Here is a 230686-nt window from a genome sequence, read left to right as displayed (position 1 = left end):
ATGTAGAAATGGAAGGTGAAGGCGGTGATGTTGATATTAAAAAAGATATCAAATCATTAAACCTTGCTCCGTTCTTAGGTGTTGAATATATGCTGGAAAACGGACTTTTCTTTGATGCCAGATACAGCTTAGGAGTATCCAACCTATCTAACGACAACAGCGGAGGTACTGTGAAAAATAGCTTTGCCCAGGTGGGTGTAGGTTTTAAATTCGGAGGAAACTAATTCTGAAATTTTAGTATTAAATAATGATATAAATCGGGACAATTTTTGTCCCGATTTTTTGTTACAGGACAGTTTTTCTAATGATGAATAATTAGTATTTTTGCAGGGTAATTCAAAGCTACTAAAAAAATGAAAAAACTATTATTACTAGGTGCTTTTGCACTTTTAGGAGGTGCTGTTCAAGCGCAGGAAGGTTTTAAAATTGGTGGGCACATTGGTGTTCCTGTATCTGATGCAAGTGACGTGTCGTCATTTACATTGGGAGTGGATGCAGCTTATATGTGGAATATTGCTAAAGGTCTTGATCTTGGGGTAACAACAGGATATTCTCATTTCTTCGGAAAAGATCATTTTGATGATTTCGGATTTATTCCTGTAGCTGTTTCCGGTAAATACAGATTCTCTGGAGCGCCTATCTTTGTAGGTTTAGACCTGGGGTACGGTATTTCTACAAAAGATGGGGTAGATGGCGGTTTCTATGCACAGCCTAAATTTGGATATCAAATGTCTAAAGGAGAGTTGTACATCGGGTACCAGTCAATCAGCAACAAGCGTGACCTGCCAGGATGGGGACGCTATAGCTGGAATGTAGGAGCTGTTAACATTGGTTATAATTTCTTTTTGAAATAAGGAAGCAATTACATAGTGAGAGCTCCGGCCGAAGGCCGGAGCTCTTTTATATTTTATAAGCACGCTGTATAGAATCCCTTGCCGGAAACTTTTGATATGAACTTACAGCTTAGAATAGGTAAAAACATTTTCAATCATAATAAATGTTTAAATTTTAAGAGTTAATAACTTAAAAATTAATAGTTTAGGTTAATTAATTTAAGCATTTATGTAGAATTCATAGGCTTTTGGAAAAAATATGGAAAATTTAAAAAATAAATAAATTCAATTCTTATTGGTAAAATAGGATTTTTTTATTCATAATATTATGAAAAACTCAATAACTTCTCTTAATTAGGATTTATTTTTACAAAACCCTAAATTTTAACAATGATATTAATCACATTAACAAATTTTAATATTCGTGGTAGCCACTGTAAATTTGCCCTCAGAAAGTATTAAAATTTTTTAAAAATGAAAAAAATATTATTAGCGGGTGCTGTTGCACTTTTTGGTTTATCAAACGCTCAGATTGCTAAAGGAACTACATATTTATCAGGATCTGTTGGTTATTCTCAGGTAGAATCTAACAATGGTAACGATAAAAAAGAAAACTTCAACGTATTACCTACAGTTGGATATTTTGTAAACACTAACCTAGCAATTGGTCTAGGAGTTGGATACCAGACTGAAAAAAACACTTTAACTACTACTCTTGGTAACACAGTAGGAGAAAGCATTACTAAGCAGCCAGCTTTTGTTGTTGCTCCTTTCGTAAGAAAATACTGGACTTTATCAGACAAGTTATATTTCTTCGGACAATTAGCAGTGCCTATGCAGTTTGGAAAAACTGAAACTGAAACTAACTCACAAACTACAGTAGGAAACTCTACAGTTTATACTTCTACTTCTACTGAAGCTAAATACACTAAAATTGGTGTTACTGTGAAGCCAGGTTTAGATTATTTCTTAAACAAGAACTGGTCTATCGAAGCTACTATCGGTGAGTTTGGTTACAACAACTACAAACCAAAAGATGGTGATGCTACAAACAACTATAACTTCGGATTGAATTTATCTTCTGTAACTTTCGGAGTTAAATATGTATTTGCAAAATAATAAACAAAGCATATAGCAAGAAAGCCCTGAGACACTCTTAGGGCTTTTTTTTCTATGTAAGAAACTAATATAATAATAATCATGAAAAAAATCGTATTGATGGGTGCTGTTGCGCTTTTCGGCTTATCAAATGCACAGATTGCAAAAGGAACTTCTTACCTTTCCGGGCAGGTAGGGTACTATCACAATGAAAACAATAAATTGGGAACCAACATCAAGAATGATGTGATCAGAATCCTTCCTACAGCTGGGTATTTCGTTAATAACAACTTAGCGGTAGGACTTGGTATAGGCTATAAAAGTGCCGTTACAAAATATAACGTAAGTGGTTCCGGATTTGGCAATACCATCGAAATTAAAAATACAGATAATGCTTTTGTTGTAGCTCCATTCGTGAGAAAATACTGGACTTTATCTGATAAGTTATACATTTTCGGACAATTGCAGGTTCCATTGGAGTTCGGCCAGGAAAAGCTGGATTTTAACAGTGAAGGCGATGGCGGAGATCCTGTACTTTCCGCTCCGTTTACACAAAAAAATAACTACACCAACATCGGAGTGAATATTAAGCCGGGTCTGGATTATTTCCTGACTAAAAACTGGTCAATTGAAGCTACAATAGGAGAGTTCGGGTATAATACTTACAAAAGAGACATTGACGGTGCTAAAAGAGCTGATGACTATAAATTTGGTATCAGTTTAACTTCCGTAACCTTTGGCGTTAAATATGTATTTGCAAAATAACAAACAAAATACTTACATTGCACCAGAGATGTCTATCTTAGGCTTTTTAAGTTTAAAACTAATATAATAATCATGAAAAAAATCTTATTGGCGTCTGCATTCGCTTTATTTGCAGGCTTACATGCACAAACTACTTTCGGTGTAAAAGCCGGTTATGCTTTATCAAAATTGAATACCAATGAAGGCGATTTCGAATTTGACGGAATTGAAGGCGGTATGAAATCTAAGTCCGGGTTTTATATCGGAGGATTGGTTGAGCATAAATTCAATAACAAATTTGCGGTTCAGGGAGAGATAGAATATGCTAACCTTGGAGGGAAAGCAGAAGTTTCAATGCCTGGTATTACCGTAACTGAAAAGATGAATCTTAACAGAATTGTAATTCCTGTATCTGCAAGATTTTATGCCACACCTGAATTGGGAGTTTATGCAGGTCCGTATGTAAGTTTTAAGACCAATAACAAGGTGAAATTTCAAATGAGCGGTGCTAATGCCGGTATGGTAGATCCGTCAGGAGTCAGAGAAGGAGAGCGTTATGTGGAAAGATACTTGGATGATACTTTAAAGTCTACAGATTTCGGTTTATTTTTAGGAGCCGATTACAGCATTCATAAAGGATTATTTGTGGATGCACGCTACAGCTTCGGACTTACCAATATGATCAAAAATCCTGTGGACGGAGAAAAGCTGAAAATGAATTTCTTCCAGTTAGGAATAGGGTATAAGTTTAAATAAACGTACACATATAAAACCAAAAACTCTCAGAATTTCTGAGAGTTTTTTTATGAATGATTTTTTCGTCTTTCTTATTTTCCAAACATTCCGCCCATTCCAGGCATATTTGGCATTTTGCTCATCATCTGCATCATTTGTTTACCCTGAGGTCCCTGCATCATCTTCATCATTTTACCCATCTGATCGAATTGCTTCATCAGTTGGTTCACATCTTCGACTTTTCTTCCGGCACCTTTAGCAATTCTGCCTTTTCTCTGAGTATTGATGATAGAAGGTTTTCTTCTCTCTTCAGGAGTCATAGAGTAGATAATCGCTTCAATGTGTTTGAATGCATCATCACTGATTTCTACATCTTTAATCGCTTTTCCGACTCCGGGAATCATTCCCATCAAATCCTTCATATTACCCATCTTCTTGATCTGGTTGATCTGTTTTAGGAAATCATCAAAACCGAATTCGTTTTTAGCGATTTTTTTATGAAGTTTTTTAGCTTCTTCTTCGTCAAACTGCTCCTGAGCTCTTTCCACTAAGGAAACAACGTCACCCATTCCCAGGATTCTGTCGGCCATCCTCTCCGGATAGAAAACATCCAGAGCTTCCATTTTTTCTCCTGTAGAGATAAATTTGATCGGTTTTTCAACAACAGAACGAATTGTCAGTGCAGCACCCCCTCGGGTATCTCCATCTAATTTAGTTAAAACAACTCCATCAAAATTTAATGCCTCATTGAATGCTTTTGCTGTATTCACGGCATCCTGACCGGTCATAGAGTCCACAACGAAAAGAGTTTCCTGTGGTTTGATAAAATAATGTACGGATTTGATCTCGTTCATCATCTGCTCATCAATAGCCAAACGACCAGCGGTATCCACAATTACAACATCATGACCGTTTGCTTTTGCAAAATTGATCGCGTTTTCAGCAATCGTAGAAGGATTGGTGGAACCTTCTTCAGTATAAACAGGAACTTTGATCTGTCCTCCTAATACTTTCAGCTGGTCAATCGCTGCCGGACGGTAAACGTCACATGCGACCAATAGAGGCTTTTTATTTCTTTTTGTTTGTAAATAATTAGCAAGCTTTCCTGAGAAAGTAGTCTTACCAGACCCCTGAAGACCAGCAATAAGGATTACAGAAGGCTTCCCTGAAAGATTGATTCCCTCCTGAGAACCTCCCATCAGCTCTACCAGCTCGTCATGAACAATTTTGGTCATCAACTGTCCGGGAGTAAGGGAAGTAAGAACGTTTTCTCCCAATGCTTTATCCTGAACTCTCTTTGTAAGATCTTTGGCAACTTTATAGTTAACGTCGGCATCCACCAATGCTCTACGGATCTCCTTTACGGTTTCCGCTACATTGATTTCAGTAATTTTTCCTCTACCGGAAATATTGTGTAATGCCTTGTCTAATTTATCCTGTAAACTATTAAACATATTATTGTAAATTATAGGTTTGCAAAAATAAGGAATTTTTAGGATATCCAAAGTTTTTGGACACGTAATATTATATATATACGCAATATTATTATAGAGGAGAAAAAATGATAAATATCAAATCATGACATAATCCGATAGAAAAAGTCTATTTTTGCGATCAATTAAAATATAGAATGAAAATCAATCCCAATATTCTTGTTGTCGTTTTATTCTTTCTAACATTCCTGGTGCATTTTTCTCTTTGGAAATTTGTTTTTCATCTGGATGAAATTATCATCATTAAATTTTACCTTTTTTTGAGTGTCATGTTTATGATGATGATTACCCTTATCATTTTAATCAACAGAGTGGCGCCAGAGTTCTTAGGATTGTCTGTTATTGGCTTAATTCTTTTAAAATTCGGTTTGATGTACTTAATCAGAAAAAAACTGAACTTTGAAGTGATTCCAGGCTATAAATTTCATTTCATTATTCCGTATTTTGTCCTGACAGCACTGCTTACATACTATGCAATCAAGCTGATTAATCATGATAAAAAACAGTAAAATAATTTATTGAAACTAGAAAAAATATCATATTTTTGCACAACGAAAAAAACCTATCAATGTTTAAGAAATTCGCAGTTTTATTCTACAGTATTTTTGTATTAAACTTAGTGTCTGCACAGCACGGTGAAGCTCCTGCTGGGGCAGCTCCTGCTCAAGAGCTTTCAGAAAAGGACAAAGTAAGCAAAGAAAACAAAGAGTTCATCGATCATCACTTGTTGGATGCACATGATTTTACATTGATGGTGGATAAAGAAGGTCACCACATCGGTTTCCCTCTTCCTGTTATTTTCTATGATAACGGTTTCCATTCTTTTATGAGTAACAAAGAAGGGTTTATGCATGGAGAACCTACTGAAGTAGATGGTTCTTATTATGTGTTACATCATGAGAAGATTTATAAGACTGATGCAGCCGGAACTATAACTCTGGATGATCATGGTCACCCAACTAACGAAAAACCATTAGATCTTTCTATTACGAAAAGTGTACTGATTATTTTATTAGTGGCAATTTTTATGCTGGTGTTATTTGGTGGTATGGCTAAGTCTTATAAAAAATCAGTGGTTCCTACAGGTGTTGCGAGATTTTTAGAGCCGTTGATCATTTTCGTGAGAGATGAAGTTGCTATCCCAAACATTGGGCACAAGTATAAAAGATTTATGGGGTATTTATTAACGGTATTCTTCTTTATTCTTTTCCTTAACGTTTTAGGATTAATGCCTTTCGGAATCAATGTTACAGGTAATATTACAATGACATTCTTTCTTGCTATCCTTACCTATTTGATCACAACATTCTCAGCTAATAAAGATTACTGGAAACACATCTTCTGGATGCCGGGAGTACCGGTTCCGATGAAACTGATTATGCTTCCTATCGAATTATTAGGGACAATTACTAAGCCATTCGCTTTGATGATCCGACTTTTTGCAAACATGACTGCAGGTCACATCGTAGTAATGAGTTTGATCGGATTGATCTATGTATTTAAGAATTTCATTGCAGGTGTTGCATTCCCATTCTTAACCTTAGTAATTTATTTACTGGAAGTATTGGTAGCATTCCTACAGGCTTATATCTTTACCATGTTATCTGCCCTGTTTATCGGAATGGCTGTAGAAGAGCACGAGCACGAACATCACGCAGCTCACTAATTGAGATAGTTAATTAAAGTAAAACAAATTTTTTAAAATTATATATTATGGAAATCCCTAAAATTGTAGGTGCTGGTATCGTAGTACTAGGTGTAGGTATCGGTCTTGGTAAAATCGGAGCTGCTGCTCTTGAAGCTATCGCTAGACAACCTGAGCAATCTGGAAAAATCCAAACAGCTATGCTTATCGCAGCTGCACTTGTAGAAGGTGTTGCGTTTGCTGCTCTATTTGCAGTAAACTAATTAAAATCAGACCATTATCTGTGACGGTTGGTCACAGGTAATGGTTCTTTAAAAAAAGTAATAATTATTTATACATTTATATAATGGAATTAATTCATCAGTTTTCATCAGGATTATTTATTATCCAGTCTGTTATTTTTCTAGCATTATTATTTTTGTTAGGTAAATTCGCTTGGAAACCTATTTTAAAGTCTATCAATGACAGAGAAACATCTATTGTTGACGCTCTTAATCAAGCTAAGTTAGCTAGAAAAGAAATGGAAACTTTAAAAGAGGATAATGAAAGAATCATTCGTGAAGCTAAAATCGAAAGAGATGCTATCCTTAAAGAAGCTAGAGAAATTAAAGACAGAATCGTAGGAGAAGCTAAAGATGTTGCTAAAGCTGAAGGAGACAAAATGATCGAAGCTGCTAAACAGACTATCAACGCTGAGAAAAATGCTGCTATGGCAGACATCAAAACTCAAATCGGTACTTTATCTGTAAACATTGCTGAATCTATTTTGAAGCAAAAATTAGACAACAGTGAAGCTCAAAACGAATTAGTTCAAAATTATTTAAACAAATCAAACCTTAACTAAGAATGCTTACATCTAAAGTAGCTAAAAGATACGCACAAGGTTTACTTGATTTCACGAATGAGTCAGGGCAAACGGCTACTGTATTTTCTGAAATGAAAGATGTAGTAAAGATCATGAAAGAGTCTGCGGACTTAAATAAATTTTTCATGACTCCTTACATCGATTCTAAAAAGAAAATAGAAGTAGCAACCGAAATTTTCAAAGGTTTATCTGTTTCTTCTCAGAACCTGATCAGATTGGTGATTAAGCACGGTCGTGAAAACCAATTGAAAAATATCGCTCAGGAATTCATCAACAAAGTAGAAGACCTTAGTGGTGTACAAAGAGTAACGCTTACTACAGCAACCCCGCTTTCAAAAGAAAACCTTGAACAGATTTTAAGATCTACCAATCTTGTGAATGCTGATTCAAACTTTGACCTGAAAGTAAATGTGAAACCTGAAATTCTTGGAGGGTATGTTCTGAGAGTAGGTGACCAGCAGGTAGACGCGTCTGTGAAGACAAAACTGAACCAAGTTAAAAAAGATTTCCAATTAAATTAAGAAAAACAACCATACAATGGCAGAAATAAATCCGGCAGAAGTATCTGCGATCTTAAAACAGCAATTGGCCAACTTCGATACTCAATCCAACGTTGAGGAAGTAGGTACAGTTTTAACCATCGGTGATGGTATTGCTCGTGTATACGGGTTAGAAAACGTACAATACGGAGAGTTGGTGAAATTTTCTAGTGATGTAGAAGGTATTGTACTTAACCTTGAAGAAGACAACGTAGGTGTTGCTCTACTTGGTGAAAGTAAATTAGTAAAAGAAGGGGATACAGTAAGAAGAACAAACAGAATCTCTTCTATCAAAGTAGGAGAAGGTATGTTAGGAAGAGTAGTAGATACTCTTGGTAACCCAATCGATGGTAAAGGTCCTATTACTGGGGATTTATACGAAATGCCATTGGAAAGAAAAGCGCCTGGAGTTATCTTCAGACAGCCGGTAACTGAGCCTTTACAGTCTGGTATCGTTGCAATTGATGCGATGATTCCTGTAGGAAGAGGTCAGAGAGAGCTTATCATTGGTGACAGACAAACAGGTAAAACTACTGTTGCAATTGATACGATCATCAACCAAAAAGAATTCTTTGATGCTGGTAACCCAGTATATTGTATATATGTTGCTATCGGTCAGAAAGCTTCTACTGTAGCACAAATCGTTAAAACTCTTTCTGATAAAGGAGCTTTAGCTTATACGGTAATCGTTGCGGCTAACGCATCAGATCCGGTTCCAATGCAGGTATATTCTGCAATGGCAGGAGCTTCTATCGGTGAGTTCTTCAGAGACACTGGTAGACCAGCGCTTATCGTTTATGATGATTTATCTAAACAAGCTGTTGCTTACCGTGAGCTTTCTCTACTATTGAGAAGACCACCGGGCCGTGAAGCTTATCCTGGAGACGTTTTCTATCTTCACTCAAGACTATTGGAAAGAGCAGCAAAAGTAATCGCTGATGATAACATTGCCAAGCAAATGAACGATTTGCCAGAGTCTCTAAGACCAATCGTAAAAGGTGGAGGTTCATTAACAGCCCTTCCGATTATTGAAACTCAGGCTGGTGACGTTTCTGCATATATCCCTACAAACGTAATCTCTATTACAGACGGACAGATCTTCCTGGAGTCTGATCTATTCAACTCAGGGGTTCGTCCGGCGATCAACGTTGGTATCTCTGTATCAAGGGTAGGAGGTAACGCTCAGATTAAATCAATGAAAAAAGTTTCTGGTACATTAAAACTTGACCAGGCTCAATATAAAGAACTTGAAGCGTTTGCTAAATTCGGTTCTGATCTTGATGCTTCTACTTTAGCGGTAATCTCTAAAGGAGAAAGAAACGTAGAAATCCTTAAGCAGCCGGTAAATGCACCACTTCCTGTAGACAGTCAGGTAGCGATCGTATACGCTGGAACAGAAAACTTAATGAGAAACGTTCCATTAAACAAGATTAAAGAATTCCAACACGAGTATATCGAATTCCTGAGATCTAAGCACCCGGATACAATGGCTGCTATTAAGTCTGGAAAAATTGATAATGATATTACAAGTGTTCTTAAGCAGGCTGCTAACGATTTAGCTTCTAAATACAACTAAAAAATTCAATGTTTAAGGTTTGAAATATAGCGTTTTAAGCCTTAAACTTTAGACCTTAAACTTTGAACCCAAATTAATGGCAAACTTAAAAGAAATACGAGGCAGAATTACGTCAATTTCATCTACGATGCAGATTACCCGTGCTATGAAAATGGTTTCCGCAGCGAAACTTAAAAAAGCACAGGATGCAATCGTAATGTTAAGACCTTATTCTGAAAAATTACAGGAGCTTATCCAGAATGTAAATTCTAGCTCTGATCCTGATCAGATTTCTGTATATGCTCAGAAAAGAGAGGTTAAAAGAATACTTTTCATCGCTGTTACTTCAAACAGAGGTCTTGCGGGAGCTTTTAACTCTTCTATTGTAAAGGAACTTAACATTCAGTTCCAGAACAACTCTCAGTATGAGATTGAAGTTCTTCCGGTAGGAAAAAAAGCATATGATGCCGTAAGAAAGAACCGCGCAGTATACGCTAATGGAAGCTCTGTTTATGACAACCTGAATTTTGATATGGTTGCTAACATTACGGAAGGGGTAATGACAAGCTTCAGAGAAGGTAAATTTGACGAAGTATATGTTATTTATAACAAATTCGTTAATGCAGCGACTCAGGAAGTGACTACAGAACAACTTCTTCCCATCTCAATGCCTGAAAAAACAGAGCCACAGGTTGAAACTGATTATATCTTTGAACCTAACAGGACTGAGATCCTGGATAACCTGATTCCAAAGTCTATCAAGACTCAGGTTTTCAAAGCGATCCTGGATTCAGTAGCATCTGAGCACGGAGCGAGAATGACTGCAATGCACAAAGCGACAGATAATGCAGAGGCGTTGAGAAACGATCTTAAGATCTTCTACAATAAAGCAAGACAGGCGGCAATTACCAATGAAATCCTGGAAATTGTTTCCGGAGCAGAAGCTTTGAAAAATTCGTAAAGAATTATTTTAACATACATTTAAAGCACCGACTTATCGGTGCTTTTTTATTTCCGTCTATTTAAAATGCTGTTTTTAGTCCGGAAAAACAATTATCCTAATATATGCCTCAATTATTTTTTTTATTGTAAAATAAAGGTATTATATCGTTTGAAATTTTTCTTTCAAAGATTCCTTCATCGAAATAATCTATCCCGGAGTCAGGTTATTTTTATTTTACATATCTTTGTAGCTAATAAAATTTATATAATCTCTAAATGGACTCGGACATAGTCAGGCTTTTGCTGGCCTTATTTCTTGTTTTACTAAATGGCTTCTTCGTAGCCGCAGAATTTTCAATTGTTAAAGTTCGTTACTCACAAATTCAGTTAAAGGCTGCAGAAGGAAATTCTATGGCAAAACAGGCGGAACATATCATCAAGCACCTTGATGAATATCTTTCTGCTACACAATTAGGAATTACATTGGCATCACTTGCCCTTGGTTGGGTAGGAGAAAGTGCCCTGCACCATGTTGTTGAAAATATTTTCACGTCATTAAGCATTAATTTGACTCAGACAACGATTACTACTATTTCGGTAGTGACAAGTTTTGTGTTGATTACTATTATGCACATTGTATTTGGTGAGCTTATTCCAAAATCAATCGCAATCAGAAAATCTGAAGCAACTACTATGGCAACGGCAGTTCCGCTGAGAGTTTTTTACTTGATTTTTAAGCCGTTTATCTGGCTGATGAACTCTATGTCGAATGGTTTCTTAAGACTTGTAAAAATTCATCCCGCTTCTGAACAGGAAATTCACTCCACAGAAGAACTTCAGCTTTTGGTAAAACAAAGTGCAGACAGTGGTGAAATTGAGGAGGAAAATTATGAAATCATTAAAAATGCATTTGATTTTACAGATCACTCTGCCAAGCAGATCATGGTTCCAAGACAGAATATTACTTCCATCGATTTTGAAGAGGATATCAATGAGATTATCAATAAAATTATGGACAGCGGATACTCCCGTATTCCTGTATATCTTGATTCCATTGATAATGTGATCGGAATTTTCTATACAAAGGAAATCATCAGAGAATTTGTAAAAAGAAAAGGAGATCTGGATCATGAAGACCTTAAAGATTTAATGCGTGACGCCTTCTTTGTGGTGGAAAGCAAAAAAGTTTCAGACTTATTAAAAATTTTCCAGCAGAAAAAGCAGCATTTGGCAATCGTTATTGATGAATTTGGCGGTACTGAGGGAATCATTACCCTTGAAGATATTCTTGAAGAGCTTGTAGGGGAAATTCAGGACGAAGAAGACGAAGAAGAAAAAGTTGTTGATAAAATAGCTGATAATACCTATTGGGTACAGGCAACACAGCCTTTGGACGAAATCAATGAGTTCCTGCCTAAAAAACTTCCTCTTTCCGAAGAAAGCGAGTATAATTCACTGGCCGGATTCATTCTGTATGAGCTGGAAGAAATTCCTGAAGAAAACCAGGAGTTTGATCTTGATAACTACCACTTCAAAATTCTAAAGATGAATAATAAGAGTGTAGAGCTTGTAGAGCTGGTATATGAAGAGCCTAATGCCATCGATAACTTAGCAGACAAGATAGGAGAAGTTTAAAGCAAAACTGTTACAATGAATTTTTATAATAGCATTAAAGACTACGAAAATCCCAAACGTCAGTATGAAGAAGAAGTGCTCGTTCTGGATGATACGGATGATGTTTATAAATTGGTACTGCACAATGATGATATTCATACATTTGATTATGTAATAGACTGCCTTATTGAAATCTGTAAACATACGCTGGAGCAGGCTGAGCAATGCACCATGCTGGTTCACTACAAAGGTAAATGTACCGTAAAAACAGGCTCAATGGATGTTTTGAAGCCTATGCATGAAAAATTAATTTCACGTGAATTAACAAGCGAAATCGTATAAAACAGGATCCGGCAAATTATTGCCGGATTTTTTTATTAAATCCAGATAGTAAAGTTGAGTAATAACTATAAATGACAAAGACTAACGGGTATTCGGGAAATCTTTTAATCTTTAAATGCTTTAATCTTTTAATTTCTCAATACTCTTACATTGTCACATTTTATCTAAAATAGTATATTTGTACCAACTATAAAGAAACAAAGAAATAATGCTTGTAATAGGAATTGCCGGTGGTACAGGATCCGGCAAAACTACAGTTGTTGACAAAATACTTCAGCAGCTTGATATTGAGGGAATGAATATCCTTTCTCAGGATAATTATTATCATGACAACCAGGGTCTTACACTGACAGAAAGAGAGGCTTTAAATTATGACCATCCCAAGTCCATAGACTTTGAACTACTGATAAAACATGTAAAAGCTTTAAAAAGAAATGAACCGATAGAACAGCCGATTTACAGCTTTGTTACTCATTCCAGAACAGGAGATCATGTCACTGTAGAACCTAAAAACGTATTGGTAGTAGAAGGAATCCTTGTTCTTACCAATAAAGAATTATTGAAAGAATTTGATCTGAAAGTATTTGTTCATGCTGATTCTGATGAAAGATTAATCAGAAGGATCAGGAGAGATACCCAGGAAAGAGGAAGAGATCTGAGCGAAGTATTGCACCGTTATCAGACGACCTTAAAACCAATGCATCAGGAGTTCATCGAGCCATCTAAAAACGAGGCCGATCTTATTATTCCAAATATGAAACAGAATTCCGTAGCGATTGATTTTTTAACTACTGTTATTAAAAACTCGTTGAGAAAACATTAAAAAAATGGAAGAAAACAACCTTATCAAAGACATTCAGCCGAAATCTGAAACATTCAAACTTATCCAGAAATATGTTTTGAACAAGTATACCATTACGATCTGTATGTTTTTGGTATGGATGATTTTTTTCGATAAAACCTCATTCCTTGTTATTAACGAACTGAATGGGGAGATTCATAAATACGAAGAGCAGCTGGACTATTATAAAAAAGAATACGCGAAAAATGATGCTTTTTATAAAAAACTGATGAACAACAAGTCAGAGAAAGAAAAATACGCAAGAGAAAATTATTTTATGAAAAAACCAAATGAAGAGATTTTCATTCTGGTGGTAGACAGCACAAAAGTCGCTAAAAAGTAATAAAAGTTGAATAGAATTACGTTAATGATGAATGAATTTTTAGTTTTTAAAAATTCACTTGCGAAGCAGAATTCACCATTGACCATTCACAAATAAAAAAAACTAATGTCAAATACAGATATACTTTCAAACTGGGAAAATTTAGTAAGAAAACAGCTTAAAACAGAGGATATTTATCCCGTGTTAGAAAAGCAGAATCTGGAAGGAATAGAGGTGAAGCCTTTTTACACAGAAGTTCAGAAGCCTTTGGTAAATCTGCCCAGAGTTGAAGAAAGTACCCATTTGGTAGCGAGATACCACGAAAGTCTGGAAGAAGAAGTATTTGCATTTATTCTGGATCATAATGTAGAAAATCTTGATCAGAAGACACTGTTTGTTAATAATAAAGAGCTTGCAGGTCATATCAGTTCTAAAGAAGAAGATCAGTATTTTTCTTTGATTGATGTTTTTAATGAAAACGAAGGTAGTATTGATGATCAGCTGGCAAAAGAATTACTGGCAAAAGACTTTAAAAGAAATATTTGTATCGATATTTCACTGCACCAGAACGCAGGAGCTGCCATTTATCAGCAGCTTGGGATTGCCCTTGCAAAAACTAAGGAACTGGTGGAAACATATGGGAGTGAAATTTTAAATAAACTGATCTTCAGGATAGCAGTAGGTGGAAGCTATTTTTTTGAAATGGCAAAGCTGAGGGCCTTTAAAATGGTTTTTAACCAGCTTTCAAAAGAATATGGGCTGGATGAAATTCCTTACATTTTTGCGGAAACTTCACTGCGGAATAAGGCCGTTTCTGATAATGAAAACAACCTGATCCGTTCTACACTGGAGCTTGCTGCAGCAATGATAGGAGGAGCAGACGCTGTTTTCTCCAATAATTATCTTGTTGACAGAAGCACGGATAACTCAGAAGAAATATCCTTTAAACAACAAATTGTTCTTGCTTATGAAAGCATCATCAATGTATTTGAAGATGCCTCTAACGGAAGCTATTATATTGAAGATATTACCCGCCAGTTTGCAGAAAAAGCATGGGACCTGTTCATTGAAATTGAAGAAGCAGGAGGATATCTTGAGCTGCTGAAGCAAGGTATTGTTCAGAAAAAGATTTATAATCATGCTATTGAAGAACAGCAATGGATCGAAGAAGGGAAAATAAAGCTTATCGGGGTGAATTTATACCCTAAATTAGACGTTAAAAAGTCTATCGCGGATCTGTACAACGAAAAAGAAATAAAAGCAGTTCGCTGGGCGGAAATGTTTGAATAAATTTAATTGCTCCCACAGATTTCTCAGATAACACAGATTTTTACAGGACAACTGTAGAAACTAAATTATACACAAATGAATGAAAATGAGATAAGTTTCTATATCAGGAAATCTTTTTTTTCTGTATATAATGAGTTGGGACCAGGTTTATTGGAAAAAGTTTACGAGAAAGTTTTGGCACTTGAATTGAAAAATAACGGTTTAAGCGTTAAAACCCAAGTTCCAATACCCATTACATTTAAGGGAGTTTTTATTGATTCAAGTTTTATTGCAGATATCATTGTTGAAGACAAAGTTATTATTGAAATAAAATCAATTCCTGAAATAATTAATGTTCATCACAAGCAGCTCTTAATCTATTTAAAATTGACCAAACTGAAATTAGGAATATTGGTTAATTTCAATACTGATTATATTGATAAAAGTATTATTCGAAAAATAAACGGATACATTTAATAAGCATCATAACCTGTGCAATTGTGAAATCTGTGGGAAACAAATTAATTAACAAAGACATTCAAGACTACATCAATGCAAATCTGAATACAGATTTACACACTTTGCTGTTGAAAAAATCCCCTTTTCAGGAAGTTTCTATGCATGAAATTGTGCAGCAGATCAAAGGAAAACAGGTTGCAGAGAGAAAATTTCCTTTCTTACTGAAAGAAGGTATTATTTTCCCGCCACAGCTTAATCTTGAGCAGGCATCATCAGAAAAAACAGCTCTTTATAAATCAGGAATTTTAAAAGGAAATAAATTCATTGACCTGACAAGCGGTTTTGGTATTGATGCTTATTATTTGTCTCAAAACTTCAGTGATATTACTTTGGTAGAGCAGAATACAGAGCTTTTAGAAATTGTTGAACACAATTGGAATACTTTAGAGCGTCAGGCAAGATTTATCAATAAAAAGCTGGAAGATTTCCTGGACCAGAATCAGGAATATTTTGATGTTATTTATCTGGATCCGGCGAGACGAGATGAGCATAAAAACAAGGTGTTTCTTTTAGAGGATCTGTCTCCTGATATTCTTGAGATCCAGGAAAAACTGCGGTCTATTTCCAAACAGGTGGTCATTAAACTCTCACCGCTGATAGATCTTAAATACCTTATTTCAGTACTGTCAGGCATTGTAAGGATTGATATTATTGCGCTGAAAAATGATGTGAAGGAAGTCGTTGTGTTTCTATCGAACGAAAATACGGATAAGATAATGTGTAACTGTATCAACCTTGACAGCAGTGAATCGGTCTTTAGCTTCACACTTGGGGAAGAGGAAACTGCCCTGGCCGAATATTCAGAACCTGAAAAATACATATATATTCCCAATAACACTATTTTGAAGGCGGGAACTTTTAATTTGATTTCACAGAAGTTCGGATTAAAAAAGCTTCATCCCAACAGCCATATATATACTTCAGACGAAAGAATCGGAAATTTTCCGGGAAGAATTTTTGAAATGGAAATAATTGATTCTAAAGCTATTAAGAAGAAAGATCAGTTTAATATTATTTCAAAAAACTACCCCTTAAAACCCGAAGAGATCAAAAAAAAATATGGTTTAAAAGACGGCGGAGACCGGTACCTTATTTTTACACAATCCAAAAAAGGGAAAATAATATTAAAATCAGTATAAAAATGTTGCCGAAAAAAGCAGGATTTCTTACTTTTGGGCAATCAAAAATTTAAGCATGAGATCGCTTGCTGTTCAGAGAGCAGATAGATTAAAATATTGCGGTTTCATATTACCTTTTAAAAAAAATAATTTTACATATGAAAAAATTAGTTATATGTTTAGCGATTGCAACGGTAGCGGTAAGCTGTAAAAAAGTTCCGCAAGGAGGAAACAAAGGTACTTTGAAACTTGAAGAAGGAGTAGAAAGATATTCTGATGATCCTCAGGGTGGAGCTCACGGACATGAAGCTGCTGCAGAGCACAAAGAAGAGGCTCCGGCAACACCGGAAGCTGCTGCTCCAAAAACTGACAGTACTGCTGCTGCAAAACCTGCTGAAGCTGAAAAGACTCCAAAAGCTGAACACTAATTAGAAGTACAAAATATATAAATGCCCTGTTTCTGCAGGGCATTTTTTATTAAAAAAAAGACTTTTGGCATTCATTAGCATAAGGTTGGGAAAATACTGCCTTTTTGCTTGTCCCTGCCATGCATTTTTTTTAATTTTAACAAAATAAATTTTTACAATGCAAGAGACATTAAATTACATTAACGAAAACAAACAGCGTTTCGTGGATGAATTATTTGAGTTATTGAGAATTCCTTCTATTTCTGCCGATCCGGCGTATAAAAATGAGGTTTTGAAATGTGCGGATGTAGTGGCAGCATACCTTAAAAATGCAGGCGCGGATCATGTTGAAATTTGCCAGACAAAAGGGTATCCAATTGTTTATGGGGAGAAAATTTTAGATAAAAACTTACCTACCGTATTGGTATATGGACACTATGATGTTCAGCCGGCAGATCCGTTGGAATTATGGACAAAGCCACCTTTTGAGCCATATATTGAGAAAACTGAACTGCACCCTGAAGGTGCCATTTTTGCCAGAGGCTCTGCTGATGACAAAGGACAGTTCTTCATGCATTTGAAGGCTTTCGAAGCCATGATGAAAACCAATGCTCTTCCCTGCAATGTTAAATTTATCTTAGAAGGAGAAGAAGAAGTAGGATCTGTAAGCTTAGGAGACTGGGTGAATGAAAATAAAGAGAAACTAGCTTGCGACTGTATCTTAATTTCCGATACCCATATTTATAGCAACGAACAACCGACTGTGACAACCGGTTTAAGAGGGTTAAGTTATGTGGAAGTTGAAGTGGAAGGTCCAAACAGAGATCTGCACTCAGGGCTGTATGGCGGAGCTGTTCCGAACCCGATTCACGTTCTTTCAAGAATGATCGCGGGTCTGATTGATGAAAACGGCCATATCACCATTGACGGATTCTACGATAATGTAGAAGCAGTTTCCGACGCTGAGAGAGCCGAAATGAATAAGTTGAAAGACAATCCTGAAGAATTCAAAAAATCGATCGGATTAAGCAATGTTGAAGGGGAAAAAGGATATACTACTTTAGAAAGAACATCTATCCGTCCTACCTTAGACTGCAACGGAATATGGGGCGGATATACAGGAGAAGGTGCCAAAACGGTAATTCCTTCAAAAGCTTTTGCTAAAATTTCAATGCGTTTGGTTCCTTACCAGACTCCGCAGGAGATTACAGAAAAATTCACGAAATATTTTGAAAAAATAGCTCCGGATACAGTAAAAGTTAAAGTAACACCGCACCACGGAGGTATGCCTTATGTTTTACCAACGAATACCAAAGAATTTGCAGCTGCAAAACAAGCCATGGAATCTGCATTTGGAAAAGAAGTTCTTCCCTACAGAGGAGGAGGAAGTATTCCTATTACCGCTATGTTTGAGCAGGTTTTAGGCGCTAAATCCGTATTGATGGGCTTTGGTCTGGATTCGGATGCAATCCACTCTCCAAACGAGCATTATGGATTATTCAATTTCTACAAAGGAATTGAAAGTATTCCATTGTTCTTTGAGAATTATTCAAAATAATTTATCAAAAATAAAATATGATAAGACATTTCGGGAAAGAAATGTCTTATTTTTTTTGCTTGGTATTGTATTTTTATGACCTTTTACAATGATGCTTTTATGCTTTTAAAAATTAAATTCACTGAGAATAAAAGCGTTATTTTTTATTTGCAATAAGTTATTTCACCATTCATAGAAAGTTTATATTTTTAATACAAAACTTGATTTACTATGAAAAAATACTACTCAATTGCTTTTTTAATAGCGTCAACATACTTTTTTGCACAGCAGACCATATCCTTTGAATCCAATGAGGGCTTCAACGTTGGAAATGTTCACGGGCAGGCAGGATGGATCAGTACTCCCACAGGAGGAATACCTGAAAATGTAACCCACCAGACCATCAGCACAGATAAGGCCAGTGATGGAAGCGCTTCCCTGAAAATTGTCAAAGAAAATACCTATGGAACCCAGGCTGATCCTATTATCGGAGGGTTTTATAACTTGCCGGCGCCTCTTGCCTGCAGCAATTTCTCTGTTTCATTTGACATCAATATATCACAGCTTAATGGTTCTGATTTTGGCTTTCAGGGCGTAAATGAAATTGATGACCAGTTTGTTGTGAGATTGGATTTTGAAAAAACCGGATTGGTGAAGGTTCTGGGCATGGTATCCGGCATACAGGATCTTATTCCTACACCTTCGACCTGGCTGCCCAATACCTGGTACCGGTTAAAAATAGTAGGAAGTGCAACAGATGTCAGATATTATCTGAATAATATGCTGATTTATACAGGAACTGCCGCGAGCTCTTTGAATATAAATCAGCTTCGTTTTGTCCATAATAATTCGTTGGGATCAGCTTATATTGATAATATTAAAGTGAATAGCGAATTATTGGTAATGGGAGTAAAAGACACCAAAGCAGGTGCTGGGGAAATCTCGCTTTATCCTAATCCGGCAAGTGATTTCATGAATATTAATTCTGTCAGTAAAGTAAAAAATATAGAGATCTATGATGAGACAGGAAAGCTCATAAAGACTGAAACAAACCATAACAAAATAGAGGTAAAAGAATTGGCTGCGGGAATATACATCGTCCATGTAAAAACAGAAAAAAGAAACTTTACAGAAAAGTTCATCAAAAAATAAATCCTGATAAATCTTAGCATCAGCAAAACGTTCCAATTGGGGCGTTTTTGTTATTTTAGAGAATTAAAAATTTCATCATATGTCAGACAATAAAGCAGCTTATATAACAGGAGGAACCAAAGGAATAGGTTTCGGAATTGCGAAAATTTTACTTGAAAATGGAATTTCTGTAGCATTTTCGGGAAGAAAAAGAGAAGATGTGATGAAGGCGGAGGTAGAACTTAAACAGTACTCACAAAACGTGTTGGGTATTGTGTCCGATGTAAGAAGCCTGGAAAGTGAGCAGGAAGCCGTGAAATATACCGTTGAAAAGTTCGGAAGGCTGGATTATATTATTGCCAATGCAGGATTGGGTATTTTTAAGCCTGTAGATGAACTGACTGCAGAAGAGTGGAATGATATGATAGAAACCAATCTGACCGGTGTTTTTTATACCTTAAAAGCCTCTGTCGAAGAACTGAAAAAGACAGAAGGGTATTATATTACCATTTCCAGCCTGGCGGGAGCAAATTTCTTTGAAAACGGAACAGGATATAACGCTTCAAAATTCGGAGTGGTTGGTTTTACCCAGGCCGCCATGATTGATTTAAGAAAATATAATATCAAATCCACAGTCATTATGCCGGGATCGGTAGCCACTCATTTTAACGGAAATATTCCTTCAGAAAAAGACAGCTGGAAGATTCAGCCGGAAGATATGGGGAATCTTGTATTGGATATTATCAGGATGAATCCGAGAGTTTTACCGAGTAAGATAGAGTTTAGGGCAACAAAACCAGCGAAGTAACTACATCTAATGTATTGAATAATAATTTAATAAGTATTATGCATGCATAATATATTTTTTATTTATATTAGCAAAAATTAATTCAAACAAAATCTCTGCATAAACTGTCATGATTTTATGCACCAAAGGGAAAAAATAAAATAGTACACATGAAAATATTAGTTTGTATTAGTAGTGTTCCGGATACTACTTCCAAAATTAACTTTACAGCAGACAAATCTGCTTTCGACAAAAACGGAATTCAGTGGGTAATCAACCCTCTAGACGAATTTGCGTTGACAAAAGCGGTTAAACTTCAGGAATCTCAGGGAGCAACAGTAACAGTAATCAACGTTGGTGATGCTGCTACAGAACCTGTAATCAGAAAAGCGCTGGCAATTGGAGCTAACGATGCTGTAAGAGTAAATCTTGATCCGAAAGACAGCTATTCAACAGCCAAAGAAATTGCAGCTGTAGCTCAAAACGGAGGATACGATCTTATCCTTTGCGGAAAAGAATCCATTGACTATAATGGAGGTTCTGTTCCGGGAATGGTGGCTCAATTGTTGAACCAGCCTTTCGTAAATGCTTCAGTAGGATTAGACGTAAACGGAAGCGAAGCTACTGCAGTAAGAGAAATTGAAGGAGGAAAAGAAACTATTTCGGTAAAATTGCCGGCAGTTATTGCAGGTCAGAAAGGATTAGTAGATGAAAAAGACCTTATCATCCCGAATATGAGAGGAATTATGTCTGCAAGAACAAAACCTCTGCAGGTAGTAGAGCCTTCTTCTTCAGAAGTAAAAGTTCAGGGCGTATCTTATGACAGCGTTCCGCCAAGAGCAGCTGTGAAAATGGTCTCTCCTGACAATCTGGATGAATTGGTAAGATTACTTCACGAAGAAGCTAAAGTAATCTAATCTTTAAATTTTTCAATCTTTTAATTTTTAAATTTAAAACAATGGCAGTATTCGTATACGCAGAAAATATAAACGGAGTTTACAAAAAAGCAGCTTTTGAAGCAGTTTCTTATGCTAAAGCTATTGCTGATAAAGCAGGAGATACCGTGACAGCTATCTCTGTAAACCCTACAGATTCTTCAGATTTATTATACAAATATGGAGCATCCAACGTAATCAATATCAAAGACGAAGGTCTTAAGAATTTCTCGGCAAAAGCATTTGCACAGGCTGTAAGCGAAGTGGCAGATGGAAATATCATCGTTTTCCCTCACACTACGGACGCTTCCTCTATTGCTCCTATGCTGGCTGTAATGAAGAACTATTCTTTAATTACCAATGCTTTGGAAGCTACTGAAAGCCTTTCACCCTTCCAGGTAAAGAGAAGAGCATTCTCAGGAAAAGGTTTCATGCATGCAAAAGCTGAAGGAAACGGAGTAATCGTTACGGTTTCTCAAAACGCTTTCGGTGTGAAGGAAAATTCAGTTTCAGGTTCAGAAGAAGTGAAAAATCTATCTGTAGCGAATGAAGATACTAAGGTGATCTCTCACGAGCAGAGTTCAGGTAAATTAGACCTTAAAGAAGCTGAAATCGTTGTTTCTGCCGGTAGAGGGATGAAAGGTCCTGAAAACTGGGGAATGATCGAAGATTTAGCAAACGTTTTAGGAGCTGCAACAGCATGTTCTAAGCCTGTTTCTGATATCGGATGGAGACCTCACACAGAGCACGTAGGACAGACGGGTAAAGCGATTTCCCCGAATCTTTACATCGCTGTAGGGATTTCCGGAGCGATTCAGCACCTTGCGGGAGTAAACTCTTCAAAAACTATCGTAGTAATCAACAGTGATCCTGAAGCACCATTCTTCAAGTCTGCAGATTACGGAGTAGTAGGAGATGCCTTCCAGATTATTCCTGCATTAACAGAGAAAATTAAAGCAATAAAAGGATAAGAAAGTGAATTGTGAATAGCCAGCTCGCTTTGCTCGTCAATTTTTAATTACATAATTCACTTGCGAAACAAAGTTCACTATTGACATTTGACAATCATCAACAATACCAATAAAAGCTCGGCTTCCGGGCTTTTATTTTTGCGTAAAAAAGTAAAATCACAATAAAAAATTAATCTATATTTGTAGCTATGGATTATAAGCAGCTAATTATTCGCGGAATATCATACAGCCAGACCCAGTCGGGGGCGTATGCATTGTTACTGGAGCATGAAGAAACACACATAAAATTACCTGTTGTTATAGGAAACTTCGAAGCCCAGTCTATCTCTCTCGGATTGGAAAAAGATATTCATCCGCCGCGTCCTCTTACCCACGATTTATTTACAAAATTTATAGTTTCTGCCAATTATGAGTTGGTTTCTGTCATCATCTACCAGATTGTAGATGGAGTATTCTTCTCCAATATCAACTTTAAAAATAAAGTAAACGAAGAAGAACTGATTCTTGATGCCAGAACTTCTGATGCTGTTGCAATGGCCGTAAGATTTGATGCACCCATATTTACAACACAGCAGGTCCTGAATGAAGCCGGTATTTTATTGGAGCTGGAAGACGTTTCAAAAGAAGAAGAATCGTTCTCAGAAACTGTACAGACGGAAGATAACTTAAAATCTCTTTCTATGGAAGAGCTGCAGAAACTATTGGATGAAGCCGTTAAAGAAGAAGACTATGATACTGCCCTTGAAATCCAGGAAGAAATCAAGAGGAGGAAAAAGAAAATTGACTAAGAGATACTTTTTATATAAATTATGAATTTAAAATTACGACTGACCATCCTCAGTTTTCTCCAGTTTTTTGTCTGGGGAGCATGGCTGATTACGATGGCAAACTTTTGGTTTGGCACAAAACATTGGGACGGAACCCAGTTTGGAGCTGTGTTCGGAACAATGGGAATTGCTTCTATTTTTATGCCGACCATTACTGGAATTATTGCTGACCGCTGGGTAAATGCGGAGCGTATATTTTCAGTATTACACATTCTTTACGGGGTTATTCTTTTTATACTGCCTCATTCCACAGATCCTAATTCCTTCTTTTCAGTAATGCTTGTAGCCATGTGTTTCTACATGCCTACAATTGCACTTGCCAACTCAATTTCTTATACGATCCTCAAAAACAACAATCTGGATGTGGTGAAAGACTTCCCGCCGATTCGTGTATGGGGAACTATTGGTTTTATTGTAGCCATGTGGATTACAAATCTTAGCGGAAACAAAGCCACAGAAGGTCAGTTTTATATCGGAGGTGCGATAGCTATATTCCTGGGAATTTATGCCCTTACATTACCTAAATGCCCGCCACAGAAACTGATTGATAAAGACTCTCCATTATCCGAGCAATTAGGTTTGAATGCATTCAAGCTTTTCGGAAACTATAAAATGGCATTGTTCTTTATGTTTTCAATGCTTTTAGGAGCAGCACTTCAGCTTACCAATGCATATGGAGACGTTTTCTTAAGTGAATTTGCTCATTTTCCTAAATATGCCGATTCATTCGTAGTACAGCGGTCTACAATCATTATGTCAATTTCTCAGGTTTCAGAAACCCTGTTTATTCTGGCGATTCCTTTCTTCCTCAAGAAATTTGGAATTAAAAAAGTAATGTTGATGTCAATGCTGGCATGGGTTTTAAGATTCGGGTTCTTTGCTTATGGGGTTCCGGATGGATTCGGGCTTTCGTTGATTATTTTTTCATGTATCGTATACGGGATGGCTTTCGATTTCTTTAACATCTCAGGATCACTTTTCGTAGAAACCACTACTGACAAAAAAATACGTTCTTCAGCTCAGGGATTATTTATGATGATGACTAACGGTTTTGGTGCTGTTTTCGGAAGTTATATTGCAGGATGGGCAATTGATAAATTTTTTACCCATAAGTTTTCGACCGCTTCAGATCTGTCTGCTTATCTTGAGACTACTCCTGATAATCCTACTTTCCTGGAAATTTTAAAAAACAGCTTCAATGCTGCTGTTAATTCAGATGGTACGCTTTCTTCAATAGTGATGGTAAAAGACTGGCACCAGATATGGCTTTCTTTCGCGATCTATGCGCTAATACTGGCAATATTCTTTGCTGTTTTATTTAAGCACAAGCATAATCCGGAAGATGTTTCATCCGTAAAACATTAATTGAAACTTACATATTAAGATATTAAATTGCATTTGAAAAAATGCAATTTTTTATTGTAGAATGTTATGCCGGACTCAATGTACTTATTGAGAAAGACTTTACCCCTGCTTTCAATAACAATGCTTTGCTGAAGAAAAATATGGTCTTCAGATAGGAACAAAAGCAGCAGATGTTGATTTTTAATTTTACAATAAATGAATTATTTTATTGTTTAATAGATAAAAATATTAGATTTTTATTATGACTAACGAGCGTTAGTGTTCGTAAAACACATTTTTAAACCACTTGATTTAAACATGTGTTTTTTTTTGTATTTTGGCACTTTAGTAAATATGAAAAATATACAGTTATTTGGATTGCTGTTAGTAATTGTAGGCAGCTTTTTACCCTTGGTACATATACCCATCATAGGGAACTGGAACTACTGGAAGCTTGACCATTATCTGGCTATTGCATGCTGGATTTTTTCTGCATGTGCAGTTTTTGGAATCGTAAATAACAATGCCGGAATAGTCAGATTTTTTGGCATTCTGCTTATCCTTTTATTCGGGTTTACCTTATTTGCTGTGAAAATGCAGTCGCTGCAATACTTCAGCTTTCTGCCATTCAAATCCTGGCAGGAAACTTTTGCAGGAATTGTTACATTGAAATGGGGCTGGATTGTAGAATTTTTAGGTGCCTTGCTGATGGTTTTAGCAGGAGGAAGTAAAAAAGTAAACAATAGAATACAAATATAAAAAATGAACTTCTTAAAAATATTTTCAGCAGGAATTTTGTTGATGACCGCTGGCCAGGTCCATGCTCAGGCAACAGAACAGAAAAAACCGGACAATCCTCCTAAATGTATTAATATAAAAGAAGGAAAGTTTGTAAGGCCCAATTACCCGGAAGCCATATGGCACATGACCATTAAAGATAATGTTCAGACTGAATATTTCAATAATGGGAAAGACTATATCAAATCGACCCTGGTTTTTGTGGACGACTGCAACTATAAGGCAATCGTTATAGAGAAATCAGATAAAAATGATCCCGCACAGATTGGAGATGTCTTCAATAATAAAATTGTTGCTACTCAGGATAATCTTCTGAAGGTTAACACTAAAATTGAAGGAACTCAATTTGATGTGGTATACGCAAAAGTAAAATAAATTCAAACTATAAAAAGGAACACTTTGTTCCGTTTTGGCTAAAATAAAAATTATATACATGAAAGAAGTATTCATCGTTTCCGCAGTAAGAACACCTATCGGAAGTTTTATGGGAAGCTTATCAACAGTTCCGGCTACAAAACTGGGAGCAGCTGCTGTAAAAGGAGCATTAGATAAAATCGGCATGGATCCTAATACTGTTCAGGAAATCTATATGGGAAATGTTCTGCAGGCTGGAGAAGGCCAGGCGCCGGCCCGCCAGGTTGCTTTAGGAGCAGGTCTTTCTATCAATACACCTTCTACTACGGTAAATAAGGTATGTGCTTCAGGAATGAAGGCTGTAACAATGGCTGCCCAGGCAATCAAAGCCGGTGATGCAGAAGTAATTGTTGCTGGAGGTATGGAAAATATGTCTTTAGTTCCTCACTACTACAATGCAAGAGTAGCGACAAAGTTAGGCGACATCAAAATGCTTGACGGAATGGTGCTTGACGGTCTTACAGACGTATACAACAAAGTACATATGGGAGTATGTGCAGAAAAATGTGCTGTAGATTATAATATTACAAGAGAAGATCAGGATAACTTCGCTGTAGAATCTTACAAAAGATCTGCAAAAGCGTGGAGCGAAGGTAAATTCAACGAAGAAATTGTACCGGTTTTTATTCCTCAGAGAAAGGGAGAGCCTGTAATTTTTGCTGAAGATGAAGAGTACAAAGCAGTAAACTTCGACAGAATTTCAACGCTTCCTACTGTATTTAAAAAAGAAGAGGGTACAGTAACAGCTGCCAACGCGTCTACTTTAAATGATGGTGCTTCTGCATTGATCCTTGTTTCCAAAGAAAAAATGGAAGAGCTGGGATTAAAGCCTCTTGCAAAAATCGTTTCTTACGCTGATGCAGCTCAGGAGCCTGAAAACTTTACAACTGCTCCGGCAAAAGCTTTACCGATCGCACTTAAAAAAGCAGGATTAGAGATTTCTGATATCGATTTCTTCGAATTCAACGAAGCTTTCTCTGTAGTAGGACTGGCAAACAATAAAATTTTAGGATTAGATGCTGCCAAAGTAAACGTAAACGGTGGTGCTGTAGCATTAGGACACCCACTGGGAAGTTCGGGTTCAAGAATCATTGTAACCTTAATTAATGTATTGAAGCAAAATAATGCAAAATACGGTGCTGCAGCTATCTGTAACGGTGGTGGTGGTGCTTCTGCAATTGTAATTGAAAACTTATAATTGAAACATACAGCCACATTTTGTGGTTTCAGATATAAAAATCGGGGTCTCAGGACCCCGATTTTTTAGTTACAGAATAGCATGCAATAATACCTCAGGTTATAAACTTCCGGTTATGCAATCCCGTCAGATAACTTTTAATGGGAGAAATGGTTTCGGACCGTAAAATAGATATCATCCCTATTAGTCAAGCTGAAAACTTTGATGAATTATTTCAATCGCTTACAATTATTATTTCCAAAATAAAATTAAAAACCGTCGAATATTCCGTAGTTTTTCTATTTTTGTGCTACTAATATATATTTGAAATGTCTGAAACTGAGAATCGACAGCCTAAAAACATAAAGAATAATCCAAAGATTATGAAAGCCTGGGCTGTATATGACTGGGCAAACTCGGTGTATTCCCTGGTTATTACCTCTACCATTTTCCCCATTTATTACTCTATCCTTACCACCGCATACGAGAAAAAAGAATACGTAGTGGAAACAAAAACATGGATTGATGTTCCGGTAAGGCATATGATTAAAATTTTTGGTGAAGAATATCAGCCCGATGCCGTATACGGATATTCACTTACCATATCATTCTTTATCGTAGTATTGCTGTCCCCGTTTTTATCTTCTTTAGCAGATACGATCGGAAATAAAAAATCTTTCCTGCAGTTTTTCTGTTATCTGGGGGCAACGTCATGTATGGGATTGGCAATGTTTACAGGCATGCACAATGTATTTCTCGGACTTTTATTCAGTATTACGGCCAGCGTCGGATTCTGGGGAAGTCTAGTCTTTTATAATTCCTTCCTTCCGGATATTGCAACACCGGACAGGCAGGATGCGCTTTCTGCCAGGGGATATGTCTACGGCTATATTGGTTCTGTAGTTTTAGTAGTCATCTGTTTGGTACTGATCCAGGTTTTTGCTAAAGGGGCAGCTCAGCAGCTATTATTTACACGAATCAGTTTCCTGTTGACCGGAGCCTGGTGGTTCGGTTTCTCCCAATATACATTCAAGCACCTTCCGCAATTCGGGGATGTGAAAGATAAACTTCCTAAAGATCTTGTATTACTGAATTATAAAAATATCTTCAAAAAACATGAAGAGCAGGGTGGTTTCTTTGAAGTGTTCAAAGATAACCTGAGCTTCTATAAAGATATTGCAAAAGAAAGCTTCCATGAACTGTTTAAAGTAGGAGGAGAGCTTTTTAAAGATAAAAACCTGAAATTCTTCCTGTCCAGTTTCTTTTTTTACAGTGTAGGAATGCAGACTATTTTCCTGATGGCCACCTTATTTGGAAAAAGTGAGATCAACCTTGCACAGGATAAACTGATCGGAACCCTTTTGGTAATCCAGATTGAGGCCATTATCGGGGCTGTTATCTTTTCAAGATTATCCAGGAGAATCGGAAACAAGAATGTTATTTCAATTGCGATTATACTCTGGATTATAGCGTGTCTGTGGGCATATTTCCTTAACAAAGAAAATCCAACGGTAGAATATCAGTTCTACGGAGTAGCGGCAGTAGTAGGTTTGGTGATGGGTGGTCTTCAGGCGATGTCAAGATCCACATACTCAAAACTGCTTCCTGAAAACTCTATGGAGAATACAACGTATTTCAGTTTCTACGATGTGCTGGAAAAAATAGCGATCATCATCGGTACATTCATCTTTGCCACACTGATTGAACATTTTAATAATATGCGTATTGCAGCATTGTCAATGACTCTGTTCTTTGCCGCAGGACTTATTTTAATCAGATTCCTGAAGGTCAAAATGAGAAAAGACAGAGAAACATTATAAAAATTAAAAGACGTTATTTGTAACGTCTTTTTTTATGGATGAGTATATTCAATTTATCCTTACAATTATGTTTATTTATTGTATTTTTTTTCGTATTTTTAATAGAAGAACTGAAGAAAGTAAAATAGATGACAATTCGGCCTGGGTTTTGCTTATATTCAGCGGAATAATTTTTAACTTTGCAAAAAGATTTATTGTCAATATGACCAACCCTTTATTTTATGCAAAAATAATTCTGTTTGGAGAATATGGAATGATTGAAGATTCCCAGGGGCTTGTAGTACCTTACAGCTTCTATAAGGGAACTTTAAAATTTTCAGATCTGAGTTCCGAATTTGAGCTCAATTCCAACAGGCATCTGCAGAAATATTCAGAATTTCTTACAGCACTTGATCTTTCCGACGATTTTAAGTTGGATATCAAAAGCTTCAAGAATGATATTTCGAACGGACTTTTCTTTGATTCCAATATTCCCCAGGGATATGGAGTGGGAAGTTCCGGAGCTCTGGTCGCTGCTATTTTTGAAAAATATTCGATCAGCAAACTGAATCCTGAAAATATCTCAAAAGATAATCTTAAAAAATTAAAAGCTGTTTTCGGAGAAATGGAAAGCTATTTCCATGGTAAAAGTTCAGGAATGGATCCACTGATCTGTTATATGAACCTGCCAATCCTTATTGAAAATAAAGAAAATTTAGACAGGGTAAACATTCCGGATGGAGAAGAAGGAAAAGGAGCTATTTTCCTGATTGATTCCGGTATGACAGGCGAAACAGGTCCTATGATTCAGATTTTCTTTGAAAAAATGAAAACAGAAGGTTTCCGCAAAACATTGAAAGAAGAGTTCATCCGTTACAATAATGCATGTATTGATTCTTTCCTTAAAAAAGATATGAACCCGTTTTTCAGAAACCTGAAAAAGCTTTCCCACTGGGCCTATGAACATTTCCGTCCGATGATTCCTGAAAGTATTTTTAATATCTGGAAAAAAGGCCTGGATTCTAATGCATATTACCTGAAACTGTGCGGCAGCGGTGGTGGCGGCTATATCTTAGGATTTACCAAAGATTATGCAAAAGCAGAAAAAATGCTTGAAGGCTTCCAAAAAGAAGTGATTTACAGATTTTAAACAGCTTGGAATGAATTCTGAAAAAGAAACTTTCCAATCTAAAAACTATATCTCAAAATCTCTATTTTACAGATTTTCACAATTTGTGGGCTTTTTGCTCGGAGCACGTTTTTTTGTAGCAGCTCTGCTGACATTTGCACTCTACGTTTCTACTTTTTTCCTGTTCAACCAGGAAGAATCCTTCAGAAATTTCGTATTTGATTTTAAAGTTCACGGGATTATTTTCTGTACCGTTCTTACCATTCTGGCGGGTGGCATCATTAACCAGTTCTATGATCTGGAAAAAGATCATATTGTAAAACCTTTCAGAACAAGGGTCCAGAGCTTCATCAAGCAGAAGTACTTTTTATACGCCTATCTGGCACTGAGTGCTATTTCTCTGGGAGTGGCCTGGATGATTTCCCATAATGTCTTTGTTTTTTTTGTAATCTATCAGTTTTTTATGTGGTTTTACAGCCATAAACTGAGCAGAATACTGATCCTGAATAATCTCACTTTTGTCAGCCTCACCTTATACCCGTTCTTTGGAATGATGGTATACTATGAAACCTTTTCCAAAAAAGTATTTCTGATGGCTGTTTTTCTTTTTCTTATCCTGCTATGCATTGATATTGTGAAAGATACTCTTACCAGAAGTGTAGATAAAACATTCGGATACATTACGATCCCTAATTATTTTAAAACCAGAAATACGAAAATTATTCTGACTTCTTTATTGGTGGTTACCATGGCAGTTTCTATGAAAATCATCACCAAAACCGGGGTTACAGGATTTATGGCATATTATTTTGCCGGAGGGCTTTTTATCATGATTGTATGCATTTATCTTCTTTTAAATGCGTCCCGAAGAAGTAACTTTCTTACGTTGAATCTATTACGCTTTTGGGTATTTGTAGGAATTATAGCGATGCTTTTAAACGGAATAGAGCATAAATTGTAAAAAAAATTCTTTAAATAAACTGAGGTTATTATTACCTTTGCCTAACTAAATTTAATAAATAGGAATGCCCATTTTTAATGATACTAAAATTGCATTTGCAGACAAGTCTGATGCACAATTGAGAAAGGCTTACTGGATGTTTAAAATGATTGAACAGCCCGCTCTTACAAGCCTTGGAACATCTGTTCTGAATTTCACAGTACACAACAACTTTCCTTTCGTTACCGGAATTGTAAAGAATACCTTATTTGAGCAGTTCTGCGGAGGTGAAACCCGTGAAGAAAGTATGAAAGTGGTGAAGCAGCTTTTTAAAAGAGGGGTTGGAAGTATTTTCGATTACTCTATTGAAGGGAAAGAAGATGAGGAAACTTTTGATGCGGTTTGCAAAGAAATTAAGGATATTGTAAGATTCTCAGTAGGAAATCCGGCAATCCCTTTTATTGTATTTAAGCCTACAGCTTTTGGAAGAATTGATCTTTATGAAGCTGTTGGAAAAGGAGTGGAGCTTACGACCAGCCAAAAAGAAGAATGGCAGAGAGTTGTGAAAAGATTTGATGAAGTATGCAGCCTTTGTCATGAAAATGATAAAAAAGTAATGGTAGATGCTGAAGAAACCTGGATGCAGGATGCCGCTGACCATCTTTGTGAGGAGATGATGGAGAAATATAACCAGCAGAAACCTATCGTTTGGAATACCATCCAGATGTACAGAACAGGAAGGCTCGAGTACATGGAAGCACATCTTCAAAGAGCAAGAGAGAAGAATTACTTCATCGGTTATAAGATCGTTCGTGGTGCTTATATGGAAAAAGAAAGAGCCAGAGCAGCAGAAAAAGGTTATGCAGATCCTATTCAGCCAAACAAAGAGGCTTCAGATAAAAACTATAATGCAGGAATCGACTTTGTTATGGAGCACCTGGATAAGGTTTCAGCGTTTTTCGGAACCCATAACGAGATCTCTTCAGAGTTGATTATGGATAAAATGAAAGCAAAATCTCTGGAAACCGGTAATCCACACGTATATTTCGGGCAGCTTTACGGAATGAGTGATAATATCACCTTCTACTTGTCTGATAAAGGCTATAATGTGGCTAAATATCTTCCATATGGACCTGTAAAGGATGTTGTTCCGTATTTAACGAGAAGAGCCCAGGAAAATACCTCTGTAGCCGGACAAACCGGAAGGGAGCTTGGCCTTATTAAAAAAGAACTTGAAAGAAGAAGAAAACAATAGTTTTCATCTCAATAAAATCTACCAGACCTGCAGTTACGCAGGTCTTTTTATTATAATTAACCACATTTCTGCTGTAGTGAGAGTATACAGACCTTAAAATCCGATTCGAATTAGTAATAATCGACTCAATTGTTATTTGTATTAATTATATATTAAAATAATGGTGTTTTTATTGTTGATTTGATTTTAAATATTTATATTTGATAACGTTATAAAAACTAACAAATGAAATGTTTCATCTACTGTAATGAGCTTATCCTGTGACAGGATTTACGATAAACAGATAAATTATTATCCTTTATAATAAATATCCGGATTGGTAGAAAAAAGGAGGGAACATATGAAATAAAACCTCTTCATCTGATGCCCGCAAATTTTCAAAATAAAATAAAGCAATAGCTTTAGTTTTCTTCTTCAAATATTTTTAACCTGGTCACTTTTTGATCAGGTTTTTTTAGGGCTCAAAACTTTCAAATTTTCCATTTTCATAGAACAAAACAATACGTTTTATTTTACTTTGCTGATTACCAAATAGTTGACCTAATATTTCACTGCTGGGATTTTCTAATCGCTGAGAATCCGATATTTTTTCAGGAGCTTTATCTTGGGCCGGTGTAACGGATTCTCCAGGACTTAATTTTGGAGCTTCTGTTTCCGTTTCATCACTTCCAAATTCATCATCGTCATTCATCATCGTGAAAAGATCGGGGAGTGGAGTCGTCTTTATTTTTTCCTCTTCAGTATGTTCTTCGCTGATTTCTGCTTCGGGAAGTTGGGATTTCAGCATCGCGCCTTCACCGGTAACCAGCCAGTCCCAAAGAAGTTCCGGAAACCGGGATTTTATTTTTATGATAAACTCAAGAGAGGGTTTGTTCCTTCCTGATGTAATATGCGAAATGGATGAACGCTGTACATCAATCTCGTCTGCAAACTCAGAGGGAGTAAGATTGGAATACTCTATAATTTTGGAAATTCTTTCATTTAAACTCATAAAAATAAGCCTTTAATTATTTTACAAATGTAACTCATATAATTTACAAATGCAAAATACAATTGTAAATAACCTACCCTATTCTTTGTATACAATTGTAACATGCTAATAATTGATTTGAAATCAATCTATTATAATTAAATTACAAATGTATTTAATATTAAATTAATTTATAGCCTTTCAGATTTATATCAATTAATAAGCAACTTATTAACCTCCAGTTTTATATAAAAGCTGGTTTAAGAATGTAAATTAAAGCTTTTCGGGAGGTGGTTTGACCTTTACAAACTGTTAAAATTTACTGTTTACATAATTAACTGATAAAACTCTTCTGCATGTTTAAAACTCCGGGTAAATACCTTGTCTATAGCTGTTATAAGCATATTTTGTCTGTTACAACAGTAAATTAATTCTGTAAACACCCTATAATAGGGTATGAAGAATGTTAAATGGAGGTGCAATAAGGTTTCATTAAAATACTTTATTTCTTATCATAAGAAAAAATGGTTTAAAAATTTCAATTAAAGTAAAATTATATACCCAATTGGATTTTTTCAGACATTTTACATTTGTATACAATGATAATTAATCAAGTTTTCCACAATTCTCATGTTTAATAAAATAACCCTCAAACGGAGTTATGCAGTAAATTTCATACTTCAAGTAATATTGCAAAAATCATTTAGATGGATTTTGTAATTAACTGACTTTTAACGTTTTGAATAGGTGCTATTAAATTATTCGCAATCCATAATTTTATCAACAGACAAATTGTCTTCCATAGCTGTTTAACAATGTTACAAGTGTTAATTTAATTTCTAGCGTTAAAATGGGTTAGATTTAAATCATGTAAACAGTTTTCAAAACAGATGTCAAATGTAAATTCTAGGATTTTATCAATATTTACAAATGTTAATTTAAGTTTTTGACCAAAAATGGTTAAATTTGATTCTTGTAAATTATTTCTCAAAATGAATTTTGAACAGATCTACTCTCAAGCCCCCGATTTCTCAAATCGTTATATTTCCCCTGAAAAATTATTTTATTACCTACAGGCAAATCTCAGCGATTATATTCAGGAGATCGGAACATCCTATTTAGATAAACCTATTTATCAATTAAGCATCGGAACCGGAAGTATTCAGGTATTGGCCTGGTCACAAATGCACGGCAATGAATCCAATGCTACTCATGCGATGCTTGACCTTTTAGTAAGTCTTGATAAAGCTCCCGAAATGAAAGAGGAATTGTTCAGTACCATAAGACTTGACTTTATTTTCATGCTGAATCCGGACGGGTCCGAAAGATGGACCCGACTGAACGCTGCTGATATTGATCTGAACAGAGATTTTCATAACGAAGCAAGTAAGGAGATTAAATTCCTGAAAAAGGCTGCGGCCTCAAAAAAATACGATTATGCATTAAACCTCCATGAGCAGAGAACCATCTTTACCACTGATGGTATTCACCCTGCTACACTTTCCTTTCTGGCACCGTCCGAAAATGTAGAGCGTACCGTGACTGAAAACAGGAAAAAATGTATGGCAGTCATCGGAAGTGTATACAGCCATTTGAAAGAAATGATTCCAAACCAGATCGGAAGATATTCTGATGAATTCTATCCGACTTCTACAGGAGATAATTTTATCAAAGCAGGAATGCCTACGATCTTATTTGAAGGCGGCCACTTTGTAGATGATTATACCAGAAAAGGAACCAGAAAATATTATACGATTGCTCTTTATTATGCTTTAAAGGCAATCAGTGAGCTGAACTCTGATATCACAGGCTGGGAAACTTACCTTGAAATTCCTGAGAATAAAGAAACCCATTATGATATTATTTACAGAAATGTAAAACTGAATACGGAGCATGAATGTATTCTGGATATTGCTGTTCAATACAGGGAAATCAAAGAACAGGGGAAAGATGATATTTCTTTCGTTCCTTTTGTAATGGAAGCAGGAGATGTGAAACAAAAAAAAGGCTGGCTGGAAATAGACTGTACCGGTAAGAAATTTATTTCTGCAACTAAATATCCGAAACTGGATGCTGTTGTGGATTTTAAAATTGAAGATTAAAAGGTTGCCATTTTGAATAGCACTTGTCGGCAACGTTTGAAAAAGAAAAGTCAATACAATGACCACATAAAATAAACTTCGGCAGCCCTGCAGGGCTGCCGAAGTTTTATATCTAATTCTAAAGATTCGTATTCAATAGGAATGGGCTTTTGCCCATTTAATGTAAAAAAATTCATCTGGCTTTAGCCAAAATCTAACCTTAGAAATAAATTTTATTCAATAATTAAAGTTTAGTTAACCACTTTAATTCCGTTCGCTACAAATCTGATTTCTTCTTTAGGCTGGGTAATTGCGTCAATTTCAGACTGAGATTTTTTGGCATCTTCTGCATAATGTTTCTGCTCATTAACAGAAATTACTTTTCTTTCTGCATTTCCTTCCAACACTACGCTTTTACCTTTTAGCGCCGTGGGCACAAAGAAAGCATAATCTTTCATTTTTACAAAAAAGTTAGAATTATCCTCTGTCTGAATGGTAAGCCAGCAGCCTTTTTTGTCGCAGACATCCGTTACTTTTCCTTTAATAGCAACATTCTCAACTTTCTTGTTGTCTTTTTTAAGCTGTTTATTCAGTTTATCTACCGTGATGGCTTTGGATTCAGCGGATGCAGTTACCTGATCCCCGTATGTATCACCTACCAAAGCCTTGCCAGCCGGTGGACCGGATTGAGCAAATGCTAATGAAGAAGCTGTTAAAGCTGCAGCAAATAATATCGCTTGAAATTTCATGTTTAATATTTTTTCCAAAAATACTAATTAAAATTGAATCATAACAGCATAAAAAATAACAAAAAACAGGTGTTTAGATGAATTTTTAATAAAATTCAAAATCTAAGACAGATTTGATTATATTTGAGCCCTATACTTGACTATGCAGAAAAAACTGAAACTATGGGACGCCATCATGCTCGTGATGGGGTCTATGATCGGAAGCGGGATCTTTATTGTAAGTGCTGATATGATGCGAAACCTGGGATCTGGGTTTTGGATGATTATAGTGTGGGTTATCACAGGAATAATGACAGTAGCTGCAGCCATAAGTTATGGAGAACTGTCAGCACTGTTTCCGAAAGCCGGAGGGCAATATACCTATCTGAAAGAAATTTTCGGGAAAAAAATGGGTTTCCTTTACGGATGGGGATTGTTTACGGTAATACAAACCGGAACTATTGCTGCTGTAGCAATGGCTTTTGGTAAGTTTACAGCTTATCTGGTTCCTTCACTCAACGATGCCGCACCTATTTTTCAAAGTGGTGAATTTAAAATTACATGGATCCAGGTTCTGGCGATTGCTATTATCGTTTTGCTTACCTATATCAACACCAGAGGGGTAGAGAGTGGAAAAATTCTTCAGAATATCTTTACAGGCTCCAAAGTTATAGCGCTATTAGGCTTAATTGCTGCAGGCTTTATATTGGTAGATCTTTCTCATTTATCAGAAAATTTTAGCTGGGGCACTGATGCTTTTAGTAACCTTAAAAAAGATTTTACCGGTAACTTTCTTAAAGAAGGCTGGGAGCCGATCGGAGGAATGACTCTTCTAGGCGGAATTGCTGCGGCAATGGTAGGCTCTGTTTTCAGTTCTGTTGCCTGGGAAAGTGTAACATTTGTTTCCGGCGAAATTGAAAATCCTAAAAAGAATGTGGTAAAATCGATGATTTATGGTACTTCTGCGGTAATGATTCTTTATATAGCAGTCAATTATGTATATTTAAATGCATTAGACAGGGACGGAATTGCATTTGCAGCCAATGACAGGGTAGCCGTTGCAGCCTCTCAGAATATTTTTGGAAGTGCCGGAACTATAATCATTGCTTTATTGGTCATGATTTCTACATTTGGATGCAATAACGGATTGATTCTGGCTGGAGCGAGGGTTTTTCAGACAATGGCCAAAGACGGAATGTTCTTTAAATCTGCAGAAAAAAACAATAAAAATGAAGTTCCGGAAAATGCATTATGGATGCAGGGAGTATGGGCTTCCATTCTTTGTCTGAGCGGGCAGTACGGTAATTTGCTGGATATGATTTCTTTTGTGATCGTCCTGTTCTACATGATTACGGTTTTTGGAGTGATTTATTTAAGAATGAAACAGCCGGAGCTGGAAAGACCCTATAAAACATGGCTGTATCCGGTAACACCAATTATTTACCTTCTGATAGGAACCTGCTTCTGCATCTTATTGTTAATTTACAAACAGCAGTATACATGGCCCGGCTTTGTGCTGGTATTACTGGGGCTTCCGGTGTACTATTTTATCAACAGAAAAAAAAGCAGATGCTTAAAATAAAATATGATAACAGATTCAGGGCTTTCAATTCATTTTTGAAGGCCCTTATTTTTGAATAATATTTTAAAGTATGGTAATCATTATTCATTATTTGTCGAAAATGTGTATTTTGGTATTTCGTTTTTAAAACAGGACCATGAAGTAAAAACAATAAGTTATGGATACACCAAATTACAGAATGCCTTTCGTACCGTCTACTTTAATGACCGAAGGCGGAAGTATCGATACCTGCGATATGGGGGAAAGTATTGCCCACAATATTATGCTGCTGATCACCACCAAAAAAGGGGAGAACAGATATGATGAAAACTATGGAAACGATGTCTGGAACCTTGAATTCGATAATGGAGTAACAAGTGCCATCTGGGAAAGCGTTTTTATCAAAAGCTTAAGAAGACAGATTCAGGAATATGAACCAAGAATCGTAAATCCGCAGATAGATGCTCATATACAATTTGTAGAGCACAGCTACGATACCAAAGAACACACCGAAATTAAAAAGAAAGTAAGAATTGCCATCAATGCAAAAATGGAGGAAACAGGAGAACGTTTCAGTTTTTCAACAGAGCTGTTTCTAAGTCCGATGTCTATTGATTAATATTTTTAACAGCGAAAGAAAATTATGAATTTAGATCAGAATATTTATTCCAAAGAATCTGTAAAAGCAAGAATGCTTCAGAATGCAACTAAGGTATGGGGACTCAGAAGTCCACAGTCTTTAGACCCTTTTGTAAAACTGTTGATAGATGCATTCAGTACAGAAGTTTTCAAAGCGAATAATGAAATACAGACGGTGAATGCCCGTATATTGGAAAAACTCGCAAAACTCCTTACACCGTCTATTTATACCCATCCTATTCCGGCTCATTCTGTAGCTTTTACGCAGCCCTATGATTCTTCTGAGGTCTTATTGGAACACACGGAATTTTTTTTCCGTAAACAGATGACATCCACTGTAAAATCAGAGTCAGACAAACAGCTGAATATTCCTTTTACGCCGGTAGGAAATGTGAGGATCAATAAAGTTCACACCTCCATCATGTTTGTAGGAAATACCTGCTACAGTATTGACGACAGGTTTAATAAAATTCCTGTTGCAAGATTCCAGGGAAGACCTGAAGATTACAGAAAAATTACAATAGGGGTAGATGTCAGCAAATATATAAGTGAAAACTTTCCGAAGTATCTGAGCATATTCTGCTCCAATCCGGCTTTTGAACACCTTGATTTTGTATATAAATTATTACCATACATCACCGTTTCAAGCAATGGTAACCCTTTATTTGTTAGAGAAGGATTAAGCTACCTTACAGAAAGCCATAACGATGGCTATGAACAGATGTTCAAAGAACAGTCCATCAGAAATAAAGTGATTGAGGATATTAAAAGTATCTACCGCCACAAATTTATCGAAGTAACAGGAATTTCTCAAAGCCTGTTCTCGGAACCGGGGCAGCTTCCGCAGAATCTTGACTTCCTGACAGGAAAAGAAGAGATTACAAAGTTTCTGGATAACAAAAAATACTTATGGCTTACTTTTGAGTTCCCTCCACAATTTTCAGCAGAAATACTGGATAATTTCTCGTTTGTGCTGAATGCTTTTCCAATCTACAACAGAGGCTGGAAAAAAACAGAATACAGCCTTGATATCATGGGAAATAATATTCCTTTGGTAACAGACGAAGGGGAGCATTTCTTATATGTAGACGAAGTACAGGACGGCGACGGCAGAAAATATACCGAAATCCCTTTCACGCCGGCAGATGATCTTAAAAAAGGATTGTATACGGTAAGAAAAGGAGGAATGGAACGTTTCACCAGCAGAAATGCTGTTGATATGATTGCCAATGTTCTGGAACTCACAAGAGATGAAATTGCAGCATTTTCCCTTTTGAACAGAGACAATGTAAAAGGAGTTCTCAGCGAAATGTCCGATAAAATGAAATCCATGGTACAGAAAGTAAACAATGCCAAGAGAAATATCAGACAGGAGCTGAATTATGTCATCATGGAACCGGTAGAAAAAACAGACCACACTTACGCTTCTTTCTGGGTGACACACTGTACGCTGGCCAATCATATGCGTCCGGGAACTGAACTTTCCAACCAGTTGAAATCGCAAACTGTCATATTGCTTACAGAAACATTAGGCGGAGCTGAAGAACAGAAAGGCACAGATAGTATTCAGGCGTATAAATATGCCCTGACAACCAGAGATAAAATCATTTCTTTGGAAGATGTAAAAAACTACTGCCGCATGATTCTGAAAGATGAGGTAAGGGAAGTAAGGGTAAGAAGAGGAACCATGATCAGCAACAAACCTAAAGAAGGATTTGTAAGAACTGTAGAAGTAGAGATCATTCCTCAGAATTATTCTTTCTATGGAAGAGCCTACTGGGAAAATATGTCGAACATCATCAGAAACCAGATCATTGCCAAAGCCATCGACGGAATTGAATATATTGTAAGGATTACCAATGAAGATGTTGAATTTCAGGATATGTAATTCCTTTGAAAAAATTAAAATATAAAATGCCGTACCCGCTACGGCATTTTTAATATCATGTTGAGTTATATCAATAGGAACGGGCTTTAGCCCGTTTTTATGAATGAGCTTTTCATTGGCTTTAGCCAAAACATAATGACTCGAAAATAAGAATCATTTCAGAAAATTCAATAATATCGGGTTCAGTACATTAACAAAACCTAAGAATTTTTTATGAAACTTTTATCCCTTTTAAATTCAAAAAAAGTCTATAAATTTTCGTATTTTTGCACGTTGTGATTTTCAGGCAAAGTCACTCCGAATTATGAGCAAATCAACAGAATATATAGAAGTTTACGGAGCACGTGAACACAACCTTAAAAATATTAATGTAAAAATTCCACGTAATGAATTGGTCGTGATTACCGGCCTTTCCGGAAGTGGAAAATCGTCATTGGCTTTCGATACTATTTTTGCAGAAGGTCAGCGTCGTTATATTGAAACATTCTCTGCCTATGCACGTCAGTTTCTGGGTGGATTGGAACGTCCCGATGTCGATAAAATTGAGGGACTTTCTCCGGTAATCGCCATCGAACAGAAAACGACCAATAAAAACCCGCGTTCTACCGTAGGAACGGTTACTGAGCTGTACGATTTTCTGCGTCTGTTGTATGCAAGAGTTTCAGATGCGTATTCTTTATCTACAGGACAAAAATTGGTAAGCTATACCGAAGATCAGATTCTTGAAGCCATCAAAGAAAACTATAAAAAAGAGAAAATCATGCTTTTGGCACCCGTGGTGCGTTCCAGAAAAGGACATTACCATGAGCTCTTTGTGCAGATGGCTAAAAAAGGCTACGGACAGGCAAGGATTGATGGTGAGCTTCAGGATATTGAATACGACTTAAAACTTGACCGTTATAAAACCCACGACATTGACATCGTGATCGACCGTTGGATTATCGGGGAGAATGCTTCAGAAGCAAGAATGGAAAAATCATTGCGTACAGCAATGGAAATGGGGGAAGGAATTATAGGAATTCAGAAACTGGGAAGTACAGATATTGAATACTTTTCCAAAAACCTGATGGATGCAGAAACTGGATATTCTCTGGCGTTGCCGGAACCGAATACTTTCTCTTTCAACTCTCCAAAAGGAAGCTGCCCGAACTGTAAAGGTCTGGGAACCATTAAAAAGATCAATACAGATTACTTTATAGACAATCCAAAACTATCCATCAATCAGGGAGGATTATTACCACTGGAAGACATCAAGTCGAACAAATGGATTCTTTCCCAGATTAAAAATATTCTTGAGATCTTTGGATTAGGATTAACAACCCCACTGCAGGATATTCCGGAAGAAGCCCTGGATTATATCTACAACGGATGTCATAAAGAATTCAATAAAGATCTGAAGTATGCAGGAATTACCAAGAAAATAAAAATTGGTTTCGATGGGCTTATCGCTTTCATGGAAGAACTTATTGATGAAAGAGAATCTTATGAAGCCATTTTATTGGAAAGACATTTCACCACAGAAGAAACCTGCCCGGAATGTCATGGAAGCCGCCTTCAGCCTTCAAGTTTAAGTTTTAAAATTGATGGGAAAAATATTGCTGAGGTAAATGGTTTAAGCTTAGCTGATTTAAAAGATTGGTTAGCTGACGTTAAAGACAAATTCTCAGAAAAAAATAAAATCATTGCTCACGAGATCTTAAAAGAGATCGAAACCAGGCTTCAGTTTTTACTGGATGTAGGGTTGGATTATTTAAGCCTCAGCAGAAGTTCAAAAACCCTTTCAGGAGGAGAATCACAGAGGATCCGTCTGGCAACACAGATTGGATCTCAATTGGTGAATGTATTGTATATCCTTGATGAACCAAGTATCGGGCTTCACCAGAGAGATAATGAAAGGCTGATTCATTCCCTGAAAAACCTTAGAGACATCGGAAACTCTGTATTGGTGGTGGAACATGATAAAGACATGATCCTGGAAGCTGATGAGGTATTGGATATTGGCCCAAGAGCCGGAAAATTCGGGGGAGAAATTCTTTGGCAGGGAAAGCCAAAAGATCTGTTGAAAGCAGATACCATCACGGCTCAATACATTAATGGAAAAAGAAAAATAGAAATTCCTGCAGAAAGAAGGGCAGGAAGCGGTAAAAATATTCTTTTAAAAGGAGCAACGGGAAACAACCTTAAAAACGTAACCCTTGATATTCCCCTTGGAAAACTGGTGGTGGTAACCGGTATTTCAGGAAGCGGAAAATCTTCCCTGATTAACGGAACTTTATATCCGATCCTGAACAAACATTTCTACAGAGCAGTTCAGGAGCCGTTACCATACAAAAAGATTGAAGGATTAGATAATATTGATAAAATTGTAGACGTAGACCAGACTCCAATCGGAAGAACACCACGATCTAATCCTGCTACCTACACAGGAATGTTTACCGATATCAGAAACCTTTTTGCCGAACTGCCGGAAAGTAAAATCCGTGGGTATAAGCCGGGAAGATTCTCTTTCAATGTAAAAGGCGGAAGATGTGAAACCTGTCAGGGCGGAGGATTAAAAGTGATCGAAATGAATTTCCTTCCGGATGTATACGTTCATTGCGAAACCTGCAACGGAAAACGTTTCAACAGAGAAACGCTGGAAGTTCGTTACAAAGGAAAATCAATCTCTGACGTATTGGATATGACGATTGATGAGGCGGTAGATTTCTTCCAGCCGATTCCTAAGATTTTTGCGAAAGTAAAAACATTACAGGATGTAGGTTTGGGATATATTACCCTTGGACAGCAGTCGACAACCCTTTCAGGAGGGGAAGCGCAACGGACCAAGCTAGCAACCGAACTGTCCAAAAGACAAACCGGAAACACCCTTTATATCCTTGATGAACCAACTACGGGACTTCATTTTGAAGATGTAAAAATCCTGATGGATGCGATCAACCAGCTGGTAGAACTTGGAAACTCGTTCATTATCATCGAACACAATATGGATGTTATAAAATTAGCAGACCATATTATTGACGTAGGACCGGAAGGAGGAAAGTACGGTGGACAGATCGTAGCACAGGGAACTCCAGAAGAAATTGTAAAATCTAAGAAAAGCCTGACCGGCAAGTTCTTGAAGAGGGAACTGGAATAAGTATCTATAAAAATTAGGCAGCATTTTATCATTCCAAAGGAATCTAAATAATGTACATTAGGATATTGATCAACTTTTAAAATAAAAATGAGATAATAATTGGCTAAACTAATCAAGTTTAGCCCTTTTTATGCTTAAAAATCACCTCCAATATTAAATTTTCAATTATTTTTAAAATTTATACCATTGATAATCAATTAATTATGTTTTAATGTTAACCTAATGTTAACTGAATGTAAAATTAATATGAATTATTTTTAATAACTTTGGTTAAGAGATACAAAAATAGGTTAGTATAATATTTAAAACCAGTTAGTTATGAAAAATAAAATTCAAATATGGGTTGCTTCACTTTTCGTTTGCGGTTTTGCTGCCGTTTTAAACACTGCCAAAGCCCAGACAACAGATCATAATACCATTCAGGAAATTCAGCTGAATAAAAGTGAAACGTTTACTGATATCAGAAATAAGTTGGAAGCCAACTTTGACCTTACCAATCCTGATTATAAACAGGGAACCGTAAATTCAGTGGTAAAATTTGATATTGCAAAAAACGGAAAAATCGTCAATGTTCATTCTACAGGAGACTGCAAAACCGTAAGCAAAGAAATTGAAACCGTGCTGAGTGATCTTGATTATAGAGTAGACCGCAAAAAGCTTACGGATAACATGGTTGCCTATACTTATGTAATGCCAGTAACGGTCGAAATTCACAGCAGATAGTATTTATCAGATATTATTCAAAAATGTGTGAATAATGGAAACTAATCAGTTCAAGTTGTAATAAAAGGTAAACAGATAGGTTTTAATTTTGGTGTACCATAAATTTAAAACGATATGAAAAATGTAAAGAAGCTGACGAAGTCAGACTTGAAGTCAGTGTACGGAGGAGAACCAAGAAAATACTGTACGTTTTGCGAATGGGCAAATAAAGTAATTTGCAGCGACGTTCCAATCGTTCAGTGTCCATAAAAACAGAGCCGCTTTTTAGAAGCGGCTTTTTCTATTGCTGGGTTACTTGAACAAATTCTCTTCTAAATACAGAAATAATTTTGTCATTTTTAGAGTATAATTCCAGGATAATAGTTAAATCTTATACCAATAAAATACTTTCCGGAAATATTCAACTGCTGTCCGGGACAGCAATATATTTATTCTGACACATCAAAATAATACAAAAAATCGATACATTTGAGTAGATAAAAAAAATTGTGGATCCTATCCTTAACGTTGCTGTCCGTTCCCTCTGCGTTTACCTTTTCATGGTGATTGCTATCCGTTTATTTGGTAAAAATCAGCTTTCCCAGCTCAATGCGGGAGACGTTGTATTATTGCTCCTGATTTCAAATGCTGTTCAGAATGCTATGGTAGGCCCTGATACCTCTTTGCAGGGAGGGATTATTGCGGCATTGGTTTTGTTTGCTGCTAATTTTATTTTGAAAAGGCTTATGTTTTCCAGCCGTTCATTTCAGGCTTTTATGGAAGATGAGCCGGTTATCCTGATCAGGGATGGAGTCGCAGACCAGGCAGCCCTGAACCGGGTAAAAATTACAGAAAGTGAATTGGAAGAAGCAATACGGGAACACGGGATTGAAAACATACAGAATGTGAAAATTTCTGTTCTGGAAGTGGATGGGAATATCAGTGTTGTTTCCCAGGATGAAAAAAGCAAGCAGACCCACTATTCAAGAATTAAAAGAAAAATCAAGAGAAAATACCATTAAATACAATGAATTACGAATTAAGAGAAATGCTTCCTAACGATGAAGCCAGAGTTCTTGAAATTTTCAGGCAGGGAATAGACAGTGGAATTGCCACGCTGGAGACGGAAGTTCCCACAGCAGAGGCCTGGAGCATGGAATATTTTAATGACTGCCGCTGGGTATTGGAAAATGAAAAAAATGAAGTGGTAGGATGGTGTGCTTTAAAACCGGTAAGCAAAAGAGAATGCTATAAAGGAGTTGCAGAGGTAAGCATTTATTTTGATAACGAATATCAGGGAAAGGGATTGGGTTCCGTATTGCTTAAAAAATTGATTTTGGATAGCGAGGATCATGGATTCTGGACATTACAGACTAATATCTTCTCCGAAAATGAAACTTCTATCAAATTTCATCAGAGAAACGGTTTCAGAATGGTAGGAGTCCGTAAAAAAATCGGAAAACTCAATGGCGAGTGGAAAGACATTATCCTGATGGAAAAAAGAAGCGAAGTCATTTAAAAAATTATAAATGATGAATGATAAATGATGAATGATGAATGATGAATGATGAATGATGAATGATGAATGATGAATGAATTTGTTTGATAAGCACATGAATATCTCTGCAAAATTCACCATTGACTTGCGAAGCAAAATTGACCATTGACGATAAAAGAGCGTATCCCAACCTTAAGCCCTAAACTTTGAACCTTTGGCATTACCATTGTTATATTAAATCAAATTTAAAAAAGTGGAATTAATGAAAAATATGGTTAAAATTACAGGAATTCTTATCGTGGCATTGATGCTGTCATCATGTGTAGTTCATGATAATAATGGAAACCGCGTAAAAACACTGCCGCCGGGACAGGCTAAAAAAGTGTTTGGAGGAAGTGCAAAAGATTATGCACCAGGGCAGGTTAAAAAAAGAGGCTATTAATAAGACCTGATAACAAAATTTAACAACCTATTTCATTTATGTAGTATTGATTTCAATATTTTTGGCATTATCATTGATATATTTCGCTATCGAAATTGAAAAAGTGGAAATAATGAAAAGTATGTTTAAAGTTGTTGGGGTAGGTGTAGTCCTTTTAATGCTGTCCTCTTGTATAGTACATGAGCCACACGGAAGAAGAATGCCGCCCGGGCATGCAAAAAGGTATTATGGAGGAAGTGCGCGGTACTACGCACCAGGCCAGGTAAAGAAAGTGTATATTTATGACGATCGTGGCCATCATCACAGAGGCCGTGGTCATGGACATCACAGATAAAAAGAAAAAGCACTGAGAATTCAGTGCTTTTTTATTATAATTATAATCTTGATTTTTTCGGATTCAGGAATGTATTGAAAACCATAACTTCCTGTCCGAACTTTTTCTCAATTCTTTCAGAAATATTCAAAAGCTCACTCTTAATAAAATCTTCACGCAATTCATTATTATCAAAGATCAACAGGAGATTATAATTTTTGCCTTCCTCAATAAAGTCGCTGTGTACCTCGGAAAGAATATATTTGTTTACATCCATCAGGTTTTCAGTCATTAAAACCAGTGTTTCATCAATATAATTTTCCCATTCTTCTAGGTTATCTTTCGTACAGTGGAAAGTTATACTTAGTACGCTCATATTTTTATGAATTTTTAAGATTTTTTTGGATAAATTCTACAGCAAAAATCGGCATTTTTTTCGTAAATTAGCCCGTTAATAAAAATTGGAAATAAATAATTTTCAGACTTACAGCTAAGAGTTTGAATATCATTACAATAAAATTTGTTTATGCAAAAAGAAGGAGAAAGACTGATTCCTATCAACATTGTTGATGAAATGAAGTCGTCTTATATCGATTATTCGATGTCCGTTATCGTTTCAAGAGCGCTGCCGGATGTAAGAGACGGCTTGAAGCCCGTTCATAGAAGAGTACTGTATGGTATGTATGGACTAGGGGTGTTTTCTAATAGGAAATATTTAAAATCTGCGAGAATTGTTGGGGATGTTTTGGGTAAATACCACCCGCACGGAGATTCCTCTGTATACGATGCTATGGTAAGAATGGCCCAGGACTGGAGCTTACGTTATCCTCAGGTAGACGGGCAGGGTAACTTCGGTTCAATGGATGGTGACCCGCCTGCAGCAATGCGTTATACTGAGGCAAGATTGAAAAAAATCTCTGATGAGGTTCTTTCAGACTTAGACAAAGAAACAGTAGATTTCCAGAATAACTTCGATGATAGTTTACAGGAACCAACAGTAATGCCAACGAAAATACCTAACCTTTTGGTAAACGGTACTTCAGGGATTGCGGTAGGGATGGCAACCAATATGGCACCCCATAACTTATCTGAGTCTGTAGACGCTATCTGCGCTTATATTGATAATAATGAAATTACAATAGACGAGCTGATGCAGCACATCATTGCCCCGGATTTCCCTACAGGTGGTATCATCTATGGGTATGACGGAGTAAGGGATGCTTTCCATACAGGAAGGGGTAGAGTTGTTTTAAGAGCTAAAGTTAACTTTGATGAAATCGGAAACAGAAACGCTATTATCGTTACTGAAATCCCTTATCAGGTAAACAAAGCCGAAATGATTGCCAGAACGGCAGAACTTGTGAAAGACGAAAAGATCCCTGGTATCCACGAGATCAGAGATGAATCGGATAGAAAAGGACTTCGGGTTGTGTACGAGTTGAAAAACGATGCAATCCCGAATGTAGTTCTTAACTTATTATATAAATATACATCACTTCAGACTTCTTTCAGTGTCAACAATATTGCACTGGTACACGGAAGACCGGAGCAGCTGAACCTTAAGGATATCATCCATCACTTTGTAGAGCACAGACATGAGGTAATCGTAAGAAGAACTCAGTTTGAGCTTAAGAAAGCAAAAGAAAGAGCACACATCCTTGAAGGGTTCATGAAAGTGATCGGAACTCAGGATGCTTTAGACAGAGCAATTTCTATTATCCGTCATAGCGCAAACCCTCAGGCTGCAAAAGAAGGCTTGATTGAAGCATTTGAACTTTCAGACATTCAGGCTCAGGCAATCCTGGATCTTAGATTGGCTCGTTTGACAGGAATGGAGCTTGACAAGATCCGTGATGAATATGATGCGATTATGAGGGAAATTGAAAATTTGGAAGACATCTTAGCCAACGAGCCAAGAAGATTCCAGATCATCAAAGATGAATTGATCGAAATCAAAGAAAAATACGGAGACGAAAGAAGAACAGAAATTGATTACTCAGGAGGTGAAATGTCTATCGAAGATATTATCCCTAACGAATCTGTAGTTCTTACCATTTCTCATGCAGGATACATCAAACGAACTTCGCTTTCAGAATATAAAATTCAAAGCAGGGGTGGTGTAGGAAATAAAGCAGCAACTACAAGGGATTCAGATTTCCTTGAATATATTGTTTCTGCTACCAACCACCAGTATATGTTGTTCTTTACAGAAAAAGGAAGATGTTACTGGCTGAGAGTATTCGAAATTCCGGAAGGCTCTAAAACAGCGAAAGGAAGAGCTGTACAAAATCTGATCAACATTGAACCTGATGATAAGATCAAAGCTTATATCAGAACCAACAATCTTAAGGATTCCGAATACGTAAATCAAATGAGCGTGGTGATGGTAACCAAAAACGGGACCATTAAGAAAACATCATTAGAAGCCTATTCAAGACCGAGAGTAAATGGGGTAAATGCAATTGAGATCAGAGATAATGACCAGTTATTAGGTGCTTACCTTACCAATGGAACATCTCAGATCATGATCGCTACCAAAAATGGTAAATGTATCCGTTTCCCTGAAGAGAAAGTAAGAGAAGTAGGTAGAGGGTCTATCGGGGTAAGAGGTATTGCCATGGAAGACAATGATGAAGCTATTGGTATGATTGTTGTGAACGATGTAGAAAACGAAACAGTACTTGTAGTATCTGAAAAAGGATACGGAAAAAGAACTGCAGTAGAGGACTACAGAATTACCAACAGAGGAGGAAAAGGAGTTATCACCCTGAACATTACCGAAAAAACAGGAAATCTGATCGCTATTCAGAATGTAACAGACGAAGACGGATTGATGATTATCAACAAATCCGGTGTTGCTATCAGAATGGGAATGGATGAAATGAGAGTAATGGGTAGAAATACTCAGGGAGTAAAACTGATCAATCTTAAGAAAAACGACGAAATTGCAGCCATTGCAAAAGTAGAAATGGATAAAGATGTAGAAGAAGATTCTGAAGAACTTGAAGAAACAGAAGAAGGAGTGGTAGGATCGCTATTTGATAACCAGGAAGACAATACAGCACCTCAGGCTGAAAATGAAAATACGGCAGAGGATAATGAGAATTCTGATTCTGAAGAATAAATTGTACAATTAAATATAAAATAGTTATTATGAAGAAACTAATTTTAGGAATGGCTATTGTAGCATCGGCTTTTGTTTTCGGACAAAAAGATGCGAATGCTCTGAATGCGAAGCTTCAGGAAGCCAATAAGGCAGCTATGGATGCATACAATGCAAAAAATTATGCAGCTGCAGCACCTAAGTTTATTGAAGTTTATGACTTATTGAAATCTAACGGTCAGGACAATAAAATATATATGTATTATGCCGGACTGAGTCATGCGTTAGCTAATAACACGGACCAATCTATCAAAATATATACAGACCTTGTTAATTCCGGATTTACAGGAGTAGAAACTACTTATACTGCAAAAGAAAAGAAGACAGGCCAGGTTGTAAATCTCGATAAAGCAACTTGGGAGCTTATGAAAAAGAATGCAGACTATTCTGACTTCAAAACTGAGCAGACAAAAAGCGTAGAACCGGATTTATATGAAACTCTGGCTTCATTGCTTCTTAATGCAAAAAGCCCTGAAGCTCTTACCATTATTGAAAAAGGATTAGCAAAATTCCCAAATAATGCTAAACTTAAAGAGGCTCAGACTACAGCGTATCTTCAGTCAGGAAACACAGATAAATTTGTTTCCGGATTAAAAGAGCAGCTGGCTAAAAATCCAAACGATCCTACAAACTGGTATAACCTTGGAGTAATGCAGGCTAAAAATCCTGCCACTACTAACGATGCTGTAGAATCATTCAAAAAAGCAATCGAGCTTAAACCTGATTTCTCTGATGCATACCAAAACCTGGTTTACACAACTATTGGTGATGATGCTAAAGTAGTAGCCGAGATCAATGCATTGAGAAAAGACAAGCCGGATGAAGCTTCTAAATTAATTGATGCAAGAAGAGAAAGATTCGGAAAAGCATTACCATACGCTGAAGGTTGGTATAAAGCAAATCCAAAGAGTCTTGATGCGGTTTCTGCATTAAAAGAAATTTATGTAGTAACTAAAAACATGGATAAAGTTAAAGAAATGAAAGCGAAAGAAGCTGAACTTACAGCTGCTGGAGCAAAATAATCATTTTTGAAAACAGCAGATATGAAAACCGGAACAGAAATGTTCCGGTTTTCTTATTTTCTTATCCTGATTTTTTTATGCAGGAGTTTTTAGATCTGTTATGACTTATAAACCTAACAGGTTTTTAAAACCTGTTAGGTTTAATTTATTCGATCCTGCTATGCAGTTTCTGTTGAAAATTCTTCATGCCGAATTTCATGCATTCAAAATTTCTGTTTTTTATAGTGATGAACCTTACATTTCAACCTGAGAATTTCTCTGCAATTCCGTATCTTTGAGAAAAATTTTTATAAGATGATCGAGTGGAAAACCGCCAAGGAATACGAAGATATTACCTATAAAAAATCTAACGGAGTAGCAAGAATTGCTTTCAACAGACCAGAGGTTCGTAATGCTTTCAGACCTAAAACAACTTCAGAATTATACGATGCTTTTTACGATGCCTATGAAGATCCTTCAATAGGAGTTGTATTGCTTTCAGGAGAAGGACCGAGTCCTAAAGACGGAGGTTGGGCATTCTGTAGTGGAGGAGACCAGAAAGCCAGAGGACACCAGGGATACGTAGGAGAAGACGGAAGACATCGTTTGAACATCCTTGAAGTTCAGCGTCTGATCCGTTTCATGCCGAAAGTAGTAATCGCAGTGGTTCCGGGATGGGCAGTTGGTGGAGGACACTCGCTTCATGTAGTGTGTGATTTAACATTAGCAAGTGAAGAACATGCTATTTTCAAGCAGACAGATGCTGACGTTACAAGTTTTGATGGTGGGTACGGTTCCGCTTACCTTGCTAAAATGGTAGGTCAGAAAAAAGCCCGTGAAATATTCTTTTTAGGAAGAAACTATTCCGCTCAGGAAGCTTTCGAAATGGGAATGGTAAACAAAGTTGTTCCTCATGCAGAATTGGAAGATACGGCATATGAATGGGCTCAGGAAATATTAGCCAAGTCTCCGATGTCTATCAGAATGCTGAAATTCGCCATGAACCTTACAGACGACGGTATGGTAGGACAGCAGGTTTTTGCAGGAGAAGCAACCCGTCTTGCCTATATGACAGAAGAAGCTCAGGAAGGAAGAAATGCTTTCCTTGAAAAAAGAAAGCCTAACTTCGGAGAAGATCAATGGATATCATAAATATTGTATGGATGTATTCGTGTAAAAAGTATTAATGACATGAGTGTCGTTTTTATCATTTTACATGAATACATTTTACATGAATACAAGAAAATAATATGACTGATTGGATAAAAGCCGCAAGGCTAAGAACTTTACCGCTTTCACTAAGCGGAATTATTATGGGAGCTTTCATTGCAAAATGGAGACTTTACGGAGAAGGTGGAACCTGGGACTGGAAAATTTTTGCCCTTGCCCTTTTGGTGACCCTTTTATACCAGATTTTATCAAATTATGCCAATGATTACGGTGACGGAATAAAAGGTACCGATGCCAAAAGAATCAATGAGGCTGAAGCAAGAGCGGTAGCATCTGGAAAAATTACGGCGAAGCAGATGAAAAATGCAGTGATCCTTTTCGCAGCATTATCTTTCATTGCTACTATTGCTTTATTGTACGTAGCTTTCATTCCAGACTATATGAATGAATTCTATATCTTCATAGGATTAGGAATAGCATGTATTCTTGCAGCCATTGGGTATACAGTAGGTAAAAAACCTTACGGATACATGGGATTGGGAGATATCTTCGTATTTATCTTCTTTGGGCTTGTTTCCGTATGCGGAAGTTATTTCCTCTTTACAAAAACCTTCAGCTGGGATATGTTATTACCGGGGACAGCTGTCGGAATGATGAGTATGGCGGTTCTTAACCTGAACAATATGAGAGATATCGAAAGTGATAAACTATCAGGAAAAAACAGCTTTGCATTGAGAATCGGATTCAGAAATGCAATGATCTATGAAATGGTGTTGTTACAGCTTCCATTACTGCTTATTCTTATGTTTTTAGGAATAAATGGCTTTATGCAGGGGCAAAACTACTACGTTTTCATTGTAATGATTCTGTTATTTCCACTCTCAAAACTGAGAAGAAAGATTTTATCCGTAAAAGAACCGAAAGAATTAGACCAGTATCTAAAACAGGTCGGGATCATGACTTTTGTAATGGCTGTTCTTACGGCAGTCGGACTTAATTTATTTAACTAAATCTAAAATATTATATCATGAGTTCTAATGTCTATGTTGAAGCTCAAATGCTTATCAGAAAGCCGGTTGAAGATGTTTTTGAAGCATTCATCAACCCGGAAGTGACCACTCATTTCTGGTTCACCAAATCTACGGGAAAACTGGAAGAAGGTAAAACGGTTACCTGGGAATGGGAAATGTACGGTGTAAAATCTATGGTGAAAGTTCATCAGATCATTCCGAACCAGTTGATCAAAACAGAGTGGGGCGACCCTTCAACAAACGTAGACTATGAATTCAAAACCATGGAAAAAGGAACTCTTGTTATCATTAAAAGCTATGGATTCAGCCAGACTGGCGAAGATCTGCTAAAAATAATTAATGATAATACAGGAGGGTTTACGACAGTTTTAGACGGGTGTAAAGCGTATCTGGAACATGGGATTAATCTCAGGTTGATTGAGGATAAATTCCCATCGAAATAATAAATTAAAGAAAACACAGATGGCACGAATGCTTTCACGAATATCACTCATCTCATTGTGCTATTTGTGAAACTGTTTGAGTCATTTGTGTTTAATAATAATTGAAACTAAATTTAAAATGAAAATACAATTCTTAGGGCAAAATTGTTTCCTGTTCACGTACAAGGACAAAACAATTTTGAGTGACCCTTTTTACAATTACAAAAAAGCAGAATCAGGTTTTGATATCGCTGCTCAAAAAATCGACTATATCCTGCTGACCCATGCGCACGGTGATCATATTGCCGATGTAGCAGAGGTATTGCAGCATTATCCGGAAGCTACCATCATTGGAGTTCCTGAAGTATGCGGTTACTTCCAGCAGGCTAAAAACAAAGATGATGTGAACTTAGGAGGATCGGCAAAAATCGATGATCTTAAAGTTTCTATGGTTCCGGCTCACCATACAAGTTCTTTCCCGGATGGAAGCTACGGAGGCGTTCCGGTAGGGTATATCTTCAGACTTCCTGAGGGTAAAAACATCTATTTGGCAGGTGATACAGGAGTAATGGCTGATATGGAACTGTTTCCGAGATTATACGGAAACATTGACCTATCTATTCTTCCCATCGGAAGCCACTACACCATGTGTCCTAGAAAAGCTTCTTTTGCAGCTGCAGAACTATTGAAAACACCAAAAGTAATCGGATGTCACTTTGATACTTTCCCTGCCATTGAAATCAATCATGAAAGTGCACTAAAGCATTTTGCAGATAAAAATGTAGAACTTGTTTTACCGGAATTAGGGGAGACATTCGAATTTTAATCAATAGCTGAACCGGAGGTAATCTGAAAATTAGAAAAATGAAAATGATGCGTAAGGTATTAAAAACAAAAAAAGATAATTATCAAATTACCTCTATTCTTACTTTAAACCAAAAAAAAATGGCAAGCTACCTAAATCACACCGCTACGACCGATTACCTTTGCTGCGTTCCCACCCTGGAGGATTCTCAGGAGCTGGTTGTTTAGGACTTGCCGTTGCAAAGGTAGGAATATTTTATAAACTTCAAAACTTTATTAAAGAAAATTAGTTGAAAAAATGCAGTGGTAAAGCTAAACGCCTGACATTTAGAGGGAAAATTTTTCAACTTTTTTCTAAAAATTTAAATATGACGAAAAGTCCATCAACACTAGGAATTATACTTTTTATTGCTACAATGATCGTTTTCTTTGTAGTATATACTTTTTTCTCAGGAATCAATTATTTTGATATCTCTTTGAAAGCCAATGCTTTTGTTCTGCCTATTCTTTACGCAGGAGCTGCTTTCTGGTCTGTAAAATCTTACTGGAACAGCCATAGCGTGGTAAAATTTAAAGATGCTTTCAAAAGAGCATTCGTTCCGATGTTCATCGGAGGAATTCTTTCCATCTTCAGTATTTATGCTTTTTTAACCTTTGTAGATCCTGCAGCAAAAAGCCTGTTGAACTACCAATATGTTCAAAGACAAAAATCAGAACTGGATACAGAATATACTTCTGCAAGGAAAATTCTGAAGCATCAGAAAGATATTGATGAACTGGATCAGAAGTACAAAGAAAGATTACAAAGCTTCACGCCTGAGGCGGTTAAGGGAAAAGATATGCTTACCGCAAGTCATTTTTCAGGATATTTTGCAGCAATTCTTATATTTTACGTAGTTTTGTCGGTGTTTTTTGGAGCGTTTTTCAGAACAAGAACGATACATCAGCCCGAAGAAACAAATCAAGCCTAATTTTTATTAAAATTAAATGAATTTATCTATAGTTATTCCGTTACTGAACGAAGAAGACTCTCTGGAAGAGCTTTTTTCAAGAATTGATAAAGTGTGCACAGCCAGTAATTTATCTTATGAGATTTGGTTTGTAGACGATGGAAGTACGGATTTGTCGTGGAGTATTATTGAGAATATGAAAGTTCAGCATCCTCAGATCCACGCTATTAAATTTTCCAGAAATTATGGAAAATCTCAGGCCCTTCATGCTGCCTTTGAAAGAACAAACGGAGATGTTGTAATCACCATGGATGCCGATTTACAGGATTTTCCCGAAGAAATTCCGGAGCTGTATAATATGGTGGTTCATGATAATTATGATATCGTTTCCGGTTGGAAAAAGAAGCGTTTTGATAATGTAATGACGAAAAATATTCCGTCAAAACTATTCAACGCGGCGGCAAGAAAAGTGTCAGGAGTTTACCTTCACGATTTCAATTGTGGCTTGAAAGCCTATAAAAGACAGGTTGTAAAATCTGTAGATGTATACGGCGATATGCACCGTTATATTCCGGTTCTGGCTGCCAATGCAGGTTTCAGAAGAATTACTGAAAAAGAAGTACAGCACCAGGCAAGACCTTACGGAACTTCAAAATTCGGAACTGAAAGATTTGTAAGAGGATTTTTGGATTTGATAACCCTTTGGTTTGTAAGTCGTTTCGGAGGAAGGCCAATGCACTTCTTCGGAGCTGTTGGGACTTTAATGTTTATTGTAGGTTTTCTTTCAGCACTTTGGTTAGGAATTTCCAAACTTATTGATGTAGCAAGAGGAATCTATGGGCATTTAATTACCAATAATCCTTGGTTCTTTATTGCTTTAACAATGATGATTATGGGAAGCCTTCTTTTTGTTGCAGGATTCTTAGGAGAAATGATTATCAGAACGAACCGCGAACACAAGAATTATAATATTGACGAAGTAATATAATGGAAGAAAAGCTGCCAAAAATTTATTCTAAAAAAGCTATTTTAGGATTTTCTATTTTTCTTTCAACGCTTTTCGGAGGGGTTTTGTTGTACCAAAATTTAATTGAGGTTAACAAAAAGAAAGAAGCATATACAGTATTGATAATTTCTATTCTGTTGACGATTATCACAGGAGTTATTGTAAACATCCCGGAAGAGCCTAAAAGTTCATTGGCTTATTTATGTGGTCTTGGAGGGGGATGCTTACTCTCTTACTACTTTATGCCAAAATATTTTCCGGATGAAGAAAGGTATTCAAAAAAAGCGATATGGAAACCCTTGATTATTGGGGTTGTTATTGTTGCAATCCTTTTGGCTTTAATCATTTATGGTGCTTCAGTTGAAAATAGCTAGAACAAAAAACTATACCTTTTATCAATTATTATAGGCTAATAATGAATACAATAAAAAGCACTCTGCAAAAAACAGAGTGCTTTTTGTATTTTAAACTAATTAGTTAAAAAGTAAAAGAAAGCAGACTAAGAAATAGTCTTTTCCTGAAAAGCAGAAAATTAAAAAATATCAGGTATTTTATTGTCAAAAGACAAAGATTTTTAGAAATTTTAATCCTATTTTTGTTCAAACGTAATATTAAAAGTCCTGTGAGAGACATGAAAAAGCTTTCAGGGATTTTCAGTACATATCGTTACGATTGTAATATAGAATATTTAAAATTAAATATGAAAAAAGTTGTATACACATTAATGCTGATGGCAGTAGTTTCCTGTGGAAAAGTTTCTCCGAAAGGAAATATTGAAAAGAAAGATGTGGATGTTTCGGAGTTTGTAAACCTTGATCTGGAAGGGAAATTTCGTGTATTTTATGCCCGCGGACCTAAGAACTTTGTGGAAATAGAAACTTATCCGAATGTGGCCAATAATCTGGATGTAGATGTAAAAGACAAGACCCTTTTCATTAAAGAAAAAAGAGGGACAAAGGGAGTTGATTTTTACAACGTGACAATTTATTCAAAATATAACCTGGAAAAAGTAGCCGTTTCTGATTCTGTTGAAGTGAATATTTCAAGTGAAATTAAAACAGACAATTTCAGGCTTACTATGAAAAATAATACCAGCTTCATGGGTTCTGTAAATACCAGGAGAGCAGAGCTGGAAATGCATAACAGAAGCCGTGCCAATTTCCTGGGATTGTCTAAAAATGCCGTGATAAAGATTTCAGATACAGCAAGTTTAATTGCTCCTTACTGGAAAATCACCAACCTGAATATCGATTCTAAAAATGGGAATTATGCAGAAGTAAATGTGAAAGATTCTTTGAAAGGAAATATCCAGAATACAGCAAAATTTGTCTATTATAATGATCCGATCAGGGCGTTTAAAATCGATAAGACGACGAAAGTCGAGAATAAGAAATTAGAGTAATAAGGCTGGGAGCCAGAAGCTGGAAGCTGGGAGTGATGTTAGTTTTCCATACTTCTTGTTTTTCAGATTAAAAAATAGCTTCTAAATTAAAAATAAATAAAAAAATAAAAACAAAGCCAGAATTTGGAAAGGCTGGGAGTGATGTTAGTTTTCCATACTTCTTGTTTTTCAGATTAAAAAATAGCTTCTAAATTAAAAATAAAATAAAAATAGAAAAATAAAAACAAAGCCGGAATTTTGAAGCCAGGCAGGGGATAACTTCCAGCCTCCATCCTCCCTCTTCCAGCTTAAAAAACTTAGATACAGATATGAACACACTAGAAAAAGCGAAACTTTGGTTAAGTGATACCTTCGATAAAGAAACAAAAGATGCTGTACAATTACTGATTGACAGCAATTCCCCGGATCTGGAAGATTCTTTCTACAGGGAACTGGAATTCGGGACAGGAGGAATGCGTGGAATAATGGGAGTAGGAACCAACCGCTTGAATAAATATACATTAGGACAGGCTACTCAGGGATTGGCAAATTATATGCTGCAGCAGTTCAAAGGAGAAGAAATAAAAGTGGCCATCGCTTATGATGTTCGTCATAACTCAAAAGAATTTGGAAAACTGGTAGCAGATGTTTTAACAGCCAACGGAATTAAAGTATTGCTTTTCAAAGATCACAGACCCACTCCTGAATTGTCTTTCACAGTACGTGATAAAAAGTGTAACGGAGGAATCGTTTTAACAGCTTCTCACAACCCACCGGAATACAACGGTTATAAAGTATACTGGAATGATGGTGCACAGATTGTTCCGCCTAATGATGAAGCCATTATCAAGGAAGTATATTCTGTAAAATTCGAAGAAATTAAATTCAACGGAAATGATGATCTGATCGAGTGGATCGGAGAGGAGCAGGACGATGTGTATATTGATGCCTGTATTGAAAACTCTACGTATCAGAATATTGGAAAAGAAAATTTAAATATTGTTTTTACTTCTATTCATGGAACTACCTATACAACGGTTCCTAAAGCCCTTGAAAAAGCAGGATTCAAAAAGGTAGATCTTGTAAGAGAACAGATGATCCCGAGCGGAAATTTCCCTACCGTAGATTCTCCAAACCCGGAAGAGCCTGCAGCGTTGGAAATGGCCATGGATCTGGCAAAAATTACCAATGCGGATATTGTAATTGGAACAGACCCGGATGGAGACAGATTAGGAATTGCTGTCAGAAACCTTGATGGTGAAATGCAATTGCTGAATGGTAACCAAACCAATACCATCCTTACTTACTACATCCTGAATGAATGGAGAAAGCAGGAAAGAATCACCGGAAAAGAATTTATTGGTTCTACAATCGTAACTTCAGATATTTTCTTTGACATTGCACAGAAATTCGGAGTAGAATGTAAGGCAGGTCTTACCGGATTCAAATGGATCGGAAAAATGATTCGTGAAGCAGAAGGTACACAGAAATTTGTGTGCGGCGGTGAGGAAAGTTTCGGATTCATGACCGGAGATTTTGTTCGTGATAAAGATTCTTGCGGAAGTATCCTTTTAGCGTGTGAAATTGCTGCCTGGTGCAAAGCCAACGGAAGAACAATGTATCAGTACATGATCGAGATCTATGAAGATCTTGGAATGTATTATGAAGGATTAATTAATATCGTAAGAAAAGGGAAAGAAGGCGCTGAAGAGATTCAGAATATGATGAAAAACTTCCGTGAAAACCCTCCAAAAGAACTGGCAGGTTCACCAGTAGAGGAAGTTAAGGACTTCAAAGAGCAGACAAGCCTTACCATTTCTACCAACGAGAGAAAAGTAATGAATGATATTCCTAAGTCTAACGTATTGATCTATTATACTCAGGATGGAACGAAAGTATGCGTAAGACCTTCAGGAACAGAACCCAAAATCAAGTTTTATGTTTCAGTGAAGGATTCTATTACTTCAGAAGCAGATTTCAGAGACAAATTAAAATCATTGGAAGCTAAAATCGGAGCCGTTAAAACAGATTTGAAACTGGATTAATTTTCCGGAAACAGCAGATGATAAAAAGAGAAGATTCATGGAGAACGATAATATAAATTTTAAATAAGAAAAAAGTGAAAGTTTCAAAATTAGCAGCGAACCTGATCGGTTCTGAAATTGTAAAAATTGGTAACGAAGTAAATGACCTAAAAGCAAAAGGAGCGGAAATTGCCAATCTTACTATTGGTGATCTGAATTCTAACATCTATCCTATTCCGGTATTACTGAAGGAGGAGATTCAGAAAGCATATCAGAATAATCTGACGAACTATCCGCCTGCAAACGGACTTTTATCTTTAAGAAAAGAAGTTTCCAAAGACCTTAAAAAAAGATGGAACCTGGATTATTCTCCTGAAGATATCCTGATCACAGCAGGGTCAAGACCTTTGATCTATGCCGTATACAAAACCATCGTAGACGAAGGTGATAAAGTAGTATATCCTACACCTTCCTGGAACAACAATCACTATGCTTACCTTACTTCAGCCAATGCCGTAGAAGTAAAAACAAAACCGGAAACCAACTTCCTTCCAACGGCAGATGATTTAAGACCTCATCTGGATGGAGCTGTATTGTTAGCATTATGCTCACCGTTGAACCCTACAGGAACCATGTTTACAAAAGATCAGCTTTCAGAGATCTGCGAACTGGTGATTGCTGAAAACAAAAAAAGAGGAGCAGACGAAAAACCGTTATACCTGATGTATGACCAGATCTATTCTTGCCTTACTTTCGGTGCTGAGCACGTAGATCCGGTTTCTCTTTTCCCTGAAATGAAAGACTATACCATCTATATCGACGGTATTTCAAAATGCCTGGCCGCAACAGGAGTACGTGTAGGATGGGGATTCGGGCCTGCGCATATCCTTGATAAAATGAAGGCGCTTCTTACACACGTTGGAGCATGGGCACCAAAACCGGAGCAGGAAGCAACCGCTAAGTTCTATGAAAACCCGGAAAATGTAAATAATTTCGTTGACAATTTTAAAGCTAAGCTTGAAGAAAGCCTAAAAGTTCTTCACAACGGAGTGCAGGATTTAAAAGGAAAAGGGCTTTCAGTAGACAGTATTGAACCCATGGGAGCTCTTTACCTTACAATCAAACTTGATTACATCGGAAAAACAAAACCTGACGGAGCAGTCATTGAAAACTCTTCAGACCTTGTATTCTACTTAATTAATGATGCAGGAGTGGCTTTGGTTCCTTTCTCAGCCTTTGGAGAAGAAAAATCAGAGCCTTGGTTCCGTGCTTCTGTAGGAGGATTGGCCGTAGATGAGATCAAAGTAATGCTTCCAAAACTGGAAAGTGCTTTGAACAATTTAAAGTAATCTTCAGAAAAAATAGAGATGCTTCGACTCCGTCCGGCATGACATCGTTAAAACCCAAAATTAGTATTAGCCTTGTCACGCTGAGCAGAGTTGAAGCTTTTTATATTAAATATTTACCTGAGAAAAATTATAACTTTATTAAAAATTAAATAAACATTAAAAGTTAAATAACCACCTTGTACATCACTATCAAGGAATTACCTTTGGAGCTTTTATGCACCAAAATATAATAAAGTTGAAAATAACACGATGAAAAAACTGAAATTTCTACTCTTACCGGTTTCAATACTGGTATGCTCACAGGAGGTTGATACCCTCAAAGTAAAAGAGCTTTCAAAGGAGCCCGGCTTACCAAAAGTACAAAGCTATACCCTAAAAGACGGTTCTGTCAGAACCTATCCCAAACCGAAATTATTGGATTTTGTAACTAAATTACCCCGGAACTTTATCAATACCAATAAAGATTTTGTAGCCGAAGATCATGCTTATTATCTGGGAGGCGCCGTTGCAGCTACAGTGATTTTGCTGCCATTTGACCAGAAACTGACAGACAATTCCAGGGAGCTGGCAGAAAGATGGGGAATGGATAAAGATAATAATTACCACAAAGTTGGAGGTGTATTTAAAATTCCTAAAGATATAGGATCTACGTTGTATCTGATAGGAAACGGCTCTACATTGGTATTGTTAGGAATTGGCTTCGGAACCTATGGTTTGATTAAAAATGATTACAGGGCACAGGCTACAGCCAGCGGGTTGATGGAAAGTTTAATTCTTTCCGGAGTGTTCACCCAGATCCTTAAAAGAATTACCGGAAGAGAAAGCCCGTTTATTGCAGAAGAATACGGCCATAAAGGAGGTGCCTGGAATCCGTTTCCAAGCTTTTCAGCATTCAGCAAAAATACCTCGAATTATGATGCAATGCCATCAGGACATTTAACCACCTTTATGGCGGGTATCACCGTGATTGCAGATAACTATCCGGACGCAAGATGGATCAAACCTGTAGGATATACGTTAGCAGGAGCTCTATGCTTTCAAATGATGCAGAGTAAAGTGCACTGGGCTTCAGATTACCCTTTAGCTTTATTAATGGGATATTTTATAGGAAAAACCATTTCAAAAAGCAGATATACTTCATCAGAGGGAACGGTAGGGAAAACAAAATATAATCTCAATTTTATAGCATCCCGTCAATGGGAATACAATATGGTGGGCGTAAAACTCTCTTTTTAAACTGCTGAAATCTCTGTTTTGTAGAGTAAATAAGATACTTTTCACTACATTTGATCTCAATATAAAAAAAATTATTACAGCCTTCAGGATGCTGTAATAAAAAATGCTGAATTAAAGAGAAATACTAATATTTTACTGAATGAAAATAATCGCTGTCATTCCTGCACGTTATGAAGCAAGCCGTTTTCCGGCGAAACTAATGCAGATCTTAGGAGAAAAAACCGTGATCACCACCACCTATCAGAATGTAGTGGAAACCGGACTGTTTGATGAAGTATTTGTTGCCACAGACTCTGAAATTATTTTTGATGAAATTGCAAAAAACGGTGGAAAGGCCGTAATGACAGGCCGGCACGAAACCGGAAGCGACCGTATTGCTGAAGCAGTACAGAATATAGACTGTGATATCGTGATCAATGTTCAGGGAGATGAACCTTTCTTGAAACTGGAACCTTTGCAGCAGCTGATCGAAGTTTTTAAATATGATGACCAACAGGAAATATCTTTGGCCTCTTTAAAAATACAGCTTCATGAAAAAGAAGAAATTGAAAATCCGAATAATGTAAAAGTGATTACTGATAACAATGGTTTTGCCCTGTATTTCAGCCGCTCCGTTATTCCGTTTCACAGGGAGGTTTCGTACGGGGTAAGCTATTTTAAACATATTGGGGTATATGCTTTCAGGAAAGAAGCCCTGCTGCAGTTTTCGAAGCTGGAAATGAAGCCATTGGAAATATCCGAAAAAATTGAATGCATCCGTTATCTGGAATACGGAATGAAAATCAAAATGATAGAAACCAATTTCATTGGAGTAGGCATCGATACGCCCGAAGATTTGGAAAAAGCAAGAAAGTTGATTTAAAATTGACAGAAGAAATAAAACAAATCTGCAAATTGGCAGTTTCGCTTTCTTTGCCTTTTTGCTATTTTACATAAATCCCCCTATATTTGAATTTATAAATAAAATTAATGAAGAAGTTATTATTAGTATTTGGACTGATATTTTCGCATGTGTCATTTGCGCAGACCGCAAAGGAAATTATAGATAAAAACATTGAATTATCCGGAGGACTTACCAATTGGAAATTGTTAAACTCAGTATTGCTTCAGGGAAAAGTAATATTGGGAATTAAAGATGAATATCCGATCAGAATTTATCAGCAACGTCCAAACCTTACTAAAACATTGATTACTACCGGAGGAAAAGAAACTGCGATTGAAGGTTTTGATGGCAACAAAGGATATGCAATGAACTATGCAGCCAATAAACTCCAGGAATATCCTGAATATGTACCGGAAAGCTTTGATAATGACTTTATTGATTGGGAAAACAAAGGATTTGATGCCAAATACCTTGGAAAAGAAAAAGTAGGAGAGATCTACTGCCATAAAGTAGAGCTTACCAAGAATGTCAATAAGAATATGTATTATTTTGATACCAAGACTTACATGCTTATAAAAGAAGTGAAAAAAGACGAAACGCTTGTATATTCTGATTTTAAAAAAGTTGGAAACCTTACCATGCCTTTCAGAATTGAATCTTCAAGTGCTAAAAAAGACGGAGATTATGTGATGTTACTAAACAGAATTGACATCAACAAAGTTTTCCCGGCTAATATTTTTAAGTTTTAATTCAACGGCAGTTCGCTGCACAAAATTATAAGAAATGAAAAATATTTTTTTACTGCTGCTTTCATTCATGGCCTTCCTGCAAAGCTGCACCAACCAAAAAAGTGAAATTTCTAAAGCCAAAACCACAGAACTTATGGGAAAAACAATATATGACTTCAAAGTAGAAAGTCTTGACGGTAAAGAAATCAGTTTTGCTGATTTCAAAGGAAAGAAAATCCTGATTGTGAATACTGCTTCAGAATGCGGATTTACACCACAGTATGCAGATCTTGAGAAGGTGTATGAGCAATATAAAGATAAATTGGTAGTGGTAGGTTTCCCTGCAAACAATTTCGGAGGACAGGAGCCGGGAACAAACACTGAAATCGGTGCATTCTGCCAGAAAAATTACGGGGTAACCTTTCCTATGGCGGCTAAAGTATCTGTAAAAGGTGATGATACAGCTCCCATCTTTAAATATTTAACAGAAAAGGAATTAAACGGGGTAAAGAATACAAGCATCCTTTGGAACTTCACTAAATTTCTGGTAGACGAAAACGGAAAACTGATTGATTCTTTTGTAAGCACTACAAAGCCTACTGATCAGGCTATTACAAAATATCTGAAATAAGATAAAATTATAAAAACAACACTTCGGCTCCGCTCAGTATGACAGCTTAGAAAAATACAGAAAGTATTATCAATGTCACGCTGAGCGGAGTCGAAGCGTTTTATCATTCAGGTTGTCTGCTTCTAGTCGTTGTTTTTTTCCGCAAAGCAGAAGATATTCCCCAGTTTGATACTGGAGTAGCCGTTGCTTTTTATTTTCGAAGAATTGATCATGGCCTTTGCCAGAATATCTGTAGGCAGAGGTTTTTGACTTTCCAGCAACCCAAGTTTATTCGCGAATTTGATAATACGGCTTCCCAATACTTCCCCGGTTCTTTCAGAATCCTTTCGTTCAAGCATTCCCGGCTTAAAAATAGTAATCTTATTAAAATGCAGCTGTTTCACAGCTTCTTCCAGCTCACCTTTCATTTTGGAATAGAAAATTTTGGATTGCGGATTTGCACCGTAAGCTGAAACCAGAATATAATCTTCCACATCATTCTCTTTGGCTGCTTTCGCAAATTCATACTGGTAGTCAAAATCTACTTTTTTCTGGGTCTCTTTGCTCCCGGCATCCTTTAAAGTGGTTCCCAGGCATGAAAAGGCGACATCTCCTTTCACCATATCTTTCCATTCTTCAGGTTTTTCGAAATTCACAACATGAACCCTCAGCTTATCATTCTGAATATTGACAGGCTTTCTGACGAAAATATCCACTTCATCAAACTCTTTGTCATTCAATAACTGATTGACAAGATCTTTTCCTGTGGCACCTGTAGCACCTATTACCAGAGCTTTCATATAATTGCGGTTTTGTGAGACAATTTCTTTCTTAAATTTACTAAATTTGAATTAAAGATTAAAGAATAATATCAGATATCATTTAATCATTACCGATTACTTATAACTCATGACTCATATTAATATGGATGCCAACGAAATTTTAGAATACTGTCTTGCTAAAAAAGGAGTTACGGAAAGCTTTCCGTTTGATAACGAAACACTTGTGCTAAAAGTAGATACCAAAATGTTTTTGCTGATGGGGCTGGAAAAACAGCCGCTGGCGATCAATGTAAAAACAGATCCCGAGTGGAGTGCAGAGCTTCGTGAACAGTATCCTCAGATCACCGGCGCTTATCATATGAACAAAATCCATTGGAATTCTGTAACAGTAGACGGACTGAAAAGAGATTTGATTTTTAAACTTATTGACCAATCCTATGATCTGGTCTTTAAATCCCTGACAAAAAAGGCCCAGAATGAAGTAAATTCTTTATAATACAAGAAAAGATTGAGGTATGGTATTTGTTATCTTTCAGCAGTGAATTACGTATTTAATAGTAATAAAATAAATAACAAATGAGAAATCACCTTTTATTATTCGCAGCAGCAGCAGGGACATTGATGCTTTCAGGCTGCACCCAGCCACAAAACAAAAGTACTGCTGAAAGCTCAACACCGGCAGCCTCAACATCTGAAACATCTTCTGAGAATCTTACAATAGAATTCTCAGGCGCAGAGAATTTTACGATTAAAAATCCAAAGCTTACAGTAAGTTTATATGGAATGGATGAAAAACTGGCTGATGCTCCTGCTTCTTTAATAACACAAAAGGAATATGAGCAGAAATCTGTACCATTCACCATTGACCTTCCGGTACCAAAAGATGCTGAAAGCAAGATCAACCCCAAACCAGCCGGCCCTGCAAAATATTATGTAACAATAAGCTGGGACTCTGACGGAAACGGAAAAGCAGATGAAAAAGGAGATATCTTTATTGATTATGACAAACAGTTTCCTAACGTGAAACTCAATAATGAACCTCAGAAAATTTACTTAAAAGTATTGAAATAATATATAGGCTATTCATCACTGAATAGCCTTTTGAGTACATTATATCTTAATACATTTCTTTCAGTCAGATGCGGGAAGCTTTAGAAAGACAAATCATTACTCCTTGAAATCATACTGCTGTGTTATTTTTTTATCCTGATCCAGTCTTTCGATCAACTTGTCAAGACCTTCAAATTTGATTTCATCATGAAGAAAATCTCTGAAACTTACCGTAATCTTTTCATCATAAATGTCATCATCAAAATCAAGAATATAAACTTCCACCGTTAGTTTTTCTCCATTTACCGTCGGGTTGGTTCCGATGCTCAGCATTCCTTTATATTGACTGCCTTTCACAAATACTTCTACAATATAAGCTCCTTTTTTAGGCAGCAGCTTGATAGATTCTGTATCAATATTGGCTGTGGGGTATCCGATAGTCCTTCCGATTTTCTTTCCATGAACCACAGTACCGGAAACAGAGTAGGAGTAGCCCAGCATTTCGTTCGCCTCTTTAATATTTCCCGCTAAAAGCGCATTACGTACTTTCGTGGAACTGATATTATTTTCGTGAATATTGATTGCTTCCATTTGTTCAACCTCAAAATCAAGTTCTTTTGATAATTTTTGAAGAAGTTCAAAGTTTCCGCTTTTGTTTTTCCCGAAAGAATGGTCGTATCCTATAATAAGGTATTTTACATTGAGTTTATCAATTAAAATCTGACGTACAAACTCTTCGCCGGTTAAATTTCTGAATTCTTCATCAAATTCTTTAAGAAACAGATTATCAATGCCGTATTTTTCAACCAGCTGTTTCTTTTCTTCCAGCGTATTCAGCAGCTTTAAATCTTCATTGGGATTAAAAACAAACCTGGGATGCGGCCAGAAAGTAAGGATAGCAGTTTCCAGATTATTCTCTGTACCTATTTGGGTCAGTTCATCAATAATACTCTTATGCCCGAGATGTACTCCGTCAAACATGCCTAAAGACAATGCTAAAGGCTTCTGTGAGGAATAATCTGTAAAATTCTTGAAAACTTTCAAAACGGAAAAATTTGATTGCAAATATATACATAATGTAACAATGTATCAATATAACAATGTACCAATATTTTTTGCGGAGAAATAATTGCTAGACTGGTAAATTGTTATATGGGTACATTAACAAAAAAGTATGATAAAAATCTTTTTTTTACCAATTGCGGGTTTATGAAGAATCACTATATTTGCACCAAGAAAAAATTTAGCAATGGCAAACCAAATTAAAGGTAAAATTTCTCAAATTATTGGTCCGGTAATCGACGTTGTCTTCACAGATGTGGAATCTGTTCCAGCAATCTATGACGCGTTAGAAATTACAAAAGAAAACGGTGAAAAAGTAATCTTAGAGGTAGAACAGCATATTGGCGAAGATACAGTAAGATGTATCGCAATGGACGCTACTGACGGTCTTAGGAGAGGTCAAGACGTAATCGGATACGGAAATCCTATTATGATGCCAATCGGAGAGGCTGTAAACGGAAGACTATTCAACGTTGTTGGTGATGCTATCGACGGACTTCAAGATATTTCTAAGGAAGGTGGTCTTCCCATTCACAGACCAGCTCCAAAATTTGATCAACTTTCAACTTCTGCAGAAGTTTTATTTACAGGTATCAAAGTAATCGACTTAGTTGAGCCTTACGCAAAAGGAGGTAAAATTGGTTTGTTCGGAGGTGCCGGAGTAGGTAAAACAGTATTGATCCAGGAGTTGATTAACAATATTGCAAAAGGACACGGAGGTCTTTCTGTATTCGCCGGAGTAGGTGAAAGAACGAGAGAAGGAAATGACCTTTTGAGAGAGATGCTGGAATCAGGTATTATCAAGTATGGTGATGATTTCATGCACTCTATGGAAAACGGAGGTTGGGATCTTTCTAAAGTAGACTTGGAAGCTATGAAAGATTCTAAAGCAGCATTCGTTTTCGGACAGATGAACGAGCCGCCAGGGGCAAGAGCCAGAGTAGCACTATCTGGTCTTACATTAGCTGAGTACTACAGAGACGGTGGAGAAAGCGGACAAGGTAGAGATGTACTTTTCTTCGTAGACAACATCTTCCGTTTTACACAGGCTGGTTCTGAGGTATCTGCACTTCTTGGTCGTATGCCATCAGCGGTAGGTTACCAACCAACGCTAGCTTCTGAAATGGGTGCGATGCAGGAAAGAATTACTTCAACTAAAAATGGTTCAATTACTTCAGTACAGGCGGTATATGTACCTGCGGATGACTTAACTGACCCGGCTCCTGCAACTACGTTTGCCCACTTGGATGCAACTACGGTACTTGACAGAAAGATTGCTTCATTAGGTATCTATCCAGCGGTAGATCCACTTTCTTCTACTTCAAGAATCCTAAATCCTGAAATCTTAGGTCACGATCACTATAACTGTGCTCAAAGAGTAAAAGAAATCCTTCAAAGATATAAAGCGCTTCAGGATATCATCGCAATCCTTGGTATGGAAGAACTTTCTGAAGAAGATAAATCTGTAGTTTACCGTGCAAGAAAAGTTCAGAGATTCTTATCTCAGCCTTTCCACGTAGCAGAGCAGTTTACAGGTATCCCGGGATCATTGGTAGATATCAAAGATACTATCAAAGGATTCAACATGATTATGGATGGTGAATTAGACCACTTACCAGAAGCAGCTTTCAACCTGAAAGGTACTATCGAAGAAGCTATCGAAGCAGGACAAAAAATGTTAGCTGAAAATGCTTAATAATTAGACATAAAGATAGCAGATACCAGACATGAGACTTGAAGGTTGTCTGAAATCTGAAATCTGAAATCTTCAAATCTAAATTAAAATGAATATAAAAATTTTAACACCAGAATACGTAGTTTTTGAAGGAGAAATAGACTCAGTATTACTGCCAGGAAAAAATGGTGAATTTCACATCATGAAAAACCACGCAGGAATTGTTTCTTCTTTAGTAGGAGGTGAAGTAAAGCTATTTGCGAATTCTATTGATGAAGCTTTTGCTAAAAACTTTACCAAAGAGTCCGGAAAAGACTCTGTTTTTGCTTATGCTATCAAAAGCGGTGTTGTAGAATTTAATCATAATAAAGGAATTATCCTTTGTGAATAATTAAATGAAAAGCTAAATATATTTTCAAGAAAGTGTAACTTTGTGTTACACTTTTTTTATTTATGTATAAGTCTGATGGTATGAAGAAAGGCATAATCATATTCTTTACAGTTCTGGGCGTCTTGTTCCATGCACAGAATATCAAAACCAAGAGGGGGATTATTCATTTAGACGGTGTTCCGGTGGCTAAGCTATCCAACAAATCCAGCGAGTATACTTTTATGGATCTGAAGGAGACCCCGATGTATACTATAAAATTCATTGATAAAAGTATCGTTGATTCTGTTCGGGACAGCTATATCATTGTTAACAGGGTGTATAACAGGGATAAAACAATCGAAATTGATTATTCATCGCCTTCTGCATTTTCCGGAGAAGAAAAGTCTGCGGTCTTTACTTCGATTAAAGATCTTAAGATCATTGATAATAAGGGGATCAATGTTAAAAACCTTGATGAGCTTTTTTCAAATGTTCCTAAGAGAAAGCTGGACTCTAAAACGAAAGATGCGTATGCAATCAGGAAGAAAATAGATAAGATGAATATTGAGGTCAACAAAGTAGGAGAAATCCTCAGCAATGGAGTTCCGGTAGGCTATTTTACGAATTTACCTGTAAGTTTTGGTTCAGAAGATACGATTATGGATAAGTCTCCGATAGATATTGAGATCTACGATGCCAAAAGTAAGCTGATAGGAAGGTATATCACCACTACAAAACAGCTGAAAACTGCCGGTGGAAAATCTTTTACCATTTACAGAGAAATGTCCGGCCGGGCTTCTATCCTGAAGTTCCCGACTTATAAGGCATTAGCAGAACGCATGGCGATTATGGATCCTAACTTTATTAAAATTCAGGAGAAGGTTTCTGTGGGTGCCGTATCAAAAGAGACCCCTAATTAATTAATAATTACATTCTTTATATCAATAGGAACGGGCTTTAGCCCGTTTTTCATTAAAATCAAATTTCATCCGGCTTTAGCCGAAACTTATATAATCGTACTTTAGCCACCCCGTCAAAAATTCTTTGAATTTTCGCCACCCTCCGGAGGGGAATATTTCGCCGTTTAATTTATGGTAGTTAGAATTTGGATTGATTCGTTAGTATAAAAAATAGAAAATCTTATTCTCTACATGAAAATTTAGATCTGTGTAATCCGTGAAATCTGTGAGAGATTATATTTTAATCAAAACAAGTCTTATTCATTCAGAAAATAAGAATTCACGGAAAATTCACCAATTTTAAAAATCCCTGAAAAAAAAAATGAAAATTTTATAAACTTAAAATCACCCCGTTATCTTTCAATTGCTGCATCGGCTTTGAGAACCAGAATAGCTCAAAATCTTCAAAATATTCCTCAAACTGATTCTTAAGTTGCTGAATTGTAGGTTTTTTAGAATTTTCAATAGCATTTTCTTTCAGGATGTTTATCAGCCATTCAGCTTTTTCCTGTTCCAGCTCCACCTTCACAACATTGGTCTTTAAGTGGAATGTAAGCAACGTATATGCACCAGAGTATTTCTTTTTATTTTTTACGCGATTCTCAGCGATTACATTTTTGGTCAGAAAAACAACTTTTGAATTCATCTTCAATTGAAATTGTCCGTCTTCCAAAAGACAGTCATGAATATAATCAGGATGGATAGTCGTCCCTGGAATTTTAAAGTCAAACCATTCCTGAAGCGGAAGTTCGAAGTTCACTCCATGCATATAGTTGAATAAAGATTTTTTTAATCCGAAGCTGAATTTGTTATGATCGATTCCTGTTTTATCTTTAAAATCTATATCATTATTGGCAAATAAAATTTCCTGCTTTACCGGAACGACTCCAAAATCTTCCGGGCTGATTCCTACAGGTGAGTGGGCAGTCATGGCAAACTGATGCCAGAAACCGCTTTGAAGAATTCCCATCTCGAACATCTGCCGAACCATTTCCAGGGAATCAACCGTTTCCTGAACCGTCTGAGTAGGATAGCCATACATCAGATAAGCGTGAACCATAATTCCGGCTTCTGTAAAATTCCTGGTTACATTGGCAACCTGGTCTACAGAAACGCCTTTATCAATTAATTTCAGTAACCGGTCACTGGCCACTTCAAGCCCTCCGGAAACAGCAACACATCCCGAAAGCTTCAGAAGGTAACATAAATCACGGGTGAAACTTTTTTCAAAACGGATATTAGTCCACCAGGTAACGACAAGATTTCTGCGGAGGATTTCCAGCGCTACTTCTCTCATCAAAGCTGGTGGTGCCGCTTCATCTACAAAATGAAATCCTGTTTCGCCGGTTGTTCTGATCAGCTCTTCAATCCGGTCTACCAGAATTTTAGCAGAAATAGGTTCGTATATTTTGATATAATCTAAAGAAATATCGCAGAATGTACATTTTCCCCAGTAGCAGCCATGGGCCATTGTCAGCTTGTTCCATCTTCCGTCACTCCACAGACTGTGCATAGGATTGGCAATTTCGATAACGGAAATATACTGATCCAGTTTCAAATCCGTATAATCCGGAGTTCCTATTTCGGACTGTTTGAAATCATGCTTTTTAGAATTGTTCTTATAAACAACTTCTTTATTTTCAAGGAGGAATGTTCTTTTAAATTCACCTTCCTCAGCAGAAATTTCCAAATTCTGATGAAGAAGTTCTAATGGAAGTTCGCCATCATCCAGAGTAATAAAATCAAAAAATTCAAATACTCTCTGATCTTTGACTTCCCGTAATTCTGTATTGGGAAAGCCTCCACCCATAGCAATTTTAATGTGTGGATAATGCTTTTTTATCCATTGGGCACATTTGAACCCGGAATACAGATTACCCGGAAACGGTACTGAAAAACAAACCAGCTTTGGCTGAATTGTTTCCATTTTCTCACGAAGAATTTTTAATGTAAACTCATCAATAAATGTAGGGTTATCAGACAGCTTAGCATATAATTCATCAAAAGAATTTGCACTTTTTCCAAGACGCTCTGCATATCTGCTGAAACCAAAATCAGCATCAATATTTTCTACAATATAATCCGAAATATCTTCCAAATACAAAGTCGCCAGATGCTTGGCTTTATCCTGAAGTCCCATATTCCCAAAAGCAAATTCCATATCATCCAGCTGGTTGAAACGGGAAGCTTCGGGAAGGAAGTTCATGCTGCAGATCTGCCTTGCCAGTGTAGGTGTTTTTCCCTGTAAAAAGGGAATAACCTGATCTATGGTTTTTAAATATTCTTCTCTTAAGGCATAGATTCTCTGAGAGTTTTCAGAGGTATTCTGAAGATCAATCTCTTTATTGAAAACTTTTTGAATTCCATCCTTTGAAAATAATTCCAAAATAACATCAATGCCTAAATCTACCTGATAGCTGGAAATATTTTTGGTATTTAAAAATCCTTTTATATAAGCCGTTGCAGGATAAGGGGTATTAAGTTGGGTAAAAGGCGGAGTAATAAGAAGCAGGTCTTTCAACAGAAATTTTTTGCAAAGTTATTCTAAAGTTTTTTTAGAAAAAAATTTTTTCTCCTGATTATAAACAGTGAATAAAGTCTTTACAATTCTCTGCCTTATTACCATTGTTATATTATGTAATTTATGGCTAGATACATGTTTCTGGCACTACAAATTTCCAAATAATATACCTTATGCGTGGTTCAGATTTTTACGATCGGTCACTACATTTAACGTTACTCCCAAAAGAATCAGCGTGATCCCGATCAATAAATTATTTGTAAATTTTTCATGAAACATCAGTACACTGATTAATACGGCAACCACAGGTTCCAAAGCTCCCAGAATGGCAACAGGAGTAGAGCCGATATATTTAATTGCATATACCAGACAAAGACTGGAAATAACGGTAGTGAGAAACGCAAAAGTAAGAAGGTTAATGAAAATTTCGGTTGAAGGAATAACAAATGATTCATGTGCCATCACAGCTTTGGACATAAAGAACATGGATGTAAAAAGCATAGAATAGAAAGAAAGTTTAAACCCTGAAACCTTGATGTTTGATTTGTTGACAATCACCATATACAGGGCATAAAACAGTGAACTGAGCATAACAATTCCCAATCCTGCAAAATTGATTTCAAAACCATTTCCTTTCAAACACAAAACAATTACCCCGGCAAAAGCAAGAAGCAGGGAAACTACGGATAATCTGGCAAGCTTCTCTCTGTAAAAGAAAAACATAATCAAGGCTACCATGACCGGATAAATAAATAAAACGGTAGAAGCAATTCCTGCCGTAAGAAAATCGTACCCTAAAAACAGAAACTCCGAAGAAAGGGCATAGCAGACTCCAAGAACTGCCAGGATTAATGTCTCCTTTTTATTGATTTTAAAACGCTCCCCGGAATACAGCAAATATCCTCCAACCAGTAAAGCTGAAAAGAAAAATCTGTAAAACAGGGTAATATCCATTGAAAAATGGGCCCGCTTGACAGGCAGAATAAAAATCGGAATCAGACCATATGAAACAGCCGACAGAATTCCCAGTGTGTAACCTCTAAGTTTCATTTGATTTAATTGGTATTAAACAAAAAAACCACTGAATCAATCAGTGGCTTTCTTTTATTTTGAAGATTAAATCGGTTTAAAACTTAATCCCTGTTCCTGCAGTAATTTTTGCTCCTGCTCTTTGTAGTAGCCACCTACTAATTTATCATGAATTGCTTCGAATGCAGCGAGAGTTTCATTAATCTCTGCATCTGTATGAGAAGCGGTAGGAATTAATCTTAAAAGAATCATTCCCTTCGGAATGACCGGATATACCACCACAGAAGTAAAGATTCCGTAATTTTCTCTTAAATCTTTTACCAATAGAGTAGCCTCTACCGGAGTTCCCTGCATCATTACCGGAGTAACACAGGTATTTGTGTCTCCAATATTGAATCCTCTTTCGGTAAGTCCGTTTTGAAGTTTGTACACATTCTCCCAAAGTTTAGCTTTGATTTCAGGTCTTGATCTCAACAGCTCCAGTCTTTTCAATCCTCCGATTACCATTGGCATGGTAAGAGATTTTGCAAAGATTTGTGATCTCAGGTTAAATTTCAGATATCTGATGATTTCTTTGTCACCCGCAAGGAATGCTCCGAAACCTGCCATAGATTTAGCAAAGGTGGAGAAATATACATCAATCTGATCGTTACAATCCTGCTCTTCACCCACACCGGCACCTGTTTTACCAAGTGTCCCGAAACCATGGGCATCATCTACCAATAGTCTGAACTGGTATTTTGATTTAAGATCGCAGATCTCTTTGATTTTTCCCTGCTGTCCTCTCATTCCGAAAACCCCTTCTGTAATAACAAGAATACCTCCTCCTGTTTCTTCAGCTACTTTCGTTGCTCTCTGAAGGTTTTTCTCAAGGCTTTCCATGTCATTGTGCTTGTAGGTAAACCTTTTACCGGAATGAAGTCTTACTCCGTCCACAATGCAGGCATGAGAATCCATATCATAAACAATTACATCATTTCTGCTTACCAGGGCATCAATGGTAGAAACCATTCCCTGGTAACCGAAGTTCAATAAATATGCTGATTCTTTTTGTACGAAGTCTGCCAGTTCTCTTTCCAGCTGAAGGTGCTGATCTGTTTCTCCGGACATTGCTCTTGCTCCCATCGGATAGAACATTCCATATTCTGCAGCCGCTTTTGCATCTGCTTCTATAACTTCAGGATGATTACACAATCCTAAATAGTCATTGGCACTCCAGAAAATTACTTCTCTACCCTGAAACTGCATTCTAGGTCCGATAGGTCCCTCTAATCTTGGGAAAATAAAATAGCCTTCACCATAATCTGCAAATTGTCCAAGTGGTCCTGGATTTTCTTTTATTCTTTCAAAAATATCCAACATTGTATCGTAATTTTTAAGTAAAAAAGCCTTTTTTGTCAGAACACGCAAAAGGCTTTTTTGTATTGTGATTTTATTCGTTCTTATTTGATAAACTCCGTTTTGAAAACTTCGTCATAATTGTGAACACAGTTGTTGACAAATCCCTGCTCGGCCATCCATTTATCACTGTATACTTTGGTGATGTATCTGGAACCATGGTCAGGATATATTAAAACAACCACGTCATTTTCTGTAAGCTCATGAGACTGGGCATACTGCATGAGTCCCTGTGTTACAGCTCCGGTAGTATAACCACCCATAATGGCTTCTTTCAAAGCAATTTCGCGGGTTCTGTACGCAGACATTTCATCATTTACCCTTACAAATTCATCTACCTTGTCGAAAAGCAGGGCAGCAGGAATCAGGTTTTTACCCATTCCCTCAATCTGATAAGGATGTACATCTTCTTTGTGAATCTCTCCTGTCTCATGATAGCTTTTAAGGATAGAGCCATCTGCATCTACTCCGATAATCTTGATATCCGGATTTTTTTCCTTCAAAAATTTGGCAGACCCAGATAAGGTACCCCCGGTTCCTGTACAGGCAAAAAGGTGAGTAATCTTACCTTCCGTCTGTTCCCAGATCTCAGGACCTGTAGTCTGGTAGTGTGCATCAATATTAAGCTCGTTAAAATATTGATTGATGTAAATAGAATTTGGGGTTTCCTGAGCGATTCTTTTAGCAACCTCATAGTATGATCTCGGATCATCTGCCGGTACATTGGCCGGGCATATATATACCGTAGCTCCCAATGCTTTCAGATAAGCAATTTTTTCAGGTTTTGTTTTGTCACTTACTGCAAGAATACATTTATATCCCTTAATGATACATACCATCGCAATAGAAAACCCGGTATTACCGGAAGTAGTTTCTACAACTACAGAATCTTCTTTTAAAAGGCCTCTTTTCTCTGCGTTCTCTATAATATGAAGTGCGATTCGGTCTTTGGTGGAATGTCCAGGATTATATGATTCTAATTTGGCATAAACGGTTGCTGGAATATCTTTTGTCACAGTATTTAGCTTCACCATAGGAGTATTTCCTATCAGGCCAAGAATATTATCGTAAACATTACTCATTATTTGTTATTTTCAATAAAAATCTGACTGCAAAAATACAAAAAAATAAATAATTACTAAACTTTTGTTTGATTTCTGGGATATAGTTTTGTAAAAACTTATTTTCTTATTTACAGTTTTGACACGTCTATAATCGCAAATACTACGCCAAAATTTTTAAATTTTGTTAAAACCCGCATAAAATAAGATAAAAGCCTTATTTTCGCATAATTGATTTAATACTATGAAAAATTGGACTTTTAGGCAATGGAACACCGTTTTAGGATGGGTGATTTTCGTCATTGCGTTTTTCACGTACTTGTCCACCATAGAACCCAATTTCAGTTTTTGGGATTGTGGCGAGTACATTTCTTCTGCAGTAAAACTTGAAGTAACGCACGCTCCCGGAGCTGCTTTATTCCAGATAGTGGGTGCCGTGGCAGCCATTTTTGCATTAGGGAAAGGCGAAAATTACTCCATCGTAATCAATGCGATGTCTGCATTGTTCAGTGCGCTGACTATTTTATTTTTGTTCTGGACGATCACACACTTTGTGAGAAGACTTTTAAACAAAGATTTTGAAGAAATTACAAAACATCAGGAAATTTCTATTTTATTTGCCGGAGCAGTAGGGGCACTTTGCTTTACATTTTCAGATACATTCTGGTTCTCGGCAGTAGAAGGTGAGGTTTATTCTATGGCTTCTATGTTTATCGCGCTTTTGGTCTGGTTGATCACCAAATGGGAGAATGAGTATAAGGCGGGCGGCAGTGAAAGATGGATTATTCTTATTTTCTTCGTTTTAGGGCTTTCTGTGGGAGTGCATATGATGTGTATGCTGGCAATCCCTGCAGTATGTCTGGTATATTATGCAAGAAATTATAAGTTTACCTGGAAAAACTTTATCTGGGCAAACCTTATCACATTAGGAATTTTGATTATTGTTTTCAAAATTATCTTCCCTTTGATTATGACCATGTTCGGAAGACTTGAGATTTTCTTCGTGAATGGTCTTGGACTTCCTTTCCACTCCGGAACTATTGCGGCTTTTGTTTTGATGGTAGCGATCTGCTATTTCTTAATCAAGTATGCAAGAAAGGCAAAAAGAAACATCTATCAGACGGCTGCGTTATCTGTAGTTTTTATGATGATCGGATTCTCTTGCTGGATGGTTATTCCTATCAGAGCCAATGCCAACCCGCCGATGAACCTTAATGATCCGGATACGGCAATTGGTATGCTGGATTATTATAACAGAGAGCAATATGGTGACTGGCCTACCATTTACGGACAGAATTATACTGCATTCCTTGATGCTAACGGAATTGAGAAGAATGAAGACGGAAGCTTCAAGACTCAAAAAACCGGAGAAATTTATGAAAAAGATGAAAAAACCGGAACGTACAGAAAAACCGGAGACCGTTTTAATTATGTATTCAACAAGTCTCAGGTAAGCTTAATGCCAAGAATGTTTAATGAGGATAAGGATGTAATGGCGAACTATATTTCTATGTATGGTGCTCCTGATTTTACATTCAACTATGGTAATGAAGATGTGGCAGACAATCCACAGGCTAAGCAGATCTTTGACGAGCTGAGAGCAAAATATGAAGACAAATCGATTACCGCTTCAGATTACCTGAAAGTAAAACCTTATAACCTGATCAATGTTCAGAAGCCATCATTCCTTCAGAATATGGATTACTTTATCTCTTTCCAGAACGGATATTACTTCGTAAGATACCTGATGTGGAACTTTGTAGGAAGACAGAATGACCTTGAAGGAAATATGGAAAGTACAAAAGGAAACTGGATTTCCGGAATTCCTTTCATTGATAATGCCGTGGTAGGAAATCAGGATAAGATGCCTGCTAAATTTAAAAATGAAAGCACTGTAAAATTCTTCTTCCTCCCATTAATTTTAGGGTTGATCGGATTCTTCTTCCAATTGAACAGAGACTTCGGAAGATTTTATGCACTGTTATCACTATTTATTTTAACAAGTGTAGGGATTGTTTTCTATACAGGGGTAAAGCCTTTTGAGCCGAGAGAGAGAGATTACGCAATGGTAGGCTCGTTCTATGCATTTGCGATCTGGATTGGTTTGGGAGCCGGAGCAATTTTATGGTTCTTACAGTCTAAGATAAAATCAAACGGGGTCAACATTGCTTTAGGAGTGGTTTTATTAGGTGTTCCTTTTATGATGGGATTCCAGAACTACAATGTTCACGACAGAAGCAACAGATATACAGCGTATGATTATGCATATTCAGTGTTAAAATCATTACCGAAAAACGATATCCTTTTTGTGTATGGAGATAACGATACTTACCCGGTTTGGGCAATTCAGGAAACAGAAAGATTCAGAGATGATGTGAAGGTGGTAAACTTTACCCTTGCTTCAACTCCATGGAACCTTGACCAGGTAAAGAGAAGAACATACAACGCTATGGGAATCCCAAGCCAGCTTACACACGAAGATTACAGAGATGGGGTAAACGACCAGATCTATATGATGAAGAAAGAAGATTGGGAAGGTGTTTTCTCTATGCTGAAAGAGCAGGGAGCTCCGGAAACAGAATTCCAGTCTTTCAGAAAATATCTTACTCAGGACTCTTTAACACTGAAACAGGCCATTGAATTCATTAAATTCAAATCTCCTGAAAAAGACGAATTGTTGAAAATGTACTTCGGGGAAGAGAAATTTGAAAAATATAATATCCTTCCGGTAAACAAATTCATTCTTCCGGTTAATAAAGAAAATGCTTTAAAGGCCGGAATCATCAATAAGGAAGATCTTCCCAACGTAGCCAATCAGATCATGATTACCTACAAAGGAAATACGCTTTATAAGAATAACCTGATTTTGATGGATCTCTTAGCGAACTTCGACTGGAAGCGTCCGGTGAATTTCTCATCAGGAGGTATTTATGACAGTGAGAATATTTTCTATCTGAACGATTACCTTCAGTTTGACGGATTCAGTTACAGATTGATTCCTATCCAAACACCTCCGACAGCCGATGGAGATATGGGAAGAGTAGATGCCAATTCTCTTTATAATGTAGTGAAAAACTTCAGATGGGGGAACTTCAAAAACTTAAATGCTCACTTTGATGAAACGGCAACTTCCAACATCATCAGCTACAGAATGTCAGCGAGCAGAGCGGCAGCAGCACTTGCATTAAGCGGACAGAAAGCTAAAGCATTGGAAATTCTGGATCTTGCAGCGAAAGAAATTCCTGCAGAGAAATATAACGATCCCCGTTCATTAAGCTCAATTGTTTCAGGTTATATCATTGCCGGTCAGGAGCAGAAAGGTCTTCAGATTGCTGAAGTACTTAAAAAAGGAATCTTTGAAGAATATGATTATTATTTAAGCCTGTCCAAGGCAGACCAAAGCTACCTGAGAAGACAAATGAGAACAAAACCAATGGAATATTCTCTTGTTGTAGCTGCAGTAACGGATGCTTATACGAAGATTGGACAGAAAGAAAAAGGATATGCTTATCTGGTAAAATCCATAGAACCTATTGACAAAAAGTTCAATGTATTTATCAAAGATCTTCAGGAAATGGGCAAAGAGAAGGCCATAAAAGAATCTGAAAATGTACAGCAGATTACGCCATTCTATCAGTATTTATTTGATGTCATGGAGCCTTATGATTCTACGTATTCAAAAGAAAAGGAAAATCAGATTACCACGGCGATTATCAAAGCCACAAAATAAAAATACTTACAACGGGACTTCGGTCCCGTTTTTTTATTATTGGGAATCCTGAATATTAAGATTATATTTGTGAAACTAAAAATACATAATGGCTGAAACAAATAATAGCAGATTCCCCATCTATGCCGTAATTGCTACAGTTGCTTTTAAACTTCTTTTTTTATTGACACACTACATCCAGGAAGATGCATTTATCACCTGGAGAGTGGCTCAGAACCTGTTGGATTATGGTGTAATCGGTTTCAATGGTGATGCTAAAATTTCTGCGTCTACAACTCATTTATATGTTTTTGTGTCTTATCTTTTCAATCTGGTTTTTGGAAAAGAAAACTTTATTGAACCTCTTTTGATTTTTAATTCCATATTATTTACAATAGGAACTTTACTGCTTTCCCATCTGGTGCTTAAAAACCCATGGCATAAAGCAATATTTATATTTTTAATCGGCATTTTGCCGCCCGCCATTAAAATCTCAATCCTCGGAATGGAGTACGGAATCCTGTTTTTCCTCGAGATGGCATTGCTGTATTATGGCTTCCATAAAGGAAAAAAATGGGTGTTGATACTTCTTCCCGTTTTAATCATGTTTACCAGAATTGATACCGTCATATTCCTTGGAATTGTATTCCTTGTGGATCTGTTCTGGAACAGAAAAATAAGATGGAATTATATTTTTGGAGGAGCTCTGGGTGTCTTATCAACAGTTGCTTTCAACTGGTTTTACTTTGGAGAGCTGGTGAACAATACCATTACTGCAAAAAAATTGCTTTACAGTGAAAATTTTACGATCCAGCAGCATATTGGGTATTTCTTTAAAAGCTTTGGGAATTTCTGGGGAATGCTGAAACTTCCGGGAGATTTCAATCCTATAACAATTGTAGTATTGATTTTTGAACTGCTTTGCTTTATTTACCTGGTCAGACAGCGGGAGAAAAGAAACTATTTTTTGTGGATGATCTTTATTTTCGGGTGGGTAAAACAGGTGGTCTTTATTTCTCAAAAAAGCTTGTTCGACTGGTATTACTGGGTGCCGCAGATTCTGCTTTTCGTTCCCGTTCTTATTTTTGTATTGGAACAGAAAGAGAAAAGAAACCTATGGCTGTCATCATTTATTATATTTTATATTTTCCCACTGCTAGTTTTTCAAACTGTACATTCTATTGCAACAGGAAACGGGGAGTGGAATTACCGCAGAACGATCGGTACATTTTTAAATCAATATGAAAAAGATAAAAATCAATGGATTTTATTGGAACCGGCGGGTTATGTCCCGTATTTTTCAGGATTAAAAACAATTGATGAGGTAGGGCTGGTAGATAAACAGATTCAGGAGGAAATTAAAAAAGATAAAACGAATTACTGGATTAATACCGTAAAGAAAAGAAAGCCGAAATATCTTCTTTCCTATAAAAACCTGTATGAAGGCAATGATGCGAATTCAATCTATTATCAGACCCACTATAAACTTTTAAAGGAGTTCAGAGTTAAAGACTACCTTAAAAGTGATAATAAAATTCTAGAAAAAATTTACCATCTGAAACCTTCCGGAACAGACTATAATTTGTACATTAAAATTGATTAAAAGATTGAAATATTTAAAAATTGAAAGAATTCAGAAAAAGAGTCCCACAATAGCTCTTTCACTCTAATACTCTCAAACCCTCAGACCTAACAATACCTGCAGCCCATTATCTAAAACCTAATCCCTAAAAAAATGAAATACTGTGCTTTTCTCCGTGGTGTCAACGTAAAAGGAACCAATATGAAAATGGCTGATGTCTGTAAGGTTTTTAAAGATGCCGGCATGAAAGAGGTGGGTTCAATATTAGCTTCAGGAAATATTGTTTTTTCTTCAGATAAAAGGGTGGAGGATTTAAAAATCATACTTGAAAAAGCAATGTCAGAGCACTTTTCTTATGAAGCTTTTCTGTTTATCAAATCTCAGGAGGAGACAGAAGTTTTCTGGAACAGTATTCCTTTTGATAAGAATGACAATTTCCACATTTATAGTTTTGTAGGCGTTCCCGGAGTGGAGAAGGTGCTGATGGAGGAGTTTCAGAAAACGGCCAAGGCAGAAAATGAAAGAGCAGAAATTATCAATGACATATTTTACTGGCAGGTTCCGAAAGGCAATACTTTAGATTCTACCTTTGGAAAAGTATTGGGTAAGAAGAATCTTAAAGACCAGTTTACAAGCAGAAATGTGAATACGTTTGAGAAGGTTCTGAAAAAGATGAATTAAAATATACGAATCACCTTCGGATATAGCTTATCCAGTTATATTATAACATTTATTGGAAATTCAATAAGGAAGGGCTTTAGTCCGTTTATCAATAAAAGTAACAGCCATTGGCTTCAGCCAAAACCTATCCTATAAGTTATGGTAGAGTTTCCCACAGATTCCTCAGATTTACACAGATTCTGCCTTTGGAAAAGTATTGGGCAAGAAGAATCTTAAAGGCCAGTTTACAAGCAGAAATGTGAATACGTTTGAGAAGGTTCTGAAGAAATTCTAAATAAATTATCGCAGATGCTTCGACAGGCTCAGCATGACACGGCTATAAAATAACGTTAATGTGAAGTAAACCTGACGTGTTTTTCCACACTGATTATTTATACTGGTTTTTATAATCTTCACTTTAATATAGATAGTATTAGCATTGTCATGCTGTGCCTGTCGAAGCATCTATCAATTTAATAATCGGAAATCCAAAGGGCTCAAAAACGATTGCAACCATAGCTTGTTAAAGCAACCAAATAATTTCCATTTATGAAACTTTCTCAGTATTTTTACTGAACTTTTTAATTACAACAAAATGATTCAGTATTTAGATAATATTTCACACAAAGATTCAAAAAACTTTTTCCTTATTGCCGGACCTTGTATTATTGAAGGGGAAGACATGGCGTTGAGAATTGCCGAAAAAGTAATCAGCATCACAGATAAATACAATATTCCTTATATTTTCAAAGGAAGTTTTAAAAAGGCCAACAGAAGCCGTGTAGATTCTTTTACAACGATTGGAGAGGAAAAGTCTCTTGAAATTCTTAAAAAAGTAGGAGAGACCTTTAATATTCCTACGACAACCGATATTCATGAAAATGAGCATGCAGCATTGGCGGCACAATATGTAGATGTTTTACAGATTCCTGCCTTCCTTGTACGTCAGACTGATCTATTAGTGGCGGCAGCACAAACGGGAAAATGTGTGACGCTGAAAAAAGGGCAGTTCCTTTCACCGGAAGCAATGAAGTTTGCCGTTCAGAAAATTACAGATTCCAATAACCAGAAAGTAGCGATCATTGAAAGAGGAAATTCTTTCGGATATACAGATCTGATTGTAGATTACAGAGGAATTCCTACTATGAGAGAATACGCCCCGGTGATTCTGGACGTTACACACTCTCTCCAGCAGCCTAACCAAAGCTCAGGAGTGACAGGCGGAAGACCGGATCTTATTGAAACCGTTGCCAAAGCAGGAATTGCAGTAGGTGCAGACGGAATTTTCATTGAGACACACCCTACACCCGAAACCGCATTATCTGATGGCGCCAACATGTTAAGATTAGATTTATTAGAAGATTTGTTACAAAAATTGACAAGAATTAGAGAATCGATTTTGTAATTGTTAAAAAAACATTAATTTTAGAAATTCTAAAACATTTCTTTTGAAAAAACTAGTTTTACCGCTAAGCCTTATGGTTCCTGTCCTGATTTTCTCACAACACAGAAAAAAAGATACAGCGAATACTAAAGTGACCGATATAGAGGAAGTTGTCTTCCAGAAAAAAGCAACAGGAAGAACAAATGATCTTACCAATGTTAGAATTTCAGCAAAAGAAGCAAAATCAGTAGCTTCTATCAATGGAGGAATTGAAGGACTGCTTAAAACACTTCCTTCTGTCAACTCCAATACAGAGCTGTCTTCCCAATATATGGTTCGTGGTGGAAACTATGATGAAAACCTGATCTATATTAATGATATTGAGATCTACAGACCTTTCCTGATCAGAAACTCACAACAGGAAGGGATGAGTATCATTAACCCGGATATGGTTTCTGCAGTGAATTTCTCGGCAGGAGGATTTGAAGCCAAATACGGTGATAAAATGTCTTCAGCTTTAAATATCTATTACCGTGAGCCTGAAAAATTTGAAGTTTCAGGAGAAGCCAGTTTAATTGGAGGCAGACTGACTACAGGTCTGGCTTCAAAAAATAAGAAGTTTACAGCCTTATTTTCCGGCAGATACAGAAATACCAATCTTGTTCTTAATACATTAAAGGAAGATACAGACTTTAATCCAACGTATTGGGATTTCCAGTCTTATCTGAATTATCATGTCAGTGATAAATTCTCTATGTCATTCATCGGATACTATTCCAAGAATGATTATGAAATGATCCCTAAGGCGAAAAGTGTAACATTCGGAAGTCTTCAGCAGCCTATAACCGTGAATATTGGTTATGGAGGTCAGGAAAATGATCAGTATAAAAACATGATGGGTACATTTTCCATGAACTATAAGCCGACTGACAAATGGAAGCTTACACTGGATGCTTTTGCTTATCAGAACAGGGAAAGAGAGTACTATACAATACAGTCGGCATATCAACTTCAGACATTTGATCCTGTGACACAGCAGCCTGTAACATCTTTCGATGTTGGAAGTCAGATAGAACATGCAAGAAATGATTTATTTGTAAGAACCTACGGAACTCAGTTCAGAGCCAAATTTTCTCCTAATATAAATACGGATTTTGAAGTTGGATTTAAGTATGAAAAAGAAAATCTGAAGGATCTTACCAACGAGTGGAAATTGGTAGATTCTGCAGGATACAGCCTTCCAAGGCCGGAAATTATCGATCCGAGAACCGGAACTACAGGAGACCTTAAGCTTGCTTATTATATTGCCGGACAAAACAATATTGAACCTACAAGACTTTCGGCATACGCACAGTATTCACAAAAATTCTATTGGGGTGCCAGTAAAGTGTTCGTGAATGCCGGAGTACGTGTGGCCAACTGGAGCTTCAATAAAGAAACTATTTTCTCTCCAAGAGCCCAGTTCGCGATAAAGCCTGATTGGGAAAGCGATATGTTGTTCAAAATCTCAGGAGGTATTTACTATCAGGCTCCTTTCTATAAGGAAATTAAAGATCTGGATGGGAATTTCAACTCCAATATAAAATCACAGCGCTCTATCCAGGTCATTCTTGCCAATGATTACGAGTTCCAGATGTACGACAGGCCATTTAAGCTGACCACAGAACTTTATTATAAGAAAATGGATAACCTGATTCCGTATTATATGGATAATGTGAGAATCCGTTATTCGGGCCAGAATAATTCCAAAGGATATGCGTATGGTATTGATACCAGGTTATTTGGAGAATTTGTTCCGGGTGTAGATTCATGGTTATCTGCGAGCTACGCAAGAGTATATGAAAATATTGATGGACGAGGAGATATCCCGAGACCTACAGATCAGAGGTTGAGGTTTGCCATGTTCTATCAGGATTATATGCCAAGCTTCCCATCTATGCGTGTCAATCTTACTTTAGTGTATGCTATGGGGTTGCCAACAGGGGCTCCGGTGATGTTCAACAGTAACGGGCAGCCAGATTTTGGTTCAGCATATAATTATCAGCAGACCCTTCCTTCTTATAAAAGAGTGGACTTAGGATTAACAAAAGTATTTATTGATCCTAAAGAAAAAAATAAAAGATCAGGTTTCTGGGGTAATTTTGAGGAACTGACATTGGGTGTTCAGGTTTTCAATGCATTTAATATCAATAACACAGTAGCCAATCAATGGATTACAGATTATAATTCCAATTATATGTATCCGGTTCCGGTACGTCTTACAGGGCGTTTCTTCAATGTGAAACTGGAATTCAAACTATAAATTAGAGGTTGGGGTTGATTTTTTTAGCCTTAATCTTCAAGAATAAGCACAGTAAAAAGCTTCCGGAAAATTCGGAAGTTTTTTATTTACCCGAATTTTATAACAACATTACCAAATTCTATAACCACGGTTTCAGAGATATTTTTACCTTTGTATTACCAATGAAAAAGATTCTTGCCATATTGTTTTCTATTTTCTACTTCGGGTTTTCGTCCGGAGCAGCTTTTAGCATTCATTATTGCATGAAAGAATTCGTTTCTGTAAGCCAGAAAATAGATGATATCTGTGGAAAATGCGGTGTTAAAGATAAAAAGGGATGCTGCAAAACAGAGATCAAAATTGTAAAAGTAGATGATTCTCAAAAAGCAGATTATCTTCATGTTGATTTTTTAAGCTCGGTTTCAGAGATTCCTGTGAAACAACAGTTTGCAGGTGTTGACAAGTCATTTTCAGCTACGAAATTTACTCAGATCCAGATCAATGCGCCACCAGAATACCGGCCGGTACCTATCTACATCAATCATTGTAATTTTAGAATTTAGAATTCGTCTGTCGTTTCCGGTATTATTAATAGTACTGTTGCAGACGACATGTCCCGACGCATTACTGATGCGTTGCCCATTTCTTTATTAAAAAAATAATTCTAAAATTTAAAACAATGAAAAAATATATCATCACAGCAGCCTTATCTTTATTCTCAATCGTTTCATTATCAGCACAGTCTAAAAAAGATGCCCAGGTTTCTAAGCTGTATCAGAACTATATTGCCATCAAATCAGCACTAGCTTCAGATGATGCTGACAAAACTGCAAAAGCAGCAACAGAATTTATTAAAACAGCTTCTGCAGTTGACTATAAAGTTGTTTCTGAAGGAAACCTCAATGTTCTCAGAAAAGATGCTTCCGTCATCTCTGAAGCGAGAACCGTTGCAGCACAAAGAGAAACTTTTTTCAATCTTTCGGACAATATGATTGCTTTAACCAAGCAGTTTAAACTTTCTGAAAAACCAGTGTATCTACAATATTGCCCAATGGCAGATGGAAGCTGGTTGAGCGATGAAAAACAGATCGCTAACCCATACTACGGGAAATCTATGCTTTCATGCGGAAGTGTAAAGTCAGAAATTAAATAAGTATTTTATTGTCCTTAAAAACAATAAGTTGTATAGATTGAGTTGTATTTTACTTTAAGCTATGCAGCTTTTAAAAAGTTCGAAATATTATGAAAAAGCTGATAATGTTTCTGATGCTTTTGTTCTCTGTTTTTACTTTCGCACAAACTACGAAAACCTATTATACCTGTCCGATGCACCCTGAAGTGGTGTCATCAAAACCCGGAGACTGCCCGAAATGCGGAATGACTCTGGTAAAAAAGACAGTGGTTATACAACCTAAAGTAGCAGCAAAACCGGAAGCGAAACCATTACCTAAAACAGGAACAAAGACAAAACCCACAGAAACAAAAATAAATAAGAGTAAAGCTGAGAAAGTGAAAACTGTAATGCCAGCAAAAAGCAGGGTTTTAAATCCATTACAGACTAAACCGCAGACGCAGGCTCAAACAACCTATACTTGTCCGATGCATCCGGAAATAGTTTCAAACAAGCCGGGGAAATGCCCGAAATGCGGTATGGAGCTGGTAGAAAAAGAAGATCATTCCCATCATGCAGACGTTGAAAGTCCAAAAGAAGAAAGTTCAGTTTTAAAGAGAAACTCTGAAAACGGGAGAATTACTTTCGGAGGGAAAACAGTTCGCTATGACCTTTATGTGAAAGATACTATTGTCAATTTTACAGGAAAAAACAGACGAGCTATTGCGATCAACGGAAAACTTCAGGCTCCAACTTTATATTTTACGGAAGGAGATACAGCCGAAATTTACCTGCACAATATGCTTAAGGAAAATACAGGGCTTCACTGGCATGGAGTGATTCTTCCCAATGAACATGACGGAGTTCCATACCTTACCACAAAACCTGTAAAACCTGGCGAAACCCACTTATACAAATTCAGAATCTCTCAAAACGGAACCTATTGGTATCATTCCCATGAAGCGTTGCAGGAACAGATAGGAATGAACGGTATCATGGTTTTCAAAAAAAGAGAAGGTGAACCAAAAACGGAGTACAATGCTGAAATTCCTGTATTACTGGGAGATTGGAGTGATGATGATCCGATGCAGCTTGCCAGAAGACTTCATATGGCCAACACAGACTGGTATGCTGTAAAGAAAAATGCGGTGCAGAGTTACTGGGAAGCCATTAAGTCCGGAAATTTAGGGACAAAAGCCCTGAATGAATGGAAAAGGATGGAAGCCATGGATGTAAGTGATGTCTATTATGATAAATTCCTGATCAATGGTAGTCCCAGTTCTGACTATTCCAATTTAAAAGCTGGCGACAAAGTAAGGCTCAGGGTCGCCAACGGAGGTTCTTCTACTTATTTCTGGCTGAATTATGGAGGCGGGAAAATAAAAGTAGTAGGAAACGATGGAAATGATGTTGTACCAATAGAAGTTGACCGTCTGATTGTCGGTGTTTCTGAAACATATGACATTGAAGTGACCATTCCTGACAATAAAAGCTTTGAATTCAGAGCAACTGCAGAAGACAGAATAGGACACGCTTCCCTTTGGCTGGGTTCTGGTGAGAAGGTAGAAGCTCCAAATCTTCCAAGACTGATGCTTTTTGAAGGAATGAAAATGATGAACGGCATGATGGAAATGAGCGGAAATATGAAGCCTATGACCATGACGATGGGAAATCAGATGATGGATATGAATGAAGTAATGTACCAGGAACTATCTGAAAATCAAAGGAAAACTACAGCAAAGCATATCAATGAGATGATGGGAGTGAAGACGAAAGAAGATAAAAAAGAAGATCATTCTCAACACGCAGGAATGGATATGAAGGATGAAAAAACAATCAAAAGACTGTCTTACAATATTTTAAAATCTCCTGAGAAAACCATTCTTCCTACAGACAGCATCCGTGAAATGAAATTTACGCTGGAAGGGAATATGAACCATTATCTGTGGACACTGGATAATAAAACCGTAACGGAAACAGATAAAATCCTGATCAAAAAAGGAGAGATCCTTAGAATTAAAATGTATAACAATTCCATGATGCGCCACCCGATGCACCTTCATGGTCATGATTTCAGACTAATCAATTCAAAAGGAGAATATTCCCCGTTGAAAAATGTAGTAGATATCATGCCGATGGAAACTGTAACGATAGAATTTGCAGCCAATCAGGATGGTGACTGGTTTTTCCACTGTCATATTCTATACCATATGATGGCAGGAATGGGAAGAATCTTCAGCTATGAAAATTCAAAGCCCAATCCACAGCTTCCGAACAGAAAACTGGCCTGGAAAAATTTTATTCAGGACAACAAAATGACCAGTTCTATGGCCATGCTGGATGTAGCAAGCAATAAGATCCATGCAGAAACGATGACGATGTTCGGACCGAGATGGGCAAACCTGAATGAGTTTCATTCCAACTGGAATTTTGATCATTTTGAAGGAAGTGCAAAAGTAGGACGGTTTTTAGGAAAATTCCAGTGGGCGCTGCCTTATGCAGGAATCAGAGTTCAGAAAAATCATGAGATCATGGAAAGACAGATGGCAGAAGATATGGGTATGGATTTCCATGGGAAAAAGACCTGGTTCGGACAACAGAAAGCCTCAAAGAACAAGTTTGCATTTATGGTGGGTATGCAGTATGTACTACCCATGTTAATTACTGCTGATGCAAGCGTTGACCAAAACGGAAAAGTACTATTGGAGCTGGGTCGTGAAGATATACCACTTTCCAGAAGACTGAGAGGTAATTTCAGTGTCAATTCAGACGGTGAGTTTTCTACAGGATTGAGATATATCGTTCAGAAATGGCTGTCCCTTTCCGGAAATTATGATAATGAAATGGGCTGGGGTGCAGGTGTTACTTTAACTTATTAAAATACAAAAAACGTCTCATTTATGGGACGTTTTTGTATAATGAAAAGTATATCTTTAATTTTACATGATAAAAATTAGGGCCGGAATATTATGAAAGAAAAAGTATATAGTATAGATAATTATTGGGATATGACTGTTATTGAGGGGATTGCTGATTATAATGGCAAACCTTATTATTATACAAATATCTTTTCTGAATCAGAAGATGAATGGACTAATGAATACCTTTTAACACCCTTACCAGAAGATATTTTTACACTTGGTCTTAAAATCTGGAATTATTGGTTGTACTGGCTGAAAACCTATAACCATACAAAAGTGCCTCATCAGGGAGAATATGCAAAGCAAAGAGAAAATCACTCTCCTGACTTTTTAATGAAGGTAGATATTGAAACTGATGAATGGTTAAAAGCTGAACAGAATTATCAGAATCAATTTGTCTTTGATCATTATTTAAAAGCTAATCAACCTACTGCGAAAGCAAAGGGAGTATTCAATGGTAAAATAGACGGAACAGATGCATTTGTAGAATGGACAAATCATGAAAATCTTTAAACTTTAATATATTGAACATAATATATCCACCTTATTTCAAAATAAAGGCCACCTGATTTTCATGAGATGGCTTTATTTAATTTATTCAAATGCTATTATTTAGAAGCTCTTGCCGTTTTTTCAGTTTTTACTGGTGTATAAGTTACTTTTGAAATATCAACCGTCATTTCCTTCAGACGTTTTGCTACATTTTCCGTCATTTTCTTTCTGATATCTTCTTCCGATTACTTCCGCCATGAATTTTTCTGTTTCAGCGTACATCGCCATACTGTTTACCGGCTTACGGAATTCATGGCCTTCATCATCGGCAAGGATATAATTTACCTTTTTATCTTTATTCTATCAATAAGAGCAATACATAAAAGATTTTTCATGTTATTAATTTTTAACTGTTATTGATACATCGAAAATATTTTTAAATTTTATTTCTACATTTCCAGTTCTGTAACCTTTTTTGCCATTTTCTGGTTCATGCTTTCCGGAATCAATCCCATCAGAAAATTACGGAGTGAATTACCCTTTTCCCATTGAGAAATCTTTCCGATGGTACGGCTGGTATTCACAATATAATCTACTTTTTTCCTTCTGACAGTTTGAAACTTTTCGAAGACTGCATTGAAATCCTGATTCTTCTCCAGCAGTTTTCCGATAATATAAGCATCTTCAATGGCCTGGCAGGCACCTTGTCCCATATTTGGAGTAGTAGCATGGGCAGCATCCCCAATCAGGCACAGGTTTTCAGAATACCATTTGAGAATAGGAGTAAGGTCGGAAATTTCATTACAAATAATATTTTCCTGTGCTGTAGCTTCAATAATATTTAAAACCAGGGAATCATATTCTTTGAAAATATCTTTTATTTCCGCACTTCTGCTAAAACTTCTTTCATTGATGCAGGCGTACCAATATACTTTTTTCTCAGAGATCTTTACAAAGCCAAAACGTTTTCCTTTTCCCCACATTTCAAAAGCTTCATGATGGTATCTTTCGGGCAGCTCAAAGTCTGCAAGACCACGCCAACATTTCTGCCCGGAACCTCGGATAGTTCCCGTTTTTAATATTTGATTTCTAATATTTGATTTTATACCATCTGCCCCAAAGACAACCTTACTTTCTACGTGGGTTCCATTATTAAAATCTAACATATAGTTTTCTCTCTTTTCAATGGTCCTTAAAGAATGGTTGAGCTGAATAGAGGCAGGATCTAAATTTTCTGCTAGAATTCTTTGTAGTTCAGCTCTGTGAATGGCCACATTGCATGAATTATACTTTTTTTCCAGTTCAAGAATCTCCGTTTTTGAAAACGGTTTCATTGACTCGTTGGATAAGGTAATACTATGGATTTTATTGCCCGCATTTTCAATTTTCGCCTTTAAACCCAATTGATCAAAGACCTGCATTGCATTTACAGCCATCATAATTCCGGCTCCCACAGGTTTTATTTCAGGAGCAGATTCGTAGATCGTGAAATCATACTGGTGTTGTTTCAGTACATTTCCGAGGGTAAGTCCGCCGATTCCGGCTCCGATAATTGAAATGCTGTTCATAAGACATCATTTAATTTATAATGTTAAAATATAGCTTTCCGATACTTTTTTAAAGCCGTATCTGCTGAAAAAGTTGTGTGCTCCATGATTGTTGACACCGCTTTCTAATAAGATAAAATTGATATTCCAGTTTTTAGATTCATGAATGGCTTTCTCCAAAAGTGTGCTTCCAAGAGATTGTCCCCGCACGGACTGATCCAGAAGCATATCTTCTAAAATCGCATACTTTTTAAAAGGACTGTTGATCACATTGAAAACCATCATTCCGACGATTTCCCCGCTTTCATTTTCTGCAACCAGAATATTCAGCTTGGAACTGCCATCAGAATTAAAATCAGTAATCAGCTGTTCCGTAAGAATTATTTCAAGATCCGGATTCCAGTGGTGTGAATCGATAGCCCTTCCGGACATCATTTCGCCATGAGAAATGTAGGCATCAGTTTTATGGGTAATAAAAAAGTCTACCAATTCTTTAATGCGGGCTTTATCCGTGAGCCATTTTATTGTATATTTCATGAGATGGACTGGTATTTATTTTAACTTTTTCAATTCTTCCAGCAGTTGGTTCTGTTTGTTGATGAATTGATTGAGATGGTCTGTTTTCAGAGGATGGGCATTTTGGTACTTTTTAATTTCAGGAAGGGTTTTTCTGATTTTGAATACAACATATTGATCATGAAGTGTGACCCTGTTTGCTTTTATTTTAGTGATTAGATCTCTGATGGCCTGAGTTTTTAAATTATATTGGTCAGAGCTGGTTTTAATTTCTTTTTCAATTTTTTTTTTTGTAACAGAATCGGTTACCGAATTTGATAGTTCAGCTGCATCATTATAGTATGTTTCTGATTTTTGAATAACATCATCATATTCAGTCATTGCATCCTCAGCTTCCTTGTCAATAATTTCTATTCTCTTGTCAAGATCCTGTAAAGTTTTATCATTTTTTATCAGCTCCTGATAGATTTCATGAACCAGATTTCCATTACGCGAATATGTGTCTTTCTTGATAGAACCTGAAACTGAAGATTCAGCATTGTCAACTGCATTTTCTACCACAGGAGCCTGCCGTGATTTATTTTCCCTGCATGAAAGTAGAGCTAGTGCCAGCACAGAGGCGAAAAGTATTTTTTTCATAGTATGTTTTGTTTGATAATCTGCATTATATCCAAAGCAACTAAAATAATCATTTCAATTCTATCACCAGTGATTAAAGGATATGATTTTAATTAGTTGAATAAACGTTGAACAATGTTACAATACTTAATCATATATAGTTTCTTAACTATGGAATAAAAAAACGGAGCCTGAAAACAGACTCCGCCTATAAATTTTTTTACGCTAAAATTATTTACCCAGGTAAGATTTAAGGATCTTGCTTCTGGTATTGTGTTTTAGTCTCTTAATTGCTTTTTCTTTGATCTGACGAACCCTCTCTCTTGTAAGATCGAAAGTCTCACCAATTTCCTCTAAAGTCATTGGGTGTTTTCCGTTCAGTCCGAAGTATAATCTTACCAGATCAGCCTCTCTTGGTGTCAAAGTATTTAATGCTCTTTCAATCTCAATTTGTAGAGATTCAAGCATCAGATCTTTATCAGGACTTGGGGATTCTCCTGAACGTAATACATCATAAAGATTAGAATCTTCACCTTCTACCAAAGGTGCATCCATAGACAGGTGTCTTCCGGAGTTTTTCATAGATTCTTTGATATCTTCTTCGCTCATGTCAAGAACTTCAGCCAATTCTTCCGGAGAAGGGGGTCTTTCATTTTCCTGTTCAAGGTGAGCGTATGCTTTATTGATTTTGTTGATAGATCCAATCTTGTTTAATGGTAATCTTACAATTCTTGACTGCTCAGCCAAAGCCTGTAAAATTGATTGACGGATCCACCATACTGCATAAGAGATAAATTTGAAACCTCTAGTTTCATCGTACCTTTTTGCTGCTTTCATTAATCCTAAGTTACCTTCATTGATCAAATCGGGTAAAGAAAGACCTTGATTTTGGTATTGCTTAGATACAGAAACTACGAAACGAAGGTTGGCTTTGATTAATTTCTCCAGTGCGGCTCTGTCGCCGGCACGTATTCTTTGTGCCAATTCTACCTCTTCGTCCGCAGTGATCAGTTCCACTTTACCAATTTCCTGCAAATACTTGTCTAATGAAGCAGTTTCCCTGTTGGTAACCTGCTTAGTGATTTTTAATTGTCTCATTTATTTTATCCTCAAAATAGAGTTACTATAATATATACGTATGAAAAGGTAAAAAGGTTACACAAGGTGCAGTATTTTTTGTAAAATGTATAAAGTAAAATGTATTAATGTATTTTTAAATAATTTAATTAATTGATATTTAGTTGCTTATAGTTGTTTTTCGATTGAAAAAAATATAAATCACAATCATTAAAAATTAGAATTCCTTTGAATCCTGTAATTTTCTTAAACCTTAAACCTTAAACCTTAAACCTTAAACCTTAAACCTTAAACAAAAAAAACGAAACCGAAGTCCCGTTTTTATATCTAAGATTACTATGGCAAGCTATTATGGTTAATGAACCCGCAACCCATAACCCGCAACTAGAAAAGTTCGTTTAAAATTTTCGCCAGTCTCAATCCTCCGTATAGAAGCTGTCTTTCCATTGTTTCATTAAACTTATACTGATAGTCGTAAGATAATTTAGAATCGTTAGGAGTCTGGGCGTAAATCTTGTTGGCAATTTTATGAGAATCATACAACCAGTCTTCCAGTGTTCCGGATTGGATTTGTGCTACTTCCTCTTTAGATTTGGTATCTAAAAGCTTAGAATATTCGGTGTAGCTGTATTTTTGAGAATCTACCAATTTTCCATCCCAAACAGAGTGTAAATTGGTTTTTTCCCCGAAATAGGTAACATTGATTTTATTTCCACCCAAATCTTCTGCTCTTCCTACGTGAAGAGGCTGTGCAAGATCTCCCATAATATGGATAAGGAAGATTAAAGCAATTTTTCTGTCTTTTTCAGAAGTGTTTTTATCTTTGATCTGGCTGGACAGGGTGTTTACCTGAGTATAAAGGCTTGGTCCTGCCTGCGCTTTTAAGTTGTCTTCAAAAGCTTTAAAATCAGTCATCGGATCAATGTTTACATAATGCCATGATGAAGCCTGCTTCCATGCTCCTGTGGTATCAGACTTAATAAAATCCGGCCAGTTCGCCCAGTAAGCCAGGCGCTCTTTTCCCATGATCTTTTTAATCTCTCTTCTTGCTTTTCGGGAAAGGTGGTTTTGTGCAATGTCTGCAATTACCCTGTGTCCCGTTAATCCCCACGCATACGAATAAAGTGAAGAGGCCATGAATGCTAAAATCAGAATTTTAGAATAAATACTTTTCATTTTAAATAACAATTTTCAGTCTGCAAAGATACGTCCCCTTTCGGAATGAGCATGGATTATCCCGAATTTATTCTATAAGATGATGTTAATAAAATTTAATGCAAATAAAAGTGGCAGTTATAGTAGGTTTAACGACTTAAATTTCCATATTTCAGAAAGCGGATATGATGAAAATAAGAGTAGGGCAGTACAAAAGCAGACAAAGGTCCTTTATTAATATATGCTTAATCACAGCGATAAATATGGGAAACTGAACTTTAAACACCTGATAATGAACTGATAATTTTAAATTAAAAAAAGCAAACCCACCCATTAATTACCGTATTTTTACGGAATTTGATGGAAATTATACCTTTTATACCAATAAATTATTATTTTAGAATAAAATTATAGTTAAATTATTTTTTCAAACTTACGAGATATATTATCTTTACAAGTCATAATCAGAGGAAACACTATGTATGAGAATAATATTGTAGATATGCATTACAATAAGCTGCAGACAGACTTTAAGGCTGAAGCTGTGGCGGTTAACCTCTTGAAGTACCATCGTGCGGTAAGCAATATATTCATTGAGCGTGTCGGTATAAACGACCGTGCTTACCTGAAAGACATTAAAAGTATTTCAAGCAGTTATTTAGGATTTGATGAGGAGGTTTTTACTATAGAAAGCTACAGAGAGGGTATTTATGATTACCTTCCGGAAGGTTTGTTCCATCCGCCGTCTCTTGGAGCTTCCAGAAAAAATGTAGATACTGTGGTAAGGGAAATCCGGAAACAGAAAAGGGTAGAAGAGGATGCCCGTAAATTTTTCCGTCCTTTTGAACTGGAAGTGTTTTTTACAGAGATCAGTGCTCTGCTTAAGGAATCTGAGTTTGATATTACAAGCAGCACAGATTCTTTACTGGAAACGGTAAGTGAGCTTTGGCCTCTGATAAAAATGCTGGATAAGCAGAATGCTTATATCTTTATGCATATTTTACCGTTTTTCCATCAGATCAGAGGAGATAAAAGATGGTTTGAAAGATGTATGACTGCTTTTCTGCAGGTACCGGTAAAAGTAACTTTTTCACCTAATATTATTGACGAAATTGAGAAAAATGATGATTCCATGTTACTGGGAAATTCACGACTGGGCGTCACCTATATTCCAAGCGGACCGCATATGGACGGGCAGCGGAACTGGGTGGTAAATATTGGACCCATTCCTTATGGGGATATGAAAAAGTATATCCCGGGAAGTCCGTTCAGAAATGTACTTCAGGCTCTTTATGATTATTTTCTTCCGGTAACAGTGGATGTAGATGAGAATTTTGTCACAGAAAAAGAGGAATATTCATTCAGCCTTGAGGACGATGAAAGAAATGCCAGCCGCCTTGGATACTCTACATTTCTCTAAATTATTTTATTATATTTACAGCTACCAACAAAGTATAAATTCGAAAAGAAACAAATGGAAATTTCTTCAGTAAAAGGTATTTTTTTAAGGTATATCTTAATGCCTTTAATCGCAATTATTATGATGGTTATACTCGGTGTAATCAGGAGAAATAAACCTGCGATAAAAATTAAAGTAATTATTGTATACGTATTGCTGTGCAGCTTATGTCTGGCTATCCCGGGCTTTTTTGGATTTGCCGGAAATCTTTTTAATCCGTACTGGTATCTTATTGCGCAGATTATTTACCTTATTTTTGGAATTATTCATGTGAATCTGCTGCATAAATATTTCAAAAAGCACATCGACTCATTTTCCATGAGTATTTTGTTTGAATCGATACTTTCATTGACGTGTATGGCTTTAGGGGGATATCTTTTCACTCTGCTTTTTAACTGGATGAGTAAAGGAACAGGATATGCTGTAATGGCGGCAACAAGTATGGTGATCTTTGTGGTTCCGATGGTGTTTTATTACTGTTATATCCAGTTTATCAGCATTCCTTTTGATATTTATAAAACATGGAGATATTCGCCGGAGCAGAAACTGCCGGATTTCGAAGGTGCAGATTTTGACAGGCTCATGGTTCTGAATGTGGAACTGAGTAAAAAATTAGAAGATACAAACCGTTTCAGAATTAAAGCGAAAACCCTTCCAACAGGAGTTACTTTCGGAGACTGGTTCTATAGGGTGGTTGATGATTATAACCACAAAAATCCGGGATCTGTCATTCATCTTTCAGACGAAGGAAATGAGCCGTATTACTGGATCTTTTATACGAAAAAATCATTTTTCAGCTTTAGAAAATATATAGATTTCGACCACGACATTACGACAAACAACATTTCTGAAAACGAAGTGGTAATCTGTAAGAGGGTTATTCAGCATGAAGAGGAGGGAGTCACTAGAAAATCATAAACACAAAAATTAAAAAGTATTAAACATGATACAGCCTATTAAACATTTTGCAATCAATTGGGTAGATGGGATGAAAGTTTCCCAGCGACACCTTAATGATCAGGATAATTTCTTAATTGATACCATCAGAGATTCCAATTCACTTGGGATTACTACATATAATTACGGCCTTTTACCTATTTCCAATGAGTTTACAGATCGTACCATTTTTGATGTTCATAACACGGCTACCAATGATGTGCAGCTCGTAATCAAGCGTTGCAGCGCTGTAACGATGGCCGGATACCGTATTGAACTGACAGACAGAAGGATCAGCGTAAAGTCATTGGCAAAATCCATGAACGAAGAGCAGGCAGATGGTGAATATTACATCCTCATCTCTGTAAATCCTTTTGATAAAGTACCTTTTGGTGACATTGATCCTGAAGAAATTCCGCCACGCCACCCAAGCGCACAGCCCAACCACTATATAGAGCTGCTGCCTGTAACATCTTTGAACAGCAGCTATTCGGGGGGAAATTACCTTATTATCGGTAAGGTAGATTTAAAAGGAAATATTGCTCAGGTAGATTCCAATTTTATTCCGCCTTGTGCTTCTGTACAGAGTCATCCGGCTTTAGTAGACTATTACAGCAGTTTTGCAAAATCTATAGGGAATCTTCAGCAATATGCTTTTAAAATTATTCAGAAGGCTTCTCATAAAAATCAGAATACCGCTCTGGCACAAAACGTTAAGTTTCTGTGTACTACTATGGTGAATACGTTTGGAGATATGTACTTCCAGTTCAGAAATATTACCCCTTGGCAGCCGCCTGTATTTTTAATTGAGTCTTTTGCAAGACTGGCGCTTCATCTGTACAATTCAACCCAGCTTCTTGTTCCTGCCGAACTGGAAGAAATGTTGAATTATAGCCTGGAATGGAGTGAAATTGCTCCTCATACTTTACTGAACCAGCTTTCTATTGTTGCAGAAACCAATTATGACCACCATAACTGTGGTGAGCCATTGCTTTATATTCAGCAGATGCTGAGAAGCCTTGAAACGATTTTCTCTAAACTGAGCGAACTGGATTACATTGGTCAGAGAAAAGAAAATATTATCGTTAATGAGCAGGAAGTTTCTACCAATACAAACCCTAAGAGAGGCTGGAGTGTTTTAGATTAATAAAAACTAGTTATAGATAGTATAAAAGTCCTGAGAAATCAGGACTTTTTTTATTGATTACGACATCTCCTGACACCGTATTTTTGTCTTTTTACACTAAAAAACAAAATGAAAAAGGATATATATAAATTTAGTTGTAGTTTAGATAAAAATTTATTAATGATGATGTATGTAAAATCAAAAAATATCGTCTTCGTTGTGATGATGATATGTCTTCCCTCTTTTATATATGCTCAAAGCCAATCTAAGGATCAGGTAATGACAGATAAAGAAATACGAAGTGCGTGTGAAAAAAATCTTCCAAAAATGTGGAAAGAATTACAAACAATAGAACGGGATGACGTTCCAATTGTTTTTAATGCCCAAATGCATGGACCTGGGCGTGCAAAGGGTAAGGTCATGGAATTAAATCCGGAATTTTTTATTAAAAAAAATTTAGAATATCCCGAAGATAGATTATTAATTGTTATTGTACATGAATATGGACATATATTGTTTAACCGAATAAAAGATGACAAGGTTGAAAACTTATCTATGTTTGATAAAAAAATTGAAAATGAATACCAGGCGTTTAAGTATTCCGTGGAATGGGCTTCTGAATATGCGAAAAACGGAGATAAAGGTCCTCTGGAACAAGTTATTACAAATTTGAAGTCAAGGGCAGCTAGTGGTAAAGAGGATGATCCTCATACTCATGCAATTAAAAGGCTTATGGGAGAACCTGTATGGAAGAAAGCAGAAGAAATATTAATATCAAAACAGGCTGTAAATTAAGATTTAGGCTGTCTCAATACGATGGAAGAAATTGAGAGTATCGCAGCTTCTGGAAAATATCAATCATTAATGTGATGATTGGGAAAAAATTAAGCGCCCGGGCAATCTGCCCGGGCGCTTAATTTTATTTTTTGTTCAAAAGATCAAGAGTATGTTCTACGTGTCCGCCACCTTTCCATTCATCATGGCCCGGAATAACCAGGACAGCCTGTGCGTATTTGGTTTGCAGTTTTTTCATAGTTTCTGGCCATTGGGCAACGTTGGCTTCACCGGTGTATCCGAGATCAGCTGCGGCTTTGCTTTTTACAAGGCATCCTCCATCCAGTATTTTATATTTTGGAAACCATACCACCACATTATCAGCAGTATGCCCTTCACCCAAAAAATCTACCACAAATTCTTCGCCGCCGATACGGTAAGGTTTACCCGTTTTTATAATTTCAGTGGAAGTTGCTTTTCCGTCTTTCTTTAAAAGTGCATTGGTTTTCTCTGTTGCATAAGTTTTAATTCCTTTGTTATTGTAAAAGCTTAAATCTCCGGCTCTGTCTTCGTGTGAATGAGTAGCGAATACAGCAATAACAGGAAGGTTATGACGTTTCTGAATGGTATCCATCAGGCTTTGATACTGTGTTTTCTGCCATGGAACATCGAATAAAACCACTCCTTTTCTGGTCACCAGGTAAACGGCATTGGTAGAATATTCTTTACCTCCGAATACCCCGAAAGTTTTGTAAATATAAAAGTTGGGTTTAATCTGCGGCTCAATCACAAAATCCCTTACCTGTGTGGTTTGGGCATTTATAAATGGACTTAATAACATCGAAATAATAAAAAACGGAATGCTTTTTTTCATAATTTTTTGAGTAATAATTAATGTTTGTATTTGTCAGAAAAGACAAAGTCTGAAGATTGTTTTGCAAACCTAGCTAAAAATAAATCTCCGGGATTTATAGAAAAAGAGTTTAACCGTTTTTTAACAGTATCCAAAAAATTCTTTAACAGCTTAAAAAATTAAAACCCAATTTTTTTGAACCACCAAGACTATAATAAGTTGTTAAGAGTATTCAGACAAATGAGTTGAGCTTGACAATCAGAATGATTCTTAATGGTTTAAATTTTAAATGTCAAACCTAACAGGTTTTAAAAACCTGTTAGGTTTATTTATTCAGTTTTAATGATTTATTTCTTAACAAGTATTTTCTCAGTTGCTTTTTTGCTTAAAATTTCTGTTTTTCCATCAATTTCTATGGTCATTGATTTATCAAAACTTTCAATTTTAATGATTTTTACTTTGGTATTAAGGAGAAGATTCCTATCGTTCAGGTAATTTAAAAAAGCACCGTCAGAAAGAGTAACAGAAGCAAAAGTTACTGTTTCTCCGGGCGCGCAGCTGCTGAGCTTCTGTAAATCCTGGGCAATGATATTTCCGTCTTTATCAGGAATAGGCTCTCCATGAGGATCAAATTTAGGATGATCCAGAATTTCATCCATTTTATCAAAAAAAAGTTGAGAATGTACATGCTCAAGCTGTTCTGCAATTTCATGAACATTTTCCCAGCCAAAATTCATTTTTTTAACCAAAAACATTTCGGTAAGCCGGTGTTTACGAACAACCAGGGCAGCTTCCCGCATTCCATTTTCTGTAACGATTAAGGGCTTATAAGTTTCATAGATGACCCACTTTTTCTCGGCAAACTTCTTCATCATATTATTGACACTCGGCATTTTTACATTCAAAAATTTACTGAGCTCATTAATCGTAGCCTTACCTTCATTGTCAACTAAATGAAACAAAGCTTTCAGGTAATTCTCTTCTGTTAGGGTTGTTTTCAAAATGTTAGATGATTTTCAATACAAATCTAACAAAATAAAATGAAAAGTTGACTCTTGTTATTTTAACTTTTTTTAATTTTACTCTATGAAATTTTCATTCAAAAACGACTATTCTGAAGGCTGCCACCCGAATATTTTGCAGGCACTTTTACAGAATAATCTTGATCAGCAGGCCGGATATGGAGAAGATGAGTATTCATTAAAAGCTAAAACATTAATTAAAGAAAAAATCAACAATCAGAATGCTGAAGTTTTTTTGGTTTCGGGAGGAACACAGGCTAACTTAATTGTTATTTCAGCAATCTTAAAGCCTTATCAATGTGTGGTTTCTGCCGCTCCCGGCCATATCCTGAACAATGAAACAGGAGCTATTGAAGCCACTGGCCATAAAGTATTGAGCATTGATACAGCAGATGGAAAGCTAAGACCATCGGATATTGTTCCTGTGCTGGAAAATCATAGAAATGTTCCGCATCAGGTAATGCCTAAGCTGGTATATATCTCGAATTCTACAGAGCTGGGAACTATTTACCTGGCAAAAGAGCTGGAAGAGCTGTCTGCATTCTGTAAACAAAATAACCTATTCCTGTTTATGGACGGTGCAAGGCTGGGGCATGGCCTAATGTCTGAAATCAGTGATCTTACCCTGGAAAAAGTAGCTGCCCTTACTGATGTCTTCTACCTTGGGGGAACTAAGAACGGCGCATTGATAGGAGAGGCTATTGTTATCAATAATCCTGTGCTTCAGGAGGATTTTGCATTCAATATCAAGCAGAAAGGAGCATTACTGGCTAAAGGAAGGCTTTTGGGAATCCAGTTTTTGGAGCTGATGAAAGATAATCTGTATTTTGATCTGGCACAACATGCGAACCAGCAGGCCATGAAGATAAAAAATGCATTGCGGAAAAAAGGAGTTGCATTTCTTGCAGATACCTATACCAACCAGATTTTTCCTGTTTTAAATAATCATCTTATTAAAATATTATCAGAAAATTTTGAATTTTTTGTCTGGAAAAAAGTGGATGAAAACCTTTCAGCGATTCGTCTTATTACTTCGTGGAATACGGGTAATGAAGCTGTGAACCGTTTTATTGAAGTTATTGAAAAAGAATTACCATAAAAATGAAGAGGCTGTCTCAAAAGTCCATCAGGTCTTTTGTCATTCTGACGAAGGAAGAATCTCAATCATAAACAACTAGATGAGATTCTTCACTACATTTTATTTCGTTCAGAATGACACTTTTGAGACAATCTCTTTTTTGTTTTATAATAAATTATTTTTTCAAAGCTTCATTGACTATTTTACAGTCTGCAGGCGTTAGCTTCTGTCCGTCTTTGTAGCTGATTTTTTTCTCATCAGCATACTTAGACTGTCCGTCTTCCTCTTTATGATCACCAATACCTTCTGTTAAAGTATTATCTTTCTGAATGAAGTAAATGTCTCTCTTGCTTTTTTTGCCTTCAGAAGAGAATTCATAGGTCAGCTTTAGGGTATCTCCTGATTTAAAACCGGTTACATCTCCTTTTGAGCTGTCCTTTTCACTGTTTTTATACAATAATTTTCCGGTGATGGTTCCCAGATTGTCATCAATAGAAGCAAAAACACTGTCTTTACCTGTAGCTCCGATATAACAGAACGATTTTGGTCCAAGGGTATCTATTACAGGTTCTTCTACAGCAAGAGTATCTGCTTCCGCTTTGGGAGCCGGTGCTTCAGTTTTCTTATTACAGTTGATTAAAAAAGCTGATACAGCGCCCAATAAGATTAATTTTTTCATATCCTTAATTGTTAAAATCAAATTTCTATACTGCTAAAATAACAATAGTATTTGTATATTAAAAATAAGATATAAATAGATAATGATTTTATGATGAAAATTAATATTTAGGAAAATAGATTTTAATAAAAAATATTAATTGAAGTATTGGGTAAATATTGAAAAATAAATCAGCCGTTTTTTAACCAAACTGATCCCATGACAAAATTAAAGTGATGCCCAATATTCAAAAGAAGGCCAAAAATTCCTCCGCCGGATGGCAAAAACTCATCAGCCCTATAGTTCACACGTTCAAAATTCCTCTGAAACCTCTTGCCGCATAATAAGAATCTGCGCCATTGTGGTATGTAAATACAGTGTTGTACCGTCTGTCGCAGAAAATAGCACCTCCGAGCTCCCGGATTTGACCTGGTGTTTTTATCCAGCTTGAAGTCTTTTGGTCAAATTTTCCTAATTCCTGAAGACGTCGGTATTGCTCTTCTGTCAAAATTTCAATACCCATTTCAGAGGCGGTGTCAATGGCGTTGCTCTCCGGCTTATTCGCTTTTCTGGTATTCCAGGCCTGATAATCATAGCATAGACTTCTTCGTTTCGGGCTTTCCGGAGAACAGTCGATGAAGGAATATTCGCCTGTTTTTCTATTGTAATCTACTACGTCGGGTTCTCCTTCTGTAGTTTCCATTTTGTATAAAGACCCTATTTTTTCTGGGCTGGCTTCCAGTTTTTGCTGGATTTCCTCCCATTTCAGGTCCTTATGACGGTTCATATTTTTTTCGAATCGGACTTTTAATGTTTTTAAAAGCTCGTTGATCTGTTCCGGGGTTAGTTTCTTTTTCATATCAAATTTGTTTTACAGTTGCTTTGTTGTGTAGTGTTGTGTTGCTGGAAATCGCAAAAATGCAAGTTTTTTGAAAATGAGTGGCTGTTTAAGGTGCAACGATTTTATCTTCGGTAAAATTTCTTTCTTTTTTAATCTTAAAAATAATTAATCAATAGCAGTGACTTTTCTTTCTGCGGGTCTGAAATACCAGGAAATAATAACCAAAAACAATAATAATACGGCAGGAAATGTTCTGCCTGCTGTGTCACCAACAATAAGATGGGAAATAACAGCTGCTGACATGACAAAGAAAAATCCTGCATAGGCCCATTCTTTTAAAAGCGGACGCTTTGGAATCAGTACGGCAATAATGCCCAGGATTTTCCATACTCCGATGATGGTCATCAGATAAGAAGGGTAGCCGAGATTGGTAAAATTGGCCAGTTCATCTTTGTTTTTCATCAGTTGGACAATGGCAGTGGAAACCATTCCCAGAGCCATCCAAAGGGTAAATATCCAATAGATGATCTTTGTTCTTTTTTGTGATGGTTGTGGTGTGTTCATGATCTGTTTTTTTCGTTAATCGTTTAATCCTATTCCGTCCATTATTTGTGGGATGCATTTTTCTATGCGGGCTTCACGGGTTTTGGACTGTTTTGCAGAGGAGAAGTGGAGCAGGTAGGCTCTTTGCCTTCCCGGAGTTAATGCTTTGAAAGCTTCCTGTAATACCGGGTTCTGATCCAGTTTATTTTGAAACTCTTCAGGCATTTCAAACTCTTTTGTTTTTTTCATTTCCACTTTAGCGCCTGATTCTTCAATTTCCACGGCTTCAAACATATAGCTGCGTAAAACCTGTTCCATATCATTGATCTGTTCAATATCAGTAAAACGGATCTGTCTTGCCGCCTGCACGTTTTCAGTCTGCTGGATCAGGATATGATCGGGATCTTTCATCAAAGCGCCTTTAAAGAAAAGCAGGGCACAATATTCCTTAAAACCGTGGATCAGGAAAATATTTTTCCCTTCATAGGTATAACATGGGCAGCCCCATTTTAAATCTTCCACCAATTCGGTGCTGAGGGCGATGGTTCTTAATTTTTCAAATTCTTCCTGCCATTGTCCGGCTTTTTCGAAGAAAAAATTCACTTTTGGATTCATGTTTTTAAGTTTTAGAGTGGTAGGGTTGGAAAGTTTGAGAGTGGGAGAGTATGAGAGTTTAATGTTCAAGGTTTAAAGTTGTTATCCTTTCAAAGATCATTGACGATTCACTTGCAAAGCAAAACTCACTATTGACATTGATATTCACAATTTGAAACTTCGGCGTCCATTGTCTCTCATCTCTTCGTCTATTATCTCTTCATCTATTATCTATTTATCTATTATCATCAATATCTCTCCCATCTCATTTAAACAGCTCCTGCAAACGGTTATGGGCCCTATTGATTCCCTGTGCGAATGGCATTTTCAGATGTTGGTCTCTGCAGTCTACAGATTTATAAATGGTTTGGATCGTAATTTTGCTGGTGGTATCCGTTAACTTTTCAAATTCTAAAAACTCAATCTGAGCCGGAAAAGGGGTGTTTTCCATCTGGAAAGTTCTTATAATTTTCTCATTCTGAACAATGTCATGAATGGTTCCGTTGGCACTGAAAACTACATCACCCTGTGGATTTGACGTTTCGAAACGATAACTTCCATGCTGCTTATTTTCGAATTTGGTTACTTTCGTTCCCATCCATTGCTCGAATAGTTCAGCTTCTGTATATGCTTTGAAAAGCAGTTCTACAGGAAGATCAAATTCTCTGGTGATGAAAATTTCCTGTTGGCCGTCTTCGGCATGGATTTTTGTTTTAAGTTCCATATTTTGAGTTTGGTTTTTAAGGTTTGAGAGTTTGAGAGTTTGAGAGTTTGAGAGTTTGAGGGTTTGAGGGTTTGAGGGTTTGAGCGTTTGAGCGTTTGAGATTGGAGAGTATAAGGGGTCAAGGTTTAACGTTTAATTTTTAATGTTTAAAATTGTTATCCTTTCACTGATCATTGAAGATTTACCTGCAAAGCAAAATTCGCTATTGGCATTGAGGTTTAGAGTTTAAACTTTGACATTCATTGTCTCTCATCTCTTCGTCTTTCATCTTTTATCTTTTATCTTTTTATCTCATATTATTTATTATTTATGTTTTGGAAGGCTTTCATCACACTTTCCAGCTTGTTGAACTTCTCATCCCACATTTTGCGGAAAGGTTCTATAAAATCAGCTATTTCTTTCATTTTATTGGGATTTAGGTGATAGATAATTTCTCTGCCGTTTTGCTCAGATGTTAACAGTTCACATTCTGTAAGGATATGGAGATGCTTTGAAACGGTAGGCCTTGCCGTATCAAAATTTGAGGCTATAGCTCCCGCCGTCATCGACTGTGCCGCCACCAACATCAATATAGACCGTCTCGTAGGATCTGCTATCGCCTGAAATACATCTCTTCTTAAATTCATTGTGTAGTTATTTGACTACGAATATATGTGTAGTTATTTAGCTACGCAAATTTTTTTGAATTTATTTTAAAAAATATAAACCCTTTTGTATCTCGTTAATAAAAGGGTTTATATTATTATTAAAATCTGAACCAGATTTTTGTTGAAACTTTAGCTATTGGGTTAATATTTTTCTTTACAGGTTTATTATATATTTAGATATTCATACACTAAAGCAATGGCGACACTTTTACGAACTGTGCTCTCGTCAACAGCATAATAATCTGTAATATCTGCTTGATTTGTGAGAGATTATTTATTTTTTATAAAAGCCCCAATGTATTTTCCGTTATATTCTACAACAGTAGTTTTAATATTCAATTTATCACAAAAATCCTGATAAGCAGAATTATCACCAATATCATCACTGATAAAGACTGCACCGGGCTTCAATCTTTTATAAATCTGATGGTAAGCCCACATTCTTCCATGGTAGCTTTTGTCTGAATCATAGTGAAAAACATCAAAAGAGGAGACTTGTTTGAAAATTTTAGGCAAAGATTCTCTATCTGCAAAGCGAAATAGCTGCCAATATTTTTTAAGGTTTTCAGGTACAACATAGCCCACATACTGATCACCGTCCTGAGCAAGATAAGGCATATCTGAGCTATACAATGTACCGTTTTTTTTTGAAGTGAAAGCAATATTGCTAAAGAAGACCATCCGTAAGCGACTCCTGTTTCAAGAACATTTTGCGCTTTGGTAAATTCACAGGCATAATAAATAAGCTCCAGTGCACCAGGACCGCCCATTGTAATAGGACATTCCTTTTCTTTTAAGGTTGCTTTTTCCAGAATATCGGCATATTTAGACCTGAAATTATCAATATCCATAGAAAAAAGCCTGGAAACTGCTTCCTTTTGGGAAACCGCTATGGAGGCGGCCCAGCAATTTGTTTTTGCTTTTCCTTTAAACGGACTTCTTCTGCTTAGTGTATTTTTAATGATTTTTCTGCCCAGTTCAGGATAAAGAGCAGGTCGTTTGAGATAAGCTACAAATGTTTTAAGAACTGTTGACATGTTATTGATTGTATTAAAGTTACAAGACAAATGTATTTTAATAAAAACCATATTGTATTGAGGCAATATTAATATTGAGATTAAATCTTTAATATTTTTTAATAATAGGATTTGGTACTGAACCAGTAAGGCATTTTATTTTTTGATGTAAGCGTAAAGTTTTAAAGTGATAATGGGCTCATATTTTATCGCAGCAAAGGATGGCCAATGGACTTGCCTGATATGGAGTATGAATAGTTTCGGCCGCCAAAGGCGGCCGAAACATATGAGTTATGAAATATTGTTGTAAGATTAAATAAGCATCCGTCTGAGAAAGGTCTTAAGTTGATTCCCTTTCCATAGGACAATTCTTTTTTATAGAATACTGAACAGATTCAATATCAATCTGATTCTTTGTTTTAAAGATGTTTTTTCTTCTTGTTTAAGCTGAAACCGTCCTTTTATATTTAAGTAGGAGTTTTTATTTTTTCTTTACAAAATGTCTGTCCAGAAATATGTGGAGCACGGTCATAAAAACGTTCATATTTTTCTGCTTTTTCATTTGGGTAGGTATTGGTTATTTTTTTATAACACACTAAAAAGTGTGTTGTTTTATGGATGCAAATGTATAAAATAATTGTATAAACAGAAAGATAAATTGGACGAAATTATGTTGATCATGTTTAATTGGCTGTTGCTGTCGAAGACTATACTCAGGAAATTGCCTTATCTTTGAGGATCCGATGTTTCTACATTAATCAATATTATCATAGATGAAATTTTTACTAGACCTTTTATTTCGTGTTTTACAGCTTTTTACAGAACCTTATTTCCTGTTATTTCTTGCAGTAGTTATCATAGCACTGTTAAAAAGAAAAAATAAGCGTAAAAATCTGAGAGCAGGAATTTGTATACTGGTAGTTTTGGTTATTATCATGATTGGAAATGGTTTTCTGGGAAAATTAACTTCCGGGTATCTGCAGAAAAGTTACGTCCATACTACAATGAATAAGAATACAGCTTCTCAAAATCCTGTTATTGTAGTATTGGGCGGCGGGGTTGTAGATGTTGATAATGTTGAAAAACTACATACCATGTCTTATTCCAGACTGGTTACAGCCTATCAGCTGTATCATGAGTACCGGAAAAATAATCTGCCTTGTAAAATAATAATTTCCGGAAAGGGAAGGGGACATACGAGTGAAGCAGAATTATTCAGTGAAAATTTTAAGAAAATGGGGGTTTCAGATGCCGATATTATTAAGGAAGATAAAAGCATGAACACTTATGAGAATGCGAAATATTCCAGCAAAATCATAAAGCAGATGGCTCCTTCCCATATTTACCTGGTAACTTCAGGGTTTCATATGAAAAGATCTGTTTCTTTGTTTCAGACATTTGGATTGAATCCTGCTCCTCAGACATCCGATTTTATAGATACAGAAATAACGATATTTCCTAACAGCTATAATGCTGCTTTTACGTTTGTGATGCTTAAAGAAGTTCTGGGCATATGGCAGGTACAGCTGTATAACAGTTTGGGAATGAATGGATAGTTACTTTAAAATAAATAGATTAAGTGTGCTTTAAATTGTCTTTCTGGTTGAAATAAAACTGTCGTACAAAAAAGCGATAATATGCCCAAACAAAACGTATTTTTCAAGTCAGGAACTATGCTATCTAACTGAAGACAGAGGAGATATATGGGCGAAAACGCTTCCATGCATAAATCAGATAATTCCAGCAAACATCTGCCGCTCACATGGTTTCAATCTGCTGAAATCAGATCCCGATAAAAATTTATATTCTTACATATAAAATACATTAAACTTGTGGCCGTCAGGATCAGCAAAAACAAAACCATAATAATTTTCTCCAAAGCTTTCAGGTGCTGAGACAATGGCGCCTCCGGCATTTTTTACTTCTTCAGCCCATTCATCTACCTGGATTTTACTTTCTGCAGAAAGGGTAAATATAATTTCGTTCGAGCTTTGTGGATCTCCGAATTTCATGCTTTTCAGGTTGTTTTCAATGACGTTTTTTAAGAAAAAGTGAATAATCAATTCATTTCCAGCCATAAAAAAACTCACCAGTTCATTGGAAGTATGTGGATTATTGGGTCTGAAACCCAGCTCAGTATAGAATTTTTGTGTACGTTCAAGGTCGGCTACGGCCAGATTGGCCCAGATCATTTTAGGTTTCATACTATTTTATTTTTTGGTTAGGATAAAGGTATTTTGTTTTTACGGAATAAAAACTGTCATGTGGCAAGATTTCGTATTTTTAAGGGGCAGATGAACATTATGGAAAATACACTTCAGGAATTAGATTCAAATATTAAGAGAGTAAGGGCTGACTTTTATAACAGTTTACAGCATTCACCGGAAGAAAAGAGTATCCGGCAACTGGAAGAAAAATATAATATCCGGCTTCCTCGGGATTTGAAAGCATTCTATTTTTGGAAGAATGGACAGGAGAGTTGTTGTTATGAAGCATTTGTAAACAATTCTACATTTATTCCTTTGGAGGAAGCGCTTGATACTGCCCAGGAATTTACATCAATGATTGGGACAGATTTTGACATTGAAAACTGGTGGAACCGTAATTGGATTCCTGTTTTTCATAATGGCGGCGGAAGCTATATTTGCTATGATCTGGATGGAACTTTTACAGGAAACAAAGGCCAGATTCTTGAATTCTGGAACAGAGATTCTGACAGGAATGTAATTGCTTCCAGCCTGGAAAATTTTTTAAAACAGATCAACAGTTTGTATAGGGAAAGCTCAGCAGAAAACAGCGATGAATTTTTCACTGTAGAATACGAAGATGGCTTTCCTGTTAAATTTTCCGTTGAGTAATTTAACATAATATAAAGGGAGGCAAATTGTAATTATAGATTGAAGGCCCCTTAAAGACCCTTGACAGGGGTTATTTTCTCAACAAAATTTCTTGCAAACAATAATTGATACAGGAAGATTTTTCTTTCGTCGGAAACTAAAGATTCCATACAGTCAATCACAAAAACAGTCAATCACAAAGCGAATTATTTTGACTTTCAAGAAACATTATTTTTCTGGCCATGAATTCCACACGACCATTTTTTTTTCAAAGTTTGATTTTCACACCGTTTAAAGAAAATTCACAAGTGTACGGCCTTGTAGAGGAATACGAAGTAAAAAAACTGTAGAAGGCAAAGAAATAATTTATCTGTATTTTAATTCTTATGGATGTCTGATCATTTTTGGATTGTTTTATGCGTAAAGGAGAGTCCTTAGAAACCGTTATAGGGTATTTGGCTGAGAAATATTGGAAATAACGGATTCTGGGGTGGTTAATACTCTATTTCAGCGGGATAATAAAAGTCCTATAATTTATATTATGTTAAATTGTATATTATTTTGGTATCACAGATCTACAGAATTTTTTTATTTTATCCTCTTGGTTATTGCATCAGATTTTTCAAGTAATAATAAACTCTATTTCCGGTTTTGCTGAGCAGCTTCTATTTTCTATGACCGTCATAAGCTCATAAGTGTATCAATCTCATGCAAAATAAATGGCGGGTTAAGGAATCTTTACATTAAGCCTTAATCCGCCACTTTTATAAACTGCTGCTAGCAGAGATTTTTTTATTTATTTAATTTTTCTAATTCTGGTAATTCACTTTTATACTTTTCAACATCCCAAACTAAATTCCAATTTTTAACGTAGTCAGAGATTGGCCCTAAGCCGACTTCTGTTCTTCTTTTATCTACATTATCAGGATCAATTAAAGGTAAAACATATAGAGCTTTATTATTTGGATTGGTTCCTATCTGGCTTCCGTATATTTGTTTTCTACCTTCACGGATTTCTATTCTGTCAATTAACAAAGCTAAAGAACCTGGACTTGCATTTCCTTTTGTTACAGCGTCTTTCATCATGGGTAAATATTTTTTCTGCGTTTCCAGATCTGAATGCTGAATAACAAGAAATAATGCACTATTGGCTTGTGCACCCACCTTGTCTTTACCCACCCAGCCTTTTTCATCTAATATTTTTTTTACTTTTAGTAAGTTAAGCGAGTCTTTCTGCATTGTTATTTTCCAAAGGTCATTCATTTCTTTAGATTCCGGGCCGAATTTTTTTTGCGTTTCATCCATTTGCATTCTGTATTTTTGGTCTTCCTCAAGAATTGCCAATAATTCAGCCTGCAATGGTTTGTCATAATTTGCTTCTATTACTGCTATTTTTTTCTCTAACTTTTCAATTGTTTTCCCCCATTCTTTTTTTGAATGTAAGCTTTCTAAATCTGTATCAGACTTTAAGTGCTTTAGATTGGTCCAGCCTTTATCTATGGATAGGTTCAGCCATTTGAATGCTTGTTTTGTATTTCCAGCCAAAGAAGATGAGCATGCGCCATTATATAAGTGACTAGGATTTTCGCTTTCAATTTTAAAAGCTTTACTATATAAATCAGTAGACATTTTATAATCTTTTGCTTCATATAATTTATTAGCTTCATTAATTAATTTTGAATATTCCTGAGCATTAACACCTGTGAATAAAAATAATAATAACAACGCATAAATAGTGTTTCTCATTTTTTCTGTATTTAATTGTTAAATTTTAGATGGTTACGTTTTGTTTTCAGGCTCAATTAAGTTATACAACTTTCTTAAAGCCATTTTATGCTACTAATATAAAGTTTATTTTGATGATGAGATTGTTAAGAAATCACAAAAAATTTTCATCCTAAATTTTCTACTTTCTTGGAAATTAAATTGAATTTTTTAACCAATAATAGTTTAAAAAGTTCTGTTACCTTAGTTTGCAGTTGGTTTTCTTAGTTTAATAAAGCTCCAAAATCCGCAGATTTTGGAGCAGGGTTTAAATAGCTAACCTTTCGGCTGTTCTCCTATTGCTTGGTGATTTTATTGAAAAAAGTATCACCTTTTAAGATATAGTCTCCTGAAGGATATTCAGTCAGATCGATGGTATTTTTCCCTTTTCTAAACAATATATTTTTAATGAGGTTACCGTTATTATCATATAAATAAACATTTTCATCTGCTGAGGATTCCACGTTGATCACTCCTGTCGTTGGATTAGGATAAGCGGAAGTTTTTGTTTTTGGGGACGTTTCTCTTGTTGACAGAAAACAACCTGAAATATAGGAATCTCCGATAATATTAAACCCTTTGTTGATCAGCTGGGCTCTGGCCAGCATCGCTTGCGGTGTAGAATAAACCAATCCTGTTGCATCTATAGTTCCTGACGTTACTGTGGAGTTTGCCCATGTAGGATTATTATTCAGAGCGATGAGAAAATTGCTGTAATTCGTACATGATAAGCCTGCATTTTTAAATCCGAAATAGATTGAATTCCAGCTGAAGTTCTGAAGCTTGATATTCCACCCGGAAATATCCTGGTCAAAATGCGAAGCACCCGCAAACATATTAAATCCGGCGAAATAATCAACCTTACTTACATCCCAGTTTCCAATGGGCTGATTGAACGATACTGCATTTTCAAACATATGCTCAAAATCTGTCACTTTACCTGTATTCCAGTTATCAAGAGGCTGATTAAATGCTGCCGCATTATAGAATGTATAGCGGAAATTAGTCGCATTTTCTGTATTCCATGAATTTAATGGCTGATTAAAAGCTGTAGCATCGGAAAACATGGAAGAGAAATCTGTTCCGGATATCGTGTTCCAGGCAGAAATATCCTGATTGAAAGAAGAAGCAGAAGAAAACATGCTGCTGAAATTGGTTACTTTTGCTGTATCCCAGTTTCCAATATTCTGATTAAACAGCGTCGCTCCGCTGAACATACCGCTCATGTCCGTAATACGGAATGGATTCCAGTAAGAAAATGAAGTATGGCCTGTCAAAGATGAACAGTTAAGGAACATTTGTGATAAACTGGTAATCTGTGTCATATCAGGAGTATCTGCAGCTGTTACGTTAAGATTGGGACAGTTGGCGAATGCTCTGTCGAATTGCTGAAGCCATGTCGTATTTCCCCACTGGCTAAGTTCTATGAGTTCCTGATTTCCACCCGGAGGCATGATGTCGGTATTGGCCCTGAACCCGTAAAATAATCCATTACCGCTGGATACTTTCAATTCGTAAGTGGCCTGCAGAGGATCTGGATGGAATGATGGCCCAAAATATATGAGTAAAGGCTCATTGCTGCTAGAGGTTACATAATCAAACATCCCGTTATGCTCAGGATATCCCACTTCTTGCCAGTAAATGGTGTAATCGGTTCCTGTACCGCCGAACCTTATGGAATGATCGATAATGCCGTTTGCATTGGGTTTCCAGATAGTAGTAAATTCATTCTGCGCAAAGGAAATGCAAAATAAAAGAAGAAAAATGATTATTAGTTGTTTTTTACACATAATTTAAAAGAATTATTTAAGGTTAAAATTTGGTTTAGTAAGACAATTAATTTCCCGGGATTCTTTATCTTATCTCTGACACAAAGGTACTGGCGCACAGCGACAAAACTCGTCGTATTAAAAGTTTTTCCTTCTTTTTTTTCCCTTTTTTTTGATTAATTTTTGTATAAATAAGCAGGGTAAAAACCACCGGAAATAGTCTGCATTCTAAAGCTGGTTTTGAATGGATAACCTAAAAAATCTGCAGCTATTAAGTAACTGCAGAAAATAGATTGGTTTATATTGTTATTTTTACACCGGCTGAAATAGTAATGCCGGGAAGCGGACTGAGGAATTTTAACTGCAAGTTCTGAAGCTTGCCTCAGCATCAGCAGATTATTTCCAATAATATAATATTCCAGGGCACCTATACCATATATGAGTTTTTTTGTTTTCTATAGGAACATAAAAAAACCGCTCTGAAAAGAACGGTATAATTTTTAATGTCAATGTTTACTGATTAGCAAGTAGAACCGCACTCAAGTAATTTGATGTGGATTACACCATTAACAACACATTGTGTTTGGCATAAAGCATTCGTTACAACAGTGCTTACACCGCCAACTACTCCACCTACTGTAGATCCTACACCAGTAACTACACCACCAACGATAGTACCTACACCGCCTACTACTCCGCCAACAACACCTCCCAGTCCACCCAGAAGTCCACCAATCGGATCTAATAATCCATTACCTGAAATAGCTTTTAATTCGTTTCTGTCTAATTTTTTTAAGTTTTTCATAACTATAATTTTATATGATTATTACATCACGAATATATGAATAATAATATTACAATTGCAAAATATTTTCAATAAATTAATTATTTGTTTTTATTGCTTAATATTTCATTAATATAAATGTATTTTAATGAATATATAGTTTTCACTTATATGTGATTGATTTACTAAATGTTAAAAATAATAATTCAATTTATGAAATTTAGAGTTATTATTTTTGTATTAAATGATGTTTATTGCTAATTATTTTTCAATAGATGACAGGCGCGCGGAATGAGATCATGAAGTAAAAAAGTGCCCCATCTGAAACGCCCGCTATTGTCCGGTTTTGAATAAAGAATGAAAAAGATCAATAGAATTGGCTTAAAACCTAATCTCATCATTGATAACGGGATCAAATTTTGTATTTTTGCTGACATACTTTTATCAATGTCAGTTTTTTCAAATAATATACGTTTTTTAAGAGCCAGAAGAAAGCTCTCCCAACAGAATGTAGCCGATGAGTTAATGATTTCCAGAGTCCGGTATTCAAAATATGAAAACGGAATATCTGAACCCCCTATTGAGCTGCTTGTAAAAATCTCCAAATATTTCCATGTAAGCATTGATCTTATGTTGTCTGTGGATATTGAAAAGCATCCGATGGATGATATGCTGAAACTTCCGGACAACAGAATCGTTCTTCCGGTAGCGGTAGATAATCATGGAAATGATACCATCGAAATTATTCCTCAGAAGGCATCAATGGGATATCTGGAGGGTTATAGTGATATAGAATACATCGAAAGTCTTCAGCGTATTGCTCTTCCCTTCCTTACTAATGGGAAATATAGGGCTTTTCCGGCAGACGGGGATTCTATGCCTCCTTTCAGAAACGGCTCTTATATTGTTGGAAAATATGTAGAAGGGATCAATGAACTGAAACAGGGGAAAACCTATGTTTTTGTGACTTTAAATGATGGAATCACTTACAAGCGTTTCAAAGAAAGAAAAGAAAATGCGATCTGTGTAAGCGCCGACAACTCATTTTATGAGCCCTACGACATACCTTTTGAAGAAGTGGTGGAAATCTGGCAGTATGCTTCAGGAATTTTCCCGGAAGATTTTGAACCGGGTGATTATGAGAGCTACAATTTTAAAGAAATGTTCCGCGAACTGAGACAGGACATCAGGGAACTTGATAAAAAGGTTTCAGGCCGTCGCCGTAAGCCATCTTAATTATTAATTATATACTATACTCCTGATTCTCAAGGGGGAGTATAGTATAATACAACTTTTATAGTTACATATCGTCAGAAAGTTCAATCCATACGGGAGCGTGATCGCTGCTCTTTTCCCAGCCGCGTACATGGTTGTCTACTCCTCCGGCCTGCAAGCGGGACTGCAGGTATGGGCTTAATAAAATATGATCCAGCCTCATTCCGGCATTCCTTTCATAAGCTTTGTATAAATAATCCCAGAAAGTATACATTTTTTCATCCGGATAAAGACTTCGCAGAGAATCAAGCCAGCCTTTTTTCTGAAGATCTTTAAATGCTTTTCTTACTTCTGTTCTGTACAGGGCATCATTTTCCCAGCGTTCGGGTTTGTACACATCAATAGGTTCCGGAATAATATTAAAATCGCCAATAAGGATAGCAGGAAGTTCCATTTTGATAAGCTGATTTGTTCGTCTTTTAAAACGTTTGAGCCAGGATAATTTATAATCAAATTTAGGTCCGGGATAAGGATTTCCGTTGGGAAGATACAGGCAGCAGATTACCATCTTATCAATAATAGCTTCTATATAACGGCTTTGAATATCGTCAGTATCACCAGGTAAAGATCTTTGTACCTCTTTGATTTCCCGGTTTTTTGCGAGTATGGCTACTCCGTTCCAGCTTTTCTGCCCTTTCCAGATGGCCTGATATCCAGCTGCATTGATTTCTTGCAGCGGGAAACGTTCCTGAGGCGCTTTTAATTCCTGGAGGCAGACAATATCCGGTGAAGCTTCTTTGAGCCATCTCAGTAAAACTGGAAGGCGGCCGTTGACTCCGTTGACATTATAGGTTGCTATTTTCATGATACACGTTTTTAGAAAATCAATTCTTTTTAATTACGACAATAATTATTCCATCATAAATATCTGTTAAGTGATATTTTATAGAATAATAATCTTAAAAAAAATAAGTTTTGATGAATAATCTCTGGGCCGTGAGGTAAAGTTCAATATATTGTGTGATACAAGATGTGCCTTTTTCTGATTGATTTTTTTTCAGTGCTTCTTCCCAAAAGCCATACTCCTCAAAAAGGCTTTGAGCTTATCCTGTGCAGCACCGGAAAATTCTTCTCGGATTCTGCCAGTTTCTGAAGGAACAAATTCCTGAATACAGGACTGCCTGAAACAGATGAAAAGTTATTGTCAGCAGGCATTTTCTTTCACTTTACACAATTACCAGTATTTCAATCATCAATAACAGCACTAAAAACAGCATTCCCATCTTTTCAGGGTTTCAATAGCGTCTTTTCCGTTGCGGATAAGGATCACTTCGTGCCCTTCTTTTAATAATTTGTACTCTATCGTTTTAGAATCAGTCCATCGTCTTCGGCGATTAGAATCAACATATTTTGGATTTTATTGTATTAGGCTTTTAATTAATTGTAGTCCTGTCGTTATCTCCCGGATAACCTCCTGTTCCATGGATGTGAAATCCATATCAGGTCCTGTTTTACTTTCCCAGTCCGCTGTACATTCTGTAAGTTTTTTAAATCCTGCTGTTCCTGCTGTTCCTTTAAGTTTGTGAAGAATCATTTTCAGGTTGGCACTATCTTTTTCAGCGGTGCTTTTCTTGATATTTTCTTCAGCCTGGGTAAGTTCCTGTATTACAAGATTTAAAAAGACCTGTCTGAAATCTTCATCATCTTCGCCCATGTGTTCATTCAGGAGCTTTATATCAAGGTAATTTTCCGTATCTAAGGTATCCTCAGCAGGAATATTGTTTTTATTAAGGATATATTTCTTCAGCATTTCCAACAGATCTGCCTGTCTTAAAGGCTTAGGCAGGAAATCGTTCATTCCGGAGTTCAGGCATTTTTCTTTCTCTCCCAGTACATTCCCTGCTGTCACACCAATAATCGGAACATGCGAATATTCCGGCAGTAAACGGATTTGTTTTGTTGCTTCAATGCCATCCATGACCGGCATCTGAACATCCATTAAAATAATGTCGAATATTTTTTCTTTGCACTGTTCCCATGCCTGAAGACCGTCTGTAGCTTCTGTAAGCTGTACATCCGGAATCAGCGATCGCATCATTTTATGGTTCAGTACCATATTGACCGGGTTATCATCCACAAGTAAAACCTGGGGCGACTGCATCAGGACAGAGGTTTCTGTTTCCTGCTGTACATTTACGGTGATCTCTTTTTCTGTATTTTTCACAGCGCGTCTCAGGGTTTTATACAGTTCTTCTGATTTAATAGGCTTTAACAGGAAGAATGAATTGTTTTCCTGCCGGAAAGAATCGATTACGTCATGCTCTTCAGAAGACGTATGAAGGATGATCAAAGGAGATGATTCGTTCTGTTCCTTAAACAGTTCCCTGATTTTTTCTATGGTTTCCAGTCCGGAAATGACCGGCATATGATAATCCATCAGAATGACATCAAAACGTTCTCCTGCAAGCAGTATCTGAAGTGCTTCCATCCCGTTGGCGGCAAGTTTTGAATCCACATTTTTATAAGCGAGCATATGCTGGATGATAATTCTGTTGGCTTCATTATCATCCACAATGAGAACTTTGTTTATTTTCAGGTCTTCATTTTCATGAATTTCAGACATTTCATAAGGAACCTGAATTTCAAAATAGAAAACGGAACCTTTCTGAAGCTCGCTTGTCAATGACAGACTGCTTCCCATGTATTTCAGAATATTATTGGAAATGGTAAGTCCAAGGCCTGTTCCTCCATAACGTTTGCTGATAGAACTGTTTTCCTGGGTGAAAGCATCAAAAATATGCTGCTGCTTCTCTTTAGGAATACCAATTCCGGTATCTCTTACGGAAAATCGCAGGGATATATTTTTGCTGTCAATATTCAGTTTTTCTACTTTAAGCTCTATTTCTCCCTGTTCTGTAAACTTTACTGCATTTCCAAGAAGGTTGATCAGGATCTGCTTTAACCTTGATTCATCCACCCAGATTGTTTCAGGAAGTCCCTGTTCTATATTCAGGAGTAATTCAATATTTTTTTTCTGTGACTGATAAAGAATCACGTTGATAACCTGGCTGACAATATCATATACATTGGATTTTTCGATCACAAGGTCCATTTTTCCGGATTCTACTTTAGAAAAATCAAGAATGTCGTTGATGATGCTTAGCAGGTTTTCACCAGATTCATTGATATAATTAAGATACTGAGTCTGTATTTCGTTCAAAGGTGTTTTTAAAAGGAGATCAGAAAAACCAATGACCCCGTTCAGCGGAGTTCTGATTTCATGACTCATATTGGCCAGGAATTCAGATTTTGCCTTGCTGGCAATGTCTGCCATTTTTTTGGCATTTTTCAGCTCTTTATTAATTCTTACGGATGCGGTAATATTCTGGGCAGATACAATAATACCGCCGATAATATTATTGGAAAGATACCATGGGGTGACCTCTATACTGTAATGCTGAATGATCCCTTTACCCGGAACTTCAATAGCCATATCTTCATTTTTATAGGCTTTTCCAGCCAGCGCATCTTTGTATATTTTTAATCTCTCATCCGGCACATTGGGAGAGATTTTGAACATATTTTCCCCGATAAGCCTGATATCATTCATCTGAAACTCATCCTTCCAGTTTCTGCTCACAGAAAGATAATTAAGATCTTTATCAAACATAGCGACTGTAGAAGGCACATATTTAACAAAAGCCTGAAGCATAGCCTCTTTTTTGGCCAGCTCAAGGTATATTTTTTTGAACGTATCAATATTCTGGATAATTCCATACACTCTGGTGCAAATTCCCCCTTCAAATTCCGGTATGCCTTTTACCCTCACCCAGATCATGACACCGTCATTTTGTACAAGCTGTAATTCTTCGTCATACGGAATGCCTTCTTTTACAGCTCTTTCAAATAAGAACTCCATTCTTTCCCGGCTTTTTTCTGTGTAGAAGCCCAGTGCATTTTCAAAATCAGGCTTGAAGTTTTTATCTATTTTGTGGATTTCTCTTGTAGACTGTGACCAAATTACGGTATTGTTTTTCAGATTAACTTCCCAGCCTCCCACCTGGGCCACAGCACTGGTTTGTTCCAGCATCTTTTTGGTATGAACAAGGTCTTTTTCCAACGTCAATCTGTCGGTAACATTCAGTGCGGTACTCACAACATACGGCTTGCCTTCTTTATTAATTTCTACAAGATTGTGGTACATCCAGATCACCTCTTCCCCTCCTTTTGTTTTCAGGACCATCGTTCCGAAATCTTCCCGGCTTGTGTTGATCCGCTCCAGATATTGCTCAAGAAGAGGCCAGTTTTTTTTAGGAACAAGGTCTTTTAAATTTAAACTTTCCACTTCTTCGGCAGAATATTCCAGCGTTTCTCTTCCTTTTTCGTTGACGGCGATGATATTTCCTTCCATATCATGCATGCTCATCAATCCTATTGCATTTTCAAAGAAACTTCTGAAACGGCGTTCAGAGCTTTCCAGCTTTAGCTTTTCTTCAATACGCTGGGTAATATTGATTCCGAAGCAGAAAATTTCAGAATGATTCTTGTTCAGCTTTAAATTCCATTCAACAATAATCGTATGGATATCATCAATCTTTGTAGAAGTGGTTAATATTATTTCTTCATCTGTTTTGGGAAGGTTTGTGGTAAGTAATTGCAGCTGAGAATTATGGCTGCCTATCAGGTCTATAAAACTCTGATTGAGAACCTGATACTTATCCAGCTGGAACGTTTTCTCAAAAGCCGGGTTAACATCTTTCAGTAAAAAATCCTTATCCAGAACACAGATCACGTTATTGGAAATTGTAAAGGTCTGTCGAAAATATTCTGCCTGGATATTTTTTCTTTTCCCCATCAGAACTTTTGTGATAGCCTCCCCTATTTTTTTCAGGGTTGATATCTGCTCGTCTGTAATGGTTTTAGGCTTATAATCGATAACGCAGATTGTTCCTAATACAAATCCTTCATCATCAATCAGCGGTACTCCTGCATAAAACCGGATTCCACCCGCAAGAATGAGTGGATTGTCAGAAGATCTTTCGTCTGCTAACGTATCGTTAATGACTACAACGTCTCCGCTTGCAATTGAATATTGGCATAAAGTACTTTTCCTGTCTACAAAATCCAGGGCTAATCCCACACAGCTTTGAATGGTCTGAGTTTCTCTTTCCATCATGGCAATAAGCGCTGCAGGGCAGTCAGTCACCAGGCATGCTGTTTCTGCAAAAATGTCTAACTGGGGATCTTTTTCCATGTTTAAAAGATCAAAAAACTCCAGTTTCCTTATCCGGCTTTCTTCATTCGCAGGAATTGGGTACTTCTTCATATGTTATTCAATGATTAGAGATTTTTCTTTTTTAATTATTAAAAAATGATAATCAAAGCATTAAAGTTTATATTTTAAACATTTTTATACTATTGAATTTATTATTTTAATAAGTAAAGCAAAATACGAAATAATTTTGTATTCCATTGTAGTAAATTTGATAATAAAGCTATATGTATGCTTATTCCTGATTTACCCTGGTGAGTTTTGAATAAATAAAGAAGTAAGGGGTATTATGAAAATAAAAGTATCCTATCTATTATTTATAAGGTACTTAATGAAGGAATTCTATTGAATAATGGACATTATTGATGTTTTTTACCCGATAATTAAAGTTATAGAAAAAGTCCATTCCCGGAAAACCCGGAAATGGACCCACCACTTATCATCATCTAAATCACAACTATACTATAAACAGTGAAGCAATAGCCTGTGCATCGCTGCCACTTAAAATTTCGTCGTAAGCTGCAGAACCTGCCGCAGCACCAAACAGCGCTCCTGTGTTGTAGCCTGCCTGGTTGATATTGTCTTCTCCGGCATACACAGGATTGGTTGCAGAAGGCATACTTCCACCATCAGCAAGCTCAATCCATCCTTTATTGGCTCTCATTCTTCTTACCTGTGAAGCATGTCTGGCTTCTACGGAATGAATCTGTAACGCCGCCTGAAGCACCACTTTATTGGACATTACATTTCCTGCCTGTCCCTTGTAAGCCCTTACTCCTGTGTCTTCAAACGCCTGGGCAAGGATAAGAAACTGATTGTAATCTGTAAAAGGGGTAAAGTTACCGCCGGCTGTAAAATCAAAAGTAGGTTTATTGCCCGGGGTTGTTCCTAAAGATGTAAGAGTGCTTTTCAGAAAACCTACATGGGCAGATTCATGCTTTGAAATCTGCATAAAAACCGTTCTGTCTCCACTGGGAATAAGTCCTGGTGTTGACAATCCTAGGCTGTAGTATTCATTTTCAAGATATTCCAGTACCAAAGCCAGCTGTAAAGCATCTGTCAGCGTACTTTTTAAAGCAGTGCCGGTTAATGTAGATCTTGTAGTTTCTGCTTTGGCAGGAGCCGTCATCATTGCACCCAATCCTAACGGTATGGCTGCTACGGCTGCTTTTTTTCCGAATAGAGATATATTCGTGATGGTTTCCAGTCTTGAAGCTTCTGTGGTAAAAAATTTATCATGCGAAAGCTTATCCAGTAATCTGAGAATATTCATAATGAGAGTTTTTAAGGTGAATGATTAATTGATTCCTCTTTCTTTCCAGGTAAAAGGTGTTTTGATAAATGCTCCGGCGGCCATTACAATATCTTTGGGCTCTTTGGCGAGATCGAGTCCGTTGGCATCTATTACGTCATCCCCCGAAAAGTCTCCAGATCCGGGATTAATTAAATTTCTGATGGCAGAAGCATGTCTTGCTTCCACTGAAACTATTTTACCGGCAATCACAAGATAGGCTGGATTGGAAATGTATTTTCCTGCGCCGTTGTAAGCGGCTACGCCGGTGTCCTCTAATGCTTTTGCTGTAGCCAATACAGAGTTTCTGTCATTAAAATTCACATTCGGATACTGGAATTCTAGTTTAGGAAGCACGTGATCTGTAGCACCGCTAATGGCTGCTTTGAAAAAGTCCCGGTGAATTACCTCATGATGATAAAGATCTGTAAAAACCTCTTTTTCAATACTGGAAATTCCCGTATAAAAATTATTGACCACCTTTGTATAGAAGTCTGCTTCAAGCTGTTCCAGTGCGTAGGCATAATTTAATACGCCTACATCTCCTGTTCCGAGGTCATACCTGGATTCTTCCATGATCTGAAAATCCTCATTATCATCGCAGCCGATGATGGTAAGCCCTGCAATGGCTAATCCTACTCCGCTTAATTTTAAAAAGTTTCTTCTGCTGGTATCAAGAGTAGCGCCTTGATTAGAAACCTGAATTGTTTTTTTCATATTATTATTTTTTAGTGTCGGATCAATGAGAGAAGAAAAAAACAGCATACCGGATATGCTGTTTGAAATCTTACAAGTTGTTATGGCATCAAAACGGTATCAATTACATGAATTACCCCGTTAGATTGGTTCACATCTGCAATAGTTACCTTAGCACTGTTTCCTTTTGCATCTTTTATGTAAAGATCTTTACCTTTTGTCCAGAAAGTAAGGTCTTCACCCTGTACTGTTTTCATCATGCTTTTTCCGTTTCCTGCTTTTACAGCGGCCCAGATTTCTTTAGCATTATATCTGCCCGGAAGGACATGATAGGTTAAGACAGAAGTAAGCATAGCTTTGTTTTCCGGTTTTACAAGGTTTTCTACGGTTCCTTTCGGAAGTTTTGCAAAGGCAGTGTCTGTAGGAGCCAATACGGTAAAGGGTCCAGCTCCCTGCAATGTTTCTACCAGGCCGGCAGCTTTTACGGCAGCGACAAGGGTTTTGTGGTCCTTGGAATTGACTGCGTTTTCAATAATGTTCTTGGAAGGATACATTGGAGCACCTCCTACCATTACTGTTTTTTCTTTCATCATTTGTGCAGTTACCTTCCCGCTGAAAGCAAATGATAAAGCTACCATTGCTAAAACTGTGATTTTTGACTGTGTGTTCATTGTGTTTGTTTTTTTATTATTAATTATATTTAATTGTGCTTTTAATGTCATTTACGAGGTTGGTTTTATTTTAGATTGAAAAAAAATGAAATTTATTTTAAGTTGTTGGTTTTCAGGTTATTATTTTTAATTAAAGATGTTGCAGAAATTATAATTGCCGTTTTCCGTATGGCTGCAGATCTGTTTTCTATCATTATTCTACTGCCTTTTAAATGAAATTCTTTGTATTGTATATTTTTCAATGATTTATTTAAAATAGTGTACGAAATAAAAGATGTTTTGGATTTTCTTGACCATATGTTTTATTTTATTACATTTGAAAAGAAAAATAAACGCTATTAAAACAACCTATTCGGAAGAGGAACTTATCGTTTTATTAAAAGAAAAAAACGAAACTGGTTTTCATTATCTGTATGACCACTATTCAGGTGCGTTGTATGGAATTATTCTCCGGATCGTTCAATCTAAAGAATATACCGAAGAAGTTATTCAGGATGTTTTTGTTAAAATATGGAACTCTATTCAGCAGTATGATGCTTCCAAAGGGCGGTTTTATACCTGGATGATCAATATTGCAAGGAATACGGCAATTGATTATTTAAAGTCTAAAGGATTCCAGAATGAGCTTAAAAACCAATCACTTCCGGATTTCGTATATAACACTACAGAACTTTCAACGACTAATAATTCTTCCGATTATATCGGATTTAATAATGTGCTTGAAGGCCTGGAAGCAGACAAGCAGGAGCTTATAAATCTCGCTTATTATCAGGGATATACTCAACATGAAATATCCGAAAAACTGAAGATACCGCTGGGAACGGTAAAAACAAAAATGCGAAATGCACTGATGAAATTAAAAGATTTGCTAAAAGATTATCAATAAATTGAACACTAAAGAATACATATCATCCGGAATTATAGAATCTTATATTCTTGGCCATGCTTCTCCTGAGGAAGCAGGGATTTTGGAGTGTGTGATGAAGAACAATGCTGAAGTAAAAGCAGCTTTTGAAGAAGCACAGAAAACATTGGAACATCTTGCTACACTACAGGCTGTAACTCCTCCAGGTGATTTGAAATCTAAGATCTGGAATAAAATTCAGCAGGAACAAATGGTTGAAGAAATCACTCCTGCTCTTTCAGCAGACCTTCCTGAAGTAAAAGATTACAAAGAAAACAGAGACCAGGATTATAGCCCGCGTAAATCTCCATGGAAGACTTATGCTGTAGCGGCCTCTGTACTGTTTCTGGTAAGTGTAGCCGGTAATGTGTACTGGATGAATACGCAGTCTGCCAATCAAAAAGAAATCGCTTTGCTGTCTGCAGAAAGACAGGCCCGGCAACAGGCAATGCAAAGAATGAACAGGAAGCTTGATATGTTTTCCAATCCTGATATGCAGATGGTGATGCTGAAAGGGGTAGAAAAACATGCCGATGCAAAAGCAATGGTTTTTTGGGACAAAAAATCAAAAGAAGTCTATCTGAATGCTGAAAAGCTCCCTAAAGCTCCTGCAGGAATGCAGTATCAGCTTTGGGCTATTGAAGAGGGTAAGCCGGTAAATGCAGGAATGTATACAGAAGATAAAGACAGCAGAATTGCTTTGGCAAATATCCCGAAAGCACAGGCCTTTGCCATTACTCTCGAAAAAGAAGGAGGCAGTAAAGTGCCTACTATGGAAAATATGTTTGTGATGGGAGAAATTTAAATCTCCTAAAAAAAAACAAGGCGGACACAATCATCCGCCTTGCAATCTCCCAAATAATTAAATATGAAAAAATATGAATGTCTATATCATACAGGCTTTCAGCATCAGATCATGCAGGTCTGTATTTTTAATAAATGGCTGTAAAAGTTCATTTCCAGGGCCATAAGCCGCTACTTCCACATAATCTCCAGAATGATCCATGCTGATCCATCCCACAGAATTCCTGCTTTTCTGAATTTCTGAATACAGTTTAAAAGGCAGTTTTTTATAATTGTAAAGCCCTTCCTCCTCTTTCTCAAGCCCGTTGTAAAAGCTCAGCAGATGTTTGGCTTCGTCATCATTCAGAATAATTTTGTTACCCTCATAAATCCAGTCTTTAATATTTTTTACCGAATCGGTGTTCTGAATCTTATTCAGCATATATTCATTGGTATATCGATACTCTGAAATGCTGTTAAAGTTCTTTGTGGCATCGGTTCCGTAAATCGTTCCCGGATTGGCATTGCCATGGTCTGTAGTGATAATGACTAAAGTATTTCCGTCTTTTTCAGCAAAGTCCATAACGGTTTTTACCGCTTCATCAAATGCCAGCTGATCATGAATGAGTGCAGCAACATCATTGGCATGGGCAGCCCAGTCTACTTTTCCGGCCTCTATCTGAAGTACAAAACCATTGGGATGGTCTTTCATCTGATTGATGGCTGTCTTTGTCATTTCGGCAAGAGCCGGTGTATTTTTGTATTCCGGGAGATGTGCTCTGTCAATGCTGTAAGGCAGTGCCCCTGTGCTGAATATTCCTAACAGCTTCTCGTCTTTTTTGATTTCTTTCAGATCGTTTTCTGTTTTCAGAATCCGGTATCCCTTTTTTCTGTAAACAGAATAGAGGTCTTTTTTATCTTCTCTTTTAGCGGGGTTGAAAAACTCGTCTCCTCCGCCCAGCAGCACATCCAGTTCGAGTTCGGCATACATTTCAGCAATTTGAGGTTCTGCATTTCTTCTGGAAGAATTGATACAGAAACCTGCCGGGGTAGCATGGGTAATAGTCACTGTTGTGACGCAGCCTGCTTTCTTGCCCGCTTTTTTATACTGCTGCCATATGGGAAGATGCTTCTCACCGTTGGCTCCAATATTCAGGGTTCCGTTTTTTACTCTTATTCCTCCTCCGAATGCTGAGCTGGCTGCCGCAGAATCGGTTACAATAGAACTTGCTGAGGCGGTATCCATCAGAGCACGGGTCACTTTTCTCTCATGATATAAATTGAACCAGTTACTTCCCCTTCCTGAAATATTTCGTGAATAAAGGTCTGCCATTGAAAGCGTTCCGAGACTCATTCCGTCACTTACCATAAAAATGATGTTCTTTGCTTTTTGTACGCCTGTTTTTTCAATATTTTTCCCGAAGCTCCAGAGATCAGACGGTGATAAGGTCAATAATCCTGAGAGCATTGCAGAACCTTTTAGAAATTTTCTTCTGTCCATATTTTTTTGAATAATGCTGAAAGTTATTATATTTAATTATTTATCGAAACTTTGTTGCATTAATTAAAAGTTAATTTTAAATATCCTGTGGGAAAGGATCTTCAAAGCTTTGTTTTTTATCAAACAGTTCTTTTTCACGGTCATTGATAAGACAATGGTGAAGATCAGATAGCATTTGCTCTTTATCCAGATTCTGGCCAATGAACACAAGCTCGTTAATTCTGTCACCCCAGTTTTTATCCCATCTGTTTTCTATCAATTCCTGATTTTCTGCAAATGAGGAATACTGTACCCTGTGATTCATGGGCATGCTGCACCACCATACTCCAGCTTTTTCCAGACGGAAAGAGCCTCCGGCCTGAGAGAAATTAAGGGCATCATTAGGTCTTGAAGCCAGCCAGAACAAGCCTTTTGCTCTGATTGTCCCTTCCGGATAATGATGGTTCAGATATTCCCATAATCTTACAGGGTGAAAGGGTTTCCGGTTTCTGAATACCAGTGAGCTTATTCCATACTCTTCAGTTTCGGGAGTGTGGTGTTCCGATTGTAATTCTTTCTGCCAGCCTGCGGATGCCTGCGCTTTATCGAAATCAAAAAGACGGGTATGTAAGATTTGCTTAGGATCAATTTTTCCAAACTCTGAATGAAGAAGAACAGCATCAGGATTCAATCTCTTAATAGCGGCTGTTAAAAACCCGAGGGTATCAGCATCTACCAGATCTGTTTTGTTTAAAATAATGACATTGGCAAATTCAATCTGATCGGTCAGAAGATTGACAATCGTTCTGTTATCGCCCTCCATATCGGTAAGATCACGGTCCATCAGCAATTCACCGGAATCGAAATCTTTAATAAAATTGAAACAGTCCACCACTGTTACCATTGTATCTACATAACTGAAACGGGAAAGATCAATTCCGCTTTCTTCGTCAATATATGTGAAGGTTTGGGCAACAGGAATAGGCTCGCTGATTCCTGTGCTTTCAATAAGGAGGTAATCAAAACGGTTTTCGCCGGCAAGACGTTCTACTTCCGTCATCAGATCTTCACGAAGCGTACAGCAGATACATCCGTTACTCATTTCTACCAGCTTTTCTTCTGTTCTTGAAAGCGTATTTTGATTTTCAACGAGACGGGCATCAATATTGATTTCACTCATGTCATTCACTATGACAGCTACTTTTAAGCCCTGCTTATTATGGAGAATGTGATTCAGGAGTGTGGTTTTTCCAGCTCCCAGGAAGCCGCTGAGTACCGTTACAGGAAGTTTTTTTGTCATTTTTAGTGTTTATGATTTTTAAAATTGATGATATGGCCTGTAATCAAACCTGCAGCTCCTAAATAGATCAGAGGACTATGAATTTCAAATAGCAGATCTGTGAGCACAGAAATAAAAATGAGCGAAACAGATATCCAGAACAAAAGCTTTAACCGGCGGTTTTCCATTTTCTTTGTTACCCTGAACACAACAATGGCACCCATACAAAGAAATGCCAGATCGATATAAGGATCATGGGCTATTCCCAATGGAACAATCAGTAATAATGGAAAGACAATACAATGAATCAGGCATAAAACAGCAGCGGAGATTCCTACAGCATCAAGAATTTTTGATTTCATAATAGTATGGATTAATTTTCTTATTGTAACTTTGTTGCAAAAGTAGAAATAAAAAATTAAATAACGCAACTTTATTGCATTAAAATATGAAACAGGTCAGAAATACCCATGCCAAAACTGAAATTTTAAACCTTATTAATGGATCAGATATAGCCCTCACCCATTCTGATATTCAGAAAAAACTGGGCGATCTATGCAACAGAGTAACCATTTACAGGGTACTGGAAAGGCTTGAAAACGAAGGAGCCATACACAAGATCGTTAATATTGACGGAGTGGTGAATTTTGCAAAGTGCAGCGGAAAATGTACGCATGAACAGCATTTTCACAATCATGTTCATTTCAATTGTAAAGAATGTCATTCTGTAACGTGTATTGAAAACGCAATTCCGGAAATCAGTTTACCGGAGCATTTTATTGCACAGGAATACAATTTTATCATCAGCGGGATATGCCCGAAATGTGCTGATGCATAAAATACAAAAAGGCAGAAAAGCGAGTGTGCTCATCTGCCTTTTCCCCTTTTTACGGGTATTATAAGGAAGAGATATAAACTTCTATTTTGGTTCCATCATAATTGAAGGTGCCGTCAGAATTTTTTTTGCCTAATACCCATTTCATATCTACAGGTACAGACCATGCAGATCCTAATGAAAATCCATTCACTGACCGGATTTCATTTCCTTTTCCAGTAGTAACTGCTGAATGAAACCAGCTTTTATCGATCAATCTGTAGAAGCCGATTGCTTTTCCTGCCGGGATTGGTGAATATCCATCCCATTTCTCTCCTGCCGGATAATTGAATACAGTTAACCATTTTTGTCCGGCTGATTCTGCCAGCTGAAAAGGACTTATGGAGGCACCACGCATGTATAACGCATATGCTACAGCATCATGGCATACTCCACTGTTGTATTTCGAAATATTTTCTGCTCCTGAAAGAAGAGCAAGCGCAACAGGTGCCCTTTCAGATCGGGATAGCTGAGCCTTCCTGGCTCCTTCGGGTGTGATAAATGACATATAATAATATTTTGATTGGTGTTGTAAAGATACACCTTTCAAATTTAATCACTATTGAAGGAAAATAAATCCGGATTTGAAAAGCCTATTTTAACAATTTTAAGTTTTAGCTAAAGCCCAATGGATTTCATTTTTATTATTAAAACGGGCTAAAGCCGTTACTATTGAATATTAATTGATATAGAAAATTTCGTGTTTCTTTCTGGTATATGCGTTACTGTTGCAGTATATTTCCTTCAAAAATACTGAAAAACTGAGGGTTTTCCTCGAATTATTGTTATTCAGAATCGGTATAAATTCCATCCTATTCACCTGTCCCCGTTGGGTAGCGTAAATAAAAATACTATTTTTATCGGCCAAAAAAGTAAAGACTAATTATGCCGACTGATGCTTCTCATAAGCTGATTCCGATGACAACCTTCGTACTGGAGTATTATTCACACGAAGGATATGCCGATCTTCAGATTCTGAATCTGATGAATAATTATGCCAATTTCTTAAAGAAGCGTTTAACCCTTGGAATGTTTGTTCCCGTAGACCGCAAAGGGAATATTCTGAAAGAACCCAAAAATTATACGGAATGGAAGTCTCTTGATCATAATGACGGGAAAAGAACGGATATTGCAGGATTTGAAGAATATGCCGAATACCAGAAGGCAGAGCAGAACTGTATGTTTGAAGGTTTTAAAGTAGATTATAACGGGTATTCAAAAGTTCGTATCATAGCTTCCTACGATCCTTCTATAGAGCTGTCATTCAATAAAAATGATCTGATTCCTTCAGGGTTTAATGATGTGGAGTCGCTTACCGTTTTTGATGATATATTTCTAACATCCAGTGCCTTAAAAGCAATTGGAATCAAAAGGTGAAAATTTTGATCCTTATCATAAAAAACGTTTATCGGCCGATAAACGTTTTTTGTTTGATATTATATTTTATCGTACACATTCTCCAGAATAGCAGTGATAGCCTGAAGGACACATCCCGTTGATGCAGGGACCGGCAGCATCAGGATAGCATTTTTCATCTGCCCGGCAATGAGAATGAGGAGGGCATAAAGAGAGTAGATTTCCAAGGCAGATGCCTACAGGAAGAGGTAGATTCAGTTCTATACCGATTTCTCCGACAATGTTTTTCTGTTTAATCTTTTCATGGCTTTTGTTTTAAAGTGTTATTGATTTTTTACTATAATTTCAAGTTCTGTTATGAAATCTTTCTGTGCTGTATTAATCCGCTGCATTGCTTCTTCTGAAGGAAACCATTCCCACCGGTCTACTTCCGGAACTTGCAGTATTTTTCCGGATTTTGGAGGCCATTCTAATGGAAAAGTATTGCTGTAAAGGTCTGATGTCTCAATATCCCCTTCCAGGGCCCAGGCATAAACGGTTTTTCCTCCTTTTTGTTTAATGGGTGATAATTCGATGAATTTTCCTTCTATCGTTTTACCAGTTTCTTCTTTAAATTCCGTCAATGCACGTTTCAGCGGATCTTCATCAGGAAGAATCTCTCCTTTGGGAACAGACCATGCTCCCAGGTCTTTATTTTTCCAGAAGGGACCGCCGGGATGAACCAAAAAGTAATACAGACTGTCTTTTTCTTTTTTAAAGAGCAAAATCCCGGCACTTGTTTTCATGGATATAAAGATTTGATTATTAAAGTTATGAAAAATATATAAACCGTCTCATCAGTGAGATAGTCCCTTCTTTTTAAACTCAGAGGGAGACATTTCTTTATAAGCCTTAAATATCTTATTGAAATGGCTGGCATCATTGAAACCCAGTTTATCTGCAACTTCACTGATATTATAATGACTCTGAAGCAGGAGTTTTTCCGCAGTTTTTATTTTATGCTGCATAATATGCTGCTGTATAGAGAAACCCGTCTGCTTTTTGATATAAATACTGATATAATTAGGAGAAAGCATAAACTCTTCAGCCATGTTTTCAATTTTCATTTTATCAGCATCTAAGGCATTGACGTTGATATAGTACAATATCTTTTCAATCCTGCTCAGATTTTGGGTAATCCAGTTTTTGGCGGTAATATTACTCATCGTATTTCGGATCAGAATGGTGATGATACCTGAAAAAAGATCTGTAGTGATGTCTTTATTATAGGGGTTTTTATGGCTGAACTCATGCAGGAGAATTCGGGCAAGTTGCAGCAGATGCACTCTATCCGTTTTACTCTTAATTACCGATTCATACACAAAAGAATGGTCTTCCATAAGAAGCTGTACAACCTTTTTAAGTTCATTTTTTTTATTGGACAGCAGGTTTTCCCAGATATATTGTTCTGTAAATTTTATATAGATGAACCGTGTTTTACTTTGGATCGAAAATTCATGGCCATCACTAGGCCGCAGAAGGAATACATCTCCTTTTTTGTAGGGAAAAGTAATATTGTTGAGGTGATGAAATCCCTTTCCTTGCTCTACGATAATCAGCTCATAAAAATTATGGTTGTGATATTCAACATCCCAGGTTTCTTTTTCAATACTGAAAACATTGAAAGAATTGAAGTTAACGATGCGTTTCATAGAAAGATGGATATTTACAAATTTACCATTAATTTTTACAATATGTCATAATTCATTATTGATCAATTTTGCCCTATCAATACATTCAAAATGAAATATATAAAACAATCGGTATTGTTGCTCGCTTCAACAATCGTTTTGATGTCTTTTTCTGATCATCATGATAAGGACAAAAGAGAGAAAAAAAATCAAGCTCAGACACAGGCTTCAACCCAAAAGCATTGGCCTAACGGAGCTCAATTGGTGATTTCAGTTTCTATGCAGTTTGAAACGGGCGGACAACCCGAAGGCGCAGAAAGTCCATTCAGTGGAACTCCCCTTCCCAAAGGACAACCGGATTTTCCCGCCGAAAGCTGGTATCGTTATGGAGGAAATGAAGGAATTTACAGGATGCTGGATTTATGGAAAAAATATGATATTAAAGTAACTTCTCATGTAGTAGGAACAGCCGCAGAAAAGTATCCTGAAGTGGCCAGAGCTATTGCCAAAGGCGGTCATGAAATTGCTGCCCACGGTATTGCCTGGGATAATCAATGGAATAAAAATTATACTGATGAACTGAATTTTGTAAAACAAGGCGTAGACGTAGTTGAGAAAATTACGGGCCAGAAAGCGGTAGGCTATAACTGTAATTGGCTGAGAAGAGGCCCGAATACGCTAAAAGTATTACAGGAGTTGGGCTTTTTATATCATATCGATGATTTAAGCCATGACGAACCTTTTATTACCAAAGTAAAAGGAAAAAACTTTGTGGTGATTCCCTATACATTACGCAATAATGATATCGTCAATATTGAAGGAAAACACTGGAGCCCGGATCAGTTTCTGGCCCAGTTAAAATTTGAGTTTGACCGTCTTTATGAAGAAGGGGCTTCCAAAAGGAGAATGATGAGCATCAGCTTTCATGACAGAATTGGTGGTACGCCGGCCATGATGCATGCTATGGAAGAATTTATCAAATATACCAAAGAAAAACAAGGGGTAATCTTTATGAGAAAAGATGATATTGCCAGAATGGTCATGAATGATCCCGATACTCCGGTTGATAACAGCGAAGAAAAGTTTAATAAGTAAGGAAGCGGAAAGCTGGAGGCAGGAAGTTATCGGAGTCTGTAAAGTAGTTTTATGACCTGTATAACTTCCATCTTCGGGCTTCGGTCTTCCATCCAAAAAAAATATCTTTATGAAAAATACAAAAACAGCCTATTTTTTCCTCCGTATATCGATGGGAACCAACCTTTTGGGACACGGATTAGTTCGTCTCGTAAAACTACAGGACTTTGCATCCGGGATGATGAAAGGTTTTGAAACAAGCTGGCTTCCACAGCTACTGGTACATTTGTTTGGAATCACACTCCCCTTTTTGGAATTTATCATTGGATTATTGCTCCTGCTGGGCCTGAAAACCCGTATTGCCGCTATAGCCGGCGCATCCCTGATAATCCTGCTTCTTTTTGGATGCAGTACGGTTGAAAACTGGGAAGCCATGGGCATCCAGATGATTTATGCAGGTTTGTTTTACGTTCTGATCAGCAGAATTGATGATAATTATCTGGCTTTGGACAGGAAATGATAAAAGAGTATCCTAAGAGCCGGGAAAGTAAAGGAAACGGAGAGAATACTATATTATTCAAACATTGTTACCTTTATTTTCTTGGCTTTTTTACGTCTTCAGAGATTATGTTACAACTTCCATAGATTCAGCTACTCTGTTTTTATAGTTATGCCCGAATTTTGCATCAGAAATAAAAGCAACTGAAAGTATCCCATTTATTTTCAATGCTTCACATAACCTTCAAAAATAGAAAACGATGCAAACCATATTAGGAGCCAATGGACAGATTGGTGAAGAACTGGCAAGGGAACTGAAAAGAAATTATACATCAGACATCCGGATTGTCAGCAGAAACGCTAAAAAAGTAAATGATACTGATACCGTTTTCTCTGCGGATTTATCAGACAGGGAAAACGCGATTGAAGCCGTGAAAGGAAGTGAAATTGCTTACTTTACTCTTGGACTTCCTATGGATACTGATCTGTGGGAACAGCAGTTTTTGACTATTATGAAAAATGTCATTGAAGCCTGTACAATCAATGCTGCCAAACTGGTGTTTTTTGACAATACCTATATGTATCCTCAAGATAATAAGATATTAACGGAACAAACAGGATTTGATCCCGTAGGAAGAAAAGGAATTGTAAGGCAAAAAATGACAGACCTGCTTTTGGCAGAAATGCAAGCCGGAACAATAGAAGCTGTTATCTGCAGAGCTCCTGAATTCTATGGTCCTGGAAAGACACAGAGTATTACCAACAGTCTTATTTTCAATGCCATTAAAGAGGATAAAAAACTGAAAGTTCCTTTAAGTGATGATAAATTGCGAAGCCTGATCTGGACTCCGGACGCAAGCCGCGCAACTGCTTTAATTGGAAATACTCCGGAGGCTTATGGACAGACATGGCATTTACCGGTAGATAATCATAAGCTGACTTACAAAGAATTCATTGCATTGGCTTCTCAGATCTATGGAAAAGAATTCAGGTATTCTGTAATTCCGAAACTGGCTTTTAAAATAGGATCTTTATTCAACAAAAATGCAAAAGAGTTACTGGAGCTGCTTCCAAGATATAAGTACGATAACCTTTTTGATGATTCAAAATTCAGAAAAAGATTCCCTGAATTTCAGGTAACCACTTACAGACAAGGAATTGAGCAGATAAAAAAAGAACAGCAAACGGCAAAATAATTATTTTAAAATAGGTAACTTAGAAAAACGAACACCACAACCGAAGGACAAAACATTTCCCTCCTATGGCGGGGTGGCGAAAATTCAAAGAATTTTTGACGGGGTGGTAAAAAAGAAATAAAATGAAAGCTCCTGAAAAAGTAACCTCCATTACAGCATTACACAAATATCTGAAGTTGAAAAGTCCATCCAATCCTTTGATCAGTGTATTTGATTTTAATGAAGTGAATGTAGATCCGGAAACTATTCTGAGTGCGGTGGCCACCGATTTTTATGTGGTTTCCATTAAAAAAGATTGTGCAGGAAGATGCAAATACGGACAGCATTATTATGACTTTGAGGATGGGATCATGTATTTTATTGCTCCCCATCAGGTACTGCAGTTTGAAGATATTCTGCTTTCTGAGGTAAGAGGAAATGTACTGGTTATTCACCCCGATTTCCTGCAGGGATATCCATTGGCTTCTGTTATAAAAGAGTATGGCTATTTCTCCTATACTGCCAATGAAGCGTTGTATCTCTCCGAAAAAGAAGAAAAATCTATAACGGATATTCTGGATAATATCAATAGGGAGATAGAAGCCAATATGGATGGTTTTACTCAGGATCTACTGGTATCCAATATTGATTTGCTGTTAAAATACTGCGATCGCTTTTACAACCGTCAGTTTTTAACCCGGAAAAAAGCGAATCATGATCTTTTGACTCAGCTTGAGACGTTACTCGATGATTATTTTAAAAATGAAAAACTGTTGATCAATGGGATTCCTACCGTACAATTTGTGGCAGCACAAATGAATATAAGCCCCAATTATTTAAGTGACATGTTAAGGGTTCATACAGGACAGACTACCCAGCAGCATATTCAGAACAGAGTGATAGAAAAGGCAAAAGAACTGCTGTCTACCACCACAATGTCCGTTTCTGAAATTGCCTATAATTTAGGATTTGAACATCCCCAGTCTTTTCACCGCTTATTTAAAAACCAGACGGCTGTTTCTCCATTGGAGTTCAGAAAGTCTTTTAATTAATGATATCATGATGAAAACTATCTTATTAATTGTAACAAACGTAGAACAATATGCCAGTGGTCAACTTAAAACCGGATTATGGCTGAGTGAGCTTACGCATATTTATCATGCGGCAAAGGAGAAAGGATGGAAGATTACCATAGCTTCTCCTAAAGGTGGAAATACTCCTATTGACCCGGAAAGTCTGAAACCTCTGGTGCTTGATGGTATTTCAAAAAGTTATTATGAAAATCCGGTATTTATGAATGAATTGGCTCAGACAAAAAGCCTTGATATGGTAAAAAATGAATCCTTCGACTGTATTTATCTTGCGGGAGGACATGCTACTATGTATGATTTTCCTGATAATACTACTTTACAGGAGATTCTTAGAGATCAGTATGAAAGCAATAAAATGGTTGCTGCGATTTGTCATGGGGTTGGAGGATTACTGAACGTAAAACTTTCGGATGGAGAATACATGATTAAAGGTAAAGATGTTACCGGATTTGACTGGTTTGAAGAAACATTGGCAAGAAGAAAAAATGAAGTTCCTTTTAATCTTGAAGCAGCCCTTAAAGAGCGGGGTGTACATTACAAAAAAGCTTTTATCCCTATGACTTCCAATGTTGTGGCTGACGGACAGTTGATTACTGGACAAAATCCTTTCAGCTCTAAAGAAATGGCTAAAATAGTAGTCCGTGAGCTTGAGAAATAGAGATTAACAATGAAGTCATGCCTTATAGCATTTTTTTGATATATTTTTTCGCCTTTGCATATCCAAAAACGCTCTCATTTTAAAATAAGTAAAAAACGCAAAGTTTTAATGGTTTCAGATTTTTACTAAAAATGAGTAATGATATAATGTCAACAGACTGTATCATTGATTTTTCCCTACGATACCTCAAAATAAAGTAAAACATTAAAATCTTTGCGTTAAAAAAAAATTATAAAAAAGGCAAAGTTCAACAATTTATACCTTCTATTAGAGTGTGCAAAGGTGGCGACAATGTCGCTGATTAAGCTTAATGGTTATACATCCGCTTAGAAAGAATCAATTACATTGATTCTACTCTTTGTCTCCCTTAAAATAATAAGAAATTATATATTAAATCTCTGCATTTCAAAAGCATATTTTTTATAATCGTCTTTTATGACAAAATTGATTTTATTATGGTAACAAGACTCATCAGTATCACTACTATTCCTACCACAACAAACATTTTCTTCGTTGGAAGTTTTGAGGTCAGCATTGCTGAAAACGGAGCGGTAAAAACGCCGCCCAGCAAAAGTCCCAATACAATATTCCAATGATGGATGCCTATTGTAAAGATGAAGGTAACAGCACTTGTTATTGTTAATAAAAACTTAGCAACTGTAGAACTTCCTACTACATAACGGGGAATTCTTCCCTCTTTAATCAGGGTTCCGGTTACCAATGGTCCCCAACCGCCTCCTGCAAAGGAATCAATAAAACCACCTGCCAGTCCCAATACTCTGAGGTTAGTTCTTCGTTTGGTTTTACCTTGTCCTGATTTTTTATCTTTGAATGCATTTCTTAAGATATTGATCCCAAGGTACAATGTGTAGCAGGCAATAATAGGTTTTACAATATGAGCATAATGTTCGCCATAATGAGACAGCGTTAAAGCACCGATAACAGAGCCTACAATAGCCAGTGGGAACAATACCCACACCATTTTTTTATTGACATTTCCCAGTTTATAATGACTGAAACTTCCGGCTGCGGTAGTAAAAGATTCCGCAGAATGAATACTTGCACTCACAACAGGTGGCGGAACATTCAGCAGTAAAAGGATCGTGGTACATATCACGCCATATCCCATTCCCATAGATCCGGCAACAATTTCTGCCATAAATCCGGCAAACAGCATCCAGTAAAAAATATGCCCATCTTTATTCAGAAAATACTGAATATCACCGGAAAGATTGAACTGGTACACCACAAGTCCAAATAATCCGAAAAGAAGTAAAACACCAATGATAGCAAGATAAATATTAGCTTTTCTCTGGGCGGTTTTGGTAATATTGATCAGCTTTTCAATTTCCATGTCCGGTTTTGCAGCAGCTTTTCCGTCAGACAAATATTCTGTAGTAATTTTGTTGAGTTCTTTCACCTTATAATTAAAATCTCCGGTGAGCTGATTGCGGATATTCTGCATATTATCCAATACATGATCCATTTCATCTGGAATAACTTCTGTAAAGGTTTCCCTTAATCTTTTAGCAATGGTCGGGGACTTTCCATTGGTGGAAATGGCAATTTTGAGACTTCCTTTTTTAACAATGGAACCTAAATAAAAATCACACAAATCCGGCTTGTCTGCAATATTGACCAACACATTTTTTTTCTGGGCTTTTTCTCTGATTTCCCCTGCTAATTCAATATCATTCACTGCAATGATGGCGAGATCGGTATCATTAAAATCAAGATCATCATAGGCTCTCTCATGCAGGATTATATTAGAAAACTGATTTTGTAAGGTTCTTACCTCAGGAATAATTTCTTTGGCTACCAGCTTGATGGAAGTTTCCGGAGAATTTCCAAGTACTGATTCCAGTTTTTCAAGGGCAACGTTACCACCGCCAATAATCAGCAGTGACAGCTTTTCAAGTTTTAAGAATATAGGATATAATGAATTGCTCATCTTAATTATAGTTTTAAATCATAAGTAAAAGCGAGATAATACAGTCCTCCAATTTCAGGACCTGCTGCATACTGGAAATAACGGCGGTTCAGTAAATTGGTTGCCCCAATTTTAATATTCGCATGAATTTCAGGAAGCTTCCATGTAGCTTGAGCATCGATGGTATAATAAGCCGGAATTGCTCCTGAGGCTAAAGGACTTTCCCACATAAAGCCACTCTGCCATCTTGCGACAAGCGTAAACCCTATATTTTTAACAATTTCTCTGTTTCCTACACTTACATTCACCATCCATTTCGGGGTGTTGAAAGCGGTAATAAACAGGTCTGAATTATTATTGGAAGCAAGGTCATTATAGGAAACATTGGTATTAACATTATAATTTCCTGTAATATTATAACGAATCCCTAAAGACGTTCCATAGCTTTTGTAGGTACTATTGCTGTTCGTATAAACCCTGTATCTGTCCTGCTTGCTTCTGTCGAGCATGGCAAGAACAGCGGAATTGCTTCCTACCTGGCTGTTTTTAGGAACAGCTACTTCTACCTGACCAAGGAATCCTTCATAGATATTGTAATAGAAATCCCAGTCCAGCACCAGTTTATTATTGAAAAAAGTAGACTTATACCCTACTTCAAATGAATTGATCTTTTCCGGCTGGAGTTTCTGCAGATTGGCTACGGTTAAAAGCTGTTTATTATCCTGAGCTGCCTGGGCCTGGGTTTTTCCGGCATCTAAATCTGCATTTACTGCTGAGGTGAATTTATCGATAGAAGCCAGCGTGTAGGAATTCTCCAGATATCCCAATCCATCATTTACTTTTGAAAGTCCTCCCACTCTTCTTACATTTCCGTTGTTTACGAAAGAAAGTGCTTCAAATAGTGATGGAAAACGATATCCGTTCTGAAAAGAAGCTCTGAAATTATGCTCTTTAACCGGAGAATACACAACACTGATTCTCGGATTTAATTTGGCTTCAAATTCCGGGTTTCTGTCGATACGTAAGGCCGCATTGATCTTTAATTTATCATCAAAGAAAAGCTTGGTAATCTGTGCAAAAGCTCCATATTTCTGATAAATAACATCTTTTCCGAAGGTTCCGTTGGCTAAAGGAATGTTTCTTTCATTCACCGGACGGTCGAAATCAACAAAATTGTTTCCATCCGGAGTAATGCTGTACAAACGGTAATCTACACCAGCAAGAAGGTTAAAGATCTTCACAAACCTGCTGAAATCGTAGGTAAGTTCGCCCTGATAGAAACGGGATTTCTGTTCAAGTTTAGCTCCTCCTGTTGCCGGAGCTCCTGCTACTCCTCCATTGGCCGAATCCCAGTTGTTGATTCCGATGATGGTGTTTTTCAACTGTTCGAAGGCTGCAGTTCCCGGCACGGCTCTGTTTTTATCTGCTTGCTGACGTGCGAGAATAAAAGCGTCATTAAGATTGGCTCCTGCATTCAGATTATTCTGAAGAGCTGTTTGGAATATATTTCTCCAGTTGGCATTGGAAAGGTTGGTGAGATCAAGATTATCTGCCAAAGGTTTCAGATTATAAGAATCTCCTGTATTTTCTATCGATACATAAGCCCTGAAGGTCAGTTCTTTTCCTGTCAATTCTATTTTATGGTTCTGAACAGTAGCGTTTTGTAAGCGGATTTTATTTCCTCTCTGAAAAGTTCCGTCCAGCAAGCCATACCGGTATACGTAAGATGTTCTCCACTGATTCCCGAAACGGTAATATAATCCTGCATCAAACTTGATATTTTTCACATCCGGACTTACAAGATCTTTCTCCAGATATCCTGTTCTTGAAACATTAAATGTAGTTGGCTTTCCGTTGTAATCCACTTTTACGGCTACACGGTTATTTCTTTCGTCACCGTATTTATTCCAAAGGTCTTCCGCCGGATTGTTCGCCAGAGCAAAATTAGGATTGGCGGTGACCAAAGATCCTGGATTCTGATCAGTCAAATTGTTGGAGATCCAGTCTGTTCCGCTGAAATAGGATGCATTAACTTTTACCGCAAAGTTTTTATTGATCACCTTCGCAAAGCGGATAGCACTTTCTCCCAGAGAACTTATTTTATGATTGACATTGTCTACATGATTCACCCCGCCACGGAAATAAAGGCTTATTCCTTCAGAAGTAAACGGATCTTTGGTCTGTAAACTTGCCAGGCCGTTGATAGCATTCATTCCGTACAACGCTGAAGCAGCTCCCGGAGTGACTTCCATAGACTGGATATCCAGTTCGGTAGGACCTATTGCATTTCCCAATGGCACTCCCAACGTTGCCGACTGTACATCTACTCCGTCTACCAACTGCATGAATCGGAAATTATTAGGCGAATTGAAACCTCTCGAATTAGGAATTTTCAACGTAAGACTTGATGTTAAAAGCTGTAACCCCTTTACATTTTCCAATGTTTCATAGAATGAGGCTGCAGGACTTTCCCTGATGGTTTTAATATCAATTTTCTCAATAGCAATCGGAGATCTTAATATTTTTTCCGGAACTCTGGAGGCTGAAATCACTACATCATCGATGATTGTATTTTGAGGGTTCAGCCCTATCGTTATTTTGTTGGAAGGCGAAAGTATTTCAACGGTTTGACCTGTGAAACCCTCTTTCTGAATCACCACCCGGAACGGAATGGTAACCCTTGTTCTGAGCTTAAAGTTGCCCAGCCGATCCGTTAATGCAATGTCCTGTGTATTTTCGATCTGCACTTTTACGGAGTCAAGACCTTTGCGTGTACCTGTATTTTTGATGCTTCCGCTAAGCTCTATAAGCTGCTGCTGTGCTTCTGCAAGGTTAAAAAATAGAAATGTGAATGCGATAATACCTGCTTTTGGCAGAAAATTTCCCTGCTTTTTGTTTTTCATTTTTTCTTCATTTTTTTAGGTTGAAAATGAAGCTGTCTGAACTTTTTACCTTGATTATTTTTAACAACAAAAGGCACAAAAGTTTTAAACACTTAAGTTTTTTTAGAGCCAAAATTTATGCACAATAAGTACACCTAAGTTTTGTGAAAATCTGTGATTTTCATCTTAATGTTAGCTTTCTGCGGCATTATTTTAAACTTTCTTAAGTGAGCTAAAGTGTTTTTAAGATGAAAACTTTTGTGACTTTTGTGGTTTGAATTGAAAAGTTGAAACAGCTTTGATTGTATTGTTACTTGAAAATCAACAACACATACACATTCGTCCGCCTAAAAGAAGAGATTGATTTTTTTTGTTTTTTTTCAGATCATAATGAAAATTAGCCATATAATTAATTTAAGGTGTGTAAGTAACGGTATGAAAAATCGCCAAATGTTTCTTCTGCAAGCCTTTTCTGTACATAAATCCCGAAAAGTTCATCCAGAGTGGTCAAAATTTCTTCTTCACCCATATTTTCTTTAAATTTTGTATTCAGTCGCATTCCTAAACGGTCTCCTCCGATGTGAAGATTGTATTTCCCATATGCTGTCCCCACAAATCCGATTTCGGCATTGGGAGACCTTCCGCAGCCATTGGGACAGCCGGTCATCCGGATGGTGATGTCTTCTTCCAGCAGACCATATTTTTCAAGAATAGGTTCTATTTTGGTGACTAAGGATGGCAGATAGCGCTGAGCTTCCGCCAAAGCCAGTGAACAGGTATTTAAAGCCACGCAGGCAACAGAATTTTTACGCAGGGCACTTGCTCCATTGGTATACTCTGAAATTCCGTGATCTTTTAAAATATGTTCAATTTCAGGTTTATCTTTTTCGTCAATATCAGCCAGGATAAGGTTCTGGTTACAGGTAAAACGGAAATTGGCTTTACCAGTTTGTGCGATTTTTAATAATCCTGATTTTAAAGGATATTCCTCTGTGTTAAGAATTCTTCCGTGTTCTACAAATACAGTATAAAACCATTTTCCTTCATGGTTCTGAATCCAGCCATAGCGGTCTTTTCGCTGTTCAAACTTAAATTCTCTGGCAGGTTCAAAACTGAATCCTGTTCTTTTTTCTACTTCAGCTCTGTATTGATTGATCCCAAGTTTATCAATCGTATATTTTAATCTTGATAATTTCCGGTCGCTTCTGTTTCCGAAGTCTCTTTGAACCGTGATGATTTCGTAGACAGCCTTCAATACTTTTTCTTCGGTATCTACAAACCCAAGTACAGAGGCAAGACGGGCATAAGTAGCTTCATTTCCATGGGTTGCTCCCAGTCCTCCTCCGGCAGCAATATTATAACCAACAATTTTATCATTTTCGATAATCGCAATTAGGGCAATATCATTGATGAATACATCTACGTCGTTATTAGGAGGAACTGCGATTCCTATTTTCAGTTTTCTCGGAAGATATCTTTCCTGATACAAAGGGTCTTCTTCTGCTTTACGATCAACCAGAAGTTCATCATCAATCCAGATATCGTAGTAAGATTTGGTTTTTGGAAGGCACATTTCGCTGATTTTTCCAGCCAGTTCGTAAGCTTCCTTGTGCAAAGGTGATTCCGAAGGATTTGCTGTACAGGTTACATTTCTGTTGACGTCCCCACAAGCCGCAATCGAATCAAGATGCTGAAGATTGAAGCTCTGAATGGTAGGTCTTAAATGAGATTTTAAAATACCATGCAGCTGAATGGTTTGTCTTGTTGTTACTTTAATGGTTCCTGTGGAATGATCTTCTGCTGTTTCATTCAATCCTAACCATTGTTCCGGAGTTAAAAAACCACCGGGAAGCCTTAATCTGATCATATAAGAATACAGCCATTCCAGTTTTTTAGAGACACGCTCTTCCCTTCGGTCTCTGTCGTCCTGTTGGTACATTCCATGGAATTTGATGACCGTCTGATCATCTTCTCTGATGGCTCCGGTGAAGTTGTCTGCAAGGCTTTCCTTTAAAGTTCCCCTGAGTCCGTTACTGCCGGTTTTAATTTTTTCTACCGGTGAAAGGTTCTCTTTATTGTTGTTCATAACTGTTTCCTTTAATTTTTACGAGTACTTCTTTTTAATACACATCTTTCGCATATCTGCCGCTCATCTCCATGTCTTCCAGATAAAGTACAGCGTCTTCTTTGCTGCGTTTTCCTTCATTCTGGATAATGGTGAGTAGTGTTTGTTCTACATCACGAGCCATTGGTTCTTTGGCTCCGCATACATACACAGATGCTCCACCTTCCAGCCAGTAAAATACTTCCTGTGCTTTTTGTTCTAACCTGTGCTGAACATATACTTTCTCGGCGGTATCCCTTGAAAAAGCAAGGTCTAAATGCGTTAAGCTGCCTGTTTTAAGAAAATCCTGAAGTTCTGCCTGATAAAGAAAATCTGATACAAAGTTTCTGTCTCCGAAAAACAGCCAGTTTCTTCCTTCTGCACCTGTCGCATCACGTTCCCAAAGGAATGATCTGAAAGGCGCTATTCCCGTTCCCGGCCCAATCATGATGATATCTTTATCGGCTTCCGGAAGTTTGAAATGTCCTGCATCCTGAATATAAAATTCTACCTCTTCTCCTTCTTTGAATTTGCTCAAAAAACCACTGCATAATCCGTTGTGTTTCTGATGGTCAATAAAGAATTCTGATCTTGCGACGGTAATATGAATTTCCGTATCACCATGAGCTTCCACAGAGGAAGAAATTGAATACAGACGAGGAGCCTGAGCGGTTAATATCTGTATGATTTCTTCAAATTCATCCGCATTTTTCACCGGATAAATCCTAAGCAGATCAAGAAGGCTTAATCTGACTTCCGGAATGGGATGTCCTGTAATTTTTGCATACTGAACAACCACGGATTTTAGTAAATAGCTGATGTTGAGATGCTTGTGCAGCAGCTCTTCAACAGAAGCTGTAACCTTAGATGTTTCTATTTGTTTCTGAGGATCAATTCCTGTCAGCGTAATAATTTCATGTACAACTTCTTTCGAGTTGAATGGAATCATTCCCAAAGCTGCACCAGGCTGATAAACAAGTGCCTCTTCTGTTTCAATTTCAATGTGATACGTTTCTTTTTCAGAAGTAATATCGTTCAGATTGACGATGGTGGAAACTTTTCCCAGGTATTTCTTTCTTCCCGCAGAAACCTTTGGAACTGAAACATTTTTTGTACTCTGACCAGCATTTTTTTGAACGGTTTCAAATACATGTTCTATCCAATGGGAGGCTTCCTGTTCATAATCAATATCACATTTTTTTAATGGAATAACACGTTGGGCTCCTAATATTTCAAAACGTGAATCTACATCTTCCCCGGTTTGGCAGAACAGAGGATAACTGCTGTCTCCCAACGCCAGTACTCCGAATTTTAGTCCGCTGAGATTTATTTCATTTTCATAGATATAATCGTAGAATTTTTTGGCTAGAGCTGGTGGCTCGCCTTCTCCCTGAGTGCTGATAATCACAAAAAAGAACTCTTCTTTAACCAAATCTTTGGGTTTATATTGGGAAAGATCAGCCAGTTTTACCTGAAGTCCTTTTTTCTTAACGATACCTGCCAGCGTGGTAGCGAGCTTTTTACTGTTTCCGGTTTCTGTACCATAAGCCAGCGTTATTTTCTTTACAGCATTCTGGACAATAGTATTCGTTTCCTGTGGTGGCAGAATGGCTGTAAGTGAAGATCCTCCGGCAATACCGGCAAGATATCCGCTGGCCCAGATGGCTTCGTCTCTGGAGAGGTCTCCGGATATTTGTTTTAATACATTTAATTTAGTTTCAGACAGCATATTCAAAGAAATTTTGAGTGGTAGGGATTAGACTTCCGTTTTCTACTGATTTGAAATAAAGACCTTCCTGCTCGGCATTTTCAAGCCATGAAAACTCTTCATGGAGATTCACAATTTTACCCACAACAACTAAAGAAGGTGAAGCAAAGTTCTTATCTCCGAATTTTTCATTAAAATCATCAAATGATGATGTGTACACTTTTTGAAAAGGAGTCGTAGCCTGTTCAATGACTGCAATTTTTTTATCACCTGAAATCTGAAGTGCTTTCAATTTTTCCACCAGAGGGGTAAGATTTCCTTTAGACATATAGAAAACAAGGGTATCATTGGTAGAAGCAAGCTCTTTCCAGTATTCTTCACTTACGATCTCTGATTTATAATACGTCAGAAAACGAACGGATGTGGAATATCCTCTGGCTGTTAAAGGCATCCCTGCAAATGCTGCTGCTCCTAAAGCTGCTGTAATTCCCGGAATAATCTCGTAGGGAATATTATTCTGTTTTAAAGCCTGCAATTCATCCAGAATATTGGAGAATATGGAAACATCGCCTCCTTTCAGTCTTACAATGGTTTTGTTCTGAAGGGCATATTCCACCATCAAAGTATTGATATGAGACTGAGGGGTGGACGCATTTTTACTGCATTCTTTTCCTACATAGATGATTTCTGTATTTTCATTAACGTAGGTTTCCAGAATTTCCGGGCTTACAAGGCGGTCACATAAGATGACGTCTGCTTTTGCGATCGCTTTTACTGCTTTTACAGTGATCAGTTCAGGGTTGCCGGGCCCTGCACCGATAAAGTAAACCTTTAGTGATTTTATATTTGTTTTCATTGAAGTAGATGTTAATTAAGGATTTAGAAGAGTCCTTCTACAGACAGATATCTTTCTCCGGTATCGTAATTGATGGTAAGGATTTTAGCGTTAGGTTGTATTTCCGGTAAATGTTTGGCGATGGCTGCTAAAGCGGCTCCAGTGGAAACTCCAACAAAAAGACCCTCTTTTTTAGCGGCATTAAGGGCATACTCATAAGCCTCTTCCTTTCCTACTGTGATCACTCCGTCCAGAAGGGTAATATCCAGAATGGAAGGAACAAATCCTGCTCCTAATCCCTGTAATGGATGTGGTGCCGGGCTTCCTCCGCTTAATACAGGAGATAATTCCGGTTCTACAGCAATTACTTTTACGTTAGGGTATTTTTCTTTTACCGTTTTTGCGATTCCGGTGATGTGTCCTCCGGTTCCTACTCCTGTAATGATGTAATCCAGTCCGTCCGGGAAGTCTTTTAAAATTTCCTGAGCAGTGGTTTCTACATGTACTTTTACATTGGCAGGATTGTCAAACTGTCTTGGAATCCAAGAGTTAGGTGTCTCTTCAGCAAGCTCATTAGCTTTTTCAATGGCACCTTTCATTCCTTTTTCTCTTGGAGTCAATACGAATTCTGCTCCGTAGGCTTCCATAATTTTGCGACGCTCTATACTCATGCTTTCCGGCATGACAAGGATGAGTCTGTATCCTTTTACAGCAGCTACCAAAGCGAGTCCTATTCCTGTATTTCCACTGGTAGGTTCTATAATGACGCTGTCTTTATTTAATAATCCTTTGGCTTCTGCATCTTCAATCATGGCCAGGCCAATTCTGTCTTTAATGCTTCCGCCAGGGTTGCTTTTTTCAAGTTTAATCCAGATTTCATGATCTGAATTGAAGAGTTTATTAATTTTTACGACGGGGGTATTTCCAATCGTTTCTAATGCATTCTGAAATTTCATATCAATGTACTTTTTATTTTTGTTTTTTCTTAAATCACAAAGGTTAATGATTCAGGTAATGAACTGTTATCCTTTATTTTTATTTCACTTTTATGGTAGACCAGAGAGTTGGCGGGCACATCCTGTGTTACCCAGACATTTCCTCCTATGATACTTTCTCTGCCTATGGTGGTTTCCCCTCCCAGAATAGTGGCTCCCGAATAGATAATCACATCATCTTCAATATTGGGATGTCTTTTCTGATGGGCTTTTTCTTTGGAAACATTCAAAGCTCCGAGGGTGACTCCCTGATAGATTTTGACATTGTTCCCGATAACGGTAGTTTCCCCGATCACGATTCCTGTTCCGTGGTCAATAAAGAAAGACTTTCCGATGATGGCTCCCGGATGAATATCAATTCCGGTTTTACTGTGGGCATATTCAGAAATGACACGGGGTAAAATTTTTACTTCCTGAGTCCAGAGCTGGTGCGAAATACGGTAGACATACGTGGCAAAAAAGCCGGGATATGCCAGGTATACTTCTTCCAGAGAATCGGCGGCAGGATCAAATTCCAAAATAGATGTTGCATCCAGCACCAACTGATTATATAATTCCGGCAACGTTTCAAAAAACTGACTGACCTGCTTTTCCGTAAGGTTTTTATCTCCTGTTACCGTATTGATAAGGCCTGAAAGAGTTTCCTGAAGTGCTTCAAAATTTCTTTTCAGCTGATCTTCAGTATTATCATTCTGAGGGAGAAAGAGTGTTTCATATAAATCCTTCACCCATTTTTTGGTTTTTATTTTATCAAAGAATCCATGAATATTATTTTGCTTGGTGTGATGAATTCTTTCTATTAAGTGATCAGAAATTGCCATTTTTTCTATTGGATTATACAGGCTGCTACCGTTGAATTGGACGTTTCATCCACCAAAATCGCAGAGCCCGTTGTTTTATTATTGGTAAAGCTGTCATAGACCAAAGGCTGTGCCGTTCGGAGGGTAACTTTCACAATTTCATTCAGTTTAATTTCGCCATCAGCCTGTTCCCGGATAAGAGTATTGACATTGATCTTGTAATCTACCTCTTTTACAACTGCTTTTACAAGTCTGCTGTTCTGCTGCAGAAGGTATTTATTCCCTGGCTGCAACGGTTTCTGATCCAGCCAGCATAAAAGAATTTCAAGGTCTTTTTCAACTGTGGGAACATGCTCTTCCGTGGCAAAAATATCTCCCCGGCTGATATCTACATCGTGAGCAAGGTGGATCACAGCTGGCTGGCCTTCAAAAGCTTCTTCTTTTTCAACACCATTGATCTCAATTTTGGTAATTTCAGTGGTCAGATCTGCCGGAAGAATATGGATTTTTTCTCCTTTTGTAAATTTCCCGCTTAATATTTGTCCGGCATATCCTCTGTAATCATGCAATTCCTCAGTTTGAGGGCGGATTACATACTGAACCTGAAAACGGCTTCCGTTGTTTTTTTCTTCATTGATCGTTACTTCTTCAAGGTATTCCAGAAGTGAATTTCCTTTGTACCAGCCTGTTCTGGAAGATTTTGAGACAATATTATCTCCTTTCAATGCTGAGATCGGGAAATAACTGACATCATTTAATCCCAGATTTTCTGCAATTTTTGCATATTCTGATTTTATATTTTCAAAAACTTCTTCGGAATAGTCTACCATATCCATTTTGTTGATGGCTACAGCAACTTTCTTCAGCTGTAATAAAGAAGCGATGATGGAATGTCTTCTGGTCTGTTCAATCACTCCTTTTCGTGCATCGATCAGAATAACCATCAGATCAGAATTGGACGCCCCCGTGATCATATTACGGGTATACTGCACGTGTCCCGGAGCATCAGCAATGATAAATTTTCTTTTTGCGGTTGAAAAATAGCGGTAGGCAACATCAATCGTTATTCCCTGTTCTCTTTCTGCACGCAGACCATCCGTTAAAAGGGCAAGGTCTACTCCATCTTCATTTTTGTTTTTAGAATGTTTTTCAAGGACTTCCAACTGGTCCTGTAAAATACTTTTGCTATCGTAAAGCAGTCTGCCGATAAGGGTACTTTTACCGTCATCTACGCTTCCTGCTGTTATAAATCTTAATATATCCATCCGATGTTAATTATAAATGATAAGTGATAAATTATGAATGATAATTGATGAAAATACTTGGTGTAATCATTGATCAATTATCTTTTATCATTGATTAAAAGTAGCCTCCTTTTTTTCTATCTTCCATTGCGGCTTCTGTTACCCTATCGTCAATCCTTGTTTCGCCACGTTCTGAAATTCTGGTGGCTACAATTTCTTCGATTACAGCATCTATTGTAATGGCATTAGATTCTACAGCTGCTGTGCATGTCATATCTCCTACGGTACGGTACCGGATTCTCTTGGTAGTAATAATATCTTCTGGTTCTAATACAACATGGGAAGAATTGGCAAGCCACTGTCCGTTAAAGTCGATCACTTCTCTTTCATGCGAGAAATAAATGGAAGGGAGAGCAATTTTCTCTCTGCGGATATAGTTCCAGATGTCAAGTTCTGTCCAGTTGCTGATAGGAAAAACTCTTACATTTTCTCCTTTATGGATTTTTCCGTTGAAAATATTCCACAGCTCCGGACGTTGCAATTTAGGATCCCACTGCCCGAATTCATCACGGACTGAGAAGATTCTTTCTTTCGCTCTTGCTTTTTCTTCATCTCTTCTGGCTCCTCCGATGCAGGCATCAAATTCAAATTCTTCAATCGTATCAAGTAGCGTGTAGGTTTGCAGCCAGTTTCTACTTGGGAATTTACCTTTAGCCTCAGTTAATTTTTTACTTTTTATAGTGTCTTCCACTTTCCTTACTACGAGATTCACGTCTAGCTGTTTTACCAGCTGATCCCGGAAATCCAATACTTCCGGAAAATTGTGCCCGGTATCTACATGCACAAATGTGAATGGGATTTTGCCATGGAAGAATGCTTTTCTGGCCAGATGAGCCAGTACAATACTGTCTTTTCCCCCACTGAATAATAAAGCCGGACGTTCAAACTGACCTGCTACTTCTCTTAATATATAAATAGATTCGGCTTCTAACTGATCTAAATAGTTTAACTGATGTATTGACATTTTTTTCTTTTTTTATTGATGAATATGCAGTCCGCATTCTTTTTTGTTGGCATCTTCCCACCACCAGCGGCCTGCTCTGAAATCTTCCCCTTCTTTGATTGCTCTGGTACAGGGTTCACATCCTATACTCACAAATCCTTTTTTATGAAGATGATTGTAAGGCAGATGATGATCTTTTACATACGCTGTCACCTGTTCTGTGGTCCATTGAAGGATGGGATGATACTTAATAATCTTATTATCCGGATCCCATTCCAGCTGAGGCATATTCTGTCTGTTGGGAGAATGTTCTGATCTTAGTCCTGTGATCCAGACTTTATAGCCTTCCAGTGCTTTTTTTAGAGGATGAACCTTACGAATGGTACAGCATGCTTTCCTTTTTTCTACAGATTGGTAGAACGAATCGGGACCATTTTCTGTGACAAATTCTCTGAGCTCATCCGTATCCGGATAATAGGCTTTGATGTTCTTTTTAAAAAAAGCTTTAGTAGATGTCCAGGTTTCATAGGTCTGTTCAAAAAGTCTTCCTGTGTCGAGGGTGAATATTTCAATATTTAAATCCTTTATCAGATGAGTGATGACCTGATCTTCGTAACTGAAACTGGTTGAAAAGATTACTTTATCCAGAAATCTTTCGGTCAGTATTTGCAGTCCATTAGTTTGAAAAGAAGCTTCATCAGCCTCTTTCACAAGATTATCGAATTCATTTTTCAGACTGTTTTCCATTTTGAATTGAGATTTAAGTCTTGCAAATATATATAAAATTCTATAACTCCTATCAAAATAGTAGAATTTAAATGAAAAAAATTTATTTGTTATTAATAAACTTAGTCAGAGTGGCTTCCATCATACTTTTTCTGGTTTTTTCACGAACGATTATTAATTCTTTTCTGAGATAGCAGACTGCTTCATCTACACAATCATCACATGCTTCATAAAAGTTCAAAGAAACGCATGGTGTAAGGGCAATAGGGCCGTCAAAAATACGGTAAATATCTGCTAGTGAAACCTCATCCGGTGATTTTAGAAGATAATACCCTCCTACTTTGCCCTGTTTACTGTTAACAAGCTTGGCTCTTTTAAGCTCGAGAAGAATTTGTTCAAGAAATTTTTTGGGGATGTTCTCGTCCTGTGCAATAACGGAGGTTGGCAGAAAGCCCTGGTTATAATTCCTTGCTAATCTGACCATTGCTTTAAGCGCATATTTGCAACGTTTCGACATCATAATCTCTGCAAGTTATGATAAATTATCTGATAAATGAAATGTTTTCCGTAGAAGCCTGATTATACCTCAACCACAAAAGTCACAAAAGATGTAAAGAAAAAATATTTAAATTGATTTTAAGTGAGAATAAAGCTGCTGAGAAGTTCACTAAAGTTTAACAATCAAATATTTTTGTTGACTACTTTATTTGTTTGTATTAGTAAAAAATATGCGTAAACATCTGCGCAAATTCGTGAGATCTGTGGGAGAATCAATAATTGAAAATTTACCACAAAAGTCACAAAAGATTATCAACACTTAAGTTACTCTTAAGTATCAGTCAGTTCACTAAAGTTAAAATCAAAAATTTTTATAGATTTTGCTTAGTCTTAGGAAAAATATGCGCAAACATCTGTGCAAATCAGTGAAATCCGTGGTAAAAAGATATACTTAGCCGTTCTGTAAAATAAAGTAAGCCAGTTCCCTATCCTCACGTATCAGATTTTCAACTCTTTTAAAACCACTTTTAAGAAGTACTTTCTGAGATCCGATATTATCAGGATCAGTTACCGCAACAATATCTTTTTGGTCATCAAGAGAAGAACAGTATTCAATAAGCGCTTTGCAGACTTCAGTTCCGAGTCCTTTGCCCCAGTAATTTTCTCCCAAGGTATACCCTATTTCTATTTGTTCCGGATTATCAAGAAAGATTCTTGCCAGGCACATTCCTACAAAATCATGAGTCCCGGCATTAAATATTCCCCATCTGCTGAACGGCCCTTCTTTATAATCTGCCAATGCTTTGTCAAACATTTCCTTATATTCTTCAGGCGTTTTGTAAGGCAGATACCGGGTAACATTTTCGTTTTCAAAAAGAGTGGAAAATAAAGGAAGTTCTTCGGGGGTAAATTCACGGATCGTGATGGTGTCGTTTTTATAGTACATTGAAATTTTATAATGAAATTAGCCGATAGCATAAAAATACGTAAATAAATTAAGATCCTGTCACAGAAATCTAAACTTTTTTGTAACAAAAAAGTCTTTCAACAATACAAATCGTAAATTGAACCCTTACATAAAAAACTATTCAAATATGTTTTCAGCACAAACTTATCAAGATAGAAGAGCTGCTTTGCAAAAAAAAGTATCTACTGGAATCCTGTTATTTCTGGGAAATATAGAGAACCCTGTGAACTTTGAGCACAATCCCTATTATTTCCGTCAGGACAGTACTTATCTGTATTATTTCGGGGTCCAGGAACCCCGTATTGCAGCCATTATTGATATTGATGAGAATAAGACCATTATTTTCGGAGATGAACTGAGTATAGATGATATCGTGTGGATGGGCAGACAGGAAACCCTGAAAGAAAAAAGTCTGAAATCTGGTGTACAGGAAACACGTCCTTATGCGGAACTTTCTCAATATATCGTAAAAGCACAGACTTCGGGCAGAAAAGTGCATTATCTTCCTCCGTATCAGTCTTCCAACAAAATTTTGCTGGCAGATCTTCTTGGGATTAAAATTGCAGAATTACAACCTTCCGCAGAGATGATTAAAGCAATTGTAAAACAAAGATCGATAAAGGAATCTCAGGAAATAATGCAGATTGAAGAAGCTGTAAATGTATCCAATGAAATGCATTTGCTGGCAATGCGTCTGGCTAAACCGGGAGTTAAAGAATATGAAATTGCCAATGCCATCCAATACCTTGCTGCCAATAAAGAATGCCAGATGTCTTATCCTCCGATCGTAACGATAAATGGAGGAATTCTGCATAATCATTACCGTCTTAATACACTGAAAGAAGGTGACCTTTTTCTTAATGATTCCGGAGCCGAAACAGCGATGGGATACGCCGGGGATCTTACCAGGACATTTCCTGTAAGCAAAACCTTTACAACGAAGCAAAAAGAAGTGTATGAAGTGGTTTTAAACGCTTTTAATAATGCCCAACAACTTCTGAAACCGGGAGTCCGATTCAAAGATATTCATTTGAAAGCTGCACAGCATCTGGCAGAAGGCCTTACAGATCTTGGGCTGATGAAAGGAAATCCTGAAGATGCAGTAAAAAATCATGCCCATACCCTGTTTTTCCAGTGCGGACTGGGCCATATGATGGGATTGGATGTCCATGATATGGAAGACCTTGGAGAGCAGTATATCGGTTACACAGAAGAAGATCCTAAAGACACCCAAACATTCGGATTGAAATCTTTGCGTTTAGGAAAAGCCCTTAACCCCGGATTTGTAGTAACCGTTGAACCCGGTATTTATATGATTCCGGAACTGATCGACATGTGGCAGGCTGAAAATAAAAATGCAGACTTTATTAATTATGATAAAGTAAATGAATACCGGGATTTCGGGGGAATCCGTGTAGAAGATGATTTCCTGATTACAGACGACGGTTACAGACTTCTCGGAAACGGATTGATTAAAACGGCTGAAGAAATTGAAAATTACAGAGCTGAATATTTAGCTTAATCCCAATACTATTTATGAAGAACATAAAAAAACTAACAGTCATTGCATTGTATTTCCTGTGTCTGTCGCCTTTTGCGGCCCAAAAAACACAGTGGACACCAGATGGCAATGCGTATTATTCATTTACTAAAAAAGGAGTTGAAATTGTGGATGTACTGCATCCCGAAAAAGATCAGACACTTCTAAGCAGCAGCGAACTCATTCCTGCCGGAACCACTGAAGCATTACAGGTACAAAGTTTTCAGGTTTCTCCGGACGGGAAAAGTTTATTGCTTTTTGCTGATACAAAGAAAGTGTGGAGAGATAATACCCGCGGAGATTACTGGATTTTCGATAAAAATACTAAAAAGCTTACCCAGCTTGGAAAAGGTTTGCCAGCTTCTTCACTGATGTTTGCAAAATATTCACCCGATGGTAAAAAAGTAGCCTATGTATCGAAGCATAATATTTATATTGAAGATCTTTCAAACCATCAACAGACCAAAATCACTACAGATGGAACAGATGGTATGATTAACGGTACTTTTGACTGGGTATATGAAGAGGAATTTGGGACTCAGGATGGTTTCAGATGGTCGCCAGACGGAAGCAAAATAGCTTACTGGAAGCTGGATGCACGTGGTACAAAAAATTTCCTGATGATCAATAATACCGACAGCCTGTATTCATTTACCATTCCGGTGGAATATCCGAAGGTGGGTGAAAATCCTTCCGGATGCAGCATCTGGTTTTATGACCTTTCTTCCCGATCTTCAAAAAAAGCCGATATCGCAGGTGATGAAATGCAGCACTATATCCCAAGAATGGAATGGGTTCCGGATTCCAAATCTGTTATTCTGCAGCAGCTGAACAGAAAACAGAATCAAAGTAAAATTATCCTGGCAGATGCCAATTCCGGAAACAGTAAAACCATTCATACAGAAACTGATGCAGCATGGATTGATATAAAATCCCGCTGGAACGACAATGACCCAAGCGGCTGGGATTGGATCGATAATGGAAAAGAGTTTTTATGGCTTTCTGAAAAAGACGGATGGAGACATATTTATAAAATAGATATAAACGGTAAGGAAACACTGCTCACGAAAGATGCTTTTGATGTGATTAAACCTGAATTTTTTGATGTTCAGAACAAGCAGATTTACTTTTTGGCTTCCCCGAATAATGCCACTCAGAAATACCTGTACAAAGTAAGCATGAAAGGCGGAAAAGCACAAAAAATAACTCCTGAATCCTATACTGGTTCTAATAGCTATACAATATCACCTAATGGAAAGATCGCCATGTTTACGAATAACAGCGTCAATGCAATTTCAATAGGCTCTGTGGTATCGCTTCCTGAGCATAAAGAACTGGTGGCAGCCAAAAGGTCCGCAAAAGCAGATCCTGCAAAATCTAAAGCCGAGTTTTTCCAGGTGACCACGCAGGATGGTGTTACCATGGACGGATGGGTGGTAAAGCCTAAAAATTTTGATCCTAATAAAAAATATCCTGTTGTTTTTACCGTATACGGTGAACCCGGGTCACAAACTGTAACCGATAACTTTTATACCGGCTGGAATTATTTATATGCGGGTGATATGGCTGAAGATGGTTATTTATATGTTTCCCTTGAAAATCGTGGGACCCCTGCTCCAAAAGGACGGGAATGGAGAAAATCTGTTTACCGTAAAATAGGACAGCTTAATATCCGTGACCAGGCAATGGGTGCCAAAGCTTTATTTGCAAAATGGCCGTATGCCGATACTTCCAGAGTTGCCGTATGGGGCTGGAGCGGCGGCGGTTCTTCCACTCTTAATCTTTTAGGGCAGTATCCGGATATTTACCAGACGGGGATTGCCATTGCTCCGGTTGCCAATCAGTTGTTCTATGACAATATTTATCAGGAACGATATATGGGGCTACCACAGGAGAACAGAGAAGACTTTGTCAATGGTTCCCCATTGGCCTATGCTAAAAACTTAAAAGGAAATCTTCTACTGGTTCACGGAACAGGGGATGATAATGTACATTACCAGAATACGGAAGTTTATATCAACGAGCTGGTAAAATACAACAAACAGTTTCAGCTGATGTCTTATCCTAACCGTACCCACGCTATTGACGAAGGAGAAGGAACCTCACTGCATCTGGCTACCATGTTTACAAAATACCTGAAAGAACACTGCCCTCCGGGAGCAAGATAAATAACTAAAGTCTCACAGAAATGTGGGACTTTTTTATTTTAGGATTAAACAAAAATTCCCCGGATGAGATTGCTCCGGGGAATTAAAAATGTCAAAACCTATATTTTTATAGTGGTGTGAAATGATGTTAAAAAAAAAGCAACAATGGCTGTGCCAAATTAATCACTGTTATATGAAATGTAGCTTTTTGTGGTATCTGTTTTTCTTTCTGCTTTCAGACTTTCTCTTTCACAGGATAATCACTAAATTTGAGTGAATAATTTCTAAAATCATTCATGAAACTACCACTCTCCTATTATTCCAATGAAGATGTTCTCTTTTTAGCTCAGGACCTTTTGGGAAAGGTACTTTTTACAAAAATACATGGTGAAACAACAGCCGGAATCATCGTAGAAACAGAAGCCTATTTCGGGGTTAAGGATAAAGCTTCCCATGCCTATGGAGGCCGGCGTACAGACCGTACCGAAACTTTATACAGCCATGGCGGCGTGTCTTATGTATATCTATGCTATGGTATTCATCATCTTTTTAATGTGGTAACTTCTGTACAAGATGATCCTCATGCAGTGCTGATAAGAGCTGTAGAGCCTTTGATCGGTAAAGAAATCATGGAGCTTAGGAGAAATATGCCGGCTTCTAAACCAGCCATTTCCGCAGGTCCGGGATCTGCAGCCAAAGCCCTGGGGATTGACCGGTCATTTAACAAAAAAAAACTAACGGATAATGAAATCTGGATTGAAGATCATGGCATTTCGTATAGTCCGGATGAAATTATAGCAGGCCCTCGCATAGGCGTTGCTTATGCCCAGGAAGATGCACTTTTACCATGGCGTTTCTTTGTGAAAGGAAATAAATATGTAAGCAAACCCAATAAAGCATAAGTATCAGGATTCATGAACGGAATGATAAAACTCTTTATAGTACATAACCAGGCTGTCAAGAGAAAATCCACGGTTCAGTCCGCTGGTATTGGGTAAGACCCAAACTTTTGCTCCACAGAAATCTTCTGGCTGCCCACCCCAGAGAATGTCTTTCTTTTGGGAAAAAGCTTTGTACGCTGCTTTACCAAGAAAAGCAATATATTTCGGTTTGTATTTTGAAATTTTTAAAGTAAAACTTTCAAGAGCATCATCAAACTCTTCCTTTGAAAGCTCATCAGCACGGGAGGTAGCTCTTGCAACAGCAGTCGTCAGTCCATATCCGAAATCCAGAAGAGCAGTATCATTCACTGCTTCTAATTCATAGGGCGTAAAGCCCGACTGATGAAGAACTTTCCAAAATCGGTTGCTTCTTCCTGAAAAATGATGCCCGTCATTTGAAGATTTTAATCCGGGATTGATTCCACAAAAAATAACGTTGAGGTGTGATGAAATAATATCTGTCAGCATAATTAAAAGTCTATAAAATAGAAATGTTTCTGAAATTTTATCGCCTAAAGATATCAATATTCAAAATAATCAGTGCGCGGCTTTATTCTAATTGATATTAGCAGATTTCACTTCTATTTTTGTCCGGGATATAATATCACAAGTTGTAACTTTTTTACAGGTGAACGCTATTTTAATGGAATAATAATTATTTGTGTATATTTCAAATTAAAGTGATTTAAATAGAAGTAATTTACTATATTTACATTCAGATGAAACACAAACCCGAAAATATATTTTAATGAAAAAAAAATCAGAAATAAACCCGAAAAGTTAATCAGGATATTTTGCTGGCAGTACAATGATTGATTCCCTCATGATCATGGATCTGTTTCCGCAGGATAGTATGACAAGATTCTAATACACAAATGCTTCTTTTTCAATCAAAAAGAGTGGTAAACAAATTCCACTCTTTTTATATATTGAGAAACCCGGCCTGTACTAATGTTGGGTCATATTTTTCTTTATAAACTCTTCCAGCTCTTTGCCATGAAGGTTTTTAGCTAAAATTATTCCCTCTCTGTCGATGATGACATTAAAAGGGAGTTCATCAACTTCATAAAGCTTTGCTACGGGACTTTTCCAGAATTTTAAATCACTCACCTGTATCCAGTTGATATGAAACCTGTCAATCGCTTTCTGCCAGCTTTCTTTATTTTTATCCAAAGAAACGCCCAGAATTTCAAACTGATTGTTTTTTACCTGTTCAGCATAGGTATCATACATCGCTTTCAGTTGAGGCTGTTCCTCTACACATGGAGCACACCATGTTGCCCAGAAATCAATCAGAACAAGTTTCCCTTTTAATGTTGAAAGAGAAAATAAAGTTCCGTCTGTTTGGGTCATGGTAATCTCAGGAGCCTTCTTCCCCACTTCTATTACATTCTGAGCCGCAACAGAGCATGAGAAAACAATGAGAAATAATAGGGTAAATCCGGTTTTCATATTAATCATTTGAAGGGTAATTTTTATCCAGCCAATCTGTTTTGATATTTTTTGGAAGGTTTAAAAGCTTCGCATTTTTAAAGCCCATTTCCATCAGCAATGTGAAAGCAGGACGTATATTGGGACATTTTACAAAGGGGCAGCATCCGCAGTAGATCACAATTTCCCTGTTTTTGGGGATATCTTTAAGATAATTTCTCAGTTTTTCCAGATTTTCAGGCTCATGAGTAGGGCCAATGTCTACAGAACCTTTGATAATGGCCTGCGGACCCACCGAAATGATTACCAGACCTTTTGTGTTATGCTTTTCAATTCTGGAAGCCAATAACGCCGGATCCATCAGCTGGCTGTCTTTCCATGGATCCTGTTTCTGCTGTGCCTGGCTGAAAAGGGAGCAGACAAAACACGCAATGATAAGCAAATACTTCATACTTCTATTTTTCACAAAGATAAGATGAAAAGCCGAAATTCAGCCCGGAGTTCAGGCAATGCTCTTTAATTTTTTTATATTTTCAGCCTGATTAGCAATAATTTTATACATTTATATTGAATAAATATTCTCAACAATGGAAGAAAAATTCCTGCCTGATGCCATTATCATAGGAGCCGGACTCGCAGGGCTTACTGCTGCAATGGAAATTACTGATGCCGGCAAAAAAGTACTGCTTCTGGATCAGGAAACTGAACAGAATATAGGCGGACAGGCCTTCTGGTCATTCGGAGGATTATTTCTGATCAATTCACCCCAGCAAAGAAGAATGGGAATCAAAGATTCTTATGAACTGGCTTTGCAGGACTGGAAGGGAACAGCTGGTTTTGACCGTCCGGAAGACTATTGGCCCCGTCAATGGGCAGAAGCTTATCTGAAATTCGCCGCTGGTGAAAAATATAAATACATTTCAAAGCTGGGAATTAAGCTGATGTTTATGGTAGGCTGGGCAGAACGTGGTGATGGTTCTGCATCAGGACATGGAAATTCTGTGCCCCGTTTTCATGTGAGCTGGGGAACCGGTACGGGAGTGGTAAGGCCTTTTGTGGAAAAAGCTTATAAAGCCCGGGAAAAAGGACTGCTTCAGATGAAGTTCAGGCACAGAGTGACGGAATTTATAACAGAAAATGGAAAGATAAAAGGCCTGAAAGGAGATATTCTTGAAAATGATACCCGGGAAAGAGGAGCTGCTACCAACAGAAATGTGATTTCAACATTTGAATATACAGCTCCGAATATTATTATAGCTTCCGGAGGAATTGGGGCCAATCATGAGCTGGTAAGGAAAAACTGGCCTGAAAGATTGGGAAAGGCACCGGAAAATATGGTTTGCGGTGTTCCGGCCTACGTAGATGGTAAAATGATTGGTATTGCAGAAAATGCAGGCGCTCATATTATTAATCCTGACAGGATGTGGCATTACACAGAAGGGTTGCAGAACTGGAATCCCATCTGGCCGAACCATGGAATCCGCATATTGCCGGGACCTTCATCTTTATGGTTTGATGCGAAAGGTAAACGCCTCCCCGCTCCTTTTCTGCCCGGATTTGATACTCTGGGAACTTTACAATATATACAGGAAACCGGCTTTTCTTATTCATGGTTTATCCTGACTCAGAAAATTATCAAAAAGGAATTCGCTCTTTCGGGCTCAGAACAGAACCCCGATATTACCAATAAAGACTACCCTCTTTTTCTGAAAAGGATTTTCGGCAGAAAGGCACCGGGACCGGTAGAAGATTTTAAAGAACATGGAAAAGATTTTATTGTATCGGATAACCTGGAAGATCTGGTTAAAAGAATGAATGAACTGGCGGGCAATCACCTCTTGAAGTATGAAAAAATAAAATCACAGATTGAAGCCCGTGACAGAGAGCTGGACAACAAATTTTCAAAAGATACCCAGGTCAATTATATCCGGAGTACCCGGAATTATTTAGGAGACAAACTTGGACGTGTAGAGGCTCTCCACAAGATTCTGGACCCTAAGAACGGGCCATTGATTGCTGTCCGTCTTAATATTTTAACCCGTAAAACTTTAGGGGGAATTAAAACAAATCTGAACGGCCAGGTTTTGAGGGATGACGACAGCATTATGGAAGGATTATATGCAGCAGGAGAAGCAGCCGGTTTTGGAGGTGGCGGTATGCACGGCTACAGGGCACTGGAAGGAACTTTTCTGGGAGGTTGTATTTTTTCAGGTATGAAAGCCGGAAAGTATATTGCCGGACTTAAACAAGATAATAAGAAATGATGAGCCGCTATTTTGATCATAAGGTAATCTGGGTTACCGGAGCATCTTCAGGTATTGGTGAAGCTTTGGTAAAAAACCTGGCAAAAAACAGCAATGCCAAAATAATCCTCTCTTCCCGAAAAGAAAAACAGCTCCATTGGGTGGCTGAAAAATCAGGATTGAATGCTGACCGGTATGCTGTGATTCCTTTAGACCTTAAAGATTATAAGGAAATGCCCGGTATTGCACTGAAAGCCGTACAACAGTTTGGAAGGATTGATATTTTGATTAATAATGCAGGCCTGTCACAGCGCTCTTTGGCAATGGAAACAGATATTGAAGTGGATAAGCAGCTGATAGATACCGATTATATCGGAACTGTAGCCCTCACTAAAGCCGTTGTTCCTTATATGATTGAGAATAAAGGTGGCCAGATTGTGGTGGTCTCCAGCCTTATGGGAATATTTGGAGCCCCTATGCGAAGCGGATATGCCGGTGCAAAACATGCCTTACACGGCTTTTTTGATGCCTTACGGGCAGAATTATTCAGCCAGAATATCAGGATTACAATGATCTGCCCCGGATTTATACAGACTGACATTTCTATCAATGCCGTTACCGGGGACGGTTCATCACAGGGAACAATGGATGATGCCACAAAAAATGGTATGCCGGTAAATATTTTCGCAAGAAAAATGCTTTATGCCATTGAAAAACAGAAAAAGCAAAAAGCAATAGGCGGTAAAGAAGTTCTGGCTGTTTATCTGAAAAGATTTTTCCCGGATTTATTAGCAAAAATAATCCGTAAAGCAAAGGTAGTATAAAGAAAAAAGCACTATTCAAAAAGAACAGTGCTTTAATAATCAGCATAAGAATGATATCTGCTTATTTTTCTTCCGGAACCTGAGCCTTTTCATAGATCAGCCCTTCACTTTTTAATTCTTTCCAGAAATCAGAAGGGATGGTGGCTTTTAAGGCTTCCATATTGTCTTTTACCTGTTCAGGCCGGCTGGCTCCCGGGATAATGGAGGCAAATTCATCAGCTGCCAATACAAAATGAAGCGCAGCATCAATACTACTTATATTGTATTTTTCAGCAATGGAATTTATTCGTTCCCGCTTTTCATGCATCCCTTTCGGAATAACATCCTTATAATTATACCGTTCTCTTCCTGCCAGGTATCCTGAATTGTATCCCGCTCCCGAAACCAGCTTTACACCGGCTTTTCTGACAGCAGGGAGAAGGCGGTCAACAGCATCTTCGTGCTCGAGGATAGAATACTGTGTTGCAGAAAGACAAATATTGGGATCAGCAGATTCAATACAGTCCAAAACAGGCTCTATTTTATTAACACCCATTCCCCACGCTTTTATAACACCCTGATCTCTAAGTTCTGAAAGAATTTTAAAAGCCCCTTTCCTTGCCTGTTCCAGAAAATAAGGATAGCGGTCTCCTACCTGATCTTCGGACAGGTCATGAATATAAACAATATCAATATAGCTCAGTCCTGTCCTTTTCAGACTGTCTTCAATAGACTTCTGAATTGCATCAGCAGTATAATCATGGAAGAAGTCGTAGTTCAGAGGTTTTTTCCACATGGTAGGCGGAACTTCAGATTCAGGCACTTCATGAAAAAGCCTTCCTACTTTGGTTGAGAAAACAAAATCATTCCTTTCCTGATCTTTAAGAAAATCTCCAAATCTCCGTTCGCTCTTGGTCAATCCGTACCATGGAGATGTATCATAGTATCTGATTCCCATATTCCAGGCTGTCTGTAATATTTCATGAGCCTGTTCGTCTGTAATATTTTCAAAAGCCGTTCCTATAGCGACTCCACCAATTCCCAGTTGGTGCTTTTCTGTTAAAACGTTTGTGTTCATATTGATATATTTAAGATGTTGGATTGTTATACAGGCTGCAAACATCGTGCTGACCTCAATGGAAACGTTAAAAGAAGATGGGCTGAAACCCTTAATGAGCACTGAAAGGAAACTGTTTTGGAGCTTTATGCAGTATGTTAAATATTTGTTTTATGGCTTTTTTGGTCCTTTTATTGAATGAAATTCTGTACACCATTTCAAACAATTTATATGAAAAAGCATATTCTAATCGTCGGAGGAGGATTTGCGGGCATCAACCTTATCAAATCTCTCAAAAATGATAAAAGGTTTAAAATAACCCTGGTTGATAAGAACAACTATCATTTTTTCCCGCCCCTTATCTATCAGGTAGCAACTTCTTTTATAGAAGCTTCCAACATCAGCTATCCATTCAGAAAGCTGTTTTCCGAAAATAAACATGTCAAATTTCACATGGGAAGCCTCATCAGGGTAAACCCTGAAAATAAAACAGTAGAAACAGATACCGGTACCCTGAGCTATGATTATCTGGTGCTGGCATTGGGAACAGAGTCTAATTTCTTTGGAATGGAAAATGTGAGGAAATGTGCGCTTCCGATGAAAAATATTGAAGAAGCCCTTTACCTGAGAAATCATATCCTGCTGACACTGGAAGAAGCAGCCCGCAATAAAGATATTAAAGAAGCCGAAAAACTTCAGAATATCGTTATTGCCGGCGGTGGCCCCACAGGAGTAGAATTAGCCGGAATGCTTGCCGAGATGGGTAAATATATTGCTCAGAAAGAATATCCGGAAATCAAATTAGGACTTTCCAACCTTTATCTTATTGATGCTTTGCCTACCTTACTTTCTCCAATGAGCCAGCTTGCTCAGAAGACTGCCTATGAAAAACTGAAAGAATTAGGCGTTAAAATTCTCCTGAATGTTTCTGTGAAAGATTATACAGATAATAAAGTCATTTTAAGCGACGGCAGTTCTATTGAAACAGAGACCCTGATCTGGACTTCCGGAGTAATAGGAAGAGAAATTCCGGGATTACCGGAGGAAAGTATTGGAAAAGGAAGAAGAATCTTAGTGGATGCTTATAACAAGGTAGAAGGAACCACTAATATATATGCCATAGGAGACATTTCCCTGATGACTTCCGAAGAAAAATATCCGAAAGGACATCCTCAGCTGGCGCAGGTTGCTATTCAGCAGGGTAAGAATCTTGCTGCCAATTTCAAACGAATAGAAGACGGAAAAGTTCTGGAACAATTCCGTTACAATGACAAAGGAAGTATGGCCATTATTTCAAAATACAATGCTGTTGTGGATCTTCCAAAGCATTCGTTTAACGGTTTTATAGCCTGGCTTACGTGGCTTTTTATTCATATCATTCCTTTAGTTGGCTTCAAAAACAAAATCCAGCTGGCTGTTGATTGGTTTCGATTATTCATTACTAACAATCCATCCATCAGGCTTATTCTTTATCCGAAAAGAAATACAACAGGCAACGGATAGTTACTTAAAAATGCAAATCCTTAAATCTATCATAGTATGAAAAATCAAAGAAGACCTCCCTTTTTTGGAGAAACAGTGGTCATTACCGGCGCTTCAAGCGGAGTGGGTAAAGCCACGGCAGAAGCCTTTGCAGAGCAGGGTGCAGATATTGTTCTGGCAGCAAGAGGGGAAGAAGCTCTCACAGAAACAGCTGAACTATGCAGAAAGCTGGGTGCTTCCGTGATCGTGGTACCTACAGATACTTCTGTAGCCGAAGAGGTTCAGAACCTGGTTCGGGAAACGCTTGAGTTTAGTGGTAAGATTGATTATTGGGTCAATAATGCCGGAGTGCTGGCTTTTGGTAAATTTGAAGAAATTCCGGTAGATGTCAGTGATCAGATTGTAAAAACAAACCTGTTGGGGTATATGCATTCGGCCCATGCGGTACTTCCTGTTTTTAAAAAGCAGAAAAAAGGAGTACTATTGAATAATATTTCTATTGGCGGCTGGATGCCTGCACCTTACGGAACAGCATATACGGCGTCAAAGTTCGGCGTCCGCGGGATGGTAGAAACTTTACAGGGAGAAGTTTCAGATTTTCCTGACATTCACATCTGTGCGCTTTATCCCGGTTTTCAGAAATCTTCGGGAATAGAGCATGCTGCTAATTATTCAGGGATAAAACTGAGTACGCCTCCTCCTTCATTTGATCCCCGTAAACTGGCAGCTTCTATTGTAAAGACTGCCAAAAATCCAAAAGAAGTTTCCTATCCGGACTGGTCTGCTGTTGCCTTTAAGAGTTTATATGAAGTATTTCCCGGCATTATCCGCTATATTTCTTCAGCGGGAGTGAGGATGGCCATGAAGAAAGCCGATAAGGATGCAGACACAGGAGGAAATGTGCTGGAACCTTCCAAAGGAAATATGGGAATTGATGGAAAAACACTGTTTTCTCTCTCCTCAAAAAAACTGGGCTGGGCTGGAGCCGGAATTATAGGTATAATAGCTGTAGGATTACTATTTGCGGGGAAATCCGAAGAAGTAAAAAAGATATAGTACAATTCGTGAACACAGTTTAGGCGGGTTCTTATATGTTTTTTATGAGATATTTCATAAATTTACGGAGCTGTATCCATTTCATAGCAGCATAAAAATGTTCTAAAGTGAAAATTCACAACAAAAAAAAATACCTGAGCTTCCTTAAATTTAAAAGAGATTTCCAGAAATACGGATTAGAAAAAGCACGCAGTTATGAGCTTATTCTGCATTGGCTGAACAACAGACTGAGCAGAAATCAGTTTCTTGTGCTTTCCGGAATTCTGGTTGGATGTACAGCAGGCCTTGCAGGAGTCATCCTGAAAACGCTGGTACATAATATTCATTATTTTATTACCAATAAAGTACATTTTGAATATCAGATATTATTTTATATCGTTTTCCCATTTTTAGGAATCGTCCTGACTACAATGATCGTTCTGACAATATTTAAAGGTCAGGACCGGAAAGGAATCGGAGCTATTTTATATGAAATTGCACAGAATTCCAGTATTGTGGCTTCTGTTAAAATGTATTCCCAGGTAATACAGAGTGCTGTAACCGTGGGATTGGGAGGCTCTGCCGGATTGGAGAGCCCTATTGCGGTCACCGGAGCAGCTATTGGGTCAAATTATGCGCAAACGTACAGACTGAGTTATAAAGAACGGACTTTGCTGCTGGCTGCCGGCGCTACTGCCGGGATTGCTTCTGCATTCAACGCACCTATTGCAGGGATTATGTTTGCTTTTGAAATCCTTTTAACCGGAGTGGTTTTCACCGATTTTATTCCTTTGGTGGTTGCCGCGGTTTGCGGGAGTCTTTTATCCAGGATTCTGCTTCAGGAAGATGTGCTTTTCAGATTTTATACCAGAGACCCGTTCAATTATAAAAATGTACCGTATTATCTTATTTTAGGAATTGTCACAGGATTATATGCGCGTTACTTTGTGATTATTTCTCAGAAAGTGGAACATTTTATCAAAAGGCTTCAGCTTTCAAGAATGCGTAAGGCCATGTTTGGAGGCGCTGTACTTTCGCTGTTATGCGTTCTTTTTCCTCCTTTGTTCGGGGAAGGGTATGAAACTGTGAAAGCTTTTACCAACGGCAATACCTACTCTATTATTGAAAACAGCTTTTTCAGATATTTTGAAATCGGAGACTGGACGATTATTATATTTCTGGTTCTTGTACTCCTTTTAAAAGCGTTTGCCACTTCTTTTACCATATTCAGCGGCGGAAACGGAGGTAATTTTGCCCCTTCCCTTTTTGCCGGTGGAACTTTAGGATATTTATTTGCACTGGTTTGCCAGCATATTGGTTTTACAGATGTTCCTGTGACTAATCTTGTACTGGTTGGAATGGCCGGAGCAATGAGCGGTGTATTATATGCCCCGCTTACAGCTATATTTCTGATTGCTGAATCAAGTTTCGGATATGACCTGTTTATCCCTCTGATGATTGCTTCCATCATTTCTTATCTTATTGCCAAATGGTTCTCCCCGATTTCTCCGGAATTAAAATCATTAGCCGATGAAGGAAAAATATTCACGAATAAGCATGATAAAAACCTACTGTTTGCTTTAAGAACCGAAGATTTTATTGATCAATATTCACAGACAATTAATGAAAATGCTTCTGTTACAGAACTGTTTGAAATGGTAAAGAATGGTGATAAAAATATTTTTGCTGTTGTGGATGAAAACAAAAAACTGAAAGGAGTTCTTACCCTGGATGATATCAGACCTTATCTTTTCAACAAAGAAATAGAAACTTCCCAGATGGTGGTTCAGATCATGAAAACGCCGCCAGCTGTCCTTTACCGTGAAAATAAACCGTTGGATATTCTTCAGACTTTTGATGATACCGGAGTATGGAATCTTCCGGTAGTGAGTGAGAATAATGATTTTATCGGCTTTATTTCAAAATCCTCAATATTGATGAGCTACAGACAGCTGTTGAAAGAATATTCTGATTAATATTAAAAAACCGAATATAACAACCGAAAACCTAAATTCCCCTCCTCCGGAGGGGTGTCAAATCAACAGATTTGACGGGGTGGTATAAAAAATCCGTTCAGCAATGAACGGATTTCATTTTAATCTATAATGAAGTTGAAAAAAATTAGTTGCTTGCGTTATTAAGCAAAGCAATATCTTCCTGATCCAGAACAAGTTTTGGTGCATTGAATAGGGTTTCAAGCTGAGAGGCACTGGTAGCACTTACAATCGGTGCTGTGATCAATGGGTTGGATAACAGCCATGCCAGAGAAACCGTTCCCTGGGTGGTATCATGCTTTGCACTTACCTGATCCAGAGCTTTTAAGACTTCAAGTCCTTTTGGGTTTAAATATTTCCTTACTCCTTCACCTCTCGCACTTTTTGCAAGATCAGCTTCATCACGGTATTTACCTGTTAAGAAGCCTGCTGCCAGAGACCAATACGGGAATACACTTAAATCAAACTGCTCTGCCAGCGGGGCATAATTTTGCTCAAAGCCTTCTCTTTCCATTAGGTTGTAATGAGGCTGTAAAGCGACATATTTAGGAAGATTATTCTTTTCTGCTGCTTCAAATGAGGCTTTCAAACGTTCCGGTGATAAGTTGGAAGCTGCAATATAGCGTACTTTTCCAGCCTTAATGATCTCATCATAAGCAGAAAGCGTTTCTTCTACCGGAGTGGTATTGTCATCAAAGTGCGTATAATAAAGATCAATATGATCGGTCTGAAGCCTTTGCAGAGACTCATCTACAGATTTTAAAATATGCTTTTTGCTGATATCATAGCCGTGTTCTTTTGTTTCTGAACCAACCTTGGTTGCCAAAACAATATCATTTCGGTTAGCTCTGCTTTTCATCCACTTTCCGATGATCTCTTCAGACTGTCCGCCTTTCCCGTTTATCCACCATGAATACGTATCTGCAGTATCTATAAAGTTGAATCCTGCTTCTGCAAAGCGGTCCAGTATATCAAAAGACTGTTTTTCATCCAGCGTCCATCCAAAAACATTTCCTCCGAAGTTGATTGGTGCAATCGATAAATCGGTGTTTTTGATTTTTCTTTTTTCCATAAAAATAATTTTACTAAGTGAGCTCTAAGGTAGGGAATATTAAGCTTGGAGAATATTTAAAATGACCATTCCAGCTATAGTTATTATAAATGGGAATGCTGATATTTCCTCAGTTTTTTGATTAGTTGAATTTGTTGGAAAAGCGCAAAGGCGCAAATAATTTAAAAGCTAACTGCTTTAAGGCGCAAAGATTTTATCTCCGATAAAATTGAATACTATTTATTTTTATATCTCTTTCTGAAAATCTTACATTGATTAAAGTTGAAATGTTCTTAGGCCTTTGCCGCTTCTAACAAATCATTAGTAACAAAAAAAAATAAAAACAGCCATTTGAAAGCTGTTCTTATTATCTATCAATTAAAAAATACGGTTATTTTTCAACCTGCGGAATCTCAATAGCGATAAGCTGAAGTTTATATTCCTCTAATTGCATGTTAATGGCAGATAAACCGTTGCTGAAGAATGATGATGCTTTAAAAAGCTCATGATAATATTCTATCCCTTCAAGGATATTCTTCCTGAAAGCATTCCATTTTTTTGTTTGTGAATGGGTAATCTGTGCTGATGATTCTGTAATTTCCCTTCTCAGATAATCCACATACATTTTCAATTCGTTGATGAACATATTCGGGCGTTGATTATCAGATAGAATATTCGTATTCCCGTAAATATGTTTTACCATCTCTGCAAGAGAAACTTCCTTATCGAAAAACGCAATATTGGGTCCGGGACATATCACCACACCCTGTTTTTCACCTTTAATTTCAAGGTTTTGCTCCATGTATGCAGCATTCACAAGGCCTACGCAAAGACAGGCTTTATCGGTAATTTCTGATTTTCTTTTATTGAATTCTTTTTCGGTTAAGACTTGCTTGTTTTCGTACAACTCTTTCAGTTTGATATCCTGATACTTTTTAGATGCGGTACAAGTTCCTTCCTGAGAAAATTCTTTGCTTAATGCCAGAAGTTTTTTGGGGCATGAACTTCCATATTTTCCTTTTGCTTCTTTTTCAAACTTTAATCGTTCATTGGATGTTCCTTTTACTGTATTGAAAGGCACTCCTAAAGGCGAGATATTACTCAGATAGAAATCCTGCTCTTTTGATCGTAAAAGTAAATTTCTGGTTTCTGCATCTACCGATGTTGCTTCGGGTACCAGCAAAAACGGAGAACCCCATCCTACGCTGTCTACATTATAATTTGCCAATAAAAACCCGTGTTCTTCAGCAGTTCCTACTCCACCCTGAACGGTAATTTTCATTTCTAAAGGTTCAGCAACCGGAGGTTTTCCTTTTTGCTCTAAAGCGGTTGTCATTAAATTGTGTGCAGATTGGATCAGATCCTTTTTTTTCTGCTTAAATTCCTCCATAATGGGTCCAAGAAGCATTCCTTCAGTGGCAAAAGCATGGCCTCCGCAATTCAATCCAGATTCTATTCTGTATTCTGATACCCACAATCCTTTCTTAGCCAGGAAATTTCCCTGAATCATAGCAGAGCGAAAGTCACTTACTTTAAGAATAATTTTCTTTTTGATATTTCCGTTTTCGTCAGGGAAAAAGTCTTCAAACTCTTCCATATAGCTGTACAAACGGGGATTCATGCCCGCAGAAAGCACCACTGATGATGATAATTTACTTTTGGCAAAACCACGAAGGGAAGCATGCGCATCATTATACATCACAGGAAGCTGTTCGTTATTTTGATAATTGTCTTTATCTACTTTCGTCATGATATTGACATCGATGCTTCCCGGTTTTAGATTGGATTCTATAAAATTTTTGATATTGGAACTCCAGATATCTTTCTGAATGATCAGGTTTTGAAGGCTGTTTTTGAGATCTGAAGTATTCGGAAGCATAGCCATAAAGTCTTTTAAAGCCTCTTTGTTTCTGCTGATTTCCTGTTTGAAAGATTCAAATTTTTCATTCACGATATCATCCACCATATCCAGATAAGCGGTAACTCTTTTTGCTCTGTAATCATCTGTTTTTGTTGAAATTCCGAAATAGTCAAGGTTGAACTTTTTGTTGTAAAAGTTCTTCATTTTTTCCAGGATTTCATCATCGATGATGGAGATCACAGAAGAAATTCCATATTGGGCAACACGAATCGGGCTGTCTATTGTATACGCCAGACCCATCACCGGAATATGGAAATTGTGCAAAGTTTTTTTTGTCATAAAGTTTTGATAAAAGTTCTTTTATTATTCATCTAAAAATCCTTTACAACTATTCACTTCTTAAAAATATTATTTTAAAATGAATTATGCGTCAAATAGTATTTTTATTATTGAAAACATGTCAAATGTCATTTTTAAAAATTGTTTGAAATAAGAAAGATCAGCCGGATAACTGATCTTTTCTTCTTGTATGTTTTATTTTAACCACAAAAGTTTTGTAGTTTCACTTTAATTATTCTGCTTTGTTTTTAAGCATCATGAGAAGACTATAAGCCCCTTTTTGCACAATTTTCTTATCCTTTAAAGCATCTGCTTTTACAATTTCCGTAAACTGATCGTCAGAAATTCCGGTTATCACTGGAATCATTTTATAATTAGATTTTCCAAGATCCTCAAAAACATAATTTTTGTTTTCAAAAGAGACAACTGTTTCGTTAGGAAGTCCCATTGTATAACGGCTGCTGATATTCACTTCGGCATTCACGTACATTCCTTTTACAAATTCAGGATTTACAGAAGATAATCTGGCGATTGCCGTTGCAGAACCTCCGCTTTCAATACTAGGAACTACGCTGACAATTTTAGCATTGGATTTCACATCCGGTTTCTGATTGTTGTACACTATAATTTCCTGACCCACTTTTACATCATTCACATCATTTTCAAAAACCTTTAATTCTAAAAGTAATCCAGTCGGATTGATCAGTTCAAATAAAGTATCTGCCGGATTGATATATTGTCCGTTATTCACAAGAATTTTGCTTACAAAACCTGTAAACGGAGCATAAATATTGATTTTACTTCTGATATTTCCGGTATTCAGACCTTTGGCATTGATTCCGATGATTCTCAGTTTTTCCTCAAGACCTTTTAAAGTAGCATTCAAAGTAGAATAATCTGCCTGAGCACTTTGCATGGTCTTGTCACTGCTGGCTTTGCTGGTATTCAGATCTTTCTGACGGTTGAAGTTCAGTCTTGCGGCCTCAAGTTGAGCCTTCGTAACCAGATAATCCTGCTGAAGCTGAATAAACTGCGGATCTTCCACTACGGCAAGCACCTGCCCTTTGCTGAAATGACTTCCATTAATTACATTGATCGACTTGATGTGTCCACCCATAATGCTGGAAACCGAACTGATGTGGGACGGTGCGATTTCTGCTTTTCCGTTCAGACGTACCAGTTTCTCCATATTCCTGTTCTGAATATGGGTTATTGTCAATCCTACAGACTGTAGCTGTTTTTCAGTAAGATGAACCGAATTTTCATTGTTTTTGGTAAATTTTGTATTTTCATAAACCGTTTTTTCCTCCTCTTTTTTTCCTGAACATGAGGATAAAGTAAGGATGAAAGCAAGGCTGTATAAAGATATATTTCTGAAATGCATGATGGTATTATTTTGAAATTAAGAATTGAAGTTCGGCTCCGGTCTGATTAAGCTTTTCCAGCTGATCTATATAATCTGCTTTGGTTTTTACGGCCTGGTTCACCAGAATTACCCAATCCAGATAATCTATTTCCCCTACTTCCATCTGTTTCTGGGCGGTTTTAAGAATGGTTTCAGATTTTGGCAGCTGTTTCTGTTCATAACTTTCGATGATCCGCTGTTGGCTCATATAATTGCTCAACTGCTGATTTAACCTGTTTTTAAGCTCAATTTCTTTTCTTTGGTACTGATTTTCTGAAATAGCAATTTTGGCCTGTGCAGCCTTTGCCAAAGCTCTTTGTCCTTTGGTAAACAACGGAATTCCTACACCCACCTGAACTGAATTAAAACGATTATTATTGATGTTTTTCATACTCTGGTTGGTGTATCCTATAAGAAGATCCGGAAGCAGTCTGCTTTTCTCAAGCTGTACTTCCGCCTCGCCCACCCTGATCTGTTGCTGCAGATACTGAAGTTCAGGATGCTGTTTTACCATTTCTTCTGAAATCTGAAGACCTATACTCATAGTTGGCTTTTCAGCAACGGGCTGATAAGGGGTCTCGGACTGAAGTAATACCTGAAGCTGAAGTTTGGCCACATTCAGATCATTTTCAAGAGTGTTCAACTGTACTTTTACCTGTTCTTTCTGGATTTCAGCGGTGGATTCCTCAAGAATATTGGCTTCTCCTTTTTTTAATCTTAATCCTGCTTTGTCAGCAAAATTATTGTACAGCTGGCTGATGTATCCCAATACTTTTTTCTTCTCCTGAAGCACCAGTATTCTGTAGAAAACGTCTGTAACTTCTTTGGTGAGCTGTTTTTTTGTCAGATTCTGATTGATGACGCTCGCAGACCATTCAGCATCCAGCATTTGTTTTCTCTTTGAATATACTGTAGGAAAGCTGAACCTTTGAGAGATCCCGAATGAATTGTCGGTTTCCTCTCCCTGGATCTGCCCGAATCCTCCTGTAACTTCCAGCTGAGGAATATCCAGGTAGCTGGCTTTCAGCTTTTCCTGATAATCTGATATTAATTTTGAGTTTTTAAGAGTACCGTTCTGCTGGTATGCTTTTTCCAAAGCCTGATCATAGGTAATATTTTCCTGAGCCTGATCAATTCCGAAGGACAGTAACAATAAGAAAGCAGACAGTTTTTTATAGTTGATTTTTTTTGAGAATTTCATTTTATCTTTATTAATATTTTCGAATAAAACATATAGAATAGGAAGTACGAACAGAGTTAAAAGCGTGGCGAGCATTAAACCACCGATTACCACAGTTGCCAAAGGTCTCTGCACTTCCGCTCCCGCACCGCTGCTGATTGCCATAGGAAGAAATCCTAAAGATGCTACAAAAGCAGTCATTAAGACCGGTCGAAGCCTGATTTTTGTGCCTATAAGAACGATTCTGCTGGTATTGGTTATCCCGTTCTTTTTCAACCGGTTAAATTCCGATATCAAAACAATTCCATTAAGTACGGCAACCCCAAACAAGGCGATGAACCCTACTCCTGCACTGATGCTGAATGGCATGCCTCTCAACGCCAGAAAATAAACGCCTCCTATTGCAGACAGTGGAATGGCTGTGTAGATCAGCAAACTGTGTTTTACAGACCCAAAGGCAAAGAACAGCAACAGAAAGATCATCACCAGCGAAAGCGGGACAGCAATTCCAAGTCTGGCTTTCGCTTCATTTAAATTTTCAAAAGCTCCTCCGTAAGAAACAGTGTATCCGGGTGACAGTTTCAGGCTTTTATCTGCTTTTTGCTGAAGTTCTTCCACAATACTCTGAACATCCCTTCCTCTTACATTGAATCCTACGATAATCCTTCTTTTGGTATCCTCCCTCTGAATCTGGTTCGGACTGTTTTTAAGCTCCACTGTAGCCAGTTGCGACAAAGGAATCTGTTCTCCCGAAGAAGTAGGTACCAGAAGATTTTGGATGCTGGTAATATCTTTTTTGTGCTCATTATCCATCCGGACAACGATATCAAACTTCTTCTCACCTTCATATAAAGCACCTGCTGTCTGGCCGGCAAAAGCCATATTGATCACTCTGTTAATATCTGCTACCGAAATATTATATCGGGAAAGTTCAGAACGGTTATAATCTATCACCACCTGCGGAGCACCTACTACAGGTTCAATATAAAGATCCTGTGCTCCTTTTACGGTATTGATAATGCTGCCCATCTTTTTTGCATACGCAGCAAGGCTGTCCAGATCTTCTCCGTAAATTTTACATACCACATCCTGCCTGGCACCGGTCATCAGCTCATTGAAACGCATTTGTACAGGAAACTGGAAACTGGTTGTCAGTCCTGGGACAACACTTAATGCCTTACTCATTTTATCAGAAAGCTCAGGAAATGTCTTTGCAGAAGTCCATTCCTTTTTAGGTTTTAAAACAATAATCATATCTCCGGAATCCATTGGCATAGGTTCTGTAGGAATTTCTGCACTCCCAATCTTCATTACCACCTTTTCTACCTCAGGAAACTGTGTTAAAAGGATGTGCCCGGCCTGTGTGGTGGCTTTCTTTGTTTCATTGATATTACTTCCCTGAAGAATCCTCATTTCCACTGCAAAGTCACCTTCTTCAAGAGACGGGATGAATTCTCCACCCATCCTGGAAAGGGTAACAACAGCACCAACAAACAGTACCAATACTCCCAGTATAATGGTTTTTCTATATTTAAGTGCCTTTATCAGGAATTTTTGGTGGCCTGCTTCCACTTTGCTCATTACCCGGTCTGAAATATTTTCTTTTTCTTTTTTCTTTCTGCTCAGTACCAGAGCACTCATCATAGGAATATAAGTAAGGGAAAGAATAAATGCTCCGATCAGGGCAAAAGCTACCGTCTGAGCCATTGGCTTAAACATTTTTCCTTCAATTCCCTGAAGTGTAAAAATCGGAAGATATACGATTAGGATAATGATCTGACCGAAAACCGCACTGTTAACCATTTTGGTAGCAGAACCGGAAACCTGGTCATCCATTTCTTTTTTGCTGAGCATATTATCTTTTCCAAAATGCTTTTTGTGGGCCAGCTGATGCAGTACCGCTTCTACAATGATGACAGCTCCATCTACAATAAGACCGAAATCAAGGGCTCCAAGGCTCATAAGATTCCCTCCAACCCCGAAAATATTCATCATGATGATTGCGAAAAGCATCGCTAAAGGAATTACAGATGCTACCAGTAATCCCGCTCTGAAGTTTCCTAAAAACAAAACCAGGATGAAAACAACGATCAAAGCTCCTTCCATCAGGTTTGTTTTTACTGTACTGATGGTGTTGTTTACCATTTTAGCACGGTCAAGGAATGGTTCAATCACCACCCCTTCCGGTAATGATTCCTGGATTTTTTCCAGTCTTTGCTTAATATTTCCGATGACTACATTGGCGTTCTCCCCTTTCAGCATCAGAACAATAGCTCCGGATACTTCTCCCGTATCATTATAGGTCATGGCGCCATACCTCGTCGCATACCCTATCTTCACGGAAGCTACATCTTTAATATGTACCGGAATACCTTCTCTGGTTTCTGCCACCTGGATGTTTCCGATATCTTCCGTACTTCCGAGAAGCCCTTCACTTCGGATAAACAGAACGGTTTCTTTCTTTTCAATATAAGCCCCTCCGGTATTTTGATTATTCTTTTCCAACGCAGCAAAAACATCGTTGATATTGATATTAAATGCCTGAAGCTGATTAGGATTAATGGCAATTTCATATTGTTTCAGTTTTCCTCCGAAACTGCTGACATCCGCCACTCCTTTGGTTCCGAGAAGCTGTCTTCTCACCACCCAGTCCTGAATGGTTCTGAGCTCAGTTTCATCATACACATTCTCGTATCCTTTTTTGGCTCTTACCACATATTGGAAAATCTCTCCCAATCCGGTTGAAATAGGCCCCAATTCCGGCTTCCCGATTCCTGCCGGGATATTGTCCTGAACAAGCTGCAGCCGCTCCTGAACCTGCTGGCGTGCCCAGTACACATCGGTATTATCATCAAAAACTACCGTCACTAATGAAAGTCCGAACCGTGAAAAACTTCTCAGCTCTGTAATTCCGCTGATATTACTGGCCGTCTGTTCGATAGGAAATGTAACAAGGCGCTCTATGTCTGCCGCACCATATGAAGGAGCAGTCGTAATGATCTGAACCTGATTATTAGTGATGTCCGGCTGCGCATCAATGGGAAGTCTGGTGGTTTCATAGATCCCAAAAAGGATGAGTGCTACTGTAAACAGAGCAATGATGAGTTTATTCTTTACAGAAAACTCAATAATTTTATTTAACATGGAAAAACTATTAATGGTAATCCGGAATGCCTTTTAAAGCTAAGATTTTACCCAAACTTAAGCGTTTAAAACAAAGTGTTTATAACTTCTTTAGTTAAGATTAAGCACCATTACAATGCATTACGAATTAATTGATATGTAACAAGAATTGACTACTTTAAGTAAAAATATAAAGTATTAATTTTCAATATAAAGTTGATTAAGAAAGCCGTGGAGGCTGGAAAATCTGAGAAAGATGTTGACTGGAGAAATCTTTTTCCTTGTAGATACTGCTTTTCTTTGAAACAGTAATTTCCTTAGGTTTTTTTATTTCAAATGTTAATTCAGGAAGCTGGGCATGTACAGTTAATACGATTGGCGGATTGATAAACGGAAGTTTCTGATCGGTATCCCAGTCAGCATCCTCTTTGTGATTATCATAATGCTCCATTACAAATTCCGAAAGACTTCCATGATATTCCATGAAATGTTCAACAAACATAGGCACCTTCAGTACTTCCCCCGCATTGGTGGTAGCCAGCACATACATCATTGAGCATAATATGGAGAACCATTTTAACATGGGTGCAAATATAAGGCTTAAATTTTTCCTGAGAAGGCTCTGGTATTAATTTTTTGAGAATTTTATCTAGTTTAAAAGCGGTTTAAATAAATAATAGCTATTCGAAATAATGTTAGATTCACCAAACAAGAATTAAAGTCTTGATTTCAGCCTGCTCAGCGTTTCCTGTGAAATATTAAGATAAGAAGCCACCAGTTTATTGGAAAGCCTTCTTACCAAACTTTGATCTAGATCAAAAAAGGGAGAAAAAGGTTATTCAAAATCCAGAAAACCGTCAGTAAGCTGTTTCCATTGTATTTTTGCGATTCCCATCATTCCACCGATGGCAGTTGCAAGATTTCTGATCACATCCAGAAACTGAGCATTAAAATTAGGCGTTTCATTTCGTCCGTATACAGCGGCTTTTATATCATCCTGACTTCTGGATATCATAAAGGTTGAGCTTGCTCCCGAGCTGTAAAAATGGGCAATATGACGATTTTTCTTGTTTTGAGGATTTCTTGAAGGCCTGCATGTCATGGATATGCTTTCAGAAAAACGGTCCTGATAGAAACAGAGGTCTGTAATTTCAACCCAGTCGTACCCTTTGGCTTCAGGTTCTCCCGGACCCGGAATGTCAATACGGATAAAATCCCCTTTCTGAGGTTCACGCTCTACCGGATTGCCATCGTAATCATATAGTTTAAATGACGCAAATGCCTTACCGCTGTAACTTTGCCATTGATTAACAGAGAAAAACCTTTCTTTCAATATTTTAAACTTTGACGGAATCAAATCCTGCTTACATAGTTTTCTGCTTTCCGTATCATGGAAGCCTCCGAATTTTTGTGCAGGAACTTCTTTAAATATCTTTGGACTCATATGATATGGTTTTTGAGTAATTTAAATCAAAAATGCTGTAAATTTTTATGAGCAGGGTCATAAAAAAGTTAAACGATTGTTGAAATATTGATTTAAATATACCGTATTCTAGTTATATTTCACTTTTTGCAACTTCTTTATTTTTATCAAAAAAACAGCATACAATTCATCAAGCAGCGAATAATGCTTATTAAGATCTGTTTTAAGGTGTCTGATTCAGGAATTTTAAAGAAAATGAAAAACAGTTAGGAATTATTTATTTTTAATTAAAATAAATAATTTTTAAAAAAAATAGGCATATGATGTTTTGCATAATATCTTTTTTGCTTATATTTGTGAATCGAAATAATTTTTTTTCATCATTTGTGTTTTTTTAAGGTCTCCATTCGTGGAGACCTTTTTGTTTTCAATAATCTCATAATTGAATATTAGCTATTGAAATGAAAAAAAGATGTAATGTGAAATATTTTTCTTTTTAATCTCACAGATTACTTTTCTGTAAAGGAATTTGTAAAGCTTTGAGATGTCAATAATTCTCTTTTTTTGATAATTCTGGCGGCGTTGATATGCCTATTGAATGGTTTTAATAAAATCAGTGGGGCTGAATTGCATCACAGACTGAAAACTTCTGGTGTATGCCTGAATACTCTTGTACCCTGCTTCATAAGCGGTTTCTGAAATCGTATGATTTCCCGAACTCAAATATTCCAGGCTCTTAATGATACGAAGCATCTGCTGGTATTTGCTTAAGGTGAGGCCTGTTTCTTTTTTGAAAATCCGTTCCAGCGTACGGAAAGATAAAAGGGCTTTATCACTGAGGTCTTCCATTTTAATTTCATTGCGGTAATGACTGTGCAGGTGTTCTATAACACGGGTAAGACGCTTATCTTTCGGAAGGCTGATATGAAAGGTCAATGAATGTTCTACAAACCGTGGAAGTTCGTTGAACAGTGCTTTCAGGAATACATTCTCATTAGGATCTGAAATCATCAGCTTAGACCATTTTTCTGCATATTTTATCATTTCTCTTAACACCGGCGGAACAGAAAATACCGTCACTTCATGATAGAAAGACTCTTTTGTGCTGACATCTGCAAACATGATCATCAGTTTGATCTTTTCAGAGTGGGAATTGGTTTTATGGACAGCATTTGGAGGAATCCATACCGCATGATTCTGCGGAAGAAGGTACTTCTTTTCTTCAATGGTGATGTATTGAAAACCACTTTCTACATAAACCAACTGGCCTTTCCGGTGGTGATGGAGCACATCATCATGAATCCAGTTTTCTTCAAACCATACAAAATACGGTTTCTTCAGTTCATCTATTTTTATACTGTCGTTGGCGTTCATGTCGTTTTAGGTTAAAACTTTGGCAAAATTAAACAAAATTCCTATGGTAATTTTGTACAAAAGTTTTATTATGATGAAGAATGAAGTAAAAAAGAATGCTTCGTATGTTTTATTACTCATTAATGTGCTGGTTGTTATACTCATTTCGAGCAACCTCCGTTCGCCTATTGTGGCTGTTGCTCCTGTTCTTGGTGAGGTAAGAGATGCTTTGAAGCTGGATAACTTTCAGGTGAGCCTGCTTACCTCTATTCCCCTGTTTATGTTTGCTGCATGTTCTGTGCTTGTAAGCAGGTTTTCCAATAAGCTGGGGATCAGTAAACTTCTGATGTACTCGCTGGTTATTTTAAGTTTTGGGTTATTTCTGCGTATTACAGGATCTCTCTGGCTGTTATTTTTAGGTTCGGTATTTATTGGCTTAGGAATATGTATCGGAAATGTAGTCACTCCGGGATATGTTAAGAATAATTTTCCGAAACAGATTGGTCTTATGACAGGAATTTTTGCTGTATCCATGAATCTTACTGCGGCTTTAGCTTCCGGATTCAGTGTGAAGATAGGAGAACTGACAGGTTTTGGATGGAAAGGCTCTCTGGGAATATGGCTGGTGATTGCAGCATTGGGTTTTCTTGTGTTAACATTGGAATTCATATTTAATAAAAGGAATTCAAATCAACTTAAAACAGCGCTCAGTACTTCAGATTTTAATATGTTCAGATCTGCCCAGGCATGGAATATCAGTATTTTTATGGGGCTGCAGTCTTTATTTTATTATTGTCTGGTAGCCTGGCTTCCCTCATTTCTTGCTGATTATCATATGCAGGGAGAAAGCTCAGGATGGGTGTTTTTTGTGATTCAGATTACAATGATTCCTGTGACGTTCTGCTGCCCGATTATTGCCGGTAAAATGAAAGATCAAAGGCTCGTGATCCTTTTTATATGTGCTCTGATGTTTGGAAGTACGATGATGTTTGTGTTCCTGAAATCTCAGTGGATCTATCTCAATGCTGTTATTATAGGTATTTCCAATGGGTTGTCTTTCAGTTTGTCGATCCTGTTCTTTTCTACGAGAACGAAAAGCAGTATCAATGCGGTTAAAATATCGGGAATGGCGCAGTCTGTAGGGTACCTGATTGCCGCATGCGGGCCTCCCCTGTTTGGAAAACTGCATGATTGGGATATTTCCTGGAACAGTTCGTTTTATTTATTAAGCTGCGCGGTACTGCTGATGCTTTATTTTGGATTGAAAGCAGCGAGAAATAAGTATGTGGAAGATTAAATTACCATTGGATAAACAAGAAAGGATAGAATGTACTTCTATCCTGTTCTTTCCTTTTCTGAAATTTTATCATACATTTGGAAACTCAACCTAAAAAATATTAGAGGGTTACATTTTATAACCTCAAAATTTTTATTAAAAAACCAAACAATGAAAAAACAATTATTACTTGTGCTTACTCTCGCAGCACAAACTTCTTTTGCACAAATCATCTCCAAAGATCCTGCATTTGCTTCAAACGGAATATACAATATTCAAACGGAAAACTCTTATCTGGGAGAGCTAACAGAAACAACCGATGCGGTATTTTATCAATCTTTTGACTCTAATACTAATCAGCTAATCATTTCTAAGGTGACAAGTTACAATGGTTATCTTGATTTAACTTTTGGAACTAACGGTAAAACTACATTGAATTATGCATCAGACGCCCTGGTGGGATTTATAAGACACACCAATGATAAACTCACCTTACTTTTAAAGCGATATGATGCTACAAGCAACACTAATTATTTAGATGTGATTCGTTTGCTTTCCAATGGACAATTAGATTCCTCGTTCTCCAATGGCGGAATAAAGGTATTAGCCAATTACTATCAGGACAATTTCAATATAAAAAACAACCTTATAGAACAGGGAAATAAAATTATTGTTTCAGGAACTGGTATAGATTCCGTAGGATTTTTTGATGGGTACACGCATACATTCAGATTAAATACTGATGGTACATTAGATAACAGCTTTGGGAATAATGGAGAAGTATCAGTTTATGGGATTCCCCGTATTATTTTAGATAATCAGTTGAACCTTATTTTTTTGGAACATAATACAATAAAAAAATATACTTCTGATGGGCAACTGATGACAGGTTTCGGTAATAATGGAGTGGCCTTGTTTAACGGAGTAAATGTTAATGTTATAAAAGTAGATTCAGGCAATAGAATTATATATGCACAACTTGCTTCATTAAACCCTGCTACCATAGGAAGACTGAATGCTGACGGAACACCGGATGCCACATTCAGTTATAATGGAACTCTTGGTCTTGAGTTTTGGGATATCTATGAAAAAAATAATTCTTATTATATCGCAGGCTATGCTGATTTTAATAATGCACCCGCTTATTATATCGCTAAACTTAATCAAAATGGAGCTATTGATGCTGCATTTGGAGAATATATAGAAAATGATTCTAATTTACTGTATCATTATATTAATGCAATCAAAGTTTTTGATAATAATATAGTTGTTTACGGAGATGGATCCACAAGAAAGATTGTTAAATATCTTTTAAATGGCACCGCTACATTATCAACATTAGAAACTGCAAAAAATAATACTAAAATTACTTTTGAAAGCCCTGTACAACATGATTTAATTTACCAGTCAAAAGAAAAAATTAATAAAATAGAGATCTATTCTGTTGATGGAAGACTGTTAAAAACTGTAATAGAAAATAATTCTGATGTTTCTGAACTGTCTAAAGGAGTTTATTTTGTCAAAGCTATTTTTGAAAATGGAAAATTTTCTACAAAAAAACTAATTAAAAAGTAGTAAACTAATAACAATTTTTACAAATGAAAAGAATCATTATTTTGATATCCTTTGTGCTAAGCGCATGGGTAAGCGCACAGATAACGCCGCCACCTACTATTCAAAGATCAAATGCTACATCCCGCGGACTTACTGTCAATTCAAGAAAAGGGACATTAATTGAGAAAAAAATCACCAATCTAGGTAAGTTTAAAAACCTGAATATTCAAAAAATTGTAACGAAGGATATGTCTGACAGTTCATCAGAATCTCTTCTGGGAATCATGTATGAACACGAAACATTTGATGAAATATCAAAAAAAACACTCACCGTTGATAAAAAAGAACTGGGAAAACTGATTCAGTCTCTTCAGACTGTGGAACAGAAAGAAAATGAAAAGATGAATCAGGAAACAAAATACAAGTTTGTTACAATGAGTAATATTGAATTTGGAAGTATTTATCGGGAAAAACTCTCTTCGTGGGTTAATTATATAAAAATTCCGTCCCATTACTCTAATCAGAATTTACTGGAATTCAATAAAGATGAATTGAAAGAGTTGATTGGTGTATTGAAGAAAGCAGAACAGGAACTTTAAAAAATACTGGCACCAGCATTAAACATAAAAACCTTATAGGTTCTGGAAACCTATAAGGTACATTAAAAAAATTAAAAATAATTATTACCGGAACACGGATCGTTTATTCTTTAAACAGATCCAGCACTTCCATAATATTCTGATATACAAAATCCAATTCTTCGGAAGTAATACAATAGGGAGGAACCAGATAGATTACATTTCCCAACGGCCTCATGATAATCCCTCTCTGCAATAATTCATTGTAAAGCTTTTTCCCTATTTCATTGAAATAAGAAGTATCATTCCCGGTTTTAAAATCGAACGCTAAAATAGTTCCGATGTGTCGAACCTTTTCTACATGAGTATGAAAAGCAAGTGCTTTCACAAACTCAGAATGCTGATGAGTGATGCGGTTGATATTCATTTGAGTTTCGTTTGTAAGTAGTAGTTCCATACTGGCAAGAGCGGCCGCACAGGCTAAAGGATTAGCTGTAAACGAATGCCCGTGAAATAAGGTTTTATAACGGTCATCAGAAAGGAAAGCATTGTATATTTCATTGGAACAGGTCGTGATTCCCATGGGCATAGTTCCTCCTGTTAATCCTTTTGAAAAACACATAATGTCCGGTTTTTCTGTAAGATAATCTGCTGCGAAAAGCTTACCCGTCCTCCCAAATCCTGTAAAAACTTCATCCTGAATCATAAGAACTCCTTCTTCCCTGCAGTATTTCATCAATTGGCTGAGATCTTCAGCTTTATACATCAGCATTCCGGCAGCACCCTGAACTAAAGGCTCATAGATAAAACAGGCTGCTTCATCGGCTAATTCTTTAATCTGCGCATGTAAACTATCCAGGTTCTCAGCATTGGGTGTATCTATAAAAACAACTTCAAACAGCATGCTTTCAAAAGGCCTTGTCCAGAAGCTTTTTCCACTTACAGACATAGCTCCGAAGGTATCTCCGTGATACGCATTTTTAAAAGCTAAAATCTTGGTTTTCTTTTTTTCCTGATTATATGCATATTGAATACACATTTTTAAAGCAACTTCAACCGCTGTAGAACCATTATCAGAATAGAAAACCTTCTCCTGACCAGCCGGAAGCAGTTTCAGTAAATTTTCTGAAAGCTGTACCGCAGGTTCATGGGTAAATCCTGCAAAAATAACCTGTTCCAGTGTGTTTAACTGCTCAGAAACACGCTGTGCAATATAAGGGTGTGAATGTCCGTGCAACGTTACCCACCATGACGAAACAACATCCAGATATTTTTTTCCTTCGTTATCATACAGGTAAATTCCTTTTCCTTTTACAATAGGGATAATATCGTCAGCTGTTTTCATCTGGGTGTAAGGATGCCAGTTGACCGCTTTATCTCTTTCTTGCAGACTGATTTCTTTTGTTATTGTATTCATATATTGATGTAAAAAAGTAATAATGAGTGATGAATTTTAAATTAACGCTATGATCGCTAAGTTTTTCACTTTGCATGCTGTTGTTTTGAGTTCGCAAAGGCGTTTCACTCAGCAATAGAAAACATTCTGCCTTGCTGAATGAAATGCCTTCGAACAAAGTATTCTTACAGCTAATCAATATATCTTTGCGAATTTTAGCATTAAAAAATAATAATGAGTGATGTAATTGTTTAAATTTTATCGCTATGATCGCTAAGTTTTTCACTTTGCATGCTGTTGTTTTGAGTTCGCAAAGGCGTTTCACTCAGCAATAAGAAGCATTTTACTTTGCTGAATGAAATGCCTTCGAACAAAGTATTCTTATAGCTAATCAATATATCTTTGCGAATCTTAGCATTAAAAACTAATGAGTGATGAATTTTAAATTAACGCTATGATCGCTAAGTTTTTCACTTTGCATGCTGTTGTTTTGAGTTCGCAAAGGCGTTTCACTCAGCAATAGAAAACATTCTGCCTTGCTGAATGAAATGCCTTCGAACAAAGTATTCTTACAGCTAATCAATATATCTTTGCGAATTTTAGCATTAAAAAATAATAATGAGTGATGTAATTGTTTAAATTTTATCGCTATGATCGCTAAGTTTTTCACTTTGCATGCTGTTGTTTTGAGTTCGCAAAGGCGTTTCACTCAGCAATAAGAAGCATTTTACTTTGCTGAATGAAATGCCTTCGAACAAAGTATTCTTATAGCTAATCAATATATCTTTGCGAATCTTAGCATTAAAAACTAATGAGTGATGAATTTTAAATTAACGCTATGATCGCTAAGTTTTTCACTTTGCATGCTGTTGTTTTGAGTTCGCAAAGGCGTTTCACTCAGCAATAGAAAACATTCTGCCTTGCTGAATGAAATGCCTTCGAACAAAGTATTCTTACAGCTAATCAATATATCTTTGCGAATTTTAGCATTAAAAAATAATAATGAGTGAGGTAATTGTTTAAATTTTATCGCTATGATCGCTAAGTTTTTCACTTTGCATGCTGTTGTTTTGAGTTCGCAAAGGCGTTTCACTCAGCAATAAGAAGCATTTTACTTTGCTGAATGAAATGCCTTCGAACAAAGTATTCTTATAGCTAATCAATATATCTTTGCGAATCTTAGCATTAAAAACTAATGAGTGATAAATTGTTTAAATTTTATCGCTATGATCGCTAAGTTTTTCACTTTGCATGCTGTTTTGAGTTCGCAAAGGCGTTTCACTCAGCAATAGAAAACATTCTGCCTTGCTGAATAGAATGCCTTTGCGAACGAAATATTTTCAGAATTAAAAATTTTTCGTTGCGAACATTAGCGTTAAAAACAAATATTCATATCAATGAAATCAGAAATCAATGCTATAATAAAAATCAGAATACTAACAATCCAACTCATCACTCATAATTTATCATTCATAATTATCTAGCAGCATGTTTCTTTTTTCATCATAGGTTTCAGTCCTAATGTCTGGAGCATCTGCATATCTTCAGAAACTCCCGGATTAGGAGTCACCAATAACGTTTCTCTTTCTCCTGTGAAAATGGAATTGGCACCTGCCATAAAGCACCATGCCTGCTCTGTTTCTGACATTTCTATACGGCCGGCGCTCAATCTTACCATAGAAGATGGCATTACGATTCTTGCGGTAGCGATCATTCTTACCATTTCCCAGGTATCGACTTTTTCATTATCTTCTAATGGCGTTCCAGCTACTCTGGCTAAAGCATTGATAGGAACAGATTCAGGATGTTTGGGCATTGTTGCTAACGTCAGAAGCATTGAGATTCTGTCTCTATGGGTTTCACCAAGTCCTATAATTCCTCCGGAACAAACTGTAATTCCTGCTTTTCTTACATTATTTATAGTGTTAATCCTGTTGTCAAAAGTTCTGGTAGAGATGATTTCTTCATAATACTGTTCTGAAGTATCCAGATTGTGATTGTAAGCATATAATCCTGCTTCCTGCAATCTGATCGCCTGTTCTTCGGTAAGCATTCCCAGTGTACAGCAAACTTCCAGACCAAGATCGTTTACGCCTTTTACCATATCAATTACCCTGTCAAAATCACGGTTATTACGAACTTCACGCCATGCCGCTGCCATACAGAATCTGGAAGATCCGGAATCTTTTGCTTTTTGTGCATGGGCAATTACAGTTTCTGTAGGCAATAAAGCCTGTACTTTGATATTGGTGTGATACCGGGCTGCCTGTCCGCAGTAGGAGCAGTCTTCAGGACATCCTCCGGTTTTGATGGATAATAAAGTGGAGATCTGTACTTCAGAAGGATCGTGCCATTCGCGGTGTACGGTGGCTGCTTTATAGATCAGTTCCATCAGGGGAAGGTGATAAATTTCCTCAATTTCTTCTTTAGTCCAGTTGTTTCTCAATGTTGTTTTTGTATCCATTATCTTATTTTTGTTATTATTAATTGCTTTGCAGCAAGTTGTATAGATTCCTTATCGGTAGTATTGATCTCCGGAATCTTTATAATTTTTGTTTCTTTTTCGATAAAACTGCAGATCACTCTTTCTGTATCTTCAGGGAAATATCCGTTAAGAATTAAATATTCCAATTGTATTTCTCTCTGTCGTAATGCTATGATTGACAATAAGCTGTGATTAATACAACCCAGATAATTTCTGACGACCAGTGCTGTCGGAAGATTTAATTCTTCAATCAGATCTATCATGAAAGTAGTGTCGGATATGGGTACCATAAGACCTCCGGCTCCTTCTACAATCAGTGGGTTTGCTGTTTTTGGTAATTGAAAATCATTCAGATTGATGGTGATATTTTCTTCTCTCGCGGACTGATGTGGTGATGCTGCCAGCTGCAAACGGTAAGTTTCCGGGTGGCAAAAGTCGGTATCTGTCCATGCTTCAATCTTATGACTGTCTGTATAATGAAGATCTCCAGACTGTATGGGTTTCCAGTATTCTGTTTTAAAATGCTGTACCAAAACGGCTGAACAGACTGTTTTTCCGATTTCGGTTCCTATTCCTGTTATAAATAATTTCATGTGGTTTGGGGTTCGGGATTTGTGATCCGGGTGTTGAAAGTTTATTTTCTGGTTTTAAATAAATTCTTTAATAATTTCTGTCAGTTTCATAATTTCTTCTTCTGTATTAAAGCTGTGGAGGCATATTCGCAATCTTTCACTTCCTTCTTTTACTGTAGGGCTGTAGATGGCGTAGGTTAAAAATCCTTTTTCAGATAAAGTTTGCTGTAATTCCTTCAGTTTTTGGTTATGCGGGATTACAATAGCCTGAACAGGACTTGTTTCTGCCGATGGAGACTGTAAATTTCGACTTCGGAAAATTTTAATATTATCCTGAAGTTTTACGGCCAGTTCATGATGCTGATCTAAAAATTCATATCCTGTTTTTATACTCAACCACTGAAAATCCTGTGCTGATGTGGTATAAATGAACGGGCTTGCAAAATTGATCAGGTAAGATTTCACCGTTTCATTACAGAGAATTACCGCTCCATGGGCTCCAAGAGCTTTTCCATAGGTCACAACTGCAGCTGAAACCTGATGTTGTAATTGATACTTTTCAATCAATCCATATCCAAAAATACCAAATGCGTGCGCTTCATCAACAATCAGAGAGGCTTTATATTTACCAGTAAGGGCAGCGATTTCCTGAATAGGAGCAAAATCTCCTTCCATAGAGTAAAGGCTTTCTATCGCGATATAACAATGACCTTCCTGCCTTTTTAAAATATTCTCAAGATCTTCAGTATCATTATGCTTAAATTTCAACTTCTTAGCATTTGAAAGCTTACAGGCATCATGTACTGAACGATGGATTTGTTCATCCACAATAACTACATCATGACGATTTGGAAGTGTGGAAAACAAGGCCAGATTGGCGTTATATCCGGATGGAAAAAGCAATGCAGATTCAAACTGATGTTTCTGCGCAATTTCATTTTCAACAGAAACTGCAATTTCACTATTCCCGCTGATTAACCTTGAACCTGTACTTCCGGAAAGCAGCTGAGGATTATCCATAACCTTTTGCAAGAGTAAATATTGAAGTTCTTTACTTTTTGCAAACCCCAGATAATCATTGGAATAAAAATCAATTCCATCAGGTTGAAGTCGCAAACGCCTTAACGTTCCCTCCTCTTTTCTTTTATCAAGAGATTCCTGAAAACGAGAGCTGTTGCTAAGCATAATTCAACTGAGCAACTTCCAGGATAACAGCATTAATCCATTCTTCATGCAGTTCTTTTTCTATTGCCAGAATGTGATCGGCATGGTCTTTCCAATCTGGTGAAAATTCGTTGAGCTGATGAATCATTTCTTCCAGATGCCCTTCTTCTTCAAGAATGATCGATTTTACCATAATTTTAGAAGAAGCTTCCGTAAGTACTTGCTGATAAACAGGATAAAGCTCATCGGCACGAACCTCAATAGCATAGGTTACAAAAAGGTAGGCTGCATATTTAATATCTACTTTATCAAGATTGAAAGCTTTCTGAAGATAACGGCAGGCTTTAATATCCAATGAGTGAAGATATTGGCTTGTTGCTATAGGAGCCAGAAGTTCTGTGCTTTCGTAGGTTTTGCAGAGTTCAGGATTTATTTTCCCGATTTGTTTTTTTAAGTAATAAGCGTGGCGGTGCTCTTCAGCAGCATGTTTCAGCTGGATCTGAGAAACCAATGTTGGATGTTCACATTTTGATATTTTCCTTGCACCGGCATTTTCCATAAAAGAAAGTGTGTTCAGCCATTTGGCGTGAGTGTTTCCTTCCTGCACAATCTTTTTTAACAGATGATGAAATTCCATAGATTTTTATTTTGATGTCAAAAGTAGTATATTGCCGGATGGTTACATGGTGCCAGTTTTGATATTATGGATAGTCCGGTTAAGATTCCTTACGAAAGTTTTATTAAGATTGATAGAAAATCAGAGACATCTATCTATTTACAGATTGCCAATCAACTGATCAATGCGATTCAGAGAGGATTTTTACCTTTCGGAACCAAGCTTCCCGGAACAAGAACTTTCAGTGAAATGCTGGAAATCCACAGAAATACAGCAGTTGCGGTGTATGATGAACTGTCGGCTCAGGGCTGGACAGAGAGTTTCCCCAACAAAGGAACTTTTGTGATTGGAAAAGATCAGGAAAAACCTGTTAAATTGAACGATTTTGAGCAGAATAACCTTCAAAACTATCCTGTTTCGACTGGTTTTTCATTCAAAACATCCAATATTCTTGATAATCCTTTTGAACATTCGGACTGTGAATATGTCTTTAATGATGGCGTGCCGGATATCCGTTTAACCCAAATCGGTCAGCATTCACGGTTTTACAGTTCTATTCTGAAGCGTAAATCCAACCAGAAAGCTTTTGGACATTATAATCATGACGGAAGTGAATTTTTTAAAGAACATTTATCCCAATACCTGAATCTTTCCCGCGGGCTTCCTATTTCCAAGAATAACCTTCTTATTACCAGAAGTACTGAAATGAGTATTTATATTGTTTCCGAAATTCTTCTTTCGGCTGGAGATACCGTATTGGTAGGCGCTTTGAGTTACTTCTCCGTCAATATGATCTTTATGAAAGCTGGGGTTGATATTGTTTCTATTCCCATTGATGAAGAAGGAATTATCGTAGAAAGCGTACGGGAAGCCTGTAAAAAGCAGAAAATACGGATGCTTTATCTGACCCCTCATCATCACTATCCTACTACCGTTGCTTTAAGTGCTCAAAGAAGATTTGAGTTATTGGAATTAGCCAATGAATACGGATTTATTATCCTGGAAGATGATTATGATTATGAGTTTCATTACGACAAAAGTCCTATTCTTCCTTTAGCCAGTGCTGATACAAATGGAATGGTGATTTATATTGGATCTTTCGGGAAGTCCTTAGCTCCAGGATTCAGAACAGGATTTATCGTTGCTCCAGAGAATCTGATGACAGAAATGCGTAAATATCTTGGAATTATAGACCGTCAGGGAGATATTCTGATGGAAAGAGCGCTTGGAGAGATGATTGCAGAAGGAGAAATCAACCGTTATCTGAAAAAGTCTTTAAAAGTATATCAGGAAAGACGTGACCATTTTTCTGCGTTGCTGGAAGAGAATCTTGGGGATCTTATTACTTTTCAAAAACCTTCCGGAGGGCTGGCAATATGGTTAGAATGGAATATTCCGCTGAATCTGATGCAGCTGAGCAGGAACTGTGCAAAGGATAACCTTTTCATTCCTAAAACATTGCTGTATCAGAATAAAGATCTTACGGCCATGCGCTTAGGATTTGGAGATCTTAATTTTGATGAGATGAATAAAGGAATTGAGGTTTTTTCAAAGAATGTGAAGGGATTGATTGGGTGATGGAATATTTCATTGATTGAATAAATTACAGCTTCACTTGCTGAAAATCTTTGATTTTCTTGCGTCTTAAAAATGTATGAATATTAAAAACTTGCGCCTTTGCGATTTTCCAAAAAAAAAGAGATTATTTAATTTTTTGAACGCAAAGACGCAAGTTAGATTATAACGTTTTGTTTTTAAGGCGCGAGGATTTTATCTGCGATAAAATTGATTGAGAATATTTAAAAATAGAAATTGTATAGCATTCTACATTAATTGTTTTTAAGCACAAAAGTTTTGATTACTTACGTTTTTAAGAGCCTGCTTTACATTTAATAAGTACACATGAGTTTTAGAAAATCTTTGATTTTCCATTTTATGTGAGCTTTTCTGCGGCATCATTTAAACTTACTTAATAACTAAAGTGTTTTTAAAATAAAATCTTTTGTGAATTTTGTGGTTTTAAAAAGAGTAAAAGCCCCTTTACGGAGGCTTTTGTTAATGTTGAGAAGGAAAAATCACTTTGCTTTTCTTATGTTTTGGTTCCTTCTTTTTTCTGTTTAAATAAATGATAAAACCTGTGATAGGAAGTGATGTTGCGATCATTGCTGCCAGAAAATAAATGATTCTGCTCGTTATTCCCAAAATACTTCCGGTGTGAAGGTCATAATTTCTTTCTCTTAATGCGGTTCCATATCCGATATTTTTGTTTTTATAAGATTGAGATTTTAAAATATCTCCTGAATATTGATCAAAATTAAACTGTTCATTTCTATATTGCCTTCCATCATAAGTCAGCTCAGCATAATAGGTTCCTTCTTCCGATCTAGGAAAATTGATAAGCGCTGATTTCTTGTTTCTCAATCCTTTTTCCATGGTATTTCCGATCAGATTGAGAATATCTTTACGGTTTGAAAATTCTTCGGAAGGAATGGTACTTTTGGCTTTCTTTTCTGTGGGAATATTTCCGTTCAGCGTATTCTTTACCCATTTGTCTACATCCTCAAAGCTCCATATCAATGCAGAATAAGAGATTAAAAGTAAAGGAATGATGGCATAGAATCCCAGCACATTATGAGCGTCATAGTTGATCCTTTTCCAATTGGCGGATATTTTAATGAAAAACATTCCTTTCAGCATGGCTTTACTCATTTTTCGGGGATACCATATCACAAGCCCCGACAAAAGGATGACAGCCAATATCAATGTGGAATAACCGGTAATCGCTTTTCCGATTTTTTCACCCAACAGAAGCCTTCTGTGAAGATCCAGTACAATTTCGAAGAAATCTTTTTTGGCATCTTCTACTTCCTGTACCTTTCCGGTGTAAGGATCTATATAAATTCGATAATAATAAAGATAAGTTCCCCAATACGTCCATGCTTCGTTATCTATTTTTAAGGTACGAAATATATACGTTCGTGAGGGATCGGATGGCATGACTACCCTTTTGACTTTCAAATCTTCCGGAAGTGCTCTTTCTGCTTTTTCCGTAAGCTCTGACAATGAAAGTTTGTTTCTTCCGATGTTTTCAACGTAATATCTGTTGGGGTGAACAATATGTTTTAATTCTTCTTCGAAAGCCAGGATGCATCCTGTAGCGGCCATAATAACAACTATAAGCCCGGACGTGAGTCCGAGCCATAGATGTAACTGATAGGCAATTTTTCTAAACTTCAGCTTCATTCTTAAAATTTAAAGCTTACCTCAGCGACAAAATTACGAGGCATCTGAGCGACTACCACTCCCTGCCCTGCAAAATATTGTACATTGCCCAGGTTATTCATTTTAAATCCTAATCTGTATCTTTCTTTTTCAAGGGAGATGGAAGCGTCCACTAAAGTATAAGCAGGGAATGCAAACTGTCCGGTAACGGTTTTATTTCCGGTAATCTGTTTTCCAACACGGTTTACTCCAAAACCAACTCCAAGTCCCTGAAGTCCTTTAATTGGAAGGATATAACTGATCCATGAATTGAATACATTCGCAGGACCTGCAGATTCCGGACGACGCCCGTCTACAGCTGGATCTGCTTTTTCATATCTGCTGTGGTTATAGCTATATCCGGCCATGATGTTTAATCCCTGAACAGGGTTCATGATGGTTTCAATTTCAATCCCTTTACTTCTTTGTTTTCCATCCTGAACAACAATGTTGTACTCTTTTCCGTCACGGATTACACCGCTTCCTCTCTGGATATTGTCAACAAGGATATCGTAATATGAAACAGTAAAATTAACCTTGTTTCTCCAAAGGTTTCCTTTCAATCCTACTTCCCACTGATTCGCCATCTGAGGTTTCATCTCTCCACTAATGTCCGGAAGCTGCTGTGCAACAGGTGCTGTATAACTGAAACCATTCATATAGTTACCATAGGCACATAACTGATCTTTAAGGATCTGGTATACAATTCCTACTTTTGGAGACCATGCAGTCTGATTAAAATCTCCGGTTCTGGTATTGTTACTCAGGTTCAGTTGTCCTTTACTTTCGTAATGATCCATACGCAAGCTTAAAAGGGTAATCAAACGGTCTGTAATATAAGTAACGTTTGAAATATAAGCTCCATAAAGGTTTGAAGCAGAATTATTTCTTACCAAAGGAGTTTTGCCAGCCTGAATGGCTGCCTGGGTAAATGCCTGGATTTTTTGAAGGGCAAGATCCTTAGAAATATTCGGATAACCTTCTAAGCTTTGTCCGTTGACATTATCAAAGACTACAATTGGGGAATGGTTGTTGTTGATGGTTTGATTCAGATAATCCAATCCGATCAATATTTTATTTTTAATACTTCCGATTTTAAATTCTCCATTAAAGTTCTGCTGAATACTTGTAGAAGAGGCTTCCGAGTTCTGCCACTGTACGTTACGTTCCAGCATGGCATCACTTGTATTTCCTCTTATAAACTGGTATTGATATAATCCTTCTGTCTTTCTGAAGTTTCTTGAAAGCAAGGTTTGTGACGTCCATTTATCTGAAATTTTGTAATTCGCCTCCGCTTTTACGTTGATAGATGGTGCTTTTAAAGTAATATCATTATTGGAATACGATTTTTTCCAGTCGAAACCAAGTTCGTCCGGATTGTGGGCGAAGTATGGTCTTGTTCTCGCAAGGAAAATAATCGGTGTATTGGTTCCTTCATAATTGTAAATCTGAGCTCCTAAATTGAATTTCAATCTGTCATTCACTTCATAGCTTATCGTAGGAGCTACAAAGAATGATTTTCTGAATTCAGAATCCCTGAAACCATTCTGATACTGATAAGCGGCATTCAAACGGAATAACATATTTCTGGATTCTGTAATCGGGCCGTAGACATCAGCCGTTACACGGTTCAGGTTGTAGCTTCCCATCAGATAAGAAGCCTCTCCTCCAAAATAATCTTTCGGTTTTTTGGTTACCGCATTAATCAGGCCTCCAAAGGAAGTTACAGCACCTCCATACAATGTTCCTGATGGGCCTTTGATGACTTCCAGACGCTCAAGATCGGCAGGATCTATTTCACCATTGGTATTGGCCGGTACACCATCTACCATAGATACTTTGGTAGGAAAACCTCTAAGGCTGTAGTAGAAACTTCCGTCTCCCGAACCTCTTCCCGGGCTTCCCTGCATTTTCACCATACCCGGAACATTTTTCAGTACTTCCGAAATATCGTAAGTAATCTGTTCTTTCATGATCTGCTGGTTGATGCTTGTATAAGCCTGTGGATTTTCAAGAACTTTCAAAGGCATTTTAGCCACTGAAGTACTGTCTTTATCCAAAAATTTATTTCTGCTCACTGCATATACGGTAATTCCCTCAATTACATTATTGTGTAAAGGGGCATAGATTGCAGGAATTTCATAAACATCTTTCTGAATGTGGATGGGTTCCCTCATCAGTTCAATGTCATTTAAAACCACCTGAAGCGTATATTCTCCAGATGGCACATTTTCAAAGTAATATTCTCCTAAATTATTGGTTTTTGCCTGATAAGACGTGTTGACAAGTCTTAAGACAGCGTTTTTTACCGGTGCTTTTTCAGACAGCATGATTTTGCCATGAATTCTGTCGCCCTGTTGTGCAGATAGCGAGTTGGAAGATAAAGCAAGACCAAGAAGTAATATAAGGGTTTTAGATGTTTTCATGCTGTAATTTTTGTAACAGGGGATAGTTTATTTTACCGTTTTGTGATAATGGGAAAGATTCTATACGTTCTGTGCGTACATATTGCGGGTTGATACGCAGTTTATTTTTAATGGTTTCGGTGATGATCTGAGGATCAATATCTGGATTGTCATACAACACCACGATTTTTTTATCATTGGCATTCAGACATACGAAGGTATTGCCCTGCATTTCATTTTTAAGGATAAATTCTACCTCATCGAGATTAAGACGTATTCCGAAAAGCTTCATGATACGTTTTATTCTTCCTGTGATATAATAAATTCCGTTTTCACCTTTTCTGGCAGTATCTCCGGTATGCAGTACAGAAGGCTGCTCATAAGTAGCAAGATCTTCCAGTTTATTGGCATAGCCTCCGAAAACACTGACATGAGAAAACAGCAATTCATCCGTTTCAGAATCAATTGTAAAGCTTCCTCTTTCTACTACATTCCCGATTGATGTTTCTTCTTCCAGCAATCCTTCTGTGGTTAGGTAAGCCATTCTTCCTCCTGCTTCCGTTTGTCCGTATTGTGCAAAAAATTCTTTTTTAAATTCATGACAATAAGAGAAAATCGTTTTTCTCAACTCAGCGTTGATCACCCCTCCGGTATGGGTAAAATATCTCAGGCTTGGAGAATCTTTTCTGAAAAAGCCTATTCTGTTCAGATTTTCATAAAGGAAAGGAACTCCGCCCAAAGTGCTGTACCCATACTCCTCCATTTCATCCCAGAATGCTTTCTGCATAATGTCTTTATCTGTACACACGATTCTTCCGGCACGCATACAGTTGGTGGTGAAAATAGAGAATCCGTATACAAAGTTGATCGGAACATTTAAAGGAACTACATCCGTTCCCTGAATCGGCATGTACTGAAGGATGCTCAATGCGTTCTGATAAAGGCTTTCATCAGATAATTTAACGAGTTTCGGAACACCTGTTGTTCCAGACGTACTCAAAAGGATTTTGATATCAGGGTGAATGGTAACTTCACTCTTATAATCATCCTTTGCAAAGATGCTGATGCTGTCTGAGAATGCTTTCAGAGTATATCCTTCAATGGCTTCTCTCTGTGGATCAAAGATGTATTTCGGACGGTATTCTGCCTCAATACGTTCTTTGAATTCCTCATGCAGTTTCTGCCCCAGTACGGCAATCGTGTGTGCTGTTCCGTAAAAATTGAGAAGCACTTCAATACTTGACAGCTGATTGTCATTGTACAAAAAGAGCAGCCCTTTTTCTACCGGGTTTAAGCCTAAAGACCGGTACAGTGTTCCCACCGGTATTGTTGTACCGGTGGAAGCATCTGTAAACCCCAAGTTCTTATTGGCAATTACATTTTCTAAAATTTTCATAGGCTTAGTTTTCTACGAATACTTCGTATTTTTTCATTTTTTCGCGAATCTTGCCGACGGTTCCCATCTCCAGAATATCATTAAAATCAAATTTGATCTGATAAAACTGTTCAAGCGCTTCTACGATCAGAAGATGAGACATAGAATCCCATTCCGGGATTTCCTGATATGTTAGTTTTTCATCTACCAATTCTTTTTTTATGGCGATGGCAGAGGCGATAATTTCATAAAATTCTTCTGTAGTGTTCATTTTAAATTTTTATAGTTTTCCATTTTCCATTTTTAAAAATCATGAGGAATAGCACAGCCAAAACAATTTCCGAAGAAACAATGGCAGTAAATATTCCTCTCAGTTCCCACTGAAATCTCACTCCTAAGAGATAAGCCAGAGGAAGCTGAATCACATAAAACATGACGAGGTACAACAGCGTTACCTGTAATATGTTTCCGGCCGCATTCAGAGCACGGCTGATCACCATGGTGAATCCTAACAGCAGATACGCCATAGAAACCACATGAATATATTGAACCGCATATCTGGCGACTTCCGGTTCTGTAGTGAAAAATTTCACCACATATTCCGCTTCAATCTGCCAGAATAAGGCTACCAGTACCAGATACGTCATGTTGATGGTTCCGGCTCTCCAAACTGTTTTTTCAGCACGTTCCGGTTCTCCGGCACCCAGATTCTGGCCAGTAAGAACTCCCGCAGCATTTCCTATTCCCCATGCAGGCATTGTAGCCACGGAAGCAATACGCTGGGCAATGATATATCCTGCAAGTGCTGTGGTTCCGAAAGTGGAGATGATCTTCACCATAATCAGCCAGCTGGATGTTGGGATGATATATTGAACCAATCCTCCAAAGGCTATTTTCAGAATCTTTTGCAGCAATGGAATATCAAGCTGTAAAGGAACTCTGATGTTGATACTGGTTTTTCCTGTGGCAAATACAAAAGCCTGATATAAAACCCCTAAAAGCCTTGATAAAACTGTAGCATACGCCAATCCCATCAATCCAAAAGCAGGAATAAATCCTAATCCGAAAACAAGGATCACTGCAAAGATGATATTGGAAATATGGCAGATCCAAAGCGATTTCATGGCAATATCGGCATCACCTGCTCCTCTGAAAAGTCCATTCACAGAAAGACGGAGAATCACAAGCCCGATACTCAGGAAGACCAGTCTTGAGAAAGAAACGCCTTCAGTTACCGTACTGGCATTGATTCCCAGAAAATCAACAATTTCTGATGCGAAAAAGCAGGAAATTCCACCAATAAGCACTGCAAAAAGCAGAGCCAGCAAGATGATATATTGGGCCGTTCTGCCCATTCCTTCTTTATCTTTTTCACCCGCTCTTCTGGCGGTAAGCGTTGCTGCTGCAATCCCCAAACCTACTGCGATGGCATAGGCAAAGTTGATGTAGTTATCTGTAATTCCCACAAGCCCAAGAACCTTGTCTCCTAATTTTGCGATAACCAATAGATTGACACTCACAAAAACAGATTCCATGACAAGTTCCATCACCATGGGAATGGCAAGACTAAAGATGGAACGGTTGATACTTCCGGAAGTCAGTTCGACTTTCTTTCCGGCTATGGCACCATACGTAAAAACCGCTCCTTCTTTTAGTATATGCAGGAATCTCCTCATACTGCTGCTACTGAATTTTTATTGGCAATCTGATACAGCGGATTAGGCAGCGCTCCGTCTTTTCTCGGAATGGCAAATGCTTTGTTTTCACTGTAACCGTTATTTTTCAGACGCAGACTGTTGATATAGAATCTTTTGAATGCCGGCACATACAAGTCATACTTTTCGTAACGTTCCTGAAGATGGGTATTCTCAGCTTTATAATTTTCTACACAGTTGTGAACCAATTCCCAGAATGTTTCTTCATTAAAGTTGGAATAGGTATGCAAAGCATTCGACAGATATCTGAAGAAGGCATCAAAAACGCCAAGCAAAATAAACAACGGGATATTTTCTTTGTTGGAAGACTGAATCAAACCGTCTGCAAGGTGTGCAGGAAGTTTTTCTCTGGCTTCTGTGGTAAGTACAATATCATCCACAAAATCTTTGATTACGATTCTTTTTGGAATTCCATTTTTCAAAACAACCATAATGTTTTCTCCATGTGGCGTTACACATAATGAATGGGTGTAATAAATGTGTAATAATGGGGTAAGATAGGCATCAAGATAGCTTTCAATCCATTCTTTGATACTCACACCTGCTTTTTCTGCAAAGGCCTGAACCAATGGAACTCCATTTTCATCTACATAAAGTAAAGAGGCCATGGTTACCATTTGTTCGTCTTCTTTCAAGTAGTTTTCAGCACTTTCTCTCCATAATGCGCCAAGGAATTCATTATATTGATAGGGTACACTGGCAATAGCCCCATATTGTGGGTGCAGATAGGTAATTGCAGCCTCTTCTCCTAAGAAAATAGTTTCTTTATTCTCCAGATAAGCATCGTCTTTAATCAAACCTTTTACCCAGTCTGTAATGGCTGGAGCAATTTTCATCTGTTTAGGGGATAATCCTCTGATATTTCCCGTACTCAGAATAGAAACAGCCGTTTTCAGATATCTCTTTTTAGGATGATCCACATTGAATAAAGTACGGATACTCTGCTGCGGACTGTAGGTATCACTACCCTCTCCTAATTGAATTAAAAGTCCGGAAGCAATATCTCCCGCAAAATGAATCTGAAGCTTATGCTCCCACTGCCATGGATGTACAGGAATAAAATGATAATCTTCAACAACTTTTCTTTTGTTTAACAACTGCTGCTGAAAATCATTATATAAATCCTCTCCTATTTCAGAACGGTAAAACTCATCTCTGTTGATATGTTCCAAAGACTGGAATGATGATCTGCTTTTATGAGAAGCCATCCAGATTACTTTTAAATTTTCATCGGCTTCAGGAGCAAATGTTTTCAGGTCGCGAGGAGAAAAACCTAATCGGCTTTTGTTCACAATTACCCAAGGATGTCCGGTCATATTGTGCTCTACCGTCTGATAATCTGCATCAGCAAGCTCTTTTGAAGACATTACTCCTCTTGATAAGATTAAAGCATCACAATACAAAGTATGCAGTAATTCTTCCGTGTATCTTGCAATGGTATAAGGATCTAAGTCAAAAACAGTCTGCATTTCCAGAAAGAAAGCCGCTACATCTACAGAAGACAAATCTTCACCGTTTTCTGTTTTTGTAATACTGTCTTTATCAATATGCCAGTAATCCATCATTCTTTCCTGTCCGCGGAAGCTGTAGATAATATTTTCTACTCCGGTTTCAAGGGTAAAAACAGTATATCCGTTTTTATTTTCAAAGGTTACCACAGGTTTTAGAAGCTCTTCGTGCATCAGTTCTGCGATGGTTTTGGCCATTAGGTTTCTGTTGGCCTGATTCCAGTTTTCCTGGCTTACTGTATTTTTTAAGTTGGTGTTCATTTTTTGATTAAATTTTGGCAGTTGGTAAATCAGCATATTTTTCCACATCGAAATCCTGGAAAGCAATTTTCTTTTCAATTTTATAATGCTCTCTTCCCAAAATATCATTGATGATGTAGGAATTACGGTAAGCAGCCATTCCCAGATCCGTAGAAATATAGCTATGGGTATGAACTTCAGCGTGAAGTACATAGATTTCTCCTCCGTTGTGGTCTATTGAATAATTTCTGTTAACATCAAACAATCCGCTGGAATCTCTCTTGATTCTATCCTGAATATTCTTTAAGAATGCAGGCTCGTGATAGCGGTATCCGGTTCCCAGAATCAGATAATCTGCTTCCTGATCATAAGGTACTTCCTGTTCCAGTTGGGTAAATTCAAGATTGATGAAATCCGGATTGCTGTTGTCTACTCTATTCAGCTGGCTGTTTGGAATAATTTTAAGATTTGGATCGGCGTTATCGATATTCAGATCATAAATAAAGTCGTAAATATCATTGATCAGATTATAATTGATTCCTTTAAACTGAGCCTGCTGTTTGCTTAAAATGGTTTTCCTTGCAGACTCGCTTCTGTTGTAGAAATATTCTACATAATCAGGTGAAGTAAGCTCCAGTGTCAGTTTAGAATATTCCATAGGGAAAAATCTGTCCGGACGGGAATACCATCCCAGTTGTGTTTCTTCATTCCTGTTTTGAAGAAGATCATAAAAAACTTCTGCTGAACTCTGGCCAGAACCGATAATCGCTATTTTTTTACCCTGAGACAAAAGTTCTTCTTTTCTGTACAGATAAGAACTTGTATGAATAACACGGGAATCATCCTTCGGAATGAAAGAAGGAATATGAGGCTGTGTTCCTGTTCCCAAAATCAGTCTTTCCGTTTTAAAAACCGTAGTTTCTTTGGTTTTGATGTGAATCGTAGTTACATGATATAAACCATCTTCATACGTAATATCTACTACCTGAGTAGAAAAACGGCATTGTGGAAGCTGCTCAATCACCCATTGGCAGTAACGGTTGTATTCTTTTCTCGGAATGAAAAAATCTTCTCTGATAAAAAACTTATACAGTCTTCCGGTTTCCTTCAGATAGTTCAGAAGGCTTAAAGGATTGGTAGGATCAGCCATGGATACGCAGTCGCATAAAAATGGAGTCTGCAGGGTTACATGGTCAATCATCAGTCCCGGGTGCCAGTCGAAACCATCTCTCTGGTCCAGGAAAAGGGTTTTCAGTTCCGTAATCGGATTGGATAATGCGGCAAGTCCAAGATTAAATGGGCCAATACCTATGCCTATTACATTGTATACGGCTTCGTTAGTCATTTTTTGTGATGTTTGTGGTGATTTGTACCTCTTTATTCTGTGGGAATTTTTCCCAGTACCATTCTCTGTAACAGAAGTTCAGGTTGGCTTTTTTATGAGGCATTTCAATTACTTTTTCTACTTTAAATCCTACATGGGCTTTGTTCATCATAGACGCAAGAGAGTCTACAGATCCTTCGCCTACCATTTTTCCTACCTGTGGCTGTGCAAAAACATAGTCAACCATAGATTGAGTGGATGGAGATACAAATTTCTTTTTAGGATCAATAGGTGCAATAAACTGGTGTGTTCCGTAATCGGTAGGCAGTACTTCATAATAATCGCCTACAATATCTCTGCAAGCCCAATACACCTCTATATTACAAGAAGGTTCATCGTTTCCTGCAATGATATAACTGTGTGCTTCATCACTTGGAAGCATCAGCCTGTAATACGTTTCAAGCTCATCAATGGGCCAGTTCATCTGCCAGATTTTAACGGCGTGTTCACGGTTGAACCATTCATGAAGCATTTCAAGGTCATTTTCAAGATCTATGGGACGCATACTCATCGTCACATCTTCTTTCTGGAAGTATCTTTTAAAGAAAACTTCTGTTCCCTGCGGATTAATTAACTGATCCGAGAAGAAATGCTTGTGAAGAAGGTTTGGAACTTTAGCATAAGAAATTGAGGAAGCATTTACACCTCCATCTACATCAGCAACCGCCGACTGAAGGTTTGATTTTACGGCCCAATATCTTTGATTCAATGCATAATCTGTCAACGATGAAGGTTCAGTTTCATGAAGGTTTTCAAACTCCCTGTACAGAATATGAATCAGTCTTCTTTCTTTAACCAATCCTGTTTTACCTATTGAAGCAATCAATGCGCTCAGATTACTTACCAGAAGATGGTGAGAAATAATGTCCAGAAGACGCTCATCTCTAATGAAAAGATCTTCCACTTCAGGGTAATCTTTAATTAGAGATTCATACTTTCCTTTGAAGCTTTCTTTGATCAGATACCCTTGCCCGTCTCTCACGTAAATAGACTGAGGAAGCAATTGATTATCCAGCTGAATAAGTAAGTTCTGCTGATGAACTTCCGGCGCCATACCTAATTGATTGTACAATCTATTTAAAGGAGAAAGCAATAGGTTTACATACTTTTCAAACCAGATAATAGCTGCTTTTTCTGTATCTATGCCTAGTTGATTGGCAACATTTTTAAAGAAATGCGTTGTAAAATTGAACCCGTCTGTAGATTCATCCTGACAAAGCCTTGCTAATAAAATGACTTTATCGTCATTTGAAAAAGGATTTTCACGGAGCAGTATATTCAGACTGTCCATATTTTTTCCCTCATAATGAACGCTTAACGTGGAAGGTTCCAGCAATAATTTAAAATTCGGGAAATCTTGTTCAAATGAAGCTTTTTGATGCTGCCACCAGATTGCGGAAGCATATCCTCTGTTGAGATCTTTTAAGCTGTTTGTTCTTACAGAGCCTGTCATTAAAACATGGAGAGAAAATTTCAACATCCAGCTGAAGTCCGGATTGTATACTGTTCTTATAGAAGATGTTGCATAAAAGTCTTCTCCCAATGGCCCGATGTGAATGATTTTCCCGGAACCCAGCATTTCAGGGTATTCTTCGGATGCTAAAACATATTGTGCTTCCCATGGATGGCACGGAACTATATAAAAATCATTTATGTTTTCAAAATTATAGCTTTCCGGTATGGATACCCATTTTTCGAATATTTCTTTGGCTGAAATCCCTGGAAGAGATTTTTCTGTAATGCAGTCTTTATGAATCAGGAAATAATCCAGCTGAAATCCTTTCCCGAATTCAGGACTGTATAACAACTGTTCTTCCTCAGAAAATGCCATTCTTGACTTGGTGAAAGGATGCAGATTATGTCCTGCCGGAAGCATTTGCTCAGATTCCAAAAAAGAATACGTTAAAAGCTGATCATCCTGAAGACAGGCTTCTGTTGTCAGTTCCAGGTTTCTTAAACTGCTCTGAATTCTTTCCACAAATTGTTGGAATCCTTTTTCATAGGTCGTTTCAGAAAACTCTTTGTAAACCAACTCAGTCAGTTTTTGATCATTAACTTCAAAAACTTCCTGATTTTGATGATCTACCGCCCACAAAACAGGTCCGTATTCATGAAAAAGAGTTTCGGAACGATAGGAAACCGGAGCAAATACAAACAGTCCGCTTTTCTTCATTTCAAATCTCATAAACAATGAATAATCACTGTTTTGAAGAGCTTTTGCCGTGAGAAGATCATATTTCGGAACGCCCTGATAGAATTTTCCGTTTCCCAGTTCTCTCAGCATTCCGTTCAGCAGAATTCTGAAAGTAATTTCCCGGGCTTTTTCTCCCGTTTTATTTTTCTGAATTAAAGTCTTTTCCATAATTTTTGATTGTGGTGAGAATTTGATGAATGTCTTCCGTAGTTGTAATCGGGTTCAGGAACGTAAACTTCAGATAGAAGTTTCCATCCACTTTGGTACTTGCTACAAGGATTTCTCCGCTGTAGAACAATTTCATCTTGATGTACTGATTCAGGGCATTCAGATCATTGATTTCCGGATTTACATATCTGAAAACAAGAACACTTAAGTCCGAATCTGAAAGAAGCTCAAAATCTGCATCTTCAGTAATCATGGCTGCAGCATCTTTGGTAAGATCAATCACCGTGTCTGTGTATTCTGCCAACTGTTCTTTCCCCATCATTCTTAGGGTAAACCAAAGTTTTAAAGCATCAAATCTTCGGGTACTCTGGGTAATGGATTTATTGATCTGTGCCGGAATTTCCTCTTCGTCCATTTCTTTCGGATTCAGATAATCAGCGTGGTGTTTAAGAATCAGCAGTTCTTTTTTATTTTTAACAATAAAAGCACTGCTGCTAATGGGTTGGAAGAATGATTTGTGGTAATCTATCGTTACGGAGTCTGCTCTTTCAATACCGTTGATCAGATCACGGTATTTTTCGCTTAATAATAAAGCACAACCGTAAGCTGCATCTACGTGCATCCAGATGTTATATTGTTCCGCAATATTGGCGATATCATCTAATGGATCGATATTTCCAAAGTCTGTGGTTCCAGCGGTAGCCACGATTCCAATAGGAATGTTTCCTAACTGTTCTTCCCTCTTAATGTATTTTTTCAAAAGAGAAATATCCATACGGAAACGGTCATCAGTAGGCACTTTAACAATACTTTTCTCACCCAGTCCCATAATGGAAGCATTTTTCAAATTGCTGAAGTGAGATTTATCTGAAACAAATATTCTGAAACGGCTTGCCTCCGCTGGCAGACCATCCATTTTAATGTTGTGGTTATATCTTTTCTGAGAAAAACAGTCACGCATCATGACCAATCCCATTAAATTGCTCTGTGAGCCCCCCGCGGTGAAAACACCGTCGCTTTCATTCGTATTATATCCGATCTGACCGGCAGTCCAGTCGATCAGTTTTCTTTCCATAAAAGTTCCGCCTGCACTCTGATCATAAGTATCCTGTGAAGAATTGATGGCACTTACAAGGATTTCTCCTGCCAATGCCGGGATTACTACAGGACAGTTAAGGTGCGCTACATATTGTGGCAGGTGAAAAGCTGTGGCATGTTTTACATAAATATCATCTACTTCTGCCAGAAGCTCGTTATAATTGGAAAGTTTTTGATTAAGATCAATCTGTTGTACCATTCCTTTCATTGTTTTGGCTTCTATACCACTGAAAGGCTTGTTGTTTCTGTGAAGAAATTCCTGAACCAGGTCTAAAGTACTATTGACAGCATTACGATAATGATCATAATTGTCAGGATGAAAAATATTCCCAAAATTCCCCGAAATGTGAGGTGAAGTTGTGCCTACGAGCTCTTCCAGGGATATTAAATTGTTGTTCATAAAAATTTTGTAATGTGATTTTTTTAATCTGTGAGTTGTTGTGGGTTTTTTGATATATGAGTATATATATCTGATAGTCAGGTTTTTATTTTTTACATTTTTTATTATATTTTATTTGGTGGTTGTGAAATTATTACTAAATTTGACTCGGTTATTGTTATTTAGAATAATTAAAAACAAAGATAAAAATTATTATTTAACACCAAATTTTTTTTAATGAATTCTACAGAAATTTTAGATAAAGACTGTTCAACAGCGGTAAAACTGCTTCCTACGGTCATAGAAGTCACCTCTCAGGAAAGAAGAATGATAAAAGATGCGGCTCTGCATCTTCAGAAAAAGTATGACAATTATGAAAACCGTGATTTTATAAAGCATGTACATCAGCTGGCGTCTTATTTTCTACCGGAAAGAATTTTAAATATAGCGGCTGATTTTGCGAGTGATTTTTCAAAAAATCAGTATGGTGCACTGATCTTTACGGGATTAATGGATATCGATCAGGAGGATATAGGATCTACTCCTCCCAATTGGCAGGCGGCAGATTATTCAAAATTTAATTTATATGGTTTTGCATGTGCACTTATCCATGGGGCACTTCCGTCAAAACCTGTACAATATTATTCACAGCGTAAAGGAGGCGGATTGATTCATGCCATCATTCCTGACGAAAAAATGAAGGAAACGCAAACCGGATCAGGGTCTTCAACAGATTTGTATGTGCATACAGAAGACGCTTTTCTGAAACATCAGGCCGATTTTTTAAGCTTTATGTATGTAAGAAATGAAGAACAGGTTCCTTCTACTCTTTATTCTATCCGTTCTCATGAATCAATCGGGGAAAATTACAGACCTCTTTTTGAGCGTATTTATAAAATTCCGAAAGATGCCAACCTGGAAACAGCAGAAAATGAAGAAGAAACATTAGATGCTGTACTGTATGGTAATTATAGTCTTCCGTTTATGCGATTTGACGCTGCAGAACAGCTTTTTAATTCCAGCATAAGACAATCGGAGGAAGCACAAAGTACGCTGCATGAGTTCTGGGAGGAAGCCAGACATTTGATTTACTCAGGATTTACGCCTCAGGCAGGAGACGTTATTCTGGTGAACAATCATTTATGTGCTCACGGGAGATCGGCTTTTCGTGCCGGAGTAAGAAATATTGACGGAATAGAACATCCGTGCGAGAGAAGAATCATGCTTCGTATGATGAGTAAAGTGAGCCTTATTGATATGAGAGCACATACACTTACAGAAGATCCGTTCTTTGTGATAGAGGAACATTTGGGTAAAAACTTTCAACACTTTTAATAGGCTGACCTGTTAGCATTTGAACATCAATCAGTCGAAATCCTTTTTGGGCATGGCTCAAAAAGGATTTTTTTTCTGGTTAACCCTTGTTAAAGGTTAATGAGGTAAGTTTCGGCTAAAGCCAATCTTGTATTAACAACAAAAACAAGCGGGATAAAGCCCACTTCTATTGATATAAAAACTAATCAATATTCAATAGGAATGGGCTTTAGCCCGTTTAATAATTAAATATAAATTTCCATGGCTTTAACCAAAACTTAAAAGTTTATAATTTTACTGTTTAAAAAACCTGTCAAACAACGACAATTGCTCAGATAATGATCTGCTCCAATATTCCGGGACGTGTCCTCCCAAAGACTCTGTATAGAGATGCTGAACCTTCATTTCTGTCAGTTTTTTATGAAAATTTCTATTCATGTTGATCATTTGGGTATCTTCTGTACCGCAATCGAAAATATATTGCTGTCCTGCTCCTGCCATCAGTTTTATTTTACTGTCTGTAAGGAAGTTGGGATTGATAGATTCCAGTGGTCCCAGCACTTTATTCACCATATATTTCTGATAACCTTCTCCGAATGAATTGAAATCCAGCGCTCCGCAAGAACTTCCTACAATACCAAACGTTTTATTATAAGTAATCCCGATATTGGTTGCCCCGTAACCTCCCATGCTCCATCCCAAAATTCCGCGGGATTTTTTCTCTGCTTTTACCGGATAATTTTTATCAATAAATTCTACCAGCTCTTTCCCAATAAAGGTTTGATATTGTGAATCCTTAACGATCGGACTGTCTACATACCACGAACTGTAATTTCCATCCGGAAGCACATAGATTGTTTTAAATTCCTGTGCTTTTTTTACCAGATCCGGAATATCCTGTTTAATGATTCTATCCGGATTGCCGCTGAAACCGTGCAGAATATATACAGACGGATAGGTTGTATTAGGCTGAAGATTCGGGGTAATAATTATTGTTTTAATTTTTTTATTCATTTTCGGACTGAAAATTTCCTGATGAATAATTTTTTGTGCTGATAACTGAATACATGCCGTCAGTACAAATACAATGTTGATAAGCTTCTTCATGTTGAAAAGTGTTGAATTAATAATAGTCACAAGTTCTTTAATTATAGAACATATAATGTACCAATGATCTTCTGACAAAGCAAAATTGCAGCAGAAAAAGTAAAAAAGCCTCAACATATGTTGACGCTTTTTTTAATTTATTTTCCACTTAGATTTAGAAATATCAGCTGATTTCCTTTTTTATCCGGCTTAGCTGTGTAGGCGTTATTCCAAGATAAGAAGCAATTTGGTGCTGTTTCAGTCTGTTGTATAAAGATTGATTTTCCAGTAACTGCAAATGCCGTTTTTTTGCTGTTTCATACCTCAGGGATACTTCCAGAGGTTCTTTTTTTACTACCCAGTTCTTTTCAAGGTAATTTATATGAAAAAGGGCAAGGTCATGATGCTTTTTAAGTAATTCACGGTAGGCTTTTGCAGGATATTGGACTACAGAGCTGTCTTCCAGTGCAATGATATTGAAATCGCTGGGTACATTTTTAATAATGGCTGCTGTGGAAGCAGCAAAGCTGTTTTCCTCGAAGAAGATTTTATAAATATTATTTCCCTGTTCATCTACCGTATAATAGCCTATCAGCCCTGATTTAATAAAATAATAATACCTTGCCATAGAACCGGATTCCAGCAGAAGATCATTTTTGTGATAATATTCTTCGGTACAGATATTCAATAAGTCTTCAACCGTTTCTTTGGATAAAGGATAATACTGATTAATATGCTTTACAAATTCTGAATGATTCATTTTGGTATTTAGAAGGTATAAAGAATTGTATTACCTAATCATCTGTGAAAATCTGTGTAATCAGTGGTTAAATACAATCTTTCTGTTTTGAACAAAATTAATCCAACACTTTTTTCATCATCAGATCCGTCTGTTCTTCTTCTCCAAGCCTGAAGATATGTTTATCAAACTCAACGAATCCGTTTTTTCTGTAAAATTGTAAAGCTCTTAGATTTTCTTCCCAAACCCCAAGCCACAGGTATGATTTGTTGAGCTGCCGAGCTGTTTCTAAGGCCTGGTTATAAAGAAGCTGGCCTACTTTTTTCCCATGATGGCTTTTCTTCACATAAATTCTTTCAATTTCAAGGCTTGTATCATCCTGAAGTTCTGTCTGTGCCTTGTCAGAATTGACTTTCAGGTAACCTACGGGATTATCCTCTTCCCAGGCAATATAAAAATGAGAATCCGGGTTATTAAGCTCTGATTTTATCTTTTCGGTATTGAAGCTTTCTTCCAGATATTTTTTCATGGCCTCTTCCGTATTATCTTCTGCAAACGTTTCAGAAAAGGTTTGAATTCCTAGATTTTGTACAATTTCTACATCCTCAGCCGAGGCTTTGTTAATAATGATTGAGCTCATGATGGTAAGAATAAATGTTATGAAAAAAGAATTTTCTTAAATGCTTCAGAAGCCAGATGTACCTGTACGCTCCAGTCGTCTGCTGCGTCACTTCCTGCATCGTCAGAGATATATTTCAGGCATAGAAACGGGATGTTTTCCTTTTGGGCAATCAATGCTAACGGATAGGCTTCCATATCAACAATATTATAATCAGTTTCAGAATGGTTCATTTCAAAACTGTCACCACTTCCGCAGATTCCTTCTTTAAGGATATCCATTTTAAGACCATATTCCAATACAGGCGGCACTCCGGATAATGGTGTTTCATATAGTTTAAATCCAAGTCCCCTTACATCCATGTCACGCTGAATAAATTTTGTACAGCATACTACTTCACCTTTGTGAAATCCTTTACTTCCGGCAGAACCCAGATTCACGATCAGTTTAGGTTTTCTTGCGTGAATTTCTTTGGTTAGTTCAATGGCCGCGTTCACCTTTCCGATGCCGGTAATTAATTTATTTTTATCGTCGAAAACTGTTCCCGCTTCGGAATCTAATGCAAAAACAAAAAGGGTATCATCAATTGAATAATGAGTGTCGTTGTTAATTTTTATCATTGAGAAATCAGATTTATACAGCTGGTGTCGCTGTAATACAAAGATACGAGACTCTATTCAATTAAAAACCCCAAAATAAAACTATTTTGGGGTTTTGATATCTTAAATACTGCATCCGTCTGCATCACAGGAAGCTCCGTTTTCACCGGAAAGATCCTTAAACGGGCTCACCGTTTCTTTGTAAGTCTGCTGAAGTGCATTTTCAAACGCTTCTACAGGCTGAGCTCCGGAAACGGCATATTTACCATTCAGAACAAAGAAGGGAACTCCGGAAATGCCATTGTTTCTTGCCTCCTGAATATCCTGATTCACTTCATCATCCAATTGATCCGTTGTAACTGCCTGTCTTGCTTCTTCTTTATCAATTCCTAAATTTTCAGCAAGAGACACTAAAACTTCTGCATCTCCTACATTTTTCCCGTCAATAAAGTGAGCAATAAATAATGCTTCTTCCATTTCATTGGATTTGTTGTGCTTTTTAGCCAAATGAAGCAGTTTATGAGCGCTGAAAGTGTTGGTGATCAAAGTTTTTCCAAAATCAAAATCAATTCCGGCTCCTTTTCCCATCTGGGTAACCTGACCCAACATTTGTGTTGCCTGAGCTTCAGGAACTCCTTTCTTTTCTCTGAAATACTGAATGGTATCCTGAGTTTCTTTCGGATCTAAAGTAGGATCAAGCTGAAAGCTTTTCCACTCCACTTCTACTTCATCTTTAAAAGGAAGCTTATTCAAAGCCTGCTCAAAATTATTCTTTCCGATATAACAAAACGGACACATCACGTCCGACCAGATTTCTATTTTCATTGTATTTAATTTTACATCAAATTAATAGTGTAAAGATAGTGTATTTTATTTAATGTAACAAAAACTATTACAGTTTAACTCTGACAGATGGAAAGTACCTGACTGCGTTTCTCTACTACCATTTTTAAGATCATCATCAGAAATGCAAGAAGTCCAAAAGCCAAACCTATCCATGGAATATACTCTACTCCTTCTGTAACGATTATCCATCCTCCGATAGTAGTTCCTACTCTTACTCCAAGGTTTCCGAACGATGTGGCCAGACTATTGGCAAATTCCAGTGATTCCGGAGCTGAAGAGATCATATAGGCAGATACATTCAAAAAGCTGGGTGAATACAGAATCTCCAGATTCCGATAACGGCAATCGTTGCCCATACATTTCCGTCTGAAAAATAGAGAAGAATAAGCACTAAAATGGTTCCCGAAAGGAAGATAGCAGTTGTACCTGCTACATTTTTATTAAGCATTTTTCCGGCAACTCCATTGGCGAATACTCCAATAATTCCAAACAGGCACAAGAAGATGCTGTAGAATTAAATAAAAAAGTTTGGGGGGATTTTATCGCAGATAAAATCCCCCCAAACTTAAAAGAATCAGAAATGTAAAACAAATTCTGATTTATGCTTTATTAACTCTTTTACAAAATAAGACATGTGCTATCAAAGCCAATACACCAAATACAGTCCCTACAAAACAGACGCCGGTCCACTGAGCTTTTTGCCAGGCGATGGAAGCCAGCCAGGTTCCCAATGATCCTCCGATGAAATAAGAAACCATATACACGGTATTCAGCCTGTTGACAGCATTTGATTTAATCAGAAAATAATTGGTTTGGTTCATAATATGGCTCGACTGTACTCCCAGATCCACAAGAATCACTCCTACAATCAGTCCCCAATAGGTTTCTCCTGCAAAATAAGTAAAGCCCCAGCTTCCAATGACAATCAATAAAGAATACAATATAATCCGGTTAATATCCAGATACTTTTGCAATTTTCCTACTTTGGCTGCCGCTAAAGCGCCTACAGCACCAGCTAATCCAAAACTTCCCACTACCGATGATCCGGCATTAAAAGGTGGTTTCTCCATATGAAAAACCAAGGTGGTAAACAAAGCACACATAGACCCAAATGCCATAGCTCCACGGAAAGAAGCCAGCTGAAGAACAGGCTGTGTTTTCGCAAGCTGGGCAACAGAACGCATCAGTTCTTTGTAGGAACCTTTAAAGTTAGGAGACATTTCAGGAAGCATTTTATAGACAGCCAGCCAAACCAGAATCATCAGCCCTGCAGCAATACCAAACATGGCTCTCCAACCCCATACTTCTCCTACAATTCCTCCTATAAAACGGGAAAGAAGGATTCCCAGCAATAATCCTGACATGACCAGTCCGATATTGGAGGATTTTTCTTTATCTGATGAAAGTTCTGCGGCAATGGGTACAAACAGCTGCGGAATAACCGAGGTAGCTCCTATCAGTAAACTGGCGGCATACAGCATCCACAACTGAGTGGCAAAAGTCATCCATAAAAGTGATCCGAAAACCAGAAACAGATCAATTAAAATTAATTTCTTGCGGAAAAACTTATCTCCCAACGGAACAATCAGCAGCAGTCCCAAAGCGTAGCCTATCTGTGTCAATACAGAGATTTTACTTGCAGCACTCTCAGAAACCTGAAGTTCTTCAGAAATGAGTGCCAGTAAAGGCTGATTATAATAATTGTTGGCAACCACTAATCCTGAAATAATGGCCATAAGCCAGATGACGGTACGGGAAATACCCTGGGAAGAACGCTCCTGCATTGCGTATAAATTTTATTTGAAAGTTGACTGACAGTTGATACTGCCTGATTTTAAGAGATCAAAGATAATCATTAAAAAAAGAAAATACCATGCTTATTTCTTTACATTTTTATGAATGAAGCTGTATTTTTCAGGTAAGTAAAATAATTTCAGTATGCTGTCTGTATAATTGTTTTTATTGATGATATATATCGATGAAACTCTTTTTGGATATTAGAAATATTACAGAAATTTGTATCATGAAAATTATTCCACTTAAAGAAGGCAATTTTTCGGCAAGCAAAACCAAAGATTTTACTCTTTTAACAGAAGAAAATTTTGATAATATCGGAGGAATCAAAATGTCTGTACAGCCTTTTCTCATCATTACTGAAAATGACTATATCTTTTTGGATGCAGGTATTGGCTGGAAAAATGACTCCGGAAAAACAGTGGTTTCAGAAATTCTGGAGAGAGAAAATATCCTTCCTGAGCAAATCACAAAGCTATTATTGTCTCATCTTCACAAAGATCATATTGAAGGTGCTGTAAAACTTACAGAAAATGGCTTTGAGGCTACTTTTCCGAAAGCTCAGATCTATATTCAGAAACGTGAACTGGATTTTGCGATGGAAAAAAAAGGCAATCCTTCTTTTGATTTTGGTATGCTGGAAAAGCTGATTCAACTCCCGAATATTATATGGATGAATGAAGATGAAGGAGAAATCACAGATGAAATTTCCTATGAAGTGGTGGGCGGACACACTCCTTTTATGCAGGTTTTCTGGATCAGGGAAAATGGAGAAACGGTTTTCTACGGGGCTGATGATCTTCCACAGGCTTCTTATATAAAATACCATTTAGCCTATAAAAGTGATTTCGATGGGAGAAAAGCAATGCAATTACGGCTTAAATGGGAGAAAGAAGCAAAAGAAAACCGCTGGAAAGTTCTTCTTTATCATGATCTGGATAAAGCTATTGTAGAATTTTAAACAAAAAAAATGGTTTAAATTTCATTAAACCATTTGTAGATATCAAATTCAGAAGGGATATTAAGCTTTTTTCTGATTCTGTTTTTCCTGTTTTGTATGGCTTTTGGAGTCACAAAAATACAGGTTGCAATTTCCTTGGTAGTCATATTGAGCTTAAGGTAAATACAAAAGATCAATTCAGAATTTTTAAGGGAAGGCTGAATAGCGGATAACTTTTTAAAAAAATCCGGATATACCAATCTGAATTTATTCAGCAGGCGCGGAGAATTTGTTTTGGCTAATGCCATTATTTCATCCTGCACAAGAATCTTTTGGGTTAAATCCTCTAAATGAGTTTCTGTTCTTTTATTTTTCATAATACTTTTTCATCTACTTATTTCAGATGTGAAATATTTTGTACATCTGTATAAGATTTTCTCTGATCAATCTGGGCTGATATGGTAATCTGGAGAATAAATAATTTTGATATTTTCAAGATTTAATTAGTTTTTGTTACTATTATGCAGTCATTTAAAAACAAATAATGTGTAGCTAAAAAATGATTACATAAAAAATGAATATCTACGGAATTTATCCCCATTTTATAATGGCAAAGAAAGAAAAAATGATTAAAATTTTATTAAAACCGTGTACCACATAGATACCACGTTATACCGTAAATAAAAATGCTAATCTGTTTTTCAGTTACTCCGTCATTGCATTATTGACAGAGTGTAAATGTACAATGTTACCCGCTTTACTTTTTATGATCTCAATCAATGTTTTTCATCCGTTCATAACAGCAATAACCATAAAAAAATCCGGAATTATTTTAAATCCGGATTTCTGATACATTATAGTTTTCAATTATTGGTCAAGCTGCCTCTGAAATTCTTCCAGATATTGGGCAAGATGAATCCCGTCTGCCAATCCATGGTGGGCTTCAATAGAAACCGGAAGATATTTTCTGCCGTCACGGATATTGAATTTTCCAAAAGCAATTTTAGGAACCGATTCTGAAGTATTAAAATCTGTAGGATGCAGGATAGCACTGAAAGAATTCCAAGGAATGGTGGTATGCCTTACGTGATCTTTGCCCAGTCTTTCATTACTTAATCTAAGGCCTGAAGTCTGATGAACTCCTTTTATTTCTTCCTGCAGAGCAGCATTAAAGGTTTCAAAATCTTCTGAAAAATGAGTGAATGAAAAACCGAAAGTACCGTCCGGTCTCCCGATTGTGCTGCCGGCATGAACCGTATCAAACTGTACAACCTGACCGTCAATGATTCTAAGCTTGAGCTCATCAACGGTATTGACAGCTGCCATTGACTTGTGAAAATAATAGGCAAAAAATGAATATCCTTTTTCTTTTGCTGTCTCATACGCTTTTGTACAGTCTACTTCCGTTGTTAATCCTAAATATGGGCTTGCCATGCCAGAGAAAAATTCAAAGTGCTCCCTCCTGTTCCAGTTTTTTATGTCTACAATCTTCATTATTCTTATTTGCCGCAAATTTCAGCATTTTTTGTGATTTTTACTAAAATTCTTAAAAATAACATTTTACTGCGCTGACTGTTTTTAAACCATAAAGCGTCTTATTACAATGAAATATCAATGGAATACTAAAGTTTATAAAATATCGTATAAGCATTTCAAAAGTTTCAGTATACTTGTCGAAAAGCTATATGTTGATCATAAAATTTATTGAACCATTGTATTTTGGTTAAGTTTTTGAAGCATACCTGAAAAACCAGTCACACCATTGAAATTAATCACATTTACAAAAAAAGGCATCTATTGTCCTCAGGGAAAATTCTATATAGATCCATGGAGACCTGTAGATATGGCCGTTATTACCCATGGTCATGCTGATCACGCCCGCTGGGGAATGAAAAAATACCTTTGCCACCATTTTACCAAACCTATTCTTCATCAGAGAATCGGAACGGATATCGAATGCCAGAGTGTAGAATATGGAGAAGTTATCATCATCAATGGGGTAAAACTTTCACTTCATCCTGCCGGGCATATTATAGGTTCTGCACAGATAAGGCTTGAATATAAAGGATATGTGACGGTAATTTCAGGAGATTATAAAGTTCAGGAAGATGGGCTGAGTACACCTTTCGAGCTGGTAAAATGCAATGAATTTGTCACAGAAAGTACTTTTGGCCTGCCCATTTACAACTGGCTGGAAGTTCCGGATTTAAATAAAAAACTCCAGAGCTGGGTACTGAAAAATAAAGAAAACAATAAAACCTCTGTTTTCATCGGATATTCTTTGGGAAAAGCCCAGCGTATAATGAAGGCAGTGGAAGAATTGGGAAAAATATACGTCCATTATTCCATCGGAAAACTGAATGAAGCCTTTGAAACAGTAGGAATTGATCTTCCTGAATATACCATTGCAGATTTCAGAGAACGTCCGAAGGAAGTAGAACATGAAATTGTCATTGTACCGCCTGCTTTACTTGACAGCAATATCATTAAAAAGATTCCTGATTCCGCTACTGCGATATGCTCCGGCTGGATGCAGGTGCGCGGTGCAAGAAGGTGGCGGAGTGCAGATGCCGGATTTGCCATGAGTGATCATGCAGACTGGAAAGGATTACTGCAAACCGTAAAAGCCACCGAAGCCGAACTCGTACACGTTACCCACGGACAGACGGAAATCTTTTCAAAATATCTGAACGAAATTGGTGTCAGGGCTGATGTTGTGGAGACATTGTTTGGTGAGGATGAAGAAGAATCTGAAAAAGAAACCCTTGAAAACCCGGAGCCATGAGACATTTTGCAGAACTGATCAACGCCTTGGAAACCACCAATAAAACCAATGCTAAAATTGATGCCATCATTGATTACCTGGAACGTGCTCCTGATGAAGATAAAGTATGGTTTATTGCCTTATTTATAGGAAAAAAGCCCAAGAGGAATGTCAATACCAATTACATGAAAGAATGGGCCCTGGAAATCACAAAACTTCCTTACTGGCTGTTTCAGGAGTCTTATTCATCTGTAGGAGATCTTGGAGAAACCTTATCATTAATTCTTCCGCCCCCGCAGGAAAAAATAGAACAATCCTTATCGGAATGGATGAATGATATCGTCGGCTTGAAAGGTAAAACAGATACAGAAAAAAAACAATTTGTACTGCAATCATGGAATGGGCTGGATTATACCGAACGCTTGATTTTCAATAAATTAATTGGCGGAAGTTTCCGGATCGGAGTTTCAGATAAAACATTGATCAATGCGCTCACCAAATTTTCAGGGCAGGAACCGAGTGCACTGATGCACAGTTTAATGGGAAAATGGCTGCCGGATGAAGTTTCTTTCAAAGAGCTTGTTGATGCTGAAAATATAAACCCGGACAACTCAAAGCCTTATCCTTTCTGCCTTGCCTATCCATTGGAAAAGGAAACTAAAGATCTCGGAAATCCCGATGAATGGCTTGTAGAATATAAGTGGGATGGAATACGGGGACAGATCATCAGAAGAAATGATGAAGTTTTCATCTGGTCAAGAGGTGAAGAACTTGTCACCGAACAATTTCCAGAAATTGCTGAAGTGGTAAAAGCCATGAAAGGCAGCTTTGTCATAGATGGAGAAATACTTGCAGTGAAAGACGGTAAAGTATTAAATTTTAATGAATTACAGAAAAGATTAAATAGAAAAACTTTAACTAAAAAAATGCTCTCGGAAATTCCGATAGAGATCTTTGTCTATGATTTACTGGAGCTTGAAAACAATGATCTGCGGGAAAAACCAATTTCCGCAAGAAGAGCCTTGCTTGAAGAATTATTACTGAATGAAAATCCGGAACGCATCAGTATTTCCAAAAGCCTGGAGTTTGAAAAATGGGAAGAACTGAATGCGCTCAGGGAAAATTCACGGGAAGTAAACAGCGAAGGGTTAATGCTGAAACAGAAAAATTCCCCTTATCATTCCGGAAGGAAAAAAGGCGACTGGTGGAAGTGGAAAATCAATCCTTTTACTATTGATGCCGTTCTTATCTATGCCCAAAAAGGAAGCGGCAGACGAAGTGCCTATTACACCGATTATACCTTTGCCGTGAAAAACGGAGATACTTTAGTAACCATTGCCAAAGCCTATTCAGGACTCACAGATAAAGAAATCATGGAAGTGAGCCGGTTTGTGACCAAAAATGCGATTGAGAAATTCGGTCCTGTAAGAACCGTAAAAGCAGAACTGGTCTTCGAAATTGCTTTTGAAGGCATAGGTTTCAGCAACCGTCATAAAAGTGGTGTAGCCCTGCGGTTTCCAAGAATTGTCAGATGGCGGAAAGACAAAACCGTAGACGAAATTGATGATTTGGAAGAAATTAAAAAATTAATACAGTAATATTTTAACGCAATGGCGCAATGACTTTTTACTTAAGCGTAATATTTTTTGTTCGCAAAGACACTCCGTTCAGCGATAGTAAGAATTGTCTTTGCTAAGTGAAACGCCCTTGCGATCGAAAATTTAAACAATATCATATAAAATCTTAGCGCACCTTGCATTTATAAAACAAAAATTAATACAATAATGTTTTATCGCAATGACGAAAGAGTTTTTAGCTAATAAGTAATATTTTTGTTCGCAAAGACACTCCGTTCAGCGATAGTAAGAATTGTCTTTGCTGAGTAAAACGCCCTTGCGATCGAAAATAAAATAATATCATATAAAATCTAGCGCCTTTTGCGTTAAAAATTTAAATCAAATATAAATTGGCAGCTTTTGAACATACCTACGGATTAAAGATCATTCAGCAATGGATGACCGGTAAAGGTATTGCCCCTTTTAAATTCCAGCTGGAAACCTGGAAGAAATTTGGAAACGGTTACAGCGGAATGGTCATTGCACCTACAGGTTTCGGAAAGACTTTCTCTGTTTTTTTAGCGTTGATTTCGGATTTCCTGAATCATCCTGAACAATACAAAAAAGGACTGAAAATGATCTGGATAACACCTCTCCGGTCTCTGTCCAAAGATATTGCGAAAGCGATGCAGGAAGCCATTGATGAAATTGGCCTCGATTGGGCTGTAGGTGTAAGAAACGGAGATACCGACCCGAAAGTAAGACAGCAGCAGATAAAAAAGATGCCCGAAATTCTTGTTGTAACCCCTGAAAGCCTTCATTTACTTCTGGCTCAGAAAAATAATGAAACGTTTTTCAGAGATTTAAAATGCGTAGCTGTAGATGAATGGCATGAATTACTGGGTTCAAAACGGGGCGTCATGGTAGAACTCGGAATTTCACAGCTTAGGAAATATGTTCCGAAGATTAAAATCTGGGGCATTACAGCCACTATCGGAAACCTGGATGAAGCTATGGAAGTGCTTATTCCGTATGATATTAAAAAGACAAAAATTACGGCGAAAGAACATAAGAAGATAGATATTCTTCCTGTTTTTCCGAACGAAATTGAGATATTACCCTGGGCAGGACATCTTGGAAATAAACTTGCTGATAAGGTAGTTCCGATCATTCTGGACTCAAAATCCACCATTGTCTTTACAAATACGAGAAGCCAGAGCGAAATGTGGTATCAGCTGCTGCTGGATGCTCATCCGGATTTTGCAGGCCAGATCGCAATCCATCACAGTTCTATTGATGCTCATCTAAGAATCTGGATTGAGGAAAATCTAAGTTCCGGAAAATTAAAGGCCGTGGTTTCCACATCATCACTGGATCTTGGTATTGATTTTAAACCTGTTGACACCGTTATTCAGGTTGGTTCGGCCAAAGGAGTTGCGCGTTTCCTTCAAAGAGCCGGACGCAGCGGCCACTCCCCTTTTGAAACCTCCAAAATCTATTGTGTTCCCACCCATTCTCTGGAGCTGATTGAAGTTTCAGCGTTAAAGGAAGCGGTAAAACAGAAAGTTGTTGAGCCCAGAGAACCACAGGTTTTATGCTTTGATGTTCTGGTTCAGTTTCTGATGACATTAGCTGTTGGTGACGGTTTTTATCCTGATGAGCTGTACCAAAGAATCAAAAAAGTATATGCTTTCCAGGAAATAATGGACGAAGAATGGAAAGGCATTCTGGAGTTTCTTACCATTGGTGGCAGTGTTTTAAAAAGCTATGAAGAATATCATAAGGTGGTCATTATGGAAGATGGGCTTTATAAGGTAACTTCGAGAAAAATAGCCATGCTCCACAGGATGAATATGGGAGTCATTGTAAGCGATGCGATGCTGAAAGTAAAGTTTATTTCCGGAGGCTATATTGGAATGATTGAAGAATATTTTATCTCAAAACTGAAAAAAGAGGAAAAATTTATTCTGGCCGGCCGTACCCTTGAAGTGGCAATGATCAAAGATATGACCGTATATGTAAGAGCCGCAAAAGGAAGAGCCCTGGTTCCCAGTTATCTTGGAGGAAGGCTGCCCCTGAGTTCCAATCTGGGTCATTTTCTGAGAGAAAAGCTTTCCCATGCTTTAAACCCGAAGGCGTCAGAAAAAGAACTGAAGTTTCTGCATCCTTTGTTAACTAACCAGGAAAAGAACTCCCATATTCCCAAGGAAGATGAATTTCTGGTGGAAATGATTAAAAACCGCGAAGGATATCATATGTTTATGTATCCTTTTGAAGGACGCCTGGTGCATGAAGTAATGGCGGCTCTTATTGCCTACCGTATTTCAAAACTGGCGCCTATTTCCTTTTCTATGGCGATGAATGATTATGGATTTGAGCTGTTCAGTGATAAAGAAATTCCATTAAATGAAGATAATCTGCAGCAGATTTTAAGCAGAGACAATCTGATGAATGATGTGATTGCCAGTATCAATTCTGCAGAAATGGCGAGAAGGAAATTCAGGGATATTGCCGTGATTTCAGGAATGGTCATTCAAAATTATGCAGGACAGCAGCGCTCCAATAAATCACTGCAAAGCTCCGCCGGATTGATTTTCAAAGTATTGGAAGACCATGATCCCAATCATTTTTTAATCAGGCAGGCCTACACGGAAGTCTTTAATATGCAGCTTCAGGAACAACGCCTTGTGGAAGCTTTCAAAAGAATAGAAAAGTCTGAAATTATTTTAAAGCATTCCCGTTCCTTTACCCCGCTCAGTTTCCCCATCAAAGTAGACAGCTTGAGGCAGACGCTTTCCAGTGAAGGACTGGATGCAAGGATTAAAAGGATGCTGAAACTATCTAATATAAGTGATCTCTTATGAATCCAGCTTAGAAAAACCGCAAAAGTTACAAAAGCTCTGATTATAAAAATACCTTAATCCACTAGTAAGTTTAAAAATGATGCAGTAGAAAGTTCACATAAAATGAAATTCAAAGATTTTCACAACATTCAGTGCAATTATGATGGATAAAACCTGGCTTTAAAAACTTAAGTATTTAAAAACTTTTGTGACTTTTTTGGTTGAAATCTCATTATAAAAAGTCATTATTTTAATCTTATTCTTAGCCTAATATTCTAAGCTAATTTCCTTGATAAGTTTAAATAAACATCGTAACTTAGAGTACCTTCCTGGAAGTTGTAATAATTTAAATAATGGAAAAATTGTTCTTAGTCCGTCACGGACAGTCACTCTGGAATCTGGAAAACAGATTTACAGGCTGGAAAGATATCGATATAACCGAAGCGGGTATTGAAGAAGCCAAAAAAGCAGGCCTTGCGTTAAAAGGAGAAAGAATAGATATTGCCTTCACTTCTGCATTAATCAGGGCACAGCATACCCTTTCTATCATTCTGAATGAAATAGGAAATCCCAATATTCCGATCGTTAAGGATAAAGCATTAAATGAACGCTCTTACGGAACTCTTGAAGGATTAAACAAAGCAGAGACCGCATTGAAATATGGTGATGAGCAGGTTCATACCTGGCGCAGGTCATATGATGTAATGCCTCCGGGTGGAGAAAGCCTTAAGGATACTTACAACAGGGTAATTCCTTATTTTGATAGCCATATAAGACCTTTATTAAAGCAGGGCGAAAATGTATTGATTGTAGCCCATGGAAACAGCCTCCGTGCACTCATCATGTATCTGGAGCATCTTTCTCCTGAAGAAATTCTGGAAAGAGAAATTGCCACAGGCTTTCCACTGACGTATATTTTTGATGAAAAATTTCATGTAAGCCGGAGAGTCAGCTGATTCAATGAATAAAACTTAACTTTGACCATTCAATTTTCAATTTATAAAGCGTGTTTATAGCAACCAAAAGCATTTCCATTCAAAATGATACTTTCATTCTGACCAATCAGCGTGCTGTATTCTGGGAAAAAGAAAAAGCACTGATACTTTCAGATCTGCACATCGGGAAAACCGCCCATTTCCGTAAAAACGGTATCGCACTGGCCAATCATATTATGAAGAGTGATCTGGAAAGATTATCCGCAGTGATTGAATATTTTCAGCCTGAAAAATTCATTGTGGTTGGAGATCTTCTTCATGCAGGAGACAATTCTGATGTGGATGAATTCTGCACATGGAAAAGCCAATACCCCGATATACAGTTTTACCTTATCGAAGGAAATCATGACCGGATATCAGAAGCACTGGAGAAAAAACTCTGCTTTAATCATAAAGCTGAGCAGCTTGAGATAAACGGTTTTATTTTTATTCACGATTTTGATCCCTCCAGCGCCGCATTCCAGATTACCGGACATATTCACCCGGGAATTGTTCTGAGTTCTGTTGTAAAGAATATCAGGCTTCCCTGCTTTACTCTCAGCAACAATCAATTATTACTGCCGGCTTTCAGTGAATTTACAGGACTGGATACGAAAAACCTGCCTAAGAAAAGTACATTTTTTGTGTTTACAGATGCGGACATATATGAAATATAATACCGACAAGACAAAGTCCCGATGAAAATTATATTATAAAATTATTTAAATTGTATCAAAGTATCAGAATACCGATAGTTTTATTTTACATTAAAATGTGTTCCTTTGTACAATAATCAGCAATTTTAATGAAGAAATCAGAAGCTACCCGACTTACTATTCTCCAGAAAGCTTTCGAATTGATCTATGTAAAAGGCTTTCAGACCACAAGCATTGATGAAATTATCGCAACAACCCAGGTGACAAAAGGAGCTTTTTATTATCATTTTAAAACCAAGGATGAAATGGGACTGGCTATTATTACGGATCTGATGAAACCCAATTTCAGGAAAACTTTTATTGATTCTCTTCAAAACAGCCCAAATCCTTTAGAAAGTATTTATCACATCATGTATCACCTCCTGATGGAAAATGATTTTCTAAAAGTTGAATATGGCTGCCCTACCTCTAATTTTGTACAACAAATGGCACCTTGGCATCATGCTTTTACCCAGGCTTTGCATGACCTTTCAAAAGAATGGGAACTGGCTCTTGCAGAAAGTATTGAAAAAGGGAAAGAAGCCGGGGTAATCAAAAAAGAAGTAAACGCAAAAGAAGTAAGTGTTTTTGTCATTTCAGGCTATTGGGGAGTAAGAAATCTGGGCAAATTAGAAAATTCAAAAGAAGTATATCTTGTTTATTTAAAAGGACTTAAGTCTTATTTTAAGACCTTGCAATAATTTTTTATTAAAAAACATACTTATTAGTATGTTTTTGATTTACCTTTGCTGTGTCAAAACAATAAACAATGTATCAGACTCTTACTTTTTTACATTCTCTTACCCGATGGCTGGTTCTGATAAGCCTGATATATGCTATTTACCGCTCTTTCAAAGGTTATTTTTCAAACAAAAAATTTACAGGAACTGATAATGCTGTAAGACATTGGACTGCGACTATAGCCCATATCCAGCTGATTATAGGGATGACATTCTATTTTAAAAGTCCGGTAATCCAATATTTCTGGAAGAATTTTAACGAGGCTAAAGCATCTTTTGAACATGTATTTTTCAGTCTGATCCATATTTCACTGATGATTACAGCTATTATTCTCATCACGATCGGTTCTGCATTAGCCAAAAGAAAACCTTCAGATAAAGAAAAATTCAAAACGATGGCGATCTGGTTTTCGATTGCGCTCATTATTATTTTGATTGTCATTCCGTGGCCGTTTTCTCCTTTTGCAAACAGACCTTATTTCAGATAATTATGATAGATTTATTTAAAACCAAGATCGGCCGGCTGAGAATCCTGGCTATTTTAGAAGGAATTTCATTATTGACGCTGGTATTTATTGCTGTACCGATGAAATATTGGATGGGAAATCCTTTACTGGTAAGACTTATTGGCCCTGTCCACGGAACATTATTTTTGCTTTTCCTGTTCAACACGCTGAGTGTTGGCGTAGAGCAGAACTGGAAGTTTAAAGAAATAACATGGAAAGTAATTCTGGCGTGTTTTATTCCGTTTGGAACTTTTTATATTGACAAAAAAATATTGAGCAAGCTATGAAAAGTATTCTCATAATTTTTGGAGTAGTTTTTATTCTGTACGTTGTGTACAGGGTTTACCGGTTTCAGACTCTGGACAACGGGTTGCCCGAACTCATTAGAAAAGGAGCTGTTATTCTTGATGTAAGAACTGAAAAAGAATATGAAACAGGCCACATAGAAGGATCTGTCAATATATCATTAGGAACAATAAGAGAAAAGTATGTAGAATTAGATCCGGAGAAAACATACATTACAGTATGCTCCCACGGACTCCGAAGTGTAAAAGCCGAGAATATCCTTAAAGAGAAAGGTTTTAAACATATCTATAATGGCGGTGCCTGGACTGATCTGCAGAAAACAATAAAACAATAAATAATAAATCTCTCCTGTCATTGATATGCAGGAGAGATTTTGATTTTAAATAGGTTTATCACTGAGCCAGACTACTTTTTGTTCTGATGAATGCTCTTGTCCGATAATATCCCTGTATAATTCGGGTCTTCGGGCTTTAATATATCGGTACCCTCCCGCCTGAGTAAGCTTTTCAGGAGTAATGACAGCGGTTTCAAAACTGTCTTCCCAAGAACGGCATTCTGCAATCACATCTCCGAAAGGATCTATAATCATGGAACATCCGTTTTTCAGCTGATCATCATCCATACCTACGGGATTTGAAAAAACAATATAAGCTCCGTTATCATAAGCTCTTGACGGAAGCCATTTCATCAGCCAGTCTCTGCCTTTCATCCCATCAAATTCTAAGCGTAAAGAGATAGGATCTGCTACCCTGTTTTCCCAAAGCTGAGGATCTACAAACCCTGCTCCCGGCCTTGTGGAAGGCGTACACATCGTAACATGCGGCATAAAAATAATTTCTGCACCAAGAAGCCTTGTAGCTCTTACATTTTCAATGATGTTGTTATCATAGCAGATGAGAATTCCACACTTCCAGCCCATAATATCAAACACACAATATTGATTGCCGGGTGTAAGATTCGGGTTGATAAAAGGATGCAGTTTTCTGTATTTAGCCTGTATTCCTGTCTTATCAACACATACATAAGCTTTGAAAAGGTTATCATACTCATCTTTTTCAAACAGACCGGCCAGTATGGTGATATGATATTTAGCGGCAATCTCCTGCAGCTTTTGAATGCTCTCACCATCCGGAATACGTTCTGCAATAGCAAGAAGCTGTTCTCTGGAAAGTTTCCGGGCAAAAGTATATCCTGTAATGGAACATTCATGGAAAGCAATCACATGAGATCCTTTGGATGCGGCCTCACCAGCCAGCTTTTCTATAACGGATAGATTATATGCCTTATCACCGCTTTTGTTTTCAAATTGAGCCGTTGAAATTTTAATATTCATTGATTTTTTTTAAGCAAAACTAGATTGTATTGCCTGCGAAAAATTGTATAAAACCGACATGCCTGTTTTACAGCTCAATAAAATTAACAGCCATTTTATTTTCTGTGTTCAGATATTGCTTGGGAGTAAGACCGATATTGTTTTTGAATTCCCTGATAAGATGCGACTGGTCGGAATATCCTGCCTCGTATGAAAGCATGGTCATATTTTTATGATCCATACCGTTATTCACAAGGCTCAAAAAGTAATGAAGACGGATAATACTTCCATATTTTTTGGGAGACATTCCCATATGATATTCAAATTTTCTTTCCAGCTGGCGTTCAGAATATCCGGTGAAACGTTGTAAATCTCCGGAGGACACCCAACCTTTATGACTAAGAATATATTGTTGTGCAGCAGCAATAAAATGATGATCAGGATTCATTCTGTCAGATAAAAACCGGGTAAAGAAGACATTCAGGTCATTGATAATACGCAAAGGGCTCGTTTTATTGAAAAGTTTTTCCTGAAATATTTCCAGCCTGTCTTTCAGTACATCTTCCACAGAAACAATCTGATTCCTGGTTTCCCCGGCGGAGGTTTTTAAAAGTATATTCAAAAAATAGGGTTGAAATACAACAGCAATTAAAGAAAATCTACCTTTTGAATAAAAATCTTTGTATCCGTTCAAAGTTCCGTAAAAAAAGGAAAGCGGCATCCGTTCCTCAGAAATACCGGAATACAGATTCATATCTCCGGACAGAATAAGTCCGGAACTTCCATCCGTAAAGAGTCTTAAACTCCTCATATTCTCCCCGGAATTTTCCAGAAAGATATAATGTCTGATATAAGGAGCCAAATATGTAGGGGGCGAAATCTGCATCCATCAAATGTACATAAAACTTATTGACAGGAGGAAATCTTCCATGCTTATTGAAAAGAATTTAAATTAAGATACCATATTTTATTCCGTTTTGGTCAGGTATTTGAATGTTTTAGAACATATTGTTCTTCATTACTGTTGAAAATATACCCTTTAACTATACCAATCACTTAAAATATTATATGTATGTCAACACAAAATCTTACCCATCTTGAAGCGATCAAAAAGATCAAAGAGCTCTCAGAAAAAGCCAGAATATGTATGTTCTGTACAGAATTGGAAACTATTCCTATCAATTCAAGACCAATGACCCTGCAGGAAACGGATGACAGCGGAAATCTCTGGTTTATCAGCAGTGGAACCAGCAACAAAAATTTTGAAATAAAAGAAGACCGCAGGGTTCAGCTGTTTTTTATGAATAACAGTGATTCGCAATATCTTTCGGTATACGGAGAAGCTTCTGTTTATAAGGACAAAGCTACCATAGAAGAAAAATGGTCTCCCCTGGCAAAGGCCTGGTTTGACGGAAAAGATGATCCGGATGTTACCATTATCCGTGTAGAACCTAAGGAAACTTATTATTGGGATACCAAAGCAGGAAAACTGGTCAGCCTCTTTAGTTTTGTCGCTGCAGCGATAACAGGTCATAAAACCGATAATTCTGACGGTGTTGAAGGTAATGCAACAATTTAAAATTTATAAAACGGCTCAAGAAAATTGAGCCGTTTTTATACAACAAGATTAATATTATTTTTTCACATCTTCCATTGATGCTCCAAAATTAATATGAAGAACATTCCCGGTAGGGGTTACTAAAGCAGGCACAGATTGTACTCCGGCCTTTTCAGCATCTTCAATTCTGTTTTTGTCATTCCCCAAATGGATAATTTCAACATTTTCCAATCCTATAAGGTTAACGATGTCATGCTCTGCGCTGGTACATACAGGACAGCCTGCATGATAAAAAATGGATTTTTTCATAAGATTAATTAATAAGAGCTTTAATAATATTTGTTAATTCTTCAGTTTCTTTTTCGGGTAAAGGTTTCAAAGGGCTTCTCAGATTACCGCCATTTTCACCCATAATAGTAAGACCCGATTTCACAGCCCTTGGCAGGCCTTTACTGACAATAAATTTTAAAAGGTCAAACTGCTGATAGAAAATTGTTTTTGCTTTTTCAAGATCACCTTCTTCAACTGCATTATAAAGACTGATATTCAATTCAGGAATAAGGTTCGGTGCAGCAGTACACCATCCTCTTGCTCCCGCAGAAAATGCAGCAAGTGCCAAAGGATTGGAACCGTTGTAAAACGCCACCTCTTCTCCTAATTCTCTTCTCAGATAATGCATCCTCTGAATATCTCCCGTACTTTCTTTGATCATGGTTACATTAGGGATTTTAAGCAGCCTTTTCAACAGAGCCGGAGACATGTCTACTCCACTTGTTGCCGGATTGTTGTACGCCATAATCGGGATCGATATTTTACTTGCTACGGCATCGTAATGCGTTACAATTTCGTCATCGGTAAGCTTCCAGTAGCTCATTGGAATAATCATTACTGCATCAGCCCCCGCTTTTTCAGCAAACTGGGCATGGTGAATAGTTTTCTCCGTGGTAAGATTAGAAACTCCTACAAGCGTTGGAATTCTGCCTTTCACCTGCTGTAAAGTAGCTTCAGTAACTTCTTCTTTTTCTTCATCAGACAGATAAGGCATTACTCCCGTACTTCCCAATGGAGCAATTCCGTGGCTTCCGGAAGTGATCAGCCTTTCTACCAAATGTTTAAAAAGAGGAATATCTACTTTTTCATTTTCATCAAAAGGTGTTATGGGATAAGCAATAATCCCTTTAAATGGCACATTTTTCATGTTTTGTTGATTTAAAAATTCAAGATTATTTCTAAACCATTAAGAGAGAATAAGTTGCTAAGAATAGTAAGTATAGCTCCGCTTTAGAAAAATCATATTTAAATATCAATACAACACAACTACGCTGCTTAATGGTTTAACATATTAATATTAAAGGTCTCTTCCTTCTTCTTCTCTCAAGGCAACTCCCAGATTCTGAAGCTGGGGAGCATTTTCGCAGGCAATATATTTGGCGGGTTCCGTATCGCTCAGATTCTGATGTTTGTGCCAGGCCCATGAAGGAATGTATACGGCATCTCCTGCTTCCCAATATACTCTTTCATCTTCTACTTCTGTCCAGCCTTTTCCTTCAATGACAAATAATACGGTCTCATACGTATGACGGTGTCTGTTGGTTTGCTGTCCTGGAGTCAGCCCGCCAATCGTCATGCTGACATTCTTACTCGGAAGATCAACGAAGAAAACCGGGTGTTTCCTTTCTGTTGAAAACTGGTTGTGCTCTCCTGCATTTTCTACATTTTTATGGATTAGATGGCTGGGCTTTACATACGTTGGTCTTGCAAAAGTTTCGTGGAAGTCTTTAGAACTAAATTGTTTCTTGTCCATGATTTTAAAAATTATTAAGGTTTTGTGCTTTATTGCATGACAAAATTATTCTATATTTGGACTGTTTAAATGATTCAGTTTTTATATAAATAGATAGTCCAGATGCTCCGACCTTGGAAATTAGAATTAGAAATTGATAAAAAGCTTGATAAAGCAGTTTATCTGCAGATTGCGGATACAATCATCAGTGATATCCGCTCAGGAAGGTTAAAAGCCGGCGATGCACTTCCCGGAAGCCGAAATCTTGCCCAGACTTTGAAAATCAACAGGAATACCGTTGTAGAGGCTTATCAGGTGCTGATCAATGAAGAATGGGCCGTTTCCAAAGAGCGGAAGGGGATTTTTGTATCAGCAAGCCTTCCCGTTTTACATGAGAAATATGCTCACACAGTGCGTGATTCTTTGAATCAGCAGATCATTCCTAACGGTATGTTAATTAATTTTGATGACGGACATCCCGACAGTAAAATTGCTCCTGTAACAGAACTGGCCAGGGCTTACAGGCAGATTTTCAGTATCAAAGCAAAGTGGCAGATGATGGGCTATGGTGACGAACATGGAGATGTGGAATTCCGTAAAATGATTTCCCAAATGCTCAATTACCAGCGTGGATTGCACATTCATGAAAATGAAATTTCTATTACCAGAGGAAGCCAGATGGGAATGTTTCTGACCGCTCAGAGTCTTCTGACTTCCGGTGACAGCGTTATTGTAGAAGATCCCGGCTATCAGCCTGCATGGCAGGCCTTTGAATATGCAGGTGCTGAACTTTTACCCGTACCTGTCGATAAAGAAGGGATCAGCATTGAAGCTGTTGAACAGATTTTGATACAACATCAGAATATAAAGGCGATATACATTACTCCCCACAGGCAGTATCCTACCACGGTTACTTTGAGTCTGGCAAGAAGATTAAAACTGATTGAACTTGCAAACCAGTACAATATCACCATCATTGAAGATGATTATGACAATGAATTTCATTTTGGGTACCGTCCTGTTCTGCCGGTGTCAAGCTTCCCTGAGCTTCGTAATTTTGTATATATCGGAACTTTGAGTAAAGTGGTAGCTCCTGCCTTGCGGATTGGTTATCTGGCAACTAAAAATCAGGAATTACTGAGAAAAATAGGTGATCTGAGAAAAATTATTGATGTACATGGAGATGTCATCATGGAACAGGCAGTCCTCCAGCTGATTAAAGAAGGTGCCATAAAAAAGCACATCAGAAAGGCAACTGTTCATTATAAAAACAAGAGAGATTTTGTCTTTGAACTGTTGAGAAAATACATGAAAGATATCGCCGATTTTACATTGCCTGAAGGAGGCCTTGCCTTTTGGATCGTTCCCAAAACAAGACTGGATTGGGATGCTGTAACAAAGCTTTTACTGGAAAAAAATATTAAGATTATTCATCCTAAACAATACAGTAAAAGCCAGGTAAACGGATTCCGTTTAAGCTATGGAGCAATTTCTGAAGAGCAGCTGGAACAAAGTATTCCTTTGATCGCTGAGATTTTTTCAAGATTTTAACTGCAGATTTTACAGATTACACAATCTAATTCTCTGTGTAATCAGTTGAATCTGGAATATTTTGCCGATTAAAAGCTGATGCAGCAAAAACATATAACTACTCCACTTCAAAAATCGCCTGAATTTCTACGGAAGAACCTACCGGAATAGAAGAAGCACCTAAAGTTGCTCTGGCATGTTTCCCCTTCTCTCCGAAGACTTCAACAGCAAGATCAGAAGCAATATTCATCAGATCTGCGTGTTTCGTATAATTATCCTGGGTATTGAAAATTCCGATAAGCTGTACACATTGTTTTACCTTGTTTAGATCGCCTCCCACAGCTTCATTCAATACAGAAAGAACATTCAGCATGGTTACTTTTGTTGCTTCTTTGACCTGCTGTTCATTGACTTCAATACCTAATTTCCCCGGATTGAAAATTTTACCGTCTTTCAAAGCTACCTGATTAATAAATACCAGGTTTCCGGAACGGACAAACGGCTGATAATTCCCTGCCGGTTTGGGAACCTGTGGAAGTGTGATGTTTTTCTGTTTTAATATTTGATTGAAATTCTGGTGATTTTCAGTAACAGCCACCGTTTTTTTAGGGCGCGTATCTTTTAATGCCAATGCTACTTTTGCAAAGCTTTTACCCTGTAATTCAGCAATATTTCGTTCTCCTCTGGTGGGTCTTTCAACGTCTTTCAGAGAAACCATGCTTGTCACTCCTAAAACGGTATTTCCCTGTGGAACAGCCTTGTTGAGTTCTTCTGTTCCGCGTATTCCGTTAGATACCAATACCATTCCGTGTACGGCAAGACTGTTCCAGAATGCCTGAAGAGCAAGCTCCTTTCCTGCTCCGCTTCCTGCCGACATAAAAACCGTTGCCGGAACTCCTTCCAAAGCATGATTGGTCCAAAGCTGGACAGTTTTGGATAAGAATTCGCTCATTCCGGTACTGATATTCCCAAAATAAACCGGCGACCCAAACGCTATTCCGTCATAGGATGTTAATTCATCCACTGTTGCTACAGGAAGATTTTTCAGGGTTGGATTTTGTGAAGCTTTGACTAATTTTATGTAGGAAACCGCGTTATTTTCGCTTTCAATTCCTTTGGCTATTTCCTTAGCCAGTTCGTAAGTCCCACCATTGTCTGAATGGATAAGAACCAATACTTTAGCTTTATTTTGTGCCATGATGTTGGTGATATGAGATAATAAAATTAAAATAAAAAAAAGACATAGTTTTTTCATTCTGAATAAAATATAGGTTTTATTTTGTATTAATAATGTAACCGTTACATTGATAATACAAAATTACTAATGGCGTTTTTATTAAATTTGCCAAAATATACATATAAAACGACAGCATGAAATGTGGACTGATTGAAAAAACGGAAAGCCAGTTTGTAGATTCTATCGAAAAGGAAGCTTATGTATGGTGTGAAAAGAACTGGAAACATGATGCCTACGAGCACAGGCACAACCGGGCACAGCTTACTTTTGTGGAAGAAGGTTACCAGTATTTCCATATTGACAGGAAGATTTATCTTGTTCCACAGCATCATGTCATCTGGATTCCTTCAGAAAAAGCGCATAAGATAACTTCTGAGGCGCAGACGGTGAATCTGATGGTATTTCTCTTTAAATCTGTTTTTGAAGAAGAATTTTATCAGAATGTTCAGGTATTTGCTGTTCCGCCTGTTTTAAAAGAAATGCTTCTATATGCCTCAAAATGGAACCAGTCATTGGATGAAAATGAAGAACAGGATATTTTTTTTAAAGCCATTTTAAAGAGCCTTCCCAATTTCTGTAAAGAAAGCAGCGGACTGGAAATTCCTGTTCCCACAGATGTAAGATTGATCCCTGTATGCAGTGAAATCAATTCCAATTTTAAATATAATCCGGATATTGATTCATTGGCTGAAAAAGCACAAATGTCTGTGCGAAGCCTCCAGAGAATTTTTAAAAATGAAACCGGTATTACGCTGCAAAAATATCTGCAGCTGACAAGAATTTTAAAAAGTATAGAACTAATTGATACAAAGCAATATACCTTGAGTGAAATTGCTTATAAAGTGGGATACCAAAGCCTGTCAGCATTTACGGCATCATATTTTGCTATCATGCAGGTGAAACCAAAACTCAATAAAAATCAAGGGGTTTCATCATAAGGCATGTCAACCGGTTTTGATTCGGGAGAACCTTTTTCACGAAGCCAGATAGACAGGAGGACAAGGGAAGCTACGGCTAAAAATTCACTTTGCCAGTTCTGAAAGGATTCAAACCAAAACCTTGATTCTGAAAGGTATTGTAATGGTGTCACAAGAGGTTTGCTTTTCATCATCTGCTCATTATTAAAATCCTTAAGACTTCCATAAAAATGTAGGGTAAAACTGGCCAGGAAAAGTATTGCAAAAGCCAGAGATAAGGAATGTTTATATATGCTGAGCCATATGCCTCCTTTCTTCACAGGCCAGGGCGCTTTCGGGTGTGCTACCGGTTCCCGGTCAACATCTTCTTCCTCTGTCATAGATTTGGACTCGCTGGAGCCTTTTTGTCTGAGAGAAACCGTGAGCAGGATATAAAGCAGCATCTGAAGAAATTCGCTTTCCCAATTTTCAAACGTGGCCTGTATAAAGTGGCCGCTGTATATATATTCATTGAGTTTCAAAGCTGCCTGTCCGTTTTCAATCAATT

211 protein-coding genes, 1 other RNA gene and 1 pseudogene (2 of these 213 cut by a window edge) are annotated in these 230686 nt (G+C 37.3%); 118 read left to right on the top strand and 95 right to left on the bottom strand.

From position 1 onward, the window contains the following. The 5 genes from ACP3T3_RS04830 to ACP3T3_RS04810 all read left to right on the top strand — a co-directional run. On the top strand, positions 1 to 224 hold the 3' portion of the coding sequence (locus ACP3T3_RS04830; protein WP_426478786.1) for a porin family protein. 439 nt of this gene lie to the left of the window's left edge; 224 of the gene's 663 nt are visible here — the last part of the coding sequence; its start codon lies off the left edge, out of view; its stop codon occupies positions 222 to 224. A 129-nt stretch (positions 225 to 353) separates the two neighbouring features. Then, positions 354 to 854 carry a hypothetical protein gene (locus tag ACP3T3_RS04825; protein ID WP_426478785.1) on the top strand — a complete coding sequence of 167 codons (501 nt, stop codon included), beginning with the start codon at positions 354 to 356 and terminating at the stop codon, positions 852 to 854. A 453-nt stretch (positions 855 to 1307) separates the two neighbouring features. Continuing rightward, complete coding sequence (locus tag ACP3T3_RS04820) at positions 1308 to 1952, top strand: outer membrane beta-barrel protein (RefSeq protein WP_426478784.1); 645 nt, start codon at positions 1308 to 1310, stop codon at positions 1950 to 1952. Between the two features lie 81 nt (positions 1953 to 2033). Continuing rightward, entirely contained in the window at positions 2034 to 2696 is a 663-nt protein-coding gene (locus ACP3T3_RS04815; RefSeq protein ID WP_426478783.1) for an outer membrane beta-barrel protein, read from the top strand. Positions 2697 to 2768: 72 nt separating this feature from the next. Further along, the gene (locus ACP3T3_RS04810) at positions 2769 to 3431 is read left to right on the top strand and encodes a porin family protein (RefSeq protein WP_426478782.1); all 663 of its coding nucleotides are present in this window, start codon (positions 2769 to 2771) and stop codon (positions 3429 to 3431) included. Positions 3432 to 3502: 71 nt separating this feature from the next. Here ACP3T3_RS04810 and ffh read toward each other — a convergent pair whose 3' ends face one another. Further along, a complete protein-coding gene (gene ffh / locus ACP3T3_RS04805) occupies positions 3503 to 4864 on the bottom strand; it encodes a signal recognition particle protein (RefSeq protein ID WP_426478781.1) in 1362 nt (453 codons plus the stop codon). Positions 4865 to 5040: 176 nt separating this feature from the next. On the opposite strand from ffh, the gene ACP3T3_RS04800 reads away from it, so the two are divergent. From ACP3T3_RS04800 to ACP3T3_RS04660, 29 genes are all read left to right on the top strand, one after another. Further along, on the top strand, positions 5041 to 5412 hold the full coding sequence (locus ACP3T3_RS04800) for a hypothetical protein (protein ID WP_426478780.1): 372 nt from the start codon (positions 5041 to 5043) through the stop codon (positions 5410 to 5412). Positions 5413 to 5471: 59 nt separating this feature from the next. After that, positions 5472 to 6569, top strand: a complete 1098-nt coding sequence (gene atpB / locus ACP3T3_RS04795) for a F0F1 ATP synthase subunit A (RefSeq protein ID WP_426478779.1) — start codon at positions 5472 to 5474, stop codon at positions 6567 to 6569. 47 nt (positions 6570 to 6616) lie between these two features. Beyond that, positions 6617 to 6811, top strand: coding sequence for an ATP synthase F0 subunit C (gene atpE, locus ACP3T3_RS04790; RefSeq protein ID WP_002979108.1), 195 nt, complete (start codon positions 6617 to 6619; stop codon positions 6809 to 6811). Positions 6812 to 6894: 83 nt separating this feature from the next. Next, positions 6895 to 7392, top strand: coding sequence for a F0F1 ATP synthase subunit B (locus tag ACP3T3_RS04785; RefSeq protein ID WP_002979110.1), 498 nt, complete (start codon positions 6895 to 6897; stop codon positions 7390 to 7392). A gap of 2 nt (positions 7393 to 7394) precedes the next feature. Next, positions 7395 to 7934: an ATP synthase F1 subunit delta gene (gene atpH / locus ACP3T3_RS04780; RefSeq protein WP_426478778.1), complete on the top strand. Its 540-nt coding sequence runs from the start codon at positions 7395 to 7397 to the stop codon at positions 7932 to 7934. A gap of 16 nt (positions 7935 to 7950) precedes the next feature. After that, on the top strand, positions 7951 to 9528 hold the full coding sequence (atpA, locus tag ACP3T3_RS04775) for a F0F1 ATP synthase subunit alpha (RefSeq protein ID WP_426478777.1): 1578 nt from the start codon (positions 7951 to 7953) through the stop codon (positions 9526 to 9528). 76 nt (positions 9529 to 9604) lie between these two features. Further along, complete coding sequence (gene atpG / locus ACP3T3_RS04770) at positions 9605 to 10468, top strand: ATP synthase F1 subunit gamma (protein ID WP_426478776.1); 864 nt, start codon at positions 9605 to 9607, stop codon at positions 10466 to 10468. Between the two features lie 257 nt (positions 10469 to 10725). After that, positions 10726 to 12084 (top strand): hemolysin family protein, encoded by a 1359-nt coding sequence (locus ACP3T3_RS04765; protein ID WP_426478775.1) that lies wholly within the window; start codon positions 10726 to 10728, stop codon positions 12082 to 12084. A 15-nt stretch (positions 12085 to 12099) separates the two neighbouring features. After that, entirely contained in the window at positions 12100 to 12405 is a 306-nt protein-coding gene (locus ACP3T3_RS04760) for an ATP-dependent Clp protease adaptor ClpS (protein ID WP_426478774.1), read from the top strand. A gap of 208 nt (positions 12406 to 12613) precedes the next feature. Then, positions 12614 to 13228 carry a uridine kinase gene (gene udk / locus ACP3T3_RS04755; RefSeq protein ID WP_426478773.1) on the top strand — a complete coding sequence of 205 codons (615 nt, stop codon included), beginning with the start codon at positions 12614 to 12616 and terminating at the stop codon, positions 13226 to 13228. Between the two features lie 4 nt (positions 13229 to 13232). Continuing rightward, a complete protein-coding gene (locus tag ACP3T3_RS04750; RefSeq protein ID WP_426478772.1) occupies positions 13233 to 13589 on the top strand; it encodes an FtsB family cell division protein in 357 nt (118 codons plus the stop codon). A 105-nt stretch (positions 13590 to 13694) separates the two neighbouring features. Next, entirely contained in the window at positions 13695 to 14858 is a 1164-nt protein-coding gene (locus ACP3T3_RS04745) for a methylmalonyl-CoA mutase family protein (RefSeq protein WP_426478771.1), read from the top strand. Positions 14859 to 14933: 75 nt separating this feature from the next. Then, complete coding sequence (locus ACP3T3_RS04740; RefSeq protein ID WP_426478770.1) at positions 14934 to 15314, top strand: GxxExxY protein; 381 nt, start codon at positions 14934 to 14936, stop codon at positions 15312 to 15314. Between the two features lie 32 nt (positions 15315 to 15346). Then, on the top strand, positions 15347 to 16495 hold the full coding sequence (locus ACP3T3_RS04735) for a class I SAM-dependent methyltransferase (RefSeq protein ID WP_426478769.1): 1149 nt from the start codon (positions 15347 to 15349) through the stop codon (positions 16493 to 16495). A gap of 137 nt (positions 16496 to 16632) precedes the next feature. Continuing rightward, positions 16633 to 16902, top strand: a complete 270-nt coding sequence (locus ACP3T3_RS04730) for a hypothetical protein (protein WP_426478768.1) — start codon at positions 16633 to 16635, stop codon at positions 16900 to 16902. Between the two features lie 157 nt (positions 16903 to 17059). Further along, positions 17060 to 18439 carry a dipeptidase gene (locus ACP3T3_RS04725; protein ID WP_426478767.1) on the top strand — a complete coding sequence of 460 codons (1380 nt, stop codon included), beginning with the start codon at positions 17060 to 17062 and terminating at the stop codon, positions 18437 to 18439. 210 nt (positions 18440 to 18649) lie between these two features. Then, positions 18650 to 19570 (top strand): T9SS type A sorting domain-containing protein, encoded by a 921-nt coding sequence (locus tag ACP3T3_RS04720; protein WP_426478766.1) that lies wholly within the window; start codon positions 18650 to 18652, stop codon positions 19568 to 19570. A 79-nt stretch (positions 19571 to 19649) separates the two neighbouring features. Then, entirely contained in the window at positions 19650 to 20357 is a 708-nt protein-coding gene (locus tag ACP3T3_RS04715; RefSeq protein ID WP_426478765.1) for an SDR family oxidoreductase, read from the top strand. Between the two features lie 149 nt (positions 20358 to 20506). Further along, positions 20507 to 21253 (top strand): electron transfer flavoprotein subunit beta/FixA family protein, encoded by a 747-nt coding sequence (locus tag ACP3T3_RS04710; RefSeq protein WP_047429867.1) that lies wholly within the window; start codon positions 20507 to 20509, stop codon positions 21251 to 21253. Between the two features lie 41 nt (positions 21254 to 21294). Further along, complete coding sequence (locus ACP3T3_RS04705) at positions 21295 to 22242, top strand: electron transfer flavoprotein subunit alpha/FixB family protein (protein WP_426478764.1); 948 nt, start codon at positions 21295 to 21297, stop codon at positions 22240 to 22242. Between the two features lie 188 nt (positions 22243 to 22430). Next, positions 22431 to 23030: a bifunctional nuclease family protein gene (locus ACP3T3_RS04700; protein WP_426478763.1), complete on the top strand. Its 600-nt coding sequence runs from the start codon at positions 22431 to 22433 to the stop codon at positions 23028 to 23030. A 21-nt stretch (positions 23031 to 23051) separates the two neighbouring features. Beyond that, entirely contained in the window at positions 23052 to 24434 is a 1383-nt protein-coding gene (locus ACP3T3_RS04695) for a nucleoside permease (protein ID WP_426478762.1), read from the top strand. A 333-nt stretch (positions 24435 to 24767) separates the two neighbouring features. After that, on the top strand, positions 24768 to 25172 hold the full coding sequence (locus tag ACP3T3_RS04690; protein WP_426478761.1) for a hypothetical protein: 405 nt from the start codon (positions 24768 to 24770) through the stop codon (positions 25170 to 25172). A gap of 3 nt (positions 25173 to 25175) precedes the next feature. Further along, positions 25176 to 25586 carry a hypothetical protein gene (locus tag ACP3T3_RS04685; RefSeq protein ID WP_426478760.1) on the top strand — a complete coding sequence of 137 codons (411 nt, stop codon included), beginning with the start codon at positions 25176 to 25178 and terminating at the stop codon, positions 25584 to 25586. A 58-nt stretch (positions 25587 to 25644) separates the two neighbouring features. Then, positions 25645 to 26823 (top strand): acetyl-CoA C-acyltransferase, encoded by a 1179-nt coding sequence (locus ACP3T3_RS04680; protein ID WP_426478759.1) that lies wholly within the window; start codon positions 25645 to 25647, stop codon positions 26821 to 26823. A 308-nt stretch (positions 26824 to 27131) separates the two neighbouring features. Beyond that, positions 27132 to 28622, top strand: a complete 1491-nt coding sequence (locus tag ACP3T3_RS04675; RefSeq protein WP_426478758.1) for an MFS transporter — start codon at positions 27132 to 27134, stop codon at positions 28620 to 28622. A gap of 202 nt (positions 28623 to 28824) precedes the next feature. Next, a complete protein-coding gene (locus ACP3T3_RS04670; RefSeq protein WP_426478757.1) occupies positions 28825 to 29751 on the top strand; it encodes a mevalonate kinase family protein in 927 nt (308 codons plus the stop codon). Positions 29752 to 29761: 10 nt separating this feature from the next. Next, positions 29762 to 30691 (top strand): UbiA family prenyltransferase, encoded by a 930-nt coding sequence (locus ACP3T3_RS04665; RefSeq protein WP_426478756.1) that lies wholly within the window; start codon positions 29762 to 29764, stop codon positions 30689 to 30691. Between the two features lie 64 nt (positions 30692 to 30755). Continuing rightward, positions 30756 to 31925, top strand: coding sequence for a proline dehydrogenase family protein (locus tag ACP3T3_RS04660; protein WP_426478755.1), 1170 nt, complete (start codon positions 30756 to 30758; stop codon positions 31923 to 31925). Positions 31926 to 32379: 454 nt separating this feature from the next. On the opposite strand, the gene ACP3T3_RS04655 is transcribed toward ACP3T3_RS04660, so the two are convergent. Then, positions 32380 to 32916 carry a helix-turn-helix transcriptional regulator gene (locus tag ACP3T3_RS04655; protein WP_426478754.1) on the bottom strand — a complete coding sequence of 179 codons (537 nt, stop codon included), beginning with the start codon at positions 32914 to 32916 and terminating at the stop codon, positions 32380 to 32382. A gap of 971 nt (positions 32917 to 33887) precedes the next feature. Here ACP3T3_RS04655 and ACP3T3_RS04650 point away from each other — a divergent pair. After that, entirely contained in the window at positions 33888 to 34997 is a 1110-nt protein-coding gene (locus ACP3T3_RS04650) for a M14 family zinc carboxypeptidase (protein ID WP_426478753.1), read from the top strand. 230 nt (positions 34998 to 35227) lie between these two features. Here the strand turns inward: ACP3T3_RS04650 and ACP3T3_RS04645 are convergent, their stop codons facing one another. Next, entirely contained in the window at positions 35228 to 35725 is a 498-nt protein-coding gene (locus ACP3T3_RS04645) for a DUF4920 domain-containing protein (protein ID WP_426478752.1), read from the bottom strand. Positions 35726 to 35867: 142 nt separating this feature from the next. Between ACP3T3_RS04645 and ACP3T3_RS04640 the strand changes: the two genes are divergently transcribed. The 10 genes from ACP3T3_RS04640 (at position 35868) to ACP3T3_RS04595 (ending at position 45904) form a co-directional block, all read left to right on the top strand. Next, positions 35868 to 37286: an APC family permease gene (locus ACP3T3_RS04640; protein ID WP_426478751.1), complete on the top strand. Its 1419-nt coding sequence runs from the start codon at positions 35868 to 35870 to the stop codon at positions 37284 to 37286. Positions 37287 to 37443: 157 nt separating this feature from the next. Next, on the top strand, positions 37444 to 37884 hold the full coding sequence (locus tag ACP3T3_RS04635; protein ID WP_002979175.1) for a GPW/gp25 family protein: 441 nt from the start codon (positions 37444 to 37446) through the stop codon (positions 37882 to 37884). Positions 37885 to 37908: 24 nt separating this feature from the next. Beyond that, positions 37909 to 39792 carry a type VI secretion system baseplate subunit TssF gene (locus ACP3T3_RS04630; protein ID WP_426478750.1) on the top strand — a complete coding sequence of 628 codons (1884 nt, stop codon included), beginning with the start codon at positions 37909 to 37911 and terminating at the stop codon, positions 39790 to 39792. Between the two features lie 304 nt (positions 39793 to 40096). Further along, the gene (uvrA, locus tag ACP3T3_RS04625; protein WP_426478749.1) at positions 40097 to 42928 is read left to right on the top strand and encodes an excinuclease ABC subunit UvrA; all 2832 of its coding nucleotides are present in this window, start codon (positions 40097 to 40099) and stop codon (positions 42926 to 42928) included. A gap of 318 nt (positions 42929 to 43246) precedes the next feature. After that, entirely contained in the window at positions 43247 to 43651 is a 405-nt protein-coding gene (locus ACP3T3_RS04620) for a hypothetical protein (RefSeq protein ID WP_426478748.1), read from the top strand. Between the two features lie 114 nt (positions 43652 to 43765). Beyond that, the gene (locus ACP3T3_RS04615; protein ID WP_426478747.1) at positions 43766 to 43900 is read left to right on the top strand and encodes a bacteriocin-like protein; all 135 of its coding nucleotides are present in this window, start codon (positions 43766 to 43768) and stop codon (positions 43898 to 43900) included. Between the two features lie 239 nt (positions 43901 to 44139). Next, a complete protein-coding gene (locus tag ACP3T3_RS04610; RefSeq protein ID WP_426478746.1) occupies positions 44140 to 44652 on the top strand; it encodes a DUF421 domain-containing protein in 513 nt (170 codons plus the stop codon). Positions 44653 to 44657: 5 nt separating this feature from the next. Next, positions 44658 to 45149: an N-acetyltransferase family protein gene (locus ACP3T3_RS04605; protein WP_426478745.1), complete on the top strand. Its 492-nt coding sequence runs from the start codon at positions 44658 to 44660 to the stop codon at positions 45147 to 45149. A gap of 241 nt (positions 45150 to 45390) precedes the next feature. Further along, complete coding sequence (locus tag ACP3T3_RS04600; protein WP_426478744.1) at positions 45391 to 45570, top strand: quinol oxidase subunit 4; 180 nt, start codon at positions 45391 to 45393, stop codon at positions 45568 to 45570. A 112-nt stretch (positions 45571 to 45682) separates the two neighbouring features. Continuing rightward, positions 45683 to 45904: a hypothetical protein gene (locus tag ACP3T3_RS04595; protein WP_426478743.1), complete on the top strand. Its 222-nt coding sequence runs from the start codon at positions 45683 to 45685 to the stop codon at positions 45902 to 45904. Positions 45905 to 45944: 40 nt separating this feature from the next. Here the strand turns inward: ACP3T3_RS04595 and ACP3T3_RS04590 are convergent, their stop codons facing one another. Further along, on the bottom strand, positions 45945 to 46259 hold the full coding sequence (locus ACP3T3_RS04590) for a DUF4286 family protein (protein WP_227942238.1): 315 nt from the start codon (positions 46257 to 46259) through the stop codon (positions 45945 to 45947). Positions 46260 to 46409: 150 nt separating this feature from the next. Between ACP3T3_RS04590 and gyrA the strand changes: the two genes are divergently transcribed. From gyrA to ACP3T3_RS04560, 6 genes are all read left to right on the top strand, one after another. After that, positions 46410 to 49007 (top strand): DNA gyrase subunit A, encoded by a 2598-nt coding sequence (gyrA, locus tag ACP3T3_RS04585; protein ID WP_426478742.1) that lies wholly within the window; start codon positions 46410 to 46412, stop codon positions 49005 to 49007. A gap of 29 nt (positions 49008 to 49036) precedes the next feature. Next, on the top strand, positions 49037 to 50068 hold the full coding sequence (locus ACP3T3_RS04580; RefSeq protein ID WP_426478741.1) for a tetratricopeptide repeat protein: 1032 nt from the start codon (positions 49037 to 49039) through the stop codon (positions 50066 to 50068). Between the two features lie 294 nt (positions 50069 to 50362). Beyond that, complete coding sequence (locus ACP3T3_RS04575; RefSeq protein WP_426478740.1) at positions 50363 to 51199, top strand: 1,4-dihydroxy-2-naphthoyl-CoA synthase; 837 nt, start codon at positions 50363 to 50365, stop codon at positions 51197 to 51199. Positions 51200 to 51297: 98 nt separating this feature from the next. Then, positions 51298 to 52227 carry a 1,4-dihydroxy-2-naphthoate octaprenyltransferase gene (gene menA / locus ACP3T3_RS04570; RefSeq protein WP_426478739.1) on the top strand — a complete coding sequence of 310 codons (930 nt, stop codon included), beginning with the start codon at positions 51298 to 51300 and terminating at the stop codon, positions 52225 to 52227. 17 nt (positions 52228 to 52244) lie between these two features. Next, the gene (locus ACP3T3_RS04565; RefSeq protein WP_426478738.1) at positions 52245 to 52691 is read left to right on the top strand and encodes an SRPBCC family protein; all 447 of its coding nucleotides are present in this window, start codon (positions 52245 to 52247) and stop codon (positions 52689 to 52691) included. A 118-nt stretch (positions 52692 to 52809) separates the two neighbouring features. Beyond that, entirely contained in the window at positions 52810 to 53496 is a 687-nt protein-coding gene (locus ACP3T3_RS04560) for a metal-dependent hydrolase (RefSeq protein ID WP_426478737.1), read from the top strand. A gap of 117 nt (positions 53497 to 53613) precedes the next feature. Here the strand turns inward: ACP3T3_RS04560 and ffs are convergent. After that, positions 53614 to 53711, bottom strand: an RNA gene (gene ffs / locus ACP3T3_RS04555) — signal recognition particle sRNA small type. 131 nt (positions 53712 to 53842) lie between these two features. Between ffs and ACP3T3_RS04550 the strand changes: the two genes are divergently transcribed. From ACP3T3_RS04550 to ACP3T3_RS04505, 10 genes are all read left to right on the top strand, one after another. Continuing rightward, the gene (locus ACP3T3_RS04550) at positions 53843 to 54445 is read left to right on the top strand and encodes a DUF4199 domain-containing protein (protein ID WP_426478736.1); all 603 of its coding nucleotides are present in this window, start codon (positions 53843 to 53845) and stop codon (positions 54443 to 54445) included. Between the two features lie 16 nt (positions 54446 to 54461). After that, the gene (locus ACP3T3_RS04545) at positions 54462 to 55412 is read left to right on the top strand and encodes a glycosyltransferase family 2 protein (protein ID WP_426478735.1); all 951 of its coding nucleotides are present in this window, start codon (positions 54462 to 54464) and stop codon (positions 55410 to 55412) included. Then, complete coding sequence (locus ACP3T3_RS04540) at positions 55412 to 55804, top strand: hypothetical protein (protein WP_426478734.1); 393 nt, start codon at positions 55412 to 55414, stop codon at positions 55802 to 55804. Before ACP3T3_RS04545 ends, ACP3T3_RS04540 begins: the two co-directional genes overlap by 1 nt. 326 nt (positions 55805 to 56130) lie before the next feature. After that, a complete protein-coding gene (locus ACP3T3_RS04535) occupies positions 56131 to 56832 on the top strand; it encodes a GIN domain-containing protein (protein ID WP_426478733.1) in 702 nt (233 codons plus the stop codon). Between the two features lie 308 nt (positions 56833 to 57140). Further along, positions 57141 to 58856 (top strand): phospho-sugar mutase, encoded by a 1716-nt coding sequence (locus tag ACP3T3_RS04530; protein WP_426478732.1) that lies wholly within the window; start codon positions 57141 to 57143, stop codon positions 58854 to 58856. Positions 58857 to 58930: 74 nt separating this feature from the next. Further along, positions 58931 to 60184, top strand: a complete 1254-nt coding sequence (locus tag ACP3T3_RS04525) for a pyridoxal phosphate-dependent aminotransferase (protein WP_426478731.1) — start codon at positions 58931 to 58933, stop codon at positions 60182 to 60184. Positions 60185 to 60433: 249 nt separating this feature from the next. Next, positions 60434 to 61420 carry a phosphatase PAP2 family protein gene (locus tag ACP3T3_RS04520; protein ID WP_426478730.1) on the top strand — a complete coding sequence of 329 codons (987 nt, stop codon included), beginning with the start codon at positions 60434 to 60436 and terminating at the stop codon, positions 61418 to 61420. Positions 61421 to 61559: 139 nt separating this feature from the next. Beyond that, a complete protein-coding gene (kdsB, locus tag ACP3T3_RS04515; RefSeq protein WP_426478729.1) occupies positions 61560 to 62282 on the top strand; it encodes a 3-deoxy-manno-octulosonate cytidylyltransferase in 723 nt (240 codons plus the stop codon). A gap of 107 nt (positions 62283 to 62389) precedes the next feature. Continuing rightward, on the top strand, positions 62390 to 63052 hold the full coding sequence (locus tag ACP3T3_RS04510) for a histidine kinase (protein ID WP_426478728.1): 663 nt from the start codon (positions 62390 to 62392) through the stop codon (positions 63050 to 63052). A 34-nt stretch (positions 63053 to 63086) separates the two neighbouring features. Then, on the top strand, positions 63087 to 63662 hold the full coding sequence (locus ACP3T3_RS04505) for a glutathione peroxidase (RefSeq protein ID WP_426478727.1): 576 nt from the start codon (positions 63087 to 63089) through the stop codon (positions 63660 to 63662). A 122-nt stretch (positions 63663 to 63784) separates the two neighbouring features. Here the strand turns inward: ACP3T3_RS04505 and ACP3T3_RS04500 are convergent, their stop codons facing one another. Beyond that, on the bottom strand, positions 63785 to 64441 hold the full coding sequence (locus ACP3T3_RS04500) for an NAD(P)H-binding protein (protein WP_426478726.1): 657 nt from the start codon (positions 64439 to 64441) through the stop codon (positions 63785 to 63787). A gap of 124 nt (positions 64442 to 64565) precedes the next feature. Between ACP3T3_RS04500 and ACP3T3_RS04495 the strand changes: the two genes are divergently transcribed. Together ACP3T3_RS04495 and ACP3T3_RS04490 are read left to right on the top strand one after the other, a co-directional pair. Continuing rightward, on the top strand, positions 64566 to 64919 hold the full coding sequence (locus ACP3T3_RS04495) for an MmcQ/YjbR family DNA-binding protein (RefSeq protein WP_426479944.1): 354 nt from the start codon (positions 64566 to 64568) through the stop codon (positions 64917 to 64919). An 80-nt stretch (positions 64920 to 64999) separates the two neighbouring features. Further along, the gene (locus ACP3T3_RS04490; RefSeq protein ID WP_426478725.1) at positions 65000 to 65494 is read left to right on the top strand and encodes a hypothetical protein; all 495 of its coding nucleotides are present in this window, start codon (positions 65000 to 65002) and stop codon (positions 65492 to 65494) included. A 96-nt stretch (positions 65495 to 65590) separates the two neighbouring features. Here ACP3T3_RS04490 and ACP3T3_RS04485 read toward each other — a convergent pair whose 3' ends face one another. Beyond that, positions 65591 to 66517 carry a bifunctional riboflavin kinase/FAD synthetase gene (locus ACP3T3_RS04485; protein WP_426478724.1) on the bottom strand — a complete coding sequence of 309 codons (927 nt, stop codon included), beginning with the start codon at positions 66515 to 66517 and terminating at the stop codon, positions 65591 to 65593. Between the two features lie 205 nt (positions 66518 to 66722). Between ACP3T3_RS04485 and atpD the strand changes: the two genes are divergently transcribed. From atpD to ACP3T3_RS04470, 3 genes are all read left to right on the top strand, one after another. Then, a complete protein-coding gene (atpD, locus tag ACP3T3_RS04480) occupies positions 66723 to 68231 on the top strand; it encodes a F0F1 ATP synthase subunit beta (RefSeq protein ID WP_426478723.1) in 1509 nt (502 codons plus the stop codon). A gap of 88 nt (positions 68232 to 68319) precedes the next feature. Continuing rightward, the gene (locus ACP3T3_RS04475; protein ID WP_426478722.1) at positions 68320 to 68601 is read left to right on the top strand and encodes a FoF1 ATP synthase subunit delta/epsilon; all 282 of its coding nucleotides are present in this window, start codon (positions 68320 to 68322) and stop codon (positions 68599 to 68601) included. A gap of 80 nt (positions 68602 to 68681) precedes the next feature. Then, the gene (locus tag ACP3T3_RS04470; protein WP_426478721.1) at positions 68682 to 69500 is read left to right on the top strand and encodes a hypothetical protein; all 819 of its coding nucleotides are present in this window, start codon (positions 68682 to 68684) and stop codon (positions 69498 to 69500) included. A gap of 370 nt (positions 69501 to 69870) precedes the next feature. Here ACP3T3_RS04470 and ACP3T3_RS04465 read toward each other — a convergent pair whose 3' ends face one another. The 4 genes from ACP3T3_RS04465 to ACP3T3_RS04450 form a co-directional block, all read right to left on the bottom strand. Further along, positions 69871 to 72060 carry a B12-binding domain-containing radical SAM protein gene (locus tag ACP3T3_RS04465; RefSeq protein WP_426478720.1) on the bottom strand — a complete coding sequence of 730 codons (2190 nt, stop codon included), beginning with the start codon at positions 72058 to 72060 and terminating at the stop codon, positions 69871 to 69873. 171 nt (positions 72061 to 72231) lie between these two features. After that, positions 72232 to 73110: a DMT family transporter gene (locus tag ACP3T3_RS04460; protein WP_426478719.1), complete on the bottom strand. Its 879-nt coding sequence runs from the start codon at positions 73108 to 73110 to the stop codon at positions 72232 to 72234. A gap of 66 nt (positions 73111 to 73176) precedes the next feature. Beyond that, complete coding sequence (locus ACP3T3_RS04455) at positions 73177 to 74448, bottom strand: aminotransferase class I/II-fold pyridoxal phosphate-dependent enzyme (protein ID WP_426479943.1); 1272 nt, start codon at positions 74446 to 74448, stop codon at positions 73177 to 73179. Between the two features lie 83 nt (positions 74449 to 74531). Further along, entirely contained in the window at positions 74532 to 75569 is a 1038-nt protein-coding gene (locus ACP3T3_RS04450; RefSeq protein WP_426478718.1) for a PLP-dependent cysteine synthase family protein, read from the bottom strand. Positions 75570 to 75792: 223 nt separating this feature from the next. On the opposite strand from ACP3T3_RS04450, the gene ACP3T3_RS04445 reads away from it, so the two are divergent. From ACP3T3_RS04445 to ACP3T3_RS04405, 9 genes are all read left to right on the top strand, one after another. Beyond that, on the top strand, positions 75793 to 79278 hold the full coding sequence (locus ACP3T3_RS04445) for a glycosyltransferase family 117 protein (RefSeq protein WP_426478717.1): 3486 nt from the start codon (positions 75793 to 75795) through the stop codon (positions 79276 to 79278). Positions 79279 to 79366: 88 nt separating this feature from the next. Then, positions 79367 to 80860, top strand: coding sequence for a hypothetical protein (locus tag ACP3T3_RS04440; protein WP_426478716.1), 1494 nt, complete (start codon positions 79367 to 79369; stop codon positions 80858 to 80860). Between the two features lie 132 nt (positions 80861 to 80992). Then, the gene (locus ACP3T3_RS04435) at positions 80993 to 81520 is read left to right on the top strand and encodes a DUF1697 domain-containing protein (RefSeq protein WP_426478715.1); all 528 of its coding nucleotides are present in this window, start codon (positions 80993 to 80995) and stop codon (positions 81518 to 81520) included. A 574-nt stretch (positions 81521 to 82094) separates the two neighbouring features. Then, positions 82095 to 82904 carry a 3-deoxy-8-phosphooctulonate synthase gene (kdsA, locus tag ACP3T3_RS04430; RefSeq protein ID WP_264517835.1) on the top strand — a complete coding sequence of 270 codons (810 nt, stop codon included), beginning with the start codon at positions 82095 to 82097 and terminating at the stop codon, positions 82902 to 82904. 43 nt (positions 82905 to 82947) lie between these two features. Continuing rightward, positions 82948 to 85185 (top strand): TonB-dependent receptor plug domain-containing protein, encoded by a 2238-nt coding sequence (locus ACP3T3_RS04425; protein WP_426478714.1) that lies wholly within the window; start codon positions 82948 to 82950, stop codon positions 85183 to 85185. A 161-nt stretch (positions 85186 to 85346) separates the two neighbouring features. Beyond that, a complete protein-coding gene (locus ACP3T3_RS04420) occupies positions 85347 to 85727 on the top strand; it encodes an HYC_CC_PP family protein (RefSeq protein ID WP_426478713.1) in 381 nt (126 codons plus the stop codon). Between the two features lie 116 nt (positions 85728 to 85843). Beyond that, positions 85844 to 86317 (top strand): DUF3347 domain-containing protein, encoded by a 474-nt coding sequence (locus ACP3T3_RS04415; protein WP_426478712.1) that lies wholly within the window; start codon positions 85844 to 85846, stop codon positions 86315 to 86317. An 89-nt stretch (positions 86318 to 86406) separates the two neighbouring features. Then, positions 86407 to 89154 (top strand): multicopper oxidase domain-containing protein, encoded by a 2748-nt coding sequence (locus ACP3T3_RS04410; RefSeq protein ID WP_426478711.1) that lies wholly within the window; start codon positions 86407 to 86409, stop codon positions 89152 to 89154. A gap of 90 nt (positions 89155 to 89244) precedes the next feature. Beyond that, the gene (locus tag ACP3T3_RS04405) at positions 89245 to 89709 is read left to right on the top strand and encodes a hypothetical protein (protein WP_426478710.1); all 465 of its coding nucleotides are present in this window, start codon (positions 89245 to 89247) and stop codon (positions 89707 to 89709) included. Between the two features lie 428 nt (positions 89710 to 90137). On the opposite strand, the gene ACP3T3_RS04400 is transcribed toward ACP3T3_RS04405, so the two are convergent. The 5 genes from ACP3T3_RS04400 to ACP3T3_RS04380 all read right to left on the bottom strand — a co-directional run bounded on the left by ACP3T3_RS04400 (position 90138) and on the right by ACP3T3_RS04380 (position 94622). After that, a complete protein-coding gene (locus ACP3T3_RS04400) occupies positions 90138 to 91256 on the bottom strand; it encodes an FAD-dependent monooxygenase (RefSeq protein WP_426478709.1) in 1119 nt (372 codons plus the stop codon). A 15-nt stretch (positions 91257 to 91271) separates the two neighbouring features. Then, positions 91272 to 91772 (bottom strand): GNAT family N-acetyltransferase, encoded by a 501-nt coding sequence (locus tag ACP3T3_RS04395; RefSeq protein ID WP_426478708.1) that lies wholly within the window; start codon positions 91770 to 91772, stop codon positions 91272 to 91274. A gap of 15 nt (positions 91773 to 91787) precedes the next feature. Then, positions 91788 to 92390 carry a hypothetical protein gene (locus ACP3T3_RS04390; protein WP_426478707.1) on the bottom strand — a complete coding sequence of 201 codons (603 nt, stop codon included), beginning with the start codon at positions 92388 to 92390 and terminating at the stop codon, positions 91788 to 91790. Between the two features lie 210 nt (positions 92391 to 92600). Beyond that, entirely contained in the window at positions 92601 to 93467 is an 867-nt protein-coding gene (locus ACP3T3_RS04385; protein WP_002979276.1) for a sigma-70 family RNA polymerase sigma factor, read from the bottom strand. A gap of 363 nt (positions 93468 to 93830) precedes the next feature. After that, positions 93831 to 94622, bottom strand: coding sequence for a S1/P1 nuclease (locus tag ACP3T3_RS04380; protein WP_426478706.1), 792 nt, complete (start codon positions 94620 to 94622; stop codon positions 93831 to 93833). A gap of 457 nt (positions 94623 to 95079) precedes the next feature. Between ACP3T3_RS04380 and ACP3T3_RS04375 the strand changes: the two genes are divergently transcribed. The 4 genes from ACP3T3_RS04375 (at position 95080) to ACP3T3_RS04360 (ending at position 98917) form a co-directional block, all read left to right on the top strand. Further along, a complete protein-coding gene (locus ACP3T3_RS04375) occupies positions 95080 to 96021 on the top strand; it encodes a type VI secretion system baseplate subunit TssG (protein ID WP_426478705.1) in 942 nt (313 codons plus the stop codon). A 120-nt stretch (positions 96022 to 96141) separates the two neighbouring features. Further along, on the top strand, positions 96142 to 96978 hold the full coding sequence (locus ACP3T3_RS04370; RefSeq protein ID WP_426478704.1) for a TssN family type VI secretion system protein: 837 nt from the start codon (positions 96142 to 96144) through the stop codon (positions 96976 to 96978). Between the two features lie 25 nt (positions 96979 to 97003). After that, positions 97004 to 98143: a hypothetical protein gene (locus ACP3T3_RS04365; protein ID WP_426478703.1), complete on the top strand. Its 1140-nt coding sequence runs from the start codon at positions 97004 to 97006 to the stop codon at positions 98141 to 98143. Between the two features lie 108 nt (positions 98144 to 98251). Beyond that, a complete protein-coding gene (locus ACP3T3_RS04360; protein WP_426478702.1) occupies positions 98252 to 98917 on the top strand; it encodes a hypothetical protein in 666 nt (221 codons plus the stop codon). 124 nt (positions 98918 to 99041) lie between these two features. Here the strand turns inward: ACP3T3_RS04360 and blaIND are convergent, their stop codons facing one another. Beyond that, the gene (blaIND, locus tag ACP3T3_RS04355; RefSeq protein WP_426478701.1) at positions 99042 to 99770 is read right to left on the bottom strand and encodes an IND family subclass B1 metallo-beta-lactamase; all 729 of its coding nucleotides are present in this window, start codon (positions 99768 to 99770) and stop codon (positions 99042 to 99044) included. Between the two features lie 326 nt (positions 99771 to 100096). After that, the gene (locus tag ACP3T3_RS04350) at positions 100097 to 100750 is read right to left on the bottom strand and encodes a metal-dependent transcriptional regulator (RefSeq protein ID WP_426478700.1); all 654 of its coding nucleotides are present in this window, start codon (positions 100748 to 100750) and stop codon (positions 100097 to 100099) included. Between the two features lie 85 nt (positions 100751 to 100835). Here ACP3T3_RS04350 and ACP3T3_RS04345 point away from each other — a divergent pair, with 85 nt between their 5' ends. Next, entirely contained in the window at positions 100836 to 101870 is a 1035-nt protein-coding gene (locus ACP3T3_RS04345; protein ID WP_426478699.1) for a threonine aldolase family protein, read from the top strand. Positions 101871 to 102024: 154 nt separating this feature from the next. Here the strand turns inward: ACP3T3_RS04345 and ACP3T3_RS04340 are convergent, their stop codons facing one another. From ACP3T3_RS04340 to ACP3T3_RS04310, 7 genes are all read right to left on the bottom strand, one after another. After that, the gene (locus ACP3T3_RS04340) at positions 102025 to 102528 is read right to left on the bottom strand and encodes a hypothetical protein (protein ID WP_426478698.1); all 504 of its coding nucleotides are present in this window, start codon (positions 102526 to 102528) and stop codon (positions 102025 to 102027) included. Between the two features lie 283 nt (positions 102529 to 102811). After that, on the bottom strand, positions 102812 to 103366 hold the full coding sequence (locus ACP3T3_RS04335) for a DUF4256 domain-containing protein (protein ID WP_426478697.1): 555 nt from the start codon (positions 103364 to 103366) through the stop codon (positions 102812 to 102814). Positions 103367 to 103513: 147 nt separating this feature from the next. Continuing rightward, on the bottom strand, positions 103514 to 103912 hold the full coding sequence (locus tag ACP3T3_RS04330; RefSeq protein ID WP_426478696.1) for a DoxX family protein: 399 nt from the start codon (positions 103910 to 103912) through the stop codon (positions 103514 to 103516). A 15-nt stretch (positions 103913 to 103927) separates the two neighbouring features. Beyond that, entirely contained in the window at positions 103928 to 104506 is a 579-nt protein-coding gene (locus ACP3T3_RS04325; protein WP_426478695.1) for a YdeI/OmpD-associated family protein, read from the bottom strand. A 244-nt stretch (positions 104507 to 104750) separates the two neighbouring features. Continuing rightward, positions 104751 to 105209, bottom strand: coding sequence for an SRPBCC domain-containing protein (locus ACP3T3_RS04320; RefSeq protein WP_426478694.1), 459 nt, complete (start codon positions 105207 to 105209; stop codon positions 104751 to 104753). A 296-nt stretch (positions 105210 to 105505) separates the two neighbouring features. Continuing rightward, positions 105506 to 105835, bottom strand: coding sequence for an ArsR/SmtB family transcription factor (locus ACP3T3_RS04315; RefSeq protein ID WP_426478693.1), 330 nt, complete (start codon positions 105833 to 105835; stop codon positions 105506 to 105508). Between the two features lie 291 nt (positions 105836 to 106126). Continuing rightward, positions 106127 to 106474: a class I SAM-dependent methyltransferase gene (locus tag ACP3T3_RS04310; protein ID WP_426479942.1), complete on the bottom strand. Its 348-nt coding sequence runs from the start codon at positions 106472 to 106474 to the stop codon at positions 106127 to 106129. A 1171-nt stretch (positions 106475 to 107645) separates the two neighbouring features. Between ACP3T3_RS04310 and ACP3T3_RS04305 the strand changes: the two genes are divergently transcribed. Then, positions 107646 to 108428 (top strand): YdcF family protein, encoded by a 783-nt coding sequence (locus tag ACP3T3_RS04305; protein ID WP_426478692.1) that lies wholly within the window; start codon positions 107646 to 107648, stop codon positions 108426 to 108428. 252 nt (positions 108429 to 108680) lie between these two features. Here ACP3T3_RS04305 and ACP3T3_RS04300 read toward each other — a convergent pair whose 3' ends face one another. Further along, the gene (locus ACP3T3_RS04300; protein ID WP_426478691.1) at positions 108681 to 109076 is read right to left on the bottom strand and encodes a VOC family protein; all 396 of its coding nucleotides are present in this window, start codon (positions 109074 to 109076) and stop codon (positions 108681 to 108683) included. 60 nt (positions 109077 to 109136) lie between these two features. On the opposite strand from ACP3T3_RS04300, the gene ACP3T3_RS04295 reads away from it, so the two are divergent. Then, entirely contained in the window at positions 109137 to 109730 is a 594-nt protein-coding gene (locus tag ACP3T3_RS04295) for an SMI1/KNR4 family protein (RefSeq protein ID WP_426478690.1), read from the top strand. A 771-nt stretch (positions 109731 to 110501) separates the two neighbouring features. Here ACP3T3_RS04295 and ACP3T3_RS04290 read toward each other — a convergent pair. From ACP3T3_RS04290 to ACP3T3_RS04280, 3 genes are all read right to left on the bottom strand, one after another. After that, positions 110502 to 111455 (bottom strand): DUF6624 domain-containing protein, encoded by a 954-nt coding sequence (locus ACP3T3_RS04290; RefSeq protein ID WP_426478689.1) that lies wholly within the window; start codon positions 111453 to 111455, stop codon positions 110502 to 110504. 314 nt (positions 111456 to 111769) lie between these two features. After that, on the bottom strand, positions 111770 to 113263 hold the full coding sequence (locus tag ACP3T3_RS04285) for a BspA family leucine-rich repeat surface protein (RefSeq protein WP_426478688.1): 1494 nt from the start codon (positions 113261 to 113263) through the stop codon (positions 111770 to 111772). Positions 113264 to 113762: 499 nt separating this feature from the next. Further along, on the bottom strand, positions 113763 to 114047 hold the full coding sequence (locus tag ACP3T3_RS04280; protein WP_002979306.1) for a bacteriocin-like protein: 285 nt from the start codon (positions 114045 to 114047) through the stop codon (positions 113763 to 113765). Between the two features lie 426 nt (positions 114048 to 114473). On the opposite strand from ACP3T3_RS04280, the gene ACP3T3_RS04275 reads away from it, so the two are divergent. Further along, positions 114474 to 115262 (top strand): XRE family transcriptional regulator, encoded by a 789-nt coding sequence (locus ACP3T3_RS04275; RefSeq protein WP_426479941.1) that lies wholly within the window; start codon positions 114474 to 114476, stop codon positions 115260 to 115262. 64 nt (positions 115263 to 115326) lie between these two features. On the opposite strand, the gene xth is transcribed toward ACP3T3_RS04275, so the two are convergent. From xth to ACP3T3_RS04250, 5 genes are all read right to left on the bottom strand, one after another. After that, complete coding sequence (gene xth / locus ACP3T3_RS04270; protein ID WP_426478687.1) at positions 115327 to 116106, bottom strand: exodeoxyribonuclease III; 780 nt, start codon at positions 116104 to 116106, stop codon at positions 115327 to 115329. Between the two features lie 552 nt (positions 116107 to 116658). Then, a complete protein-coding gene (locus ACP3T3_RS04265) occupies positions 116659 to 120567 on the bottom strand; it encodes a response regulator (protein ID WP_426478686.1) in 3909 nt (1302 codons plus the stop codon). Positions 120568 to 120970: 403 nt separating this feature from the next. Continuing rightward, the gene (locus ACP3T3_RS04260) at positions 120971 to 121786 is read right to left on the bottom strand and encodes a ferritin-like domain-containing protein (protein ID WP_426478685.1); all 816 of its coding nucleotides are present in this window, start codon (positions 121784 to 121786) and stop codon (positions 120971 to 120973) included. A 24-nt stretch (positions 121787 to 121810) separates the two neighbouring features. Further along, positions 121811 to 122521 (bottom strand): ferritin-like domain-containing protein, encoded by a 711-nt coding sequence (locus ACP3T3_RS04255; RefSeq protein ID WP_426478684.1) that lies wholly within the window; start codon positions 122519 to 122521, stop codon positions 121811 to 121813. 80 nt (positions 122522 to 122601) lie between these two features. Continuing rightward, the gene (locus ACP3T3_RS04250; RefSeq protein ID WP_426478683.1) at positions 122602 to 123171 is read right to left on the bottom strand and encodes a fasciclin domain-containing protein; all 570 of its coding nucleotides are present in this window, start codon (positions 123169 to 123171) and stop codon (positions 122602 to 122604) included. Between the two features lie 316 nt (positions 123172 to 123487). Here ACP3T3_RS04250 and ACP3T3_RS04245 point away from each other — a divergent pair, with 316 nt between their 5' ends. Next, positions 123488 to 124057, top strand: a complete 570-nt coding sequence (locus ACP3T3_RS04245) for an RNA polymerase sigma factor (RefSeq protein WP_426478682.1) — start codon at positions 123488 to 123490, stop codon at positions 124055 to 124057. Between the two features lies 1 nt (position 124058). Continuing rightward, a complete protein-coding gene (locus tag ACP3T3_RS04240; protein ID WP_426478681.1) occupies positions 124059 to 124880 on the top strand; it encodes an anti-sigma factor in 822 nt (273 codons plus the stop codon). Positions 124881 to 124961: 81 nt separating this feature from the next. Here ACP3T3_RS04240 and ACP3T3_RS04235 read toward each other — a convergent pair whose 3' ends face one another. The 3 genes from ACP3T3_RS04235 to ACP3T3_RS04225 form a co-directional block, all read right to left on the bottom strand. Next, positions 124962 to 126359, bottom strand: a complete 1398-nt coding sequence (locus tag ACP3T3_RS04235; protein ID WP_426478680.1) for an alkaline phosphatase — start codon at positions 126357 to 126359, stop codon at positions 124962 to 124964. Positions 126360 to 126435: 76 nt separating this feature from the next. Beyond that, a complete protein-coding gene (locus ACP3T3_RS04230) occupies positions 126436 to 127638 on the bottom strand; it encodes a GTP-binding protein (RefSeq protein WP_426478679.1) in 1203 nt (400 codons plus the stop codon). 2 nt (positions 127639 to 127640) lie between these two features. Beyond that, the gene (locus ACP3T3_RS04225; RefSeq protein WP_426478678.1) at positions 127641 to 127979 is read right to left on the bottom strand and encodes a MerC domain-containing protein; all 339 of its coding nucleotides are present in this window, start codon (positions 127977 to 127979) and stop codon (positions 127641 to 127643) included. 86 nt (positions 127980 to 128065) lie between these two features. On the opposite strand from ACP3T3_RS04225, the gene ACP3T3_RS04220 reads away from it, so the two are divergent. Beyond that, the gene (locus tag ACP3T3_RS04220; RefSeq protein WP_034697950.1) at positions 128066 to 128455 is read left to right on the top strand and encodes a Fur family transcriptional regulator; all 390 of its coding nucleotides are present in this window, start codon (positions 128066 to 128068) and stop codon (positions 128453 to 128455) included. A 58-nt stretch (positions 128456 to 128513) separates the two neighbouring features. Here the strand turns inward: ACP3T3_RS04220 and ACP3T3_RS04215 are convergent, their stop codons facing one another. After that, positions 128514 to 128999: a hypothetical protein gene (locus ACP3T3_RS04215; RefSeq protein WP_426478677.1), complete on the bottom strand. Its 486-nt coding sequence runs from the start codon at positions 128997 to 128999 to the stop codon at positions 128514 to 128516. Positions 129000 to 129376: 377 nt separating this feature from the next. Between ACP3T3_RS04215 and ACP3T3_RS04210 the strand changes: the two genes are divergently transcribed. Further along, positions 129377 to 129868, top strand: coding sequence for a hypothetical protein (locus ACP3T3_RS04210; protein ID WP_426478676.1), 492 nt, complete (start codon positions 129377 to 129379; stop codon positions 129866 to 129868). Between the two features lie 302 nt (positions 129869 to 130170). On the opposite strand, the gene ACP3T3_RS04205 is transcribed toward ACP3T3_RS04210, so the two are convergent. Both ACP3T3_RS04205 and ACP3T3_RS04200 read right to left on the bottom strand, forming a co-directional pair. After that, positions 130171 to 130632, bottom strand: coding sequence for an NUDIX hydrolase (locus tag ACP3T3_RS04205; protein ID WP_426478675.1), 462 nt, complete (start codon positions 130630 to 130632; stop codon positions 130171 to 130173). Between the two features lie 51 nt (positions 130633 to 130683). After that, positions 130684 to 131538: an AraC family transcriptional regulator gene (locus tag ACP3T3_RS04200; protein WP_426478674.1), complete on the bottom strand. Its 855-nt coding sequence runs from the start codon at positions 131536 to 131538 to the stop codon at positions 130684 to 130686. Between the two features lie 90 nt (positions 131539 to 131628). Here ACP3T3_RS04200 and ACP3T3_RS04195 point away from each other — a divergent pair, with 90 nt between their 5' ends. The 5 genes from ACP3T3_RS04195 (at position 131629) to ACP3T3_RS04175 (ending at position 136013) form a co-directional block, all read left to right on the top strand. Continuing rightward, positions 131629 to 132612, top strand: a complete 984-nt coding sequence (locus ACP3T3_RS04195) for a polysaccharide deacetylase family protein (RefSeq protein ID WP_426478673.1) — start codon at positions 131629 to 131631, stop codon at positions 132610 to 132612. Between the two features lie 109 nt (positions 132613 to 132721). Next, complete coding sequence (locus tag ACP3T3_RS04190) at positions 132722 to 133111, top strand: DoxX family membrane protein (protein ID WP_426478672.1); 390 nt, start codon at positions 132722 to 132724, stop codon at positions 133109 to 133111. Positions 133112 to 133349: 238 nt separating this feature from the next. Continuing rightward, positions 133350 to 134285, top strand: coding sequence for an NAD-dependent epimerase/dehydratase family protein (locus ACP3T3_RS04185; protein WP_426478671.1), 936 nt, complete (start codon positions 133350 to 133352; stop codon positions 134283 to 134285). Positions 134286 to 134407: 122 nt separating this feature from the next. Further along, a complete protein-coding gene (locus ACP3T3_RS04180) occupies positions 134408 to 135316 on the top strand; it encodes a helix-turn-helix domain-containing protein (protein WP_426478670.1) in 909 nt (302 codons plus the stop codon). 7 nt (positions 135317 to 135323) lie between these two features. Continuing rightward, positions 135324 to 136013 (top strand): type 1 glutamine amidotransferase domain-containing protein, encoded by a 690-nt coding sequence (locus ACP3T3_RS04175; RefSeq protein ID WP_426478669.1) that lies wholly within the window; start codon positions 135324 to 135326, stop codon positions 136011 to 136013. A 433-nt stretch (positions 136014 to 136446) separates the two neighbouring features. Here ACP3T3_RS04175 and ACP3T3_RS04170 read toward each other — a convergent pair whose 3' ends face one another. The 12 genes from ACP3T3_RS04170 to ACP3T3_RS04115 all read right to left on the bottom strand — a co-directional run bounded on the left by ACP3T3_RS04170 (position 136447) and on the right by ACP3T3_RS04115 (position 151684). Beyond that, positions 136447 to 137964: a TSUP family transporter gene (locus ACP3T3_RS04170; RefSeq protein ID WP_426478668.1), complete on the bottom strand. Its 1518-nt coding sequence runs from the start codon at positions 137962 to 137964 to the stop codon at positions 136447 to 136449. Positions 137965 to 137969: 5 nt separating this feature from the next. Continuing rightward, positions 137970 to 140846: a TonB-dependent receptor gene (locus ACP3T3_RS04165; protein WP_426478667.1), complete on the bottom strand. Its 2877-nt coding sequence runs from the start codon at positions 140844 to 140846 to the stop codon at positions 137970 to 137972. 388 nt (positions 140847 to 141234) lie between these two features. Beyond that, positions 141235 to 142911 (bottom strand): NADPH-dependent assimilatory sulfite reductase hemoprotein subunit, encoded by a 1677-nt coding sequence (locus tag ACP3T3_RS04160; RefSeq protein WP_426478666.1) that lies wholly within the window; start codon positions 142909 to 142911, stop codon positions 141235 to 141237. A 34-nt stretch (positions 142912 to 142945) separates the two neighbouring features. Then, complete coding sequence (locus ACP3T3_RS04155; RefSeq protein ID WP_426478665.1) at positions 142946 to 144658, bottom strand: diflavin oxidoreductase; 1713 nt, start codon at positions 144656 to 144658, stop codon at positions 142946 to 142948. Next, positions 144648 to 145493 (bottom strand): uroporphyrinogen-III C-methyltransferase, encoded by an 846-nt coding sequence (cobA, locus tag ACP3T3_RS04150; RefSeq protein WP_426478664.1) that lies wholly within the window; start codon positions 145491 to 145493, stop codon positions 144648 to 144650. The genes ACP3T3_RS04155 and cobA overlap by 11 nt, the downstream gene beginning before the upstream one ends. A 23-nt stretch (positions 145494 to 145516) precedes the next feature. After that, complete coding sequence (gene cysK / locus ACP3T3_RS04145) at positions 145517 to 146428, bottom strand: cysteine synthase A (protein WP_426478663.1); 912 nt, start codon at positions 146426 to 146428, stop codon at positions 145517 to 145519. A gap of 29 nt (positions 146429 to 146457) precedes the next feature. Continuing rightward, positions 146458 to 147288 (bottom strand): serine O-acetyltransferase EpsC, encoded by an 831-nt coding sequence (gene epsC, locus ACP3T3_RS04140; protein ID WP_426478662.1) that lies wholly within the window; start codon positions 147286 to 147288, stop codon positions 146458 to 146460. Between the two features lie 5 nt (positions 147289 to 147293). After that, positions 147294 to 148532, bottom strand: coding sequence for a sulfate adenylyltransferase subunit 1 (locus tag ACP3T3_RS04135; protein WP_426478661.1), 1239 nt, complete (start codon positions 148530 to 148532; stop codon positions 147294 to 147296). 94 nt (positions 148533 to 148626) lie between these two features. Next, a complete protein-coding gene (gene cysD, locus ACP3T3_RS04130) occupies positions 148627 to 149535 on the bottom strand; it encodes a sulfate adenylyltransferase subunit CysD (protein ID WP_426478660.1) in 909 nt (302 codons plus the stop codon). Positions 149536 to 149547: 12 nt separating this feature from the next. Next, positions 149548 to 150261 (bottom strand): phosphoadenylyl-sulfate reductase, encoded by a 714-nt coding sequence (locus ACP3T3_RS04125; RefSeq protein ID WP_426478659.1) that lies wholly within the window; start codon positions 150259 to 150261, stop codon positions 149548 to 149550. Positions 150262 to 150343: 82 nt separating this feature from the next. Continuing rightward, the gene (locus ACP3T3_RS04120) at positions 150344 to 150760 is read right to left on the bottom strand and encodes an RrF2 family transcriptional regulator (protein WP_426478658.1); all 417 of its coding nucleotides are present in this window, start codon (positions 150758 to 150760) and stop codon (positions 150344 to 150346) included. Between the two features lie 429 nt (positions 150761 to 151189). After that, a complete protein-coding gene (locus tag ACP3T3_RS04115; RefSeq protein ID WP_426478657.1) occupies positions 151190 to 151684 on the bottom strand; it encodes a GNAT family N-acetyltransferase in 495 nt (164 codons plus the stop codon). A 148-nt stretch (positions 151685 to 151832) separates the two neighbouring features. Between ACP3T3_RS04115 and ACP3T3_RS04110 the strand changes: the two genes are divergently transcribed. From ACP3T3_RS04110 to ACP3T3_RS04100, 3 genes are all read left to right on the top strand, one after another. Next, complete coding sequence (locus ACP3T3_RS04110) at positions 151833 to 153227, top strand: aminopeptidase P family protein (RefSeq protein ID WP_426478656.1); 1395 nt, start codon at positions 151833 to 151835, stop codon at positions 153225 to 153227. A gap of 14 nt (positions 153228 to 153241) precedes the next feature. Then, positions 153242 to 155413 (top strand): S9 family peptidase, encoded by a 2172-nt coding sequence (locus ACP3T3_RS04105; protein ID WP_426478655.1) that lies wholly within the window; start codon positions 153242 to 153244, stop codon positions 155411 to 155413. A gap of 275 nt (positions 155414 to 155688) precedes the next feature. Continuing rightward, positions 155689 to 156294, top strand: coding sequence for a DNA-3-methyladenine glycosylase (locus ACP3T3_RS04100; RefSeq protein WP_426478654.1), 606 nt, complete (start codon positions 155689 to 155691; stop codon positions 156292 to 156294). A gap of 3 nt (positions 156295 to 156297) precedes the next feature. Here the strand turns inward: ACP3T3_RS04100 and mug are convergent, their stop codons facing one another. The 3 genes from mug to ACP3T3_RS04085 all read right to left on the bottom strand — a co-directional run bounded on the left by mug (position 156298) and on the right by ACP3T3_RS04085 (position 158215). Then, the gene (gene mug / locus ACP3T3_RS04095) at positions 156298 to 156801 is read right to left on the bottom strand and encodes a G/U mismatch-specific DNA glycosylase (protein WP_426478653.1); all 504 of its coding nucleotides are present in this window, start codon (positions 156799 to 156801) and stop codon (positions 156298 to 156300) included. A gap of 480 nt (positions 156802 to 157281) precedes the next feature. Further along, a complete protein-coding gene (locus ACP3T3_RS04090; RefSeq protein ID WP_426478652.1) occupies positions 157282 to 157794 on the bottom strand; it encodes a TlpA family protein disulfide reductase in 513 nt (170 codons plus the stop codon). Next, a complete protein-coding gene (locus ACP3T3_RS04085; RefSeq protein ID WP_426478651.1) occupies positions 157787 to 158215 on the bottom strand; it encodes a rhodanese-like domain-containing protein in 429 nt (142 codons plus the stop codon). The genes ACP3T3_RS04090 and ACP3T3_RS04085 overlap by 8 nt, the downstream gene beginning before the upstream one ends. A gap of 136 nt (positions 158216 to 158351) precedes the next feature. Between ACP3T3_RS04085 and ACP3T3_RS04080 the strand changes: the two genes are divergently transcribed. Both ACP3T3_RS04080 and ACP3T3_RS04075 read left to right on the top strand, forming a co-directional pair. After that, positions 158352 to 160028 (top strand): FAD-binding dehydrogenase, encoded by a 1677-nt coding sequence (locus tag ACP3T3_RS04080; RefSeq protein WP_426478650.1) that lies wholly within the window; start codon positions 158352 to 158354, stop codon positions 160026 to 160028. Further along, on the top strand, positions 160028 to 160831 hold the full coding sequence (locus tag ACP3T3_RS04075; protein ID WP_426479940.1) for an SDR family oxidoreductase: 804 nt from the start codon (positions 160028 to 160030) through the stop codon (positions 160829 to 160831). The genes ACP3T3_RS04080 and ACP3T3_RS04075 overlap by 1 nt, the downstream gene beginning before the upstream one ends. Positions 160832 to 160892: 61 nt before the next feature. Here ACP3T3_RS04075 and ACP3T3_RS04070 read toward each other — a convergent pair whose 3' ends face one another. Continuing rightward, a complete protein-coding gene (locus ACP3T3_RS04070) occupies positions 160893 to 161888 on the bottom strand; it encodes an aldo/keto reductase (RefSeq protein WP_426478649.1) in 996 nt (331 codons plus the stop codon). A 210-nt stretch (positions 161889 to 162098) separates the two neighbouring features. Between ACP3T3_RS04070 and ACP3T3_RS04065 the strand changes: the two genes are divergently transcribed. The 3 genes from ACP3T3_RS04065 to ACP3T3_RS04055 all read left to right on the top strand — a co-directional run bounded on the left by ACP3T3_RS04065 (position 162099) and on the right by ACP3T3_RS04055 (position 166360). Continuing rightward, positions 162099 to 163370: an NAD(P)/FAD-dependent oxidoreductase gene (locus ACP3T3_RS04065; RefSeq protein WP_426478648.1), complete on the top strand. Its 1272-nt coding sequence runs from the start codon at positions 162099 to 162101 to the stop codon at positions 163368 to 163370. Between the two features lie 36 nt (positions 163371 to 163406). Continuing rightward, the gene (locus ACP3T3_RS04060) at positions 163407 to 164405 is read left to right on the top strand and encodes an SDR family oxidoreductase (RefSeq protein WP_426478647.1); all 999 of its coding nucleotides are present in this window, start codon (positions 163407 to 163409) and stop codon (positions 164403 to 164405) included. Between the two features lie 107 nt (positions 164406 to 164512). Continuing rightward, positions 164513 to 166360 (top strand): chloride channel protein, encoded by a 1848-nt coding sequence (locus ACP3T3_RS04055; RefSeq protein ID WP_426478646.1) that lies wholly within the window; start codon positions 164513 to 164515, stop codon positions 166358 to 166360. 145 nt (positions 166361 to 166505) lie between these two features. On the opposite strand, the gene ACP3T3_RS04050 is transcribed toward ACP3T3_RS04055, so the two are convergent. From ACP3T3_RS04050 to ACP3T3_RS04015, 8 genes and pseudogenes are all read right to left on the bottom strand, one after another. Further along, entirely contained in the window at positions 166506 to 167450 is a 945-nt protein-coding gene (locus ACP3T3_RS04050) for an aldo/keto reductase (protein WP_426478645.1), read from the bottom strand. 370 nt (positions 167451 to 167820) lie between these two features. Further along, a complete protein-coding gene (locus tag ACP3T3_RS04045; RefSeq protein ID WP_426478644.1) occupies positions 167821 to 169629 on the bottom strand; it encodes a hypothetical protein in 1809 nt (602 codons plus the stop codon). 232 nt (positions 169630 to 169861) lie between these two features. Beyond that, entirely contained in the window at positions 169862 to 171013 is a 1152-nt protein-coding gene (locus ACP3T3_RS04040) for an efflux RND transporter periplasmic adaptor subunit (RefSeq protein WP_426478643.1), read from the bottom strand. Between the two features lie 7 nt (positions 171014 to 171020). Continuing rightward, entirely contained in the window at positions 171021 to 175358 is a 4338-nt protein-coding gene (locus tag ACP3T3_RS04035) for a CusA/CzcA family heavy metal efflux RND transporter (RefSeq protein ID WP_426478642.1), read from the bottom strand. 199 nt (positions 175359 to 175557) lie between these two features. Continuing rightward, complete coding sequence (locus ACP3T3_RS04030) at positions 175558 to 175920, bottom strand: hypothetical protein (RefSeq protein WP_426478641.1); 363 nt, start codon at positions 175918 to 175920, stop codon at positions 175558 to 175560. A 132-nt stretch (positions 175921 to 176052) separates the two neighbouring features. Then, a pseudogene (locus ACP3T3_RS04025) lies at positions 176053 to 176136 on the bottom strand (Crp/Fnr family transcriptional regulator); the annotation flags it as partial. Between the two features lie 36 nt (positions 176137 to 176172). Then, a complete protein-coding gene (locus ACP3T3_RS04020) occupies positions 176173 to 176781 on the bottom strand; it encodes a hypothetical protein (protein ID WP_426478640.1) in 609 nt (202 codons plus the stop codon). Between the two features lie 570 nt (positions 176782 to 177351). After that, positions 177352 to 178134 (bottom strand): AraC family transcriptional regulator, encoded by a 783-nt coding sequence (locus tag ACP3T3_RS04015; protein ID WP_426478639.1) that lies wholly within the window; start codon positions 178132 to 178134, stop codon positions 177352 to 177354. Positions 178135 to 178204: 70 nt separating this feature from the next. Between ACP3T3_RS04015 and ACP3T3_RS04010 the strand changes: the two genes are divergently transcribed. From ACP3T3_RS04010 to ACP3T3_RS04000, 3 genes are all read left to right on the top strand, one after another. Beyond that, complete coding sequence (locus ACP3T3_RS04010) at positions 178205 to 179410, top strand: CynX/NimT family MFS transporter (protein WP_426478638.1); 1206 nt, start codon at positions 178205 to 178207, stop codon at positions 179408 to 179410. 150 nt (positions 179411 to 179560) lie between these two features. Further along, positions 179561 to 180964 carry a T9SS type A sorting domain-containing protein gene (locus ACP3T3_RS04005; RefSeq protein WP_426478637.1) on the top strand — a complete coding sequence of 468 codons (1404 nt, stop codon included), beginning with the start codon at positions 179561 to 179563 and terminating at the stop codon, positions 180962 to 180964. A 23-nt stretch (positions 180965 to 180987) separates the two neighbouring features. Continuing rightward, on the top strand, positions 180988 to 181542 hold the full coding sequence (locus ACP3T3_RS04000) for a hypothetical protein (RefSeq protein WP_426478636.1): 555 nt from the start codon (positions 180988 to 180990) through the stop codon (positions 181540 to 181542). Between the two features lie 103 nt (positions 181543 to 181645). On the opposite strand, the gene bioA is transcribed toward ACP3T3_RS04000, so the two are convergent. The 5 genes from bioA to ACP3T3_RS03975 form a co-directional block, all read right to left on the bottom strand. Beyond that, entirely contained in the window at positions 181646 to 182938 is a 1293-nt protein-coding gene (gene bioA / locus ACP3T3_RS03995) for an adenosylmethionine--8-amino-7-oxononanoate transaminase (protein ID WP_426478635.1), read from the bottom strand. A 1459-nt stretch (positions 182939 to 184397) separates the two neighbouring features. Continuing rightward, positions 184398 to 185381: a biotin synthase BioB gene (bioB, locus tag ACP3T3_RS03990; protein WP_047374806.1), complete on the bottom strand. Its 984-nt coding sequence runs from the start codon at positions 185379 to 185381 to the stop codon at positions 184398 to 184400. Further along, entirely contained in the window at positions 185381 to 185995 is a 615-nt protein-coding gene (gene bioD, locus ACP3T3_RS03985; RefSeq protein WP_426478634.1) for a dethiobiotin synthase, read from the bottom strand. The genes bioB and bioD overlap by 1 nt, the downstream gene beginning before the upstream one ends. A 54-nt stretch (positions 185996 to 186049) precedes the next feature. Continuing rightward, positions 186050 to 187159 carry an aminotransferase class I/II-fold pyridoxal phosphate-dependent enzyme gene (locus ACP3T3_RS03980; RefSeq protein WP_426478633.1) on the bottom strand — a complete coding sequence of 370 codons (1110 nt, stop codon included), beginning with the start codon at positions 187157 to 187159 and terminating at the stop codon, positions 186050 to 186052. Further along, positions 187152 to 187775: a hypothetical protein gene (locus ACP3T3_RS03975; RefSeq protein WP_426478632.1), complete on the bottom strand. Its 624-nt coding sequence runs from the start codon at positions 187773 to 187775 to the stop codon at positions 187152 to 187154. Before ACP3T3_RS03975 ends, ACP3T3_RS03980 begins: the two co-directional genes overlap by 8 nt. Positions 187776 to 187841: 66 nt before the next feature. Between ACP3T3_RS03975 and ACP3T3_RS03970 the strand changes: the two genes are divergently transcribed. Beyond that, a complete protein-coding gene (locus ACP3T3_RS03970; protein ID WP_426478631.1) occupies positions 187842 to 189332 on the top strand; it encodes a PLP-dependent aminotransferase family protein in 1491 nt (496 codons plus the stop codon). A 477-nt stretch (positions 189333 to 189809) separates the two neighbouring features. On the opposite strand, the gene ACP3T3_RS03965 is transcribed toward ACP3T3_RS03970, so the two are convergent. From ACP3T3_RS03965 to ACP3T3_RS03925, 9 genes are read right to left on the bottom strand one after another with little or no spacing between them, the layout of a single operon-like run. Continuing rightward, entirely contained in the window at positions 189810 to 190997 is a 1188-nt protein-coding gene (locus tag ACP3T3_RS03965) for a PepSY-associated TM helix domain-containing protein (RefSeq protein ID WP_426478630.1), read from the bottom strand. A 2-nt stretch (positions 190998 to 190999) separates the two neighbouring features. Next, a complete protein-coding gene (locus ACP3T3_RS03960) occupies positions 191000 to 193441 on the bottom strand; it encodes a TonB-dependent siderophore receptor (RefSeq protein WP_426478629.1) in 2442 nt (813 codons plus the stop codon). Then, positions 193428 to 194816: an AMP-binding protein gene (locus ACP3T3_RS03955; protein WP_426478628.1), complete on the bottom strand. Its 1389-nt coding sequence runs from the start codon at positions 194814 to 194816 to the stop codon at positions 193428 to 193430. The genes ACP3T3_RS03960 and ACP3T3_RS03955 overlap by 14 nt, the downstream gene beginning before the upstream one ends. Before the next feature lie 4 nt (positions 194817 to 194820). Continuing rightward, positions 194821 to 195066, bottom strand: coding sequence for an acyl carrier protein (locus tag ACP3T3_RS03950; RefSeq protein WP_047374822.1), 246 nt, complete (start codon positions 195064 to 195066; stop codon positions 194821 to 194823). Between the two features lies 1 nt (position 195067). Beyond that, on the bottom strand, positions 195068 to 196471 hold the full coding sequence (locus ACP3T3_RS03945) for an MATE family efflux transporter (RefSeq protein ID WP_426478627.1): 1404 nt from the start codon (positions 196469 to 196471) through the stop codon (positions 195068 to 195070). Beyond that, positions 196468 to 198279, bottom strand: coding sequence for an IucA/IucC family protein (locus ACP3T3_RS03940; RefSeq protein WP_426478626.1), 1812 nt, complete (start codon positions 198277 to 198279; stop codon positions 196468 to 196470). The genes ACP3T3_RS03945 and ACP3T3_RS03940 overlap by 4 nt, the downstream gene beginning before the upstream one ends. A 7-nt stretch (positions 198280 to 198286) precedes the next feature. Continuing rightward, entirely contained in the window at positions 198287 to 199603 is a 1317-nt protein-coding gene (locus ACP3T3_RS03935) for a lysine N(6)-hydroxylase/L-ornithine N(5)-oxygenase family protein (RefSeq protein WP_426478625.1), read from the bottom strand. After that, complete coding sequence (locus ACP3T3_RS03930; protein ID WP_426478624.1) at positions 199596 to 202004, bottom strand: GNAT family N-acetyltransferase; 2409 nt, start codon at positions 202002 to 202004, stop codon at positions 199596 to 199598. Before ACP3T3_RS03930 ends, ACP3T3_RS03935 begins: the two co-directional genes overlap by 8 nt. Beyond that, positions 201976 to 203502: a pyridoxal phosphate-dependent decarboxylase family protein gene (locus ACP3T3_RS03925; RefSeq protein WP_426478623.1), complete on the bottom strand. Its 1527-nt coding sequence runs from the start codon at positions 203500 to 203502 to the stop codon at positions 201976 to 201978. Before ACP3T3_RS03925 ends, ACP3T3_RS03930 begins: the two co-directional genes overlap by 29 nt. Positions 203503 to 203718: 216 nt before the next feature. Between ACP3T3_RS03925 and ACP3T3_RS03920 the strand changes: the two genes are divergently transcribed. Beyond that, positions 203719 to 204816 carry a TauD/TfdA family dioxygenase gene (locus ACP3T3_RS03920; protein ID WP_426478622.1) on the top strand — a complete coding sequence of 366 codons (1098 nt, stop codon included), beginning with the start codon at positions 203719 to 203721 and terminating at the stop codon, positions 204814 to 204816. Between the two features lie 273 nt (positions 204817 to 205089). Here the strand turns inward: ACP3T3_RS03920 and ACP3T3_RS03915 are convergent, their stop codons facing one another. The 8 genes from ACP3T3_RS03915 to ACP3T3_RS03880 form a co-directional block, all read right to left on the bottom strand. Further along, positions 205090 to 205902 carry an alpha/beta hydrolase gene (locus tag ACP3T3_RS03915; protein ID WP_426478621.1) on the bottom strand — a complete coding sequence of 271 codons (813 nt, stop codon included), beginning with the start codon at positions 205900 to 205902 and terminating at the stop codon, positions 205090 to 205092. A 163-nt stretch (positions 205903 to 206065) separates the two neighbouring features. Beyond that, positions 206066 to 206641 (bottom strand): Crp/Fnr family transcriptional regulator, encoded by a 576-nt coding sequence (locus ACP3T3_RS03910; RefSeq protein WP_426478620.1) that lies wholly within the window; start codon positions 206639 to 206641, stop codon positions 206066 to 206068. 97 nt (positions 206642 to 206738) lie between these two features. After that, positions 206739 to 207260, bottom strand: coding sequence for a GNAT family N-acetyltransferase (locus ACP3T3_RS03905; protein WP_426478619.1), 522 nt, complete (start codon positions 207258 to 207260; stop codon positions 206739 to 206741). A gap of 17 nt (positions 207261 to 207277) precedes the next feature. Further along, the gene (locus ACP3T3_RS03900; RefSeq protein WP_426478618.1) at positions 207278 to 207859 is read right to left on the bottom strand and encodes a nucleosidase; all 582 of its coding nucleotides are present in this window, start codon (positions 207857 to 207859) and stop codon (positions 207278 to 207280) included. A gap of 102 nt (positions 207860 to 207961) precedes the next feature. Further along, positions 207962 to 208663 carry a DsbA family oxidoreductase gene (locus ACP3T3_RS03895; RefSeq protein ID WP_426478617.1) on the bottom strand — a complete coding sequence of 234 codons (702 nt, stop codon included), beginning with the start codon at positions 208661 to 208663 and terminating at the stop codon, positions 207962 to 207964. 74 nt (positions 208664 to 208737) lie between these two features. Further along, the gene (locus tag ACP3T3_RS03890) at positions 208738 to 208968 is read right to left on the bottom strand and encodes a hypothetical protein (RefSeq protein ID WP_426478616.1); all 231 of its coding nucleotides are present in this window, start codon (positions 208966 to 208968) and stop codon (positions 208738 to 208740) included. A 14-nt stretch (positions 208969 to 208982) separates the two neighbouring features. Further along, positions 208983 to 209183, bottom strand: a complete 201-nt coding sequence (locus ACP3T3_RS03885; RefSeq protein ID WP_426478615.1) for a hypothetical protein — start codon at positions 209181 to 209183, stop codon at positions 208983 to 208985. A gap of 100 nt (positions 209184 to 209283) precedes the next feature. Continuing rightward, positions 209284 to 210468: an MFS transporter gene (locus tag ACP3T3_RS03880; RefSeq protein WP_426478614.1), complete on the bottom strand. Its 1185-nt coding sequence runs from the start codon at positions 210466 to 210468 to the stop codon at positions 209284 to 209286. Positions 210469 to 210707: 239 nt separating this feature from the next. Here ACP3T3_RS03880 and ACP3T3_RS03875 point away from each other — a divergent pair, with 239 nt between their 5' ends. Further along, positions 210708 to 211439 carry an MBL fold metallo-hydrolase gene (locus ACP3T3_RS03875; protein WP_426478613.1) on the top strand — a complete coding sequence of 244 codons (732 nt, stop codon included), beginning with the start codon at positions 210708 to 210710 and terminating at the stop codon, positions 211437 to 211439. A gap of 14 nt (positions 211440 to 211453) precedes the next feature. On the opposite strand, the gene ACP3T3_RS03870 is transcribed toward ACP3T3_RS03875, so the two are convergent. Further along, a complete protein-coding gene (locus tag ACP3T3_RS03870; RefSeq protein WP_426478612.1) occupies positions 211454 to 211795 on the bottom strand; it encodes a helix-turn-helix transcriptional regulator in 342 nt (113 codons plus the stop codon). A gap of 490 nt (positions 211796 to 212285) precedes the next feature. Further along, entirely contained in the window at positions 212286 to 212912 is a 627-nt protein-coding gene (locus ACP3T3_RS03865) for a CatA-like O-acetyltransferase (protein WP_426478611.1), read from the bottom strand. 268 nt (positions 212913 to 213180) lie between these two features. Here ACP3T3_RS03865 and ACP3T3_RS03860 point away from each other — a divergent pair, with 268 nt between their 5' ends. The 9 genes from ACP3T3_RS03860 (at position 213181) to ACP3T3_RS03820 (ending at position 222136) form a co-directional block, all read left to right on the top strand. Continuing rightward, positions 213181 to 214203, top strand: a complete 1023-nt coding sequence (locus ACP3T3_RS03860; RefSeq protein WP_426478610.1) for a ligase-associated DNA damage response exonuclease — start codon at positions 213181 to 213183, stop codon at positions 214201 to 214203. Further along, positions 214200 to 215780 (top strand): ATP-dependent DNA ligase, encoded by a 1581-nt coding sequence (locus tag ACP3T3_RS03855; protein ID WP_426478609.1) that lies wholly within the window; start codon positions 214200 to 214202, stop codon positions 215778 to 215780. The genes ACP3T3_RS03860 and ACP3T3_RS03855 overlap by 4 nt, the downstream gene beginning before the upstream one ends. 416 nt (positions 215781 to 216196) lie before the next feature. Further along, a complete protein-coding gene (locus ACP3T3_RS03850; protein ID WP_426479939.1) occupies positions 216197 to 218602 on the top strand; it encodes a ligase-associated DNA damage response DEXH box helicase in 2406 nt (801 codons plus the stop codon). Positions 218603 to 218934: 332 nt separating this feature from the next. Next, a complete protein-coding gene (locus ACP3T3_RS03845) occupies positions 218935 to 219537 on the top strand; it encodes a 2,3-bisphosphoglycerate-dependent phosphoglycerate mutase (protein WP_426478608.1) in 603 nt (200 codons plus the stop codon). A gap of 50 nt (positions 219538 to 219587) precedes the next feature. Further along, positions 219588 to 220232, top strand: coding sequence for a ligase-associated DNA damage response endonuclease PdeM (pdeM, locus tag ACP3T3_RS03840; RefSeq protein WP_426478607.1), 645 nt, complete (start codon positions 219588 to 219590; stop codon positions 220230 to 220232). Positions 220233 to 220360: 128 nt separating this feature from the next. Next, positions 220361 to 220951 carry a TetR/AcrR family transcriptional regulator gene (locus ACP3T3_RS03835; RefSeq protein WP_426478606.1) on the top strand — a complete coding sequence of 197 codons (591 nt, stop codon included), beginning with the start codon at positions 220361 to 220363 and terminating at the stop codon, positions 220949 to 220951. A gap of 68 nt (positions 220952 to 221019) precedes the next feature. Next, the gene (locus tag ACP3T3_RS03830; protein ID WP_426478605.1) at positions 221020 to 221478 is read left to right on the top strand and encodes a hypothetical protein; all 459 of its coding nucleotides are present in this window, start codon (positions 221020 to 221022) and stop codon (positions 221476 to 221478) included. A 2-nt stretch (positions 221479 to 221480) separates the two neighbouring features. Beyond that, entirely contained in the window at positions 221481 to 221783 is a 303-nt protein-coding gene (locus ACP3T3_RS03825) for a DUF3817 domain-containing protein (protein ID WP_426478604.1), read from the top strand. Beyond that, positions 221780 to 222136, top strand: a complete 357-nt coding sequence (locus tag ACP3T3_RS03820; protein WP_426478603.1) for a rhodanese-like domain-containing protein — start codon at positions 221780 to 221782, stop codon at positions 222134 to 222136. Before ACP3T3_RS03825 ends, ACP3T3_RS03820 begins: the two co-directional genes overlap by 4 nt. Before the next feature lie 45 nt (positions 222137 to 222181). Here ACP3T3_RS03820 and ACP3T3_RS03815 read toward each other — a convergent pair whose 3' ends face one another. Together ACP3T3_RS03815 and ACP3T3_RS03810 are read right to left on the bottom strand one after the other, a co-directional pair. Beyond that, the gene (locus tag ACP3T3_RS03815) at positions 222182 to 223135 is read right to left on the bottom strand and encodes a nitrilase family protein (RefSeq protein ID WP_426478602.1); all 954 of its coding nucleotides are present in this window, start codon (positions 223133 to 223135) and stop codon (positions 222182 to 222184) included. Between the two features lie 67 nt (positions 223136 to 223202). Then, complete coding sequence (locus tag ACP3T3_RS03810) at positions 223203 to 224000, bottom strand: helix-turn-helix domain-containing protein (protein WP_426478601.1); 798 nt, start codon at positions 223998 to 224000, stop codon at positions 223203 to 223205. 186 nt (positions 224001 to 224186) lie between these two features. Here ACP3T3_RS03810 and ACP3T3_RS03805 point away from each other — a divergent pair, with 186 nt between their 5' ends. Beyond that, positions 224187 to 224693: a pyridoxamine 5'-phosphate oxidase family protein gene (locus tag ACP3T3_RS03805; protein ID WP_426478600.1), complete on the top strand. Its 507-nt coding sequence runs from the start codon at positions 224187 to 224189 to the stop codon at positions 224691 to 224693. 54 nt (positions 224694 to 224747) lie between these two features. On the opposite strand, the gene ACP3T3_RS03800 is transcribed toward ACP3T3_RS03805, so the two are convergent. From ACP3T3_RS03800 to ACP3T3_RS03790, 3 genes are all read right to left on the bottom strand, one after another. Then, the gene (locus ACP3T3_RS03800; RefSeq protein ID WP_426478599.1) at positions 224748 to 224981 is read right to left on the bottom strand and encodes a thioredoxin family protein; all 234 of its coding nucleotides are present in this window, start codon (positions 224979 to 224981) and stop codon (positions 224748 to 224750) included. A gap of 4 nt (positions 224982 to 224985) precedes the next feature. Then, positions 224986 to 225870, bottom strand: a complete 885-nt coding sequence (locus ACP3T3_RS03795; protein WP_426478598.1) for a dihydrodipicolinate synthase family protein — start codon at positions 225868 to 225870, stop codon at positions 224986 to 224988. Positions 225871 to 226020: 150 nt separating this feature from the next. Beyond that, complete coding sequence (locus ACP3T3_RS03790; protein ID WP_426478597.1) at positions 226021 to 226476, bottom strand: cupin domain-containing protein; 456 nt, start codon at positions 226474 to 226476, stop codon at positions 226021 to 226023. Between the two features lie 102 nt (positions 226477 to 226578). Between ACP3T3_RS03790 and ACP3T3_RS03785 the strand changes: the two genes are divergently transcribed. Continuing rightward, a complete protein-coding gene (locus ACP3T3_RS03785) occupies positions 226579 to 228006 on the top strand; it encodes a PLP-dependent aminotransferase family protein (RefSeq protein WP_426478596.1) in 1428 nt (475 codons plus the stop codon). Between the two features lie 97 nt (positions 228007 to 228103). Here ACP3T3_RS03785 and ACP3T3_RS03780 read toward each other — a convergent pair whose 3' ends face one another. Next, positions 228104 to 229240, bottom strand: a complete 1137-nt coding sequence (locus ACP3T3_RS03780) for an Atu1372/SO_1960 family protein (RefSeq protein ID WP_426478595.1) — start codon at positions 229238 to 229240, stop codon at positions 228104 to 228106. 116 nt (positions 229241 to 229356) lie between these two features. Here ACP3T3_RS03780 and ACP3T3_RS03775 point away from each other — a divergent pair, with 116 nt between their 5' ends. Next, positions 229357 to 230160 (top strand): AraC family transcriptional regulator, encoded by an 804-nt coding sequence (locus ACP3T3_RS03775; RefSeq protein WP_426478594.1) that lies wholly within the window; start codon positions 229357 to 229359, stop codon positions 230158 to 230160. Here the strand turns inward: ACP3T3_RS03775 and ACP3T3_RS03770 are convergent. Further along, on the bottom strand, positions 230142 to 230686 hold the 3' portion of the coding sequence (locus tag ACP3T3_RS03770; protein WP_426478593.1) for a DUF6766 family protein. 112 nt of this gene lie beyond the right edge of the window; the window shows 545 of its 657 coding nt (coding positions 113-657); the start codon falls outside the window, past its right edge — the gene reads right to left on this strand; its stop codon occupies positions 230142 to 230144. The two genes, ACP3T3_RS03775 and ACP3T3_RS03770, sit on opposite strands and share 19 nt — an antisense overlap.

Source organism: Chryseobacterium sp. CBSDS_008, from assembly GCF_049959325.1.
Taxonomy (GTDB): domain Bacteria; phylum Bacteroidota; class Bacteroidia; order Flavobacteriales; family Weeksellaceae; genus Chryseobacterium.
The sequence above is the reverse complement of the archived record's forward strand: the minus strand, read 5'-3'. Positions and strand labels throughout refer to the sequence as shown.

What these genes read in the sequence shown, in the direction of transcription:
- ACP3T3_RS04825 (WP_426478785.1), top strand. Translation starts at nt 354, where the DNA reads ATGAAAAAACTATTATTACTAGGTGCTTTTGCACTTTTAGGAGGTGCT.
- ACP3T3_RS04820 (WP_426478784.1), top strand. Translation starts at nt 1,308, where the DNA reads ATGAAAAAAATATTATTAGCGGGTGCTGTTGCACTTTTTGGTTTATCA.
- ACP3T3_RS04815 (WP_426478783.1), top strand. Translation starts at nt 2,034, where the DNA reads ATGAAAAAAATCGTATTGATGGGTGCTGTTGCGCTTTTCGGCTTATCA.
- ACP3T3_RS04810 (WP_426478782.1), top strand. Translation starts at nt 2,769, where the DNA reads ATGAAAAAAATCTTATTGGCGTCTGCATTCGCTTTATTTGCAGGCTTA.
- ffh (WP_426478781.1), bottom strand. Translation starts at nt 4,864, where the DNA reads ATGTTTAATAGTTTACAGGATAAATTAGACAAGGCATTACACAATATT.
- ACP3T3_RS04800 (WP_426478780.1), top strand. Translation starts at nt 5,041, where the DNA reads ATGAAAATCAATCCCAATATTCTTGTTGTCGTTTTATTCTTTCTAACA.
- atpB (WP_426478779.1), top strand. Translation starts at nt 5,472, where the DNA reads ATGTTTAAGAAATTCGCAGTTTTATTCTACAGTATTTTTGTATTAAAC.
- atpE (WP_002979108.1), top strand. Translation starts at nt 6,617, where the DNA reads ATGGAAATCCCTAAAATTGTAGGTGCTGGTATCGTAGTACTAGGTGTA.
- ACP3T3_RS04785 (WP_002979110.1), top strand. Translation starts at nt 6,895, where the DNA reads ATGGAATTAATTCATCAGTTTTCATCAGGATTATTTATTATCCAGTCT.
- atpH (WP_426478778.1), top strand. Translation starts at nt 7,395, where the DNA reads ATGCTTACATCTAAAGTAGCTAAAAGATACGCACAAGGTTTACTTGAT.
- atpA (WP_426478777.1), top strand. Translation starts at nt 7,951, where the DNA reads ATGGCAGAAATAAATCCGGCAGAAGTATCTGCGATCTTAAAACAGCAA.
- atpG (WP_426478776.1), top strand. Translation starts at nt 9,605, where the DNA reads ATGGCAAACTTAAAAGAAATACGAGGCAGAATTACGTCAATTTCATCT.
- ACP3T3_RS04765 (WP_426478775.1), top strand. Translation starts at nt 10,726, where the DNA reads ATGGACTCGGACATAGTCAGGCTTTTGCTGGCCTTATTTCTTGTTTTA.
- ACP3T3_RS04760 (WP_426478774.1), top strand. Translation starts at nt 12,100, where the DNA reads ATGAATTTTTATAATAGCATTAAAGACTACGAAAATCCCAAACGTCAG.
- udk (WP_426478773.1), top strand. Translation starts at nt 12,614, where the DNA reads ATGCTTGTAATAGGAATTGCCGGTGGTACAGGATCCGGCAAAACTACA.
- ACP3T3_RS04750 (WP_426478772.1), top strand. Translation starts at nt 13,233, where the DNA reads ATGGAAGAAAACAACCTTATCAAAGACATTCAGCCGAAATCTGAAACA.
- ACP3T3_RS04745 (WP_426478771.1), top strand. Translation starts at nt 13,695, where the DNA reads ATGTCAAATACAGATATACTTTCAAACTGGGAAAATTTAGTAAGAAAA.
- ACP3T3_RS04740 (WP_426478770.1), top strand. Translation starts at nt 14,934, where the DNA reads ATGAATGAAAATGAGATAAGTTTCTATATCAGGAAATCTTTTTTTTCT.
- ACP3T3_RS04730 (WP_426478768.1), top strand. Translation starts at nt 16,633, where the DNA reads ATGAAAAAATTAGTTATATGTTTAGCGATTGCAACGGTAGCGGTAAGC.
- ACP3T3_RS04725 (WP_426478767.1), top strand. Translation starts at nt 17,060, where the DNA reads ATGCAAGAGACATTAAATTACATTAACGAAAACAAACAGCGTTTCGTG.
- ACP3T3_RS04720 (WP_426478766.1), top strand. Translation starts at nt 18,650, where the DNA reads ATGAAAAAATACTACTCAATTGCTTTTTTAATAGCGTCAACATACTTT.
- ACP3T3_RS04715 (WP_426478765.1), top strand. Translation starts at nt 19,650, where the DNA reads ATGTCAGACAATAAAGCAGCTTATATAACAGGAGGAACCAAAGGAATA.
- ACP3T3_RS04710 (WP_047429867.1), top strand. Translation starts at nt 20,507, where the DNA reads ATGAAAATATTAGTTTGTATTAGTAGTGTTCCGGATACTACTTCCAAA.
- ACP3T3_RS04705 (WP_426478764.1), top strand. Translation starts at nt 21,295, where the DNA reads ATGGCAGTATTCGTATACGCAGAAAATATAAACGGAGTTTACAAAAAA.
- ACP3T3_RS04700 (WP_426478763.1), top strand. Translation starts at nt 22,431, where the DNA reads ATGGATTATAAGCAGCTAATTATTCGCGGAATATCATACAGCCAGACC.
- ACP3T3_RS04695 (WP_426478762.1), top strand. Translation starts at nt 23,052, where the DNA reads ATGAATTTAAAATTACGACTGACCATCCTCAGTTTTCTCCAGTTTTTT.
- ACP3T3_RS04690 (WP_426478761.1), top strand. Translation starts at nt 24,768, where the DNA reads ATGAAAAATATACAGTTATTTGGATTGCTGTTAGTAATTGTAGGCAGC.
- ACP3T3_RS04685 (WP_426478760.1), top strand. Translation starts at nt 25,176, where the DNA reads ATGAACTTCTTAAAAATATTTTCAGCAGGAATTTTGTTGATGACCGCT.
- ACP3T3_RS04680 (WP_426478759.1), top strand. Translation starts at nt 25,645, where the DNA reads ATGAAAGAAGTATTCATCGTTTCCGCAGTAAGAACACCTATCGGAAGT.
- ACP3T3_RS04675 (WP_426478758.1), top strand. Translation starts at nt 27,132, where the DNA reads ATGTCTGAAACTGAGAATCGACAGCCTAAAAACATAAAGAATAATCCA.
- ACP3T3_RS04670 (WP_426478757.1), top strand. Translation starts at nt 28,825, where the DNA reads ATGACCAACCCTTTATTTTATGCAAAAATAATTCTGTTTGGAGAATAT.
- ACP3T3_RS04665 (WP_426478756.1), top strand. Translation starts at nt 29,762, where the DNA reads ATGAATTCTGAAAAAGAAACTTTCCAATCTAAAAACTATATCTCAAAA.
- ACP3T3_RS04660 (WP_426478755.1), top strand. Translation starts at nt 30,756, where the DNA reads ATGCCCATTTTTAATGATACTAAAATTGCATTTGCAGACAAGTCTGAT.
- ACP3T3_RS04655 (WP_426478754.1), bottom strand. Translation starts at nt 32,916, where the DNA reads ATGAGTTTAAATGAAAGAATTTCCAAAATTATAGAGTATTCCAATCTT.
- ACP3T3_RS04650 (WP_426478753.1), top strand. Translation starts at nt 33,888, where the DNA reads ATGAATTTTGAACAGATCTACTCTCAAGCCCCCGATTTCTCAAATCGT.
- ACP3T3_RS04645 (WP_426478752.1), bottom strand. Translation starts at nt 35,725, where the DNA reads ATGAAATTTCAAGCGATATTATTTGCTGCAGCTTTAACAGCTTCTTCA.
- ACP3T3_RS04640 (WP_426478751.1), top strand. Translation starts at nt 35,868, where the DNA reads ATGCAGAAAAAACTGAAACTATGGGACGCCATCATGCTCGTGATGGGG.
- ACP3T3_RS04635 (WP_002979175.1), top strand. Translation starts at nt 37,444, where the DNA reads ATGGATACACCAAATTACAGAATGCCTTTCGTACCGTCTACTTTAATG.
- ACP3T3_RS04630 (WP_426478750.1), top strand. Translation starts at nt 37,909, where the DNA reads ATGAATTTAGATCAGAATATTTATTCCAAAGAATCTGTAAAAGCAAGA.
- uvrA (WP_426478749.1), top strand. Translation starts at nt 40,097, where the DNA reads ATGAGCAAATCAACAGAATATATAGAAGTTTACGGAGCACGTGAACAC.
- ACP3T3_RS04620 (WP_426478748.1), top strand. Translation starts at nt 43,247, where the DNA reads ATGAAAAATAAAATTCAAATATGGGTTGCTTCACTTTTCGTTTGCGGT.
- ACP3T3_RS04615 (WP_426478747.1), top strand. Translation starts at nt 43,766, where the DNA reads ATGAAAAATGTAAAGAAGCTGACGAAGTCAGACTTGAAGTCAGTGTAC.
- ACP3T3_RS04605 (WP_426478745.1), top strand. Translation starts at nt 44,658, where the DNA reads ATGAATTACGAATTAAGAGAAATGCTTCCTAACGATGAAGCCAGAGTT.
- ACP3T3_RS04600 (WP_426478744.1), top strand. Translation starts at nt 45,391, where the DNA reads ATGAAAAATATGGTTAAAATTACAGGAATTCTTATCGTGGCATTGATG.
- ACP3T3_RS04595 (WP_426478743.1), top strand. Translation starts at nt 45,683, where the DNA reads ATGAAAAGTATGTTTAAAGTTGTTGGGGTAGGTGTAGTCCTTTTAATG.
- ACP3T3_RS04590 (WP_227942238.1), bottom strand. Translation starts at nt 46,259, where the DNA reads ATGAGCGTACTAAGTATAACTTTCCACTGTACGAAAGATAACCTAGAA.
- gyrA (WP_426478742.1), top strand. Translation starts at nt 46,410, where the DNA reads ATGCAAAAAGAAGGAGAAAGACTGATTCCTATCAACATTGTTGATGAA.
- ACP3T3_RS04580 (WP_426478741.1), top strand. Translation starts at nt 49,037, where the DNA reads ATGAAGAAACTAATTTTAGGAATGGCTATTGTAGCATCGGCTTTTGTT.
- ACP3T3_RS04575 (WP_426478740.1), top strand. Translation starts at nt 50,363, where the DNA reads ATGATCGAGTGGAAAACCGCCAAGGAATACGAAGATATTACCTATAAA.
- menA (WP_426478739.1), top strand. Translation starts at nt 51,298, where the DNA reads ATGACTGATTGGATAAAAGCCGCAAGGCTAAGAACTTTACCGCTTTCA.
- ACP3T3_RS04565 (WP_426478738.1), top strand. Translation starts at nt 52,245, where the DNA reads ATGAGTTCTAATGTCTATGTTGAAGCTCAAATGCTTATCAGAAAGCCG.
- ACP3T3_RS04560 (WP_426478737.1), top strand. Translation starts at nt 52,810, where the DNA reads ATGAAAATACAATTCTTAGGGCAAAATTGTTTCCTGTTCACGTACAAG.
- ACP3T3_RS04550 (WP_426478736.1), top strand. Translation starts at nt 53,843, where the DNA reads ATGACGAAAAGTCCATCAACACTAGGAATTATACTTTTTATTGCTACA.
- ACP3T3_RS04545 (WP_426478735.1), top strand. Translation starts at nt 54,462, where the DNA reads ATGAATTTATCTATAGTTATTCCGTTACTGAACGAAGAAGACTCTCTG.
- ACP3T3_RS04540 (WP_426478734.1), top strand. Translation starts at nt 55,412, where the DNA reads ATGGAAGAAAAGCTGCCAAAAATTTATTCTAAAAAAGCTATTTTAGGA.
- ACP3T3_RS04535 (WP_426478733.1), top strand. Translation starts at nt 56,131, where the DNA reads ATGAAAAAAGTTGTATACACATTAATGCTGATGGCAGTAGTTTCCTGT.
- ACP3T3_RS04530 (WP_426478732.1), top strand. Translation starts at nt 57,141, where the DNA reads ATGAACACACTAGAAAAAGCGAAACTTTGGTTAAGTGATACCTTCGAT.
- ACP3T3_RS04520 (WP_426478730.1), top strand. Translation starts at nt 60,434, where the DNA reads ATGAAAAAACTGAAATTTCTACTCTTACCGGTTTCAATACTGGTATGC.
- kdsB (WP_426478729.1), top strand. Translation starts at nt 61,560, where the DNA reads ATGAAAATAATCGCTGTCATTCCTGCACGTTATGAAGCAAGCCGTTTT.
- ACP3T3_RS04510 (WP_426478728.1), top strand. Translation starts at nt 62,390, where the DNA reads ATGAAGAAGTTATTATTAGTATTTGGACTGATATTTTCGCATGTGTCA.
- ACP3T3_RS04505 (WP_426478727.1), top strand. Translation starts at nt 63,087, where the DNA reads ATGAAAAATATTTTTTTACTGCTGCTTTCATTCATGGCCTTCCTGCAA.
- ACP3T3_RS04500 (WP_426478726.1), bottom strand. Translation starts at nt 64,441, where the DNA reads ATGAAAGCTCTGGTAATAGGTGCTACAGGTGCCACAGGAAAAGATCTT.
- ACP3T3_RS04495 (WP_426479944.1), top strand. Translation starts at nt 64,566, where the DNA reads ATGGATGCCAACGAAATTTTAGAATACTGTCTTGCTAAAAAAGGAGTT.
- ACP3T3_RS04490 (WP_426478725.1), top strand. Translation starts at nt 65,000, where the DNA reads ATGAGAAATCACCTTTTATTATTCGCAGCAGCAGCAGGGACATTGATG.
- atpD (WP_426478723.1), top strand. Translation starts at nt 66,723, where the DNA reads ATGGCAAACCAAATTAAAGGTAAAATTTCTCAAATTATTGGTCCGGTA.
- ACP3T3_RS04475 (WP_426478722.1), top strand. Translation starts at nt 68,320, where the DNA reads ATGAATATAAAAATTTTAACACCAGAATACGTAGTTTTTGAAGGAGAA.
- ACP3T3_RS04470 (WP_426478721.1), top strand. Translation starts at nt 68,682, where the DNA reads ATGAAGAAAGGCATAATCATATTCTTTACAGTTCTGGGCGTCTTGTTC.
- ACP3T3_RS04460 (WP_426478719.1), bottom strand. Translation starts at nt 73,110, where the DNA reads ATGAAACTTAGAGGTTACACACTGGGAATTCTGTCGGCTGTTTCATAT.
- ACP3T3_RS04450 (WP_426478718.1), bottom strand. Translation starts at nt 75,569, where the DNA reads ATGAGTAATGTTTACGATAATATTCTTGGCCTGATAGGAAATACTCCT.
- ACP3T3_RS04445 (WP_426478717.1), top strand. Translation starts at nt 75,793, where the DNA reads ATGAAAAATTGGACTTTTAGGCAATGGAACACCGTTTTAGGATGGGTG.
- ACP3T3_RS04440 (WP_426478716.1), top strand. Translation starts at nt 79,367, where the DNA reads ATGGCTGAAACAAATAATAGCAGATTCCCCATCTATGCCGTAATTGCT.
- ACP3T3_RS04435 (WP_426478715.1), top strand. Translation starts at nt 80,993, where the DNA reads ATGAAATACTGTGCTTTTCTCCGTGGTGTCAACGTAAAAGGAACCAAT.
- kdsA (WP_264517835.1), top strand. Translation starts at nt 82,095, where the DNA reads ATGATTCAGTATTTAGATAATATTTCACACAAAGATTCAAAAAACTTT.
- ACP3T3_RS04420 (WP_426478713.1), top strand. Translation starts at nt 85,347, where the DNA reads ATGAAAAAGATTCTTGCCATATTGTTTTCTATTTTCTACTTCGGGTTT.
- ACP3T3_RS04415 (WP_426478712.1), top strand. Translation starts at nt 85,844, where the DNA reads ATGAAAAAATATATCATCACAGCAGCCTTATCTTTATTCTCAATCGTT.
- ACP3T3_RS04410 (WP_426478711.1), top strand. Translation starts at nt 86,407, where the DNA reads ATGAAAAAGCTGATAATGTTTCTGATGCTTTTGTTCTCTGTTTTTACT.
- ACP3T3_RS04405 (WP_426478710.1), top strand. Translation starts at nt 89,245, where the DNA reads ATGAAAGAAAAAGTATATAGTATAGATAATTATTGGGATATGACTGTT.
- ACP3T3_RS04400 (WP_426478709.1), bottom strand. Translation starts at nt 91,256, where the DNA reads ATGAACAGCATTTCAATTATCGGAGCCGGAATCGGCGGACTTACCCTC.
- ACP3T3_RS04395 (WP_426478708.1), bottom strand. Translation starts at nt 91,772, where the DNA reads ATGAAATATACAATAAAATGGCTCACGGATAAAGCCCGCATTAAAGAA.
- ACP3T3_RS04390 (WP_426478707.1), bottom strand. Translation starts at nt 92,390, where the DNA reads ATGAAAAAAATACTTTTCGCCTCTGTGCTGGCACTAGCTCTACTTTCA.
- ACP3T3_RS04385 (WP_002979276.1), bottom strand. Translation starts at nt 93,467, where the DNA reads ATGAGACAATTAAAAATCACTAAGCAGGTTACCAACAGGGAAACTGCT.
- ACP3T3_RS04380 (WP_426478706.1), bottom strand. Translation starts at nt 94,622, where the DNA reads ATGAAAAGTATTTATTCTAAAATTCTGATTTTAGCATTCATGGCCTCT.
- ACP3T3_RS04375 (WP_426478705.1), top strand. Translation starts at nt 95,080, where the DNA reads ATGTATGAGAATAATATTGTAGATATGCATTACAATAAGCTGCAGACA.
- ACP3T3_RS04370 (WP_426478704.1), top strand. Translation starts at nt 96,142, where the DNA reads ATGATGGTTATACTCGGTGTAATCAGGAGAAATAAACCTGCGATAAAA.
- ACP3T3_RS04365 (WP_426478703.1), top strand. Translation starts at nt 97,004, where the DNA reads ATGATACAGCCTATTAAACATTTTGCAATCAATTGGGTAGATGGGATG.
- ACP3T3_RS04360 (WP_426478702.1), top strand. Translation starts at nt 98,252, where the DNA reads ATGAAAAAGGATATATATAAATTTAGTTGTAGTTTAGATAAAAATTTA.
- blaIND (WP_426478701.1), bottom strand. Translation starts at nt 99,770, where the DNA reads ATGAAAAAAAGCATTCCGTTTTTTATTATTTCGATGTTATTAAGTCCA.
- ACP3T3_RS04345 (WP_426478699.1), top strand. Translation starts at nt 100,836, where the DNA reads ATGAAATTTTCATTCAAAAACGACTATTCTGAAGGCTGCCACCCGAAT.
- ACP3T3_RS04340 (WP_426478698.1), bottom strand. Translation starts at nt 102,528, where the DNA reads ATGAAAAAATTAATCTTATTGGGCGCTGTATCAGCTTTTTTAATCAAC.
- ACP3T3_RS04335 (WP_426478697.1), bottom strand. Translation starts at nt 103,366, where the DNA reads ATGAAAAAGAAACTAACCCCGGAACAGATCAACGAGCTTTTAAAAACA.
- ACP3T3_RS04330 (WP_426478696.1), bottom strand. Translation starts at nt 103,912, where the DNA reads ATGAACACACCACAACCATCACAAAAAAGAACAAAGATCATCTATTGG.
- ACP3T3_RS04325 (WP_426478695.1), bottom strand. Translation starts at nt 104,506, where the DNA reads ATGAATCCAAAAGTGAATTTTTTCTTCGAAAAAGCCGGACAATGGCAG.
- ACP3T3_RS04320 (WP_426478694.1), bottom strand. Translation starts at nt 105,209, where the DNA reads ATGGAACTTAAAACAAAAATCCATGCCGAAGACGGCCAACAGGAAATT.
- ACP3T3_RS04315 (WP_426478693.1), bottom strand. Translation starts at nt 105,835, where the DNA reads ATGAATTTAAGAAGAGATGTATTTCAGGCGATAGCAGATCCTACGAGA.
- ACP3T3_RS04310 (WP_426479942.1), bottom strand. Translation starts at nt 106,474, where the DNA reads ATGCCTTATCTTGCTCAGGACGGTGATCAGTATGTGGGCTATGTTGTA.
- ACP3T3_RS04305 (WP_426478692.1), top strand. Translation starts at nt 107,646, where the DNA reads ATGAAATTTTTACTAGACCTTTTATTTCGTGTTTTACAGCTTTTTACA.
- ACP3T3_RS04300 (WP_426478691.1), bottom strand. Translation starts at nt 109,076, where the DNA reads ATGAAACCTAAAATGATCTGGGCCAATCTGGCCGTAGCCGACCTTGAA.
- ACP3T3_RS04290 (WP_426478689.1), bottom strand. Translation starts at nt 111,455, where the DNA reads ATGAGAAACACTATTTATGCGTTGTTATTATTATTTTTATTCACAGGT.
- ACP3T3_RS04285 (WP_426478688.1), bottom strand. Translation starts at nt 113,263, where the DNA reads ATGTGTAAAAAACAACTAATAATCATTTTTCTTCTTTTATTTTGCATT.
- ACP3T3_RS04280 (WP_002979306.1), bottom strand. Translation starts at nt 114,047, where the DNA reads ATGAAAAACTTAAAAAAATTAGACAGAAACGAATTAAAAGCTATTTCA.
- ACP3T3_RS04275 (WP_426479941.1), top strand. Translation starts at nt 114,474, where the DNA reads ATGTCAGTTTTTTCAAATAATATACGTTTTTTAAGAGCCAGAAGAAAG.
- xth (WP_426478687.1), bottom strand. Translation starts at nt 116,106, where the DNA reads ATGAAAATAGCAACCTATAATGTCAACGGAGTCAACGGCCGCCTTCCA.
- ACP3T3_RS04265 (WP_426478686.1), bottom strand. Translation starts at nt 120,567, where the DNA reads ATGAAGAAGTACCCAATTCCTGCGAATGAAGAAAGCCGGATAAGGAAA.
- ACP3T3_RS04260 (WP_426478685.1), bottom strand. Translation starts at nt 121,786, where the DNA reads ATGAATATTCTCAGATTACTGGATAAGCTTTCGCATGATAAATTTTTT.
- ACP3T3_RS04255 (WP_426478684.1), bottom strand. Translation starts at nt 122,521, where the DNA reads ATGAAAAAAACAATTCAGGTTTCTAATCAAGGCGCTACTCTTGATACC.
- ACP3T3_RS04250 (WP_426478683.1), bottom strand. Translation starts at nt 123,171, where the DNA reads ATGAACACACAGTCAAAAATCACAGTTTTAGCAATGGTAGCTTTATCA.
- ACP3T3_RS04235 (WP_426478680.1), bottom strand. Translation starts at nt 126,359, where the DNA reads ATGGACAGAAGAAAATTTCTAAAAGGTTCTGCAATGCTCTCAGGATTA.
- ACP3T3_RS04230 (WP_426478679.1), bottom strand. Translation starts at nt 127,638, where the DNA reads ATGACAAAAAAACTTCCTGTAACGGTACTCAGCGGCTTCCTGGGAGCT.
- ACP3T3_RS04225 (WP_426478678.1), bottom strand. Translation starts at nt 127,979, where the DNA reads ATGAAATCAAAAATTCTTGATGCTGTAGGAATCTCCGCTGCTGTTTTA.
- ACP3T3_RS04220 (WP_034697950.1), top strand. Translation starts at nt 128,066, where the DNA reads ATGAAACAGGTCAGAAATACCCATGCCAAAACTGAAATTTTAAACCTT.
- ACP3T3_RS04215 (WP_426478677.1), bottom strand. Translation starts at nt 128,999, where the DNA reads ATGTCATTTATCACACCCGAAGGAGCCAGGAAGGCTCAGCTATCCCGA.
- ACP3T3_RS04210 (WP_426478676.1), top strand. Translation starts at nt 129,377, where the DNA reads ATGCCGACTGATGCTTCTCATAAGCTGATTCCGATGACAACCTTCGTA.
- ACP3T3_RS04205 (WP_426478675.1), bottom strand. Translation starts at nt 130,632, where the DNA reads ATGAAAACAAGTGCCGGGATTTTGCTCTTTAAAAAAGAAAAAGACAGT.
- ACP3T3_RS04200 (WP_426478674.1), bottom strand. Translation starts at nt 131,538, where the DNA reads ATGAAACGCATCGTTAACTTCAATTCTTTCAATGTTTTCAGTATTGAA.
- ACP3T3_RS04195 (WP_426478673.1), top strand. Translation starts at nt 131,629, where the DNA reads ATGAAATATATAAAACAATCGGTATTGTTGCTCGCTTCAACAATCGTT.
- ACP3T3_RS04190 (WP_426478672.1), top strand. Translation starts at nt 132,722, where the DNA reads ATGAAAAATACAAAAACAGCCTATTTTTTCCTCCGTATATCGATGGGA.
- ACP3T3_RS04185 (WP_426478671.1), top strand. Translation starts at nt 133,350, where the DNA reads ATGCAAACCATATTAGGAGCCAATGGACAGATTGGTGAAGAACTGGCA.
- ACP3T3_RS04180 (WP_426478670.1), top strand. Translation starts at nt 134,408, where the DNA reads ATGAAAGCTCCTGAAAAAGTAACCTCCATTACAGCATTACACAAATAT.
- ACP3T3_RS04175 (WP_426478669.1), top strand. Translation starts at nt 135,324, where the DNA reads ATGATGAAAACTATCTTATTAATTGTAACAAACGTAGAACAATATGCC.
- ACP3T3_RS04170 (WP_426478668.1), bottom strand. Translation starts at nt 137,964, where the DNA reads ATGAGCAATTCATTATATCCTATATTCTTAAAACTTGAAAAGCTGTCA.
- ACP3T3_RS04165 (WP_426478667.1), bottom strand. Translation starts at nt 140,846, where the DNA reads ATGAAAAACAAAAAGCAGGGAAATTTTCTGCCAAAAGCAGGTATTATC.
- ACP3T3_RS04160 (WP_426478666.1), bottom strand. Translation starts at nt 142,911, where the DNA reads ATGAACAACAATAAAGAGAACCTTTCACCGGTAGAAAAAATTAAAACC.
- ACP3T3_RS04155 (WP_426478665.1), bottom strand. Translation starts at nt 144,658, where the DNA reads ATGCTGTCTGAAACTAAATTAAATGTATTAAAACAAATATCCGGAGAC.
- cobA (WP_426478664.1), bottom strand. Translation starts at nt 145,493, where the DNA reads ATGAAAACAAATATAAAATCACTAAAGGTTTACTTTATCGGTGCAGGG.
- cysK (WP_426478663.1), bottom strand. Translation starts at nt 146,428, where the DNA reads ATGAAATTTCAGAATGCATTAGAAACGATTGGAAATACCCCCGTCGTA.
- epsC (WP_426478662.1), bottom strand. Translation starts at nt 147,288, where the DNA reads ATGGCAATTTCTGATCACTTAATAGAAAGAATTCATCACACCAAGCAA.
- ACP3T3_RS04135 (WP_426478661.1), bottom strand. Translation starts at nt 148,532, where the DNA reads ATGGATATATTAAGATTTATAACAGCAGGAAGCGTAGATGACGGTAAA.
- cysD (WP_426478660.1), bottom strand. Translation starts at nt 149,535, where the DNA reads ATGTCAATACATCAGTTAAACTATTTAGATCAGTTAGAAGCCGAATCT.
- ACP3T3_RS04125 (WP_426478659.1), bottom strand. Translation starts at nt 150,261, where the DNA reads ATGGAAAACAGTCTGAAAAATGAATTCGATAATCTTGTGAAAGAGGCT.
- ACP3T3_RS04120 (WP_426478658.1), bottom strand. Translation starts at nt 150,760, where the DNA reads ATGATGTCGAAACGTTGCAAATATGCGCTTAAAGCAATGGTCAGATTA.
- ACP3T3_RS04115 (WP_426478657.1), bottom strand. Translation starts at nt 151,684, where the DNA reads ATGTACTATAAAAACGACACCATCACGATCCGTGAATTTACCCCCGAA.
- ACP3T3_RS04110 (WP_426478656.1), top strand. Translation starts at nt 151,833, where the DNA reads ATGTTTTCAGCACAAACTTATCAAGATAGAAGAGCTGCTTTGCAAAAA.
- ACP3T3_RS04105 (WP_426478655.1), top strand. Translation starts at nt 153,242, where the DNA reads ATGAAGAACATAAAAAAACTAACAGTCATTGCATTGTATTTCCTGTGT.
- ACP3T3_RS04100 (WP_426478654.1), top strand. Translation starts at nt 155,689, where the DNA reads ATGAAACTACCACTCTCCTATTATTCCAATGAAGATGTTCTCTTTTTA.
- mug (WP_426478653.1), bottom strand. Translation starts at nt 156,801, where the DNA reads ATGCTGACAGATATTATTTCATCACACCTCAACGTTATTTTTTGTGGA.
- ACP3T3_RS04090 (WP_426478652.1), bottom strand. Translation starts at nt 157,794, where the DNA reads ATGATTAATATGAAAACCGGATTTACCCTATTATTTCTCATTGTTTTC.
- ACP3T3_RS04085 (WP_426478651.1), bottom strand. Translation starts at nt 158,215, where the DNA reads ATGAAGTATTTGCTTATCATTGCGTGTTTTGTCTGCTCCCTTTTCAGC.
- ACP3T3_RS04080 (WP_426478650.1), top strand. Translation starts at nt 158,352, where the DNA reads ATGGAAGAAAAATTCCTGCCTGATGCCATTATCATAGGAGCCGGACTC.
- ACP3T3_RS04075 (WP_426479940.1), top strand. Translation starts at nt 160,028, where the DNA reads ATGAGCCGCTATTTTGATCATAAGGTAATCTGGGTTACCGGAGCATCT.
- ACP3T3_RS04070 (WP_426478649.1), bottom strand. Translation starts at nt 161,888, where the DNA reads ATGAACACAAACGTTTTAACAGAAAAGCACCAACTGGGAATTGGTGGA.
- ACP3T3_RS04065 (WP_426478648.1), top strand. Translation starts at nt 162,099, where the DNA reads ATGAAAAAGCATATTCTAATCGTCGGAGGAGGATTTGCGGGCATCAAC.
- ACP3T3_RS04060 (WP_426478647.1), top strand. Translation starts at nt 163,407, where the DNA reads ATGAAAAATCAAAGAAGACCTCCCTTTTTTGGAGAAACAGTGGTCATT.
- ACP3T3_RS04050 (WP_426478645.1), bottom strand. Translation starts at nt 167,450, where the DNA reads ATGGAAAAAAGAAAAATCAAAAACACCGATTTATCGATTGCACCAATC.
- ACP3T3_RS04045 (WP_426478644.1), bottom strand. Translation starts at nt 169,629, where the DNA reads ATGACAAAAAAAACTTTGCACAATTTCCATATTCCGGTGATGGGTCTG.
- ACP3T3_RS04040 (WP_426478643.1), bottom strand. Translation starts at nt 171,013, where the DNA reads ATGCATTTCAGAAATATATCTTTATACAGCCTTGCTTTCATCCTTACT.
- ACP3T3_RS04035 (WP_426478642.1), bottom strand. Translation starts at nt 175,358, where the DNA reads ATGTTAAATAAAATTATTGAGTTTTCTGTAAAGAATAAACTCATCATT.
- ACP3T3_RS04030 (WP_426478641.1), bottom strand. Translation starts at nt 175,920, where the DNA reads ATGTTAAAATGGTTCTCCATATTATGCTCAATGATGTATGTGCTGGCT.
- ACP3T3_RS04020 (WP_426478640.1), bottom strand. Translation starts at nt 176,781, where the DNA reads ATGAGTCCAAAGATATTTAAAGAAGTTCCTGCACAAAAATTCGGAGGC.
- ACP3T3_RS04015 (WP_426478639.1), bottom strand. Translation starts at nt 178,134, where the DNA reads ATGAACGCCAACGACAGTATAAAAATAGATGAACTGAAGAAACCGTAT.
- ACP3T3_RS04010 (WP_426478638.1), top strand. Translation starts at nt 178,205, where the DNA reads ATGATGAAGAATGAAGTAAAAAAGAATGCTTCGTATGTTTTATTACTC.
- ACP3T3_RS04005 (WP_426478637.1), top strand. Translation starts at nt 179,561, where the DNA reads ATGAAAAAACAATTATTACTTGTGCTTACTCTCGCAGCACAAACTTCT.
- ACP3T3_RS04000 (WP_426478636.1), top strand. Translation starts at nt 180,988, where the DNA reads ATGAAAAGAATCATTATTTTGATATCCTTTGTGCTAAGCGCATGGGTA.
- bioA (WP_426478635.1), bottom strand. Translation starts at nt 182,938, where the DNA reads ATGAATACAATAACAAAAGAAATCAGTCTGCAAGAAAGAGATAAAGCG.
- bioB (WP_047374806.1), bottom strand. Translation starts at nt 185,381, where the DNA reads ATGGATACAAAAACAACATTGAGAAACAACTGGACTAAAGAAGAAATT.
- bioD (WP_426478634.1), bottom strand. Translation starts at nt 185,995, where the DNA reads ATGAAATTATTTATAACAGGAATAGGAACCGAAATCGGAAAAACAGTC.
- ACP3T3_RS03980 (WP_426478633.1), bottom strand. Translation starts at nt 187,159, where the DNA reads ATGCTTAGCAACAGCTCTCGTTTTCAGGAATCTCTTGATAAAAGAAAA.
- ACP3T3_RS03975 (WP_426478632.1), bottom strand. Translation starts at nt 187,775, where the DNA reads ATGGAATTTCATCATCTGTTAAAAAAGATTGTGCAGGAAGGAAACACT.
- ACP3T3_RS03970 (WP_426478631.1), top strand. Translation starts at nt 187,842, where the DNA reads ATGGATAGTCCGGTTAAGATTCCTTACGAAAGTTTTATTAAGATTGAT.
- ACP3T3_RS03965 (WP_426478630.1), bottom strand. Translation starts at nt 190,997, where the DNA reads ATGAAGCTGAAGTTTAGAAAAATTGCCTATCAGTTACATCTATGGCTC.
- ACP3T3_RS03960 (WP_426478629.1), bottom strand. Translation starts at nt 193,441, where the DNA reads ATGAAAACATCTAAAACCCTTATATTACTTCTTGGTCTTGCTTTATCT.
- ACP3T3_RS03955 (WP_426478628.1), bottom strand. Translation starts at nt 194,816, where the DNA reads ATGAAAATTTTAGAAAATGTAATTGCCAATAAGAACTTGGGGTTTACA.
- ACP3T3_RS03950 (WP_047374822.1), bottom strand. Translation starts at nt 195,066, where the DNA reads ATGAACACTACAGAAGAATTTTATGAAATTATCGCCTCTGCCATCGCC.
- ACP3T3_RS03945 (WP_426478627.1), bottom strand. Translation starts at nt 196,471, where the DNA reads ATGAGGAGATTCCTGCATATACTAAAAGAAGGAGCGGTTTTTACGTAT.
- ACP3T3_RS03940 (WP_426478626.1), bottom strand. Translation starts at nt 198,279, where the DNA reads ATGAACACCAACTTAAAAAATACAGTAAGCCAGGAAAACTGGAATCAG.
- ACP3T3_RS03935 (WP_426478625.1), bottom strand. Translation starts at nt 199,603, where the DNA reads ATGACTAACGAAGCCGTATACAATGTAATAGGCATAGGTATTGGCCCA.
- ACP3T3_RS03930 (WP_426478624.1), bottom strand. Translation starts at nt 202,004, where the DNA reads ATGGAAAAGACTTTAATTCAGAAAAATAAAACGGGAGAAAAAGCCCGG.
- ACP3T3_RS03925 (WP_426478623.1), bottom strand. Translation starts at nt 203,502, where the DNA reads ATGAACAACAATTTAATATCCCTGGAAGAGCTCGTAGGCACAACTTCA.
- ACP3T3_RS03920 (WP_426478622.1), top strand. Translation starts at nt 203,719, where the DNA reads ATGAATTCTACAGAAATTTTAGATAAAGACTGTTCAACAGCGGTAAAA.
- ACP3T3_RS03915 (WP_426478621.1), bottom strand. Translation starts at nt 205,902, where the DNA reads ATGAAGAAGCTTATCAACATTGTATTTGTACTGACGGCATGTATTCAG.
- ACP3T3_RS03910 (WP_426478620.1), bottom strand. Translation starts at nt 206,641, where the DNA reads ATGAATCATTCAGAATTTGTAAAGCATATTAATCAGTATTATCCTTTA.
- ACP3T3_RS03905 (WP_426478619.1), bottom strand. Translation starts at nt 207,260, where the DNA reads ATGAGCTCAATCATTATTAACAAAGCCTCGGCTGAGGATGTAGAAATT.
- ACP3T3_RS03900 (WP_426478618.1), bottom strand. Translation starts at nt 207,859, where the DNA reads ATGATAAAAATTAACAACGACACTCATTATTCAATTGATGATACCCTT.
- ACP3T3_RS03895 (WP_426478617.1), bottom strand. Translation starts at nt 208,663, where the DNA reads ATGAAAATAGAAATCTGGTCGGACGTGATGTGTCCGTTTTGTTATATC.
- ACP3T3_RS03890 (WP_426478616.1), bottom strand. Translation starts at nt 208,968, where the DNA reads ATGATCTCTTCAGCTCCGGAATCACTGGAATTTGCCAATAGTCTGGCC.
- ACP3T3_RS03880 (WP_426478614.1), bottom strand. Translation starts at nt 210,468, where the DNA reads ATGCAGGAGCGTTCTTCCCAGGGTATTTCCCGTACCGTCATCTGGCTT.
- ACP3T3_RS03875 (WP_426478613.1), top strand. Translation starts at nt 210,708, where the DNA reads ATGAAAATTATTCCACTTAAAGAAGGCAATTTTTCGGCAAGCAAAACC.
- ACP3T3_RS03870 (WP_426478612.1), bottom strand. Translation starts at nt 211,795, where the DNA reads ATGAAAAATAAAAGAACAGAAACTCATTTAGAGGATTTAACCCAAAAG.
- ACP3T3_RS03865 (WP_426478611.1), bottom strand. Translation starts at nt 212,912, where the DNA reads ATGAAGATTGTAGACATAAAAAACTGGAACAGGAGGGAGCACTTTGAA.
- ACP3T3_RS03855 (WP_426478609.1), top strand. Translation starts at nt 214,200, where the DNA reads ATGAGACATTTTGCAGAACTGATCAACGCCTTGGAAACCACCAATAAA.
- ACP3T3_RS03850 (WP_426479939.1), top strand. Translation starts at nt 216,197, where the DNA reads ATGACCGGTAAAGGTATTGCCCCTTTTAAATTCCAGCTGGAAACCTGG.
- ACP3T3_RS03845 (WP_426478608.1), top strand. Translation starts at nt 218,935, where the DNA reads ATGGAAAAATTGTTCTTAGTCCGTCACGGACAGTCACTCTGGAATCTG.
- ACP3T3_RS03835 (WP_426478606.1), top strand. Translation starts at nt 220,361, where the DNA reads ATGAAGAAATCAGAAGCTACCCGACTTACTATTCTCCAGAAAGCTTTC.
- ACP3T3_RS03830 (WP_426478605.1), top strand. Translation starts at nt 221,020, where the DNA reads ATGTATCAGACTCTTACTTTTTTACATTCTCTTACCCGATGGCTGGTT.
- ACP3T3_RS03825 (WP_426478604.1), top strand. Translation starts at nt 221,481, where the DNA reads ATGATAGATTTATTTAAAACCAAGATCGGCCGGCTGAGAATCCTGGCT.
- ACP3T3_RS03820 (WP_426478603.1), top strand. Translation starts at nt 221,780, where the DNA reads ATGAAAAGTATTCTCATAATTTTTGGAGTAGTTTTTATTCTGTACGTT.
- ACP3T3_RS03815 (WP_426478602.1), bottom strand. Translation starts at nt 223,135, where the DNA reads ATGAATATTAAAATTTCAACGGCTCAATTTGAAAACAAAAGCGGTGAT.
- ACP3T3_RS03810 (WP_426478601.1), bottom strand. Translation starts at nt 224,000, where the DNA reads ATGCAGATTTCGCCCCCTACATATTTGGCTCCTTATATCAGACATTAT.
- ACP3T3_RS03805 (WP_426478600.1), top strand. Translation starts at nt 224,187, where the DNA reads ATGTCAACACAAAATCTTACCCATCTTGAAGCGATCAAAAAGATCAAA.
- ACP3T3_RS03800 (WP_426478599.1), bottom strand. Translation starts at nt 224,981, where the DNA reads ATGAAAAAATCCATTTTTTATCATGCAGGCTGTCCTGTATGTACCAGC.
- ACP3T3_RS03795 (WP_426478598.1), bottom strand. Translation starts at nt 225,870, where the DNA reads ATGAAAAATGTGCCATTTAAAGGGATTATTGCTTATCCCATAACACCT.
- ACP3T3_RS03790 (WP_426478597.1), bottom strand. Translation starts at nt 226,476, where the DNA reads ATGGACAAGAAACAATTTAGTTCTAAAGACTTCCACGAAACTTTTGCA.
- ACP3T3_RS03785 (WP_426478596.1), top strand. Translation starts at nt 226,579, where the DNA reads ATGCTCCGACCTTGGAAATTAGAATTAGAAATTGATAAAAAGCTTGAT.
- ACP3T3_RS03780 (WP_426478595.1), bottom strand. Translation starts at nt 229,240, where the DNA reads ATGAAAAAACTATGTCTTTTTTTTATTTTAATTTTATTATCTCATATC.
- ACP3T3_RS03775 (WP_426478594.1), top strand. Translation starts at nt 229,357, where the DNA reads ATGAAATGTGGACTGATTGAAAAAACGGAAAGCCAGTTTGTAGATTCT.